Genomic DNA, 162,142 nt, shown 5'->3' on the forward strand with positions numbered 1-162,142 from the left:
GGGGAGTGAAACGCTCCGCCAGCGGAAAGGGCATGAGAATAGGTCAACACGAAGGGTGTGTATCTCGCCAAGGGGCGCTAACACCTTGACAAGAACCTGCGGCCTCCCAATGCAATTGTGGATAACGGTGCACGATCTCTTCCAGATTGCGCGGGGGAGGCTGAGGGTTTATCGGCAGCAATTACGTTCTTCCGGCTAACCACTACACGTGGGTTGCGACCACCGCCGTGTTTGACATACAGCCTGCAAACAGAAACTGACAGGCTGCGCTGTTCGAGCGCACGACACAAGAGGATATATGACCATGGCAACACCCCGACGACCGTCCAATCCGAAAGACGCAGCCGAGGCGCTGTTCAAACCGGCAAAGAAGGTCGCAGCGCCAGCCGTTGAACGGCCTGCAATTCCTAACACCAAGGAGCTTGTATCATTGAAAATCGACAGCGATGTGCTCGCGCATTTTCAAGCCGACGGTCCGGGCTGGCAAGAGCGCATCAACGATACCTTGCGAGCCGCAATGAATGGGTCCAATTAAGCTCTTGAAGGGTCCCGACCACGTACTTCGTCATTAGCTGCCGCTTCTCGGCCTCGCGGCTCGTTGGGCAAGCGTGGCGCAATCATGCGCCATTCACAGTCAGCCCGGACCTCTGTCGAAACGAGAAGGCCTTCTCCGCGTTGAAGGCGCTCGTACCAGAGGTGGCCCAGTGAACGATCCCGCGACTGTGGGATAGCATCGAAAGGCCAGTTGATCTGGTCGAGCCACAAAAGCCTGGTCATATCGCAGGGCCTTTTCGACCACTCCGCGATTGCGGAGGAGTTATTTTGGCCAGTACTTGTTCACATACATCTGTGTCTCACGAAGCATGAAACGGGCACTGTCTTCGGCTCGGTCCTCCCAAGCGAAAACGCAATTTGAAAGGACACCGTCGAATTTCATGTCGGCAAGAGTTGAGAAGAATACTTCCCAGTTGATCTCACCTTGGCCGAAGTCGGTGTGTTGATGGACGCGCACCTTCGCTCCAGGCGGATTTACAATGTAGCGCAGTTGCGAAGACTTGTTATGGTCATAGGTGTCTGCGAGGCGCACATGTGCAAGAAGCCCCTCGGTCGCTCGCAGGTTAGCAACCATGTCGGGACCGTAGAAGAAGGTATGGGGCGCGATGAACGATGCCTTTACGGCCTTTGAATTGATCGTCTTGATGATATCGATGGCAGGGGCGATTTCCTCAATCCAGTCCTCTGGATGCGCTTCGAGCGAGAGGATCAGCCCTTCGCGCTCCAGAATTGGCACGAGGATATCCATCGCACGGAAAAACTGCCCCTCACACGTCTCCGGACGATGCAACCCACTGCGGTCATTCAGGCTTCGATCCGGGGATCCCCCTCGCCCGAACTCCGAGACCAACATCGGGCATTCCATCTCTGCCGCAATTTCGATGGCACGCTTCCAGTTCTCTATCGCCGTTTCCCACTCGTCTTGGTATGGGCTGGCCCAGCGGTACATTGGCTGCAGCGTTGCCAGGCCCACCCCATGGTCCTTGAGGGCCTTCTTGAAGCTCTTTACCCTCTCGGGATAAACCTTCGGACGCGTCCACCAGGAGAGAAAGTCCGGACGGGGTGAGAGCTCAACATAGTCGTATCCCAGCTCGGCGGTCTTTCGGCAAATTTCCTCCAGAGATAAATGACGGATCATGTGCGGATCGAGTGCGTGTTTCATCAAAACCTCCTGATAATATAAATTCGCCCCTTCACGGGAGCGTCGGTGCGGACAAGCATCGCTTGCTGGACCACGTCGCGTGGGTGGCAATCATTTATGGAGCTGCGCCAATGGTGCTGCTCCCTCCATCGCGCTACAGATAATCGACCCAGACCCCGCCGAGATCGGCGGAACGAACGCAGTTCTCAACCCAGCGAACGCCCTCAACCCCTGCCGCAATCCCCGGAAACCGGAGGCTCGCAAGGCGTTCGCCATCGTTTTCGTTGCGCGCCTCCATAGCGATAGCAAAGCGGTCGTAGAGGTTAGCCCAGGCCTCGAAGAGACCCTCCGGATGGCCTGCACCGATACGATCGTCGGCAAGTGCCTTTGCGTGCAGGTAGGCCATGCCACGCTCAAGAATGCGTACCGGCTCGCCCTGAACCTCAAATCGTAGCTGGTTTGGCTGCTCGTCCCACCATTCGATCGAAGCCTTTGATCCGACGACGCGCACCTTTTGTCCGTGCATGGAACCCGCATTGATGGCGCTCGACCAGACGGTGCCAAACGCGCCATTGTCATATTCCATCAGGGTCATGGCGTTGTCTTCGAGCGGTGCACGCGTCTTGACGAAGCTCTGCCGGGTGCACAGAAGCCGTTTGATACGGAGGTCGGGCAGGATGACCTCGGAAATATAAAGCGGATGTGTACCGATATCGCCGAGCACATAACTTGGGCCTGCGAATTTCGGATCGACGCGCCAGCGGGTCGCCGGGTTTTGAAGCTCGACAGCCTCGTTGTGAAACCCGTGGGCGAATTGCAGGTTGACCAGACGAATTTCCCCGAGCTCGCCGGCAGCAACGAGCTCGCGGGCATGCTCGATGACTTGGTGGCCGCTATAGCCGTAGGTCACTCCAACAATACGGCCGCGCTCTGCGGCGATACGCTGAAGATCCTCGGCCTCGGCCACCGTGAAGCACAGCGGCTTTTCACACACAACGTGCAGCCCGCTTTCCAGTGCAGCCTTGGTGATCTCGTAGTGGGTATTGTTGGGCGTTGCGATCGATACTGCCTCGATCCCATCCGGACGCTTTGCCTCCTCTGCGAAAAGCGCACGCCAGTCGGCGTAGCATCGCGAAGGCTCGAGCCCCAGTTCAACACCGAAGGCGCGGCCGCGCTCGGCATCGAGGTCGAAGGCGCCAGCGACCAGATCGAAGTAGCGATCACGCAGGGCGGCGCTGCGGTGAATATAACCGATCTGACTGCCGCGACCACCACCCACCATAGCCCAGCGAAGAGGTCGTTTTGTCTGACGCGTTCCGTAAATCATGAGGTTTCTGTCCCGGATTGTTAGAAGCCAGCCGACTTGAGATAGTCACGGCTGAGTTTTACGTCGGCGAGGCTACCGCCCGCGTTGCGCGGATCACGCTCCTGCTCAACGGTGATAAAGCCTTCATAACCAAGCTCATCAAGAAGGGCGCGAATGGCGGGATAATCGATACAACCCTTGCCAATGGGACACATGACCCCCTGCGCGCAGGCTTCAAAGAAGCGAATGTGCTCACCCATCACGCGTCCGAAGACGGCCCTGTCGATGTCCTTGAAGTGGATGTAGTCGAGACGGTCGGCGTATTTGCGCAGGGTTTGGACAGGGTCCATGCCGGCATACAAGGTATGGCCAGTGTCGAGGCAGAAACCGGCGACCTCCTGGGGTATGTCAATGGCGAGACGGGCAATCTCGTCCTCGAATTCGATGTAACCGCCGGCATGCGGATGAATGGTGGCGCGAACGCCATATTTCTCGCGGGCAAGAGCGGATATCGCCCTGATATTATCCATCATGCCGTTCCATGCCGCGTCATCGAGCCGGGGTGCCCTGTCGGAATGACCCGCCGCATAATCGCGTTCGTCGTGTCCCCAATCCATCACCGTCAGATAAGGTGCGGGAAATCGCTGGCCCGACGCCTTCGGCGGCGTCGGCAGACGGGTGATCAGAGCGCAAATCTCGTCCGTCTGGCGCAGCAGGCTATCGCGGCTTTCCTCAGCGACAAGATCATTGAAGATCGTTCCGGCGACGATATAGAGCCCTCGACTTGTCAGAGCCTGAGAGACCATGTCGATGTTCAGCGGAACATAACCATAGGGGCCAAGCTCCACTCCCCCATATCCGGCCGCCTTGACTCCATCGAATACCATTTCCCACGGCGGTAGGTTTGGATTGCGCACGTCATCGACGCCCCAGCAGCACGGTGCTGTGGTGACTGTTATACCCATAATATTCTGGTCCTTCCCTGGTGTCGCTCACTTGGTGGGCGACCCTCCCTGACGCAGAGATTTAGCTGGAGATCTCCGATTTACAAAGTTGGAATTTGATGGGATTCAATCAGAAAACCGGGCGGAGAGGTAAATGACTGCACGCAAGATAAGTATTTCGGATGTTGCAAAGGCAGCCGGGGTCTCGACCGCGACGGTGGATCGGGTTCTCAACAACCGTGGCGGCGTGCGTACCGACAAAGAAGACCGCGTTTTGGCCACTGCACGGGCGCTCGGTATTGACCGGGCCCTAGATCGTACCCCTTCACGCGCGCTACGTGTCGCGGTCCTTATCCAACCGCCAGTCAACCCGTTTCACGCGTCTTTGCGCGAGGGTATCGATCTTGCATCGCGAATGTACGCAACACTGAACGTGCAATTCTTCGTCCATCACATCGATCCACGAAAGCCGGCGGCGATCGCCGCAGCCGTCCGCGATTGTCGCTCCTATGATGGCCTCGTCATCACCAGCCCTGACGATATCAGGGTTCGAGAAGCCGTAGCATTCCTGTCGCGCAATGTCCCGGTGGTAACTCTGGCGACCGACCTCACAGATTGCGGGCGTGCCGCCTATGTGGGGCCGAACGACAGGCAGGCCGGTCGGGTGGCTGGCGACCTGATGGGCCTTTTCCTCGGACGGCAAGGCGGCCGCGTCGTCGTGGTTGCCGGCTCACGCGATATCACTGGCCATCGCGAACGGGAAGCCGGGTTTCGCGACATCATGACCGAGCGTTATCCTGAATGCAGTCTGGCCGTGGTTCTGGAGACCGGAGAAAATCAGGAGGAAGCAGGCCGTGTCGTAGAGATTGCATTTCGGGATGACCCGGGATTACGAGGCATATATCATCTGTCCGCGGGTGCTTTGCCGATTGTCAGTGCTCTGCAACGCCTTGGCCGAATCGACAATACGGTGGTCATCACCCACGAACTCACGCCCAATCGACGGATGCTGCTAAAATCCAGAAAGATCAACGCGGTTATCGACCAGAGACCCCTTTTGGAAGCACGCCTGGCAGTTGAGACCATCGCAAAGCTCCTCGGTAGAATGCCTGGAGAAGCGGTCTCTATCTCAACGGACATCCAGATCTTTCTCGCGGAGAATGCCTAGCGAGGTGTATCAGATTTTCCTTGATAAAGCTGGGTATAAGCAGAGCCGCACCGCCTTTGCCGACGACCTCTTGATGGGATCAGAAGAGGCGATCCGTTGTTGCAATTCAGGTTTGATTGAGCTTGAGCCATCAAACCATTCGCCGTCACATGGAACGACATATTCTCGGTGGAAAGGCGTGGGCAATTTGGGCGGGCGGCCGTCGTTGAGAATTTAGGACTTATCTTCTGCCATTCACTTCAAGCATCGCGGGGAGATAGAAGAATAGGAACTTTAGCTCGATCTAACTTGACAATTGCCCTCTTGTTTTGCTGCCGCTTTGATGATTTAGACGCCAAGAAAGTGTTGGCAGCCGCAAGGCCACAAGAGGGTATAGAACATGATGAAACTTTTGATCTCCGGGACGATCGTTGGTCTGCTTGGGCTTGCGCCATTGACAGCACAAGCAGCCGCTACAAAGTACCCTCTGACCGTGGAAAATTGCGGTGTGAGCGTGACCTTTACCAAGGCACCTGAGCGTGCTGTTGCCCTTGGCCAGAATAGCGCAGAAATCTTGCTGTTGCTTGGCCTTCAAGACAAAATGGCCGGGACCGCGTTTTGGCCGAACAAGGTTCTTCCACAGGTCGCCGAGGCCAATGCCAAGGTGAAAGTTCTGACGGTCGAGTTCCCGACATTCGAGTCGATCCTCGCACAAAACCCTGATTTCGTTGCCGCCGCACTGCCAAGCCTGTTGGGGCCGTCGAGCAAGGTTGCAAAGCGAGACGATTTCGAGAAAGTGGGAGTTCCCACTTATATTTCACCGAGCACCTGCGTAGCTGATGGCACGAAGCATGACAAATTCGGTTACGGCGATCGCTCGCAACTCTGGAACATGGATACTCTGTTTAAAGAGATCGAAGATCTCTCGCAAATCTTCGACGTCGCGGATAAGGGACAGGAAGTTATTGCTGATCTGAAAAATCGCGAAGCAACGCTGCGGGCAGATGCGCCAAAAGACAGGAAGAAGCTGTCCTACGTATTCTGGTTCTCCAGCCCATCACCTTCTGCTGATGCTTATGTCGGTGGCAAGAACAGCGCTTCCGGCTTTATCGCCGACCTTCTCGGCGGAACGAACGCCGTTACAAATGAGGCTGAATCTCCCGCTATCGGCTGGGAAAGCATCATTGCCTCAAACCCGGACGTCATTGTTGTTACGCAGGTCGATCGTAATCGCTGGGAACTCGACAAAGCCCAAGAAAAGATAAAATTCCTTAATAGCGACCCCGCGACTAGCCAGATGACGGCGGTCAAGAACAAGGCTCTGGTCATCATGCCCGCCCAGGCTATGAACCCCAGCGTTCAAACCGTCTATGGTGCGGAACAAGTGGCACAGCAGTTGAAGGCACTTGGTCTCAAGTGAGCAAAGCCGTCTATTCAGGTAAAGTAAGCAATGCGGTAGTTGGGCAAGCGATTTATTTTCTTGTTTGCCTCGCCGCCATCGCTCTTGTCGTTGGTATCAGCGTTGGGGTCGGTGACATGCCGATCCCATTGGCCACGACATATTTGACAATAAGCAACAAGCTCGGCTGGACCTCAGTAGAGATCAATCGCATACATGAGGCCGTCATCTGGGAGTATCGCTTGAGCCGTTCGCTCGTTGCTGTATTCTGCGGCGCAGGCTTGGCACTTTGCGGCGCGATCATGCAATCAATGCTTCGCAATCCGTTGGCAGAGCCCTATGTTCTGGGCATTTCCGCCGGTGCCTCGACTGGCGCTGTGGCGGTTGTCATCCTGGGGATAGGAGCTGGCGCAATCTCTCTTTCCGCAGGCGCCTTCATCGGGGCCTTCGGAGCGTTCTTTCTGGTTGCGCTGCTCTCCAACGGCGCACGTGGGGGTGCTGACAGAACGATCCTTGCGGGCGTTGCAGCCTCGCAATTATTTAATGCCGCGACTTCTTATGTCGTGACCACGTCGGGCAATGCGCAACAGGCCAGAGACGTCATGTTCTGGCTACTGGGTAGCTTCGGTAGCGTGCGTTGGCCCGAATTCCAACTAGTCTCGATTGTCGTCAGTATTGGATTGGTTGTGTGCCTGTTTTATTCTCGGGTTTTGGATACTTTTGCGTTCGGCGATGAAGCGGCAGCCTCGATGGGCGTCAATGTCGGCCGTATGCGGATCATTCTTTTTGCGCTGACAGCAATCATGACGGCGACCATCGTAAGCATGGTCGGGACGATTGGATTTGTGGGACTGGTTATTCCTCATGCTGCCCGCTTCGTGGTGGGTCCTCTGCATGCTAGGTTACTGCCAGCTTGTGCAGTCTCGGGTGCTATCTTCATGGTTCTTGCTGATATTGCGTCACGCAGTCTGATCCCTCAGCAGGTGCTGCCGATTGGCGTTGTGACCGCACTCGTCGGGGTCCCGTTTTTCTCTGTCATTTTATACAGGCTTCAGCGCGCCCCATGAGTTTTATCGCCGACAATGTGGTCTGGAAGATTGGCTCCAAGACGATCCTAGATGGCATTTCCTTCGCTGCCGAACCCGGCAAGATGTTGGGTCTTCTGGGACCCAACGGCTCTGGAAAAACGTCACTTCTTCGCTTGCTGAGTGGTCTCAAGCAACCTCACTCGGGTACCATAACCCTCGACAATACCAACATCTCGAAAATCCGCCGCCGGACAATTGCCCGGAGGGTGGCATTTATCGAGCAACATGCAACGACAAATGCCAATCTGAAGGTTATTGACGTCGTCAAACTCGGCCGCTTCCCCCATCGCTCGATGTTCTCGGGCTGGACCACTGAAGACGACGCCACGGTCACGGCCGCGCTTGAACGGACGCAGATGACGGCAAAGCGCAATGATCCCTGGCAGATCCTCTCGGGCGGGGAAAAGCAGCGGGCCCAGATCGCGCGGGCGCTTGCGCAATCTCCAAGGGAACTCATTCTGGACGAACCAACAAACCATCTCGATGTGCACCATCAGATCAGCCTTCTGCGTCTTGTCTCCGAGTTGCCAGTCACAAGTATCATTGCGCTTCATGACCTCAATCATGCAGCTATGTTCTGCGACCGGTTGCTTGTACTTCAGTCCGGCAAGATCGTGGCATCCGGTACACCTGAAGACGTTCTAACGAGCGAGTTGTTGCGAGACGTATTTTCTGTTGAAGCCGTCGTCGAACCGTCACCTTATCACTTGCGACCGCATATTCACTTCGCTCGATAATTTGGTGCCGCTCCAGCAGTTCTTAGCCTGCGCAGCTTGATTTTCGCGGCTCCAACTACTCTGGAAGCAAGACCTACTATTCATCTGCTCAATAAAATGGCTCTCTTCGCCTTGAAGGGAGTTGAACCTGAGGCCCAATTTCGTAGCCGTTGAATTTTCACGGATGCTCGCGTGTCTGGAGCCAGAGCCAATGATCGAGCGCTATCGCCACAATGCCGAGATTGGTACAGCGGATAGGCGTTCTCCAAATGGAACCACCTTGTGGTGATCGTAGAGGACCATGCCTGATGCAAAGCGCTCGCCGCAAGCGTCGGCCAAAATTCGCAATCCAGAAAAATCGGAATTCGTGACGGATGCTGCCGCTTTTATCTCGATACCGACAATCTGCCCTCGTCTGTCTTCGATGACGATATCGACTCCATTCTGTTGCTTGTCACGAAAATGAGAAAACTCAAATCGGGTATGTGCCGCGCTGGCGAGTTTAAGGATCTCCCCAAAAACGAAAGTCTCTAGCAACGCCCCGAACTGCGCTCTGTCGTTCCGCATCCTCTCGAGAAAGAGGTCACGAAGAGATCCGAGAAGACCAGAATCGAGAAAATGTATTTTCGGGGTCTTCGTCAGGCGCTTCAGTTTGTTGGAAAACCAGGGTTGAACGGTTCGGGCGAGGAACAGGCTCTCGAAAATGCCGACGTATTTCTGGGTTGTGATGTGGTTCATCCCGATGGGCCGCGCCAATTCCGGAGTAGTTCACGAGCTGTCCCGAATGCTCTGCCAATATGTGCAGCGAGCGCGGCATTTTCGCAATCTGCTCGATTTGCGCTACATCGCGAACGTCGCGTTGAACGATCGCTTGGATGTAATCTGCATACCAGTCCTGTCTGCGGCTCAACGTTTTGCGGCCCAATACCTCGGGATATCCACCGGCAAGGACGGCAGCCATCAAATCGTCGCCGACGGTGGGTTCTCCATCCTTAGCTTGATTTTGAATGGCGTCGCGCAAGAAGCTGCTTCCGGCGGTTCTGATTTCGCTCTGCGCAAGCGGAAGCAGTCGAATGACCTCCATTCCGCCTGCGAGCGAGTCTGCCACCCTTGGCACGTCATGAGGTTAGCTGAACCAGGCAGAAGGAAACGGCCCGGACGCTGGTCGGTATTTACACTTTCCTTGATTGCCAACACCAGCTCGGGGGCGCGTTGAACTTCATCGATGACCGTTTGAAACTATGGTGATGACTAATTGAAAGTCAGTATGTGACCATTTGAAATCAACGTGGCTACTGATTGGAACGAGAGGTCAAAAGTAGGTGGCATGACGCAAGCAAGAGCTTCCGCAGGCGCCGCCTCTCGCTGATTGATCACCAGAACTGATTCAGCTGAAACGCGCCGGGGGACCTGATCAAGAGGGAAGCGAAAGCAAATTCGTGTATCCTCTGATCACAACACAGCATTCTACAAATGAGAGGGAATGCAAACGCGCTGATTAGGACACGAACGCGACCCTCCGCTCTTATTATACCAAATCAATGGTTTATAGGTATTCTATTACTTGTATCGCTCGTGGAGCCCGCGCCGCTTCTGTTCCGTCACTAGCTGCTGACCGAGATGGCTTAGCGCGCACATTGGAATATTTGATCTGACAATCGCTTCGACCGCGATCAACCTGTCCGGTTCGCTTCTTATCGGCGAAGGTGACGATGGGAGCGAAGGACGGCGAGCGTGGCGGCTGCGTAAGCAGGAGGCCAGAACAGCGCCAATGCTTAAGGCGCAATATCCGATTGTACGCAGAGAGTGTCCAGGACTTCTCACGCAAACTCTTTTCAGCGGCGCTTCAACGACGCCACCAGCACGTAGAAAACAGGGACGAACATCACGGCGAGGACAGTTGCCGAAATCATACCGCCGAAAAGACCAGTTCCGATGGCATTTTGTGTTTCGGAACTTGCGCCTTTCGCGATGACGAGCGGCACGATGCCGAGCGTGAACGCGAGCGAGGTCATGACGATGGGCCGGAGTCGAAGCCGGGATGCCTCGATGACGGCGTCGATCAGCGATTGTCCATCTTGCTGTCTCTTTCGCGCAAACTCCACGATTAGCACCGCATTTTTTGCAGACAGTCCGATGAGCGTGATGAGACCGACTTTGAAGAACACGTCGTTTTCCAACCCTCGCAGATGGACGGCGATGACTGCACCGAGAATGCCGAGAGGCACGACCATCATGACGGACAGCGGGACCGTCCAGCTTTCGTAAAGCGCGGCGAGGACCAGGAAAACGATGAGGAACGAAAAGGCCATCAATATCGGCGCCTGCGCGCCCGACTGACGCTCCTGCAGCGACTGACCGGTCCATTCGACGGCGAAACCCTTGGGCAGCTTTGCCGCGAGCCGTTCCATTTCCTCCATCGCCTTACCGCTGGAGACGCCCGATGCGGCGGAGCCGGAGATGCTGGTGGAAGGGTAGCCATTATAGCGGGTGAACTGCAGCGGCATTGTCGACCATTCCGGTGTGACGATTTCCGAAAGGCGGACCATTTTGCCGGCATCGTTGCGGACATGAAGATTGAGCACGTCATCCACCTGCATGCGGCTTGAAGCCTTTGCCTGGACTATCACCTGCTGAAGGCGTCCATCACGCGGAAAATCGTTCACATAGGTCGAGCCGACGGCACCACCTAGCGTATCGGCAATGGTCGAGTAGGATACGCCGAGTACGCTCGCTTTCTGCCGATCGATGTTCAACGTGACGCTCGGGCCACGCGGAAGCCCATCAACGCGAACATCGCGCACAAGCTTGCTCTCACCCGCAAGCTGGGTGAGTTGGACAGCAGCTTTGGCAAGCGCTTCTGCACCGTGGTTGGAACGGTCCTGCAACCGCAATGCAAAGCCCGATGTCGTCCCAAGTTCATCGATTGCCGGTGGCTTGAGGCTGAAAATCTGTCCCTCCTCGGCCTTGGCCATCGCGACGGTCGCGGCGTTCACTTCTTCATCCACGCTTGTCTCTCGCGCACCCCATTCCTTCAGTGTGGTGAAAGACATGGCAGTGTTCGGTCCCGAGCCAGAAAAGCCGAAACCCGTGATGGTCAAATTATTGGCGATGTCCGGCCGGGTCTTCACGTGGTCTTCGAACAGATCGACGACAGCGCGGGTCCGCTCCGCCGTGGAATCCGCCGGTAATGTGTAGGATGTCATGAACGAGCCCTGGTCTTCATCCGGTACAAAGGCCGTCGACACCTTGGCGTAACCGTAGCCGACCGCAGCGATGATCGCGAGGTAGACCACCATGGTCCGCCCCGTCTTGCGCAGGAGGATTGCAACCCAGCCGGCGTAGCGCTCGGTCAGGCGTTCAAAGGCACGGTTAAACCAGCCGAAAAAGCCCTTTTTCTGATCATGATCGTGGCTGACCGGTTTCAGAAGGGTCGCACAGAGCGCGGGCGTCAGACTGAGCGCCAGGAAGGCTGAGAATAGAATTGAAACGGCCATCGAGACGGTGAACTGCCGATAGATCGCGCCAACCGAACCGGAGGCCATGCCCATTGGCAGGAAAACTGCCGTCAGAACAAGCGTGATGCCGATGACGGCACCGGATATTTCCGTCATCGCCTTGCGGGTCGCTTCAAGAGGCGAAAGTCCTTCTGTAGCCATCAGACGCTCGACGTTTTCCACGACGACGATGGCGTCGTCGACAATGATGCCGATTGCGAGAACCATGCCGAACATCGTCAGCGCGTTGATTGAATAACCGATCGCCAGCATGACCGCGAATGTGCCGAGAAGGGCGATAGGCGCGACGATGGCCGGAATGAGCGTGTAACGCAGATTTTGCAGGAACAGCAGCATGATCAGGAACACCAGGACCATGGCTTCCGCGAGCGTCTGAACCACCTTCTGGATGGAAACCTTAACGAATGGTGCCGTATCATAGGAAATGGCGTATTCCATCCCCTGCGGCATGGTGGTGGCAAGCTCCGCCAGACGCTCGCGTACGCCATTGGACGTGCTTACCGCGTTGGCGCCCGGCGTCATCTGAATGGCTGCCGCCGTTGCAGGTTTGCCACCGTCCAGGATGGAGAAGCTTGAGCTCTGGGAGCCCACTTCGATTGTCGAGACGTCGCCCAATGTCAGCCTGGAACCATCGGGATTGGAACGCAGGATGATCTGCGCAAATTGTTCCGGGGTCTGCAACTGGCCGCTCACATTCAGCGGTACGGTGACCTTCTGGCCCGCTACAGTTGGAGATTCACCGAGACGCCCGGGGGCAACCGGGACGTTCTGCTGCTGGATCGCCTGGGTCGCCTCAGCCATGGAGATGGAATGGGCCACGAGGCGGACGGGGTCGAGCCAGATGCGCATCGCCGCTTCCGAGCCGAATGACTGCACCCTGCCGACACCGCTAACGCGCTTTAGCTCGGGCGCAATATTGCGCACGAGATAATCGTCAAGGGCGAGCGCGTCGAGCGACCCGTCTTTCGATTTCAACGAAACGATCATCAAAAAACCGGACGATGCCGATTCCACGGTCAAGCCCGCGCGGCGAACCTGTTCCGGCAGGCGCGGCTCCACGGCCTTCAGCCTGTTCTGCACATCCACCTGGGCAAGCTCGGGATTGGTGCCCGGCTTGAAGGTGACCGTGATGTTTGCGGAACCGGAAGAGTCGGCCGACGAGTCGAAATAAAGGATATTCTTGGCGCTCGAAAGTTCGCGCTCGATTAGGCTGGTAACGCTGTCATTGATCGTCTTCGGCGTCGCACCGGTATAGGTGGCGTAGATCGAGACGCTGGGCGGCGCGATGACCGGAAAGCGCGAAACGGGAAGCTGGGGAATGGAGATGACCCCTGCAATTACGATCAGGATTGCGATGACCCAGGCGAAAACCGGCCTGTTAATGAAAAACTGCGGCATGATCTGTCCGCTCCTTAGCTTTTTGTCTGTGGCGCGGCGGCGGAAAAGGGCAATGTCTCCAGCGGCTGCCCGTTTTCGACGCGATCCTGCCCCAGGACGACAACCGTCTCTCCAGCGGCAAGTCCTGATGTGACGATGTACTGACCGTCCGTTATCGGCCCCAACTCCACGGTTCGTCGGACACCGGTCTTGTCTTGTCCAATGACGATGATCTGGGGGCGACCGGCCGGATCTCGGGTAATGGCTTCCTGCGGCACGCGGATTGCCTCGCTATAGATGGCGCGTGGTACCATGGCGCGGATATACATGCCCGGAAGCAATTGCTCCTCCGGGTTGCTGACGAGGATGCGAATACCGAGGCTTCCCGTGGCGCTATCGACGGAAATATCCGAAAACAGGATCTTTCCGTCATGGGCAAAGGGTTTACCGGCAATCGTCGTGATCTTGACCGGCAGTTCGTCCGGATTCTGCGATCCTGCCTCCGCCGCCGTGTCGCGTAGCGCTTCGAGGCTCATTGCCGATTGGCGAACGTCCACATAGACCTGATCGATCTGCTGAATGACGGCGAGCGGTGTCGTCGCAGAAGCCGAGGCAAGCCCCCCTTCGCTCATGAAGGACTGGCCAATGAGGCCGCCAATGGGGCTCCGCAACGTGGCGTAGGAGAGCTCCAGCTTTCGCCGCGCCAGAATGGCCCTGGCTTCCGCCACATTTGCCTTTGCCTGCGCCAGAGCGGCCGTTGCATTGTTGAAGGACTCTGTGCTGGTGATCTCGCGTGACGACAGGGATTTCGCGCGCTCATATTTGACCTGCGCATTGAGGAGCTCTGCCTCAGTGCGAGCAAGCACGGCGGTTGCCGCGTCCACATCGGCGGCGAATGGTGCAGGGTCGATCTCGAAAAGTGGCGTGTCGGCTTTGACGAACGCCCCTTCGGTAAAGAGCTTCTTCTGGATGATGCCGCCCACCTGCGCCCGGATTTCCGCTGTTCGATAAGCTGATACCCTGCCCGGCAGCTCGTCATAAACGGTCACAGTCTCCGGCTTTACAGTCAGGACGCTGACGCGTGAAGGCGCCGCCACTTCGGGAGCGCTGCCTTCGCCCTGGCCGCTGTCGCTGCACGAACACAGAAGAATGATCGGCAGGCACAATGCGCCGAGTTTCCAGAAGCGTGATCCGCGTTGCATGTGTGTCCACCATTGAATTCTTGAAAAATCTCTTTGATGGCGGCCATGTAAGGTCTGAGCGTGGTGGCTTTGTGCAGGATTTGTTGAGGCTTCGTGGAGGCGGCGGTCTCAAACTCGACGGCGCCATCGTTCGGTGGCATGGAGGTGTCAAGGAGTGTGACGACGATGGCTGAACTAGTATTGATCGCTGAAGACGACATGGAAATTGCCGGCATACTCGAGGCCTAATTTGTCCGCGAGGGTTTCCGCACGGCGCATGCCCGCGACGGCAAGGTAGCCCTTGAACTCCACCGCTCGCTGAAACCCGATATCGTTCCTGGCTGACGTCACCATGCCGCCGCAGGATGGGTGGGTGGGAGGTTCTGGCGGAAATACAAAGACGCGGCTATACCACCGTCATCATGGTCACCGCGCTCGACGAGGATGTCGACCGCCGTCAGGGGCTGCGCATCGGCGCCGACGATCACATCGTCAAACCGTTCCACCCCATCGAGGTCGTGACACGGGCGAAGGCGGTCCTCAGAAGTGCCGGGCTCGCTCAGGCGAGAGCCGTCGTCCGCGTCGGCAATCCGACCATCGATCTCGACGGCTACCAGGCAAAGATCGACAATGACGGCGAGACTATCCGCTTGTCGCTCACCTTGACCAAGTTCCGCCTGCTGACACATCTGGCGCGAGCGCCCCCACGGCGGCAAGATGCGATATGCGCCATCCGCCAAAGGCGGCGCGATGTTCGAGATATCGCTCGGTCAGCCGGTCTCCTGACCATTCTTACGCCGCGTGACCGAAGGACGTCGTCTCCACGCTTTCTCCACAATGCCTCCATGAAACGACAAGGGGCCCCCAATACGGTCCAGGATGCGGAAGTGGCAGCGGGTCCAGCCCGTTGTCAGCCTTGCGCGATCAAGTATTCTGATGGTGAAAACAATGACGGTGTCTGTCGACCCGAATAACGTCACGCCACCCTCCCCGCTGCGCGCGCGTCGGTGGTTCACTCTCATTGCGGTCATGCTGGCATTTACGCCCGTTGTGATCGACATGACGATCCTTCATATCGCCGTGCCATCGCTGACACTGGCGCTGCGGGCCTCGACCACGCAGGTGCTCTGGATCATCGACATCTATTCGCTCCTGATGGCCGGGTTGCTCGTACCCATGGGAACCCTTGCCGACAGGATCGGCCACAGGAAAATGCTGCTGACCGGCTTGTTCGTTTTCGGCGTTGCCTCCCTCGTGGCTGCGTTTTCGGTGACGCCTTGGATGTTGATCGCCGGGCGTGTCCTACTTGCCTTCGGTGCGTCGATGATCCTGCCTTGCGTTCTCGGCATCATCAGGCGCACTTTCGAAGACCCGGGTGAGCGCGCGATGGCGCTCGGTCTCTGGGGCACGGTCGGAGCCGCCGGTGCCGCAGTCGGTCCACTGGTCGGCGGCGCGCTTCTCGAGCATTTGTGGTGGGGATCCGTCTTCCTGATCAATATTCCCGTCGTGCTCGTCATCATGCCGATCATCGCTTTCATCCTGCCTAAAAAGGAAATGGTTTCTCCTGGCAAGTGGCAGATAAGCCAGGCTCTGTTGCTGATCGTCGGTCTTATCGGACTGGTCTATGCCGTCAAAACCGGTTTCGGTGGCAAGGAGCCCTTCGTAATCGTCGTACTCGCTCTTCTCATCGGCGCGACGGCTCTGACGATTTTCGTTCGCTCCCAGCTTTCCGTCTCGCAGCCAATGCTTGACGTAACTCTCTTTTCCCGCCCTGCGATCGTGACGGGTGTGGCGATGGCGATCGTCACGTCGGGGGCGCTGGCAGGTGTCGAACTAACCATTGCCCAGGAGATGCAGTTTGTTCTCGACAAGTCCCCGCTGCAGGCGGGCCTCTTCATGCTGCCCATCATGATTGCTGCCGCCGTCGGCGGTCCTTTCGCCGGTTTCCTGTCGAACCGGCTCGGGCTTCGCACGGTCGCTAGCGCATCCCTGTTGGTTGCCTCTCTGTGCCTTCTCGGGCTGGCGCGAATGGATTTCCATGCCCCCGGCTTCATCGTGCCATCATGCCTAATGCTGCTCGGACTATCGCTCAGCATCGGCCTCACTGCTTCATCGATCGCCATCATGGGAGCAGTGGAGGCTGAGAAGGCAGGGGCTGCCGGTTCGCTCGAGGCAACCGGTTACGAGCTGGGCGCCGGCCTCGGCATCACCTTCTTCGGCGTGGCGCTGTCGGCAATCTACATGGGTGCACTGGTTCTCCCGGCAGGGGTTCCGACAGAGCTCGCAGATGCCGCACGCCATTCGATCGGAGATACCTACGTTCTGGCAGGCAAGCTGCCCGGAAGCGTCGCTGCGGCACTGGTAACCGCCGGCAAGAGTGCCTTTTCGCAAGCGCATGCGGTTCTGTTGACAGCAGCGGGCACGACGATCGGCCTGCTTTCGGCAGCCGTATTCCTTGCCCTCAAAAACGTCAAGGCGGGCCATTGAGCCCGTCTTTCTCATTCGGCAGCGCCAATCTGGCGAGATGACCATTCCCATCTAGGAGACCATTGTGATGTCAGCCATAAACACAGACAATCTCAAGGCCGTTAAATATCCCCTTCCGATCCGCTGTCTTCACTGGATAAGAGCCGCTCTTATCATCGGGCTAATTGCATCGGGCTGGTATATGACGCGTCTGCCGGAAAGCGATATGACAACCGCTTCGATCTTCTATCCCAACCACAAGCAGTTCGGCATTCTCGTCTGGCTGCTTGCGCTTGTCCACCTTGCACTTCGCTCGCGTTACGCAACGAGCCTGCCCTCAGCGCCCTCGGCGCTTGCGCGGTGGGAGAGAACCCTCTCACATGCAGTCCACAAGCTTCTCATTCTCCTCACGCTCCTCGTTCCGCTGCTCGGCTATTCGCTCTCTAGCAGTTTTTCGCAGAGTGACGGTGTGCCATTTTTCTTCATTCCGCATCTGCCGGAACTGCTTCCCAAGAACGACAATGCTTTTTCCGTCTTCCAAACGTTGCACAGGTACGGCGCCTACGCCATTCTGGTGCTGATCGGACTTCACGTGCTGGGAGCGCTGAAACACCGGCTGATGGACAAGGGCGGTCCGACCGATGTTCTTCCCCGCATGGTTTGATTCGGGTCAGGAGCCGATCACAAGACGAGACATTGGCCAAACGGCGTCGGCAATCACCGGGAAGTTGGATTATTGGCTCATCTCACCGACAAATTTGCTGATTAGGGTGAGCGTCCTGCACAGGCCATGTTTTTCTCGAATCTGAACATGCCACCGTCATTTGGATCAGTTTCGTCCGTATCGTGCGGGTCAGGATGCCGCGAATTGTAATATTCGACGATCTTGAACCCGCACTTATTGACGTAGAAGTGAATGTTGCGCTTTTCGAAATAGGGCGTGTGCGTCGTCCATATGCGTGTTTCAGGATACCGTCGCTCTATTTCTTTCCACGCTTTCTGGCCGACGCCACGACCATGCTCATCTGGTTCCACATAAAAGAAGGCGAGCTCATTTTCATGCGTCTTGTCGTCTATCGTGACGATGGCACCTCCCACCCACTTGCCGTCGGCGAGAACGCGAATAACGACAGAGCCGGGAGCCTGAAATGCGCCTTCAATGTCCTCGTCAGCCGGGATCTTCTCGCCCATCGACCCCATTTCCTCGGCGACGGAAAGCATGAAAGCGCGCTGCAAGGCCTTCTTGAAATCGGGCAAATCCGCCCCTTGCGCTATATCCAGCGTCAAATCGACCGAATTTCCATGTTTGCTCATTGAACTCTCTCTTTCACTAGGACGGCATGAGGCATGATATTGCCTCTTACTCTCTCGACAAAGCTTCGACCGGATCGAGCCGCGCCGCGTTGCGGGCGGGCAGGAAGCCGAAGGTGAGGCCAATCAGTAAAGCAACGACGCAGGATCCAAGCACCGCCTGCATGGAGATGATCATCGGCATCTCACCCTGTTTGTCGCCGATTATCGTTGCAATCGCAAACGCAAGGGCTACGCCGACGATCGAGCCGGCCAGGCAAATCAAAACCGCTTCGATCAGGAATTGCAGCAGAATGTCCAGGCGTCTTGCGCCCACGGCCATTCGGAGACCGATTTCGCGTGTCCTCTCCGTGACGGAAACGAGCATGATATTCATGACACCGATGCCGCCGACGATTAACGAAATCACTGCAACGGAAGAAATCAAAAGTGTGATCGTGCGGGAGGTTTTCTCAAGCGCCTTTCGCATCTGGTCACTGTTGAAGACATAAAAGTCCTTTGTCCCATGCCGGCGGGTAACCAGGTTTACGATCGCGCGTTCGGCGGCTGCGGTATCGATGCCATCTGCGACACGCACAGTCAGTCCGCCGAGACTGCTGGCAGTTCCAGACACCCTTCCTGCGAAGTTGAGATGGGAAACATAGATCTGCAACGTTCTATCGCCCGCAGCGCTTCTTGGCCGCTGGACAACGCCCACCACTGTCGCTGGCATGCGGTCGATCATAATGGTGCGCCCAAGCGGAACCCGGTTATTAGGGAACAGTGCCGCTGCCGTCCTGTCATCCAAAACAGCCTGCTGACCGAGCATCGACGGCCCCGCGGAGGAGAGGCCCTTGCCCGATAGCAGCTTCATGCCATTAATGGCAAAATAGTCGTGCCCGACGCCATTGATATTTGCGGTCAGGGAAGCATGGTCTGATCGCGCACGGGCCGAAGCATAGATGAGCGGCGTCACACCGCGCACATAGGATTGCGCCGAGATTGCTTCGGCATCAGCGGTAACGAGAGACGTGATACTCGCCGCACGCTCGTCACCCCAATCGCGCCCCGGATAGATTGAGAGCGTGCTGGCGCCAAGTTCGCTCATCTGAGCCAGAACTTTCTCACGCGATCCTTCCCCCAGGCCCACAACACAAACGACGGCGGCGATGCCGATGATAATACCGAGCATCGTCAAGAACGTGCGGATGCGATAGGCTGCCATGGAGCGAAGCGCCATCGGACCCGCATAGGACAGGCGCTGCCTGAAGGCAGAAAACCGGCCGACCGGCGTTTCGTCGTGGGGTGGCAGTGCGATGCTTGCTTCCGGGACATCCCGTGTTCTTTGGTCGGAAACGATCCTGCCGTCACGGATCTCGATGATACGGTCCGCGTTGGCCGCAACCTGCATATCATGCGTGACCATGATGACGGTGTGCCCTTCACCGTGCAGCTCTTTAAGGATCTCAAGTACGTTCTCGCCGCTTTTACTGTCGAGTGCCCCGGTGGGCTCGTCTGCGAGAATGATTTCGCCGCCATTCATCAAGGCGCGGGCAATGGAGACACGCTGCTGCTGGCCTCCGGAAATCTGCCCCGGGCGATGATCGAGACGCTCGCCAAGACCAAGACGATCCAGCAGTGCCCTCGCCCGACGATGGCGGGCAGCCGGGTCAAGACCCGCATAAACGGCAGGCATTGCCACGTTCTCGACGGCTTTGAGCGGTCCGAGCAAATGATAACGCTGGAAGATGAAACCGAAATGCTCCCGTCGCAACGCCGCAAGCTCATCGGCAGTCAGCCCTGAAACACTCTTGCCGCCAATCACATAGTCCCCTTCGCTCGGCCGATCGGGACATCCGAGGATATTCATAAGCGTGGATTTACCCGAACCGCTGGCACCAACGATCGCGACAAGCTCACCCGCTTCGATCGTAAGGCTGACACCGTTAAGCGCGGTGATTTTTTCGTCCCCGGCCACAAACGAGCGGTAGACATTGTCGATCTGGATAAGCGGGGTCACATCGTCACCATGTCTGCGTTGGACGATGTTTCGCCTTTCGACGGTATGATGACCTTATCGCCAACCGAAAGTCCGTCGATGATCTGGTTGTTGATCTTATCCGTCAGCCCGACCGTAACCAGCTTCTCGACTGCGACGCCGGATGCCTGACGCACACGGACATGATAGCGGCCGTCCTTATCGCGATCCGTGAGGGCCGACCAGGGCACGAGAGGGACGTTTTCTGCCTTGCCGACGATAATTCTAACAGACGCTGTCATCATGGGCCTGAGGCCGCCATCCGCATTGGGGGTGTTGAACAGGCCGTTATAATAAACCGCCTGCGCACCCTGAACCGCCGCTGACGTACCGGTGCTGGTCGCGGAATCTGCTGCGATTGTCGTGGGCGCCGGTTCGATCTGCTCAAGTTTCGCCGAGATCGGACTGTCAGGATAACCCATGATTGTGAAGCGGACGTTCTGCCCGACCCGAACCCGCCCAATATCGGTTTCCGAAACCTGAACTTTCACACGCATCGTGTCCAGTTGCGCCAGAGAAACGATTGTCGGTGCGGCCTGAACGGCGTTCAGGGTCTGCCCCGCCTTGGTGACGACGGCGACGACCGTACCGTCGATCGGAGCACGCACTTTCGTGTAGCCGAGATTGACCTCGGCATTCTCAACCTCGACCGAAGCCTGAAGGATCTGCGCGTCGAGCGCCTCGACTTCGGCCTGCAAGGCGCGAAACGCCGCTTCCGCCGTTTCCCGGTTGGCGGTCGAAACAATGTTCGCGCTATTGAGCGTTTTCTGCCTGTTGTAAGCAAGTTCAGCCTGATGCCGATGGATGTCCCGCGCGCGCCGCTGTGCTTTCAGGTTCGCAAGGGCGGCACTGGCAATCCGCAGGCCGTTTGCCTGCGGTGTCGAATCGACTTCGCCGATCAAATCGCCCTGCTTCACCTTCTGCCCGAGTTCGACATGCAGGTTTTTCAGCTGCCCCGACACCTGGGCTCCCACATTGACCAAACGGGAGGGCTCGAGGACGGCGCTAGCGACAACCGCTTCTTCGACGGTTCCCTGAACAACCGGCATGACGATTTCTTCCTGATCATCCGTCTCGGAGAAAACCGTTCGCGCCGAGGCCCCGCCTATCACCAAAACTGCGATGACGGCGCCGATGATGAGACCATTCTTTCTGGTGATTTTGCGTTTCATTGTCGTCTGACTCATGGTGTTGCGGCTTGCTGAACGCTCGTCCGCAAATGGTCGTTTATCTGCGAGCCGGTCGTATGCCAGGCAAGAACCACCTCAAGGATAGAAAAGACGATGCAGACAACGAGAAGTTTTCGTTCGGTCATGGAGCGTCTGCCCAGATCTGGCTTGGGCAGGGGTCGCACAGCAACCCATCCGCCTGAGCGCCGTCTCACCAATTGGGATCCCAACCGGGCGGCGGCACATCGTCTTCCCATGCAAAGTCATCCCAGGTGTCGATGTCGCTATAGAAATCCTGGTCGGCGTAGTGATCGGACCAATAGGTGTCAATATTGAAGGAAACCGTCGGGACGACGGGCTCATACATCACATGAGCGTAAGCCGGCACCCGGAGCCTTTGTGCTTCATAGTCGATAGTGATGTAAGCGCCCGAAACCCAGCCCCGGCGCCCCGAGGCCTCTACATCGCACCAACGGTAGCCTTTCGTGCAGCCGACGACTTTCAGGGGTAAGCCTTCCGGCAAGATACCCATGGAGGGATAATGTGTGCTCGGACCCGCCCGCATGTTGATTTCGGCAGCGGCATATGAACCAGCCAACGCGGTAGTGTTTCCAAGGATGGCTGCGCCGGCAATTGCCGCCGCGAGAATGAGCGCGTTTCGCATAGAAAACCTCGTATAGAATTCGGCCGGCACGTTCGCGCCGACAACTCAGAGCAGAGATTGCTCGTGAGTGTCACTAACCAAGTCCAAGTCCAGATTACGTGGAGGAAACGTCGATAATCGGTAGCCTTAAACGAATGACGGGGTGCCGAAGCACCCCATCATTCCATGCCCTGCGGCACCTTCTTCAGGCTTTCGCCAAAACGCCGAAATCCGCGACAGCGGGAACGCCGTTGCGAATGTCAGTCGTGTGTGACCCTCAGTCTCGGGCTTCTTCTCGACGAGGTAGCTGGAGTTCGATACTGAAACCGCGTCCCTCGGTAGGCAGAATGACTGCGTGACCTCCATGGGCTTGCATGATCGCCTTTACGATGGGAAGACCTAGGCCTGAACCGCCGGAAACACGATTACGGGAATCATCAGCTCGCCAAAAACGCTCAAAGGCGCGGTTCTGGTTGTCATCAGCGAGGCCTGGACCCGTATCGGTGCATCGGAAATACACATAATTCTTGTCCTGCCAAGTCTCGATATACACGGTGGAATTTGGGGCGTAGCGCCGGCAATTATCGAGGAGAGCAACAATCGCCTGACGTAATCTGGGCTTGTCTGCCAGGGTTACAGCGGGGTTCAGCCGCCTCACGACGAGGCTGCCTGCGATTGAAAGCTCGTCTTCCATCGAATCGGCAGCGGCAGCTACGTCGGATGCGAGATCGAGCCGTGAATATTGCAGATCGAGTTGGCCGGCATTGCTGAGTGCGAGTGTCCGCAACTCCTCTACGATGCCGCCGAGGTCATCAACATGAGCGATGAGACGAAGATAGAGCTGGGGGCTTGGCTGGAACGCGCCGTCGAGCAGACCCTGCAATCTGCCCCGCAAGATGGTCAGTGGGGTTCGCAATTCATGGGCTATTGCGGAGTTCGAATATTTGAGTTCGGTCTCTGCCCGCTCCAGCCGTTCCGCCATCAAGTTAAAATCCGCGACAAGTTCACCCGCTTCGCCAAAGCTGCGGCGGGGAAGCACGGCACGCGCCGAAAAATCACCACGGGCAATCGTCCTTGCCGCACTCGCAACAGACTTCAGCGGCTCCGTAACGTATCGCGCCAACCTCCAGCCCAGGATCGAGGCGGTCAATATACCTATCCCAAGCAGCAGCCCCAGCGTGACCGTATCTCCAATCTGCCAGGCGCTGTCATATTCCCCCTCGGGATAAAGCCAATCATAGATGAAGAAAAAATAGGCCACCAGGCCGCCATAGACAACGACGAAGGCCAATAGTGTCAGCAACACCATCGCCCGCACGAGTCCTGCGTTCAGATTAGTGCGTTTAGATGTCATCAATCCGGTACCCTACGCCACGTACACCCGTCAGAACGCCCCCGGCGCCCGCGGCAGTGAGTTTGCGCCTTAGATTGCTGACGTGGCTGTCAACTGTTCGGTCCAGCGCCTCGCCTTCTGGAAGACAGGCGTCGACGAGTTCTGATCGCTCGAACACGCGGTTGGGTGACGCCGCCATATGCGCCAGAATTCTAAACTCGGTGCGCGTCAGATCGAGGGTCACGTGATCGGATCCCGTTTCAACCACGGCACGATGGGCCTGTGGATCGACGCGGAGCGGCCCAACACGCATCACGTGGTCTGGACTGCGCCCCGCCACCCGCCGAAGCACCGCCTTGGCACGCGCAACGACCTCAAGGGGATTAAACGGTTTGACGACATAGTCGTCGGCGCCAATGCGCAAAGCCTGCAGCTTGTCCAGATCGTCTGCAAGTGCCGTCACCATGATGACAGGCGTATCGGAAACTCGCCTGATGGCGGCAAGTACCTCGTACCCGTCCTGACGCGGCAGCTTGATATCCAGCACGACCAGATCCGGCCGAAGGCGCTGATGATGGCCCAATCCAACTGCGCCGTCACCTGCGGTAACGACGCGGAAGCCTTCGCGCGCGAAATAGGTCTCAATAATGTCGGATATTTCCGGGTCGTCTTCTATGATGAGGATGAGGGCATTGTTCATAGATTGTCTTTCGATAGGCAATTTGTGCAGGCGTTGACATCAAGCATTCGGCTACATTTCTTCAACGTGCTGAGGTCGCGATCGCATTCCGGCGTCGGTATTCTGCTTGCAATTGGACCAACTTATTCAAGTGCGTCAATCGGTGATATTGCCGACGGGTGACCGCTCCACCGAACACGAAGATTTTCTCCACGATTTCTCGACAGACGAGGCGCATTTGCCTTTTCGCCAGCACGGCACCGGCAAACGGCACCGTTCCGTTTCCCGACGTGCTGGTTTTGACGGAGAGCATTTCGGAAATGAAAAAACCAACAATCGAACAATCGCCGGTGAAATCGCTATTTTATCGAGCGGATATCTCAGCAGTGTCTGGTCATTTGGCTGCTCATGGCCACACATATCGCGTTTCCAGACCTTCCGACGTCGCATGCGCAGGGATGGCGCGCTGATGCACGCCTACTGCGATTTTGATGGTACGATAGCCACGATCGACGTCACGGATGCCGTTCTCGAGCGGTTCGCCGCCCCCGAGTGGCGCGATATCGAAGCAGCCTGGGAAGCAGGGCGCATCGATGCGCGGCAATGCATGAGTGCACAAATCACGCTCATCCAAGCGGCCATCAACCAAATAGATGAATTTCTCGACACGGTCGAAATCGATCCTGAATTCCCTGAATTCGTCCGCTGGTGTTTGAGAAATTCGATCCCCGTAACCGTCGTCAGCGACGGGGTCGATCGTTTCATTCACCGCGTCCTGTCCAATCACGGTCTCGATCATCTCGACATCATCGCCAATCACCTCTGTGTCGAAAACAACGGCAACCGCTTCCACTATCGATTGGAAGCTCCGTTTACGCAGTCCGCATGCAAAGCCGGATCGGGCGTCTGCAAATGTGCCATCGTGGCATCACATACGCCCCATATCTACGTCGGCGACGGCCGCAGCGACTTTTGCGTCTCGGCAAATGCCGACCTGCTTTTTGCCAAGCACAAACTCGCCACGCATTGCGCGAGCATTTCCATTCCGTTCGTTTCCTACACGACTTTCAAGGACGTCCAGACAGAGGCCGCGACCCAGCTGCTGCACATCCGTACCGCAAACACAGCGGCCTCTCACCTCTCAAAAACTGCCTAATCAGGAACATGAAAATGCATTCTCTTATCAAGCCGATTGACGGCCAGGACGACATCATATCCGAAGACGAACTCCGTGCTCTGGAGGAGACCTATTGCTCCCACGGAGACACGGTCCACTACACGGATCGCCCCAAATTCTTCACGGGATGCGATGGATCCTTCATGTATGACGGGACAGGTACGGCCTTCCTCGATCTGCAGATGTGGTACTCTGCGGTCAATTTCGGATACCGCAACCCCCGCCTTAATGCTGCAGCCCATCGCCAGCTTGACACCCTACCCCAGGTCGCCTCGCAATATCTCCATCGTGAGAAGGTCGAACTGGCGACGATGATCGCCCAGGACGCGGAAAGAAAGTTCGGTCGGAAGGGTCGCGTGCATTTCAACGTCGGCGGTTCGCAGGCCGTCGAGGACTCGCTGAAGCTTGTCCGAAACTATTCGGGCGGAAAAAGCCTGATGTTTGCTTTCGAGGGCGGTTATCATGGTCGCACGCTGGGCGCCACGTCCATCACCTCGTCTTATCGTTACCGTCGCCGTTACGGGCATTTTGGCGAACGCGCCCAGTTTGTCGAGTTTCCCTATCACTTTCGCGGCCCGAAGGGCATGTCGAAAGAGGAGTATGGCCACTACTGCGTCCAGAAATTCGCCCGCCTGTTCGAGGAACTGAAACTTTCTGAAACACAGTGGATTTACATTTGCACACGGCGATGGTCGTCAATGGCTTCGTTAGGGACGCCGAATGAAAACACGTCACTCTCTCGACTAAGCAGTCCTTAAAAATAAAGAGGAAAACGGCCATGGCCGCTCGATAGTGCCCGAAATATTACGGCGATAAAAAAAGGCCACAGCACTAGAAATATGATTACCGCGAGCCTGACAGTGGCAGCGATATCTTTCAGCAACCTGAAATAGGGTCGCAGGATTACATCAGCTCGCTTGAAAAAACACATACTATTTCCACTCTGTCGCTACGATTTTGCTGATCCAACAGTTTCGTGGAGTTTCGGTAGAGAAAGCCTATAAGAAAGGTCGAAGAGCCAAGCCTGTTCGACAGGAGTGCGTGGCGTGCAGCGAAGTGTTTAGCTGATTACCGTATTATTTTGGAATTCAACTTCCAACGGACTGTCACTTAAGAAAATTGACGTGTCATCAAATGCATTTTTCGCGCAGAAGGCGTTATCGAACAGTAATCGTTGGTTTTCCTGGGATAACAGAGATGAGCGGGCTGATTTTGAACTCCATCAAGCTGTCGAATCCGCCTGGTCGTGCGATTTGCTGACGCTCACCGACCACCCTGTGCGCTCGCGCGATCTTAAATTCGTGTGCGGACTTCCAGAGGATCGCGATTGCCGGATGGTCTGCATATGGCCGCGCAGCCATCAGCGCTTTACCGTAAGTACAACGTTCTCAACAAAGCTCTACGTTGCGGTACTCCTCCCAGATGATCACCAAAGTGACGCCTGGCCTGTTGAGCTCGTTAGCGAGTTCGGTCTTTGCCGGCATCGAGATCTCTACGTTGTGCCGGTCCATTTCATGCCAAAGGTGACCAGGGGTTATGCTTCAGTTCCTAAAACCGGCCGATCTTCGATCGGAATAGTGGCCGGCTTCACGTCGGGATCCGCAACTATCCACGATGACACATCGGCCCCGACCCAGCTTGATCGTTCCATCGCGGAGCTTCTGGCGGGGACTAGATGTCGTGGACGGTATTAGTTGACCGGCAGAGACCGCCGAAACGATCACCCGCACCGACGTGTTTGCTATCCGGCGGCGTTCAACAGACGTGATGACTTCAATCGAATGCTTCGTCACAGGACTACTCCTGATGTTATCACCAGGACATCCGACGTTCAGGCTCGCCTCACAAGGCGGCTTCACCGTGCGCTTATCCTTGGCCTGAGCAATCACTGCGCGTGAAATCGGAACGGAGGGAACGCGCCTGATCTCCGGAATCGCCCAGAAGAATCGAGGGGGATTTTATAACGGGGCGAGCCTGGTGAATCGCTGGATAGAAGGGCACGAAGGGCAGCAGAAAGGCCGCCTAATTTGCTGCCGCCCCCCTCGTGCCGATTTCATCAGCGCGTTTGAGCAAGCGCGAGAGCGTCCGCTCCAGCAGGAAACCTAAGGCGGTTCTCGGTATCGTGAACGGCCTGCCAAATTGCTTCTGCAACATCGCTTTCCGCGGTGGTCAGGGCGGGATGCGCAAACGCCTCGAGGATCGGCTGTGCGAAGTCTGCATAGCTGCTGGGAAGGAGTTCCGAGACAGGAACGATGGCATTTGCCCCGAACCTCGTGGTCGGCGCGTAACCAGGCTCCACAAGCTTCACCCTTACGCCGAAATAGCTCAACTCATGCGCGAGCGACGCCGAGAAGCCTTCAATAGCCTGTTTGGTGGCAGTATAGGCTGCCGCCAGTGGGAATGCCCCCAAGGCGACGCTCGATGTCACATTGATGATGGTTCCGGAGCGTCGCTCGCGCAACTGCGGAATTACGGCCTGACACATCGCCATGACACCGATCGTGTTGGTCTCCAAAAGCTGTCGAATGAGGGACATTGGCATCGCCTCGAACGCACCAACGCCGCCAACGCCGGCATTGTTCACCAGCACGTCAATTGGACCGGCAGACTCGATGAGGCTGGCGATGCTGTCGGGGCTGGTGACATCGAGCGGCAGCACGCGCAGCCGGTCAGTTTTAGCAAAGAGTGACGGATCCGGACGCCGCATGGTGGCGAGAACGTCCCATCCGCGAGAAAGGAAGTGTTCGGCAGTAGCCTTGCCGTAGCCGGACGATGTGCCGGTAATGAGAATGGTCTTTGTCATATCAGTCTCCTTGGTTGCGGTCAGATAGTGATAGACGGAGTCTTTAAGACGATCTATAATTCAGAGTCCGAGTTAATTTATGAGTCGTCCAAAATGGATCCTTTAAGTGATCTCATCACGCTACTTCGGCCCAGAGCCGCGATAGCGAAGCCCATCTCCGGGCGCGGCCAATGGGGCGTTCGCTACAGATCGTATGACGCACCTGGATTTACGCTGGTCCTGACTGGTGAAGCATGGCTCACACTAGGTGATCAAGAACCCCTACCGATCAACGAAGGCGACTTTCTCCTTTTGCCGACTACGCCCGCGTTCTCCCTGTGTAGCAAACCTGGAGCTCCCTGCATTACTGCTGAACCTCTGGCTGAAGCTGTTCGCCACGGCGACCAAGAAGGAAAGCCAGATTTCGTTGCGCTGGGCGGGAGTTTCTCTATCGAGAGTGCCAACGCCCCGCTGCTGCTCGCGCTGCTGCCGAATGCAATTTATATTCCCGCTTCGGCGGGGCGCGGGACGCGATTTGGCCGCTTAATCGAATTGCTGTCTGAGGAGTGCGTTACCGAACATCCCGGCAAGGAACTTATTGTCCAACGCTTGCTGGAGACACTGCTGATAGAGACATTGAGGTGGGACATTATCGGTAACAACACTGCCTCGGCGGGTTTGCTGAACGGGCTGCGCGATCCAGCCATGGCCCGGGTCCTGCGTGCCATTCACGAAGACGTTCGGAGAAGGTGGACGGTAGCGGATATGGCAGGAATAGCTGGCAAGTCGAGATCGGGTTTCGCCGCGCGATTTAACGAGATTCTCGGGTGCGCACCAATTGAGTATCTGGCGCGATGGCGCATCGCTATCGCCAAGCAGGCCTTGCTGAGCGGTGCAAAGTCGCTCGACCGGATCGCGGATGAAATAGGCTACGAATCCGCAAGCGCCTTTAGCACAGCGTTCAGCAAAAGGCTTGGTTGCCCTCCTGGCAGGTTCGCTAGAAGGCCGGAGCTCAGTGCCAACCCCTAGTATGCCTGTAATCTTATGATGCCACCCGATACAGGTCGCCAACGGTAATAGTTCATATGACCGCTGTAGGCGCGTAGCGGAAGACCTCTTCTAGTGAATCGACGGCATGACGTGCATTGGCTCAAGGCGATCATCACACGATGGAATAAAGGGCAATACTGGCGGGTATCAGTCAGTGAGGGTTAGAACGATCTTACCGCGAGTCCGACCGGCCTCAGATAGTGCAAGCGCCTGTCTGATCTTCGCCAAGGGTAGAACGGTATCGACGTGCGCCACCACTTTCCCAGCTTCGACCAGTTCCGCGATCGAAGCCAAGTTCCGCGCGCTCGGAACTGTAAACGACCGCTTGACGCTGACACCATAGCGCGCGGCTTCGTCGTTGGGGAAGGCTACGACCGTAATCATAAAGCCGCCTCTCTTCAGCGTTTTGAAAGCACGCTCGAACGTCTCGCCGCCCATTGTGTCGAGTACGATATCGACGTCGCGTGCTGCGTCTTCAAACGGTCGGGTCGTGTAGTCAATGAACTCGTCAGCACCCAAAGCACGAACGAATTCCTCGTTGCGGCCTGAAGCTACCGCCGTAACATGCGCCCCTTTTGCTTTTGCGAATTGCACAGCTAGGGAACCCACACCGCCTGAACTGTTTGTAATGAGAAGACGTTGTCCGACCGATAATACTGCTTCATCAAAGAGCGCCTGCCAAGCCGTGGAGCCTGCCAGTGGAAGGGCTGCTGCACGGAGGACGTCAATGGTGTCAGGCACTCGCACAAGATTTGATGCTTTGGCGACCGCATATTCGGCAAAAGCGCCAGTGCGTACCATGCCGAAAATGGCCTCACCTTGTCGAAAGCTTTCGACGTCAGAACCGAGCTTCTCGATCGAGCCCACAAGTTCTTCTCCGAGGTGAATCGGCAGGGTCATCCCCATGCGCTTGCCCGCTCCCCTGCAAATTTTCCAGTCGATCGGGTTCACCCCTGCCGCGTGAACCTTCACCAAGACCTCGCCGACTCCTGGCTCTGGCCGATCAACCTCGGCGATCTCCACAACGTCGTTTGAGCCATACTCACGAATGACAGCAGCTTTCATCGTCACATCTCCAAAATATTGACCTTCTTTCTAATATACGTGTACTTTATCGATGTGATGCCATTCCGCATCGCGGACAGGCCATTCGATATGCACCATCCTTTCAATATCCATCGCATTACGAAACCGCGCGGTTCAGCACTGCCGCTGCATTCTCATGATGAAGCGCAACTTACCTACGCTGCTTCTGGAATGATCCAGCTCCATACGGATAAAGGTCTCTGGCTTGTGCCTCCTCAACTTGTTGCATGGATTCCGGCAGGTGTTCCACATCGCCTGGACATCATGACGGACGCCGAGCTTTGGATGGTAAACTGTCAACCCTCTGCGATCGCGACTTGGGCTCCGTCGAATTTTCCCGATCGGGTCTTTGCATCGATGGTAACGCCGCTGCTGCGCTCCTTGCTAGTCGCAGCGATGGAAGAAGACCACGTGACGGAAAGGGCAGAGCTGGTAGTGAGGCTGGTACTTCTCGAATTGAGTGCAGTATCAGATGCGCCGACCTACCTTCCCTTGCCCAAGAACCCTGTCGCAAAGCGTGTGGCTGAGATCGCTCTTGGTGATCGTTGCAATCGCATGGACTTAAACGAGTTGGCATCGCGCGCCGCAACCTCGGTTCGTACAGCAAGCCGTCTGTTCCCGCGTGAGACAGGAATGACCTTGAAAGCTTGGAGGCAACGAGCTCGGATAGTAAGAACCATGGAACAACTTGCTCAGGGAAAGGCGATCGCCGACGTGGCGAGCGATGCAGGCTTCTCAAGCACTGCGTCGTTTTCCTGCGCGTTCAGACAAGTCACCTCAACAACACCCGGTGCATTCGTTTGCCATCCTCAGTATTAGACGCGATGACACAAGTGAACGTGACCGCTTCTGGCGCGAAGCGTCGGCGGTCAGCAAAAGCATTCAGCGGCTGGAAAAGCAGCTCGGCGTTTCGCTTTTTGCGCGTACGACACGTTCCCTGGCCCTGACGACCGAGGGGCGCGATCGTCATGAGCGTGCGCTCACGCTCCTGCACGACGCCGAAGATATAGAGCAGGCGGCAAAAGCAGCGCGCACCGAACCCGCTGGTACTTTACGGATTGCAGCATCGTTGCCAATCGGCCTGCACGTAATAGCGCCGATGCTTCCTCAGTTTCGCAGGCTCCATTCGAGGGTCAATATAGATCTACGTTTGAGCGATCACATGGTTGATCTTATCTAAGGCGGCTACGATATAGCGGTCCGCATTGGTGATGCGCCAGATTCCCGCCTGCTTTCGCGCCGCCTTCTGCCACATCGGCTATGCTGTTATGCCTCGCCCGAATATCTGGCCGGGCGCAGCCCGCCGACCAGTCCGGACCAATTGGAAGAGCACGAGACTGTCAGCCTGCGCTACCAGAGTAGCGGCCAGCTGTTCCGCTGGCCTTTCCATGTTGGGGACAGGGAGGTGGAGATTGTGCCCACCTCCGGCATTATCGTTGACGCGAGCGAAGCCGTGCTTGCGACGATCGCAGCAGGTGCCGGAACCGGAATGGCAACCAGTTTCATGGCCAGCACTTGGGTGAGGCGTGGAGCGCTTATTCCGGTTTCTGGCCGATTATGCGGTAGAAGGGTACAACATCACGGCGCTGTGGCCCGAGAGCCGGCGGTCAAACCCGGCCGTCCGCGCTTTCCTCGAAACCTTAGTGAAGTGTCCTGACAATGGCAGCGAATGTCTGCTTCTGGGGCGACGCTGCCTAGGCAGCAGTTGCCAAAAGCGGGCGTGAGGACAGATGACAACCCGTCGACAAATTCCCCAGATTTCTACAATCGGCATTAAGCAGCCACCTTATCAAGCTCCAACAGTGCCTCCGAGGGGAGCTCTATCCTGGCAGCGGCGAGGTTTTCTTGCAGATGTCCCCGTGACGACGTGCCAGGGATCAGGAGAATGTTCGGCGATCGCTGGAGAAGCCAGGCAAGCGCAACCTGAATCGGCGTGGCGTTGAGCCGGGCGGCCACGTCAGACAGGGTAGAGGATTGCAGCGGCGAGAAGCCGCCAAGAGGAAAGAACGGCACATAGGCAACCCCTCGGGAGGCGAGTGTGTCGATTAAGGTTTCGTCCTGCCGATGCGCAAGATTGTACTGGTTCTGCACGCAAGCGATGTCGGTGATCTTTCCGGCGTCCTCGATTTGCTTCGCCGTGACGTTAGACAGTCCGATATGCCGGATCAGTCCCTGTTGCTTTAAACCCGCCAGAACTTCAAGAGGCTCGTCCAATGAGCCTTCCGCGGGGCCGTGCACGTCGAACATAGCGCGCAGGTTGACCACATCGAGCACATCGAGTCCGAGATTGCGGAGGTTGTCATGAACGGCCTGTGTCAGCTCCGCGCGCGAGAACGCCGGATACCACGAAGCGTCCGCGCCCCTGCCTGCGCCGACCTTGGTGACGATCACAAGGTCGTTGTCATAGGGATGCAAAGCTTCGCGGATTATCTCGTTTGTAACATGCGGGCCATAGAAATCGCTGGTGTCGATGTGGTTGACGCCGCTTTCCACCGCCTCGCGCAGGACAGCTATGGCCTCCGGACGATCGCTCGGAGGCCCGAAAACGCCCTTGCCTGCAAGCTGCATCGCGCCATAGCCCAGCCGGCGCACCGTATGATCGCCAAGCGTGAAGGTTCCTGAAGTTGCAATAGTGCTCATGGTCCATCTCCTTGTGTTCCTCCAAAATAGACAGGTGGCATATACGCTACAAGAAGCTATAATCCGGACAGGTTGTCCGTGAAGACGGACAATTTTTTTTATGTTTGGAGAGCAGGGTGTCGGATTTAACGGATCTGAATGCGTTTTTACTGGTGGCTAGATCGAAAGGTTTTCGGCAGGCCGCGCGCGAAAGTGGAGTAAGCTCCTCGGCGTTGAGCGATGCGGTGAAGCGTCTCGAAGAAGACCTTGGGGTACGACTATTCAATCGCACCACCCGCAGCGTGCTCCTGACGGATGCAGGACGTCTCTTGCTAGAGCGCACCGGACCCGCATTCGCAGAGGTGGCATCGGCACTCGACGAGGTGAAAAGCAGCCGCGGCCGCACCTCGGGGGACCTCAGACTCAATGTTCCGATGAGTGCGGCAAGGCTGGTCCTGCCTCCGATCGTGCCGCCGTTCCTAAAGGCCTACCCGGAAATAAGGCTGGAAATCGTGACCGATGAGAATTTCGTCGACATCATAAAGAGCGGCTGCGACGCAGGCATCCGTTATGACGAACGTCTCGAACAGGATATGGTGGCTTTGCCGATCGGACCGCGCCAGCAGCGCTACGCCCTTGCCGCGTCGCCGGGTTACCTTGCAAGAAGAGGCAAACCGCAACATCCACAAGACCTGCTTTCGCATGATTGTATTTTAGGCCGGTTTTCGGGGCGCGCGCTTCCCTCCTGGGAATTCGAACGCGATGGGGAAGAAATCGCCATAAATCCCAAAGGTAGCCTCGTTGTTCAGTTCGGCGGCGGCACCGATCTTGGCATCGACGCAGCCATTGCCGGTTCTGGCATTATTTATATTTTTGAGGACTGGCTAAGGCCACACTTCGATAGAGGAGATCTGGTACCGGTGATGGAAGAATGGTGGCTGCGGTTTTCCGGCCCGTTCCTCTATTATTCTGGACGGCGGCTTGTGCCCGCGCCTTTGCGCGCATTTATCGATTTCGTGAGACAATCGCACAAAGATGCAGCGAAATCCTTGCAGCCCGGCCCGTGAATTCAAAGTTCTTAGCTCTGTTTCTTGCCGCCGGCATTGGTCGATCCATCGTGCATATCGCGATAACACGCATCATGCATTGGACTAGAGCGACTATTCAGACATGGGCACGTCTTGCAGTAATCCAGTCCGTTAATCAGATATCGGATGCAACAGATGCGGCGGAGACGCTTTGGCTTGCCCTCGTATTGACGGTAGAGGATGGGTCTGAAAAGCGGGTTACGTGAGCCATCTGCCATGTGAGGCGATTCAAGCGGTTCCAGCGCATCGGCCACGCCATGGCCGCAAGAAATGTTTTCAGCGAAAAGATGACGTTCCCGCTGGTGACAACTGGCCGGGAACTCACACCTCATCCCCCGGCAGTGTGGCCTTGCGCTCGATGCCTTTTTCATCGGTGGTAACATTGTCTGCGAGGCCGTAGGTCGCTGGCGACACATAGAAAAAGAATGGTGCAGCGAGGCAGGCGTGCAGATAGGCTTCGACAGGGTCAGCGCGCACAACAGTCGACATGGCCGGAGGCTGGCGGGCAAGCAATGCTCGGGCTTTCGAAAAAAGAATGCCTGTAATCCTTTTCAGAACAGCGGCACGATCCGGCCTTGTCCCCATCAGGGATGGGGGCAGGATGCAGAGCCTGCGAGGTCCTTTCGAGGTCAGACGAATTTCGGTCCGGACGATATCCGACCACCAGCGGTCGTTGTGTTTTTGAAGTGTCATGATCACCCTCCAGCTTCTTGCGAGATGACCCTATCGACAAACCGATCGGACGAATTTAGATATTCCCTCTAATGATCACTAAATACCTCCAGCCACCACTATCCCTGTCCGGTGCCCTCGCCGACCATGATGTCGAAAGCTCTTCATCGCGCGTTCGCGCTGTAAGGATCGACGTGTCTCAAAATGAACGCGAGGCTCCCGAACACCAGCACCGTAAGGGCCAGCTTGTCATGCCGCTGCTGGGAGGCGTGACTTGTCGCGTCCCAAGCGGCATGTGGATGGTTCCGCCTCATTGTGGCGTCTGGGTTCCAGGGGGCATGCGTCACAGCAATGTGGCCACCGCCAACGCACGTTTGTTCTTCCTGTTCATCGAGCCGGGGGCTGCCGATCTGCCGAACCGGTGCTGCACGCTTTCCCTGTCTCCGCTCGTCAGGGAACTGATCATCGAGATGGCCGACCAATCGGCTGCCGCGACTGCTGACTTAGAGCTCATGGAAACGCTGCTTCTGTCGGCATTGTCGCGGATGCCGGTCGAGCATCTTCACCTCCCGCTGACGGACGAGCCCCGGCTTGCACGCATTGCATCCGAGCTGGCAGACGATCCATCCAATCGCAGTACGATGGCGCAATGGGCAAAACGAGTGGCGATGAGTGAGAATTCGCTCGCCCGTCTCGTTCAAAGCGAAACGGGCCTTACCTTCGGCCGCTGGCGACAACAATTGCAGGTGATTGTCGCAATCCGAAGCCTTGCAGCGGGGGCAACGGTGCAGCAGGTTTCGGGGGATCTTGGATATCAATCCGTCTCTGCATTCATAACCATGTTCAAGAAAGCGCTTGGCACATCGCCTGCCCGATATCTGGGAAACTTCGACCGCTGAACGTTAGAAGGTACAGCGACACTTGAAAGGAAATCGGCCGGCTGGCGGAGCTTCCTCCCAATGGACACTCTCCTACCGCAATGGTTTTTACGACCCGCCTCCCACGTGCCGCCATGCGCGCATTTCTCGATTACATGAGAAGCTATAACGGTCAAACGAAGGGCGCGCTAGAACGCCTCGACATTGTCGATCAGCTGATAGACCAGCGACTGGACCGCTGCGCTTCTTACCCACGCCACATGCGGCGTGAGGATGAAGTTCGGCAAATCAAGCAGACGCATGAGTGGATGATAGTATGCGGCAGTTCGGTGATGACAACGTCGAAGCCAGGCCCGCACAATCGCCACATTATCGGCGCTGGTTTTTCGAATGACGACCTCTCCAGACGATCACCGCAAAAGTTGCTGGGCCAACACCTGCGTTCGGGACATTTTGCATTTTTTCAATATCCACCCGCTCAATAACCTCCGGTGAGAAAAATCGTTTCGCCCGTCATGAAACTACATGCCTCCGACGCCAGAAAGACAGCTGCCCCCACCATCTCTTCCGGTCGCCCGGCCCGCCCCATCCAGTTCAATGCGCTTACATATTCATTCCAGCCCTCCGGGTCCTCGACGCGGCGATGAGCGTTGCGGTCCGTATCGATGAGGCCAGGAGCGAGAGTATTGAGCAACACGTTGTCGCGGGCATAATCTCTAGCCTGACTTTGAATTAAATTGTGCTGTGCGGCCTTCGTCGCCGCATAGGCGGTAACGACGCTTTTGGGCCTTAGCTGATTGACTGATCCTATGGAGACGATCCTGCCCCATTTCCGAGCCGACATTCGCGGCAGTGCCGTCTGCAGCATGTCGACCGTCGAGCCCAGATTGACCGCAAGTTGAAACGCCAGATCACCTGGCGTCAGCGCCGATAGAGGGGCATTGATCTGGGCACTGGCGTTGATAACAAGGATATCGAGTGGTGCGATCGCTTCTGCTCGCTCGATAAGATCCCGACCAGCCCCGACTTCGGAGAGATCGCCTGCCAGATAATCCGCCGCTCCCCCGTGCGTAACAATCCGCTCATGTACAGCCGCTGTGGCGCCCGGCTTGACGCCATGCAGGATGACATGGGCACCTGCCCCAGCCAGCCCTTCGGCAATCGCCGCTCCTATCCCACGGCTTGAACCGGTAACGAGCGCCACGCGGCCCTTCAGGCCAAAGATGTTTTCAAGGTTCATCCTTTATCCTTCGAACAATGAGACGTGCGCACCGGAAACTCCCGGGCGGCAGGAAAACAGTCCACCTGACAGAGGCGCGTCGGCGAGTGTCGAGGCCGGCAGGCGGGTGCGGGCGCTGGTGATGAACAGCGTCGACAAATCCGGGCCACCAAAGGCGATGCTGGTGGGACGGGGCACCGGCATCTCAATTACCTGGTCGAGCTTCCCGTTTGGAAGATAACGGCGCACGGACCAGCCATCCCAGATCGCACACCAGACCCCTCCTTCCGCGTCCACCGCAAGACCGTCCGGCCGGCCGTCGGCGACGGGAATGCGTGCGAATTCGCGGCATCCCGACAGCGTTCCGGTCGCGGGATCGCAATCATAGGCGTGGATGAGGCCAGGTACCGTGTCAACAAAGTAGAAGGTTTTCCCATCCGCGCTCCAGCCGAGGCCGTTGGAGACAATGATGCCGCCTTCCTTGCGTTCGAATGCGCCATCGGTGCTGATACGATAAAGCGCACCCGTGGGCTTGGAGGCGTCAATCCTCATCGATCCCACCCATATCGCACCGTCAGGCCCGCATTTGGCATCATTCAAGCGGTTGTCGACGATGCCTGCCTCCGGGCTGACGAAGGGTGTGAGGCGACCTGATGCAAAATCCAGCCATTCGATCCCATCCTGAGACGCCACCAGCAGACGCTCACCGCGAACCGGAATGACCGCGCTGACCAACTTCCCGGTCTCGCAGGTTTCGTTCCGGCCACTCGCTGGATCAAACCGGTGGACAGCGGGATGCAGAATATCGACCCAGTAGAGCGTATTTTCGCCATCGTGCCACACTGGACTCTCGCCAAGCTGTGCGCCCCACGGCAAGACGCAACTCAGCTCGGCACTCGGACGGCCGGTGACAGACCGGGGCCTGGGCCTGGAACTAATGGCGACAGCCCCAGCCGCACCCGTGATACGGCGCGCGGCAGCAATCAATTCGCGCCCGGCTGGATGGATATTGGAGGAACTGAGTCGCGATGATGGGCCAAGCGCAACAAGCACGCCGATCGGCGTATTGTCGCGACCCATGACAGGGGCGGCTGCCGAATTTACACCTGGCAAGTGCTCCTCATAAGAAATCGAATAACCACGTGCCCGGGTCAACGTCAGGTCGGCCTGGAGCGCATCGAGCGTGGTGATGGTTTTCGGGGTCTGCACATCCAGCGTCAGACGGTCCAAGAGGGCACGGCCGACGGCGGGGTCCTGAAAGGCGAGCAGTGCCTTGCCGGGTGCCGTGCAATGCAGGGGGACGCGGCGCCCCACCTCGACGCGCACAGAAAGTCCATTCGGCGAACGTTCGGCCAGATATTGCGTCATCGTGCCGTCAAGCCGGCACAGCGCAACCGTTTCCCCCAGTTCGGCCGCCAGCCGCTCGAGTTCCGGGGTTGCCGCCGAGACGAGATCGAAACTCTCCCAGACCCTATGGGACATTTCCAGAAAACGCTGGCCCAAAACATAAGTGCCACGGGCCGCATCCTGACGGACGAGACCATAGGCGATAAGGGTGCGCAGGATGCGTGCAAAGGTCGGCTTCGGCAGGCCGGAGGCGCGCAACAACTCGGCAAAACGTAGCGGTTCCGGCGCGTCGGCAACCATATCGAGCAGGGTCAGCCCTTTGGCCAGCGCCGCCGTGCCGCCCGGGGTATCGGGCTTCATCGCCTCTGCTCCTTCGCGAGTCGCTCCAGCCTTGCGGCCGCCGCTTCGTCCAGCATCCGGTCCATCGTCCATTCTGCTTCAAACCCCAAAGTGTTTCTGATCCGCTCGTTGGACGTATGGTAATAAACGCCGTCGCCGGGAAAATCGACTGTCACGATGGGAAGGCCGGTCAGCGCCGCAATCTTCGGCAGAAGCTCGGCGAAATCGGCCGGTTCATCGGAACCGAGATTGAAGGTGCCACCCGCCGCCTCAGGGTGATCGAGAGCGAGCAGAATTCCTGCCACCATGTCTCGCGTATCGGTTATATGCATGCGGAACGGCCGGCCGTTTTCGTTGCGCGCCAGAATGTGCGACGGCTCACCGATATCGCGGGACTGGAGCAATTCGGCGATGACGGTGTTTCCGAAATTCTGCTGCTGGCGGATGCGCGGCCGCAGGAAAAACCGGGGACCGGAAAAGAAACTCTCTTCGTCCAGCAGTTCCGCCGCATCCTGCGTATGAGAAAACCGCAGGATCACCGTTTCCATGGTGCCGCTTCGCTGGTGAAAGCGCACCAGCTCTTCGCCCAAAAGCTTGGTCAGGCCATAGGGCGAATTGGGGCAAAGCGGATGATCCTCGGTGGCCGGCAGGAATTCCGGTCGGTTTTCCGGATAGACCTCGCCTGAGGAAGCGAACACGAAACGCCGCAGGCCAGATGATGAAGCGGCATCCAGAAGCCGGCGCGTACCCTCGACATTGACAGCGAACATACGATCACGATCCGCCGGAGCCCAGGACATGAAGGCTCCCAGATGCAGGACGGCGCTCACGCCCTTCATAGCTTCGGACAGTGCCTGCGCATCCTCCAGCGACCCGACGACTTCCTCGCCGCCGGTTCCTGATGGCCTGAGATCAAAACCGCGAACGCTGCGGCCCTGTGCGCGCAAGGCGGCGACAGCGGCACGACCGACACGGCCCGCCGATCCGGTGACGAGGATCATAGCCGTTCTCCGGTCTTTGCATCGAAGAGATAAAGCTTGGCCGGATCGAAACCGAGCCGGAGTGCCTCGTTGCCAGGAAGATTGCCGGTATGCGAGACGCGCGCGATCAGACCCTTGGACTTGCCCTCCTCGCCATCGGCCACCCTTGCGCCTTCCGCGTCGAAATAGACGTATTTTTCGGATCCGAGGCTTTCCACCAGCGTCGGGTGAACATCGAAGGTGACCGGCGCATCGCCGAGAACGAGATGTTCCGGCCGCAGACCGACGATCACGCTGCCTTGGCGATCAGCCGCGCCCGGCACGGAAACATGTTGCCCAAACAGGGTAACAGTGCCGTCACGCAGTTGCGCATTGAGGAAGTTCATGCCCGGCGAGCCGATGAAACCGGCAACGAAAAGATTGGCCGGGTTGTTGAACAGTTCGTCTGGTGCGGCAATCTGCTGGATGATGCCGCCCTGCATGATCACGACCCGGTCCGCCATGGTCATGGCTTCCACCTGGTCATGCGTCACGTAAACGGTAGTGACCCCGATGCGTTTGTGCAAAGCGCCGATTTCGGCACGCATATGGACACGCAGCTTGGCATCGAGGTTGGACAGCGGCTCGTCCATGAGGAAGGCTTGCGGCTGGCGCACGATGGCGCGACCAAGCGCGACGCGCTGCCGCTGACCGCCTGACAGATCCTTGGGCTTACGATCCAGATAGGGCGTCACTTCCAGAATGCGCGCCGCATCGTCGACCCGGCGGTCAATCTCATGCCTGTCCGTGCCGCGCATCTTCAGCCCGAAGCCGATGTTCTGGCGAACCGTCAGATGCGGATAGAGCGCATAATTCTGAAACACCATGGCTATATCGCGGTCCCCGGGCGCCAGATCCGTGACTTCATTGTCGCCGATGAAGATCTGCCCTTCGCTTGCCGGTTCGAGACCCGCAAGGATTTTCAACATCGTCGACTTGCCGCAACCGGAAGGTCCAACCAGCACCACGAACTCGCCGTTCTCGATCTCAAGCGAAAAGGGCCTGAGCACGTTGAGCGCGCCATAGGACTTGCTGACGTTGCGAATGGAAATATTGGCCATGCTTATTTCTCCGCGCCAGCGGTCAAACCGCCGACCAAATAACGTTCAAGGAACAGATAGATTGCGATGATCGGCAGCGCGATGAACACCGATGCGGCGGAGATGTCGTTCCAATAGGTGACATATTCGCCCTGCATCGTGGTGATGCCGAGATTGGCGGTCCAGTTGTCCGGCGAGTTGACCAGAAAGGTACGCGCATAGGCGTAATCGGCCCAGCTGAGCACAAAGGCGTAAAGCGCGGTGGCGGCAAGCCCCGGTGTGGCGATGGGAAGCACGACACGCACCATGGCGCCGATCGGCGAGCAGCCGTCGACCATGGCAGCCTGTTCCAGTTCCTTCGGGATCGTGTCGAAATAACCCTTCAGCATCCAGGTTGCGAAGGGAATGATCATGGTCGAATGTGCAAGCACAAGCGTCCATAGGCTGCCGATCAGACCGAAGCTCGAAAAGATCGAAAACAGCGGGATAACGAGTAGCGTGGCGGGCAACATCTTGGCTGTGAGAACGAACATTCCCATGGTAGCGCCGCCCCGCATCGAATAGCGGGACAGGGCATAACCGGCGCTGACCGAAACCAGCATCGACAGCGCAACCGAGCCGACAGCGGCAAGCATCGAATTCCACAGCCACAGAAGGATCGGCTTTGCCGCCCAGACACGGGCAAAAATGTCCCATTGCGGATCGTCCGGCCAGAAAGTCGGTGGCAGGCGGTAGAGTTCGTCGGTGGTGGAAAGGGCGGTAACCAGCAGCCAGTAGACCGGGAACAGGATCATCACCAGCGTAAAGATCACCGTCGCGTAGAGGGCAAGGCTCTGTGCAAAGCTACGTTTCATCAAAGCCTCCTCAGTAGATTGATTTCGAGCGCCGGCCGAGCATCAGCAGGCTGGCAATGATGCAGATCACCAGCGTCAGCACGCCGACGGCGGCGGCGCGACCGAAGTTGTGATACTGGAAGGCCTGGTCGTAGGTCATGATCGACAGCGTCTGGGTTGAACGCAGCGGGCCGCCGCCGGTCAGAACCTTGATGATGGAAAAGTCGCGGAACACCCAAAGCAGGGTCAGCACCAGCGTGACCCCGAGAACCGGCATCAGCAACGGCATGGTTATCCAGCGGAAACGCTGCCAGACACTGGCGCCATCCACCTTGGCAGCGGCGTAATAATCGGTGGGAATGGACTGCAGACCCGCCAGACACATGATCGACACGAAAGGAAAGCCCTTCCACACCATGGTGATGGCAACGGCCCAGAAGGCGGCCGTGGAACTGCTGACCCAGGGGATCATCTGGTCGGTGAAACCAAGCTTTATCGCCAGCCAACCGAACAGGCCGAAGGAGGTGTCGAACATCCACGCAAAGATGACGACCGCGATGATTTCCGGCACCGCCCAGGGCAGCGCCATTCCCAGCCGCGCGACGGTGCGGCCCTTGAAGCGATTATTGGCCAGAAGCGCCGTGCTGAGGCCGACGGCGACGCTGCCGGCGGTTACGACGATAACCAGCTTTAGCGTCACCCAGCAGGCCAGCCAGAATTCTGGCGAGGAGAACAACCATGTGTAATTGCTTAGCGAAAACGGCCGGCTGGCACCGCCAAGCCGAGGTATTTTGACCTGCTGGAACGACAGGTCGATGGCCAAAACGAGCGGCCAGACGATGATGGCGGCAACCATCAGGACTGCGGGCGCGATCAGAATATAGCCGAGGAGATGTTGCCGGCTGGGGCGCGCAAGATCGAAGAACTTGCGACGCCCAGCCCGAACGGGTTCGGTCATGGATGGTCCTCCTGCCGGATGCGGATGATGGCCATGGCCCTTTCCGGGCCATGGCAAGACAACGGGATCAACCCTTGATGGCTTCGGCCTTTGCCTGCATGGTTTTCGCCACCGCCGCCGGATCGAGATCCTGAATGATCATCCGCTGGCTTTCTTCCATCACCATCTTGCTGAACTCGTTGTAGAAGAGCTCAAGTCCGGTCGGAATGCGGTCGATCCCCGCCTCGGACGCGGCCTTCATCGTCTCGATCAGCACCGGAAAATGCGGGATGGTCTTTTCGACACCCGAGACGTCGGCGGTCGGGCTTGGCGGGGTGTTGCCGCCAAGGGTGGCATAGCTGCGCTGGAATTCCGGTGACATCGTCAGCTTGATGAAATCCCAGACCAATGCCTTCTGGTCGTCGGGAATATCGGCCGGCATGGCGAGTACATTGGACGAACCGCCAAGCGGCGGATGAAGCGGCGGTGCGGCGTAAATGATGTCAGTCTTGGCCGAACCTTTTTCGGTGGTGCCGTAAAGCCAGGGGCCGTCCAGCCGCATCGCCATCTTGCCATCGGCAAACAGCTTGCGCACGTCGCTGGCGCTCATGTCGACCGGGCTGATCCCGCTCTTCATCACGGTTTTCCAGCGTGAAAGACCCTCCACCATCTGCGGCGTATCGATGGTGATATTGCCGTCCTTGTCGGTCCAGTAGGCGCCAGCGTCGAGGATGTAGTTCAGCATCTCCGTCAGATATTGACCCGGACCGCCTTTCGTTTCATGGCCTGTGCCGAACTGGTCGATAATGCCGTCGCCGTTCAAATCCTTGGTCGTCGCCTTCGCAGCGGCCAGAAACTCGTCATAGGTCTTCGGAACCGCGACGCCCGCTTCTTCGAGAAGCTTCTTGTTGTAGGCCATCACGAAACCGAAATAGTTGGTCATGATGCAGACGGTTTCGCCATTCCATTCGCATTTCTGCTGGCCGGCCCAGCCGGTCATGTCGATGCCGTCCTTCTTCAGCCACGGGTCGAGCGGCTCGAGCCAGCCGCTATCGGCAAACATTTGAAATTCGAAGGACGCCAGATGCACGATCTGCGGCGGCTGGTTGGCCGCAAAAAGCGTCGTCATCGTGTCGGCATACGAGCTGCGCTCGGCCTTGGTGAATTCGATTTTCACGCCCGGATGCTGTTTTTCGAAGGCGGCAATGGCCGAATGCCACCATTCGCCTGTGCCGGCATCGTCCGTCTGCCAGGAAATGAATTTCAGAACGGTATCGGCCTTGGCCGGGGCAAGGCTGCCCATTGTCATCAAAACGGCGGTCGCGGTGCCGAGCGCCAATCGGCTTATTGTCTTGTTCATGGCTTCCTCCTCCAAAAAACCAGTTCAGATACGTTCAATCAGACCGAGTGCCGCCTCCGACGGCCTTACCCCAAGTCCGGGTCCGGACGGCAGGTGATACCTGCCCTCCCGGCAATCCATGTCGCCTTCCAGCAGGTGACGGTTCGGCTCGAAGATCGAATGCTGGAATTCGTGACCTTTGAGCGTTGGCAATGTCGACGACGCCTGCAGGCTGGCGGCAAGAAATATGCCGGCGCCAACGGTGGCGTGTGGGATGACATCGATGCCATGCTCGGAAGCAAGAGCACCGATACGGATGAAATTGGTGATACCCTTATGGCCCATTTCCGGCTGGACGATCGCAATGCGGCAGCGCTCGACGCGGGCGCGCATATCCCAATGGGTGCGCCATTCCTCACCAACTGCAATCGGCACTTCGGTATTCTTCGAAACCTTCTCCAGACCGGCAATGTCCTCCGTCCAGACCGGAGCCTCTGCGAACCACGGGTCGAAGGGCTGCATTTCGGCAATCAGTTCCAGCGCCCGCTCCGGCGTCTGGTTCCAGTGCATGTCGGCGGCGATCTTTGCATCGGGTCCAAGCACCTTCCGGAGATTCGCCATTTCGGCCGCCGGGCCATCGTCTGCCACCGGCGTTGCGAACTTGAAGGCGTTGAAACCGCGGTCCTGCCAGTATTTCGCCAATTCCCCGCGGGCCTTGAGCGTCTTTTCAGGCAGGCCTGAAACATAGGCCGGAAACGTATCCACGCCGCCGCCGAGCAGGTCGCGAACGGACTTGCCGGCTTCCTGTCCGGCAATATCCCATAGCGCAATATCGAGCGCGGCGAGCGCATCCACGTAGAAGCCGCCGGTGTAACCGCGCACCCGCATCATGTCGTAAAGGTCGTCATAGATCGCCGAAGGGTTCGAAGCATCGCGGCCGATCACGAAACCGGCGAGAAGATCGTTGATGAGAGCGGCGACAGCGCCGGGGGCGACGATACCGTAGGTCTCACCCCAGCCCACGACGCCAGCCTCGGTCGTCATGCGCACCAGCACGCTGCGGTCGAAGGTCGGGTAGACCGTGCGATTTCCCTTGCGCACGATATAGCCGTTGGGATTGACCACCTCACCTTCACGCAAGGCGCCGAGATAGGGCACTTTGCGCGGCTGGGTCAGGGTGAAGACTTCGACGCTTGCGACGGGGCTGTTCATGCGGCCTCCACGGCAACGAGGCCTAGTTCGACCAGATTGGCGTCGATATCGGCAATGGCCGCCGCATCAAGCTCGGGTGTCGGCGCACGCACACCGACGCCTTCGATCACGCCGCGGCGGGCCAGCACATATTTGGTCAGCCGCATGCGATAGACCGCCTGCAGCACCAAAAGAGGCAGGGTGCGGACATAAATCCGACGAGCCTCATCCTGCCGCCCGGCAACAAGCGCCCGATCGATGGCAACATGTTCCTCGGCGATCTCCAGCGCCGGCATTGCCGCCGTAGCACCTCGGGCATATTCGTCGAGAATGTAACGCGCGCCGCCCCCGCCGATGACGCCCTTCAGTGTCGAAGGCGCATGTGCGACGATGTGGCTGATGGCTGGGCCGGCAGGAAGCGTCTCTTCCTTGACATAGGTCACCTGCGGCAACGCCCGCACGATCTCCACGATCGCCTGCGGCGAAAGGTCGGAGCCGCGCGGCGCGGGCGCGTTCTGCAGGATGATTTCAACTTCGGGCAGCGCCTCGACGATCCTGCCGAGGAATTCGATCAGCGCCGGCGCATCCGTGCCGACCGACTTGGGCACCTGCACCATCAGGTGGCGGATGCCAAGCGCCGATGCCGCCCGCCCGTGCTCAACCACATCACGCCAGTCGGCCGCACTTGCCCCGGCCACGACCGGCATCCGCCCGGCTACCACATCGACGACAATTTTCAGCAACGCCGCACGCTCGGCGGCGCTCAAAGTCTCCACCTCGCTGGCGAAACCGGGAAACACGACACCATCGACGCCCTTGTCGAGCGCAAAGACCACCAGTCGCTTCATACCCGCTTCGTCAATGCCGCCATCAGCCAGAAACGGCGTAGGCAGAACAGGCAAAATCCCCTTAAGGCCAGCCACCATCTTTCTCCTCCCGATTAAGTATCATATTTTGATACCTTGAATTCACTAATTGACACTATATAGACTTTCGACCTATGACAAGCCCCAAGATGAAATGAACGAGGAGGTTCAAGACATGGCAGCACCGGCGACATCGATCATCGTCGATTGGGGAACGACATCATTGAGGGCGGCGCTCGTTGATGAAGGCGGCGAAGAACTCGATCATCTTGAAACCGCCGACGGTATTTCGAGCCTTGGCAAGAGTGAGCACGAGGCGGCGCTGATGGATGCACTCGCACCCTGGTTCTCAAGCCATGGGGCCTTGCCCGTCGCCGCACTCGGAATGATCACCAGCCGCAACGGCTGGGTCGAGGTCGCTTATGTGCCGTGCCCGGCCGGCCCGGCGGAACTTACCGCCGGCACGGTGCGCAGGTCGCTGCCGAACGGGTCCGATCTCGTGTTCCTGCCCGGTCTGACCGATCCCGCCCGCCAGCCCTTCCCGGACGTGATGCGTGGTGAAGAAACCCAGATCGTCGGCCACGGCCTAGGCGAAGACGCCACCCTCATCATCCCTGGAACACACAGCAAATGGGCGCGGGTGACGGCGGGAAGGATCGATGGCTTCCAGACATTCGTCACCGGTGAAATCTTCAACCTGCTTATCAATCACTCCTTCATCGCGCGCGGTTCCACGCAGCCGCCGGTCGATGATCAGGAGGCCTATCGCTGGGGTCTGACAGAGGCAAAACGATCCGCCGCCATGCTGTCGCTGCTGTTTTCGGCGCGAACCGGCGGGCTTGCGGGCCGGCTTTCGCCGGATCAGTTGCGATCCTATGTGCGAGGACTGGTCATCGGGCAGGAGTTTCGGCAAGCCCGCGAGGCCGGATGGTATGCGGAAGGAGACGAGGCAGCTATCGTCGGCAATGACGGGCTGAACGATCTCTATCTGGTTGCCGCCGATGTGTTCGGGCTCAAGACATCCATGGGTGCGGATGACGCCCTCACAAAAGGCGCTCTGACTGTCCTGCGGCAAGCGCTTTTATAACCCTTGCCGATCGCCGGTTGCCGAAATGGCGGCATCCGGCTTTCAAGACAATCTTTAGGGCCAATCATGTACGACTTCCCAGCCAATATCGGCACCAGCCGCCACGAAAATGATATCATTGCCGTTCTGGCCCGCATTCAGCGCATCGGCCTTCCAGACAATCCGATCGCCTTGTATGGCTCATCCTCGTTTCGAATCTGGAGCTCCGTCACCGAGGATCTCGGCTCGCTGGATATCGTCAATCTGGGATTTGGCGGTGGCACTTACCTCTCTGCCAGCCACTACCTCGACCGGCTCCTGGTTCCCTTGAAGCCAGGTAGAGTGGCGCTTTATTTCGGCGAAAACGATATTGCCAGCGACGGCCTCAAGGCGCAGACGACGCTTGCACACCTGCAGGATTTGCGCGATCGCATCTCTCGAGCGCTACCGCAGGCGCACGTGTTTGTTCTGGCGATCAAGCCCAGTCCGGCGCGCTGGATATACCGCCATGAATTCGATCTCTTCAACCAGACGGCGCGCGACTGGTGCAACGGCCGCGAACACACGACGTGGCTTGATCCGAACGCCGGCCTCATTGGCGAAAATGGCCTGCCGATGTTCCGTTATTATTTACCCGATCTGGTTCACCTGAATGCAGCAGGCTACGCGGTTTGGTCGGAAGCGCTTAGAAAAAAGTTGGGTCTGTTGAACTGAGACAAGAGGTATCTTTATCGTTAGCTCTTGAAAGGAGCCGAACTGTCCCCAGCAGTGTTCACAGGCTGATTTCCATTGGATTTATAGATCACTTCCGTTGAACGCGGAATCGCGTTTAGGCCCCCCTTACTGGCGGAATTCTTATTCCATCGCTCCGACTGGTGATTTGGTCGCGGGCAACATGGCCCGAGATTTCAACGACGGTCTGCGTAGCCGCGTTCTAGCTGCGTCACGGGATGGCATATCGACGCGCTCAGCAGCGTCCAGATTTGGGATTGGTGTTTTGACGGCCATCGCGTGGATTGCGAGCGCGCAGGAAAGCCGGCTGACCCCGGCGAAACAGGGACGACTCCGTCCGCCAGGGCGGCCTCTATCCGGCGCTGAAGGATCTTAGTTGAGCCTACCCGCCCTAAGGCGACAGCCAACAATGTGAACAGGCTGAAGGACGCAGTCTCGACCACCGATGAGGAAACGGTACACCTCGACTGCGATTCCAGAACCGCCGCCAGGATTTTTCGGGCCATCGTCGAGGCTTATTTGCGCTTCCGCCGCAACTCGTCGCCATGGATGCCAAAGTGCTGGATGATCATATCGACATTACGGCGGTGCGATTTGAAATAAATATCGAACAGATCACCGAAGACAGGAACACTGCCCACAAGAGCATCCATGGCGATGTTGCCAACCATTCGCGCAAGCTTTTCCTGCGGCACACCAAGGCGGCGCGCTTCATTGACGATATAGAGGCCGACAATAGCGCCCGCACCATCACCAATCAGTGGCAGCAAACCCATGATGGAATCTGCACCAAAACGGATTCCCGTGCCAGGAATGCGGATCGCAGTGTCCATCATACGAGCGATGCCCGACAGCCGCCGCAGACGGCGGAGCCGCTCAGCACCATCCACGAAGTCGTCCGATGTGCCGTGGGCGTTCCACGTTCTCGCTGTCATACAATCGTGCTCCATAAAAGAGATATGCCTCAGCCTAATATGAATGGGGATGTGGAGAGTTGCGTTCAAGAGCGTTGCGCAAGCTATCTGCATCCATTGAAACCGAACCAGTTACGCTCAATCGCCTCGATCCTGCCTATGTGACAGCACCAATCGCCCTTCATCGCTCAGGCCCTACACCCCTTTTTCGATTCCGATAGGCCACAGTAATTTTTAAGCAATATTCTCCCTTACATTGGCGCTACTACAGGACTGCTAGGTCGAGAGAGAGATGTGAGGCACGCCCTTGCATCTTTAACGTCTTTCGCGAGTTAAAGATGATCTTCATAAAGCAGATGCGGACATGGCACATTTTTTTTGAGTACATCGGTGCATCTAAAGGCGGACTGCTGATGGACACTGGCGCTTTAACAACAAACGACATCGGAAAACTTATGGCCGTTTCTCATCAAGGTCCGCTGGCTAACACCAGGCTTTCTGGACGAACGATTCTCATTCTGATTGGCGTCGCGGTCATCCTGCACGTGGGTCAGGAAATCTTCGTGCCATTAGCCTTGGCTCTCCTCCTGACATTCACTCTGGCACCTATTGTCTCTTTTCTCCGAAAACACTCTGTGCCCAAGATTGCCGCCGTTATTTTGGCGGTCGCCTCAGCCTTCATGGCAATTGCGCTGTTCAGTTTCGTCGTCGCCACGCAGGTGACAAATCTTGCCGAAAACATCCCGACATATCAGCGCAATATCGTCACCAAGGTTCAGGCGCTCAGCCAAGCCGGATCAGGCAATGGTGTGCTCGAACATCTGAGCAAGGTTGTCGAGCGTGTCGGCGCCGAGTTGCAGACACGCGCCGTCGAAAGTCAGGACGAGCAGGCGACCGCACCAACCATGCGAGAGCCGATGCCCGTTGAAATCGTCACGCGATCCCATCCGGTCGAGACACTTGGCAATTTCATTCTTCCGCTTATCAGCCCGTTTGCAACGGCAGGTTTGGTCATCGTTCTTGTGATTTTCATGTTGATCGAGCGCGAGGACCTTCGCGACAGGTTTATCAGGCTGGTTGGACTTGGTGACCTGCATCGCACGACGGCAGCGCTGCAGGACGCTGGAAAACGGGTTGGGAAATACCTTCTGATGCAATTGGTGGTAAATGCCCTTTACGCCTTTCCCATCACCATTGGGCTTTGGGTGCTTGGCATTCCGAACGCGATTCTATGGGGTCTGCTGACGCTGGTTCTGCGTTTCGTGCCCTATATTGGTCCCGTTATCGGAATGGTGTTGCCGCTGTTCCTCGCCCTTGCAATCTCTCCCAGCTGGTCGTTGGTCGCGTGGGTCGCGGCACTTTTCATCATCACCGAACTGATCAGCAATAACGTCGTTGAACCTTGGCTTTATGGTAGCCACACCGGCTTGTCTCCAATGGCGATCATCATCTCAGCAATCTTCTGGTCCTGGCTTTGGGGACCGCTGGGATTAATGCTGTCGACACCTCTCACGGTGTGTCTGGTCGTTCTTGGCAGATATGTCCCCGAGTTCAGTTTTCTGGACGTTCTGCTCGGAAATGAACCAGTCCTCCAACCGCAGGAAAAGCTTTACCAGCGGCTGCTCTCCGGCGACCCCAACGAAGCCACTGACAACGCCGAAGAGTTTCTCGAAGAGGAATATCTCATCGACTACTACGAAAAAGTTGGTCTTCCTGCCTTGATTCTGGGCGAAGCGGACCGCCAGCGCGGCGTGATGACAGAGGCTCAGATCGCGCTTCTTGCCTCCAGCGCCCATGCCCTCATTGAAAATCTTGCAGAGATTGCGAGCGAAGAGGAAAACGAGGGACTGTCGGAAGACGAACTGACTTCAGCGCCAGAGACCAAAGAGACAATCGCGCTACCGGACGGTAACGGCAGATCCATTCTATCCCTGGGAGGCAGAGGGGCCATGGACGATGCAGCGTCTGCGATGTTATCGCAAGTTCTCTTGGTTCAGGGTGCGCAGATCAGACAAGCAGACTATACGGTGATTGAAGGACGAGATCTAAAGGCTCTGGTGGCTGACGATATCGACACCGTTGTCGTTACGTTTCTCAATGAGAACTCGAAATCGCACGCACGACAGATCGTGCGTCGTTTGAAGCGTGTAAGACCTTCTCTTCGTGTCGGCATATTGTTGCCGATGGGAGAAAGCGGGCGCGAAGCGCCAATCGACCCAGAAGACATAAGCGCCGACTTCGTTGCCGCTTCGCTGACGCAGGCAGTCGTGTCGGCCCTGAGAGACACAGGCCCTGTGGCCTTGAAAAGCCCCGTGAGAAAAGTGGCGCGACAGCGCCGGGTGCCGCCGGTGGCTGCCTGAACGCAGCCACGAGAAGTCTGTCGATGTTACCAAGGTGCACGCATCTCGTCTGATAACGCATAGGACCACCCGAAAGCTTCAGCCCCTAGACTTGCGCACGCTCATCACCGCACAAACCTGCATTCTGGAAAAAGCACGATGCATCGATACAAAGATTGAAAAGGTTCTGGACGCGTCTCTAGGTATCTACCGCGAACTAAGAGCAGTCGCGTCTGAAACTTGACAGTTGCGACATCAAAAGCGGCCTGCGGTTGTGAGACCTTTCAGCTTGGAGTGTCCCCTTGCTGAAACTTGGATTTGAGCCACTGATGTATCGGTGACGTTCCCGCCAACAGTGAACCGCCGTCCTTTACAACACCGCCGCTAAGCGAGGTAACAAGCGCTCCGGCTTCCTGGGCAATGATCTTTCCAGCCGCGTAGTCGTAATGGCTGAGGCCGTCTTCGAAATAGCCATTTAGCCTGCCCGCGCCAACATATGCCAGATCAAGTGCGGCCGAGCCGAGTCTGCGGATGCCTGCTGTCTCGTTGGTGATGGTATCCAGGGCCCGGAAGAAAGTACTGCGGTCCATCGACTTCAACTGTCCGTGGATCGGCATAGATAGAGATATGATGGATTCTTCCGGCTTTTTCTCTTCCAACCGTGTCAGTTCCTTACCGTTCATCCGGGCACCCTGTCCTCGAACTGCCGTGAACATCTCGTCCCGCAATGGGTCAAGGACGACGCCCAGTATTTCGCCATCGTCGTCGCAAAGAGCGATGCTGACAGCAAAATAGGGAATGCCCCAGATGAAGTTGCTGGTTCCGTCGAGCGGGTCTACCACCCAGCGGCGGCGTGCGTCTGGCTTGCGCGTACCGGTTTCTTCACCCACGAAACCGTAGCGATCGCCTGCCCTTGCCAGAACTGCGGCAATAGCCTCCTCGGCAGCAAGATCGGCCTTGGACGCATAATCACCCAAAGCTTTTCGTTGAACACTATCGCGGGACATGGCGCCGAAATGCGTCCTCAGTTCAGCGCCTCCGGCAAGTGCGGCGGACAATGCAAGCTGCATCAGTTCGTCAAGCGACAGGTCCGCCATCTCATACTCCCGATGGTAGAAAAGTTATCGTCTCGAAATCCACACCGACGCGCGAGTCGAGATCGAGTGCGTGTCGTGTTTCCACCGAGATGGTCGCACCGTTCTCAAGTCGAAGGCTCTGCGTCCAGGCCTTGCCCATGAAGCGGCGATCTTTCACCGTTGCATTGACGAGAGCGCTGCCTTTTTCGCGGGTCATTACCTGTTCGGGACGCACGACAAGTGTGCCCTTACCGCGGTGGCCGCTTCCTGTGATAGGAAGTCTCGATCCGTCAGCCATCTGGAAGCCGGCCTCATCAAATTCGCCCTCCAGAAAGTTTGCGCTGCCGACGAACTCGGCAACGAAGCGGTTCGCCGGTCGCGAATAAATTGTTTCGGGATCTGCAAGCTGCTGCACGATTCCATTCTGCATCACGGCGATCCGGTCCGACATTTCGAGGGCTTCTTCCTGATCATGCGTCACATAGATTGCTGTCAGACCGAGTCTCTTCTGCAGACTGCGCAGTTCATGGCGAAGAGCCACGCGAAGACGCGCATCAAGGTTGGACATGGGCTCGTCCATGAGAAGCAGCGGCGGGTTGATGACGAGTGCACGCGCCAGCGCGATGCGCTGCTGCATACCCCCACTCATTTCTGCGGGATAACGCTTCTCGACGCCGTGAAGCTCGACCTGGGCCAGTGCGGCCCGAACCCTTTCAGCAACTTCGCTCTTCGGAACCTTACGCAGTTTGAGCCCGTAAGCGACATTGTCGAACACGGTCTGGTTTGGCCACAGCGCATAGTTCTGGAAGACGAAGCCGATATTTCTGTCCCAGGCGGCGAGCGAGGTCACGTTCTGCCCGTTGAACAGGATTTTTCCGCCATCGATTGGGTGGAATCCTGCAATGGCGCGCAAAAGTGTCGTCTTGCCGCAACCGGACTGCCCTAGTAGCGTGAAGAATTCGCCGGGCCTGATCGTGAGGCTGATGTCTTTCAGAACTGCATGATTGCCAAAGGTCTTGGAGACGGCGTCGATGACGACCTCGCAGCCTTGGGTTGGAGTTTTGGAAGATGAGGTTTCAACCACCGGAATTTCCTCGAATTTGGCCGTAGCGGACAATGAAATAGAGAGGGATGTAAATGATCAGCATCAGCAGGATGGTCTGTGCTGCAGAGACACCGAAATCGGCATCGACCAGCGTGTTTTCGAAGATCACGGCTGTCATCGGCTTCCACGGCGGACGATAGAGAACGATGGTAGACGACAGCTCCGTGACGATGTGAAGGAAGGTGAGCGTTGCACCGGTTACCGCACCCGCCAGGACCAGAGGTGCCGTTATGGTGAAGAAGACCCTGAATGGGCGCGCTCCAAGACTGATTGCGGCCTCTTCGAGAGCCGGGTGAACGCGCCTCAGGGCCGCCTCTGACGCCTTCACCGTAAAAGGCAGGTTACGAATGAGATAGGCAAGGAGAAGGATGAACCAGGTGCCGGTCAGTTGCAGCGGCGCCTTGTTGAACATCATGATGAGACCGATACCAAGCACCGTGCCGGGAATGACGTAGGGCATCATGACGGTGAGGCTGAGAACGGGGGCGATGATCCGGTAGCGCTTGCGTATAATAACATATGCAATCCCCAACCCGATCGCTGTTGCCGCCAGCGTTCCGGCAATACCAAGCGACAAGGTCACCCAAGCCGGCCCCATGCCGGTGCGCCACATAGTGGCGTAGTTTTCCAGCGTAAAGTTCGCCCTGGGTAGACCGACCCGCCATTCCATGAAGCTGGAAACCAGCACCGTCAGGTGGGGCGTGAATGCCATGAGAAGGGCAATGATGACCGCGCCAAGCACTGTGACATGAGCAAGAGGCGATAGCGGCTTGCGTTCCAGCGCCCGCGACGACACCACGGCAAAACCGCGTCGCGCCAAATAGATTTGCTGCGCCATGAGGAAGAGGCTCGAGATGGTGATGAGCACAATCGATCCTGTGGCCGCAAGCGCCGGATTGCGTCCTGCCTCACTCAGGAAGGACGTATAGATCAGAACCGGCAGTGCGTTGACATCGAGGCCAATGATGCGCGGCGTTCCGAAGTCAGACAGGGCTGCCATCGTTGCCAGATAGAGACCGGTGATGATGCCGGGAAGTGCCAGCGGAATTTCGACCGTCATGCGCACACGAGGCGGCTTGGCACCAAGGCTTTCCGCTGCCTCGATATGGCCAGCGTCCAAACTCTGAAACGAGCTGTGACTGAGCAAAAAGATGATTGGAAAGACCAGCCAGGTGATGACCCAAATGACGCCATGCAAGCCGACAATCGAGACATCGAGGCCGAGATAGTTGGTCAGAACGCCGTTTCGTCCCAGAAGCAAGCGCCAGGCGTATGCCCCCAGAAATGGTGGAGATACGGACGCCATAGTGACAAGAAAGACGATAGCAGTGCTGCCCGCGACCCGGTAACGTGCGATAAGATAAGCCAGCGATACGCCGATCAAAGCGGCAAGTCCGGTGGACGTCAACGCGATCAGCAGGCTGTTTACCGTGGCGGAAAGGGTTTCCGAGCGTGTAAAGAAGTCGGTATAGTGGACAGTAGAGAGCGACAGCGATTTGTTTTCGAAGGTGATGTAGGCGTTCGCGGCATGTGAGAGCAGGACGGCGTTGAGCGACTGCGCGTTGATATCTAGAGGCGCTGGTGCAGTTGTCGCGAATAGCCCCCGGGGCGCCTGCTGCGAAAGCGTGAACCGAGCCGAGCCCAGATCGAGTTCAAGTAAACCTGCCTCGTCCTTACCAACCGAAATCGGCTCTTGCGAAGAGAGGCGCAGCGTTCGGTCATCCTGGACGTCTACAGTCAGACTGTCAGTCGAACTCAGCGTTATCGCAACGCCGTCAGAAAGTTTAGCAACGCTGTATCGGGCGGTCATTTCCGGGACGAATTGCAAGCCGTCTTTATTATGCAGAAGAGTAAAACGGCCGCCCTCCTCCAGGAGGGAGGCGGCCATGAGGCGAACCTGCGGGACAACAATCGTCAGGCCGCAGAGCACGAGCGCGACGATTGAAAATATCAGCCAATTGTCGCGCAGTACCTTCATTTTCCGCGAAGCTCCTGAAAGCGAGCCACGACCACAGGGCGCGGATCGACAGCGGATACGATCGTGAGCGTAGCCATGTCAGGCAGAGCGGCGGGAGGCGTTACATCCTTGCGTGCCGAGCGTCGAACGGTGGCGTCGCGAACGATTTCATGCGCCGTCTTGCTGCCGAGGAAATCGATGAAGCTCTTGGCGTCTTCGATGTGCTGTGCGCCCTTGACGATGGCTTGCGCATCGATCTGGCCGGTAACCGCATCGGTCGGATAGACGATTTCGATCGGCAGACCTTGAGCCTTCCACTTGGCACCCAGATCCTCGTTAATCCAGCCAACTGCTGCTTCACCGTCGCGTACGGCGTTGAAGGCGTCATCGGAACCGGGAGCAATGCGCGCACCCTTGGCCATTTGACCGACGAAATCCCAACCGAAATTGCCAGCAAGAGCGGAAAGAATGACATATCCGGTGCCGGATTTTGCAGGGTCTGGAATAATCAGGCCACCGTTCTTTGCGAAGTCCTGTGAGACGAGATCTTTCTGCGTCCTTGGTATGGAGCCGGCCTCGACGCGTTTGGTGCTGACGACCAGCGGCTGCAGCAGCACCGTGAACGGATGCCAGATGTGATTGGGATCGTTAGTCACCATGTCGGCGTCGGACTTGCTTTCGAACGATTGGAAGAGCGCTGCATTTTCTTCGAAGGTCTGCGTCGGTCCGCCCCACATGACGTCTGCCGAGGAATTGCCACCTTCTGCACGCAGACGCTCGATCAGCTCGCCAGTACCGCCGCGCACGACGGTCACCTTCACATCCGGATTTTCCTTGGCAAAAGCGTCGAGGATGGGAGCAGATGTCGCCTCCCCATGAGCGGTGTAGACCACCAGTTCTCCGGCATTCGCAACACTGATGATCGACGCCGACGCCAACGCGCCCGCTATGATACGCCGCAAGGTCCATTTCAGCATGACTATGTTCCCTTTTTAAAGTCACTGAGAAGAAGGCGACCCTATTAATCCATTTACCAGATTAAAAATCAAGCCGCCTTTTCTTCGGAATTACGGTCCTTGCGTTACAGTATTATGACTGAAGGCTAAGATCGTCTGCATTGCGAACTGCTTGACGCCCATAGGTTGGGCTGATAAATTCCATTTAATTTATTAAATAGGAATTGGCCCCGATGAGCTTGATGGGCAGCAATCACACATATTCCGGCCGCTACAACCGTCGCCTCGTTTTCGATCTGATCCGATCCGGCAATGGCATAAGCCGGCGTGACCTTGTTGATGTGACAGGTTTGAAGCCGCAGACCATGTCCAATATCTGCAAGGACCTGATAGACCGTTCAGTGGTTGTGGAAACCATCCAACAAGAGGGCGCGCGCGGTGCGCCGCAAAAGAAGATGTGGGTCAGGGCCGAGGCCGGTTGCTGCCTGGGTATTCACGTGGATCGCGACGGGCTTCTGGGCATCGTCTGCGATCTGGCGGGGCGGGAGTTGGGTCGCGAAACCGCATCCGCATCGCTCGAAGATCCATCCGACACCATCCGTGCCATCGCCGATATGACACAGCGTCTGCGGTCGGTTACCGTGGATCGTCCCGCCTGGGGCATCGGCATCGCGATGCCCACATTGCAGGAGGCGGAATTCGAACATCCCGTCGGCCCGCCGGGTTGGGATGCGTGGAGCCGTATGCCGGTGGCGGAAGCCATCGAAGATGCATGTGGCCTCCCCACCATCATCGAGAATGACGCCACAGCCGCAGCAGTTGCCGAACTGAGGGTGGGAAGTGCGGGAGGACTGAGCCACTACGTCCATATTTTCGTCGGGCACGGACTTGGGGCAGGCATTATCAATGACAGCATGCCGCTTCAGGGATTTTGGAACAATGCCGGAGAAATCGGTCTCCTGACATGGCCGGCGGAACTTGCCAATCCAGATGCGGGAAAACAGACACCGTTTTCGATCGACGAACTTGCAGCGATGCTGTCGTGCGAAAGCAAGGAGATTGCGCGGCCTGGGGCATTGGAGAAACTTTACGCTCAACGCGACAGTGTTCTGATGCGATGGCTCGACCTCAATTCAAAGCGCCTGCGGTTGCTGGTGTCGCTGCTTGAAAACATCATGGACCCGCAGACCATCGTGGTTGGAGGGCACTTTCCACCAGCGCTCATCAATTCCCTGATCGACCGGGCCTATCCCCTTTTGCCGTCAGTCAGCGCCCGAAGCCACCGCGAAATTCCCCGGCTGTGTGCTGGCGCTCTAGGGCCGGAGGCCGCCGCGATCGGCGCTGCCATGCTACCTGTGATTGCCCATGGCAGCCCAGACTTCAGGCGCCTCTCATCCATGCGCGGACGCAGCCAGACGATCGATTTCGAAAGACGCTTCGATCGGGTCGCAGGCGCGCCAACGGATGACGACACGTCATCCTGATTTACATGACTCTTGCCGACAGGACTAAAACATGAAAATCGCAATTGCCGGGCTCGGCTTTCGGCTTGCCAATGTCATTGCCTCCTTCCGCAAGGCCTGCCCTGAACTGGAAATTGTCGGCTTGATGGACCCGCAGCCTGCTGGGCTGCCAGCCATTCAGTCCGCAGGCATGGCGGCGCCGCGACGTTTCGATACCATCGAGGCTATGCTGACGCAGACGAAGCCGGATCTTCTTATGGTCGGCTCGCCCAATCTTTTCCATCTGGAACATATCACCGCGGGATTGCGCGCAGGCGTGCGGGTTTTCACGGAGAAGCCGGTGGTGATCGACGAAAACCAGACGATGACGATGGCGCGTTTGCTTGCCGAATATGGCGATGAAAGCGTTATCGTGGGGCTCGTTCTGCGGTACTCTGACCTTTATCGGGATCTGCGCGCAGCGCAGACGCAAGGTCAAATCGGCGCCATCACGTCGATTGAGGCATCCGAGCATATCGCACCCTACCACGGAGCATTCTTCATGCGGGACTGGCGACGGCATACGCGCTATGCCGGGCCGTTTATCTTGGAGAAATGCTGCCACGATCTCGACCTCTATGGCAGCGTTGTTGGGCAGCGGGCGATGGCCGTTGCCAGCTTCGGCGGCCGAAAGTCGTTTATCGCGGAAAACAAGCCGGATCAGTTCTCCGCGTTTCAACAGCGGGAATTCTATAAAAAGCCGAGCGGCTGGCTAGAGGGTGGCGCAGTGTTTGAGAGTGACGGCGATATTATCGACTATCAGACCGCGATTATCGAATATAATGGCGGGGCGACGATGACGTTTCATACCAATCTCAACGTTCCAGATCAGTTTCGCCGCTTCTGCGTGATCGGTAGCAAGGGAATGGCCGAAGGCGATTTCATCCGCAATCGCTTCGAGGTGCACTCTGCAATAACAGGCGAAAAGCTAGTCGAGCGGCGTTACGAGGGGCACGAAAGCGATCACTATGGCGCAGATGATCAGATGGCCTCGGATATCTACAGGCATCTGACCGAGGCCTCTCCGCTGCCCGTCAATATCGTCTCAGCCTTGGAAGCGGGGCTCGTCGCGATCAAGATCGATGAGGCACGCCGTGTCCGGCGCACCATCGAGCTTGCTGAAACCTGGCAGCGCTTCGATGACGCGCTTCGCACCCCTCATGTGGCTGCCTGAGGCCGCGATTATGACCATGCCAGCGTCTTTATCATCCGTTACCATCCGCAACGCCCGACCGTCCGATGAGACGGCGATCCTCGACATATGTGTGCGCACTTCGGATCGAGGCAAAGACGGATCACAATACTACTCTGACCCGAGACTTCCCGGACTTTTATGGGCGCTGCCCTATGTCCGCTTCTGCACAGAAACTGCATTCGTGCTGACGAAGGATGACGTCGTCATGGGCTACTGTGTCGCCGCACCCGATACGATTGCCTATGAAAATTGGCTCGAGGCCGCATGGTGGCCGTCCTTGCTGGAAGAGCTCCGCGATTTCGAAACACGGACAGTAGAGGATGACAACGTTCTTTCCTATATTCGAAGCGCAAGAAAGACCCCGGCTGAGGTCACGCGGCCCTACCCCGCCCATCTGCATATCAATCTTCTGCCTGAGATCCAAAATGGCGGCCATGGGTCGTCGCTACTGCGACATCAACTGGATTCTTTAACGAGGTCTGACGTAAGAGGCGTCCATCTAGGCGTTAATCAGTATAACGAAAAGGTCGTAGCATTTTACGCCAAATTCGGCTTTGTGGAAATTGACCGGACACCATCGATCGTGATGGCGAAGCGGCTGATTGAATAAAATACTTAAAGCGCGTCGCGATTTCTAACGTCGCTCTTCAAGCTGTAGCGCCTTTTGTTTTCTTTTGTCGAAGATCGAGGATAACCAAAACTTTTCCAGAAATGATTTTCATGGCGAGCTGGACTTTAAAGTCCACTCCGTTTTGGGACAAAGTGTCTTTTCGCCCTGAAGGGGTACGACCCCACAGCACGTCATTTGTTGTCAGACTTTTTCGAGCAGTTCCATTGGCTTAGAAACACAGTGGAATGGACTCAAACGAAAATTATTGATGAATTTCGTTTAGGTGTTCAGCGCATTGTTGAGGTCATGCAATCCGACCATCAGCATCATGGGAGTGAGGCACCTACGCCCCTGTCAACTTTCAATAGAAAGCCTGATACACCCAGACAGTCGTTGACCGGGCGAGATCGTTTCGACGCCGCGGCCATTTCGCTCTGGTTCCGGTAAGCCAAGCGCTCCGGCGACCATGGAAACGGGCTCAAGACAAAGATAGCGGTCCATACGGTGGGCAGCGAGATTGCTAAAAACGGGATCCGCCTCGAGCAACAGTGAAAAACTGTCAAAACCGATGCGCGCATATGACCAGTCGATGAAGTGCAAGGTGTATCCCGTCGTAGCAGGAATGGGAGGTTTCGAGCGGGGCACCGCTTGCTGGCCGGTTGGCACGTTCTGCACATCGAGGGGATATTGCAGTTTGGCATCGGTGCTGGCGTCGGAGGCCAATTCTGCCGCAAAATAGGGATGCCAGCCAAGCGAAACCGGCACAGGCCGGTTTTCCAGATTGGTTATCGACAATTCCACCGTCAAACGGTTGCTTTCAAGCAAAAAAGATTGTTCAGCGCGGAAGGAGAATGGCCACTCAGCATCCGCCTTATAGTCAAGCACCAGCGTGCACTGATCGGCCGCCAGGCTGGAAATATCCCACGATCGTCGGTGAGCAGGTCCGTGCATGGCATCAGGCGAAAGGGCGGGATGTGGAAGAAGGTCGTGGCGGATATCCGCGTGAACGAATGAGCTGCCATATAACCTGTTGTGGTAAGGAATGAGCGGATAGGCACCTGCCCTCGGCCAGTTGAACGGGTCAAAAGACTCCTCCGCTGTCGGCACCAGAATATCGCCGTGATCCTCGTGGTGCAGATGCGTCATCCTTCCACCCCAGGAAGGGCGGAGGCGGGCCGAAAGCTGCCTGAAGGCAATCGTAACCGTTTCAGGCAAAAGCATATGAGCCATCAGGCCGTTTCGGCACGCGTCGCTGCCAGTGAACATAGCCATCTTCCTGCATGGCCTTTTCATCCATCTCGACTCCCCAACCCGGTCGGTCCGGCCTCAGTTCCAGGTATCCATCCTTTGGCAGATAAGGGTCGACAACATAGCGCGTTTCATCCTCGCGTTTTTCGAGGTCAGTGCCACCATAAACATAGCACTGCCCCTTCGGCAGCCTGTATTCAAGAATACGGAAATTCTGCTGGGCGGCGGAGAAATGCACGTTGACGGCGGTGGCGAGCGGCCCCATCGGGTTGTGCGGCGCGATGCTGACGAAATGCGCCTCTGCCAGCGTGGCGATGCGGCGCATTTCGGAAATACCACCGACAACGCAGATGTCGGGTTGAATGATATCGGCGCCCCGGACTTGCAGAAGACGCAGGAAGTCATTGCGATTGTAAAGACTTTCACCCGTTGCCAGCGTGCAGTTCAGCCCCTGCTTCAGGTCTCCCCACATCTCGATATTTTCCGGACGCAACGGCTCTTCGAAAAATAGCGGATCATAAGGGGCAAGCGCATTGCCCAGTTGACGAGCGGCGGCAGGCTCGAAAATCTTGGCATGCGCGTCGAAGGCAATATCGTAGTCGGGCCGCACCGTTTCGCGAAGCGAGCGGAAATATTCGGCCGAACTGCGCACCACCTCACCCCAGCGATGGGCGTGAATATCGACGCGCCATGGGCTTAGCTTGAAGGCTGTGAACCCCCAGTCTTCGTTGAGACGATCGAATTCCTCCCTTGCCGCCGGTGCATCCGGTGCCGTGTAGACGCCGGCGTAAACCTTGATACGGTCACGCACTTCGCCGCCCAGAAGCTTGTACACAGGCACGCCTGCCGCCTTGGCGGCAAGGTCCCAGAGGCAATGGTCAAGCGCTGAGATTGCCGAAAGACCAAGTGCTCCGGGCGGAAAGCGGTTTTGTTGGAGGAGGAGATTGTAGAGATACTCGACCCGAGTCGGATCCTGCCCGGCAAGGAAGCCGTAGAGGTAATCCAGAACCGGGGGCAATGCGAGATCGGGGCCGTGATTGTAGCATTCGCCCCAGCCGGTCAAACCGTCATCGGTATCGAGAGCGACGATAACGCGGGGGCGGTCCTTGTCGCGGGTAACGAATACCCGCATGCGATCGATTTTCATGCTTTGGTCTTCCTCTTGAATTGCGAGAAGCAACAGCCGCGCTGTTATCTGGCAGCAGCTCCGTTCTTGATCTCGGGCGGCTCGACGTAGCGGAACCTTCTCGTGCGGTCGCGGTCGCGCGGATCCGGGCGCGGAATGGCCGACAGAAGTGCCTGCGTATAAGGGTGATCCGGCGCGTTGCAGACTTTTTCGGCGTCTCCCACCTCAACAAGCTTGCCGCGATACATCACTCCGACGCGGTCGCACATGTATCTGATGACGCCGATGTCATGGCTGATGAAGATGTAAGCCAGGCCAAGTTCGTCCTGCAGCCGCATGAGCAGGTCCAGCACCTGGAAACGCACCGAAACATCGAGCGCCGATGTCGCCTCATCCGCAACGATGATGCGCGGCCGGAGCGTGATGGCGCGGGCGATACCGATGCGTTGGCGCTGGCCGCCGGAAAAGGCGTGTGGGTAACGCTCACGTCCGGCCGGGTCCAGACCCACCTGCTCCATCAGGGCGCAGACGCGCTCATCCAGTTCCTTGCCTTTCGCAATGCCGTTGACCAGCAGCGGCTCGCCGATGACCTGTGCCACCGTCATGCGCGGATTGAGCGAACCGAACGGATCCTGAAAAACCATGCGCAACTCACGCCGCGCCGCTTTCAGCTCCGCACCTTCGATTTTGGCAAGATCGACCACCGTGCCATCTGCCCGGCGATAGCGCATCTCGCCCCCGGTCGGATCGTAGAGGCGCATGATCGAGCGGCCCATGGTGGTCTTGCCGGAGCCGCTTTCGCCGACGATGCCGAGCGTTTCGCCCGGAAGCAGCTTGATCGACACGCCATCCAGCGCCTTCATCTCACCGAAGTGCATCGAGAGGTCGTTCACTTCTAGGATAGGCGCCGCGGCAAGATCGAGCGGCGGGCGGGCCAGCCGGATTTCCGCCTTCTGCTCCAGCTTCAGAACCGAGCCGATCAGCATGCGCGTATAGGGGTCTTGTGGATTGTGGAATATCTCATCAACAGTGCCATATTCCTTGGCGACGCCGTGATGCATGACCAGCACGTCATCGGCAATCTGCGCCACCACGCCCATGTCGTGGGTGATGAACAGCACCGCCATGCCATGCGCCTTTTGCAGCCGCGATATCAGGTCGAGGATTTCGGCCTGCGTCGTGACGTCCAGCGCGGTTGTCGGTTCGTCGGCGATCAACAGTTGCGGTTTGCAGGCCAGCGCCATGGCGATCATGGCGCGCTGGCGCATGCCGCCGGAATATTGGAAGGCGTAACGATCCAGCGCCTTTTCGGGGTTGGGAATTTCCACCTGGCGCAGCAGCTCGATGGCTTCCGCCCGTGCCTGCGCCTTGCTCATCTTCAAGTGCAGCCGCAGAACTTCGGTGATCTGATCACCGACGGTATGCACCGGCGACAGCGACGACATCGGCTCTTGAAAAATCATCGCGATATCTGCGCCGCGCACCGAGCGGATGGCCCGGCTGCGCGGATCGAGCTTTGCGAGATCCAGCGACGTGCCGTCGGCACGGTTGAGGATGATCGACCCGGAAGCGATGTAACCGGGGCTGTCGATGATCTGCAGGATCGAGCGGGCGGTGACGGATTTGCCGGAACCGCTTTCGCCCACAACGCAGAGCGTCTTGCCGGGATCGATGGAAAAAGACAGATCGTTTACCGCGCGGAAAATGCCGTTTCGCACCGGAAATTCGGTGACCAGATTCCGGACGTCAAGCAGCGGTCGGTCTGGCTTCATGGAGAGAATATCGCTCATCCGGGGTCTCACTTGTTATAGGGGTCGGCTGCGTCACGCAGACCGTCACCGAGCAGATTGAGCGCCATGACGGCAACGACGACAGCCACGCCGGGCAGGAACAGCCACGGCGCGGTTGCGATCGAGCGTATATTCTGCGCCTCGCGAAGCAGCACACCCCAGGAAATGGTCGGCGGCTGGAGGCCAAGACCGAGGAAGGACAGCGAGGTTTCCGCAAGGATCATGGCCGGAACGGCAAGCGTGACCGAGGCGATGATGTGGCTCGAAAAACTCGGCAGCATATGGCGGAAAATGATGCGCCCTTCCGGCACGCCATCCAGCCGGGCCGCCGCCACGAACTCTTCCGTCCTCAATGACAGGAACCTGCCGCGCACGACGCGGGCAAGCTGCGCCCAGCCGGTCAAGGACAGGATGATGGTGATCATCATATATTGCAGCGTTGCCGGCCAACCCTGCGGCAGGGCAGCGGCAAGCGCCAGCCAGATGGGAATGGTCGGCAGCGACAAAACGAAGTCGATGACGCGCTGCATGACAAAATCGATGCGGCCGCCGTAATAACCGGAGATACCGCCCAGAACGACACCGAGAAGCAGCGAGAAAAACACGCCGACGAGACCGATGGACAGCGAAATTTGCGAGCCCTGTATTACCCGGCTGAAAACATCACGGCCAAGGCGATCCGCGCCGAAAAGGAAGAGCGGTCGGGTCTTGTCGGTCGAGGCCAGCAGATGGATATCCGTGGTGAACAGGCCGAGCACCGAATATTCGTAGCCGCGACCGAATAGCTGGATCGGGATTTTCTTGGCCGTATCTTCGACGAACACCGCCGCCAGCGTTTCAGGATCACGCGTCAGCTTCAGCGGATAATAGTGCAGACCAAGCGAGAGGCCGTCCGTCGTATCGATGAAATGCACACGTTGCGGCGGATGGAAGGTGGCGCGCGCATTCTGCAGAACCGGATCGTTGATGGCGAAGAAACCTGGCAAAAGCGCGACGATATACATTGCGATGGTGACGAACAGGGCGGCCATGGCCAGCCTGTGGCGCTTGAACGCCCACCAGATCAGTTGCCATTGCGAGGCGACGGCAGCGCGGTCCGGCCGGGTATTGGTGGTGATGGCGATATCGCTCATGGCGCCCTCCTATTCGAGACGGATGCGCGGATCGACCAGCGCAAGAAGGATGTCGCTGATGAGTGATCCGATCAACGTCAATCCGCAGATCAAAAGCACAAAGGCGCCGGCTAGATACATGTCCTGCGCCATCAGCGACTGCAAAAGCAGCGGCGCGGCCGTCGGCAGATTGAGCACGATAGCAACCACAACCGAGCCTGAAATGAGATTGGGCAACAGCCATGCAATCGTGGAAATGAATGGGTTGAGCGCAATTCTCAAAGGATATTTCGTCAGCAGCCGGAACTCGGACAATCCCTTTGCGCGCGCGGTGGTCACGTAGGGTTTGGGTAATTCGTCCAGCATGTTTGCGCGCATGACGCGGATGAGGCTTGCCGTGGAGGACACCGCGAGGATCGCAACTGGTAGCCAGATGTGGGCCATCAGATCCATCATCTTGGCGATGCTCCACGAGGCAGTCTCGTACTCCGCCGAAAACAGCCCTCCGACATCGGCCCCAAATTCCACCGCCGCGACATACATCAGCACCAGCGCCAGGAGGAATGACGGTATGGACAGGCCGAAAAAGGAGAAGGCGGTAAAAAGATAATCGCCGATCGAGTATTTGCGCACGGCGGAGAAGACGCCGATCGGAAGTGCTATGGCCCAGGTTGCGAGAAGGCTTGCTATGGCCAGAACCAGCGTCAGCGCCATGCGCTCCCAGATGAGGCCGGAAACGGGCTGCTGCCATTCGAACGAGATGCCAAAATCGCCGCGACTGATGATGCCCCATATCCATTTGAGATATTGCACGATCATCGGGTCATCGAGACCGAAGCGCTCTCGCAGTTGCGCCGCCGTATTGTGGTCTATGACTTCGTTGGACGCAGCAAGCGTGGCGATGTAAGTCGTCACGTAGTCACCGGGTGGCAGCTGGATCAGTACAAAGGCAAGAAAACTGACGGCGAACAGGGATGGTATCATCCACAGCAGGCGTTTTACGATAAATAGCAGCATGACGTTCTCGCAATCACGTTTTACCACACGCGCCGCCTTCCACTACGAGACGGCTTGCGGGTGGTCGAAGCAACCTGAGAGGCGCCGCCGCATTGATGAAGCGACGCCCATGTGGCGGTGTCAGCTTGTGAAGGTGAACTGTTGCGGCAACGCCGGGCCGGGGTTGGGCCATGACCAGCTGTCGGGTTCTTTCTCCGGCACGTTGCGAAGGTTGTTGCGGATGATACCGAAACCACCAACGGCAAGGCAAAGACCGATCGTCTCGAACTCGTCCGCCGCAATATCGAAGATTTCCTTCATCTTCTCGCCGCGCTTGACAAGGTCGGCCGTCGAACGCGCTTCATCGAACAGTTTGAAGCGCTTCTTCTGGCTTTCCGGCGGCTCTTCCCCCTTCTGCCCGTTGGATGTGTACCAAAGCGCCCACGGAATGGCGTAGCGCGACCCCTGCGGGTGGAACGCGAAGAAGTCACGCGGGTCGAGCATCGGATCGAGACCGCCCGGACCCGGCCAGACCGCCGCATCATGGGCGTTATCATCGCCGCGTGTGTAGTACAGCGCGCGTTCGATGGTGTTGACCTTGATATCGACGCCGATTTGCGCCCACTGCGCCTTTACCAGTTCCAGCGCATCGACCAGATCGGGATAGAGTGTCGGGATCACATCGATCGAGAAGAAAATCGGCTGGCCGTCAGGCCGGAGCCGCATGCCGTTGCCGTTCTTCTTGTCGTAACCCGCCTTGTCGAGAAGATCGTTCGCCTTGGCGACATCGTATTCGGTGTTCTGACGCGCCAGCTTTTCGTGATACCAGGGATGCGTCGGGCGCGGCCCGGCCTGATAGCCCTCGCTCTGGCCGAAATAGACGATGTCGATGATTTCCTGACGGTTGAGCGCGATGGACAGCGCCTGACGGAACGACTTGTCGCCGAACATCTTGCGCATCTCAGGGTCTTTGTGGGTGATGTTGAGGTAGATCTGGCACTGCTGCGCAGCCGATGGGACCAGCGTCAACAGACGATAATCGCCCTTTTTCATGTTCTGCGACAACGTCGGCTTGTTGGCGAGAACGCTGATATGGCGTTCCTGAATGTCGATCTTGCCGGAGATGACGTTCAGCATCAGCGATTCGACATCCTGCGAAATGCCGAAATTGACTTCGTTGATATAGGGAAGCTGGTTGCCTTCCGTATCGACCTGCCAGAAGTAAGGATTGCGTGTCATGACCACACGGGTCGCGCCGCCGGAATAGGGTTCCTTGACCACCCACGGGTCGAGCGTCGGCTTGTCGACATTCGACCAGCGCGACGGAATTTCGATGTCGCCGCACTTGGCGCGGAACAGTTCCGTCCAGCTGGACACGCCAGCCGCCTTGACGTCGGCATCGAGCGCCGTGTTGTATTTCGGCAGGAACTTGCTGCAATAATGCTTGGCAAACAGCGTCGGATGCTGGCCGAGCGGCGTGGCGAGGTTTTCCAGATAAAGCGCGTTTGGCGCTGCGAATTTGAACCTGACCGTGAAATCATCGACTTTCTCGACATCGACCGCCTTACCGGCGACGGAGAGCTGCGCCGGGGTAGCGCTGTAAAGCTCCTTGTTCTTGATGCAGTCCTCGATGGCGAACACCACGTCATCTGCGGTAAAGGGATGTCCATCAGACCATTTCGCGCCCTGCAACAGATGGAAGGTGAACTGCGAGGCGTCGTCATTGACCTCCCATTTCTCGGCAAGGTTGGGCAGAACTTCGGTGAAATCCATGTTCCAGCGCACCAGCCCCTGGTTGCCGACCATGCGCAGGATGCCGTTATGGTCCGACGAACCGCGCAGGCCGCGGCGCAATGTGCCGCCATAGGTGCCGATCTTTTCATGCGGCGTCACTACCATCGGATTTTTTGGCAGACGTTCCGCCAACGGCGGCAGTTTGCCGTCTTTTACCAGGGCTGCCAGTTCCGGCGCTTCCTTGCCGGCAGCAGCCAGGGCCGACCTCCCGATGACGGACACGGCGGCGACGCCGCCAAGCCCAGCCATAAAGGTTCGGCGCGTCACGCCCAGTGAAAATTTATCGCCATCGCGCATCGACTATCCTCCCAAAAAATTACCGGCAGCGAGACAGCTTTCACCGAACCGCAACAGCCTCCCGGCCAGCCAGCACACCGATCCTCCACCGGCAGGGCAGACCATATGGGCGTTTTCAGATGATTACAAGTATTGACAGATTTTTACATATTTTTTATTCGTAGACCTGTCTTCACGATCAGGTTTGAGGAAAGAACCGGCACGACAGTAACCACGTTCATGAAAACCCCGGTATTTCTGTTGCGATTGAAATGCAGGAAACCCATTAACTTCAGCGATTTGCAACGGAAGGGCTGCTGATGGACAATCAAACCGCATCCGCCGCCGCTCGAGGCGAGACTCGCTTGAGCGACATCATCTACGAAAAGATCATCGGAATGATTTCTGATGGTCGGTTTCCCGTGAACGAGCGGTTGCCGTCGGAGCAAAATCTGGCTTCCCTGTTCGGGGCTTCCCGGCCTGTGGTGCGCGAAGCGCTGGAGCGGCTGCGCAACGACGGGCTTATCGTTTCGCAGAAAGGTTCCGGCTCCTATGTGCGCCAGCAGCCGGATTCATCTGTGTTGCAGCAGGTTCCTGTCGGCTCGCTTGCCGATGTGCAGCGTTTCTTCGAGTTCCGGTCCGGCCTTGAGTCTGCAGCCGCCGAACTTGCAGCACGCAGTTGGCAGGCTGCCGACAAAGCCCGCATCGAACAAGCCATTACCGCGCTGGAACAGTGTCTTGCGCGCAACGATCTTGGTGCGGAGGAGGACTTTGCCCTGCACGAAGCCATTGCGAAAGCGAGCCATAACCAGTTCCACATCACCGTGCGGATATGGTTCAAGCCGCATTTCGCGATCGGCCAGTCGGTGACACGCAGCCTCAGCCTGAAGCGTACGCCGCAACATGTGCGCGAGGTACAGAACGAACATACGGCAATCGTGGAAGCGATTTTTGCCCGCCAGGAACAGGCCGCGCATGACGCAATGAAAGATCACATTCTAAAGGCCCGTGCCCGCATGTTTCAGGGCGTCGGCAGCTAGAACCGTTTTTCCACATTTCAAAAGGCGAGCCATACAGGGCAAGGGAAAATAATCAGTGATCCAGCCACGCATCATAGAGCCGAAACTCCGCTCTCTCATCGACACGCCGTTGAAGGTCGGCGAATCACCGGCATGGGATGAGCGTACCGGGAAGCTGTGGTTCGTCGACATTCTCGCCCCCGCCATTTTCTGCCTGCATCCGGGCGGCAAACTCGACAGATACGAAATGCCCGCCCAGGTGGGATGCCTCGGTCTTTGCGACAATGGCCTTGTTGTGGCGGGCCTCAAGACGGGCGTGCACCTTCTAGACCCCGCAAACGGCGCGCTCGAACTGCTGTGCGATCCGGACGAAGGACGAGCAGACAGCCGTCTCAACGACGGCAAGGTTGGCCCCGATGGCCATTTCTGGGTGGGAACCCGCGACGAGGCTGCCGTGCAGACAGGAAATGCCCGCCTCTATCGTATCGCGCCGGATGGCGGCGTAGAGCTTGTCATCAATGGCGATATGTTCACATCGAACGGGCTTGCCTGGAGTCTGGACGGAACGCGCATGTATCATTCCGATAGCAGCGGTCTGATGTATCAGGCGTTCGATTTCGATGTCGCGACGGGCAGGCTCGGTCCAGCCGAACGCCTGCACGATTTCGCACCCGACGAAGGCAGGCCTGATGGCGCGGCGACCGATTGCGAAGGCTGTTACTGGAGCGCCGGCGTTCAGTCCGGGCGTCTCAACCGCTTTTCGCCGGAGGGCGAACTGTTTGAGATATACAGGTTGCCGTTCAAAGGGCCGACCATGCCATGTTTCGGCGGCCCGGACCTCAAAACGATCTATCTCACGAGTCTTCTGACCGAAACGAACGGAACAACCACCCCAGGCACGCTGGTTGCGTTTGATGTGCCTGTCGCGGGCGTAGCCGTTCACAAATTTTCTATCTGAAGATGCCCTTCGATTTTTAAGGAAACCAGTTGATGACGACATTCGATTTCCGCCAGGCTCTGCACGGTATTTCCGGCGTCCCCGTAACGGCTTACGAGACAGACGGGGAAGTCGATATAGCTGTCACCATCGAAGCCTATGCCCGTGTAGCAAAGGCGGGCATCCACAATATCGTTGCTGCGGGCAATACCGGCGAGTTTTACGCGTTGACGCCCGCTGAAATTTTCAAGGTCTACGAAGCCGCGATTGAAGGGGTGAACGGGCAAGCCCCCGTTACTGCAGCGATTGGACGCTCGCAGCGGGAGGCCCTGTCCATGGCGCGTCGGGCCAGGGAGATGGGCGCGTCTGCGGTCATGTCCCACCAGCCGGTTGACCCGTTCGCAGCGCCGCAATCACAGATCGACTATTTTATCGGTCTGGCTGAAGGTAGCGAATTGCCTCTCGTAGCCTATGTCCGCGCCGACGGGTTCTCGGTCAACGACATGGTCAGACTATCGAGCCATCCGAATGTCGCAGGCATAAAGTTCGCGACGACCGATATTATGCTTCTGTCGCGCGCGATCGCCGCTTCCGATCCTGACGGCTCACTTTACGTGTGTGGACTGGCAGAAAGCTGGGCTCCCGCCTTCTGCGCCGTCGGAGCCCGCGGTTTCACATCCGGTCTCGTCAATGTCGCACCGCAATTTTCCCTACAAGTTCATGATGCACTGACGGCCGGCAATTTCTCGGCCGCACGTAAGATCGTTGAAAAGATCGAGTTGTTCGAACGGCTGCGGACACGATACCGGAACGGCGCCAATGTGACTGTGGTGAAGGAAGCGATGCAGATACAGGGGCTTGCGGTTGGCCCAGTTCGAGCACCAGGACTCGCCCGTCTGGACGACGAGGATCGTGCAACACTTGAAGTCCTGCTTGCCAGCTGGCAATGACAGAAGCCTCATTCCCAACTGTGGAGACACACTACGATGCCGATGATGGCACCCAACCCATCTGCGGAATTATGCGCCTAACCGGCTCGGTTGCGTTGAACAAACAATGCCTTGCGTCACGCCCAGACGACCATTGTGGTTATCTGGACCAGGGGTTGATCACTTTCACCCCGGCAGCCTCGAAAGGGCTTGTATCGCGAGTTGAGATCGTGAGGCCATTTGCTGCCGCTGTGGCTGCAATGTAGCCATCGGCCGTGCCGATCGCTTTCCCAGACGCTCGAGCGCGTGCCACCAGTTCAGAGTAGAACTGAGAAGTAGTCAGATCGAAGGACAGGATGCGACCGGAAAAGTGTGGCAGCACCTCGCCCTCGAGACGGTCGCGGAGGATTGTTTGCCGTCTACCTGAAGCCATAGCAGCAATTCCGAAGCGAAGTTGCGCAATCGTTATTGCGGAGATGAACAGCGTTTCGACAGCTTGGGCGTCCAACCAGGCAATCACCGCCTCGTCCGGAACCGGTTTCCAAGGTTCGGATATGACGTTGGTGTCAAGCAAGATCATTCGAAGGTCATAGGCTTAGCATGTGTCTTGTCGCGACTTTTCTGAAGAGCTTCAACGTCGCTGTTGGAAAGCTCTGCGTCGCGACCAATGGCCGCTAGCAAGGACCCTAGCTGAATACGTTCCGGAGGACGAACAGCCGCTTCAATAATGTCACGAATCTCGGCCTCCGTGCTCCGGCCATGATGGGCCGCTCGCACCCTCAGAGCGCGATGTGTTTCTTCAGAAAGATTACGAATGGTGACTGCCGGCATTGATATCATCCTTGGAAAAATGATCTCTTTGATATCAAAGTACCAAGAATGATGCTAAAATTCAAGAGTACTGAGTTTCAGCAGGATTTGACCCGTTGGGGGTGCGGACGAAAACTTGGACCACCAAGGAGGTAGTTCATGTATTCCTACGCAGACAGACTTCGAGCCGTTGAGCTTTACATCAGGCTTTCGAGACCATTCGCAAGTTGGGTATCCCACAAAGAATGCGCTCAGGGGCTGGTACCGCGAGTACTTGCAGCATCGCCACCGGCGTATTCAGCCGGTAGCTCGAGCGCCGAAGTATTCCGAGAGTCAGAAGCAGGCGGCACTTGAGCATTACATCACCCATGATCGTTGCATCTCTGTGACGATGAGGGCACTCGACTACCCTGGTCGATGAAGTCTCACCGCATGGGTCCGTGAAGCCTTTCCGGATACGCGAGCATCAATGGTCGGGCGATCGTGGCATCTTGGATATTCCGAGAAGGTGCGGCAAGCGGGGGTCATCGGACTATGCAGTGGAGATGAAAGCGCTCAACAGGTCGCTGACCGGTTGGGCGTCTCAAGGCCGACATTATAAAGCTGGAAGGATCAGCTTCTCTGTCATGAGGCCCCATCATTGATGAAACGCCGCAAAGCCAACTCCAAAGTGCCTGAACGTGAAGAACTCGAGCGAAGGCTCGAAGCCCTCCAGCGTGATGTCCGCCGGTTACAACTCGTGCACGACCTTCTGAAGAAGGCCAACGAACTCCTAAAAAAGACCTGGGCGTCGATCTGCAGATCCTGAGTAATCGGGAGAACACAGCTGGTTGATGCCCTTAAGGAAGTTTATCGCTTGCCAGAATTGCTCTCCCAGCTTCGAATTGCCCGAAGCTCCTACTTCTACCATCGCGCCCGCATATATCCGGTAGACAAGTATACCGCTGTCCACCTCAGCTTGGCGGAAAACTTTGAAGCGAACCGTCGTTGCTACGGTTATCGACGGCTGCAGGCGTCGCTGGTCAGACAAAGCGTGATAATCTCGGAAAAGGTCGTCCAGCGATTAATGAAGCAGGAGGAGTTGGTCGTTGCCAGGCCGCGTCGTCGGCGGTTTGGATCCTATCTGGGAGAGATCAGTCCAGCGCCGGAGAACCTGTTCAATCGCGACTTCCACGCAGACGCGCCGAACGTGAGATGGCTGACAAACATCACCGAGTTCCAGACACCTGCGGGCAAGGTGTACCTTTCGCCCATCATCGACTGCGTTGACGGCATGGTCATTAGTTGGTCCATCGGAACCTAACCAGATACGGGCCTCGTCAACACCATGCTGGATGCAGCCATTGGGGCCGTGACCGACGGCGAGGAGCAGCCAATCATTCATTCTGATCGGGGAGCGCATTACCGATGGCCGGGCTGGTAAACCCGTATCAGCGAAGCAAGACTGGTTCGCTCGATGTCCCGAAAGGGTTGCTCGCAAGACAACGCCGCGTGCGAGTTGTTCTTTGGTCGGTTCAAGACCGAGCCTTTCTATCCACGAGACTGGGAGGTCATCACGATAGAGCAGTTCGTGGCAGAGGTGGACGCCTACATCCGATGGTACAATGAAAAGCGCACTAAAATATCACTGGGATCACTCAGCCCGGCCGAATATCATATGAGCCTCGGCCTGAGCATTTAAAACAGTCCAGGTTTTTATCCGCACCCCCCCGGCCAGAACTTCCATCTTTGGATTGTGACTAGTCATAATGTGCACATCTCCTCAAACACTTATTGAGTGGGAGACCGTGTCTAGATACCTATTGGGAGGTCATTAGGGTCCTAACAATCGTCTTCACTATACAATTTCATCGATGTTGCCGAATGATCACGCATTCCGTTCCAAACCGTTCGTAATCGTAGCATATCCGCCCTTCTCCCGAACATGAGCGGCAGTTATATTTCGTTTGTTGCAAGCCAGTCACCCTCGATATTGGTTGATGCTACTATTAAAGATGGCGAAGCAATAATACTATCTAATTAACTGAGTTTTTACTCAAGTTTTCAGGTTGGCAAGTATTGTATCAGTAGGGTTGAAATGAAAATAGGTTACGCACGAGTTTCCACGGAGGACCAGAACCTCGATCTTCAACTAATAGCACTGAAGTCAGCAGGCTGCGATCATGTGTTTGCTGACTATGGAGTGTCTGGAAAAGGTTTTGACAGGCCTGGATTGCAGAATGCAATCGATGCACTAAACTCGGGAGACGTGCTCATTGTATGGCGCTTGGACAGACTTGGCAGGTCATTGCCGAAGTTGATCCAGTTTGTCGAAGATGTTGGCCTACGTGGTGCACAATTTCAGTCCCTGAATGAAAACATAGATACTTCTTCATCGGGCGGCCGACTTATTTTTCACATAATGGGTGCGCTCGCTGAGTTCGAACGAACTCTTATAAGTGAAAGAACCCGTGCTGGTATGGATGCAGCTCGTCTTCGGGGAATTCATGTCGGACGCCGGTCTTCGTTGGATCCGGACACGGTGGTAGAAGCTCAGATCGCAATCGAACGCGGTGAAGACGCTGCCGAAGTAGCCCGACGCTATCGTGTAACATCACGAACGCTTAAACGTCACCTAAAAGCTGTTTCTAAATAATGGAGTTGCGAAAAGTAAGATTGTGCAAGCGGACTCGATTGTATATTTCAAGGATGCTTCCCACAAAGAGGATATGCAATGGGAAAACACCGGGAAGTTTATTTGCTCGATCCGTATCTGGAGTGCTTGTTCGTACTAGACGTCGAAGACCTGATTACGGCTGCAGAAATAAAGAACCTAATCGGTAGCGATAGCGTTGATGTAATTGGTTTTGACAACGATCATCTCATCTATTTCGACGATGAAGGTCTAAGGAGTGGTATAAACCATTATACGATGCTCCAAGGTCACCCTGACCCCCTAGTAGGGAAGCTACTCATTTCCCATAGAGATTTGACCCGGTCGGTTGTGTTTATTTCGCCACTCGAATTTCTTGATCAATTGAAATGCTACAAGCCAGTGATCGATCCGGTTATCGAAAGCATAGAAACCAAAGACGGCCGATTGACGACCTATATCTCTGCCGTAACCGGATTTCAGACCAGAATTCAGGCGACCGCTTTTGTTATTCGTCATTTGGACAGAACGACATGAGCCGTATCCCTCATAAGCAATGGTCAAGGAGGGGCCACTACGGCGGCCTCTGCCCCATCGAAATGTCCGGTACTTTCCGAGTGTACAGCCAGTTCCGGTGTCCACAAAGCTGCCAGAAAATGGCCGTTAGACGTTCTCAATTTTCTATTCCATTCCATTCAATTCGTTACTAGGCCGAAAGCACAATAGCCGCGTAGAACATAGCATTCGGAGATAATTGTCGCGATAAACGCCGACGCCCGCGATGGCAGGCGGAGTTCCGTTAAAAATCGAACTCCCGAGTGACATTTGCAGATCCCCGTATAGACGAGGGAGCGCCGAGTCTGTGGGCTTCACCTATTACAGCGGATGCTTGATCGCGAACCTTAGCAAGCTTATTATTCCGACTTAACACGGTTCTGGATCATTCGTTTCAATGCGCGTGGCTTCAAACCATAGCTAGATGCCACATCTAACGGCAATGCCGACCCCGAAAGAATCGCTTCATTCGCCGCTTTCAGCTCATCGGTCGACAATTTCGGACGCCTGCCAATCCTTTGCCCTCCCTCTTTCGCGGCCTGCATACCTGCTCTCGTTCGTTCGCTGATAAGACCTCGCTCAAATTCCGCGAGCGCAGCCATCATATGAAAAAGTAACCGGCCTGCTGGAGAACCGGAATCGATATTTTCGGATAATGATTGGAAATCAATTCCCTTTTTTCCCAACTCATCCACCAGCTGAACAAGATGGATCAGCGAGCGCCCCAAGCGGTCTAGGCGCCACACTATCAAGGTATCGCCTTTCTTCAGCTCCGCCAGTGCGAGATCTAAACCGGGGCGTTCGGCTGTCCGGCCGGAGACTCCATGATCAGAAAATACTTTCGCACAACCAGCCTTCTTCAGCGCTTTTAGTTGGAGATCAAGTTTTTGATCACAGGTCGAGACGCGCGCATATCCTACAAACATTTTTATTCTTCCAGCATTCAAGTCCGACGTTGACAATAAAGGGTCCCTTTCGTCCCGCGCCGGATTCTCGAAATTTGGTTTTGAAAACATGAACAAATCCAATGTATGAAAGCTTGGCAACCGCCCTTAACCACCTGTTTACCTAAGGGACCCCTTTTTTCACGCGGAAGATATGGGGCTGGGTCCTGATCATCCCTTCATCATAGAAGACCTTTCGTCTGAACCCGCCCCTGCCCCACTGTTGGGTTTCGTGCTTGTTGGCGTGTCTGGCGCTCTTGTTGGTTTTCTAGCCGCGGGCCATTTCGCGACGGCAGGTGCGCTGTTCTTTGGTGTAATTGCCGGGCTTGGCTGTGGATATCTTGCGCGGGAGGCTTTGCTATGAAGCAAGATGCCGCGGTCTCCATTTTTATAGATAATCTGCCAAGTATTGCCGTTGCCTACTCAGGTGCAGTTGTCAGTCATGTCCTATTCGAGGTGTGGAAGCGCCTCAGTTTTGCTTTGACCCCAAAAGGCATCGCATGCTCAATTGAAGCGTGGGGCGTATCGTTGCACTCCGCTCGGAAATCCGGACACGGAATTCAGCTCGAAATTGAAGATTTACTGAACGAGATTTCTGCCACGCCGATTTTTGCCGGCTGCGAGGCGGTTGTGGTTGCGCTTTCGGTTCAATCTTCCTCCCATTCCCACGATATCGTCGTCAGTGCCGCGGTAAATGCTGATCAATACAAAAAAGATATGGCTGAAATCGTCGCCATTTTTTCGTTACTGATGAATGGGCGCATGCGATTTGCTGCGGAAGTTGTCGCGAACTCCAGCGGAGCCGGGCAAAGTCTATACTATGAGTGTTTGCTGCGGCTGGAAGATGCAAACGGCAGGCCTGTCTTTCCCGGATCATTCTTGCCTTTGATCGAGCGACTGGGGTTGACCCGTCCCGTTGATCGCAAAGTTGTGCGGAGCGTGATTGCTGAATTACGCAAGCGCTCCTTCATCAGTCTGGGTTGTAACATCTCGGGCTTGTCGGCGTGCAATGATGTCTGGTGGAACTCGATAATAAACGAGCTGAGGCGCGAACCGGACGTTGCGCGGCGACTTGTCATAGAGATTACTGAAACCGCTGCGCCACCAAGTTCAAGAGGCGCACTGGAATTGATTGCCGCGCTGAGACGCACCGGCTGCAAAATTGCTCTCGATGATTTTGGCGCTGGTTACAGTTCAATCGCTTTCGCCCGGGCGGCATCTCCCGATATCGTTAAAGTGGATAGCTCGTTTCTCAGAGTGCGCAAAAGAACGCCTCGCGAACCGGACCTTCTGCGCAACCTCGTTGCTCTCGCTGGGAATCTCGCACCCCACGTCGTGGTTGAAGGCGTTGAAACATATGACGATCTGCGACTTGTTGCTCAGTCGGGAGCCAACTGGTGCCAAGGGTATCTCTTCAAGCGCCCTTTATACACGCCGCCTGCGGCACAGCAGGGCAATGCCGGCGGGTTGAGGATTGGAGCCTCGACATGAAATGCCCCGCCATTTTGCTCCTCCTCGCAGCAAGCGCCTGGTTTTTGTCTACGATCACGCACCTGGCGCAGGGCAATACCGAACTCGCAAATGACCTGTTCACGATGGGCGGTAGCACGCTCGTTCTACTGGCTGTGATAGTCCTTTTGCGCAATAGCGAGTTTTGTCTTGTGTCTTTCCGGGAGAAGCAGGAGCAAGACCCGTCCTCTCATTCCAGCATCTCTCCGGCGCGTGGCGAGCCGTTAGGCAGGCCCGATTTCGAGCAACCTCGCGCTGAAGTCAATGAAGATTGCACTCAGGAGACCGATGTCACGGGATACTGGGCGGGCGGAATAATTTGCCTTGCACTTGTGTTGGGCAGTGTCCTGGGCCTGCTGGCTTCCTCCCAAAATCTCGCGGCGATTTTTACTGCTCTTGCTGGCATAGCAGGCGTAACCGCCGGCGTCTGGTTTAAGACATGACGATCGCACGTCGCTTTTCTGACTGGTGGAGCATGTTTAGAGCTCCTGGCATTGAAGTTCGGGAATCCAACCCACTCCAGCCTGTTCCTGATTTCGCATCGGCTGTGGCCCGCCTCTATAAACAGAATGGAGAGGGTGCAGGAGAAGATGCCGCCTCTCTGCTCACCCACTCACGGCGAGAAGTTACGGCGATTGTACATGCTCAATACAGTTTCTGCCATCCAAGAGCCGTACAGATACGTCGCTACTATAATCAAGGTGTCATTGGCGGCCTTTTCGCTTATCGGCAAATGGAGCCAACAGAGCGGTTCGTTGATAAGGAACACCAAATGTTCTTTGAGCTTGGTCGGCATCACGGCGAGTTAGTGCGAACTATAATCAGTACAAAATCGCGGCAAGCTGCGGATATCTAAAACCCCTTGCCTTTAACTCATATCAGCTTCGTTAAAAAACGGTTATAAAAGGAGAAACCATGTATTTGTCGAAATTGAAGATATCAACTATCGCTGCTTTTTCCGCTTGTTTCGTTGTTTCAGCAGGTGCAGCAACGACACCATCGGTCGCACAGGTTAAAAAAGAGGAACGCGTTCCTGTCAGCAACGAGCCGGGGGCAACAACGGCGACTTATGGCAACTGGGTCCTCCAATGTGTCCGTCTCACCAATCCAGCAGGGACAAACGACACGGCAGAGGGAAAAAGCTGCGAGGTCGTGCAATCCATCCAGGTACAAGGTCAAGCACAACCGATCGCGCAGATCGCGCTCGGCCGCTTGCCGAAGGAAACCAAAATGCAGATGACAGTTGTTCTTCCAGTCAATATTTCGCCGTCAAAGAGCGTACATATGTCTGGAAATGGCAAAACAGGCGCAGACGAAAAGGCCGCCGTCGACCTTCCGTGGGTCCGCTGCATTCAGAGCGCTTGCCTCGCATCCACTGAGCCGTCGGCAGAGTTTTTGGCAACGATCCGTGGTGTACCAGAGGGTAAAATCCGGTTCGTGGACGCCGGCGGTCAAAGTGTCGAATTGCCAATATCTTGGAACGGTATCAATCAGGCCCTGAATGCTCTTGATAAGGCCTCGTGAATATAGGGAGGGATGGGAACGGCGCTCGAAAACAGCGTCGTTCCATACTGGCAAGCCTGTCGAGATCAACGCTGGTCTGAATTCTGCTTTGCCCTGGCTAAAGCTCCGTCCAACGATCGCAGGCGTTATCCAAGGTGTGCTTTCATTGCGATCCCAGGTTTCGTTACGAGATTTTACGCAACCGTTTTTCATTTCGAGAGTGAAATTTTATGAAGACCAGTGTTGACCCTGAAATCAGCAAGATATTGGAGCTTACTACCAATCTTGTCAGTGCATATGCGAGCAATAACAAAGTGCAGTCACAGGAGCTTGTCGTCTTGTGCAATCGTATTTTTGTCGAGCTCACGACACTTTCGGGCGCGGCTGTCGTTGGTGACGAATCTCGTCTCGTTCCCGCAGTTGCAGTGGAGGATTCTGTCACTCCGGACTACATCTATTGCCTGGAAGATGGGAAACCTTTCCAGTCATTGAAGCGTCACATTGGGTCGAAATATGGAATGACGCCTGAGCAGTATCGAGACAAATGGGGTCTCCCGGAGGACTACCCCATGGTTGCACCCAATTATTCTAGGAAAAGGTCGGAGCTGGCGCGCGATATGCGGTTTGGGCATATGCGTAAAGATAGAAATTCAAGCCGGTAGAAGTTTGGACAGACAGGTTATGGCGGTAGTAGTCCGTGATCGATCTCGACTTGGGAGGAAAATCGGAAGCCGACTGCGTGAACCACATGTATTGGAAGATCGATATTGACCTCCCGAGCCTTTTTCCGCATCCTTCGTAAAACTGCGTCAAGCGCGCGCGTGTCTTCCTCCCCATCTTTGTAACCTACAGCCTCAGATAACTCGCGCCGAGATACAACCTGACCGTTCGCATTGGCTAAAGACACTACTAAATTCATTTCCCTGCCGGACAATCTTATTGCCTCACCTTCGGGGGAAGCCAGCCTTTGGCTTGGAACGTGCAGTTGCCAGGGCCCGCAAACCGGTGATCTGGCTATCGCAGGCGCCAAAGCTGGTGCCATCATCCTCGTTCTTTCTGCAAGATTGAAGATCGCGAGCACGAGCTCGGCTTCGTCAACGGGTTTGGTAAAAAAGAGATCAGCTCCCTTTTCATAACCATGCAGTCGATCGGCACGTTGGGAAAGGGCAGTCAGAATGATGATTCCGATATTGCTTGTTTTGCGCAAACTCTCTGCTACGTCCAAACCACTCCCATCCGTCAAATTAGCATCCAACAAAGCGACTTGAAAAGGCTTGCTCTGGAAAGCCCGTTTGAATTCGAAGACTGATGGAACGCATGTTACATTCAAAAGGTGCAGAGACAGGAATTCGACAAGGCTTTCGCGAAAAAGCGTATCATCTTCCAGGAAAATCACGTCAATGGAATGAGCTGACGCCAAGCCAGAGATGTGCCGCAACGATATTTTCCTTCTGAAATGAGAAAAACAGGAAACTGACATCCCCGCTATACAGTGAGTGTACTCTGACGTGATGAGGTTTAATGAAGAGTGAAGTGCAATTCACTACTTTAATAACCCAACGAACGTAGTGCCAGGGCGTATCCCAGCCCTGGCTCACTAAATGAACGGCGCTCCCATGTCTGTATCGACATGTTGGCTGACCCGGTGCAGCTCCTGAATGCCCTCGAGGTCGTCGTAGCTGAAGTGTTCGTCTGCGTGCAGGCGCGATCCCGTGCGCACGTGCTTCTTGACCATCTCCCAGCCTTCGTTGGAACCCTCGCTTCGGATGACGCGCGTCAGCGTCTGCTCGCGCCGTCGGACGAACGGATTCTATTCCCTGAGCGTCAGGATCGTCAGGCGTTTGAAGTTCTGGTCTTGGGTCGCCGTCGATCAACACGATCTTCCTTGCGGTTCTCCGGCTGCCAACGGTATTAAATTTCGCAGGTCTTCGAGCGGTCATTTATCCCAACGATCATCGGCCTACTAATGTACACGTCATTGGCAACGGCAACTCTGCGGTTTTCACTATGAACTGCCCTGATGGGCCGCCAGAACTGAGAGAGAACAGAGGGCTAGGAAAGCCCGACCTCGGTGGGATCGCAATGAGTTTCAACGATGCGCGAAAAGGCATTTGCGAAGCGTGGAGCCGCATCCACGGAGATTTCTGATCTTGACTTAGACATGGCCAACATGAGCGGGATGAAGTCGCAGTTGGGGCCATACGCCACCTCGGCTCGCTACGACAATGAGTACGACGCCATCGTTGCGGTCCTTAACACTGGCTCGTTCGTGGGCTATCCCGTCGAGAACCTGCAAGGACTTCAAGGTGCTACCGCTTCGCAATTGAACAACGTTGTTGTCGAGGCCAAGGGTCTTGGCCGTCACTGGCCGGATATCGATGCCGATCTCTATGTTCCAACTCTGATGGACGGAATTTTAAGGTCCAAAAAGTGGATGCAGCGCAGTTGGGAGCCACTGGTGGAAAAGTAAAATCCAGCGCGAAAGCTGCGTTATCTAGACCCAATGGCTCAAAGGGCGGTCGCCCCAAGAAGAATGTCGCGGCGTAGTCGACCTGGGCCCATCCGAAAAAGGCAGCGCACAGGTATGTAGTTCCGCTGGTGGCAGTTGCTACCTAATTCCGAATATTTGCTGATCACACCTCAAATGACCGGGAAGACTATCTGCACGACTCTGCGGAGCCAACGACATGTGTTGCATAGGCGTTTATCGAGTTACAAGCACACTGGTAGAATGATGAGAGCTTCTGCACCGCCCTTCTCCCATCCCTTGAGCAGGAAACGTCCGCCATGTACATCGGTCGTGCGTTTAACCAGCGACAATCCAACTCCCGTACCTTCTATGTGTGCGACGTTCATCCCTCTTCTTTTGTTCGAAATGAGATCTTCTGCCGCTTCTCCCTCTATCCCGATACCTTGATCCCTGACACGTATATGTACATCGTCCGTGTCTAAAAAGACATCAAGCCAGACATTCGTTGATCCAAGGGGGCCAGAAAACTTGAACGCGTTCTCCAGGAGATTGATGATTGCAAGTTGCAGCATTTCGCGGTCAGCTTGAATGGTTACCTGGTCTAAGCCGGCGGAAAGCGTAACATGTAACGTTATTCCATGCAAAAGATCACCGGCGCTCGAAACCGCGCTGTCAAGTATATCCGGCACCGGGACATTTTCGAATTTCGGGCGATACGAAGGGCCTTGAAGCCTGCTCCGTGTCAGGTTTACCTCCAGCACCTCGACCAGACGTGCAATACCGGCACGCGCTCGGCTCAATCTCAGCCGATTTGGTTCGTCGGCGGACGGCAAAGTGAGCCTGACGCTCTCCAGATTTGTTCTTATCACTCCAAGAGGTGTCCTGTACTGATGTGAGATCACCTCCATGAACCGGACCTGCTGCTGCTGAGCCTGCAACTCCGCGCGCAGAGCATTTTCTGCAACGGTTTTTGCATGTCGCAGTTCGTGCGTTTTCTCTATCACGAGTTCATTTGCATGCTGCTCCGCGGCATGTGCTGCCATGAGCGCTAGATGGTGGGCATTTCTTGCTGTCGTTTCCGCATTCCGCAACCTTACTGCGAGGGATCCGGTAAGGAGCGTGAAATGCGCGATGCTGGTTGAGGCGTAAGACCCCGCGACCCAGGATGGAAGCGGCAAGATCCCATAACGCTGCAGGTTCGTTGCGATCAAACCAGCCCAGAGCAAAGCAAACGCTGCAAAAGTCAGCCCATATTGAGCATCCGGCGTTCGTTTGAAATCCGTAAACGCAATTATCACGGCAAATGTTGTTAGCAGCAATATGACTGGTCCGGCCAGCAACACGAAATAGCGGTTAATTCCGATAAATACGCAGATGACGCCCATGAACCCAATGATAGCGGCAACGTGGAAAAACACGTTTATTAGTGGGTAGCGATGACGAAGCTCAAGGATCGCGGCGATCGACATTGCCCCTGCGGTCAAGCCGAACCAGGACGACATGCTTGTGAGATAATCGTTGCCGAGCCCACCTTCATTGAAAAAGAGAAGCCTCGCCAATCCCAGACTGCCAAAGTAGGTTGAACTGACAGCTAGTATGTCGAAAATCAGATAAGCGTAAAAGCGTTTACGGTCAAAATAAAGAAAGAGTAACTGGATGATGGCCAGTATGGCCATTCCACCAAACCACATGCCTCGAAGGATGTTCAGGATAATTGATCTGTATTCGTAATACTCCGGTGACAGAAGTTCCGCGGATACGTTGAGGCTGGCATCAGCATTGCGGGCGCGGATGTAGACGGTTGTGGTTTTCCCCGGGAGAAGGTGTAGCGGGAGGATATTTGCAGACGTGCTCAGATTTACACTTGATCTGGGTGAATGATCGCCCATCTCAAAGCGATTGAAGGCGGCCGCGCTCAAAGCGTCCCCTTCAGCACTAACGAACACCTCAAGTTCGTCCGTGAAGTTCGGCATAATCGACAAGAGCAGCCGTTGCGGTTGTGTTTCACGCGGAGAAAGGCCTATGGCAAACCTCATCCACGCGGCAGTTCGAACGAAGCCCCTGTTGATGTTATGTCCAGGAAGTGGTGCAAACAGCTGCTGGTTTTTCAGCATGTCGTCAAGCGTGATTGCCTCATCGTTTACCAGCGCCAGCTCGATGAAGCCGTCCAGCGAGGCCACATCATATCTGCCTTCGGGAATCTGCAATACAAGCGGATCGAGGTGCTCCTCACTGGCATGAAGTGACATGACACTGAAGATCATTAGTATCCACAATGCCCCCAAGAGCCTCATTACTGACATGAGTGAGAGTGCCTTTTCACCGTCATATGAATTTCTGTCTTCTCAAAGCGTTGTCTGGGTGTGGTGGAATAACTTGTCAACAGGGTTACGATGCCGGTGCTGGGCTTTGGGCATTGAAACGGTAGCCTGAAGACCTGACACTGTCTGCAATCTTGAAAGTTACGCAAAGCTTTGCACTCGCTCCATCTTCATAGGAATTCGAGCCGATTTGGCCACTGTGGGTTAAGTCCCGATGTGGCGAGACCCAGAAGTCTGGCGCTGCCTCCAAAAGGTCCGCGTTTCAATGAATAGGTCTGCTGGAAAGCGCAGAGCTGCCTTGAAGTGCGCCATTTGAAGAGGATTTGCATCACCGAATAAGTGGAGCCGCCCCACTGTCCCACGCGCCATGAAGGCAATACCTTCTGTCGAACTCAGAGGAAGTTCACAGGCCAACGATGGTGAATGTCGTATTCATTGTTGATGAAGCGACAGTGACACTGTGCCACCAGATTCACTGAAACCGTCGTGTCGGCCGGGCTTCGAAATGGCGCCCGTTGAAGCCGTCCTTCGAATGCGGTTTAACTTTTCGGCAATGGGATCCGTAATCATGGCTATGCTTCGCTACATGGCGCGCAAAATTTCTCCGGTGCTGGTCAACAACGCGGGTAAATAGGAACTACAGCGAGACTGCCTGGGTGACCAGACGGCAAAAAATTGGCGTTTGTAGTTGTCCGGGCTCAGGCTCATCTCGTTGGAGATAGCAGCAAAACCTTCAGCGGCCGTAAGCTTGATATGGACTTCCCGGGCGGCGGACAACGGATTTCACCGCAAGCTTGCAGGAAACCTCAATTAACAGTCGACCGGCCGGAACAAACGGGAATTTGCTTCGACCAGCCAAGCTGCCCGAAGAATCGGGCGGCTTGGCTGCAACTGCGCTTAGCCTGTGGCTTTCGCAGTGCTCGACACCTGGAGTTCCATCAGTTCTTGCCAGTTGTTCTGCGATGCGATGTGCAGCACAAGCAGTTCGAGCCAGCCATTGCGGTTCAATGCGTGAAGAGTTTCGGCCGGAAGCGCGCGAAAAGCGTCCGGATCGACGACGTAGAAGCCATCGAGAGTGAAACGGCGCTTGTCGTTGAGTGTCACATCCGCATGTTTCTGAACAAGCAGCCCTGCTTCCTTGATTGTGCGCGCGAATTCCAGCGTCTGGACGTAATCGTCGTTCATAGCCTGGCAAAGCGCCATGATGGACTCGGTCGAAGGGGTCGCACCGCCATTGTCGTTGAAAAGAGGCTCGGCGCCGTGCCGCCCGGCCTTCACGATTCGGTCGCTGGAAAGGTCGGCACAGAGAAGCTGTTGCCCCTCTTCGATCTTGAGCGAAATGAACGGATAACGACGCACATAGGCGGGCACGTAGGCCCCCTTCCGCCATGAACCAAAGCCGTCGATAAAGAGGTTCTTCTCGTTCTCAAGACCAAGAACGACGACTGGAACGGGGACCTCGTCTCCGGTAAAGACGATCGGGAACGAGCGCAGCGCGGCGACGAATTCACCTGTAACGATTGGAATAGCGTTCGATTTCGCCGCAAAACGGAGGTTGTCGCTTCGCTTCAGGGCAAGATCCTTATGCTCTTCGAAGCGCAGCAGCGTGGGCTTCTTATAGAACAGTGGCAAACCCGGCTGTTCGACGGGGGACTCGGGTGTTTGGGTTGTGTCGGACATGGATCATCCTTTTTCTTGCGTGTTTGGTTTTACCGTGGGGACGGCTCATCTCCGCCCCCGTCATGCGCCCGGCGATGCCGGGCGGTCCGCTCTTCGGGAAAAGCCTCCCGAAGAGCCAAGCCTTGCCAGACGGCTGCAGCCATCGATCCGATCGTCAGAACTTCCAATCCAGCGTAAGCTTTCCGGTGTTTTGCGACGAACCGGATGAGAACTGTCCCGAATAGTTGACGCCAAGATTGATGTTCTCGCTGAGCCTGGTTTCGACGCCGATTTCAACGAGCAGCTCGTCACTGCCAATCGGCAGCCCCTGTACGTCGAACGCAGACTGACCGGCGAACGAAAGAGCGCCTTTCGGCACGTCGTTGAACGCGTGGCGCCACCCGACGGTCCCTTTGGCGGTGATGTCGATCCCACCGTCGATCGCGAAAGTCTTCTGTGTCCGGATACCGAGCGTGGCAAAAGGCACCGAGAAGCCGTCACCCGTCGACGTCAAGGCCGCAGCGCCTCCGTTCTCGCTGAACGACCGGTTCTGCGCATGGACGTAGGCCAGGCCCGCGAACGGTTCGATCGCCACGTCATCGAGCATCATCTGATAGGCGACTTCGCCGAAGATGTGCGCGACGCCGAGCGTGTAATCGCTCTCCAGCCTGTTGGACAGAGCGCCAATGTTGACGTCACGCGTCGTATCGACATCCATCAGAGTATAGAGGGCACCCAGATTGATATCGACCGCACCAGCGTTCCCACCACCGTAGACGCCGAGCGAGTAGATATCGGCTTCGGCCGAGGATGAGCGGTCGGGCACACTCAGGCTCCCCATTTCATAACGCGCCACACCACCGAAGCGCCATCCATCAAACATGCCGCCGTCGATCTGCGTATCGAAGCCGTTGATGATACCCCCGCTCTTCCAGTCTGCACCGCCGGCGTTGCCGTCCGAACGGGTAGAGTCGAAAGTCCCATGGATGCTGCCCCATATGACAGCGCCCTGATCTTTCGGATCGGTAGCCGGCACAAACCCGGCGGCAAGCGTCGGGGTTGCTTGCGCGCCCGCCCGTCCGGCCGCAGCTCGAAGACGGTTTGACACCGCATCCTGAAGAACAAGACTGACCTCAACGCCACGTCCAAGGAGGGTCGGATGGATTTCACCGGAAAGATCGTTGAAAGCCTTGCGGGCACTGTCCTCATCCAGACCCACGACTGCATCGTAAACCGGGTTGCCTGGCTGGAGGTATTCCACCGCCCGACCAACTTCACTCTGGTTTGGCGTCTGCGAAACCGTATCGAAGCTGACATTGTTACGCGTCATCGTCAGGTAGACGTGGTTTGGATCGTAGTCGAGCGCCGGGGTGAGAAACGCCAGGTTGCTCGTCACCGTATCGAAGCCAAGATTGGGGCCACCACGCTCGACACCTCCATCGGCAGTGATGATCGTATAGCGGGTGATGGGCTGGTAGTCGCCATTGGCAGCACGCACCTGAACCGAGCCGCCCGTGATCGTCGCGACGCCTTTGACATGTGTGTGGTCGCTTTGGCCGGCCGCATTGACGTTCACCACGTAGATCGAGCCGGACTTGATCGTCAAATTCGATGCCACGGTGGTATTGCCGACAGTGTCGTCGCCACCTGGCGAGAACGTACCGCCATTGCCGATCGTAACCGTCCCGCCCGAGCCCGGGTTGTCCGTCCCGGAACCACCACTGCCGCCACCAACAGTGCCGTCGCCTCCGAAGCTTCCGCCATTCTCAACGATAACCGTCCCGCCCAAGCAGCCGTTGACCAGAAGCTTGCCGTTGGTGACTGTCGTCGTACCGGTAAAGGCACAGCTGTTTCCCTGAAGCGTAGTGACGTTCGGACCAATCTGCCGCAGGTTGCCGTTGCCGCTGAGATCGGCGACCAGAGTGAAGTCGTTCGACCGGTCGATTACGAGCGACCCCGCGTTACCGATAGCAACAGCCCCGGTGAGCGAGCCGCTGGTCCCGCCTGCACCCAGTTGTACGGCACCGTTGTTGATGGTGGTGCCGCCTGTATATGTGTTGTCGGCTGTCAGCAAAGTCGTGCCGCCACCATTGTTGGTGAAACTACCGTTGCCGGTAATGCTGCCATCCAGCCTCAACATGTCGCTTCGATCGGCGACCAACGACGCGTTGTTGACAATATTGCCTATTATCGAGCCCGTTGTTCCGCCGGCTCCTACCTGCAGCGTCCCGGCATCGATCGTTGTCCCCCCCGCATAGGTGCTGTCGCCCGTCAGGATCAGGGCTCCCGCCCCGGTCTTCACGAAACCGTGCGAGGAACTACCGGTAATCGGCGTGGCGATCGAAGTCGTGATCCCGGAGGCGACATTGATCGTACCACCGGTGGCGTCATTGAAGGTCAACGAGCCATCCGTGCCCGGCTGCAGATTGTAACCATCAGCCGTAAACTGCAGCGTGTCGAAGGTCTGCTGACCCACCACAGTGATGGTGCCTCCGGTGCCGGAGAAGACCCCGACAGAACTTCCCCACGGACCATTCACCTCAGCCTCTCCAGGCCCTGAGGTCCAGTTGGTGTGCTCCGCCGACCAAGTTCCCGCGCCGCCGTCTACCGAACCGTCGCCCAACGTATCAGAACCGTCCCAGAACAGCATGTTCTGGCCCGCCTTGAGGACGGCGAGATTGACTGTGGCGGCAGCACCCGGCGCATTGACGTACACCTGTCCGCTGGCGGTCGTGCCGCCAATCGTGACGTTGACCGCATCGAAACCGCCGCTAACGCTCTGGGCTTCGAACAACCGATAGAACCCGGCGGAAGCAGCAGTGATATCGAGGGTGCCGCCGTAGATCAGGGCACCGTTGACGATCACAAGATCGTTCGACTGACCGCCGACAATACCCCGTTGGCCAAGCTCGAATTGTGAGGTCGACCCGGCTGCAAGTGTCAGGCCGCCGTTAATCGTCAGTGTTCCGGGGCTGTTGCCCGCCGACAGGGTTCCGCCTGAGAGCACGGTTGTAGCACCATTGATTGTCCCGCTTCCGCCCAGTATGCCGGAATTTTGTACAGCAACGGTCCCGCCCAGTGTGCCGTTGACCGCCAGTTTGCCGCCTGCGACATCGACGCTACCGGAGAACGCAGCACTGTTGCCGGTCAAGTTGAGAATCCCCTCGCCTGCCTTGACCAAGACGCCGCTGCCCGAGATGGCGCCAGCAAAGGACTGAAGACCCGAAACCGTGTTGAAGGTGGTCGTTCCATCCGTGACAAGATCGCCGGAGATCATACCGGCAAGGTTGCCGCTACCGATCTGCAGGCTGGCGCCTGAGGCGACTGCTGTCGTGCCTGTGAAAGAATTCACGCCGGTTAAAGTCAGATTTCCTGACGAGAGCACGAGACCACCAGTGCCGGACATGACACCACCGAACACGCCGTCGAAACCTTCGGCGTTAGTATCCTGGCCGGCGATCACGAGCGTATGATTGCCGAGCACGACAGAGCCCTGACCGCCGAGCCGTTTGATCTGAACGGCTGGCGCTTGGGTAGCGCTGATGTCGAACACGCTATTTTCGCCAACAATGACGCCATTTGAGCTGGAGATCGACCCTATTCCCGCCAGCGCGAGCGTGCCGCCGGCGATGGTGGTGTTGCCGCTGTAGGTGTTGACGGCCGAGAGAACCAGCGTTCCGCCAAAACCCTTTACAAGCGAACCCGTGGTGCCGTCGGCTAGTGTTGCGGCAATAGTGGCACTGCTTCCGGCCGCTACGTTTATGTGGGCCTGCGCACTCGCCGAACTTGCGGCGAGCAGAAGGCGGCCGCCGGATGACGCTTCATCCAGCGTATAGCCATCGACGTCGAATTGGAGGGCGCTGACGCTCTGGTCGCCATCAATCTCAACCCGGCCGGCATTGCCGCCGAAGACGGCAAGCGAGGACAACCAACTGCCCTGGATGTTGCCAAAGGCATCAGTCCAGTTGGTGCCGCCCGTGCTCCAGATGCCGTTACCACCGACAACCTGATTGTCGCCGACCGTGTCTGCACCATCCCAGAACTGGAGATGGTCGCCCTGTCCAAGGACGGACAGGTTCATGACCGTCGCCGGACCCGGATTGTTGACGTATACGGCAGTGTCGATCGCTCCGGACAGGCCACTGACATTGACGGTGTTGAAAGTCCCGTTGATCGAAGCGGCGTCGAAGAGCCTGTAATAGCCAATTGATCTCACTGCTGCATTGAGCGTTCCATTGACGGAAAGCGCACCATTGACGATGACATGATCATTCGCTGGCCCACCCACGATACTTGCCTGCCCCAGTTCGAAGGCAGATGTGGAACCGCTTGCCAGAGAGAGATTACCATTGATCGTCAAGGTCCCCGGGCTGTTTCCAGCTGAGAGCGTGCCGCCTGAGCCGATGATCACATCGCCAGCGATGAAGCCGCTTCCCGACAGAGTGCCGGCCGTCACGGCCGTGACGTTTCCACCAATGCGACCGTTGACGGTGAACGTGCCCTCGCTGACCAGGGCGTCGCCCGTGAAGTCGATGGAATCACTGGCTTGGCTGATGATCAGCTGTCCGGCACCAGTTTTGGTGATGGCTCCCGTCCCGGACAGCGTGCTGTCATATGCAAAGACCAGGCCAGAGCCGATACCAAGCTTCAGGTCTCCATCGACCCTGAAATCGCCTGCCTGACCCGAAGCGGGATTAGCGCGCAGATCAAGGGTTGCACCCGAGGCGATCGTCGTTGTGCCGCGGTAGCGGTTCGCTCCTGTCAGCACCAGTGTCCCACCGGAGACGGTCAGGCCGCCATCACCCGAGATCATACCGGCATAGGTGTCGGCCGCGGCATTAATGGTCAGCGTCCGATCACCAAGCGTGATGAGGCCCGACTGACCGCCAGAAATACTCTTGACGACAGCCCCGGCCGATGTGCCGGCGATGGACAATCCGCCATCAACGACAATCCGCGATGATTCGGAAAGCGAGCCATCCCCACCAAGTGCTAGCCCAGCGCCTGAGGCGATCGTCGTCTGACCTGTGAAGGTCTGAGAGGCAAGCAGATTCATCGCGCCAGCGGCGATCTCGATGCCCCCGCTTCCTTCGATGACGCCTTCAAACACGCTTCCAGCATCCGACAGGACGAGCGTCTTAGTGCCGAGCCTGACAGAGCCGGTTCCCGAGAGGTCGCCGATACGTGAGACGTCGGCGGAGATACCGCCGATATCGAACGAACCGCGCAAAGCAAGTTTGGAGGTGCCGGCAATTGAGCCGTCGCCTGTGAGCTTAAGCGTTGCACCGGCGTCGACATCGGTAGTACCCGTATACTCTTGCGCGGCTGTCAGGTTCAGCGTTGCGGTGCCTGCCTGGCGCAGACTTCCGGATCCGGCAATGACGCCGTCATAGGTGACGTCGCTTCCGTAAGCGAAGGAAAGCGCGCCATTGTTTAAAACAGTGTTGCTAATACGTCCGGTTGAGCCGCCGTTGCCGACTTGAAGAGCGCTGCCTTCGGCGATGACGGTCGCTCCTGTATACGTGTTGTCTGCCGTCAGAGTGACACTTCCAGGCCCTTGCTGGACAAGGTTGCCGGACCCGGAGATCAGGCCAGAGAATACGCTCGCCGCGCCTTGTTTGAAGACCAGCGTGCCATCGTTTAACACGTCGCCCTGGATCGCCGCGCTTAGCGTTCCATCGCCAAGTTGCAGGCTACCGGCGACAATGGTGGTGCCGCCGCTGTAGGTCTGGGTCCCGGTCAGGATCGTTGTGCCCGTGCCAAGCTGGGTCACGGATCCCACGCCGGAAATCGAACCGTTATACACAAGGGTGTCGCCGCGGTTGAAGAGCAGCTCGGCATTGTTGACGATGGGCCCTGAAATCGAACCGTTCGATCCACCAGTGCCTATCTGCAAAGCGCCGCTCTCGATCATCGTGCCGCCGGTATGAGCAAGATTGCCCGTGACACTCGTCGGAGCACTGCTGATCGTCAGGATGCCGAAGCCAGACATATCGCCGCCGTAAGTCCATGCATCTGCACGGGCGAACTGAACCGCAGCATTGTTGATGATGTCGCCATCGAGGGTTCCCTGCGATGCAAGCCGTAGCGTTCCTCCCACGACTGTTGTCGTCCCGGAAAAATCGTTCTGGACATTGAGGGACAACACTCCCGCGCCGCGTTTCACCAGCGAGCCCGAACCGGAAATCGCATGATCAAAACTGACCGCGTCAGACCGATCGAAGAGCAATTCGCCCTGGTTGACGACATTGCTGTTGAGCGATCCGAAATTCTGCCCGTTGCCGACCTGCAGGCTGGCGCCATTTTCGATCAGAACCAAGGTATCATTGATCGAACCCAAGGCCTGCAATTTGCTGTCGACGAGGGCGAGAACGCTCTGGTTCGTGCCGTTGATCGAGCCGTAATAGGTCGAATCGCCGCCGACCAGTCCAAGCGAGCGGGATCCGAGTGTAACCGTGCCGGCCCCTGCAAGACCCTTGATTGTCGTCGAGTCGGAACCGATGCCGGAAATGTCAAAGCCCGCGGTACTGCCGATCCTGACCAGGCTTGACGACGAGACCGAACCGTCGCCGACCAGCCGCAGGGTGCCATTGTGGACGATCGTCTCTCCGCTGAAACTATTGGCGCCTGCCAGGTTCACAGTGGCCGCAGCGGCGCCACGGATATTCACAGTGCCGTTGCCGGAAATCACCCCTGCGAACGCATGCTCGCCGCTTGCGTAATTAAAGTCGAGGGTTCCGTCATTGACGATGTTGCCCGCAAGGCTTCCCTGTGTCGTTCCGCCGCCGATGTCGAGCGTCCCGTTCGCCGTCACGGTGGTCGTGCCGGTATAGGTATTGTTGCCAGACAAAACCAGGGTTCCGCCGAGCAGATTCACACTTCCGCTGCCGGAAATGGAACCGCCGAATATGCCGGAGGACATTCCTGCCCAAGATCCGTTCACCACCGTCAGGTTACCCGCGCCGAGCCGGACCTGCCCGCTGCCGGCAAGTGAGTTGATAGCAACGCCGTTTGCGGCACCGGAAATGTCGAGCACCGAATCCGCGTTATCGAGCGCGACATAACTGGCGCGCGACAGGGAGTTGATGTTGGTTACCGCCAGAGTGCCGTGGGTGACGCGAGCGATTCCGTTAAACGTGTTGTCGCCGGTCAGGGTATGGCTGCCCCCGAGGACATCGATACCGCCACCGCCGGAGATGGTGCCGCCGAAGACATGCGTACCCTCCGTCAGTTGCAGCGTTCTCGTCCCAAGTGTAACCGTACCGGCGCCGCTGAGGCCCTTGATCGCAGCCGTAGCCTGGTCAATACCGCCGATGTTGAACGTACCATCGACGCCGACCTGAACCTCACTGGAGGTTGCAATAGAGCCTGCCCCAGTCAGCGACAGCGAGCCGGCCTCGACAACCGTGGTGCCGGTGTAAGAATTGTTGGCAGACAGGTTGAGGATGCCGCTTCCGGTCTTTGTCAGACCTTCACTCGTGCCATCGACCAGTGAAACTGCGACCGTAGCCGTCCTCTGTCCATCGACAATGATCATGCCGAGATTGTTCAGTTGCAACTGTGCGTCCGGGCCGGCAACCAGCGCGTAGCCATCTGTCTTGAACTGCATGCGGTCAAATTGCTGGGTACCTTCGACGGTTACGGTGCCTGCTGTACCATCGAAGATGGCGAAGGATCCGACCCAGGGTGCGACCGAGGCGAAATCGGGGCTCAACCAGTTCGTGTTCTCGCTGTTCCAGGTCCCGGTGCCACCCACCAGCGCACCGGCCGTCATGCGCGGTCCATTCCAGTATTGCCGTACCTCATCATCGCCAAGCACGATAATGTTAAGTTCGGTGACCGGGTTGTCGCCTTCCTTGTAGACATTGTAGTCGCGGATGATCTGATCGGGCGAGGAAGAGCCGACATTGATTTCGGCAAAATCGCCCAGGATGCTTCCGGCCGAGAACAGCCGGTAATATCCGGACCTTGCGACGGATACGTTCAACGTGCCGCCGAGGAGCAGGTCGTTGGCAACGATGACGCGGCTGTTCAAAGCGCTTGATGCCACATCAGGTGTTGCGACGGCGAAGTTGGTGGTCGAGCCGGCCTGTAATGTCAGGGATGACATGCGCAGATCCGAGCCTGCGTTGAGTACACCGCCATTCTGAATGGTCACGGGGCCGTCGATGATGCCCGTCCCGCTAATGGCAAGACCGTCGCCGTCATATTGAGCGCCACCGGCCAGGGTCGCGCCTGCGCCGACCGCAACCGTCGTTCCCGACAGGGAGCCGGTGACTTGTAGTGTCCCGCCGAGGACGTTCGTTTGTCCCGAATAGTTGCTGTTGCCCGACAGCACGAGTGTGCCGTCGTTAAGCTTCCATAGATTGCCGGCACCTGAAACGGAGCCGGTATAGTTATGGATGCCGCCCTCGTGGTCGAAGGTGAGGTTCCCGTTATTCGCTATGTCGCCGGCGACCGCACCCTCTGCGCCGCCGATGGCAAGCATGGCACCCGAGGCGATGGATGTAAGACCCGTATAGGTGTTGGCACCCGTCAGGCTCTGGATGCCTCCGGTCAGCGACACCGCGCCGCTGCCGCTGATCACACCGCTGAAGATGTCTGCGGCAGCCTGGGCAATGGTGAGGTTCCGGTCGCCCAGAACGACGCTGCCAGCGCCGCTCAACCGTCGAACCGACGCGCCGTTGTCTGCCGACGAGATGTCGAAGGTGGCTGCGTCACCGACCGTCAATATCGACGACTGCGCAATCGATCCGCTACCGGACAGGGCCAGAGTGCCGGCCGCAACTTCGGTCGTTCCGGTATAGGTACTGGAGGCACCGAGAAGTGTCCGACCGCTGCCCTCCTGGCGGAGGTTGCCTGCACCGCTCACCACGCCCGCAAATGCGAGTGTGGCCGTATTATCGCGATTGAAGACCAGTGTGGTGCTGTTGCTCGTCGATACGTTTCCGGCGAGGCTACCGGTCGCACCGCCATTTCCGACCGCCAGAGTGCCGTTGAGGATCTGGGTACCGCCGGAATGGACCGCATTGCCCGTCAGTACCGTGCGGCCGCCACCGTTTTGGCTGAGAATGCCGGTTCCCGAGACATCGCCGCTGAAGACGTAGTCGTTGGAACGCCAGAACTCCAGACGACCGGCGCCTGACCCGTCGCCTGTATCGACATTGCCTGCCAGCGAGCCGCTCGTTCCGGAGGCGCCGATTCTTAGCGCACCGCCGCGTATCAGTGTGCCTCCGGTGTGGGTGGCATCACCTGTGAGCGAGACGATACCCGCACCCTGCTTTTCAAGAGTGCCGGTTCCGGCAATCGCATTGCCAAGCACTGGCTCAACCGCGCTGCTGTAGTCGAGCACCAGACGTCCGGCATCGACACCGACGCCGGTGATTATACGCCCTGCCAACGTTCCCACTCGCGTGGGGTCTCCCGCCGGCGTAAAGTCGGTCAGTCGCAAGACGCCCCCGGTCAGCAGGGTGTCGCCGGTAAAGGTATTGGCATTATTGAGGACGAGCGTGCCTGCCTGCAACGTCAGACCGCCGGTTCCCGAGAGAACACCACCATAGGTGTCTGCTGCCGAAGTAACCGCAAGTGTCTTGTCGCCGAGAAGCACTGTGCCCGCGCCGGCCAGTGAGCGAATGCTTGTTCCCCAGTCATCTCGCTGAGAGATATCGAAGGTGCCCGTACCGACATCGACCTTTGAAGAGCCAGAGATCGAACCAAGGCCGGCCAGGTGCAGACTGCCGGCATTGATGTTCGTGACACCCGTATAGGTGTTGACGCCTGTCAGAGTAACGTCGCTGGTGCCGGCAAGCGTGACGATACCGCCTTCATCCGGCTCGATCCCGCCTGAGATCACGCCGCCATAGCTCATCGGCCCGCTACGATAGAAAATCACCTCGCCGCTGTTGGCGATATTGCCGGCCACCGAACCGGTGTTGGCCGCTCCATTGTCGCCAAGCTGCAGGCTGCCACCGGTGACATAGGTATCACCGGTAAAGCTGTTGTCGGCCGTGAGGATCATACGTCCGGAGCCAACCTTGGTGAGGCTTGTGAGGTCGCCGTTGACCATCTCGGCAGCGATCGTGACGCTCGCTCCGCCAACCACGTTAACGATGGATGAAGTCTGCGTCGAACCACTGCTCGACAGCTGCAGCGCACTTCCGGCACTGGCCTGGAGCACGTAGCCGCCGACATCGAAGCTGAGCTCGGAGAAGCCGATTGTGCCGCTGATGGTAACCGTTCCGGCGCTTCCGCCGAAATGACCGATCGATCCACCCCAGGCGCCGGAGATTGCTGAACCGGGCGCCAGCCAATTGGTGTTTGTTGCGTTCCAGATGCCGCTACCGCCCTGTGCCTGCGCGCCGCCGGTGTAGCGGTTTCCGTCCCAATCCTGGACGCGCTGGTTGGCATCGAGCAACCGGATGTTGACTTGCGTGGCAAGCCCATTGCTTCCGGGTGTGTCGGTGTAGACGGTTGCCGACGCACCGGCGACGCCACCCAGTAGGTTGACGGTCTCAAACGAACCGGTAATGCCGTTACCCGCGTTGAAAAGCCGGTAGTAGCCGGCATTGCTGGCGGTGACGTTCAGCGTACCGTTAAGCGCAAGCGCGCCGTTGACGATCACCAGGTCGTTGTTGGCACCGCCCACGACGCCGGCTTCACCGAGCTCGAAATTGGAAACGGAAGAAGCCTGGAGCGTCAGGTTGCCCTGCACCGTCATCGTTCCCGGGCTCTGGCCCGGGTTGAGGGCGCCAGAGACGTCGACATTGCCGCCGATCGTGCCGGTGCCCGACAGGATCGCGCCATTGGCAACGACAACGTTCGTCGCCCCGAGGCTGCCATTCACCGCCAGTTCGCCGGCATTGACCTGGGTCGCTCCGGTGTAGGTGCTCGCCCCCGACAGCGTCGTCTTGCCGCTGCCGTTCTGCACAAAACCACCGGCGCCCGAAATCGAGCCTGCCAGCGCCACCGAATTGGAGCGGTTGACAATCAGCGTCCCGGCATTGGCTATATTGCCGGTCAGCGATCCCGTTGTTCCGCCGCCAGCCACATTGGAGCCTATCTGAAGAATCGCGCCGTTGCCGATCGTCGTGCCGCCGGTAAATGCGTTCGCGCCGGTGAGGATCAGCTTGCCGCTCGCGCCGGAGCCGACTTGGCTTAGTTGGCCGCTGCCGCTGATCTGACCGCCGTATACGAATTCCTGGGATTTGGCGAATTGCATCGTTGCGCCAGCTGCAACGCTCACGTTGCCGCTGAACGCGTTACCTCCCTCGATGCTCAGCGTACCGGCATTGACCTGTATGCCGCCGCCGGCCGCGACCGCGCCGGTCAGGACCGTCGTGCCCGCACCAGTCTGGCGCAATACGCCGGTGCCAGAGATGGAGCCAGTGTAGGACAGTGTGTTGCTGCGTGCAAATATCAGCGTACCGTCATTCAAGACAGACGTGCTGGCGATGGCACCGGTCGTGCCGCCGGCGCCGATCTGAAGGCTGGCGCCAGACTGAACGGCGGTTTGCCCGCTGTAGGTATTGGCGCCCGAAAGCGTAAGGGTGCCGGATGCGATCGTGAGCTGCCCGCCAGCGCCGCCGATGACACCAGCAAACACGCCGCTGCTGCTGGACAGGACAAGGTTGCGGTCTCCAAGCGTTACCGTACCGGATGCGCCGCCGCTGAGGCTGCGGATCGAGACGGTCGGGCTCGTCACTTGTGACACGTTGAAGTTCGCATCGGCCACCACGTCGCTGGAACTAGCGATGCTGCCACCGCCTTCGAGACGCAGACTGCCGGAAGAAATGCGTGTTGTGCCCGTATAGCCTTGTGCGGTCGTGAAGGTGGTGCTGCCGGCACCCTGCTGGACGACCGATCCCGCACCGGAAATCGCATTGGTAAATGTAACCGCGTTGCTGCGGTTGATGCGAAGTTCTCCCGCGCCCGAGAAAGCGATATTGCCCTGCACCTCGCCGCTGATGCCGCCATTTCCAAGCACCAGATAGCCGCCGGATGCGATCGTCGTGAGGCCGGTATAGGTGTTGGCATTGGTAAGGGTGAGATTGCCGCCACGCAGCAACAAGCCGCCGCTGCCGGAGATGACACCGGAGAAGGTGCCGGCCGAATTAGCAACTTCAAGGGTATTGCTGCCAAGGATAACCCGGCCCGCTGTGTTGCTCCCCGCAAGGCTTGCGATGACCGCATTGCCTGTATGACCGGAGATGTCGAGTGTCGCGTCCACCGTTACGCCGCTGGAGGCGGCGATGCTGCCTGCGCCGGTCAAAGAAAGGGTGCCGGACGAAACCGTCGTGGCGCCGGTGTAGGTGTTGGCGCCCGTCAGCGCCAGCAGCTGGCTGAAGCTGCCGAGCGTCAGTCCGCCAGAGCCGCTGATGGTGCCGCCAAAGGTGGCGTTCTGCTGGGTCAGCGAAAGTGTCTTGCTGCCAAGGAGGATCGATGCCGTTCCGGCGCCGGTGCTGGTAATCTGCTTGATAGCGCTGCCAGCGGAGGTGGCGGAGATGTCGAAGGTCGCGCCACCGGTTATAATGACGTTGCTCGACCCGGAGATGTCACCGGTCGTACCCAGCGCCAGGCGCCCGGCCTGCACGCGCGTCGCCCCCGTATAGGTGCTTGCATTGCCGAGTGTCGTTGTGCCGGTTCCGAGCTGAACCAATTCGCCTGCACCGGTCACCTGACCGCCGAACGTGCCAAGGGCGTCCGAGCGCTGGAAAATGACCTGCTGGCCGCTCTGCACCTCGACGTTGGCGTTGAGCAAGGCGCCTGTCGTGCCGCCATCTCCGATACGGATCGAGCCTGACGCAACACGAACAGTGCCGATGAATGTGCTGTCGCCGGTCAGCGTCTGTACGCCGGAGCCAGACACCCGCAGATCGCCATAACCGGCGATGACGCCGCCGTAGGTTCCCGAGGACGTGATCGACAAGGTCCGGGCCGTCCCGGCCGTCAGACCTAGCTGGACAGTGCCGGAGCCGGCAATGGCCTGCACAGCCGTGCCCGGCAAGGCCCCGCCCGCGGTGCCGGAAATGTCGAAAGTGCCGGTCTGGCCAATTGTCACGCCGCTCGAGTTTCCGATGGAGCCGCCGCCGGCGATGCTCAGGACTGCGCCGTTACCGATCGAGGTTGCTCCACTATAGGTGTTGCTGCCGCTCAGTATTTGCGTTCCGCCCAGAATATTGACGGCTCCGGAGCCCTGGATCACGCCGCCAAAATCGTCCACCGGGCGGCCCGCGGTGATGTTTAACCCCTTCGTGCCAAGAATGATTCTGCCACCGCTGCCGGAGACGGAGGTTGCGACGAAGGTCGGAGTTGCAGCGTTGAGGCCGCTCACGTCGAGCGTACCGCTGATCACGAGATTGCTGGCACCGCTCAGGCTTGCCGCACCCGTGGCCACCAGGCTGCTGCCGCTATTGATCGTCAGGCTGCCGGTGAAATCGCTGTTCTGCGAAATCGCCAACTGCGGACCGGCCAGCACCAGATTACCGCCAACGCCGGTAAACCTTCCGCCGAAGGCACCATTCTGTTCGGAGAGCGTCAGCGTCTTGCCGGCAAGATTGACGACACCACTACCGGACACTTTTTTGACCGTAGTTGCGCCATTGATGGCCGAAATGTCGAACGTTCCGGCCGCGGCGATTGACACGCCGCTCGAACGGTCAAGACTGCTTGCACCGGATAGGCGAAGTGTGCCGGCCGAAATCACGGTGTCGCCGGTGTAGGTGTTTGCGTCGCCGGTAAGCGTCGTGGTGCCAGTTCCGGCCTGCGTAATGCCACCGCTGCCCTGCACGCGGCCACCAAAAATGCCGTTGGCATCGGGCCGCATGAAGATGAGGCGCCCGCTGGTGCCCGTTTCGACGTTGGCGTTCGCCAGCGAACCCTGGTTTGCGACGCTTGCCGACCCGATGGTCAGGTTACCGTTGCCGGCACCTCCGAGATAGACCGTCCCGACAAAGGTGTTGTCGCCGGTCAGCGTCTGATTGCCTCCGGTAATGCGCAGGTCACCATAGCCAATGATGGATCCGCCGAAAACACCACCGGCAGTGATCGTCATGCCTCGCTGACCGTTTTGCGAGCCGAATATCACGGTACCGGCGCCGCTCAGAGCCTGGATTGTCGCACCATTGCTCGATCTGGAAAGATCAAAGGTGCCGCTCGCCTCGATATTGATCGTACTAGACTGGGCAAGCGACCCGTCGTCGAGAATGACGATACTGCCATTGCGGATATTGGTCGCACCCGTGTAGCCTTGGGCGGCTCGGACAAGCAATTCGCCGGTGCCAAGCTTCGACAATATGCCGGTTCCCGAAATGGTGCGCGCAGCAGTAAGGTCGTAGGAATTTCCGCGATCGATGACGAGCTCGCCGTTGACAGTTGCACCATTGACGATGCTGCCGGTCGTTCCACCATTGCCGAGCCAGAGCACAGCGCCGGCATCGACGGTTGTTGCGCCGGTATAGGCGAGATCAGCGCCGAACTTCTGGGTGCCGCCCGAGATCCGCAGACCTCCCGTACCGCTGAGCGTGCCGTTATAATAGTCGGTATCGGTTGCATTGGTAATACGAAGCGTCTTGGAGCCAAGAATTATATTACCGTTTACGGTGCCACGCAGATCGCGGATCGACGACGTTGCAGCCGAGACGCCGGAGATATCCAGAGTGCCGCTGCTGTAAATATAGACCTGGCTGCTGGCAGCGATCGAGCCGGAGGTGACCAGCTTGAGTGTCGCGCCGTTGTGAACCGTCGTGCCGCCGGAGTAGGTGTTGACGCCGCCGAGCTCCAGGGCTTTGTCCGAACCGCCATTCACCGTCAGCCCGGCGGCGCCGGAAATGACGCCGGAGAACCGATCGCCCGACTGAGCATTATTGACGACCAGTCCGCCGGCACCGAGCCTGACGGCTCCGGTGGCCGAACTGCCGATCAGGCGCTTCAGCGAGACGGTGCCAGTGAGTTCGCTCACGTCGAGTGCGCTTGCACCGACAAGCGTAACCGACGACAGGGAACTGAGATCGATATTTCCAGCTGCGGCAAGCGTACCGCCATTGGTAACACTCACATCCGACGTTGCGGCGGCAGCAAGCGTTCCGGAAAATCGATGCGTTCCTGTGGAGAACGTCGCCGAACCGCTAATGTATAATGTACCACTATGGTTGCTCTGCGTGGTTAGAGTTCCACCATTCAGAAAGGAGAGCTGGGCTTGACCGTACACGCCCTTAAGGCTGGAGCCCGTACTCATTTGGATCGCGCTACCAGAACTGCTTTGCGTTACTGTCGATGATAAGCTGCTCTGCGGACGCAGGTATAAACGTGCTGTATCGAAGAGCCTAGTGTCGCCCGTGTAGGTTGCTGCTCGCAGGCTACTGTCATTAGCCGGGTTATTTGCATAGCCTGCTCTGCTTCCCCGTAGGTCCACGCCACCCGCGCCGGTCACTCCATCCAGATAGAGGCTGTTGCCGCTACCGCTGCCGATCAGCCGGGTCCCTGCGGACAGCGTAATGCTACCCGTCGCTACGATCGTGACGGGATCTACCAATTCCAGAGAGCCGCCCAAGACGGTGACGCTACGCAGCGTACCCGCCCAATCATCTGGCTGGTCAAGAATGACATCGCCTGCTTGCACGGTAAGCGCAACAACGTCCATATGACCACCAGCATCGCCGTATGGACGTATGTTCGGGATAGAATAACTACCACTCATGTTCACGACAATGTTGGAATTCCAACCGTCGGAGACGATCCATCCACCTGCAGAGTAAAATGTATTTCCATCGGAATACTGCAGCATAGGCGCAGTACTTGTCCCGTTCCCCAGTACCAGCGTGCCGCCGTTGCCGAGTTCCACGACATGACGTGAACTGCCATCATTACGGCGAATGGCGCCTCCACCATTGACGATCAGCGTTCCGCCCAAAGCGTAGCTGTCACCGGTGACTTTGACGTACTCCCTTGATCTGAACGACGCACCATCTGCAACTGTAACAACCGCATTGTTCCGGATCAGCGACCAACTGTTGTAGTTCGTCATGAAACTGCCGGAGTTGATATTGACCCTCGAACCGCCTTGTATCGAAAGGTCGTAGGCTCGGACTACCGCGTTGTTGGTAATATTGATGGTGGCGCCGTTATTGATGATCAGTCCGTCGCCTGGATAATCAACATCGGAGGTCACAGTGCGATTGCTGCTCCATTCGATCGCCCAAGATGCCTGCGGAGGGCTGACAGCCGCTAAGGCTAGAGCTGATACGCCAAGCTTTGCTGCTGATGAGATACTCTTCAAAATGCGCGACACCGCACTACCAGCCGATTCTGCATGATGCATCCGATGCGCTGCGAACTGCTCACGACTGTCGCGCCGTACAACTGGGACTTTGCGTGCAGTATCGGAGGACGAGGACTTATTCTTCGAAACAGAGGCATTCATCAGCAGACAACTCTTCCAGTTTGATACATTCTCGAGTGAAAATCGAATATATCCCTTGGAAAGAACCGTCAAACTCCGCATTTACATCAATAAAATACCTAATAAATCAGACTATACGGCGATATCTACTATAACTTGATCGTTTTACGACCAGATCAATCTCCCTATTCATCACGAAGTCGGTAGAAAAAAATTTGTGCGTGTAAAAGAGGTATATCGACCAGCCACCTTGTTTTGTTCGGGCCGCGATACATATCTTTGGGCAACTATTGGATCTGGCCGGGAATAAAAACGCTTGAGGGGGGCGTTGCGCTATCGCAACAGTGACACAAATAGGCCGATTTTTCGTACCAGGCGGCATATCGCGCTTCTGCGACAGAGGAGATATGCCGCTTGCGTAGCCCTCAGAGCCGTGCTGCGAGGCACGGGCTTGGCGAATCGCCTGCACCGCATACTTATTGATGACGAAGCCGCAGTTATTGATCGAAGCAATCGACATGGCGCAGGCAAAACGTCAAAACGCGTCGGCACGGCCAGAAATCCGGGCCAACGAGCCAAATTCGCCGGAATGAGCCTCCGCAACGTCGTTGACCAGCGAAAGGTCGATGCCGATATCGTCGATATGGCATAGACTGGAGCTACGGAAGGATTGAACAATAAGGCCGTCGACACCAGGTAGTCATCAAGGAGATACGCAGCATGAGCCCTTAATGTGGACGACGCATTCAACTGAGACAGCGATGCGACGCCATCAACGGAATGGCGCGGCTACCTTCCGGCAGGGACGCTTCAAGCGCTCAGCTGTTGAGCGCTATAAGATACTATGCCGCCATGCTCGCAGTCAGATGGGCCAACTCGCCGGTTTCAGCATGGTATGCATCATGACAGCCCGCTTTCGCGCGACTGCTACAGCAGTTCTTTGAATCCGAACCACCGTCGCAGCTGAAGCCCCCTTGTTCGCAAGGAACTCTGTATGGAGCTGCGCCTGCGAATGACGAGGCCGCTTCGCATTGGTGCCCGCGTAAATGGCGCTCGCCGCGTCGGGACATATGTCCGTTTTAATCGACTTCTGTCACTCGCAGTGGCGTATATTTGGATTACCGCTCATAGTTAAAGCGCTATTATGTTTACCGAAAGTTGAAAGCCAGAACCGTGGATGACCTGTATTGGTAGCTCCGTACCTGCATCCCGTGCCTTCACACGTAATCTTTGTAAAACCGCATCGATGCTTCGCGTGTTGGAAATAGTAGCATACCCCATCGCGACGGCAAGATGAGCACGTGGGACGATAAGTCCCCTTTGTTCCGTCAGCTTCAATATCAGCGCCGCTTCGCGTGTCGATAATCTGATTGCGGTTCCTTGCGGAGAGATCAACCTTTTGCCGATGCGGTCAATTGACCAGTTTGGAAAAGATCGGGCAACCTTCAGCGGAGCACTCGCAATTGATCTCAGGCTGCCAGCAAGATTTTTTATCGCAAAAACCATTTCATCGCCATCGACGGGCTTAGTCAGATACAGGTTTGCACCTTCGGCATAACCACGAAGTTTGTCGTCGCGCGGTGTACGGGCTGTCAGCATCACAATCCCGACATTGCTGGACGTTTTTGTACGTCTTGCGATGTCAAACCCGCTAGTATCCGGAAGGTTAACATCGATTATCGCAACATCGAACGCCTCGGTCCCAAACGCCAGATCGAACTCCTTGCCGGTTCCAACCGCCGTCACCGCAAAAGAATTGAGACGTAAGAAGTCAGTCAATCCCACCCTCAGATCAATATCGTCTTCCACAAGAATCACGCGGATGGGGTCTTTGTCATATGGTCGCGCGGCAGGGTGTTTGGTGGAAAGTGATCTGGGCATAGGTGACTATTAATGGTGGAAACAAAAAGGCGCAACTGATACGACCGGAGAAGAGGAGACTGGTCGATGCCTGTGTGTGTGTGACTAAAACAGGCAAAATAATCGTTGCCTCTACGCAGCCATCCTCACCGTTCCTCAGTAAAAATCAGCCTGCACGAGCATCGGCGGCGCGCTTTGCGGATAACCCTGGCGAAATTCAGAGATCGCGAAAATAAAAGAAGCCCGGCCAGTCGGACCGAACCAAAACGACATGCTGGTGAAATAATCGTCACCAACGCCGCCGCTGTTTACGCACGACAGTCTCGCTAGACCGAGGACACCAAAAGTCGAACTGATTGCCAAAATATCGAGTATCGCAAATATAGAACTTCCTTCTTTCTAAAAAGAAAGAAAACTGGATTAAAAACAAGGACGTCCATTTTTTCGAACCACATTCATCTGTCGAGCGCAGGATGCGCTTTGATGCAAATACAGGTCTTGAATGACATGCAGGAGCGGCGGTGACTTCCGCTCCTGCATCTACGGCTGTCAGAACTTCACGCGAAGTTTGGCATTCGCACCGTGATCGTAAGCGTTCGAGCCGATCTGGCCGTTATAAGTAAAGCTCAGTGTCGATGCAGGCGTGATAGTGAAGTCGACGCCGGCTTCCAGCAGGACCGCATTACGGTCGACAGGCGTACTCGATACTGCAAAACTATCGCCGGTCAGGAAACGCGCTGATGAAACGGGATCGACATCGCCGAAGGCATGCAGCCATCCAATCGTGCCACGGGCCACAGAGGCAACGCCGGCAAGATCGAAATCCGTCGACGTTCGCAATCCGAGCGTGGAAAAAGTGGTGTTCATTGATGAGGAGTCAACTGTTAGCGCAGCACTGCCACCCGTTTCGCTAAACCCATCCGTCTTGGTGCGAGAATGAGCAAGAGCAGCGAACGGCTCAAGTGCAGATGTGCCGACATCGAGACGATAGGCAAGTTCACCATAGACATTGAAGCTGGATGCGTCGTAGTTGCCATAGAGCGTCTGGCCAAGAGCACTGACGTTACGCCTAGTGTCGATATTGTGCCAAGTGTAGTTCACGCCGGAGCGAAATGCGACTGGGCCCCATTTCGTGCCTGAATAGGCGCCCAAATGGTAGTTTGTGCTGTCTCCTTTGCTGCTGTCAGTGTCAAAAAACGTCCGGCTGTAGCCACCCAGGACGCCCACGCGCCAGTCATTGCTGATCACAACATCGCCACCGACTAGAGCGCCGCCATTCGATATATCGGTATCGGATTCGCCGTTGACGCCGCTCACCTTACCCCATGACCCGAAGCCATTGATCCAGGTAGCGAAGCGATCGGAATCGAACGGCTTCCTGGTCTCGTAGGCGGCAAACCGGTCGTCCTTGGGTGCGCCTTCTTTTTCGTCGGAATAGCCAAGTGCCATGGAGGATGGTGCGGCGACACCGTCAGTGACAGCACGGACACGGCTGTTAAGCGCCGTGCTGACGGCCCTATTCGTCTGCACGAAGGTACCCCGCGCCGTCGCGTAAATATCTCCTGAAAGCTGCTGGAAGGTTTTTCTCGCCTGTTCGGCATCAAGCATCAACAGGCTGTTGTAGAGTCCGAGCGACACACTGCCCGATGTCTGATCGAGAGTGTCGAGTGCAGATGCAACAGAGCGTTGATTGCTCGAGTTCGCTACCGGTACAAATACACCAGAGTTGCCGTTGCCCGAGGATTTTAGAGAAACATTCAAATAGGCATTATTGGCATCGTAGGAGTTTGTGATGTCGAGGAACGCGGAGGCTGTATTGACCAGACCGCTGAACTTGCCCGTCAAGCCAGTTCCGGTGGAGATGATTTTATAAGTCTGGGTCTTCTGGTAGCTCGTTTCGCTGTCTAGCACCGTTACGTTAACGCCTGCGCCGTCTTCGATAAAAGCCTTTCCCAAAACCTGCGTCAGGTCGGCATCCGTGCCATTAAAATCAACCGCGTAGGTGGATCCTTCCTTCAAGACGAGGTCACCATCAATGGTCAGCGTGCCAATTACACCAGAAGTGGGAGAGACGGATCTACTGTAGATGATCCTCTGCAATCCTCCTGGCGACAATATACCGCCATCTTCAATGGTCGAGGTCCCAATCGTTCCAACACCACCAATGGTGCCGCCGCTGGAGACGTTAATGGTGCCACCCAGAGCGCCGGAGACGTACAAATTGCCACCATCTACATTCGTCAGGCCGGAAAAGTCGGCGCTGTCACCCGATAGCGTCGTAACCCCGGAAAGATGACGAATTTCTCCATATCCCTTCATATTGGCAGAGAACAAATAGTCGCTCTCGGTGTGATTGAATACAATCGTTCCATTGCTAAGACCGGCGCTTTGGTTGAACTTGATTGTATCCGTTTTCAGGGTGCCAGCCCCTGTGGCATCGCTGCCTTCGGCCGCTCCAATGACCAGCGTTCCCTTCGAGCCGTCCTCCTTGGCAATATACGTTGTGCCATCAAAGGTGCCATCCTGCTGCTGCGTGCCAACGGATACGACACCGTCATTGGCGATAATCAGCGTGCCAGTTCCGCTGTCGCCCACCGAAAGGCTGCTCGAGTTCTTCCACACAGATTCCGAGCCGGAGACAGTCGCCACGCCCGTGCTACCTTCGTAATAGCCGATGAAGCCCTTCTTGTCCTCGACCACACCTCCACCGATAACATCCAACGTGCCGTTTCCTGCATAACCGACAAAAATATTGCCGCCATCACTCCACTTTGAGCCGTTGTCAGCCACAGTCACTTTTCCTGTGGCAGCGTTCTCCTTCCCTATGATGGTGGTGTTGCTCTCCACAAGGCCGCCATTCTTGATATCAAGTGTGCCGCTACCCTGTTCACCGACAAAGATGTTACTGACGTTTTGCCACGTTGAGCCCACGCCGCTAACAGTGACGAAACCATTGCTGCCTGAAACCGCCCCGACATGGCCGTAAGTGCTTTTAACAAGACCACCATCTTCAACGGTGAGCGTTCCGTTGCCCCAATTCCCGACATAGAGGTTGTTGCTATTCAATTCAGAGCCAGCGCCGGTCACTGTCGCGGAGCCGTTGCTCCCCGCAAAGAGTCCAAGGGTGACCTCATTACTCTCCACGAAGCCAGAATTTTCAATATTCAGGCTACCTTGACCTTCGAAACCTACGTAGAGGCCCTCGCTGCTGCGCCATTCAGAGCCGTCACCGGTGACCGTCGTAGTCCCCCTCTGATCGGAATTCATTCCGATATAGCCCCACTTACTCTTTGCAACGCCCCCATCCGCAATGACAAGTGCGGCATCCCCGGTAACACCACCGATGTTCAGAACGTTGCTGTTGGTCCAGGTTGATCCAGCACCAGTTACGAGCGCGGTGCCTGAACCGGCATAGCCGCTGCCTACATAGGCGTTCTGTCCAATGACCGTGCCACCATCTTCGATAATAAGTTGACCAGCTCCGCGGTAGCCCACTTGCAGGCCTTCGGTGATTTCCAATATCGAGCCCTGACCTGACACGGTTACTGTGCCAGTGCTGCCGTCGGCAGAGCCAAGCTCGCCAGACCGGCTTTTCAATATTGCACCGCTTTCGACGGTCAGCGTACCTTCGCCAAGATTGCCGACGTAAAGTCCTCCACTGGTTTCCCAGGTGGTTTGGGAGCCTGTTACCGTCACTTCCCCAGTGACGCCGCTCGATTGACCAACATATCCAGCGACGCCACTCAGCACGGCACCGTTCGAAATCGTTAGCCAGCCGTTTTCCTCGTAGCCAACATAAACGGTGCCGTTGCCCACCGCATTGGTGTCGGTCGTGACCTGATTGTTCGCACCATCATAGACGGAAGCTATGGGCTCCGCCCACCCGAATCCAGGCACTGTCAAAAGCATAGTTGAGGCGAGAACAGCGTTTCTGGTTAATACGGCTGCATGTATTGCGGGCCGTGACATTCTGGTCGGAATCATCGGGCTTTGAAGCATAAAATATCCCCTGGTAAAAGCTCGCGACAGCATCGTGTCGCCATGCGTGAACCCCTTCACGCGATGGGATAATTTTTACTCAACTCGTTGAAAAACGATAATTTTTAATCCGAAGCAAACGCTACGGAATGTAACGCTTTGCTACAGAAACTGTAGCCTGAACATCACAATGCGTGGGAAAGTCGCGCTCTTGAGCCTTGCTCGTCCAGCCCACGTTCCGGAGCTCCAAATTCAGTTCTGCAGTATTGAAATTCAACATCGATGCTTTTTATCAGCGGGACCTTGTCCTGCTGGGTGCCCGGCGCAGCTTGGTACGGTCATCTCCTGATGACGAAGGTCTTGAACTTTATATGAATGGGAGCCCTTGATCACAATGGAACCTTCGGCCCGTCCTTTTTTTGGAATTGAGAGGCACGGGGGGCTCCTCAATGGCCAAAGTTCAAATGGAAACTGGAACATAATGAGGGGCGTCTCGTCACTCTGCAAATCAACAGACGACATCAAGTGGACTAAGCAGTCGGTAGCCTGCATTGCGAACAGCTTGCAGTGGAAGCTCCATGCCAGCTTTACGCAAGCGTCCGCGCAGGCGCGCGAGCGCCACGTCCGCCAGGCGGCTTGTAGGAGATGATTTGTCTTCTCCAAAAATCTCAGCAATTTCAGCTCGGGAAACAACCGTATTCGGTCGGGCGGCAACATACTCGAGAAAAGCCGTTTCTCTGGCTGAGAGCTTCAGACGTACACCATCCGGTGTTCTCAGAGTTTGGCGCTGCCTCTCAAGTGTTAAGGTCGAAGATCCCTTCTGCCCCATACTCGGCGTACTTGAAAGGGTTGAGACACGACGCCTTTTGGCTAGGTTTGCAATGGCCAACGTCAACTCTTCACAGTCCACCGGCTTGGTAAGATAAATATCCGCACCGTTCCCATAACCGGACACCCTATCGTCTCTTCCACTTCGGGCGGAGAGAATTATGATACCAGCGTCACTTTCTTGTCGCGCGCGCGCGGCCAAATCGAAACCCGATATATCGGGTAAATTCACATCGACGACCAGAACGTCATGAAATCGATGGTTGAACAACGATCGAAACGATGCACCGGACTCTGCTTCCGACACATAGATGCCGCGCTGACGCAAGTAGTCTGCAACGCTCTGCCTTAGAAGCCGGTCATCCTCTACAATAAGAACACCGATCTTATCCGGACGAAAACTCATCATTTGAATGGTTTTACTTTCACCATAAGTCATCAATCGCAAAATTGATTCGTACTTTCGAGGACCTGAAAGCCTCCCAGGACCGCATGTCCATTCGACTGCTACAAGTAGCGAATTTGCCCCTCGTTCACACATTCAGAACAGCAGGCGAGCTGTGTTTTCAAAGGGACGTTGCGCGAATGTCACGCTTTTTCGCAACACTCGTTACAAGTGAAACATTCGTTACATTTCAAAGCTACCGCCTCCCGTAACGTCGACTTTATTGTCGTTGTTGGCGCACAGATCCAGCGCCCTGGCGGATGGCGGTTCATCAGCTTGCTAAACAGGGACGGCAATGTTTGAGACTTTGCAGCAAATCTGGACGGTGGGCGCTGGATACATGCGATGCGCAATACCCGCCATTACAGGATGCCTGTGCAATCCACATCTATGGGCTCCACGATTGTCCCGTTCTCCTCCCTTTTTTAAGAGCATGAAGACCTGAAACAAGTCAGTGAATGCCTCCCCTAATTGTCTGCGGCCAAGACCTCCTTCCAAGTTCTGAGGAAGAGTGAGCGCCTGAATTTTTAACAAGGAATCTTCATGCCATCGGCTGTCTCCAATCAACTTCCGTTGCCGGTCTCCAACAGGCGTAGATCCACGCGGTGCGGTCGTCTTGCCATAGCACTACTGACATCTACGGCTTTGATGGTGTCGCCGCTGATGGCGGCGGAAAATCTGCCGACTGGCGCGCAGGTCGCATCAGGTTCCGTTTCGATTGGAACGTCGGGCACTGGCGTGACGATTACGCAGGGGTCCGACAAGGCCATTGTCAATTGGAACAGTTTCTCAGTGGGCGCTGGTAACACGGTCAACTTCTTGCAGCCGGACACCTCCTCTGCGATTCTCAATCGCGTCACAGGCAGCACCTCATCCACAATTGCAGGCTCGATCACAGCGAACGGTCAGGTTTATCTGATCAATCCTAACGGCATCGCCATAACATCGACGGGGACAATCGATGTGGGAGGCGGCTTCGTTGCATCCACTCTCGATATTTCCAATGACGACTTTCTGAACGGCAACTACAACTTCACCGGCAACGGCGCATCTGGCCAGGTCAGGAACGAAGGCATCATCACCATCGGCCGCGGCGGCTATGCCGCCTTGATCGGCGGCACAGTCAGGAATGACGGTTTGATTGCGGTTCCTGTCGGCAAGGTGGGCCTCGGCTCCGGCGAACAGGCGACGCTCGATCTTTCCGGCGACGGCTTCCTGCAGGTCGCCATTCCGACCAAGGAAGGCGCGGAAGGTTCAGGTGCGCTGATCGAAAACAACGGCACGATAAAAGCAGATGGCGGCACCATCGTGATGACAGCCGCAACTGTCCGCAATGCAGCGCGCCACGCCGTCAATCTCACGGGCGTTGTTGAAGCAAACAGTATCTCTGGCCGCGATGGCGAAATCGTCATAGGCGGCGGAGAAGGTGGAGGTATCTCCCTCTCCGGCAAGGTCAAGGCCACATCGCCAACCGGCAAGGGTGGCAAGGTCACGGTCACCGGCAAATCCGTCTCGATGAAGGGCGCAACAGTGGATGCCTCCGGCAAGAGGGGCGGCGGCACCGTGAAGATTGGCGGGGACTATCAGGGCAAGGGCGATACGCAGCGCGCCGAAACCGTCAGCATCGACGCCGCCAGTTCCATTAGTGCGGATGCGACCAATGCAGGCAATGGCGGCACTGTCATCGTCTGGTCGGATGAATTGACCACATTTGCGGGCAGGATCACCGCGCGCGGTGCAGGTCCTTCGGGCATCGGCGGAGATGTGGAAGTATCGGGTAAGGCTGTGCTTGCATATACGGGCTTTACCGATCTGAAAGGCCCCGGCGCCTTCGGCACATTGCTGCTCGATCCCCACGATATTACGATCTCGGACGGAGAAGCTTCAAATTCTTCCGGCACTACGGCCACTGGCGAGAAAAGTGTGATCAGCATTTCGACGCTGGAAGCCGCGCTAACCAATGCGAATGTCGAGATCAGCACCGGCGGCTCCGGATCTTCCGGCGGTCAGACGGGGAACATCACTCTTGCTTCCAATATCGCCTGGTCAGCAGATACGGTATTGACCCTGTCCGCTTACAACAACATCTACATAAATGCCGAAGTTAAAGCCACGGGAGCGACAGCGGGTCTTTTTCTGAACTATGGCGGCTACGCAACCGAGAGTTCAGTAGTTTCAGGGACAAATTACTCTTTCGGCCACGGCGCTTCGGTGACCCTTTCTGGGGTTGGGGCCAGCTTTGCAGTTAATGGCGATGCCTACACCCTTATTCATTCGATGAGCGAACTTGTCGCTATCAATTCCACTGGTTTGAACAAAAATTATGCCTTGGGTGGCAGCATTGATGCCTCAGGCACAACTTATAATTCAGCGCTGGTGGGGAGAGGAAGTTCCGACCTGGCGTTCAAGGGAACCTTTGCCGGCCTTGGTAATACCGTCTCAAATCTGACAATCAGCAACAATGCCGCGAGTGGAAGTTACTACGGTATGTTCGGCTATGTGTCTGGAGCCAAGATCCGTGATTTAGGCCTCGTGAATAACAGCCTCGAAATTTCAGGTACGTCTACAGCCTATGCTGGTGGCCTTGTCGGGTACGCTACATCTTCGACCCTCATTACCAATGCATACGCCACAGGTGATGTCACGATCAGTTCGGGCGTCACGAACGCCTATAGCTATGCGGGCGGTCTGGCTGGTGGGGCGTCTGGTTCGGTGACTATCAGCAATGCATATGCCACTGGCAATATTACGACAATCTCCACGAGGCGCGACAGTAAAGGTTTCGCCGGCGGATTGGTAGGCGATGTGTCGTACGCCACTGTTAGCAACGCATATGCAACTGGTGCGGTGAAAGTCTCGTCAGGAGATGCCAACGGTTACGGCTATGCGGGCGGACTTGCCGGCAATATTTCCAACACCATGGTGAGCAATGTCTATGCGACTGGCAGCGCGCGTGCTTCGTCGTCCTCGATTTACAGCTATAGCTATGCGGGCGGCTTGATCGGCTATGCAAATTCTTCGACGATAAGCAATGCGTTCGCAACCGGAAACCTGACCACGAGTGCGGGCTATAATGGAAGCATGTCCATCATGGGTGGTCTGGTAGGACAGTCTTACGATTCAACTATTACCAATACATACGCGACAGGCGCTGGGACATACACTTCCAACTACACCGTCATAAATGGCGGCTTAATCGGTGTGGGTATGTCAACAACAATTGAAGCATCCTATTTCAACACTGATACCAGCGGGAGAACCAACGGCGTCGGCAATGATACAACATTAACGGGTGCCACGGGACTAACGACGGCAGAATTGCAAAACACTGAGTATTTTATGCAACTGGCGTCCTCCTGGGATTTTGAGAACACATGGGCACCATCCTCAATAGGCTATAATCCTGAACTGTACGCACTTTCCGCAGTGGTTTGGATTAATGGCACCACAACCTCCTCCACCTACGGCGACAGCACCGCCACGGTGACAACCTCCGCAAGGGGAGGCCCATCCGCCAATGTTTTCGCCTCCGCCGGAGATAGCCTCGGGTTTTCGAGTGTAACGATTAATGTCGATCCGATGGCCGCCGCCGGAAGTTCAACAAAAAAGCTCACTACAGAGACAACTACCAAGGTCAGCGCCGATGGAACTGTCTACCGCATATTCTATTACGGCTCCGATACGACTACTGTTAATAAAGCGAAGCTTATCGCTACAGCGGGGAATGATACGAAAACCTATGACGGGCTGGCGTATTCCGGCAACAATGGCGTTACATATAACGGCTTCGTCAACGATGAGAATGCCACGGTTCTCGGCGGTGTGGTTTCTTATGATGGAACCGCTCAGGGTGCCGTCAAATCGGGAACATATTCTATTGCCGTGTCAGGCCTCACTGCCAACAATTACGACATCACCTACGTCGATGGTGAACTGACTGTTAATAAGAAAGCTCTCACGGTCACGGCCAATAGCGACACCAAGACATATGACGGCGCTTCTTATTCGGGCGGCAATGACGTAATTTATGGCGGGTTCGTCGAAGGTGAAGGCAAGGTTGTCCTCGACGGAACGCTGTCCTATTCTGGAACCTCTCAAGGTGCCACTGATGCGGGCACCTATGCGCTAAGCGCTTCCGGGCTGACGTCAAAGAATTACGAAATCACGTATATCGACGGCACGCTCACGATCAATCCCAAGGCAATCACGGTCACCGCGAACAGCACGAGCAAGACTTACGGAGACAGCGTTTTACTAAGCTACACAGCGGATGGCCTGATTGGCGATGACGCGCTTTCCGGTTCGCTTGCCAGCGGTGGCGAAGGCAAAAGTGCCGGTGCTGGCTCCTACACCATCACCCAGGGAACGCTTGCTAACAGCAATTACGACATTTCCTTCACCGACGGCACTTTGACGGTTGGAAAGAAGGTCCTGACAGTCACGGCCAACGATGACAGTAAAACCTATGACGGCAATAGCTATGTGGGCGGCAATGGCGTCACCTATGCGGGCTTCGTCAACGACGAAGATGAGGATAGGCTGGGTGGAACGCTCTCCTATCTCGGCACCTCGCAAGATGTGGTCGATGCCGGAACCTATGTCATTCTTGCCAGAGGTCTTACATCCGGCAACTACGCGATCGAATACTTGGGTGGCACGCTTGCGGTGAATAAAAAGGCCATAACGGTGACGGCTGACTCCATATCCAAGAACTATGGCGCCGTTGCCGATTTGACTTACACTGTCGACGGTCTCATTGATCGCGACGTACTTTCCGGCTCGCTTGCCAGCGATGGTAGCGTTGCCTCGGCGAATGTCGGCAACTACGCCATCAGACAGGCTACACTTGCCAACAGCAATTACGACATAAGCTATAAAAGCGCCGAACTGACCGTCACTCCCGCCATCCTGACGATCACTGCGAATGACGCCCGCAAAACCTATGACGGCAAGGCGTATAGTGGCGGCAACGGCGTTACTTATAGCGGCTTCGTCAATGGTGACGACGTATTGGTGCTTTCTGGCGCCCTTCATTACGGCGGTACTGCACAGAGTGCCGTGGAGGCCGGTCTGTACACGATCACCGTCGACGGGTATGGCGCCGAGAACTACCTCATCAACTACCGTGCGGGAACATTAACTGTCGGTTACACGCCTGTTGCAACATACGTGCCTCGGCCAGCCACGACCTTCCAGGCAATCACGCAGCAGACACTCGTACCGGTGTCGTTCGCCCAGCTGGTGCAGTACTCCGCCAATTCCGCAGCAGGCGATGATAGAGCCATGACCACCGAAAACCTGCAATTCTCAAATGCGGTCTGCTTCCTCGCCCCGAACTTCGCCACTTCCTGCTCCAGCAATTGATATTTGAGTAAGATCATGAATATTTTGAAGAAACGATTTTTCTTGGCAGGCGCAGTTCCAACGTTCGGTCTCGCTCTTGCAACGCCTATATCAGTGCTTGCGCAGACTGCCGGGCAGTTGACGCAGGAAAGCTATGCTCCGCCCGTCGTTCGCGCAGCGGAGCGAGGCCTTTCTCTGCCTGCATCGACCGGCGTCGATGCCCCGCAAGGGGCTGAGAAACTGAGCGTAACACCCTCGGGTCTCCTCGTGGAAGGCGGCTTGCCCGCACTCTCCAGGGAAACTTCCTCCATAGAGGCAACCTTGAAAAACAAACGCGTTACCGGTGCCGATCTTTTCGCCGCCGCTCGCGCGCTTGAGGAGGCCTACGCTCGTGCTGGTTACATTCTCGTGCGCGTCTTACTCCCGGCGCAGACGATCAAGAATGGTAAGCCTTTGCGTCTGGTCGTTACCCAAGGCACGGTGGAAGCAGTGGATACTTCCGCGCTACCGCCCGCACTCAGAGCGCGCATTGACAGCGTTCTAGCGCCGCTGGTCGGGCAGCCCAACCCCACCAAGGCCGACCTGGAGCGACGTATGCTTCTGGCGGGTGACACACCGGGCGTGGTCGTGAGATCCACTCTCAAAGCTGGCACGAAACCCGGCGCGACCATTGTGGTGGTGGACGGAAAATACGACGCGGTGACCACGACCGTGACGCTCGACAATGGCCTAGATGCAAATCTCGGCACCTATATGCTTGGCCTTGGCGCAGACTTCAACAGCGTTCTGGGTTTTGGCGAGGTCGGGTATCTGCGTCTCTCCGGCTATCCCGGCTTCAACGACTCGATCTTCGACAGCGACCCGCGTAATCGCCAGATCGTCGCCGGTGTGACGGTGCCGCTGGGTACGGACGGCGCTTGGCTCAACCTGGAAGGGGTCGACAGCCATACGCACCCGACCTCTGACCTTTCTTTCACGATGGTCGATCACTACCAGCGCTTCTCCACGAAGCTTGGCTATAACTGGGTGCGGTCCCGTGATTTCAATACCAGTTCAGTGGTCGCATTAGACGTGATGGAGGAAAAGCAGGACCTCGATCTTGGCGGCTCTCGCACTGCCTTTACCGAGGACAGACTGCGTGTTCTCCGCTTTACGCAAACGGGCGACGCTTTTTTGCCGTGGGGCGGTCAGCTAAACGCCAGCGTAACGGCTTCCTTTGGTCTCGATACGCTGGGTGCACGTAGCGCAACCAATGACCTACCACTGTCTCGTGATGGCGCTGATCCAGACTTTCGCAAACTGGAGGTATCCTTTGGCTATAGCAAGTCCATGATCAATGACCGGTTGAGAATGTCGCTAGCGGGCAAAGCGCAAACATCCTTTGGCGATGCGCTTGCTTCATCTGAACAATTCGGCCTCGGCGGCTTTGACTGGCTGTCCGGCTTTGATAGCGGCAAAATACAGGGGGACGCTGGAGGGGCGCTGCGCGGGGAACTGGCTTTCCCGCTCACCTTCAACCTGTCCAATAGTTGGGGCAGCGCGGCTGCTCCCTACGTTTTCGCCGCTGCTGGCTTAGTGCGGCTTGAAGTGCCCACTGCGCTAGAAGCGGACGTAATACGCGCAAGCTCTTTCGGCGCGGGTGTCCGCTTCGGTCTGTCCGAAAAGGCGACGCCGCATTCCGGCACTCTTTCTCTTGAATACGCTCATGGTGAAGCTTCAGATATTGACGATGACAATCGCTTCAATCTGAGATTCATCGCGCGCTTCTGATAACTGCTCCACAGGCTCTTTATTCATGACGATCATGCATTCCATATCCCGTTCCATTTTTATCCTTCTTATCTCCATCCTCTCTACCCTGCCCGCTTTCTCTCAGACGAATACAGCTCTCGGTGGAGGGCCAATGACAGCCGAACCTGCCAGCACGACCGCAAGCTATGGAAGCTGGGTGCTGCGTTGCGTTCAATCGCAGTCTCAGGATGGCGCGGCTTCCGATATCGCCAAAGCTGGAAGATCAGGCGCGCGGAGCTGCGAAGTTGTACAGACAGTGCAGATTCAGGGCCAACAGCAACCCATCGCGCAAATAGCCATCGGAAGATTGCCGGATCAGGAAGACTTGATCCTAACAGCGCTTCTGCCCGTCAACGTTTCCCTGCCCGGAAACGTGCATGTTTCTGGCAACGGAAAGATCGGCGTAGAGGAAAAAGGACGACTGGAACTTTCGTGGACCCGCTGCCTGGCGGGTAGTTGCGCTGCGCATGGAAAGCCTGATGCAGCGGTGCTCGCCTTATTCCGCGCGGGCACCGAAGGCCAGTTGCGCTTCGTCGATGGCGGCAGACAAACCGTAGCAATTCCGCTCTCCTGGCGCGGGCTAGATCAGGCCATGACCGCGCTGGAAAAAACCAAATAGGCGTTCTCGCGGGCTCAGTGGTCTCAGGGTGCTGGGCGCCGTCTTGTTGTCCGTGGCTGGTCGGTCGCGCGCTACCATGACATCCCAAAAAAGCTGATCGTCCTCCGCGATTCCGGCCAGGAAGGTCAGATTGCTGCGCCAGAAACAGCCTGTGCGGCAACGCTCACGCGGTGTTTGTCACTTTCGAGGCTCAAGGCGAGCTCAGCCCGGGATAGTGCCTCTGTCGAACGTCGGATAGCGTTGTCTCGAAAGCGGGGCGCGTTGAACTGCGCCAATATGCCGAAAACTTTCTGGAGACGAAGACCGACTTCGACAATGGCTGCGCCATAGCGAGCCATCGGTGTAAAAATATCATTGAGTCGTATGGCCGGGAGACAGACATTTGCACATGGGACGGCATCTTGGTGCGAGGTCTCGACGGGTTCGTCCCAGACTGCCAGTACGCGGAGCGTACGGCCAATGACATCGACCGCAGTATCGGGATCATTGGTCGCAGGGGACAGGGCACAGAACGCGATTTCAGCAAGGACCGAAGCGTCAAATCTCGGATCCTGGTCGACCGACCGCATATCTTCAACGGAAAAACATGTTCTGACCAAGGTCAGAACGTCTCGGATATTGCTCTCTCCGGCACAATCGATGGAACCCACGGGGGGCTTACGATCGATTAATTGCCCGGGATTTTTCTGAACAAAAATCTGAGCCTTCGCTGCCGGGTTTCACCCAGATTTAACCCGTATTTCCATTCCGCATTAGCCCAGCCACATTCGGGATAGTGAATTGTTTTTAGAACAATTTTATCCGGCGTAAGTGGATCACGGCGAAACGGGAAAATGGATCAGACTAACACGAACGCTAACAATTTGCTTTTCATGAGTTATAGCCACCTTCTATATAGCTCATGATTGTTGCCATAACTGAGTTATTGCAAGCCTGTTTATCACGCAGCACCACAATCGGCAGCGCTCCATTCAACAGGCAGCGATCGACAGGCAACCACTTGCCCTAAAAATATTTCGTGAACGCCAACACCTTATTTCCGCTCGCCCTCGGCCTTGGTTTCGACAGAAACGGAATGAGCATGACCAAACACGAACTTTCATCACGTCATTTTCAATGAAAGATCACCGAATTCTGCGAACTGCGTATCGCGCCGATTGCCCCCAAGCGGGTGCTGGGGAATATTCAGCCTTATCTGAACAACAGTCAGATCTGAAAAGCTCTGACAACAAAATTGGATAGGAATAGATGAGGAAACAGAATTTCTAAAAACGGCGACCGTCCGCATCACGCCCGAAATCCTGTCGCTGGTCGCCGAAATTGACGAATTCCTAGGTTCTCGGCCTGCGATCGGCCGGGTCGACGCTTTTATCTTGCTGCAGGCAGGAACTGCTCCTTTCCGGCTTGCGGATATCGGCCTTACGCTGCCTAATACGCGAAAATAATCTGTGCTTCAGACGCATTGTCCTACTCTAGCTAAGAAACACACCTTTTTGTCATGAACAGAAAGGTACCTTGATATGATCGCTCTTCACGCTGCTGAGCGGCGGGACCTGCGCTAAAGCCGCCTCGGTATAAATCACTTAGAATCGTCGGACGAAGAATAAAAAAATGGGCCTGCGGAAACCGCGGCCCATGAAGTGTGGAGATCTAAAACCTCCAGAGGGGAACAGCTGCTGCGACGGAACTGGGAGGTGACCGTCATCTGCATCAGCTGAAGGCGTTATGCCTGATTTTTGACCATCGGGAAAACATTTATTGTGCAACGCAGCTATGCAGCCGCCGCGAGGGTCTCGTCGTCCAGATCTGCCACCAGTCGAGCTTTGATTGCCCGCGGCTTCGGCATCGTGCATCTGGCGACGGAACCGTATATTGGTCGTCCTCGTAGGCGGCTCGGAGCCGTTTGAGCCGGGCAGTATTGGCCGCCAGCTTGGCCTCGCGCATGAGGCGCCCATTGCCGGAGGCGATGGCCTTCTCCATTGCGAACTGGTTGGCGGTGCCTTCCGATATCCATATCGCCGGTGGTTCGAGCAGATCCCCCAACGTCATGCCGACTCATATGACCGTCTCCGGCACCGCGCGCTATTTCGAGACCGAGGTTGCCGATATCATCAGCGAGCGGATACGAGAACACGCTATAGCCGCAGCGCAGACTGCACGTTGCACCGTCGATATAAACATCAGCCGCAATACGCCCCCCCCTCGTCAACGAACCGTCTGCCGTCGATGCCGCGCTGAGCGCTGCCAGGACAACGCTGGGTGATGGGAAGATATCTGACCAAAGAGCACAGTCTACGGGAGGCTAGGACTTCGCCTTCTTCAGCACCGACCGACCCGGAGCTTATTGCTGGCTGGGTGCAGGTGCCGGACCAGACGGTAAAATCCATGATGTCCATACCGATCGATTCGACTTCAACGATGAGACCCTGGGTTACGGTATGTCCTACTGGATCAATCTTGCACTTCAGGAACTGACAACCGCATAAACACCTTAAAGACCAGAGTCATATTTGAAGCGGCAGCTGATAGTAGTCTACCGCTTTGATATTGCTGACGCGGAGAGATCACTATCTCATACCTGTGTTGATCCATGAGCGGTTATTTTCCACTGACCATGACATCAGAGCCAGCCCTTCTGTACTGCAGTTCCAGCTCTTGAAAGGCATCGAACCCTCGACTTGGCAATTCCCATGCAGGGCGGCCGGCAATCCCTCGACGGTACCGCGACCACGATCTCGCGAATATCTTTGCACACACTGCGAGAATGATTGTCGAGCGGGCAAGGTTTTCAGCGAGACATGAGCATGACTAGAAATTGCCCATGTTGGCCATTTCCAAACGACCAATTTGCCAAGAAAACAGCGCTTCCCCCAGTGAGGTTGGCTGTCGCGCCCTGTATATATTGATCGAGATTGGAGATGTCTGATGTTGCCCTAGGGGTCCTCCGCGTCCATATAGTTCCAATGACGCATGATTCGAAAATATTCGTAGGTCTTCGATCCGCTCGCAAACGCTCGCCATCGGCCAGCCAAGCCACAGGCCCAAAATGCCAATGGGACGGGTGTGAAAAGAGCGGTACTCACCGCGCGCCGGTGGGATCGGGTGCAGAAGGTCTTTACCTCTTATTCTGCCTTGAGCATGTGACTGACTACAACAAGGGTTATAGTTTTACGACGCCACCCTCCAATGCCGACGTCGCCCGTTACCAGAAGGAAGCGACGACGGGTGCGCGCCCGACCTGGGGAACGAGGGTGAGCACGGCAACTGAAACTCCGCTGCCGTCTTCAGTTCGTTCAGGCTCGGCAAAAACGCTAAACGCTCGCAAAGCCGATCGGCAGGGGCAATCGCGGATCGGCGCCCAACAGAGAAAGCTCAAGGTACTGGAAGCCAAAGCTTTCGAAACACTCGGCCTTTCGTCCCAGTCGACATCCCAAGAAATCAAGAGCCGCTATAAGGAGAGGCTCAAAATGCACCATCCCGACGCCAATGACGGAGACCGCAATTCTGAGGATGCACTTCGAACATCGATCGAAGCGTATCGAATCCTTAAATTGAACGGTTTTTGCTAAAGCCTGTTTGAAAGGGGCTTAAGATCCCTGCCTTCAAGGGACCCGAGCCGCTGACCCGCTCCAACGCATAGATGAGATGATCCCTCGGGCCTCAATCCAAGCCACCATTTCTCAAATGCATTCAAGGAGCATCTCCTTCATTTGCCCAGCAGCTATGAGAAGCCACGTGCGTCGTTGCGCGACATCGCGCTTGGCAATGGGCTTCGGCACGGTTTGTATTTTTTGCTGTTCGACCGCAAAAGCGAAGACACCGAGATGGCCTGTTGGACAAACTTTGCCGTGAGGAGAATGGCCGTCATCGCCACTTAAACGGCCGAAAGGCACTGGGTTAGCAATCTATATCTTGCCACCATTCAACCGTGCGGCGCTTCTCTAATCGGCGGGGTGAGGTCAAGCGTCTTTCGTGTTTTTTCCTGGACGGGATGATGCATGATCATCGTCCGCAGTCTGCCCGGACCTGCCATTGATGGGGGTAGTGGACGGGCAGCTTATGGCTGCTGCAGATGATCGAGCAGCCAACTATTCATCGTCATCGGAATGTAATAGGGCTTTTATATAAGCGCTATTATGAAGCAAGAACCTGTTCTTCCCCGTAGCATCTTCTCCCCAGTCTCTGCTCTTTTGAGGGAGATAGACGATACCATCGCCGACCTATATCGGTCCCACGATGTCGCCGGTGTTCGACCGCGCTTTAGCATGGCCTTGATTGCCCTGGCCGACCATGGGCCAATGACAATCAAGGTCCTCGCGCAGGCTTGTAGGGTCACTCATGCAGCCATGAGCCAATCGGTAAAAGCGATGAACGAGGCGGCTCTCGTTGAGACTAATCCCGGTCAGGATGCCCGTAGCGTCCTCGTTGGGCTGACCAAAAAGGGGCACTCGGTGATTCCGTTCCTAATAGCGGAATGGAACGCAACGGAGGCCATGATCGCGGAACTGGAGGCCGAGCTACCTTATCCCTTGACCAAGGTCATCGAAGACATCCGCGTCAAGCTCGCAACCAGGTCTCTGCAAGAGCGGCTCGCTGGCCACATGGTGGAGCTACAGGGCAAATGATACGCGTCATCGATCTTAGTCCGTTGACCGGGAACCGGGCCTTTCGCCACCTATGGATGGGCACATCATTCCAAACGTTTGGCAATCAATTCACCGCCTTCGCCGTCCTTTATCAGATGTGGGAGCTGACTCGATCGCCGTTGATGACCGGAGCCGTAGGGCTGACGCTTGCCGTTCCTATGGTCATCTTCGGGCTTTGGGGCGGTGTGCTGGCCGACACTCGGGAACGACGCGCACTGATCCTGCTGTCGAACTTTGGTTCGGTCATCTTCGCGTTGGCACTGCTGGGCCAGGCCGCTGCCAACTGGGCCTCCCCTCAACTCCTTCTTGCCCTTGCTGCAGGCCAAGCGGCGTGTACCGCCATTGGGCAGCCTGCTCGGAAGGCGTTGATCCCCTTTATTCTGCCAGCGGAAAAGGTTGCGGCTGGTATCGCTGTTTCCCAGGGCAGTTTCCAATTTGCGATGCTCGGCGGCCCGGCCCTTGCCGGCCTGATTGCCGGTACTTTGGGAATAGCCGGGTGCTACGCCGCACAAGCCATCGCATTCGGACTTGCATTTCTTGGTCTTTGGAGGCTGCCCGCGATACCGCCGCTGCAAACTAAGGAAGGTATGGGAAAGCGCCTTGCGGCGGGTTTCCTCGCTATCAGCGAGAACTCGGCGCTGCGGGGCACGTTGTTAGCCGATTTGGCGGCGACCGCGCTGGCAATGCCGATCGCTCTCTTTCCGGCTCTGAACCAGGATCGCTTTGGTGGCACGCCTGAAACGCTTGGCCTGTTTCTGTCCGCCATTGCGGTAGGCGGCATAGTGGCCACAGCTTTCTCTGGTGGTATTACACGCTATGACCGGCAAGGCACGGTTCAGCTCTATGCCATTGCCCTGTGGGGGATGGCACTAATCGTGGCTGGCCTCGCTAGCTCGGGTTGGGTGACCCTTGCTTGCCTTACCGTTGCCGGGGCCGCCGATACGGTCGCAGTTGTGGCACGGGCGGCGATCGTTCAGCTTTCATGTTCGCCAGATGTTCGAGGGCGGGTATTGGCAGCAGAGCAGATCGCTGGCACCGCCGCGCCGCAGGTCGGAAACTTCCGATCGGGTTCTATGGCCGCGATCATGCCGCCGGGCCTATCTCTTGCGCTTGGTGGACTGCTTTGCGTTGTGTCGGTGGTTGCGATAGCAAAATCTCACCCAAAGCTGATGAGCTTTCGCTCAGATGATTCAGCCTGACCCACTGCCTATGGCCGGTTTCGGGAGTTAAAATCAACTGAGCGAATGGCGGGAATGGGGGTCGAAACACGTCTTGCATCAAAGCACGGCCTACATTCGTTTTAGCGCTTGTCAGCCGAAAGCTGTCCGTCGCAAAGACGCAGTTCTGAGCCCTGCTTGTCTAGCGTCATCGTCTATTCGCGGCCCGCGCTTCTCTCCGGGATCGGCACTCGGCCCTCCCATGATGGGGTCCAGTAGATGATGTGGCCCAATCTATGCTGCATCCTGATGACGGATCATCGGTATAAGCGACGCCGCGAACTCACATCACCATCGTCCGCGAAGGACGTCTTCCGCTGCTATGCGGAACCTTGAATTCGAACCTTTCGATTGCCTCTGTGGCTGACTGTCATGCCGCTACGGTTGAAACAGTGTCCTCCCTCGTCCAGCGAAACTCTGTGCCATCCACCCACATGCGATGCATGACGACAGCGAGACGGCGGGCCAGTGCCACTTTGGCCTTCTTGCTGCCATGCCGCTTGGCAATGTTCATGGCCCATGCCTTCAGCCAGCACCATTTTACCACTCGCGTCATCATCGACTGGGCGGCCTCATACAGCAGTCGCCGCATCATGGCGTCCCCGCGTAGAGAGACGTGGCCGACCCTGCTCATTTCGCCGGACTGTTTCAGCACGGGCGTAAGACCCAATATCGCTCCGACTGATCGGGAATGACGAAACCTGCTGGGAATATCGATCGTCGAGACATAGGCGAGCGAGACAATCGGTCCAACGCCAGGCACCGTCATCAATCGTCTGCAAACCTCATCCTGCCTCGCTTCGGCCAGAACCCGCTTCTCTAGCTTGGCAAGCCCTTCTCGCAACTTGCGTCGTCCGGCTAGCAGTGGCTCCATGATTTCCGCTAGGTCAGCGTCGTGTTCGACGAGTTCAAGTATCCTTCTCTCAAACGTGCCGCCCGAGGCTTGACCGACCTTCAGTCCGAAGTTGCGCAAGAGCCCGCGCATCTCGTTTTCCAAATCGATCGCCTTTTCCTGCAGCAACGATCGGGCGGTTAGCAAGGCGCGGCGCTTCTGGCTGGTGAGCGTCTTCACATGCACATCCTTGAACAGGCCGACCCGCATCATCTGGGCAATACCGCGCGCGTCGTTCCTGTCGCTTTTGTTCTGCTGAAGGGCGTCAAGGAAAGCTTTGGTGTGCCGCGTCTCAATGCAGAGCACCGGGAGGCCGGCTTTTGCCAGCCCTTCAAACAGCCACTGCGATAACGGTCCTGCCTCAACGCCCACCCTCTCCAAGCTGAGTGCAGGATCGGTCAAGATGGCAACGAGGTCATCAGGGTGGGAGACCACCTTGCGTTCCCGGCATAGCTTTCCGTTTTCATCGACGATACAGACGCTCGTCTCTTTGATCGAGACATCGAGGCCGGCATAGTGTTTCATGGCTGCGCTCCTCTGCATGATGGTTGTGCCTGGTTTCCGACAGGCCACTTGTATCATCGGCAGTGCGGTGCGGCTCCTTCTTCCGGGCGGATTGGATGGGGCACGTAGCCGATTAGCCCATCTATGTTATCCGCAACACTGTTGCTCGACATGTCGGACATGCCCCCGCCCTTGGATTGCAGGGGCATGCCGTCGGGTTCATCAGTCTGTCAGGTGTGCGTAATTTTGGTACCGAGTACTTTCAGGCACTCGCGCATGAAAGCGGCCAATCCCGTCCAGCCTTTCGCAGAAACCATATTGCCGTCGACATAGGCCTCCGTGGGCTTCACGTCGATATAGATGCCGCCGACAGCGGTAACTTCGGGCTCGCAGGCGCCCAGCCCGGCGACCTTCCTGCCCTTCAGCACGCCGGGCACGGCCATCAGTATCTGTACGCCGTGGCAGATCGTGAAGATCGGCTTTCCGGTTTCGTGGAAATGGCGCACCATGTCCTGCACGCGCTTGTCGGTGCGGATGTATTCCGGGCCACGGCCGCCCGCAGCGTACACGGCGTCATATTCCTCTACCTGCACCTCTGAGAAGGTCTTGTTGATATCGGCATAGTGGCCGAGCTTTTCGGTATAGGTCTGGTCGCCTTCGAAATCGTGCAGCGAGGTCTTGATACGATCGCCGGCCTTCTTGTCCGGGCACACGACGTGCACCGTATGGCCGACAGCCTCCATCCCCTGCTGGTAGACGTAGATTTCATATTCCTCGGTGAATTCACCGGTCAGCATGAGGATTTTCTTGCCGCTCATGTCGTGTCTCCTTTTATCATGGGTGTTGTGGTGTGCCCGGCTGGAGCCGGGCCCGGTGTGCGATCAGAATGGCGATGCGGGGAAATAGAACTGGTCCGCATTCTCCGGCGTGATGAGCGGCGCGCCGAGCAGGAAGGAGCCGCGTACCGGCGCCTGCCCCGCGAACTGGGCAGCCGTCATGTAGATGGCCGACTTGATCATCGACGGCGGATAGGGTGTGGAGATCGGCGTGCGCGCGTTTTTCTCCTTCACCATCTCGATAACCTGTTTCATTCCGTTGCCGCCCAGCGCATACTTGATGTCCTTGCGGCCGGCATTGTCGACAGCCTCAAGCACGCCGAGAAGCATGTCGTCGTCATTAGCCCAGACCGCATCAATCTTTGGATGTTTTGCCAAATAATCCTGCATCAGCTTGAAGGCTTCATCCTGGTTCCAGTTGGCGTACTGGATGTCGAGTATCTTGATGTTTGACTTGGCGATGACATCCGAGAAGCCTTTAATTCGCTCGTCGTCGATAACCGTCGGGATGCCCCGCAGCACAACGATCTGTCCTTCGCCGCCCAGCTTGTCGACGAGCCAGTGCGCGGTGTTGGCGCCAACGGCGACATTGTCGCCCGCGACATAGAGATCCTGCACGCTTGGATCGGTAAGGCCACGGTCAACCACGGAAATGAAGGTGCCTTTCTGTTTGATCTGCTCGACCGGGCCGGTCAGCTCCTCAGAGGTGAAGGGCAGGATTACGAGCGCATCGAGCTTGCGGCTGGCCGAGAGATCCTCAAGCGCCGAGACTTGGGCGGTTGCCGAGGCCGCCGTCGACAGCACCACGTCGATATTTGGGAACGCGGCTTCGATTTCCTTTTCGGCCTGCTCTGCATGGTAGACGACTCCCCCCGTCCACCCATGCGTCGCGGCAGGGATCGACACGGCGATCGTCACCTTCTTGTCTTCGGCCTGAACGCTGCCGAGCGGCAGGACAAGGGCCAATGCGGCTGTCGATAACAACAGTCCGGCTTTCTGGATAATAGACTTCATTTTCTCCTCCTTTTGAAGTCAGTGCTGTTTTCAGCGGTTGGCAGTAAAGCGGTGCGCCAGCATGGCGATGATGATGATCGCACCCTGTACGGCGGCGACGAGGTATTCCGAGACCATGTCCGAGAGGACCATGACGTTGGCGATGACCTCAAGAATGAGTGCGCCGGCCACCGTACCGCCGATGCGCCCGCGTCCGCCGCGAAGAAGGGTGCCACCGATCACGACAGCGGTGATGACCTGCAGTTCCCACAGCTGTCCGGTCGTCGGCGTTGCCGCGCCGAGACGCGGCACGTAACAGATGGCCGCAATGGCCACGCAGATGCCTTGAATGACATAGGCGCCGGTGCGAACGGCCGCGACATTGACCCCGGAAAAGCGGGCGACTTCGACATTGGACCCGGCCGATGTCAGGCGGCGGCCATACTTGGTTTTATAAAGCAGGAACGCGCCGATCATCACGACGACGAAGGTAATGAGCACCGGATAGGGAATGCCGAAAATGCTGCCGAAATAGACAGGTCGGTAGGCATCGCGCAGGCTTCGGTCGATGGGCAGCGAACCGCCATTCGTCATGAAGGTGATGAACGCCCGGAAAATCCCCATCGTGCCAAGCGTCACGATGAAGGGCTCGATGCGCCCCACCGTCACGATCAGGCCGTTAAACAGCCCGCAGAAAGCGCCGACCACCAGCGCCACGCCAGCTCCCATCGGGATGGCCCAGCCGCCGAAAGATGGGGCAAGATGGTTCATCACCATGATCATGATGCCGGTAACGAACGCCATCATCGAGCCGACCGACAGGTCGAGCCCACCCGACGAGATCACGAAGGTCGCTCCCACGGCAATGATGGCGACGAAGGCGCTGCGTGTGACCACGTTGATCAGGTTGGCCGACGCCACGAAATTGGAATTGACCAGGGCGCCGATGAGGACGATGACGGCAAGTGCAATGAAGGGTGCGAGATCCGCCCAGCGGATGCGGCTACCCTCGTCAACGGGTATGATTGTTGTTGTTGCTGTCGCTGCGGTCATGTTCGTCCTCCCCGACGACGTCGCGTCCACCGACAGTTGCGGCGTAGACGACATTTTCCTCATTGATTTCATCGCCGAAAAGTTCGGCGACGATCCTCCCTGCCCGCATCACGAGAACACGGTCGGCAAGCCCCACCAGCTCCGACATTTCCGACGAGATGACGATGCAGGCCTTGCCCGCCCGCACCATGGCGTCGATGAATTCGTAGATCTGGCTCTTGTTGCCAATGTCGATGCCACGCGTCGGTTCATCGATGATCACCACCGAAGGATCGGTGAGCATGACCTTGGCAAGCAGCAGCTTCTGCTGGTTGCCTCCTGAAAGTTTTCCCGCCTCCAGCCGTAGCGAACGGACGCGGATATCGTAATCCGTCACGGCCTCCTCAAGCCGTGAGCGCTCGCCCCGTCTGTCGAGAACCGCGCGCGGATTGACCGTGTCCAGCGCCTGAAGCGTCAGGTTGGGACCAAGCTTCTCCTCCAGAAGCAGGCCCTTTCCCTTTCGATCCTCGGTCAGATAGACAAGGCCGGCCTCCATCATCGTGCGGACCGACCGGTGTTTGATCTCCTGGCCGTTGAGAGTGACGCTGCCCGTCCGTGACGGGCGAAGACCCATCAGCCCCTCGATCAGTTCGGTGCGTCCAGCACCGATCATGCCGCCGATGCCGAGCACCTCCCCCGGCCGGACGCTGAAGCTCGCATTTTCTGCGCGATGGTCGACCGTCAGATCGGTGACCGAGAGAATGGGCGCGCCTTCGGCAGGCGGGCGTTTGTGGGGATAAAGCATCTCCAGTTCCCGCCCGACCATAAGTTCGGCCATTTCACGCTGGCTGAGACCGGCGGCCGGCCAGGTGCCTATCATGCAGCCATCACGCAGCACGGTGATGCGGTCGGCAAGCGCCTGCACCTCGTCGAGGCGATGGGATATATAGAGAACCGCCACACCGTGATCACGCAGCCGCCTGACGATGTCGAGCAGGGCCGCCACCTCGTCATTGGCCAGAACCGCTGTCGGCTCGTCCAGAATGACGACCTTGCGGTCGTCAAGAAGCGCGCGTGCAATCTGCACAAGCTGGCGCTGGGCAAGCGGCAATTCACTGACACGGTCACGCGGGCGCGCCGTCGAACCGACCCTTTCCAGCAACTGGGCGGTGCGGCGGTTCATCGCCTGGTCGTCAACCATCGGGCCACGGCCGACTTCACGCCCCAGAAACAGGTTTTCTGCAACCGTAAGGTCCGCGGCGAGCAGAATTTCCTGATGCACCAGCACGATACCGGCATTTTCCGCCTCCACCGCGTTTCGAAATTCGACCGGTTGGCCGTCCATGAACAGCCGACCTTGCGTCGGCGCGACATGACCAGACAGAAGCTTCATCAGCGTCGACTTGCCGGCGCCGTTTTCACCGATGATGGCGTGAACCTCTCCAGCGCGGACATCGAGCGTCAGGTCCGACAGGACGGTGATTGGACCATAAGCTTTACAAAGCCCATCGGCCCGAAGGGTTGCGACCGCCGAACTTTCCGGCGATGCCAAGGGTTGGGGTGACAGGACCGCGTTCATTCGAAAGCCGAAAGCAACCGGTCGCGTGAACGTTCGATATGGATGCGCATGGCGTCGACCGCCGCCTGCGGATCACCCGACCGAAAGGCCGCAAGCAAATTCTCGTGCTCCTCGAGTGCCTCCTGCGTCACCCGTGTGTGAAACATCAGCCGGAAAATATGCAGATGGACATGCTGGTTCGACAGCGTGCTGCGGATAACGTCATTTCCGGCAATCTTGAGAATCGCGTCGTGGAAATGTGCATCCGCGCGGGCAAACCGCGAGTATCGCGTGTTGCGATCGACGGGCGTCTCGCCATTACCCATATCCGCAGCCGAGTTTTCAAGCTGACGCAGTGCCTCGGGGGTCATGTTGAGCGTTGCGAGCCTTGCGGCTTCCGGCTCGACCAGCAGACGGAAGGCATAGAGATCTACGAACTGCTTTTTCGTCCATTGCGGAGCTGCGCTGTAGCCGACCAGATGCTCCTTACGCACAAGCCCCTCGCGCTCGAGACGGCTCAGGGCCTCGCGGATCGGTGTTTGGGAGACGCCGATTTCGCGTGCCAGGACATCAATCGGAATACGCGCGCCGGGCGCTATCTCAAGGGACATCAGCCGATGGTAGATATTGTCGTAAACGCCATCGACCACGCTGCTCGGGCGAATGCTCGCTCTCGCTTCCCGTTCCGCCGTAAAAGCCACTTTCACTCTCCAATTGCTTCTTGACACGTCGGCATTTGTTACAAATAAGATATCGTATGTCAAATACAATATCGTATATGATCTGATATAGGATTTCGAAATGAAGCAGCAACCGGAACGACTCCGGCATCTGGCGACGGCCCTGCTCGAAGGTCGGGGCGTCCCGTCCGACAATGCCCGCCTCCAGGCCGACGTGCTTCTGGAGGCCGAACTGCGCGGGCTACCTTCGCATGGCCTGCAGCGGCTGCCGCTCATCCTTTCCCGGCTGGACAAGGGAATTTCCGACGCCAGAGCATGCGGAACCGGAACATGGAGCCGGAGATCATTTCTCAGCGTCGACGGCGAATGTGGTCTCGGACCTGTGGTGGTCATGCATGCGATGCAGACCATGCGAAGTGTACTGAGCAAGACAGGGATCGCTGTCGCTGCGATCCATAACGCCAACCATATCGGCATGCTCGCCTATTATGCGGAGGCCGTCGCAAGGGAAGGCCTGATCGGCATCGTCATGTCGACCAGCGAGGCGCTCGTGCATCCGTTCGGCGGAACACAAGCGATGCTCGGCACCAACCCCATCGCCATCGGCATTCCCTGCGGTGAGCGACCTTTCGTGCTCGATCTTGCAACCAGCGTCGTTTCCATGGGCAAGATCCACAATCACACAATGCGCGGAATGCCTATCCCGTCTGGCTGGGCCGTGGATGCGGAAGGCCGCCCAACGACCGACCCACAGGCGGCAAAGGCCGGGGCGATTGCGCCCTTCGGCGGCGCGAAAGGATACGGGCTGGGTCTTGCTATTGAACTTCTCGTCGCAGCGCTTGCCGGTTCGGATCTCGCGCCCGATGTACATGGCACGCTCGACGATACCCATCTGGCCACCAAGGGCGACCTTCTCATTCTCATCGACGCGGCAGCGGGAAATGGCAGTGTCCAGTCGCTTGCGACCTATTTGGATCGTCTGCGCCTGTCCCGCCCGACCAACCCTGCAAACCCGGTCGCAATTCCGGGTGATGGCGCGCGTCAGCGCCGCGCCGAGACTGAAAACACGGGAATAGAGCTGCCGCAGCCGCTTTTAGATCAGCTTATGGCGCTTAAGGCCGCCTGAATTATCGGAGGAGACACGGAATGAACCTTTTCGGCACATTGAGAGCGCCGCGCGAACTGCTTTTCGGCGCCGGGCAGCGACATGCACTCGGCAGCATCGCCGCCAGGTTCGGCAAGCGCGCGCTGATCGTCACGGATATACGACTTGCGGAAGATGCCGACTTTCTCACACTCGTCCGTCAACTTGACGACGTCGGCCTCGCCGTCATGGTCGATAGCTCCACCCTTCCCGACGTTCCCGTCGATTCCGCTGCAAACAGCGCCGAGCGCGCTCGCATTTTTTCGCCGGACCTGGTCATAGGTATAGGCGGCGGTTCGTGTCTGGACATGGCCAAATGCCTGGCTCTGCTTCTCAGCCACGGTGGCAGGCCGCAGGACTATTACGGCGAGCATAGAGTGCCGGGGGCCGTAATGCCGTTGATCACCATTCCAACCACCGCCGGTACCGGATCGGAGGTAACGCCCGTCGCCGTGCTTTCCGATGTCGAGCGCAGCCTGAAGGTCGGCATCTCCAGCCCCTATCTGATCCCGACTGTCTCGATCTGCGATCCGGAACTCACCCTCTCCTGCCCGCCCGGCCTGACGGCAATTGCCGGGGCCGATGCGCTGACCCATGCGATCGAGGCCTTCACAGCGATCCGGCGCGACCCCGTTCCGGGTATTGCCCAGCAGCGCGTCTTCGTCGGCAAGAATGAGATATCCGATCATTTCGCACTCAGCGCCATCACCCTGCTGTGGCAGGGGCTGGAAGCGGCCTGCAAAAACGGCGCGGACCGCGTCGCGCGTGAAAAGGTGATGCTGGGCGCAACGCTTGCGGGGCTTGCCTTCGGGGTAGCGGGAACCGCCGCCGCCCATGCCATCCAGTATCCGGTCGGCGCCCTCACCCACACAGCCCATGGTCTCGGCGTTGCCTGCCTTATGCCCTATGTGATGACCTGGAACGAGCCGGTCATCGGGCGCGAACTCGCGCAGATTGCCGACGCGGCCGGGCTGGCCTGCCCCGAGGACGTTATTCCCGCCGTCGTTACGCTTTTCGAGCGGATCGGCATTCCCGCGACTTTGCGCGATCTCGGCCTTGCTGAAGACAGGATCGACTGGGTAGCCGAGCAAAGTTGCGGCATAACGCGCCTCATTCAAAACAATCCCCGCCCTTTGAACCCGCAAGAAATGCGCACCCTCGTTGCCGCCGCCTATCATGGTGACCGGTCACGCCTGAACTGAGTTGAAAAGGATTTCCCGCCATGACGTTCCACAACAAAATCACCGGTTATGCCGATCCTGCCCTCCACGCCGAGGGCCTTTATATCGGTGGCAAATGGCACAAGGGCGACGGCATTGCCGTGATGGATCCCTCGACGGGGAGCAAGCTTGCAGAGGTTGCTGACGCCTCTGTCGAAGACGCGATGCGCGCCGTCGATGCCGCGCAGGCAGCCTCCGCCGGATGGCGTGCCACCTCTGCCCGGCAACGCGCCGAAATCCTGCGTCGCTGGTTCCAATTGATGACCCAGCACGAGGAAGAGCTCGCCACGCTTATCGCGCTGGAAAATGGCAAGGCGCTGCCCGATGCACGCGGCGAAGTGGCCTATGCCGCCGAATTTTTCCGCTGGTATGCGGAAGAGGCAACGCGCATCCCCGGCGAATTCCGCCACACCCCTTCCGGTTCGCATCGCATCCTCGTCGACCACGAGCCGATTGGCATCGCGGTGCTGATCACGCCGTGGAATTTCCCGGCGGCGATGGCGGCCCGCAAGATCGGTCCGGCCCTTGCCGCCGGCTGCACGGTGATCCTGAAGCCCGCCTCCGAAACACCGCTGACGGCCTATGCCATGGCGCGGCTTGGCGAGGAGGCAGGCGTGCCGGCGGGCGTCGTCAACGTACTGACTACGAGCAATCCAAGCGGGGTGACGAATGCCATGCTCGCCGATCCGCGCGTTCGCAAACTATCCTTCACGGGCTCTACCGGTGTCGGCCGAATACTTCTTGCACAGGCCGCAAATTCGGTCGTCAGCTGCTCGATGGAACTCGGTGGAAACGCGCCCTTCATCGTCTTCGATGACGCTGATCTGGAGGCTGCACTCGATGGCGCGATGATAGCCAAGATGCGCAATGCCGGGGAAGCCTGCACCGCCGCCAACCGTTTCTATGTCCAGTCCGGCATTCACGACGCTTTCGTCGCCGGGTTGACGGCCCGCATGGCTGCGCTCAGGATCGGCCCCGGCTACGATCCAGAAACGCAATGCGGTCCGATGATCACGACGAATGCCGTTCGCAAGATTGATCGCCTCGTCTCCGAAGCGGTGGCTGCGGGCGCTCGCCTGACAACGGGTGGTAAGCCGCTTATGGAAAACGGCTATTTCTATCCGCCAACGGTGCTCGAAAACGTGCCGGTGGATGCGTCCATCGCCCGCGAAGAGATCTTCGGCCCGGTCGCGCCCGTCTACAGGTTCGAAACCGACGACGAGGCGGTTCACCTTGCCAACGACACGGAGTACGGTCTGGCTGCCTATATCTATTCCGGCGACCTGAAGCGTGCGCTCAAGGTCGGCAAGCGCCTCGAAACCGGCATGCTCGGTATCAACAGGGGTCTGATGTCGGACCCGGCAGCACCCTTCGGTGGCGTCAAGCAGAGCGGCCTCGGCCGCGAAGGCGGCGTCACCGGTATCCTGGAATTCATGGAGGCGAAATATTACGCTGTTGAGTACTGACGGGGGAACAGGATGACGTCACAGGACCTATACAGGATTCGGGATTTCGTGCAGGATTTCGACGCGATCGCCGCCGAATTCGCCACTCGTAGCCGTGCAGTTTCGGCGCGCGCGAATGTGTTGGCCGATCTGCGCTACGGCGCGCGGCCGCGGGAGGTTTTGGACGTCATCCTGCCGAAACGCCCGAAGACCGGTGCGCCGCTACATGTCTTTGTCCATGGCGGATACTGGCGCTCCGGCGAGAAGGAGAACTACCGCTTCGTCGCTGCTCCAGTTCTGGCCGCTGGCGGCGTCGCGGCACTCGTTGAATACGACCTCATGCCCGGCGAGCGGCTTGATGTGCTGGTTGGCCAGGTGCGAAGGTCCGTGCTCTGGCTCCAGGAGCATGCCTTGGACTTCGGTGCGAAGCCCGATCGAATGACCGTAAGCGGCCATTCGGCTGGCGCTCATCTTGCCTCCTTCCTGGCCTCCATCGGCCCGGCGGAAACAAATGTTCCATTATTGCCCGAGTTGAAGGGACTTCTGCTTCTCAGCGGCATTTACGACCTCTCAGGGATACCCGACAGCTTCCTTCGAGATGAGGCCGAGATGACTGAGGGAGAGGCCGAGGCCTGGTCGCCGCTCGGAGCGACCCAGCTCGATTGTCCCATGCGGATCATTGCGGTCGGATCTGATGAAACGGCGCCTTTCCACGCTCAGGCCACGGACATGCAGGCGATGCTGGAGAGAATGGGACAGGCCGCGGGCATACTGAATGTTCCAGATCGCAACCATATGAGCGTCGTACTTGACCTCGGCAATCCGGATTCGGCGCTCGGCGGTCGTCTCGCCCGGATGGTGTCGGAGTCATAGACTGATGGGATCCGCTGCAGGGGCCGCACCCTGTGACGGCGTCCTTGACGGCATTACCCTTTGCGAGAATGTGGACAAGACGCAGTTCTGACCGCAGAACAACGATCGATACTGCATCTCATTATGTCATGGGACGGACAGGACAGCTTGCCTCCGCATTGGTGAGAGCAGGGATGAGTTCCTGTCTTGCAATTACGAGATTTGCGTTTTCCTGAGGGCATGGATACTGGCGCCAATATCGAAACTGGCCACGTTCCAGGCACCATGCCCTGGCTGATCGGCGAGCGGTTACCCCTATTCTGTCCCTCAGGACGGGTAGGCTCCATTAGTTTTGGTGGAGCGCGCGTTGATGCTTCCCCGCAAGGGCGCCCAGCCTGTCGGTGGTTGGGACTTCGGCTTTTGTCTCGGCACGCCGGGTGCTTGAGGGCCAACTCTCGGTTCCCGATCACGAGCATTAAACCAAACCATCACGTCACGGTATCAGCTAAGTCTATTATAGCTCCTTAGGAGACTCAGATCCTCAACACCTTAGCTCTAACTGCTGCTCGACCTCATCCGCTGGCGCGCGCACCTAGGCTGCAGCGCGCGGGCTGGTGGCGGCAGCGAGCAAGGTCGCTGATCATTTATCCAGAAAGATGGCTTTCTTTCATCCTTAGCGTTACAACGACGCCGCCCTCTACCCAGTTATAGTCGATTGATCCACCGAGTTGTCCAGAGACTGTCCTGTGCAACATCTTACTGCCGTAACCGTCTGACGATCTGGGCGACTGGGCAGGGTCGCCTCCGTGTTCGCTCCAGACGATCTCGACCTCGTCTTCGATTATAGAACCGGATATGTCGAGCAATCCCGCCTTATTCGACAAGGCACCATATTTGAGCGAATTCGTTGCCAACTCGTGTATCACGAGTGCCAGGCTGGTTGCGGCCTTTTCTCCTAATCCCATGCGCGGCACAGCAACGCGGATGCGACCTGCAAAAGCTCCGACGTCGTCGTAAGGGGCAAGCAGCACAGCAAAGAGGTCACCGAGCAATGCAGATCTCCCCTGGCCATCGGGGAGCGGGCGCACCAGTTCGTGGGCCCTGCCAAGGGCCGTCAGTCGCTCGGTCAACTGCTTTGCCATTTCCTCTTTTGTCTCGGTCGTCCGCGAGGTGATATTTGTTAATCCAGAAGCCAGAGCCAGAATATTCTTGACGCGATGGCTCATCTCGCCGGCAAGGAGTTCATGCCCTTCCTCCGCCTGCTTGCGGCCCGTGACGTCAAGAAAGATGCCTGTCATTTTTTCGGTTGCAGCGTCTCCCTCGTTGCCCTGGCCTCGAGCGGAAATCCAACGAACGTCGGAGGCGTTCGTGAGAATGCGGAAATCAATTTCAAACGGGCCGTCGATGGCGCGGGCTGCGACGAACGCCGCCCTGACGCGGTCTCGGTCAGCGGGATGCACCTTGGCGGAAAGATGCTCGAAAGTGAGGTCTACCTCGCCGCAAATGTCCCAGAGTTCGTAAGCCTTGGCATCCATCACAAACGTGTCGTCATCGACGATCCAGGCCCAGAGCGCGACCCCGGCCGACTGGATAGCACGCCTGAGCTCCGCTGTACTCCATTCAGGTTGTGATGTGCCGTTGATCAATTTCAAATGTCTCCCACCCCATACAAAAGCTGGCGTCGATCTAGAACTAGCTGGCCAGCGAAGCGTTATTAATGTTCTACGTAGGATGTGCTTTATTGGGATGGAAGTGGAATGGCATTAATTTCGGACCGGTATCGGGACATATTTGTTGGCGATGGAGAGATGGCGCAGATGATGCGGCGCCATGATTGGGGGGATAGTACACTTGGTTGTCCGGACGAGTGGCCCGAAGCGCTGAAGGTCGCAATTCGGCTGTTGCTCACCTCAAAATTTGAAATGTGGCTCGGCTGGGGTCCAGACATCGCCTTTTTCTATAACGACGCCTATAGGCCGACCTTGGGAAATAAGCACCCCAACGCGCTTGCTGTGCCGACAAAGATTTTATGGTCTGAAATCTGGAATGATATCAAAGGGCGCTTGGAAACCGTTTATTCAAGCGGAGAGGCAACCTGGGACCGCGCGCTGCTCTTGCTTCTCGAACGCGACGGGTATCCGGAAGAAACGTATCATACCTTCTCTTACAGTCCGCTGATCGGAGACAGTGGCAAGGTCGAAGGCGTCTTCTGCGCGGTCACGGAAGAAACCGAGCGGGTCATCAGTGAACGCCGCCTGGCAACCATGCGCACCCTGGCGTCTGGCCTTGCCGTGGCCGACACCGAGGTCGAAGTCTTCAACGCTTCACGCAAAGCGCTTAACGACAACCCTCAGGATCTTCCCTTCTGCGCACTTTACGTTTTTGACGAGAACGGCAATGCGATGCGCCGGTGGGTTTGCGGCACAGCTGAAGACGACACTTTATTGCCGGTAACAATAAACCGTGGTGTGGGTATCTGGAACCTTGAACGCGCCTGGCAAGAACAGGCCATGGATCTGATAAAGTTGTCGGCCACAGACGTCATCCCGTCGGGGCCCTGGCAAAGAGCGCCATCTCAGGCTGCGGTCATTCCTTTGGTCGGACAAGCCAGCGACCAACCCAAGGGGGTAATGATCACCGGGCTCAATCCGCATCGGGCGGTCAGCGACGATTACCTGGATTTCCTTAAATTGATTGCCGGCCAGATCACCTCGCGCTTGGCGAGCGCCGAAGCGTTCGAAACAGAACGTCGACGGGCAGCGGCGCTTGCAGAGGCTGCTGAGATCCGGGAAAAAGCAGCGTTGGCACTCGAGCAGCTCAATCGTCAACTCTCCTCAGAAGTGGAACTTCGGACCGCGGAGCGGGATCGGATGCGCGCCCTGTTCCAGCAAGCCCCAAGTTTCATGTGCATCCTCAGCGGGCCTGAACACACGTTCGAGCTGGTCAACGATGCCTATAATCAACTTGTCGGGCATCGCGAGCTCCTTGGCCTCAGTGTCAGAGAGGCGCTGCCTGAGATTGCCGGGCAAGGTTTCTTCGAATTGCTCGACGGTGTTTTTCGATCGGGCACGCCGTATATAGGTCGTTATGTGCCTGTTTTCCTTGAACGGGATGGCAAGGAGCAGCCGGATCAGCGCTTCGCACATCTGATCTACCAGCCAATTTTTGATCTTAACGGATCAGTGACGGGGATCTTCGTTGACGGCTTCGATGTTACGGACCAAAAGCGTGCTGAGGATCAGCTTCAGAGCCTTAACCACACCCTTGAGGAAAAAGTCGAGCAGCGCACTCTTGAACTGAGAACTGCGCTTCTGAAGCTTGAGAAAGAAACTGTCGAGCGCGAAACCGCACAGATCGCGTTGAGGCAGGCGCAAAAGATGGAAGCGCTGGGTAACCTCACAGGCGGCGTGGCGCATGACTTCAACAATCTTCTCCAGGTCGTGAGCGGCAACCTGCAGCTTCTCTCCAACGATATCGACGGCAACAGGCGGGCAGAACAACGCCTGAATAATGCCCTGGCCGGCGTTGCCCGCGGCGCAAAGCTTGCATCGCAGCTTTTGGCCTTCGGTCGCCGTCAGCCGCTCGAGCCCAAAGTCGTCAATGTTCGAAAACTCATCCAGAATATGGACGATATGCTGCGCCGGGCACTGGGCGAAGAGATAGAACTCGAAACCGTTGTCTCCGGCGGGTTATGGAATACGCTGATCGATCCGAGTCAGCTGGAGAACGCCATCCTTAACCTGGCAATCAATTCGAGGGACGCGATGGAAGGCCGCGGACGATTGACAATCGAGACCGGAAATGCGGTTCTCGACGACAATTACGCCCGTTCGCACGACGATGTCCGTCCCGGGCAATATGTACTCGTTGCAGTGACCGATACGGGGTCAGGAATATCGCCGGATATCATCGAACATGTCCTGGAACCGTTCTTCAGCACGAAAACGGACGGGAAGGGAAGCGGCCTCGGTTTGTCGATGGTTTACGGCTTTCTTAAGCAGTCCGGAGGCCACCTCAAAATCTACAGCGAGGTCGGGCATGGGACGACCATGAAACTCTATATGCCGCGCACGGTGCAGGTCGAAGACAGCCTGAGTGATACAGAGACCATTGCGGTGACGGGTGGCACGGAAACTGTTCTCGTGGTGGAAGACGATGACGGCGTTAGGGAAACATCGGTGGCGCTGCTGACGGACCTTGGTTACCGCGTCCTCCAAGCAAGAGACGCACAGTCCGCATTCGCGGTCGTCAGCAGTGGCGTTCAGATCGACCTGCTGTTCACGGACGTCGTGATGCCGGGCCCGATGCGCAGCACAGATCTTGCGAGGAAGGCCAAGGCTCAGTTCCCTGGCATGGCCGTGTTATTTACCTCAGGCTACACCGAAAATTCGATCGTCCACGGCGGCCGGTTGGACGCTGGTGTCGATTTGCTATCCAAACCCTACACGCGCGAGGCACTGGCCCGCAAAGTCCGCCACGTCCTGAACAACGCGCAGCAACACAGGATTGCCTTGCAACGGATGGAGCGCCAGGAGCCCGCGCCTGCACCCGAGCAGGAGCCGCTTGATAGCCGCCCAACGGTGTCTGCAAAACCGCATGTCCTTATCGTTGAGGATGAGCCGCTTATCCTGATGTCGACGGTCGACATGGTAGAGGAGCTTGGTCACACGGTGCATGAGGCTAACTCAGCGGAAGATGCCCTCAGCGTCCTTGAAACCAACAGGATCGACATGTTGCTGACAGATGTCGGGCTGCCCGGCATGTCCGGGATCGAACTTGCAAGACATGTAAGGGAACGCTGGCCAAACGTGCGGATCGTTTTCGCAAGCGGTGACGACAACGCCAAGGCAGCCTCGGGTATTTCCGATGCGCAGCAATTATCCAAGCCTTTCAGTATCGATGGGCTGCGACAGGTGTTGGGTAAGGCCGATCGGACCTTGTGACCGCAATCTGGCTGGCATGGCTCGCGGATGGTTATAACGACGTTTGCCATCGCGCTGTTTGGCGATGGCAGCCTGCCACTTGCGCAAGTTTGAGTATCCAGTCCCACCTGCGCTGTTGATCGCCGGGTCATCACGATTGTGGGACTGGATCTGTGGAGATACCTTGATGCCCCTGGGCGAGCGAGGCCACGGCACTCTTCGCCGGTTAATGCGCCGCTCGGTTTCTATCCAAAGTCGACGCCCCCGCGGCGTAAGGCATAGCTCGACCGACAAGAACCGCGCGGCATAGAACACCACCAGCTCGATCCGGATCAGCCGTACGCCGCGGGGCACGAGATCGCTAGAGGCTGACGCCCTCCAGTTTCGCGATCAGCGTGTTGCGATCCTCAACCGATTTCAATCGCACCGTTAGAGCTTCGCTCTTAACCGGCACCTGGGGCGGCAGAGAGACGGCAATGCCGGGAATATTTTCGGCAGCCCACCGCCTGAAACGAGGCAACTTGTTGGGGCCGCTGATAGGAAGGGTGTGGATATATCTGAAAGTCATGACTGCTTCTTTCCGAATGCGGGCAATGCCATGGCACAGGTGGCCAGATTTGCTCCGCAGTTTTCGTGTCGGGTTGCGAGAAACCTGACGCCAATGTCGCGGTCGCAACTATTGGCGCCAGGCAATCAGCGTCCGGCACTAACCCTTCGGATAGGAAAGACGTAACGCATCGTGAGCGCGAAACCGGTAAGGTCCATCGTCGGCATCTCAGACACCAGAACTTTGCCGCTCGCTGAACCCCAGGATCAGGCGGCCAGAGTGACGGCGGGCATGCAAACACCCCGGCTCGGCATCGAGCTTCCGTACAAAATCGGCAAGCGCGATATCACCCAGCCCGTCCGCCGCCGCTTGTGGAGAAAACCATCGTCTTTTTCGGTGCGCTTTTTCGCGCCAGTGGGTCAAAGTGCCACGCACGTTCATACCGAATATCGTGACACAGCAGACAAGCTGAGGCCCATCGTTGAGGGTCTTGATATATCTGTATGTCAATACCGGAGCCGGGGACATGTCGCCAATAATTCCTGCCACCTTGAACGCATGTTGCGAGGCCATGACGAGGGGCGGACATGCTTTCACGAGCGGGCCACTGGGCACGATCCAGCGCTCGCGCTCACGGTCCGTGACAAGCAGCACCTTGCGCTCGCCGTCGCGCCCGATCCGCCAGGGAAGTACTCCGACCTGCTGCAACTGACCTCTGTCATCAGGTGACGAGACGATCCGGCTTGCTGTCGTAGCGCGTGTCATTGTCCTGCGGTCTCCGCAAGCCAGCGAAAGGGCAGCCGGAACTCGTTGCGCTTGCAACTATGAGGCTTGCATGCGGCTCTCAGTGGAACAGAGGTTTCACACCAAGGGCACCGGGCCGCGGCACCCGGCAGTTGACGGTTGCAGGCAGGGCAGACTGGAAGGGGGCGAGGGTGGGACATTAAAACGCTCCATGGCTACGTCGCGCGAGCGACGCATTACGAACCGCACTTTCAATTGCGTGGTTCCCGGAGCGGCTGGGTCTATGGCGGCGTTAAAGGTTCAGTGCTGCCAGCTCCGGGTTAGGGAACGTGCCTGATCAATAAGCCTGAAAAATAGGGATTTCATGGTCGTTTTCATGATGCTTATCTGGGCAAGGATCGCGTTGACTGCAAGGTGACCTTTTGCCGCACGATAGGAATGATGTCGGACCATTCGCGCCAAATCGTACGTGAACGAACCTCGTGACAACCACTCAGCGGCAACAAGCTCTGCGTCACTTTATGGCCTTACTGTCAGACCCAGAGCTTTTCGCTTGAACGCGCGGACGACGATCGAGACATTGATGGAGGTTTTGCAGACGTAGCTGTTCTCGAACAACAGACCTGACCGGTCGTTGCACCGCACTGACGATTCGAGCGCCTGCTCAGCTAGGTTGCGCCCCCACTCGTTGTGGAAGAACGTGCTTCCATCGGTAAAGCCAAGCCCGGTGCTCTGGTATGTCGGTCGAGCTTGTAGCGATCTTAAGGCGGCAAGATAAGCGGCATCATTGTCCGACCTGCGTCCAGCGATCAATGCTTTTCCCAGAGATTTCCGATCGATGCTGGGACGCCTCCAAATAATGAAGCGGTTCTCAACCAGATCAATGTACTCATCGAGACCAGCAACGGGGATCGAGTGGACGGCGACAGGTTGATAGAACATGAATGGATCGCTCTCTTCGGCGGCCGCATTCGCCCGGAAACACATAACCGCTTCGAGCGATGCCACTATCTCCGGCCAGGCTTTAAGGACGGAGGACATCACCTGAGGGGCGACTCCAGCCTTCCGCCAGAGTGCATGTATTAAAGCCAGAGCAATCCACCGTGGCTCGCCTGTCGTCTCGTTAGCCGCGTTAGCAATCGGTGCAAGGCAGGCCTCGTCCTCACATAGGATAGCGGCTACGTCAGCCAGAGTAGCACGATCAAGTCCAAAATTGGGCTTGGCAAGCAGGGCAGGAACCAAGGTGGTAACCTCTGAAAAACGCCTTGTTCTCAACAAAGAGAACAAAGACCAGTGGAGCGACTGAATTGGCGAACGACCCGATCGCACGCGTGCGATCGGGTGACGCTCCTGCTTTGAGGCGCAGCGGCTCCGGTCTGGCTTGAAGTCCAATAATCATCACCGATGCGTTTCTCCCGGACAGCATGAGTCGAGCTGGGCCGCCGCTCGTGATCGCCTAGATGACCCCTAACGCGTCCATAGCTTCCGCGACCCGAACAAATCCGGCGATGTTTGCACCAAGGACGTAATCGCCCGGCGCGCCATATTCCTCGGCTGTTTCCGCGCAGACATCATGGATCGCACTCATGATGTCTGCGAGGCGCGCCTCCGTTTGCTCAAACGTCCAGCTGTCACGGGAAGCGTTCTGTTGCATTTCCAAAGCAGACGTGGCGACCCCTCCTGCATTAGCGGCCTTGCCAGGCGCGAACATGACGCCTGCCGCCTGAAACAACCTTACAGCCTCGGGAGTCGACGGCATATTTGCACCTTCTCCCACCGCGATGACGTTGTTTCTGACGAGCGTCTTTGCGTCTTTACCAGTCAGTTCGTTCTGCGTTGCACAGGGCATAGCCACGTCACAGGGGACATCCCAGATTGATCCTCCCTCGACAAAGCAAGCATCCGACCCCTTGAGCTTCACGTATTCCGAAATGCGTCCTCGGCGGACCTCCTTGATCTCCTTGACCAGGGCGAAATCAATCCCGCTTTCATCAACGACATAACCGTTTGAATCGGAGCAAGCGACAATCTTCCCGCCGAACTCGCTTACTTTTTCCATTGTATAGATTGCAACGTTGCCCGAACCAGAAACCGATACACGCTTTTCTGAAAAGTCCATTCCTTTGGAGGCCAGCATCCTGCGCACAAAGTAGCTCGCCCCATAACCTGTCGCTTCTTTGCGAGCGCGCGAACCGCCATAGAACAGGGCTTTCCCGGTCAGGACACCCGCCTCAAATCGATTGGTGAGCCTCTTGTACTGGCCAAACATATAGCCAATCTCACGACCGCCGACACCGATGTCGCCAGCGGGAACATCGGTATATTCGCCAATATGTCTATGAAGCTCAGTCATGAACGACTGACAAAAGCGCATAATTTCGCCATCAGATCGTCCGCGCGGATTGAAGTCGGATCCGCCCTTCCCTCCACCGATGGGCATACCGGTCAAGGCGTTCTTGAACGTCTGTTCGAATCCGAGGAACTTGATGATACCGACGTTGACCGAGGGATGAAACCGAATGCCGCCCTTATAGGGACCCAAAGCAGAGTTGAACTGCACGCGGAATCCGCGATTGATTTGGACCTGACCGTTGTCATCCACCCAAGGCACACGAAAGATGATCTGCCTCTCCGGTTCACAAATCCGCTCGATAAGGGCGTTTTCCGCATAACGCGGATGTTTAGCAATGACTCTTCCAAGGCTCTCCAGGACTTCGCGCACGGCCTGGTGGAACTCGAACTCTCCTGCGTTTCGGCGCAAGACTTCGTTGAGAATGGGTTCGAGTTTTTCGTCGACGTGAACCATCAAATACTCCGTTTTTTTAATAGCTTAAGGAAGATCGGCATGGGCAAGGCAGCCTGATCACTGCCGGCGAGGGTGACTGCCTTGGCTCGTCAGACATCGGGGTTCTTTGACCTCACTCGCTCGGACATCATCGCCTGGAAGTTCGACAGCAGGATTATGCATCCGCCGATGACGACCCAGGCGTCTACGCCTTCTCCGTAAGCGTAGAACCCGACGACCGCAGCCATGGGTACACGCAAAAAGTCGATAGGCATGATGACAGATGCATCGAGGCGCTTAAGCGCCTGTGCCTGGCAGTAATGCGCACTCAAGGCACCAACGCCGGCAACCATCATCCACGGAATATCGGACAGGCTAACGTCCCTCCAGTCCGTCAACGCGGCCAGCAGTCCCAGCGGCAGTTGAATGAGGATCATCCAGACCACGATGATTGCTGGTGAGCATTCTTTCGTGAGCTGCTTGACGAGAATTAAGGAAAGCCCATAGCCGGCGGCCGCCAGCAGCACTAAACCAGCAGCCGGATCAATGACGCCGAATCCTGGACGCACTATCACCAGAACACCGATGAAACCGCCAAGGGTTGCGAGAAGCCGAGGCCCGGTTAGCTGCTCCTTGAGAAAAAGCCAGGCGAAAAATGCGACCCAGATCGGCATCGTAAATTCGAGTGCAAAGACCGAGGCCAGTGGGAGAGAGACCACGCCAATGGTCCAGAAATACTGGGCGGTGAAGTGAACGACGTTTCGGGCGAGATGCCTTGGAAACAGTTTCTTCTGAAGGATCTGCGGCAGGAGTGACCGTCCCACCAGCAAAATTACGCCGAGACCGACGAGAGCCCGGAAAAACAGCACCTGTCTGATCGACAAGGTCGATGCGAGCTCGCGAGACCCGACAGCCATGCTTATGAAGGACGCCATGCTCAGCGCCATCCAGCCAAGTCCCTGCGCAAAACCTGCCCGCCCCCGCATTCCAGTAAAATGTGTGTCTTTTTCCATGATTGCTCCGGACAGCTTGTGCTGCCGCGATAAGGGAAGCCTTGGTCCACTTTTGTTGGCCAAACATCTGAAGCACCATACGAAACAGATGTTGTTGGTGCGTTCAAAGGGCGGAGGAACGTGCGCAAGCAAGCGCAGACATCCGGTCCTGCAGACCTTTCTTGCGTCGATATCATCGCGTTCAGAGGTGGCTGAAGGCTTCCGCGGCTGCTCGTCGTAAACCGGCACGGCCGACCCGGACGACAGTCAATTGATTTCTGTGTCCATCGCGAGAATTCCACTCCCCGCGCTGCCCGGGCTTAAGGCCCAAGAGCGCCACGCCAACAGGCGTCAATACAGACAAGCGGCCCGCGTCTGCCAGCACTTCATTCGGGAGAACAAGGGTAACCTGGCGTTGCTGCCCCTCTACATCATACGAGACAGTTGATCCTAGGCAGACCGTGTCGAGCGAGACCTGTTCGTCTGCCAAGACCCAGGAGTTTTCCAGCTTCTCACTCAAGTCGGGGCCGACGTCGAAATCATTGGTCAGGGCCACGAGCGTCAGGCGGCTAAGTGTGTGAAAGTCTGTTGCCCCGATTATGGGCATGGTTTGGCTGAGTGAAGACATGTTTATTGTGACCTGCGCAACAACCCCATCGCTAGAGGAAGGGCGTTGACTTGTTTGAAGAGAGACTTGCCGCAGATGGTAAGGCGAACGTGTTGACGTAGCCACTCTGGATCCGGCAGGCGACAGTGGCCGGACCCGGTTACGATCCTGCGATGGGGCAGACCCTGAAAGCGCTCACTGCGCGTCTTTTGCTCTCGTTCAACATCAACCTAGCATTTATGGAAGGTGCCATGAAGTCAAGGGCACTTGCCGAGATCAAAAGCGCCGGGCAGCGTCTCACGGAGCGCTTCTTGACTTCCCCCTCAGGCATGCCATGACTAGGGCACCATGTTGAAAATTGGCAATTCACATAAATTTCGCCTCTGCCGAGAGTATCCCGTCGAAGGATACTAGCCCGGGACGTAGACTGCTGTCGCGCGTCTGAACCCGGGCTTTGATCCTGCGGGATTGCGCGACCTCACCCTCCACAAGCAGTCTTTTTAAAACGCAGCTATTCGGCCGCGGTACGAGGCATATGAAATGAACACCACTGATTACACAAAGCCGTCCATCATCGTCCGGCAGACTGACCACGCTCGTCTGACCGCTCTTGCACTGGCGGCACCGGGGCGCGACCTCGACGATGCCGAGAAGTTGCTTATCGAACTTGAGCGTGCTGATGTCGTAGAGGATGACCAGTTCCCCGCAGACGCAGTGGCGGTCGGATCGACGGTATCCTACCTGACGGAAGGCGGAGCCAGAAGGACGGTAACTCTTTGTTACCCCGGCCTCGCCGACATCGAACGCTCAATGGTCAGCGTGCTGACCCCGATTGGAGCTGCTCTTCTTGGTCTTTCTCCCGGACAGCAGATCGAGTGGAAGGGCCGTGACGGGCATTCACACAAGTTGACCGTCCTTGAGGTGATGGCCGACTTAACGGTCAACGCCTCTTAAGACCCTCATTCCGGATGATACGAGAACCCGTTTACAAATTGACGGCGACCGTCCGCATCCACCGATTGACGAGGTCACAATTCAAACGTCGCGAGTAATCGCGACTATTGCGATCCCAATCGATGCCAGAGAGCTTCATCTTCCACTCCCTTGGTTGGCCATCTGTCCCTGGATGACCCGGCAAGCTTCGATCCATGCATACCGCCTTGCGTTTCAACGTGAATGAACATCACCTGAATATCTGAATGAGCTACTAGAAGCGCAATCGTTTCGGCACCCATCACCTCTTTCTCGAAGTTGTTCGAGGAGCAGGTGGCGGCTCAGATGGTTATGCTTGACTGATGTCACACATCCTGCAACGCCATTGCCACGCCGAAAAACGAGGCGGATAAATGCCATGGACGATCCAGCGCCTAAAGTTCGCCCTTCCGGTGTTGAGATGGGCTGACCCCAAATGCTTTTTTGAAGCTCTGGGTGAAGGCACTTTGGGTTGCAAATCCCCACGCCTGAGAAATCTCCTTTACGGACCGATCCTTATTCCGATCGATCTCGTCGCGAGCTTTTTGAAGGCGCAGAGCAAGCTGATACTCACTTATTGTTTGTCCCACGCAGTTCAAAAAGGAATATTGCAAAGAACGAACACTGACCCCGCTCAGGCCCGCCAAGAGTTCAGGAGAGCTTCTAGCCGCTGGGTGCGCATGGATATAATCAATCGCTCGACGGACTTGTCGTGGAGCAATGACGGGCACAGGCGCCTCAAGTTTTTGCGTGTAGTTGTTCGGATAGTTTAGAAGAAAACTGTCAACGATCAGATTACCCATACTCGGAGACTGCTTATTCAATGACCTGGCAATTCCTTGTAACGGTGAACCGTTCAGCATTTGAACAAGAGCCGGAAGCCCTTCGAGTTTGCCATGATCCAGAGCGCGTTTGCTAAATTCGATCGGCTGAACCACAGGCCGATCGAGCAATATCGACATGCGTCTTGATAATAGAGCGTCTGAGATAACGACTGTTGAATGTTCGCTACCATCAAGGACATCCACGCTATCGGCGTGCCGGTAGCCAATGACCTGATTAGCCGCAATCGATAGCCTTTCACCCCGGAAGTCATATTCGGTCGCTCCCTTGCTCGCGAAATTAAACAGAACAGCGTCGAACATCGCAATGGGAGTAACGCGATACGAGCCTATGGTCGCCGACCATTCGAAGAATACTTCATCGATTACGGCCAGTTGACCGGTGACCCCGTAGTTGTCGTGTGAGCCCAGTGGCATGACAGCGACGGGAGCATACGCCTCACTCAGATACTCTTCGACTTCCCCAATATCTCTCGACGAGATCTTGAGCTTTTTGTACAGCCCGTCCGACATTTCCCGCACATCCCAACACAGGTTGACGTGATAAAAAGCGCATTAGGTACCAACTCAAATCACCTGAAATGGCATCATATGTCCCTATAATAACCAACGGTGCGGCATCATTTAGATCTGGGAATCAACCGAGGGTATTGCTCCATTTCGGTCGTAATCAGTCATGCTTGCAATCAGCCTCTGCGTTGCCGAAGACGTTCTCAATGTCTAGTGAACGGTTCAGAGGACATTTGTCCGGCACGCTGGCAATAGTCGCAAAAAAATTGCACCTCAGAAACACACCTGCACTTTACAGGTGGCTCATCGGCTTCACGCGCCTTTTGAGAGTGAGAGTTTTCGACTATTCTTAATTATAAACATTGGCGCCTTACCGGTCGCGGCTCTAAACCTCTAAAAAGGTTCACGTCGAATGGCTTAGCCAAGGATTATGGCCTAAACGTCCGCGACATAAAGTGGTTTGGATACGGATTTGATACAGAGATGTCTGGATGAGCAATCAATTATTTCGGCCTCCAAGCTTTTGGCGGCGATGGAAAACCCGAAAAGGCTCGCAATACTGCGGATTCTCGTTGACGCCGAAATGCCGGTTGGCGAGCTGGCATACCGGGTTGGCCTCAGCCAATCAGCCTTGTCGCAACACCTCGCCAAGCTGCGCAATGCAAACGTCGTACAAACCCGCCGTGAAGCGCAGGTGATCTACTATTTCAGCCATTCCGATGCCGTGCGGCGTATTTTAGCTACTTTGGAAGCGATTTTCCGCGAGCAGCCGCCTGTGTCTCCGGCTGCTGCGCCAAGCGGGCGATAAATTCGCCCCGGCGCATGAAGCTGGTAACGTTATGGATGGCTTCACTGGATTGGACTGGCTGGCCAGTCAAGATTCCTCGCCGCTTTAGACTGTTTTCTTGATGTATTGTAAGCGGTTGTCCGACCGCATATTGTCCGCTGTCGCCTGATCTGTGATCGACACTCCATGGATGAGTGACAACGAGGATCTTGCAGGCATACGTCAGAGTTGTCTTAAGGTGTACTACGCTTATCGACTTACACGGTTACCGTGCTGCTTTCGGCGCTCTTTACGGAGACACACCCAACAAGAAACATCAGGACCACAATCCGCACCTCGGAACTCCGTGAGTCGCTCAGTTTGCTATTCCGTGGCTCTACACTCACTCCTGAAATACACCTCAGACAGTCGAAAGTTTCCTTTGTGTCGCCTGCACTGAGCAACGATATCGATACTCGCCTTCAAAAAAGCCACGATGTCGGCCCGGTCCAGGCCTGCGCCGCCCTCCGACTCCGAGCAAGACCATCTGCTCAAAAGCCAATTCGGCCGAGTTTGCATGGACCGTGGTTATCGAGCCAGGATGGCCCGAATTCACGTTCCGGAGGTAATAAAAGGCCGTCCCATCGCGAAGCTCCTGAAGCAGAATCCTATCTGGCCGCATACGAAGACAGGATTCGAGAAGCTCTTTCGGTCCGGCACGCGAAAGCCCCTGCCCTCCTTTCGAGTAGAACAAGCGCACGTGGTTCGGTTGTGAGATGACGAGCTCGGGAGTGTCCTCTATTGAAATGACCCTCTCGTTTTCGGGAATATGCTTGATCAATGCTTTGGAAAGTGTCGTTTTCGCCGAACCTGTGGCGCCAGAAATGATGATGTTTTTTCGAGCGATGACGGCCTGCCGAAGGAAATCCTTAAAACGGCCGGCACGATATGTTTCGCACAGTTCCTCATCCTGCGCGGAGGAGGAGGTAATGGTCGCTGCGCACGCTGTCTGGAAAAATCCCTTTTCCTCCAGATCATCAAGACTGAAGTCGACCGAGGAAGGCTTGCGGATTGTCATGCTGACAGTGTCATTGATGGTCGCCGGGGGGATGACGATCTGAATTCGTTCGTTCCCGGGTAGCGTCGCCGACAATATTGGACGCGTCTCATCAATCGACTGGTGGGAAAAACTTGCGACTGCCCGGGCAAGACGCATGAGCTTTTCGAAGGTCAGTTCCGGCATTTCATAGGTCCGCCACCCACCGGAACCTTCCGTCAACACCTGCCCGGGCCGATTGACAATCACCTCTAGGAGAGACTTGTCCTGAAGGAATGTCGAAAACGGCTTCAACAGCTCGCTGACGACAGCCGATTCCTGCCTCTCTGACATTTCGCGCCCTATTTCGTTAGGAGCGTCGATCGTGGCGCGAAATCCCCCAGGACTGCACGATCGAAAACGCGGTTTCTGGGTTCGGTCACCCTAAGACCGTAGATGCCGGAAAAGTCGAGATCGCGAGCGACAAAGATCGAAACCGGTTCACCTTGGTGCTTATTGAGTGTCGGCGGGATATTGATGGACTGCTCGACCGCGATGGCGGCCGCCTGTTGACTGGCACTCATTGTTTTTTGCGCGTCGACATCGCTGTCCTGCAGCCGACTGCTTGCATAGTTCGTCGCGTCCCCGACAATGGAAAGCAGAAGAGCGCTGCCGAACCGCTCCCACCAATGGGTGTCGACATGCCCGTCGACACCGGCACGACCAAGTGCGTCGGTTGCTGGTGATGCGAGAGTGACGATAACGCCCTTCGGCGTTTTCGCGCGATTCCAGAGAATGAACAGGCGCTTTTGCCCGCGTTGAAGCCCTCCACGATATTCGCCGACAACCTGCGTGCCCTTTTCCATCAAGACCACCCTGCCATTGTCAGAGAGAACATCGCGGTTGATCACACAAGTGGTAAATCCCGGCTGGTCGGATGCTAACGCGGTTTCAAGAACGCAGGGAATGGTCGTTCCCATCGCGACGATGAAATTGCGGTTTCCGAGTGTACCGGCCCTTGAGCCTTCAAGCCGCGTTGGCCGCAGCAGGCCACCGAAACGATGCTGCTCATTGTTTTGCTGGTTCTGAACAGACATATTGTTGTCGAGCGGCACGAAATTGCTGTTGTCGGAAGGATAAGAGCTGTCGCTTTCCCTCAACTCTTTCCGATTCCTCTGCCCTCCACTGAAGGCCATCACGGGCGCGCGGCGGGCGGAATCGAGCAGCTTATCCTGCTCTTCAATGACCGGTTCGACGACAGGCGTTGGCAATTTTACTTCAGGGAGCGCCTGGTCCGGTTCAACTTTCTCTTTTGCGGCCTCGAAGGGGGTCGTCTGGCGAATAATGATCCGTTCGGGCTGAAGATTTTCATCCCTTCCCTTCTTTCCCGTCGTCGACCAAAGCGCGAAGCTGACAAACGCGATGATCGCAATGGCAACAGCGCCGCGTTTCAAGAGAGGGCTGTTGTCGATCTGACGACTGGTGACGGTTTCGGCACGCTCTCCGGGGATGCGATCCTCGTCTTCCTGAGCCATGACTGTTCCCTTCCCTATTGCCCGGTAACGTCGCGCTTCACGACGCGCTCCACCGAAGGAGACGTTGTGTTGGTGTCAGGATTGATACCGACGCGGTCGTAGGCTTCGTTGAAGACGCAGAGCACATCCTTGCCCCGACGCAGGATGAACTTGCGGCTGATCGCGTGCACCATCACCAGATCTCCATCGACCGACTTCGGAACAAGGCTTTCGGAGCCATCGGAGTTCTCCATATAGATCGCGGGCATTTCCTGGTTACCCACAAAGGCGAACGTTGTAATCTTGCCGTTGTCGTAGACGCTTTGCGGCTCCAGTGCCTGCGATCCCTGAGAAGAATAGCGCCAGTTTCGAGGGCCATAGGCTTCGTGAAGCGCCAGCACATTGTCGGCGTCCTTCGCCTGGGCCGCGAGAGCCCTCGACGCTGCCTGCTGGCGGCGAAGCTCGGCGTCATCGCCTGGATACCTGTACTTCACGTAGAAGTAGGTGTTTTGACCAGCCTCCACGGAGCCATCGCGCGCCGTCAGTTCCATCTGGTAGCTGCGGGTCGAGCCATCCCTGCGCGTCGTAACCACGGAAATATTCGTCACCGGCTGGCTCTCGCGTGGCTTCAGGAACAGGATGTTGCCGGCCGGCGCAACTTCCCAGGCGACGCTATTGCCGAGCGCGACATGGGCGATTTCCTCGTCCGCCGCGAACTCGACCTGTACGGATGACCGCAGAGTGCCGACCACCCGCGTGATGTTGTAGGGTTGGTAGTTCACGAACCGGATACGACTGTCTTGCGGGGCACCTCGGGGTATTTCAAGCGCAAACGCCGGCGACATCGAAAGGGTCACGATGAGTGCAGGAATTCGAGGGATGCGCATCATCTCACCTCCTCCGGATCAGCGCGATACTCGCTGACGACGAAACCGAGCGGGTTTACGAGCCGGTCCGTCGAGGACATCGGAGCGTTCGCGTAGGAATAGGTGATCGACGCAACCCAATGGGTCGTTCGTACTTCCTCGCCACGCGTGATGGTTCGCATGTAGCGTACGGAAACGACATTCTGATTGATGAGGGAGATTGAAGCGATATCGATCCTTGCTGTAGCCCCGCGACCATAAGTATTCTGGGGCGATTGCGGGTTGCTGCCACGGTAGAGGGCCGCGAAACGCGTTTGCTCCGCTTGCGTCGACAAGAGGGCGATGGTGCGGAAATTTTCCTGTGCTTCACTCCAGACGTAACCCTCGCGGGCCCGGACATATTTTGCAGCGAAATATTTCGTCACCGCCTCATCGTAGGTGCCAGCCGTCGATGTCAGCGCTGACACGACGTCGACAATGCCGGTCGAATTGTCGACGCGCACCACAAAGGGTTCAACCGTCTTGAGGGGTGTGAGACACGCGACCGCGAAGACGGCTACAGCGGCGACAATGCCTGAAACTATGGCGATCGACCAGGCAATCCTGTTCGATCGCTCGACCTGGATCATCCGGTCCTGGTCGAAACGACGTGCTTTGTCGAAGTAGCTCTTGAGATTATCTGTCGTCACCATGTTTCATCCCTCACAGCGGCGATAGGAACCGTCGATGTCCAGATGCGCAAAAGCGGAAGTCTCGCTGGCCTCTTCTACGAAAGGTGTGAGGGACGTGGACGAACTCGTGTTGGATTGCTGCTGTTTCAGCTTGCTGCCGCCCTCCCAGTCCCACATCGAGCGGTTCAATGGGCGGCGCGAATAGCCGTCGCAGTTCGGCAATGGGTAGGTCATCGAAGCGCAGCCGACAAGCGTGGCTGAGAAGGCGAGAAACAGGGCAGGCTTAATCATTCAGCAGGCCTTTATCTAATGTTCTGGAATGGGTGTCATACGCCGGCATTTCTTGATCCGAAGGCGCGGCGGGCAAACCGAGCACCGCGACCGATCATCCGGCCGGTGTGGGAGGCTGCTCTGGCCAGCATGCCTTCATGCGCATCGCGTGCGGTCGTGTAACCATAGACCAGCGAGGCGCCGCCAGACGCCAGCGCCGATGCAATGCCAGGTAGCTGGTAGAATATGTACAGGGCAGCTATCCCGATGGCACAAAAAGCAATAGGGCGCATAAGGACGTCGCTGTAGCTGTCGATTGCGGTGAAGGTCGAGTCGAGGCAGGAGATCAAAAGCGAACCGACGGCAACGACAAGGACCTGAAGGATCACGAAGTTTGCGAGCTGCCCGATCCAGGACTCGGTAAAACGGCGCGTCGATTGAAACATGGCAAGCGCAATGAAAATCGGCCCGATCGCCAGGACGATCGCCAGCGCCAACCGTGCATAAAGGGAAACAACATAACCGATCCCCGCCACCAGAAAGCTGACGCCGATCACCATGATGCCGCCCACACCTGTGACGATGTCAATCGGCCAGGAAGCCCTGGTCCAGATATCGGTCGCAGAGGCCTGGCCCTTGTCGAGCAGACTGTCAAAGGTGCTGGCACTCGGCGCCGTACCTGCATTCAGCGCCTGAGCGATCTCGCGCGGCAAAACATCGAAAAAGATGTTTGTGACATAGGTCTGGTATTCGCCCGCGTTCTTCACCAGCATCACTATGATCGCGAGCTTCATCACGCGGAAGGCGAAGTCAAGGATAGGTTCCTGGACCGAGCCCCGAAGGATGAGATAGCCGTAGAGGACGACGTAAAGGGTCACTGCCACCGTCAACGGACCAGCGACCCATTCTGCTATGTTCGACGTCCCATCCGAGACGAAAGTCTCCAACGGCCGCTTGAACTGACCGTCGATAAACTCAAACACCTGGTACATTTGGTCAGCCTCCCAATGCCTTGCGCATGTTCTGGAGCCGGAGCTTAACCTCGGCCGCTTCCGCGTTCTGGCAATTGGGCGTCTGGCGCAATGCACCCGGGTTGTTGCGGCACTCGGTAATCGTACGGGACAGCAATTCGGTGTCGGCGACGAACTCGTCCACCGTATGAGTTCGCTCCGCCTCTTGCGAACAAGCCGACAAGAGCACCAGGGAAAGGACGATGAGGGTGCACTTCACTGCAGCGCCGCCTTCATATTGTCCATCCGTTGGCGCCAGTCCTCCGCCTTGCGCTGTTCGTCGACCTGGTTCTGCGCCTGCTGCACCATCCTCAGCCCCTCCATCCGCAGGACGTCGGTCTGAAGAAATGCCTGTTCGGCCTGCAGCCGAGCCTGCAGGTCGGCAATCTCTTTGGCGTCGCCAGCTGTGGAAATCTTTCCCCGCAGCTGATCAATCCCGTCGATGCGCTTGGTCGCGGCATCGTAGATTTGCTCACCAAGGCTCATTTGCCCGGCATTCTTGTTCTGAAGCCGGGACAATTCCTGAGCGTAGAAATCATCGGCGTCAGTGCGGTAGGTCGAGTTACCTTCCAGAAACCTTGAGGCGGAATCACCGAACACGCCGGTGCCGTTGCCTTTGAGCAATCCCTCGATGGCAGCGAAGTCGGAGGGAAGCGCCTTGCGGATCGCCGGATCGTTGAGAACCTCGGCGACATCCGCCATATCGGTCAGCTTGTTGAGCGAGCCATAAAGCTGCCGAGCCTGGCCGATCTGCTCATTGAGCGCGTCGAGTTGCGACTTGAGCTGCGCGATGCTCTCGATCTGCTTGGCAATCGCAGCCTGATCGTTGACAGGAATCCCCTGCCCTGACGCGCCTTCAGCAGCAAGCATGAGCACCGCGCTGAGCAGTACGCCATGAAGTCGATAGGAAGTCATCAGCTAGCACTCCTTCGCTGTTGGAAAATGGGAAGCCAGTTCTCGACGTCGTCTCCAACCTCCGCGCGGATCGCGTCGAGAAGTTCGACATTGGCGGTCCGGCCGGAGAGGATGGCGAGCTCGTCATCGAAGCCGTTGAGATCGAGCTCGGCAACGACGCTGTTGTGTCCTTGCTTCAACACGAACCTCCGGCTTTCAACGGAAAGCTCGCGCGCTATCAATTCGTATTCGCGCTCGGTGAGCTTGAATCCATCGACATAGTCGGCATGGCTGCCGCGCGAGTTGGGCAGGAAGATCTGTGTCGGGCATTGCTCGATGATCGTGTGCGCGATTGGCGAGTTCAGCGCGTCGCGTGGGCTTTGCGTGGCAAACAGCATCAACCCATTTTGTTTGCGGATGGTCTTCAGCTTGTTTTGCGCAAGATCGCGGAACCCCTCGTCCTGTAGCGCCTTCCAGAATTCGTCGATGACGATGATGATCCGGCGGCCATCGATCATCTGCTCGACGCGATGGAAGAGATAGGCCATCAGCGGTGTGCGAATTTCCTCGTTGTCGAGGAAGTCGGTCATGTCGTAGCCGATGAACTTCCCTGATCCGCCGAAATCCCCAAATCCGATATCTTCGATGACATTGTCGAAGACCCAGCCGAGCGGCCCTCCCTCCTCCCACCGGCGGAGCCTCGCCGCGATACCTTCTGGATCCGTATTGTTGAGGAAAGCCCGCAGCGCCCCTATTGTCCGTCGCTCAGCGGGCAGGTCGGCAAGGCCGTCGATCGCGCCGGAGATGTCGCGAAGTTCTCTGACAGTCAGTTCCCGCGCCCCTGAACCCACAAGCTTGCCGATCCAGCGCGCCAGGAACACCTTGTTCTCCGGCGTCAGGTTGAGGGCCTTTAAGGGAGCGCAGCCGGTGGGGACCCCGTTCTTCAGCGGCAGGTAGGTGCCTCCGGCGGCGCGAACATAAAGGTCCGCGCCGCGATCCTTGTCGAAGAACACCACGTGCGGGTCGTGTTTCTCGAGCTGTGACAGCATGAAATTGACAATCACGGTTTTGCCCGCTCCCGACGGACCGCACATGAAGGTGTTGCCCAGATCGCCATAATGGAGATTGAAGTAGTAGGGCGAGCCTGAAGCGGTCTTGAGCAGGGCGACGGCGGGTCCCCACTCATTGCCGTCCTTCTGTCCGATCGGATAGGAATGGAACGGTGACAATGCTGCGAAATTCTTCGAGCTGATCGCGCCTGAGCGCGCGCGGTAACGAAAATTGCCCGGAAGTTGCGCCCACCATGCCGCTTCGAGACCAAGATCCTCGCGCGCAACGACAGCCCCGCCATTGGTCAGGCTGGCGCGAACCTTTGCCAGATTGTCGGTTAATTCCTTTAACGTGGTCGCAAAGACGGAGAGTGTCAGGTGATGCTCGCCGATCACGAAGCGGTTGGACTCCAGGTCGTCCATCGCATCGTCAAGTTCATCGATTTGCGAAGCCGCCTTGTCGCCGCTGCTCACCAACTGGTTTTGCTTACGCCCCATGATGACGCGAGCGTCCGCTTTCGACACAAAGCAGAACGACTGTGAGAGAATGAGCTCAAACGGACTGTTTAGAACCCCGTCCAGCATGCCTGTCCTGGTGCGGGCTGGATATTCCTTGAAGCTCAGCATGCCGGCAAAGCGGCTTTCTGCCTCATGCCGGATCTCGATCGTTTCCCGACCTATGATTACGCGATCAGAGTAAATTGCCGAGGCGACGCGACCTTCGGTAAGCGGCACACGCTCACGCCTCCCGCCGACGAGCTGGTGCAGCACCTCGCTCGGTTCAGAGAAGAGCATGCCTTCCTGTTCGTAAAGAGAAAGGACCCGTGGCTCAAAGCGCCTCAAGCCCGCCACTACGTTGACGACTTTGTCCTTAAGCTGTTTCAGAGCCTCTTCATCCAGCTCCATATCGAGTCGTTTTGACCGTCGAAGGTACGACAGCAGCTTCCCCGCCTTGTCTGCAGGGCCACGCGCTGGCGACCAAAGGACGGTCAGATAGAGATCGTTGCGGAAAAGGTGCTCGCGCGCCATGCGTTCCCGGTATTTCTCGTTGAGCGAGGCGGAGAATGGCGTTGCGAACGTTCCGCCCGGATAGTCGTTGTCCCTGCGCCGAATGAGATGGGTCCAGATCGCGAGCCGCTCATCGGCAATATTTCGATAGAGCGTGTTGAGGTCGCGATGGAGCGCGTTGATGTCGAGCAGATCAGCAGTTTCGAACGATACGCCTGCGAGCGCGACCATGACCATGAGTGTCCGGGACTCGAGCGCGATTGTCGTCTCGTCGATGTGCCGCACGTAGGGGATAAAAGCCTCTGGCGTGAGTTCGCGTGATCTAAGGGTGGCGATGTCAGGCAATTCCAATATCCCTTTCGTCGAAGCGGCGTGTCAGTCTCAGAGGGGAAAGTGTTGCCCCGCCCCAATAGGCACCGTTGCGTGAACGGCCGCGTGTCTCGACCCAGGCGAGCAGGATGCGGAACATGTTGTGATCGTGCTTGACGAGCGCTTTGAAGATGAGATGGAAAACGATGCCGACGAACGCGTAGGCGATAGATCCGGCGACGATGTAGAGGATCGTCGTGACCATGATGTTGAAGCCCATCGCCTCCATCGTGACACCGGCAATCATCGCGGGACGCGTACACGCGATGAAGAGTGTGTCTTCTTCGAGAACCGTTTGTCCGCCCACCATCTTCAGGCTCCGACGATGGTGTTGACGAGTTCGGTGGCGCCAAAGATGCCGCCAATTCCGATGATCCAGAAGCCCGCTCGCCTCAGGTCCATATAACCAAACATCCAGGCGATGCAGATGACGATGACGGCAATCACAGCGAGAAGCTTGGCAATGTTTCCCGTCAACATGTCGACGATGTTCTGCAGGACGGTTTCGATGCCGGCGGCTTGCGCGAAGGCGGGCTCAACCATCGTCACTACAATGGCGGCAGCCATGAGGGACGAAGCGACGACGGGTCTGATCCGGGAACTAATTATCATTCACTCTGCTCCAATTCCAATTGATTGTCTTGAAACACCAGGACGGATGAACGGCTTCGGGTCTTGAAGACGTCCCACGCGGACGCCGCCGAGATCGCGTGTGCTTCCCCCGGAGTGTTTTCCGCCACCACTTCGGCAACGACGTCTGCTTGGGAAGAATTCGCCGACACGTTTGTCTGCAACCCTTTTCCCGTGTCGCCCATTGTAAATCGAGCCACTGTCGGTCCGAGCCGTTCGATTTCGCGGCGAACCTGATCGCCATAGTTGACCACGCCCCCGACCGACGGATCGTCACGTCCATAGCAGGATTGCAGCACCTGCTCGGCCCTGGGACTGTCAGCACCCACCTTCACCGAGAGGCAGCAATAGCCGTCGGATGGCGTCGCTGGAGCTTTCAGGTTAAGGCAACGAGCGAAAGCGGCTGGTATCGAGAGGTTCAATCTGCGCAGTTCTTCCGGCCCGACCCCGTCGGGACCAATGTGTATGTCATGGCATGTTGCCTCCGAGGATGCGGCGACTTCGATTACATCGGCCTTGGTCGCAGGTTGCCGCCCGAGCGGTGCACGACTGTTGATCCTGATGGTGAACGGAGCGAACCGGCTTTCGGGGCTGACCACACCCGCAAGTGCCTCCGATGCAACGAAGGGTGCGCAGGTCTGCGCAAGATCTGAGAAGACAACGGGCATGTCAGAACCACACCCTCTGCGTGCCGACGCCCTCAATCGTCACATCGACGTATCGAGGTTTCTCGCGGACCAGGGGTCGCGCCACGGTATTGGCCAGGCATTGGTATCGCCCGTCTACCCTTTGCCACCTCGGTGACGTGACAGAGCCTTTGTTCGGATCGCCACCGTCTCGATCTCGCCGGCAAAAGCTGTCGCTCACGGCTTGCAGTGACGTGGAAATGCACGTCGCGTCACGTCCCCTGGGACCGTAGCCAGCAGATAAGCGGTAGCCGGCGTTGCAGTAATATGGTTCGTAAAAAGGGCGAGAGGTCTGAAAACCCACGCCCGCGCAAGTTGGAAACGAACGCCCTTTTGCCAACCACCTCCAAAGCTTCTCGACGGGCGGCCTGCATTCCCCATACTGGGTCGGACCGCCGGGATTGGATAAGCACAGGATAACCTGGCACCCCCATTCGTCGGCACGAGCGCTTCGCTCCGAAATGGTATAGAGTGAAACGAACCCTGACGCTGCTATGATCATTCGAAAGAAAAGGCCGTTCATGCCCTCTACCCTCCGTCTTCCTAAATGTCCGCCTCAACTGAACGGCGACTCGTCTCAACTATTTGACTATGCAGATAATAGATAGTTAAAACGATGGCAAGCAATTTAAGTGAAAGATGGCAGAGTCAGGCCTTGTCCGTATTTGCGGTGCGTGAAATCCTAGAGAAGCCGATCGATGGTGAATCGGCGCAGTCGCGCATCAAACAGATCGGCATGATGAATATTCTCTATCTGATGCACCAGGCGCATCAGAAGTTAACACTCTCAAATATAATTGATATTACCGGTATGACGCGTGGTGGGGTGATCGAAACCATTGAACTCTTGGTCCGACGGGGCATCCTTACGGAAACGCTGGGAAGAAACTCAATGGGACGAGGAACGGCTCGACAGTTTGAGTTTTCCCCGCAGGTTTTTGCCGCGCTTGGTGGTGCCGCGGCGGCCGGAAATGCCTGATTTTACCAAGTATGTTTTATACGGTATTAATGTGGACGCCGCTTTAGATTAAAGGGTCGGCATGTCCATGCCGTACCGCTCACCAGCATTATCGCGAAGATTTTCGCTGCAGATGCATACTGCCAAGTTCGTTCCAGGGGTCTGCGTTTCGTACAGCAGCCTCGACTGACCCTCTGCCACAGCGATGGCGCGAGGCCGGCATCAAGCATTTGCTGGGGTGACTGATCACGGCGATACGCCAATCCTGTAGTTTTGTCGGGCCGACTGCGGAACGGATAGTCTGTAGCGGGGTTATTTTCTGACAGAAACAAGCAGGGTCGGTCATCTGGGCTCGAGCTGCTCACCAAGGAGATCAACATGAACCTTCCGCAGAACACGGTCGTTGCCGTTGCCGATGGCGAAAAGCTTAGCCTTTTTCGGAACGACGGAGATGCGGCGACTGTCAATCTGACTGCGTTGCCAGATCCGGCGATCGACAGCTCGAAGATCTCTTCCGGCGCCCGACATTCCAGTAGCTCGGCTAATCCTGACGATAGTCAGCAAGACGAAGACGGGTTTGGTGCGGGTGTTACGGATATGCTGAACAAGCAGGTGCTTGAGGGCAAGATCAAAAGTCTGGTGATTATCGCGGCACCGCGCACACTGGGCGAGATGCGCAAGGGCTACCATAAGTCGTTGTCGGACGTTCTTATTGGAGAACTGGATAAAGATCTGACTGGCCATTCTGTGCAGGATATCGAGAAAGCACTCACTATCGCTTAAATCCTGCATAAACGGCGTGATCGGCCCCGCCATCCCCGGCGGGGTTTTTGCTTAGCGGTCGTTGGGAATGTAGCGAATCGGCAACAATGTAGTGTTTCCAAATTTCGCTAGTTTGTTCCTGACAGGAACGACGCCGCGACTTTTTGCTTACGTCTTATTTTAGGAGATGGCGGGACTGATCTGAATAGCCGGTACGGAGGCGCAAAGCTGACGTCACTCCCGAATTGGCCCAAAGGGGAAAAGAAAGTGGCATGCACTCCGACCGTGAGGGCGACGAGACCACAATTGCCCAGCTGCGTCTGAGCGAGGGAACAAACCGGACGAAATCTCCGTTGCTCGTCATAATTGTTTATTTGGAGGCGTGTCATGAAACTCAAGCTGGCTCTGAGCGTGATCCTGGGCGTTACCTTCACGGCAGCAGTCGCGGAAGCGCGGACTCAATGGCATCTTTACGGTACGGTTCCGGTGACGGGTGACTACGTACGTGAGATCGCCTATCGGTCAGCATTCGACAGATGCAGTTTTGAATCTTACCCATCATACCACCCCGTCGGTATTTATGCAGGTGCGTATGGCTCTCCCGAAATGCGCAGATGCATGTACCGTATGGGTTTCATCTTGGAAAATGGTGAGCCTCTCGCATACCCCGTGAGGAAGGCGACCTCCCTGTTAAGGTAATAAGACGCCAAAATATGTAAGATCGAAGCGTCTGACAGCCACCGTTTCAATTACGATTAACTTGATACGTTTACGGCCCCGGTTCCTCATCAAAGAGGAGCCATTTTGGTTTTCTGAGTGACTCGCGTATTGAAATCCGGCTTCCGAATATCGACTTTCAGGATAACCTGGAGGTCGAAATGATCTACATTGTCATCGCGTTATGCGCGCTCGTCACAGCATTCTTTGCTTGCCGGTATTATGCCGCCAAGATTCTGCTTGTCGAACACGATATTGACAAAGCTATCGCACGGAAATTTGAGTCGAGTGGGAAGGCTATTGAGCTCGCGAAACTTCGAGAAGAAAACGCAGTGATGCGAAACCTTTTGCTCGACCTTCTGGAAAACGAAGTGGCTTTTCCGGTGCAGCAGGCAACGGTATCAGTCGACGACTTATTCAGGATGAAAGCAACCAAGATCCAAAGGTATCGCGAGATACTGGCCGAATCCCGGCACGTCTTGCAGCAGCGTGAGGCCAGTCGCGTTTCCGGGCTCTCCAGCTCACTTAAGAGTACCGAGCGCAGGATGTAAGGTTCAACACACACTCAGCGAAAAATAGCAAGAAACCGAGCAACGGGGATGACGGAAAAGCCGACGGCAATTCTTCTTGCGGCAGAGCGTCTCCTGTCGGCCCGAAGGAGACATTGAGATGCGGAACCGGTCGGCCCGCATCCCATAATCGCTGAATGCGTCTCACCAACTCTTTTGCACAAGTTCGCCTGATGGAGCGCAAGCGTAGAACCCTGCTGTCGGTCCATATGCGTGCGTCGTTGCTAGAGCGAATGCGGGGCGTGCGCCATCTTCAGGTGAGTGCCCCGGTCCGTTGCCTGTCATATCAGTCGATGTCAGGCCGGGGTCTACCGCATTCACTTTGATCCCTTCCCGATCAAGCTCCTTCGCAAGCTTGACGGTCAACATGTTCAGTGCAGTCTTTGAGGCGCAGTATCCGCCAAAACCGACCGTCCATGTTTCGCTCCGCATGTCCAAGGCATCCGTCAACGAACTGAGGCCGCTGCTCATCATTACGATCCGGGCCGCCTTCGATTTGCGCAACAACGGCAAAAAGGCTTGAGTGACGCGCATCACCCCGAAAACGTTGGTGTTGAACATTTGCTGAATCTCGTCAATTGACTCCTCGGCAAGAGAGGGAGGCGAACCAAACATGAGCCCGGCGTTGTTGACCAAAACGTCGAGATGCCCGACTTCACTCTCGATAGTTTTGGCGGCACTGGACGCGCTCGCATCGTCCGTAACATCGAGTTGCACTGCACGGGCGTCAACCCCGTTTTCTCTCAGTTCGAAAGCTGCCATCTCACCCCGTGACATATCTCGGCACCCCAGCCAGACCGTGTGTCCGGCTGCGCCAAGCTGCCGTGCGATGGCGAGGCCAATACCCTTGTTTGCTCCTGTGACGAGTGCAGTGGGCGGTGTGTGGGTCATGATGACGTCCCTGATCATTTCGATGTCAGAGACATACTACGATATTCGTAATATTCAACCTTCGTATTTTGTGATCTGTTGGGTAATCCTCAGAAATTCGGTTTGGTCAACGGTATCAAGCGCCCGCAGCATCGCTTTGCAGGAGGCTCGATATCCATCGATATAGCCTGCGACCACTTGCTGCCCCTTGTCCGTGATTGTCAGAGCCACCGACCTGCGGTTTGCCTCTGGCCGCTGCCGTTCAATCATCTCCCGACGGACCAGCCGGTCGGCCGAAGACGACATTGTCGTCAGCGCGACCTGAAGATGCCGGGCTACATCCCCCAGATTACACTCGGGATGCTCATCAATGAAAAGAAGCGCCTGAATGTCGAGGGGGTTGAGCGAGTTTTGCATGACTGCCGCTGCCTCCGCGACCTTGAAACGACGGGTAAAGCGCTCAAAGGCGGTAGCGAGTTTTTCGATTTGTTCGGGCGTAGGTTCTGTCATTCCTGGAATTAAGCATTTCTGCTCGGAGGACGTAAGCCATATACCTTAGAACAGGCATTCCTTGAATTTATGCGATGACCGCTTTTGGCGCTTCCGCGCCAAGTCGGCCGTTGGCCCATAGCAGATGTTGACAGAGGTGTTTCGCCACACTGTACTGGCTGCCATCGCAGATGAATGCAGCCACAAGGTTAGCCAGATGCAAATTAGGAATGCCTCGAAAGAGGATGCGCTCCGGTGCGTGGAGCTTGTCGAAGCAAGACGCAAAGAATACGAGAACTACGAGCCGCGCTTTTGGAAGAAAGCCGCTAACTCAGCTGCTTCGACTCTTTCATGGTTTGAAAAACTGTTCTCTGATGAGCACAACGTGTCTCTTGTCGCCGTTGAGAACACACTGATCGTCGGTTTTCTTATCGCGCGAGAGTTTCCAACTCCGCAAGTATACGATCCGGGTGGGGCGACCGCTTTGATCGATGACTTCTGCGTTGCTGCTAAAGATCGTTGGCACGATGCGGGTGCAGCATTGTTACAGCGCGCAAAATCGGAGCTAAATCGGCGGGGGTTCGCACAATTTGTGGTAGTTGGCGCTCAACGGGATGCCGCCAAAACTGCGTTATTGAGCCAAGCCAACCTTTCATTAGCTTCGACATGGTGGACATCAGAAGTGTAGCATTTCCCGAAATTGCGGGCATTCCTTAACTCCAACGGCACCCAGCCACAAGTTGGACTCTCCGTTGCCGGAACGGCCGCTTCTGGTGCACTCTCGCCAAATTGGCCGCCGCCCCGAGCGGCCTCAAACCTCATCGTTTAAAGAACAGGTCCGAAAACACAGTTGACCACGCCAACGTTTGCCACGAACTTGCAAAGCTCAGACATGGACGGAGTTATGTGATGGTGCGGTCGGTCATCGAGTTGCGGAACGTCGCCGGCACTGAGGCAGCGATGGGTTGGGCTGGCGGCCATACGGTGGTCATCGATCGGCCGGAAGGCAAGGCCGGGGGATTGGGTCTCGGTTTCAATGGCGGCCAAATGCTCGCTCTAGCAATAGGAGGCTGCTACTGTAATGACCTACGCTATGTCGCCCATGAACGTGGCGTGAAAATCGAACAAATTGCCGTAACAGTGACACTTGACCTAGAGGGTGTACCGCTGGTCGCCACCAAAGCCGTGCTATCTGTAAAGTGTCAATCGGCGTCGTAACGGGACCCCTTATCGGCTCCCAAAAGGGACCCCTGC

The 162,142-nt window shown here is 56.9% G+C and carries 130 protein-coding genes and 5 pseudogenes (1 of these 135 only partly in view); 55 read left to right on the forward strand and 80 right to left on the reverse strand.

What is annotated here, in order from left to right; genetic code table 11:
• Positions 1–9: the end of a gamma-glutamyltransferase gene (gene ggt / locus AC5SEO_RS19140; RefSeq protein WP_112401536.1), read on the forward strand. Its footprint begins 1,749 nt before the window's first position; the window shows 9 of its 1,758 coding nt (coding positions 1,750–1,758); its start codon lies beyond the left edge, outside the window; it ends in the stop codon at positions 7–9.
• A gap of 295 nt (positions 10–304) precedes the next feature.
• On the forward strand, positions 305–535 hold the full coding sequence (locus tag AC5SEO_RS19145) for a BrnA antitoxin family protein (protein ID WP_003517125.1): 231 nt from the start codon (positions 305–307) through the stop codon (positions 533–535).
• A gap of 282 nt (positions 536–817) precedes the next feature.
• On the opposite strand, the gene AC5SEO_RS19150 is transcribed toward AC5SEO_RS19145, so the two are convergent.
• The 3 genes from AC5SEO_RS19150 to AC5SEO_RS19160 form a co-directional block, all read right to left on the reverse strand.
• The gene (locus tag AC5SEO_RS19150; protein WP_019565834.1) at positions 818–1,717 is read right to left on the reverse strand and encodes a sugar phosphate isomerase/epimerase family protein; all 900 of its coding nucleotides are present in this window, start codon (positions 1,715–1,717) and stop codon (positions 818–820) included.
• A gap of 133 nt (positions 1,718–1,850) precedes the next feature.
• Positions 1,851–3,023, reverse strand: coding sequence for a Gfo/Idh/MocA family protein (locus tag AC5SEO_RS19155; protein ID WP_495363935.1), 1,173 nt, complete (start codon positions 3,021–3,023; stop codon positions 1,851–1,853).
• Positions 3,024–3,043: 20 nt separating this feature from the next.
• Complete coding sequence (locus AC5SEO_RS19160; RefSeq protein WP_495363936.1) at positions 3,044–3,967, reverse strand: sugar phosphate isomerase/epimerase family protein; 924 nt, start codon at positions 3,965–3,967, stop codon at positions 3,044–3,046.
• Positions 3,968–4,100: 133 nt separating this feature from the next.
• Between AC5SEO_RS19160 and AC5SEO_RS19165 the strand changes: the two genes are divergently transcribed.
• From AC5SEO_RS19165 to AC5SEO_RS19180, 4 genes are all read left to right on the forward strand, one after another.
• Entirely contained in the window at positions 4,101–5,114 is a 1,014-nt protein-coding gene (locus tag AC5SEO_RS19165; protein WP_111790768.1) for a LacI family DNA-binding transcriptional regulator, read from the forward strand.
• 379 nt (positions 5,115–5,493) lie between these two features.
• On the forward strand, positions 5,494–6,513 hold the full coding sequence (locus AC5SEO_RS19170; protein WP_013637503.1) for an ABC transporter substrate-binding protein: 1,020 nt from the start codon (positions 5,494–5,496) through the stop codon (positions 6,511–6,513).
• A 50-nt stretch (positions 6,514–6,563) separates the two neighbouring features.
• Positions 6,564–7,559, forward strand: a complete 996-nt coding sequence (locus AC5SEO_RS19175; protein ID WP_049790413.1) for a FecCD family ABC transporter permease — start codon at positions 6,564–6,566, stop codon at positions 7,557–7,559.
• Complete coding sequence (locus AC5SEO_RS19180) at positions 7,556–8,317, forward strand: ABC transporter ATP-binding protein (RefSeq protein WP_013637501.1); 762 nt, start codon at positions 7,556–7,558, stop codon at positions 8,315–8,317. The genes AC5SEO_RS19175 and AC5SEO_RS19180 overlap by 4 nt, the downstream gene beginning before the upstream one ends.
• A 201-nt stretch (positions 8,318–8,518) precedes the next feature.
• Here AC5SEO_RS19180 and AC5SEO_RS19185 read toward each other — a convergent pair whose 3' ends face one another.
• Both AC5SEO_RS19185 and AC5SEO_RS19190 read right to left on the reverse strand, forming a co-directional pair.
• Positions 8,519–8,989 (reverse strand): DUF4143 domain-containing protein, encoded by a 471-nt coding sequence (locus AC5SEO_RS19185; RefSeq protein WP_495363992.1) that lies wholly within the window; start codon positions 8,987–8,989, stop codon positions 8,519–8,521.
• Entirely contained in the window at positions 8,880–9,206 is a 327-nt protein-coding gene (locus AC5SEO_RS19190; RefSeq protein ID WP_495363937.1) for a DUF8612 domain-containing protein, read from the reverse strand. Before AC5SEO_RS19190 ends, AC5SEO_RS19185 begins: the two co-directional genes overlap by 110 nt.
• On the opposite strand from AC5SEO_RS19190, the gene AC5SEO_RS19195 reads away from it, so the two are divergent.
• A complete protein-coding gene (locus tag AC5SEO_RS19195) occupies positions 9,096–9,512 on the forward strand; it encodes a hypothetical protein (protein WP_495363938.1) in 417 nt (138 codons plus the stop codon). The two genes, AC5SEO_RS19190 and AC5SEO_RS19195, sit on opposite strands and share 111 nt — an antisense overlap.
• A 619-nt stretch (positions 9,513–10,131) precedes the next feature.
• Here AC5SEO_RS19195 and AC5SEO_RS19200 read toward each other — a convergent pair.
• Together AC5SEO_RS19200 and AC5SEO_RS19205 are read right to left on the reverse strand one after the other, a co-directional pair.
• The gene (locus tag AC5SEO_RS19200; RefSeq protein WP_495363939.1) at positions 10,132–13,212 is read right to left on the reverse strand and encodes a multidrug efflux RND transporter permease subunit; all 3,081 of its coding nucleotides are present in this window, start codon (positions 13,210–13,212) and stop codon (positions 10,132–10,134) included.
• Positions 13,213–13,226: 14 nt separating this feature from the next.
• On the reverse strand, positions 13,227–14,393 hold the full coding sequence (locus AC5SEO_RS19205; RefSeq protein WP_013637497.1) for an efflux RND transporter periplasmic adaptor subunit: 1,167 nt from the start codon (positions 14,391–14,393) through the stop codon (positions 13,227–13,229).
• A 344-nt stretch (positions 14,394–14,737) separates the two neighbouring features.
• On the opposite strand from AC5SEO_RS19205, the gene AC5SEO_RS19210 reads away from it, so the two are divergent.
• The 3 genes from AC5SEO_RS19210 (at position 14,738) to AC5SEO_RS19220 (ending at position 17,502) form a co-directional block, all read left to right on the forward strand.
• Positions 14,738–15,346, forward strand: a complete 609-nt coding sequence (locus AC5SEO_RS19210; protein ID WP_013637495.1) for a response regulator transcription factor — start codon at positions 14,738–14,740, stop codon at positions 15,344–15,346.
• Entirely contained in the window at positions 15,321–16,859 is a 1,539-nt protein-coding gene (locus tag AC5SEO_RS19215; protein ID WP_495363940.1) for an MFS transporter, read from the forward strand. Before AC5SEO_RS19210 ends, AC5SEO_RS19215 begins: the two co-directional genes overlap by 26 nt.
• A gap of 67 nt (positions 16,860–16,926) precedes the next feature.
• On the forward strand, positions 16,927–17,502 hold the full coding sequence (locus tag AC5SEO_RS19220; protein WP_019565820.1) for a cytochrome b: 576 nt from the start codon (positions 16,927–16,929) through the stop codon (positions 17,500–17,502).
• A gap of 101 nt (positions 17,503–17,603) precedes the next feature.
• On the opposite strand, the gene AC5SEO_RS19225 is transcribed toward AC5SEO_RS19220, so the two are convergent.
• From AC5SEO_RS19225 to AC5SEO_RS19255, 7 genes are all read right to left on the reverse strand, one after another.
• Complete coding sequence (locus tag AC5SEO_RS19225) at positions 17,604–18,152, reverse strand: GNAT family N-acetyltransferase (RefSeq protein WP_495363941.1); 549 nt, start codon at positions 18,150–18,152, stop codon at positions 17,604–17,606.
• A 46-nt stretch (positions 18,153–18,198) separates the two neighbouring features.
• The gene (locus AC5SEO_RS19230) at positions 18,199–20,148 is read right to left on the reverse strand and encodes a MacB family efflux pump subunit (RefSeq protein ID WP_495363942.1); all 1,950 of its coding nucleotides are present in this window, start codon (positions 20,146–20,148) and stop codon (positions 18,199–18,201) included.
• Positions 20,145–21,338, reverse strand: a complete 1,194-nt coding sequence (locus AC5SEO_RS19235) for an efflux RND transporter periplasmic adaptor subunit (RefSeq protein WP_495363943.1) — start codon at positions 21,336–21,338, stop codon at positions 20,145–20,147. Before AC5SEO_RS19235 ends, AC5SEO_RS19230 begins: the two co-directional genes overlap by 4 nt.
• An 11-nt stretch (positions 21,339–21,349) precedes the next feature.
• Positions 21,350–21,481 carry a hypothetical protein gene (locus tag AC5SEO_RS19240; RefSeq protein WP_019565817.1) on the reverse strand — a complete coding sequence of 44 codons (132 nt, stop codon included), beginning with the start codon at positions 21,479–21,481 and terminating at the stop codon, positions 21,350–21,352.
• Between the two features lie 65 nt (positions 21,482–21,546).
• Complete coding sequence (locus AC5SEO_RS19245) at positions 21,547–21,999, reverse strand: SH3 domain-containing protein (RefSeq protein ID WP_111783789.1); 453 nt, start codon at positions 21,997–21,999, stop codon at positions 21,547–21,549.
• A 256-nt stretch (positions 22,000–22,255) separates the two neighbouring features.
• Positions 22,256–23,332, reverse strand: coding sequence for an ATP-binding protein (locus tag AC5SEO_RS19250; protein WP_495363944.1), 1,077 nt, complete (start codon positions 23,330–23,332; stop codon positions 22,256–22,258).
• The gene (locus AC5SEO_RS19255) at positions 23,322–24,011 is read right to left on the reverse strand and encodes a response regulator (protein ID WP_013637487.1); all 690 of its coding nucleotides are present in this window, start codon (positions 24,009–24,011) and stop codon (positions 23,322–23,324) included. Before AC5SEO_RS19255 ends, AC5SEO_RS19250 begins: the two co-directional genes overlap by 11 nt.
• A gap of 427 nt (positions 24,012–24,438) precedes the next feature.
• On the opposite strand from AC5SEO_RS19255, the gene AC5SEO_RS19260 reads away from it, so the two are divergent.
• Together AC5SEO_RS19260 and AC5SEO_RS19265 are read left to right on the forward strand one after the other, a co-directional pair.
• A complete protein-coding gene (locus AC5SEO_RS19260; protein WP_495363945.1) occupies positions 24,439–25,146 on the forward strand; it encodes an MtnX-like HAD-IB family phosphatase in 708 nt (235 codons plus the stop codon).
• 14 nt (positions 25,147–25,160) lie between these two features.
• Positions 25,161–25,808 (forward strand): annotated as a pseudogene (locus AC5SEO_RS19265) (aminotransferase class III-fold pyridoxal phosphate-dependent enzyme); the annotation flags it as partial.
• 1,415 nt (positions 25,809–27,223) lie between these two features.
• Here AC5SEO_RS19265 and AC5SEO_RS19270 read toward each other — a convergent pair.
• The gene (locus AC5SEO_RS19270; protein ID WP_013637469.1) at positions 27,224–27,970 is read right to left on the reverse strand and encodes an SDR family oxidoreductase; all 747 of its coding nucleotides are present in this window, start codon (positions 27,968–27,970) and stop codon (positions 27,224–27,226) included.
• 93 nt (positions 27,971–28,063) lie between these two features.
• Here AC5SEO_RS19270 and AC5SEO_RS19275 point away from each other — a divergent pair, with 93 nt between their 5' ends.
• Entirely contained in the window at positions 28,064–28,978 is a 915-nt protein-coding gene (locus AC5SEO_RS19275) for a cupin domain-containing protein (RefSeq protein WP_495363993.1), read from the forward strand.
• 168 nt (positions 28,979–29,146) lie between these two features.
• Here the strand turns inward: AC5SEO_RS19275 and AC5SEO_RS19280 are convergent, their stop codons facing one another.
• The gene (locus AC5SEO_RS19280) at positions 29,147–30,064 is read right to left on the reverse strand and encodes an NADP-dependent oxidoreductase (RefSeq protein WP_013637467.1); all 918 of its coding nucleotides are present in this window, start codon (positions 30,062–30,064) and stop codon (positions 29,147–29,149) included.
• Positions 30,065–30,103: 39 nt separating this feature from the next.
• Between AC5SEO_RS19280 and AC5SEO_RS19285 the strand changes: the two genes are divergently transcribed.
• Both AC5SEO_RS19285 and AC5SEO_RS19290 read left to right on the forward strand, forming a co-directional pair.
• Entirely contained in the window at positions 30,104–30,904 is an 801-nt protein-coding gene (locus AC5SEO_RS19285; RefSeq protein WP_495363946.1) for an AraC family transcriptional regulator, read from the forward strand.
• A 43-nt stretch (positions 30,905–30,947) separates the two neighbouring features.
• Positions 30,948–31,809, forward strand: a pseudogene (locus AC5SEO_RS19290) (LysR substrate-binding domain-containing protein); the annotation flags it as partial.
• A gap of 49 nt (positions 31,810–31,858) precedes the next feature.
• On the opposite strand, the gene AC5SEO_RS19295 reads toward AC5SEO_RS19290, so the two are convergent.
• Positions 31,859–32,725: an aldo/keto reductase family oxidoreductase gene (locus AC5SEO_RS19295; protein WP_111783785.1), complete on the reverse strand. Its 867-nt coding sequence runs from the start codon at positions 32,723–32,725 to the stop codon at positions 31,859–31,861.
• A 116-nt stretch (positions 32,726–32,841) separates the two neighbouring features.
• Between AC5SEO_RS19295 and AC5SEO_RS19300 the strand changes: the two genes are divergently transcribed.
• Complete coding sequence (locus tag AC5SEO_RS19300; RefSeq protein WP_013637462.1) at positions 32,842–33,771, forward strand: LysR family transcriptional regulator; 930 nt, start codon at positions 32,842–32,844, stop codon at positions 33,769–33,771.
• 342 nt (positions 33,772–34,113) lie between these two features.
• Here AC5SEO_RS19300 and AC5SEO_RS19305 read toward each other — a convergent pair whose 3' ends face one another.
• Positions 34,114–34,485, reverse strand: coding sequence for a hypothetical protein (locus AC5SEO_RS19305; RefSeq protein ID WP_013637460.1), 372 nt, complete (start codon positions 34,483–34,485; stop codon positions 34,114–34,116).
• A 71-nt stretch (positions 34,486–34,556) separates the two neighbouring features.
• On the opposite strand from AC5SEO_RS19305, the gene AC5SEO_RS19310 reads away from it, so the two are divergent.
• Positions 34,557–35,363, forward strand: coding sequence for an AraC family transcriptional regulator (locus AC5SEO_RS19310; RefSeq protein WP_065703212.1), 807 nt, complete (start codon positions 34,557–34,559; stop codon positions 35,361–35,363).
• A 457-nt stretch (positions 35,364–35,820) separates the two neighbouring features.
• Here the strand turns inward: AC5SEO_RS19310 and AC5SEO_RS19315 are convergent, their stop codons facing one another.
• From AC5SEO_RS19315 to AC5SEO_RS19355, 9 genes are all read right to left on the reverse strand, one after another.
• The gene (locus tag AC5SEO_RS19315; protein WP_495363947.1) at positions 35,821–36,582 is read right to left on the reverse strand and encodes an SDR family NAD(P)-dependent oxidoreductase; all 762 of its coding nucleotides are present in this window, start codon (positions 36,580–36,582) and stop codon (positions 35,821–35,823) included.
• Positions 36,583–36,585: 3 nt separating this feature from the next.
• Positions 36,586–38,268, reverse strand: coding sequence for an SMP-30/gluconolactonase/LRE family protein (locus tag AC5SEO_RS19320; RefSeq protein ID WP_025591564.1), 1,683 nt, complete (start codon positions 38,266–38,268; stop codon positions 36,586–36,588).
• Positions 38,265–39,248 (reverse strand): NAD-dependent epimerase/dehydratase family protein, encoded by a 984-nt coding sequence (locus tag AC5SEO_RS19325; RefSeq protein WP_495363948.1) that lies wholly within the window; start codon positions 39,246–39,248, stop codon positions 38,265–38,267. The genes AC5SEO_RS19320 and AC5SEO_RS19325 overlap by 4 nt, the downstream gene beginning before the upstream one ends.
• Entirely contained in the window at positions 39,245–40,327 is a 1,083-nt protein-coding gene (locus tag AC5SEO_RS19330; RefSeq protein WP_013637454.1) for an ABC transporter ATP-binding protein, read from the reverse strand. Before AC5SEO_RS19330 ends, AC5SEO_RS19325 begins: the two co-directional genes overlap by 4 nt.
• Before the next feature lie 2 nt (positions 40,328–40,329).
• Positions 40,330–41,160, reverse strand: a complete 831-nt coding sequence (locus AC5SEO_RS19335; RefSeq protein WP_003492168.1) for a carbohydrate ABC transporter permease — start codon at positions 41,158–41,160, stop codon at positions 40,330–40,332.
• 10 nt (positions 41,161–41,170) lie between these two features.
• Positions 41,171–42,097 carry a carbohydrate ABC transporter permease gene (locus AC5SEO_RS19340; RefSeq protein WP_013637453.1) on the reverse strand — a complete coding sequence of 309 codons (927 nt, stop codon included), beginning with the start codon at positions 42,095–42,097 and terminating at the stop codon, positions 41,171–41,173.
• 67 nt (positions 42,098–42,164) lie between these two features.
• Positions 42,165–43,436 (reverse strand): ABC transporter substrate-binding protein, encoded by a 1,272-nt coding sequence (locus AC5SEO_RS19345; protein WP_309510159.1) that lies wholly within the window; start codon positions 43,434–43,436, stop codon positions 42,165–42,167.
• A 24-nt stretch (positions 43,437–43,460) separates the two neighbouring features.
• On the reverse strand, positions 43,461–44,627 hold the full coding sequence (locus AC5SEO_RS19350) for a mandelate racemase/muconate lactonizing enzyme family protein (protein WP_174004101.1): 1,167 nt from the start codon (positions 44,625–44,627) through the stop codon (positions 43,461–43,463).
• Positions 44,624–45,532: a dihydrodipicolinate synthase family protein gene (locus AC5SEO_RS19355; RefSeq protein ID WP_495363949.1), complete on the reverse strand. Its 909-nt coding sequence runs from the start codon at positions 45,530–45,532 to the stop codon at positions 44,624–44,626. Before AC5SEO_RS19355 ends, AC5SEO_RS19350 begins: the two co-directional genes overlap by 4 nt.
• A gap of 115 nt (positions 45,533–45,647) precedes the next feature.
• Between AC5SEO_RS19355 and AC5SEO_RS19360 the strand changes: the two genes are divergently transcribed.
• Together AC5SEO_RS19360 and AC5SEO_RS19365 are read left to right on the forward strand one after the other, a co-directional pair.
• On the forward strand, positions 45,648–46,559 hold the full coding sequence (locus tag AC5SEO_RS19360) for a 2-dehydro-3-deoxygalactonokinase (protein ID WP_495363950.1): 912 nt from the start codon (positions 45,648–45,650) through the stop codon (positions 46,557–46,559).
• A 66-nt stretch (positions 46,560–46,625) separates the two neighbouring features.
• Positions 46,626–47,252, forward strand: coding sequence for a GDSL-type esterase/lipase family protein (locus tag AC5SEO_RS19365; protein WP_495363951.1), 627 nt, complete (start codon positions 46,626–46,628; stop codon positions 47,250–47,252).
• A gap of 533 nt (positions 47,253–47,785) precedes the next feature.
• On the opposite strand, the gene AC5SEO_RS19370 is transcribed toward AC5SEO_RS19365, so the two are convergent.
• Positions 47,786–48,205 (reverse strand): DUF4112 domain-containing protein, encoded by a 420-nt coding sequence (locus AC5SEO_RS19370; RefSeq protein WP_076844305.1) that lies wholly within the window; start codon positions 48,203–48,205, stop codon positions 47,786–47,788.
• Positions 48,206–48,639: 434 nt separating this feature from the next.
• On the opposite strand from AC5SEO_RS19370, the gene AC5SEO_RS19375 reads away from it, so the two are divergent.
• Entirely contained in the window at positions 48,640–50,544 is a 1,905-nt protein-coding gene (locus AC5SEO_RS19375; protein ID WP_495363994.1) for an AI-2E family transporter, read from the forward strand.
• 263 nt (positions 50,545–50,807) lie between these two features.
• Here AC5SEO_RS19375 and AC5SEO_RS19380 read toward each other — a convergent pair whose 3' ends face one another.
• Genes AC5SEO_RS19380 through AC5SEO_RS19395 form a run of 4 tightly spaced genes read right to left on the reverse strand, consistent with a single transcriptional unit; the run spans position 50,808 to position 55,638 of the window.
• On the reverse strand, positions 50,808–51,620 hold the full coding sequence (locus tag AC5SEO_RS19380; RefSeq protein WP_495363952.1) for an inositol monophosphatase family protein: 813 nt from the start codon (positions 51,618–51,620) through the stop codon (positions 50,808–50,810).
• A 1-nt stretch (position 51,621) separates the two neighbouring features.
• Positions 51,622–52,683, reverse strand: coding sequence for an ABC transporter ATP-binding protein (locus tag AC5SEO_RS19385; protein ID WP_495363953.1), 1,062 nt, complete (start codon positions 52,681–52,683; stop codon positions 51,622–51,624).
• Positions 52,676–54,682, reverse strand: coding sequence for an ABC transporter permease (locus AC5SEO_RS19390; RefSeq protein ID WP_495363954.1), 2,007 nt, complete (start codon positions 54,680–54,682; stop codon positions 52,676–52,678). The genes AC5SEO_RS19385 and AC5SEO_RS19390 overlap by 8 nt, the downstream gene beginning before the upstream one ends.
• Positions 54,679–55,638 carry an extracellular solute-binding protein gene (locus tag AC5SEO_RS19395; RefSeq protein WP_065662744.1) on the reverse strand — a complete coding sequence of 320 codons (960 nt, stop codon included), beginning with the start codon at positions 55,636–55,638 and terminating at the stop codon, positions 54,679–54,681. The genes AC5SEO_RS19390 and AC5SEO_RS19395 overlap by 4 nt, the downstream gene beginning before the upstream one ends.
• Positions 55,639–55,850: 212 nt before the next feature.
• On the opposite strand from AC5SEO_RS19395, the gene AC5SEO_RS19400 reads away from it, so the two are divergent.
• Genes AC5SEO_RS19400 through AC5SEO_RS19410 form a run of 3 tightly spaced genes read left to right on the forward strand, consistent with a single transcriptional unit; the run spans position 55,851 to position 58,924 of the window.
• A complete protein-coding gene (locus tag AC5SEO_RS19400; RefSeq protein ID WP_113556329.1) occupies positions 55,851–57,101 on the forward strand; it encodes an ROK family protein in 1,251 nt (416 codons plus the stop codon).
• 31 nt (positions 57,102–57,132) lie between these two features.
• Positions 57,133–58,293 carry a Gfo/Idh/MocA family protein gene (locus AC5SEO_RS19405; RefSeq protein ID WP_495363955.1) on the forward strand — a complete coding sequence of 387 codons (1,161 nt, stop codon included), beginning with the start codon at positions 57,133–57,135 and terminating at the stop codon, positions 58,291–58,293.
• Positions 58,259–58,924 (forward strand): GNAT family N-acetyltransferase, encoded by a 666-nt coding sequence (locus AC5SEO_RS19410; protein ID WP_083807412.1) that lies wholly within the window; start codon positions 58,259–58,261, stop codon positions 58,922–58,924. The genes AC5SEO_RS19405 and AC5SEO_RS19410 overlap by 35 nt, the downstream gene beginning before the upstream one ends.
• A 354-nt stretch (positions 58,925–59,278) precedes the next feature.
• Here the strand turns inward: AC5SEO_RS19410 and AC5SEO_RS19415 are convergent, their stop codons facing one another.
• From AC5SEO_RS19415 to AC5SEO_RS19440, 6 genes are all read right to left on the reverse strand, one after another.
• The gene (locus tag AC5SEO_RS19415; RefSeq protein WP_495363956.1) at positions 59,279–60,145 is read right to left on the reverse strand and encodes an aldose 1-epimerase; all 867 of its coding nucleotides are present in this window, start codon (positions 60,143–60,145) and stop codon (positions 59,279–59,281) included.
• Complete coding sequence (locus AC5SEO_RS19420; RefSeq protein WP_013637437.1) at positions 60,132–61,319, reverse strand: galactarate dehydratase; 1,188 nt, start codon at positions 61,317–61,319, stop codon at positions 60,132–60,134. The genes AC5SEO_RS19415 and AC5SEO_RS19420 overlap by 14 nt, the downstream gene beginning before the upstream one ends.
• A 44-nt stretch (positions 61,320–61,363) precedes the next feature.
• Complete coding sequence (locus AC5SEO_RS19425; RefSeq protein ID WP_019565751.1) at positions 61,364–63,088, reverse strand: ABC transporter ATP-binding protein; 1,725 nt, start codon at positions 63,086–63,088, stop codon at positions 61,364–61,366.
• An 8-nt stretch (positions 63,089–63,096) separates the two neighbouring features.
• Positions 63,097–64,221, reverse strand: coding sequence for an ABC transporter permease (locus tag AC5SEO_RS19430; RefSeq protein ID WP_025591532.1), 1,125 nt, complete (start codon positions 64,219–64,221; stop codon positions 63,097–63,099).
• A 9-nt stretch (positions 64,222–64,230) separates the two neighbouring features.
• The gene (locus AC5SEO_RS19435) at positions 64,231–65,217 is read right to left on the reverse strand and encodes an ABC transporter permease (RefSeq protein WP_003517191.1); all 987 of its coding nucleotides are present in this window, start codon (positions 65,215–65,217) and stop codon (positions 64,231–64,233) included.
• A gap of 120 nt (positions 65,218–65,337) precedes the next feature.
• The gene (locus AC5SEO_RS19440; protein WP_495363957.1) at positions 65,338–67,287 is read right to left on the reverse strand and encodes an ABC transporter substrate-binding protein; all 1,950 of its coding nucleotides are present in this window, start codon (positions 67,285–67,287) and stop codon (positions 65,338–65,340) included.
• Positions 67,288–67,586: 299 nt separating this feature from the next.
• Here AC5SEO_RS19440 and AC5SEO_RS19445 point away from each other — a divergent pair, with 299 nt between their 5' ends.
• From AC5SEO_RS19445 to AC5SEO_RS19455, 3 genes are read left to right on the forward strand one after another with little or no spacing between them, the layout of a single operon-like run.
• The gene (locus AC5SEO_RS19445; protein ID WP_003517195.1) at positions 67,587–68,306 is read left to right on the forward strand and encodes a FadR/GntR family transcriptional regulator; all 720 of its coding nucleotides are present in this window, start codon (positions 67,587–67,589) and stop codon (positions 68,304–68,306) included.
• A 55-nt stretch (positions 68,307–68,361) separates the two neighbouring features.
• A complete protein-coding gene (locus tag AC5SEO_RS19450) occupies positions 68,362–69,243 on the forward strand; it encodes an SMP-30/gluconolactonase/LRE family protein (RefSeq protein ID WP_495363958.1) in 882 nt (293 codons plus the stop codon).
• A 32-nt stretch (positions 69,244–69,275) separates the two neighbouring features.
• Positions 69,276–70,172, forward strand: coding sequence for a dihydrodipicolinate synthase family protein (locus tag AC5SEO_RS19455; RefSeq protein WP_112391828.1), 897 nt, complete (start codon positions 69,276–69,278; stop codon positions 70,170–70,172).
• Between the two features lie 139 nt (positions 70,173–70,311).
• Here the strand turns inward: AC5SEO_RS19455 and AC5SEO_RS19460 are convergent, their stop codons facing one another.
• Entirely contained in the window at positions 70,312–70,731 is a 420-nt protein-coding gene (locus AC5SEO_RS19460; protein ID WP_495363959.1) for a type II toxin-antitoxin system VapC family toxin, read from the reverse strand.
• Positions 70,728–70,982 carry a FitA-like ribbon-helix-helix domain-containing protein gene (locus tag AC5SEO_RS19465; RefSeq protein WP_495363960.1) on the reverse strand — a complete coding sequence of 85 codons (255 nt, stop codon included), beginning with the start codon at positions 70,980–70,982 and terminating at the stop codon, positions 70,728–70,730. Before AC5SEO_RS19465 ends, AC5SEO_RS19460 begins: the two co-directional genes overlap by 4 nt.
• Positions 70,983–71,120: 138 nt before the next feature.
• Here AC5SEO_RS19465 and AC5SEO_RS19470 point away from each other — a divergent pair.
• The 3 genes and pseudogenes from AC5SEO_RS19470 (at position 71,121) to AC5SEO_RS19480 (ending at position 74,130) form a co-directional block, all read left to right on the forward strand.
• Positions 71,121–72,642 (forward strand): annotated as a pseudogene (locus tag AC5SEO_RS19470) (IS3 family transposase).
• Between the two features lie 396 nt (positions 72,643–73,038).
• A complete protein-coding gene (locus tag AC5SEO_RS19475) occupies positions 73,039–73,596 on the forward strand; it encodes a recombinase family protein (protein ID WP_111783759.1) in 558 nt (185 codons plus the stop codon).
• A 78-nt stretch (positions 73,597–73,674) separates the two neighbouring features.
• Entirely contained in the window at positions 73,675–74,130 is a 456-nt protein-coding gene (locus AC5SEO_RS19480) for a hypothetical protein (protein ID WP_162701187.1), read from the forward strand.
• 377 nt (positions 74,131–74,507) lie between these two features.
• Here the strand turns inward: AC5SEO_RS19480 and AC5SEO_RS19485 are convergent, their stop codons facing one another.
• Positions 74,508–75,074 carry a recombinase family protein gene (locus tag AC5SEO_RS19485; RefSeq protein WP_112752619.1) on the reverse strand — a complete coding sequence of 189 codons (567 nt, stop codon included), beginning with the start codon at positions 75,072–75,074 and terminating at the stop codon, positions 74,508–74,510.
• 378 nt (positions 75,075–75,452) lie between these two features.
• On the opposite strand from AC5SEO_RS19485, the gene AC5SEO_RS19490 reads away from it, so the two are divergent.
• From AC5SEO_RS19490 to AC5SEO_RS19510, 5 genes are all read left to right on the forward strand, one after another.
• Positions 75,453–76,583 (forward strand): EAL domain-containing protein, encoded by a 1,131-nt coding sequence (locus AC5SEO_RS19490; RefSeq protein ID WP_495363961.1) that lies wholly within the window; start codon positions 75,453–75,455, stop codon positions 76,581–76,583.
• Complete coding sequence (locus AC5SEO_RS19495) at positions 76,580–77,044, forward strand: hypothetical protein (protein WP_495363962.1); 465 nt, start codon at positions 76,580–76,582, stop codon at positions 77,042–77,044. The genes AC5SEO_RS19490 and AC5SEO_RS19495 overlap by 4 nt, the downstream gene beginning before the upstream one ends.
• On the forward strand, positions 77,041–77,457 hold the full coding sequence (locus tag AC5SEO_RS19500) for a hypothetical protein (protein WP_313595496.1): 417 nt from the start codon (positions 77,041–77,043) through the stop codon (positions 77,455–77,457). The genes AC5SEO_RS19495 and AC5SEO_RS19500 overlap by 4 nt, the downstream gene beginning before the upstream one ends.
• A 59-nt stretch (positions 77,458–77,516) precedes the next feature.
• Positions 77,517–78,125 (forward strand): invasion associated locus B family protein, encoded by a 609-nt coding sequence (locus AC5SEO_RS19505; RefSeq protein ID WP_495363963.1) that lies wholly within the window; start codon positions 77,517–77,519, stop codon positions 78,123–78,125.
• Positions 78,126–78,334: 209 nt separating this feature from the next.
• A complete protein-coding gene (locus AC5SEO_RS19510) occupies positions 78,335–78,766 on the forward strand; it encodes a Ros/MucR family transcriptional regulator (RefSeq protein ID WP_313595498.1) in 432 nt (143 codons plus the stop codon).
• A 17-nt stretch (positions 78,767–78,783) separates the two neighbouring features.
• Here AC5SEO_RS19510 and AC5SEO_RS19515 read toward each other — a convergent pair whose 3' ends face one another.
• Positions 78,784–79,542: a response regulator transcription factor gene (locus tag AC5SEO_RS19515; RefSeq protein ID WP_495363964.1), complete on the reverse strand. Its 759-nt coding sequence runs from the start codon at positions 79,540–79,542 to the stop codon at positions 78,784–78,786.
• A 159-nt stretch (positions 79,543–79,701) separates the two neighbouring features.
• On the reverse strand, positions 79,702–79,884 hold the full coding sequence (locus AC5SEO_RS19520) for a transposase (protein WP_495363995.1): 183 nt from the start codon (positions 79,882–79,884) through the stop codon (positions 79,702–79,704).
• Positions 79,885–80,199: 315 nt separating this feature from the next.
• On the opposite strand from AC5SEO_RS19520, the gene AC5SEO_RS19525 reads away from it, so the two are divergent.
• On the forward strand, positions 80,200–80,574 hold the full coding sequence (locus AC5SEO_RS19525) for a DUF2442 domain-containing protein (protein WP_495363965.1): 375 nt from the start codon (positions 80,200–80,202) through the stop codon (positions 80,572–80,574).
• A 242-nt stretch (positions 80,575–80,816) separates the two neighbouring features.
• Here the strand turns inward: AC5SEO_RS19525 and AC5SEO_RS19530 are convergent, their stop codons facing one another.
• From AC5SEO_RS19530 to AC5SEO_RS19540, 3 genes are all read right to left on the reverse strand, one after another.
• On the reverse strand, positions 80,817–82,838 hold the full coding sequence (locus tag AC5SEO_RS19530) for a sensor histidine kinase (protein ID WP_495363966.1): 2,022 nt from the start codon (positions 82,836–82,838) through the stop codon (positions 80,817–80,819).
• A gap of 954 nt (positions 82,839–83,792) precedes the next feature.
• Positions 83,793–84,575 (reverse strand): SapC family protein, encoded by a 783-nt coding sequence (locus AC5SEO_RS19535; protein WP_495363967.1) that lies wholly within the window; start codon positions 84,573–84,575, stop codon positions 83,793–83,795.
• A 154-nt stretch (positions 84,576–84,729) separates the two neighbouring features.
• Complete coding sequence (locus AC5SEO_RS19540) at positions 84,730–100,719, reverse strand: autotransporter-associated beta strand repeat-containing protein (RefSeq protein ID WP_495363968.1); 15,990 nt, start codon at positions 100,717–100,719, stop codon at positions 84,730–84,732.
• Between the two features lie 682 nt (positions 100,720–101,401).
• Here AC5SEO_RS19540 and AC5SEO_RS19545 point away from each other — a divergent pair.
• On the forward strand, positions 101,402–101,602 hold the full coding sequence (locus AC5SEO_RS19545; RefSeq protein ID WP_495363969.1) for a hypothetical protein: 201 nt from the start codon (positions 101,402–101,404) through the stop codon (positions 101,600–101,602).
• Between the two features lie 479 nt (positions 101,603–102,081).
• On the opposite strand, the gene AC5SEO_RS19550 is transcribed toward AC5SEO_RS19545, so the two are convergent.
• The 3 genes from AC5SEO_RS19550 to AC5SEO_RS19560 form a co-directional block, all read right to left on the reverse strand.
• Positions 102,082–102,759, reverse strand: coding sequence for a response regulator transcription factor (locus AC5SEO_RS19550; protein ID WP_495363970.1), 678 nt, complete (start codon positions 102,757–102,759; stop codon positions 102,082–102,084).
• A 600-nt stretch (positions 102,760–103,359) separates the two neighbouring features.
• Entirely contained in the window at positions 103,360–106,809 is a 3,450-nt protein-coding gene (locus AC5SEO_RS19555) for an autotransporter outer membrane beta-barrel domain-containing protein (RefSeq protein ID WP_495363971.1), read from the reverse strand.
• Positions 106,810–107,296: 487 nt separating this feature from the next.
• The gene (locus tag AC5SEO_RS19560; RefSeq protein WP_495363972.1) at positions 107,297–108,055 is read right to left on the reverse strand and encodes a response regulator transcription factor; all 759 of its coding nucleotides are present in this window, start codon (positions 108,053–108,055) and stop codon (positions 107,297–107,299) included.
• Positions 108,056–108,724: 669 nt separating this feature from the next.
• Between AC5SEO_RS19560 and AC5SEO_RS19565 the strand changes: the two genes are divergently transcribed.
• The 3 genes from AC5SEO_RS19565 (at position 108,725) to AC5SEO_RS19575 (ending at position 115,814) form a co-directional block, all read left to right on the forward strand.
• Positions 108,725–113,425 (forward strand): beta strand repeat-containing protein, encoded by a 4,701-nt coding sequence (locus AC5SEO_RS19565; protein WP_495363973.1) that lies wholly within the window; start codon positions 108,725–108,727, stop codon positions 113,423–113,425.
• A 15-nt stretch (positions 113,426–113,440) separates the two neighbouring features.
• Positions 113,441–115,174 (forward strand): ShlB/FhaC/HecB family hemolysin secretion/activation protein, encoded by a 1,734-nt coding sequence (locus AC5SEO_RS19570; RefSeq protein WP_495363974.1) that lies wholly within the window; start codon positions 113,441–113,443, stop codon positions 115,172–115,174.
• 133 nt (positions 115,175–115,307) lie between these two features.
• A complete protein-coding gene (locus AC5SEO_RS19575; protein ID WP_495363975.1) occupies positions 115,308–115,814 on the forward strand; it encodes an invasion associated locus B family protein in 507 nt (168 codons plus the stop codon).
• A 125-nt stretch (positions 115,815–115,939) separates the two neighbouring features.
• Here the strand turns inward: AC5SEO_RS19575 and AC5SEO_RS19580 are convergent, their stop codons facing one another.
• Both AC5SEO_RS19580 and AC5SEO_RS19585 read right to left on the reverse strand, forming a co-directional pair.
• Positions 115,940–116,512 carry a DUF2254 family protein gene (locus AC5SEO_RS19580; RefSeq protein WP_495363996.1) on the reverse strand — a complete coding sequence of 191 codons (573 nt, stop codon included), beginning with the start codon at positions 116,510–116,512 and terminating at the stop codon, positions 115,940–115,942.
• Between the two features lie 1,057 nt (positions 116,513–117,569).
• Entirely contained in the window at positions 117,570–117,863 is a 294-nt protein-coding gene (locus AC5SEO_RS19585; RefSeq protein WP_495363976.1) for a hypothetical protein, read from the reverse strand.
• A 914-nt stretch (positions 117,864–118,777) separates the two neighbouring features.
• Between AC5SEO_RS19585 and AC5SEO_RS19590 the strand changes: the two genes are divergently transcribed.
• The 3 genes from AC5SEO_RS19590 (at position 118,778) to AC5SEO_RS19600 (ending at position 121,659) form a co-directional block, all read left to right on the forward strand.
• Positions 118,778–119,383, forward strand: coding sequence for a J domain-containing protein (locus AC5SEO_RS19590; RefSeq protein WP_495363997.1), 606 nt, complete (start codon positions 118,778–118,780; stop codon positions 119,381–119,383).
• A gap of 696 nt (positions 119,384–120,079) precedes the next feature.
• The gene (locus AC5SEO_RS19595; protein ID WP_202961873.1) at positions 120,080–120,439 is read left to right on the forward strand and encodes a MarR family winged helix-turn-helix transcriptional regulator; all 360 of its coding nucleotides are present in this window, start codon (positions 120,080–120,082) and stop codon (positions 120,437–120,439) included.
• The gene (locus AC5SEO_RS19600; protein WP_025591839.1) at positions 120,436–121,659 is read left to right on the forward strand and encodes an MFS transporter; all 1,224 of its coding nucleotides are present in this window, start codon (positions 120,436–120,438) and stop codon (positions 121,657–121,659) included. Before AC5SEO_RS19595 ends, AC5SEO_RS19600 begins: the two co-directional genes overlap by 4 nt.
• A gap of 388 nt (positions 121,660–122,047) precedes the next feature.
• Here the strand turns inward: AC5SEO_RS19600 and AC5SEO_RS19605 are convergent, their stop codons facing one another.
• The 6 genes from AC5SEO_RS19605 to AC5SEO_RS19630 form a co-directional block, all read right to left on the reverse strand.
• Entirely contained in the window at positions 122,048–123,094 is a 1,047-nt protein-coding gene (locus AC5SEO_RS19605; RefSeq protein ID WP_025591837.1) for an IS110 family RNA-guided transposase, read from the reverse strand.
• Between the two features lie 209 nt (positions 123,095–123,303).
• Positions 123,304–123,891 carry a DJ-1/PfpI family protein gene (locus AC5SEO_RS19610; protein ID WP_495363977.1) on the reverse strand — a complete coding sequence of 196 codons (588 nt, stop codon included), beginning with the start codon at positions 123,889–123,891 and terminating at the stop codon, positions 123,304–123,306.
• Between the two features lie 63 nt (positions 123,892–123,954).
• Complete coding sequence (locus AC5SEO_RS19615; RefSeq protein WP_495363978.1) at positions 123,955–124,923, reverse strand: substrate-binding domain-containing protein; 969 nt, start codon at positions 124,921–124,923, stop codon at positions 123,955–123,957.
• Between the two features lie 30 nt (positions 124,924–124,953).
• Positions 124,954–125,955: an ABC transporter permease gene (locus AC5SEO_RS19620; RefSeq protein WP_495363979.1), complete on the reverse strand. Its 1,002-nt coding sequence runs from the start codon at positions 125,953–125,955 to the stop codon at positions 124,954–124,956.
• Positions 125,915–127,513, reverse strand: coding sequence for a sugar ABC transporter ATP-binding protein (locus AC5SEO_RS19625; RefSeq protein WP_495363980.1), 1,599 nt, complete (start codon positions 127,511–127,513; stop codon positions 125,915–125,917). Before AC5SEO_RS19625 ends, AC5SEO_RS19620 begins: the two co-directional genes overlap by 41 nt.
• Positions 127,510–128,199: a GntR family transcriptional regulator gene (locus tag AC5SEO_RS19630; protein ID WP_306627261.1), complete on the reverse strand. Its 690-nt coding sequence runs from the start codon at positions 128,197–128,199 to the stop codon at positions 127,510–127,512. Before AC5SEO_RS19630 ends, AC5SEO_RS19625 begins: the two co-directional genes overlap by 4 nt.
• Before the next feature lie 94 nt (positions 128,200–128,293).
• On the opposite strand from AC5SEO_RS19630, the gene AC5SEO_RS19635 reads away from it, so the two are divergent.
• The 4 genes from AC5SEO_RS19635 to AC5SEO_RS19650 are packed head-to-tail and all read left to right on the forward strand — an operon-like array spanning position 128,294 to position 132,854.
• On the forward strand, positions 128,294–129,298 hold the full coding sequence (locus AC5SEO_RS19635; RefSeq protein WP_495363981.1) for an Ldh family oxidoreductase: 1,005 nt from the start codon (positions 128,294–128,296) through the stop codon (positions 129,296–129,298).
• A gap of 20 nt (positions 129,299–129,318) precedes the next feature.
• Positions 129,319–130,518 carry an iron-containing alcohol dehydrogenase gene (locus AC5SEO_RS19640; protein ID WP_495363982.1) on the forward strand — a complete coding sequence of 400 codons (1,200 nt, stop codon included), beginning with the start codon at positions 129,319–129,321 and terminating at the stop codon, positions 130,516–130,518.
• Positions 130,519–130,538: 20 nt separating this feature from the next.
• The gene (locus AC5SEO_RS19645) at positions 130,539–132,002 is read left to right on the forward strand and encodes an NAD-dependent succinate-semialdehyde dehydrogenase (RefSeq protein WP_495363983.1); all 1,464 of its coding nucleotides are present in this window, start codon (positions 130,539–130,541) and stop codon (positions 132,000–132,002) included.
• Positions 132,003–132,014: 12 nt separating this feature from the next.
• Complete coding sequence (locus AC5SEO_RS19650; protein ID WP_495363984.1) at positions 132,015–132,854, forward strand: alpha/beta hydrolase; 840 nt, start codon at positions 132,015–132,017, stop codon at positions 132,852–132,854.
• 623 nt (positions 132,855–133,477) lie between these two features.
• On the opposite strand, the gene AC5SEO_RS19655 is transcribed toward AC5SEO_RS19650, so the two are convergent.
• On the reverse strand, positions 133,478–134,485 hold the full coding sequence (locus AC5SEO_RS19655; RefSeq protein WP_495363985.1) for a sensor histidine kinase: 1,008 nt from the start codon (positions 134,483–134,485) through the stop codon (positions 133,478–133,480).
• A gap of 156 nt (positions 134,486–134,641) precedes the next feature.
• On the opposite strand from AC5SEO_RS19655, the gene AC5SEO_RS19660 reads away from it, so the two are divergent.
• A complete protein-coding gene (locus tag AC5SEO_RS19660; RefSeq protein ID WP_495363998.1) occupies positions 134,642–137,776 on the forward strand; it encodes a hybrid sensor histidine kinase/response regulator in 3,135 nt (1,044 codons plus the stop codon).
• A 340-nt stretch (positions 137,777–138,116) separates the two neighbouring features.
• Here AC5SEO_RS19660 and AC5SEO_RS19665 read toward each other — a convergent pair whose 3' ends face one another.
• From AC5SEO_RS19665 to AC5SEO_RS19690, 6 genes are all read right to left on the reverse strand, one after another.
• Positions 138,117–138,323 (reverse strand): hypothetical protein, encoded by a 207-nt coding sequence (locus AC5SEO_RS19665; RefSeq protein ID WP_019565739.1) that lies wholly within the window; start codon positions 138,321–138,323, stop codon positions 138,117–138,119.
• 207 nt (positions 138,324–138,530) lie between these two features.
• Positions 138,531–139,067: an NUDIX hydrolase gene (locus tag AC5SEO_RS19670; protein WP_495363986.1), complete on the reverse strand. Its 537-nt coding sequence runs from the start codon at positions 139,065–139,067 to the stop codon at positions 138,531–138,533.
• A gap of 498 nt (positions 139,068–139,565) precedes the next feature.
• Positions 139,566–140,090 (reverse strand): hypothetical protein, encoded by a 525-nt coding sequence (locus AC5SEO_RS19675; protein WP_495363987.1) that lies wholly within the window; start codon positions 140,088–140,090, stop codon positions 139,566–139,568.
• Between the two features lie 412 nt (positions 140,091–140,502).
• Positions 140,503–141,852: an NADP-specific glutamate dehydrogenase gene (gdhA, locus tag AC5SEO_RS19680; RefSeq protein ID WP_060643039.1), complete on the reverse strand. Its 1,350-nt coding sequence runs from the start codon at positions 141,850–141,852 to the stop codon at positions 140,503–140,505.
• Positions 141,853–141,941: 89 nt separating this feature from the next.
• Positions 141,942–142,844: a DMT family transporter gene (locus tag AC5SEO_RS19685; protein WP_236735657.1), complete on the reverse strand. Its 903-nt coding sequence runs from the start codon at positions 142,842–142,844 to the stop codon at positions 141,942–141,944.
• A gap of 181 nt (positions 142,845–143,025) precedes the next feature.
• A complete protein-coding gene (locus AC5SEO_RS19690) occupies positions 143,026–143,451 on the reverse strand; it encodes a GreA/GreB family elongation factor (RefSeq protein WP_026330856.1) in 426 nt (141 codons plus the stop codon).
• Between the two features lie 519 nt (positions 143,452–143,970).
• On the opposite strand from AC5SEO_RS19690, the gene rnk reads away from it, so the two are divergent.
• Positions 143,971–144,384 carry a nucleoside diphosphate kinase regulator gene (gene rnk, locus AC5SEO_RS19695; protein WP_003517236.1) on the forward strand — a complete coding sequence of 138 codons (414 nt, stop codon included), beginning with the start codon at positions 143,971–143,973 and terminating at the stop codon, positions 144,382–144,384.
• A 413-nt stretch (positions 144,385–144,797) separates the two neighbouring features.
• Here rnk and AC5SEO_RS19700 read toward each other — a convergent pair whose 3' ends face one another.
• Positions 144,798–145,757, reverse strand: coding sequence for an AraC family transcriptional regulator (locus AC5SEO_RS19700; RefSeq protein ID WP_013637417.1), 960 nt, complete (start codon positions 145,755–145,757; stop codon positions 144,798–144,800).
• A gap of 484 nt (positions 145,758–146,241) precedes the next feature.
• On the opposite strand from AC5SEO_RS19700, the gene AC5SEO_RS19705 reads away from it, so the two are divergent.
• Positions 146,242–146,562, forward strand: coding sequence for a metalloregulator ArsR/SmtB family transcription factor (locus AC5SEO_RS19705; RefSeq protein WP_162705498.1), 321 nt, complete (start codon positions 146,242–146,244; stop codon positions 146,560–146,562).
• Positions 146,563–146,904: 342 nt separating this feature from the next.
• Here AC5SEO_RS19705 and virB11 read toward each other — a convergent pair.
• The 13 genes and pseudogenes from virB11 to AC5SEO_RS19770 form a co-directional block, all read right to left on the reverse strand.
• A pseudogene (virB11, locus tag AC5SEO_RS19710) lies at positions 146,905–147,910 on the reverse strand (P-type DNA transfer ATPase VirB11).
• Between the two features lie 8 nt (positions 147,911–147,918).
• Positions 147,919–149,091, reverse strand: a complete 1,173-nt coding sequence (gene virB10, locus AC5SEO_RS19715; RefSeq protein WP_112401581.1) for a type IV secretion system protein VirB10 — start codon at positions 149,089–149,091, stop codon at positions 147,919–147,921.
• A gap of 14 nt (positions 149,092–149,105) precedes the next feature.
• Positions 149,106–149,960 (reverse strand): P-type conjugative transfer protein VirB9, encoded by an 855-nt coding sequence (virB9, locus tag AC5SEO_RS19720; RefSeq protein WP_162705490.1) that lies wholly within the window; start codon positions 149,958–149,960, stop codon positions 149,106–149,108.
• Positions 149,957–150,628, reverse strand: a complete 672-nt coding sequence (locus AC5SEO_RS19725) for a VirB8 family type IV secretion system protein (protein WP_003517248.1) — start codon at positions 150,626–150,628, stop codon at positions 149,957–149,959. Before AC5SEO_RS19725 ends, virB9 begins: the two co-directional genes overlap by 4 nt.
• A 3-nt stretch (positions 150,629–150,631) precedes the next feature.
• Complete coding sequence (locus AC5SEO_RS19730) at positions 150,632–150,898, reverse strand: hypothetical protein (protein WP_112401582.1); 267 nt, start codon at positions 150,896–150,898, stop codon at positions 150,632–150,634.
• 35 nt (positions 150,899–150,933) lie between these two features.
• Entirely contained in the window at positions 150,934–151,869 is a 936-nt protein-coding gene (locus tag AC5SEO_RS19735; protein WP_112401583.1) for a TrbL/VirB6 family protein, read from the reverse strand.
• Positions 151,870–151,873: 4 nt separating this feature from the next.
• Complete coding sequence (locus tag AC5SEO_RS19740) at positions 151,874–152,107, reverse strand: EexN family lipoprotein (RefSeq protein WP_003517253.1); 234 nt, start codon at positions 152,105–152,107, stop codon at positions 151,874–151,876.
• Positions 152,104–152,802 carry a P-type DNA transfer protein VirB5 gene (gene virB5 / locus AC5SEO_RS19745; protein ID WP_025591466.1) on the reverse strand — a complete coding sequence of 233 codons (699 nt, stop codon included), beginning with the start codon at positions 152,800–152,802 and terminating at the stop codon, positions 152,104–152,106. Before virB5 ends, AC5SEO_RS19740 begins: the two co-directional genes overlap by 4 nt.
• Entirely contained in the window at positions 152,802–155,183 is a 2,382-nt protein-coding gene (locus AC5SEO_RS19750; protein ID WP_495363988.1) for a VirB4 family type IV secretion/conjugal transfer ATPase, read from the reverse strand. The genes virB5 and AC5SEO_RS19750 overlap by 1 nt, the downstream gene beginning before the upstream one ends.
• A complete protein-coding gene (locus AC5SEO_RS19755) occupies positions 155,176–155,517 on the reverse strand; it encodes a VirB3 family type IV secretion system protein (RefSeq protein WP_013637408.1) in 342 nt (113 codons plus the stop codon). Before AC5SEO_RS19755 ends, AC5SEO_RS19750 begins: the two co-directional genes overlap by 8 nt.
• A gap of 2 nt (positions 155,518–155,519) precedes the next feature.
• A complete protein-coding gene (locus AC5SEO_RS19760; protein WP_112157736.1) occupies positions 155,520–155,819 on the reverse strand; it encodes a TrbC/VirB2 family protein in 300 nt (99 codons plus the stop codon).
• Positions 155,816–156,505: a lysozyme family protein gene (locus AC5SEO_RS19765; protein WP_097169950.1), complete on the reverse strand. Its 690-nt coding sequence runs from the start codon at positions 156,503–156,505 to the stop codon at positions 155,816–155,818. The genes AC5SEO_RS19760 and AC5SEO_RS19765 overlap by 4 nt, the downstream gene beginning before the upstream one ends.
• Before the next feature lies 1 nt (position 156,506).
• Complete coding sequence (locus AC5SEO_RS19770; protein WP_097169951.1) at positions 156,507–157,046, reverse strand: hypothetical protein; 540 nt, start codon at positions 157,044–157,046, stop codon at positions 156,507–156,509.
• 93 nt (positions 157,047–157,139) lie between these two features.
• Between AC5SEO_RS19770 and AC5SEO_RS19775 the strand changes: the two genes are divergently transcribed.
• The 4 genes from AC5SEO_RS19775 to AC5SEO_RS19790 all read left to right on the forward strand — a co-directional run bounded on the left by AC5SEO_RS19775 (position 157,140) and on the right by AC5SEO_RS19790 (position 159,511).
• A complete protein-coding gene (locus AC5SEO_RS19775; protein WP_113556324.1) occupies positions 157,140–157,502 on the forward strand; it encodes a transcriptional regulator in 363 nt (120 codons plus the stop codon).
• A 357-nt stretch (positions 157,503–157,859) separates the two neighbouring features.
• Entirely contained in the window at positions 157,860–158,264 is a 405-nt protein-coding gene (locus AC5SEO_RS19780; RefSeq protein WP_025591460.1) for a host attachment family protein, read from the forward strand.
• A gap of 366 nt (positions 158,265–158,630) precedes the next feature.
• Positions 158,631–158,942 (forward strand): hypothetical protein, encoded by a 312-nt coding sequence (locus AC5SEO_RS19785; RefSeq protein ID WP_162694119.1) that lies wholly within the window; start codon positions 158,631–158,633, stop codon positions 158,940–158,942.
• 179 nt (positions 158,943–159,121) lie between these two features.
• Positions 159,122–159,511, forward strand: coding sequence for a hypothetical protein (locus AC5SEO_RS19790; protein WP_025591457.1), 390 nt, complete (start codon positions 159,122–159,124; stop codon positions 159,509–159,511).
• Positions 159,512–159,673: 162 nt separating this feature from the next.
• On the opposite strand, the gene AC5SEO_RS19795 is transcribed toward AC5SEO_RS19790, so the two are convergent.
• Positions 159,674–160,420: an SDR family oxidoreductase gene (locus AC5SEO_RS19795; RefSeq protein ID WP_010974415.1), complete on the reverse strand. Its 747-nt coding sequence runs from the start codon at positions 160,418–160,420 to the stop codon at positions 159,674–159,676.
• 54 nt (positions 160,421–160,474) lie between these two features.
• Complete coding sequence (locus AC5SEO_RS19800; RefSeq protein WP_112401586.1) at positions 160,475–160,909, reverse strand: MarR family winged helix-turn-helix transcriptional regulator; 435 nt, start codon at positions 160,907–160,909, stop codon at positions 160,475–160,477.
• A gap of 238 nt (positions 160,910–161,147) precedes the next feature.
• Here AC5SEO_RS19800 and AC5SEO_RS19805 point away from each other — a divergent pair, with 238 nt between their 5' ends.
• Both AC5SEO_RS19805 and AC5SEO_RS19810 read left to right on the forward strand, forming a co-directional pair.
• The gene (locus AC5SEO_RS19805) at positions 161,148–161,576 is read left to right on the forward strand and encodes a GNAT family N-acetyltransferase (RefSeq protein ID WP_323455295.1); all 429 of its coding nucleotides are present in this window, start codon (positions 161,148–161,150) and stop codon (positions 161,574–161,576) included.
• A 221-nt stretch (positions 161,577–161,797) separates the two neighbouring features.
• Positions 161,798–162,100: pseudogene (locus AC5SEO_RS19810) on the forward strand (OsmC family protein); the annotation flags it as partial.
• Positions 162,101–162,142 lie beyond the last annotated feature (42 nt).

It is taken from the genome of Agrobacterium sp. K11 (assembly GCF_059429395.1).

Coding starts and splice junctions, on each gene's coding strand:
- AC5SEO_RS19670 (WP_495363986.1), bottom strand. CDS start 139,067: ATGACACGCGCTACGACAGCAAGCCGGATCGTCTCGTCACCTGATGAC.
- AC5SEO_RS19685 (WP_236735657.1), bottom strand. CDS start 142,844: ATGGAAAAAGACACACATTTTACTGGAATGCGGGGGCGGGCAGGTTTT.
- AC5SEO_RS19640 (WP_495363982.1), top strand. CDS start 129,319: ATGAACCTTTTCGGCACATTGAGAGCGCCGCGCGAACTGCTTTTCGGC.
- AC5SEO_RS19340 (WP_013637453.1), bottom strand. CDS start 42,097: ATGACCGAACCCGTTCGGGCTGGGCGTCGCAAGTTCTTCGATCTTGCG.
- AC5SEO_RS19440 (WP_495363957.1), bottom strand. CDS start 67,287: ATGCGCGATGGCGATAAATTTTCACTGGGCGTGACGCGCCGAACCTTT.
- AC5SEO_RS19275 (WP_495363993.1), top strand. CDS start 28,064: ATGGATCCTTTAAGTGATCTCATCACGCTACTTCGGCCCAGAGCCGCG.
- AC5SEO_RS19530 (WP_495363966.1), bottom strand. CDS start 82,838: ATGATCTTCAGTGTCATGTCACTTCATGCCAGTGAGGAGCACCTCGAT.
- AC5SEO_RS19665 (WP_019565739.1), bottom strand. CDS start 138,323: ATGACTTTCAGATATATCCACACCCTTCCTATCAGCGGCCCCAACAAG.
- AC5SEO_RS19755 (WP_013637408.1), bottom strand. CDS start 155,517: ATGGTGGGCGGACAAACGGTTCTCGAAGAAGACACACTCTTCATCGCG.
- AC5SEO_RS19260 (WP_495363945.1), top strand. CDS start 24,439: ATGCGCAGGGATGGCGCGCTGATGCACGCCTACTGCGATTTTGATGGT.
- rnk (WP_003517236.1), top strand. CDS start 143,971: ATGAACACCACTGATTACACAAAGCCGTCCATCATCGTCCGGCAGACT.
- AC5SEO_RS19570 (WP_495363974.1), top strand. CDS start 113,441: ATGAATATTTTGAAGAAACGATTTTTCTTGGCAGGCGCAGTTCCAACG.
- AC5SEO_RS19785 (WP_162694119.1), top strand. CDS start 158,631: ATGAAACTCAAGCTGGCTCTGAGCGTGATCCTGGGCGTTACCTTCACG.
- AC5SEO_RS19445 (WP_003517195.1), top strand. CDS start 67,587: ATGGACAATCAAACCGCATCCGCCGCCGCTCGAGGCGAGACTCGCTTG.
- AC5SEO_RS19600 (WP_025591839.1), top strand. CDS start 120,436: ATGATACGCGTCATCGATCTTAGTCCGTTGACCGGGAACCGGGCCTTT.
- AC5SEO_RS19315 (WP_495363947.1), bottom strand. CDS start 36,582: ATGAACCTTGAAAACATCTTTGGCCTGAAGGGCCGCGTGGCGCTCGTT.
- AC5SEO_RS19555 (WP_495363971.1), bottom strand. CDS start 106,809: ATGCTTCAAAGCCCGATGATTCCGACCAGAATGTCACGGCCCGCAATA.
- AC5SEO_RS19490 (WP_495363961.1), top strand. CDS start 75,453: ATGAAGCAAGATGCCGCGGTCTCCATTTTTATAGATAATCTGCCAAGT.
- AC5SEO_RS19245 (WP_111783789.1), bottom strand. CDS start 21,999: ATGCGAAACGCGCTCATTCTCGCGGCGGCAATTGCCGGCGCAGCCATC.
- AC5SEO_RS19180 (WP_013637501.1), top strand. CDS start 7,556: ATGAGTTTTATCGCCGACAATGTGGTCTGGAAGATTGGCTCCAAGACG.
- AC5SEO_RS19575 (WP_495363975.1), top strand. CDS start 115,308: ATGACAGCCGAACCTGCCAGCACGACCGCAAGCTATGGAAGCTGGGTG.
- AC5SEO_RS19525 (WP_495363965.1), top strand. CDS start 80,200: ATGCGCGAAAAGGCATTTGCGAAGCGTGGAGCCGCATCCACGGAGATT.
- virB5 (WP_025591466.1), bottom strand. CDS start 152,802: ATGACTTCCTATCGACTTCATGGCGTACTGCTCAGCGCGGTGCTCATG.
- AC5SEO_RS19500 (WP_313595496.1), top strand. CDS start 77,041: ATGACGATCGCACGTCGCTTTTCTGACTGGTGGAGCATGTTTAGAGCT.
- AC5SEO_RS19620 (WP_495363979.1), bottom strand. CDS start 125,955: ATGACCGCAGCGACAGCAACAACAACAATCATACCCGTTGACGAGGGT.
- AC5SEO_RS19280 (WP_013637467.1), bottom strand. CDS start 30,064: ATGAAAGCTGCTGTCATTCGTGAGTATGGCTCAAACGACGTTGTGGAG.
- AC5SEO_RS19775 (WP_113556324.1), top strand. CDS start 157,140: ATGGCAAGCAATTTAAGTGAAAGATGGCAGAGTCAGGCCTTGTCCGTA.
- AC5SEO_RS19590 (WP_495363997.1), top strand. CDS start 118,778: ATGACGCATGATTCGAAAATATTCGTAGGTCTTCGATCCGCTCGCAAA.
- AC5SEO_RS19155 (WP_495363935.1), bottom strand. CDS start 3,023: ATGATTTACGGAACGCGTCAGACAAAACGACCTCTTCGCTGGGCTATG.
- AC5SEO_RS19430 (WP_025591532.1), bottom strand. CDS start 64,221: ATGAGCGATATCGCCATCACCACCAATACCCGGCCGGACCGCGCTGCC.
- AC5SEO_RS19255 (WP_013637487.1), bottom strand. CDS start 24,011: ATGAACAATGCCCTCATCCTCATCATAGAAGACGACCCGGAAATATCC.
- AC5SEO_RS19170 (WP_013637503.1), top strand. CDS start 5,494: ATGATGAAACTTTTGATCTCCGGGACGATCGTTGGTCTGCTTGGGCTT.
- AC5SEO_RS19485 (WP_112752619.1), bottom strand. CDS start 75,074: ATGTTTGTAGGATATGCGCGCGTCTCGACCTGTGATCAAAAACTTGAT.
- AC5SEO_RS19560 (WP_495363972.1), bottom strand. CDS start 108,055: ATGACTTATGGTGAAAGTAAAACCATTCAAATGATGAGTTTTCGTCCG.
- AC5SEO_RS19690 (WP_026330856.1), bottom strand. CDS start 143,451: ATGTCTTCACTCAGCCAAACCATGCCCATAATCGGGGCAACAGACTTT.
- AC5SEO_RS19160 (WP_495363936.1), bottom strand. CDS start 3,967: ATGGGTATAACAGTCACCACAGCACCGTGCTGCTGGGGCGTCGATGAC.
- AC5SEO_RS19475 (WP_111783759.1), top strand. CDS start 73,039: ATGAAAATAGGTTACGCACGAGTTTCCACGGAGGACCAGAACCTCGAT.
- AC5SEO_RS19800 (WP_112401586.1), bottom strand. CDS start 160,909: ATGACAGAACCTACGCCCGAACAAATCGAAAAACTCGCTACCGCCTTT.
- AC5SEO_RS19700 (WP_013637417.1), bottom strand. CDS start 145,757: ATGTCGGACGGGCTGTACAAAAAGCTCAAGATCTCGTCGAGAGATATT.
- AC5SEO_RS19200 (WP_495363939.1), bottom strand. CDS start 13,212: ATGCCGCAGTTTTTCATTAACAGGCCGGTTTTCGCCTGGGTCATCGCA.
- AC5SEO_RS19330 (WP_013637454.1), bottom strand. CDS start 40,327: ATGGCCAATATTTCCATTCGCAACGTCAGCAAGTCCTATGGCGCGCTC.
- AC5SEO_RS19405 (WP_495363955.1), top strand. CDS start 57,133: ATGAAAATCGCAATTGCCGGGCTCGGCTTTCGGCTTGCCAATGTCATT.
- AC5SEO_RS19480 (WP_162701187.1), top strand. CDS start 73,675: ATGGGAAAACACCGGGAAGTTTATTTGCTCGATCCGTATCTGGAGTGC.
- AC5SEO_RS19605 (WP_025591837.1), bottom strand. CDS start 123,094: ATGAAACACTATGCCGGCCTCGATGTCTCGATCAAAGAGACGAGCGTC.
- AC5SEO_RS19465 (WP_495363960.1), bottom strand. CDS start 70,982: ATGCCGGCAGTCACCATTCGTAATCTTTCTGAAGAAACACATCGCGCT.
- AC5SEO_RS19510 (WP_313595498.1), top strand. CDS start 78,335: ATGAAGACCAGTGTTGACCCTGAAATCAGCAAGATATTGGAGCTTACT.
- AC5SEO_RS19635 (WP_495363981.1), top strand. CDS start 128,294: ATGAAGCAGCAACCGGAACGACTCCGGCATCTGGCGACGGCCCTGCTC.
- AC5SEO_RS19615 (WP_495363978.1), bottom strand. CDS start 124,923: ATGAAGTCTATTATCCAGAAAGCCGGACTGTTGTTATCGACAGCCGCA.
- AC5SEO_RS19460 (WP_495363959.1), bottom strand. CDS start 70,731: ATGATCTTGCTTGACACCAACGTCATATCCGAACCTTGGAAACCGGTT.
- AC5SEO_RS19360 (WP_495363950.1), top strand. CDS start 45,648: ATGGCAGCACCGGCGACATCGATCATCGTCGATTGGGGAACGACATCA.
- AC5SEO_RS19415 (WP_495363956.1), bottom strand. CDS start 60,145: ATGCTTTTGCCTGAAACGGTTACGATTGCCTTCAGGCAGCTTTCGGCC.
- AC5SEO_RS19725 (WP_003517248.1), bottom strand. CDS start 150,628: ATGGTGACGACAGATAATCTCAAGAGCTACTTCGACAAAGCACGTCGT.
- AC5SEO_RS19780 (WP_025591460.1), top strand. CDS start 157,860: ATGAACCTTCCGCAGAACACGGTCGTTGCCGTTGCCGATGGCGAAAAG.
- AC5SEO_RS19205 (WP_013637497.1), bottom strand. CDS start 14,393: ATGCAACGCGGATCACGCTTCTGGAAACTCGGCGCATTGTGCCTGCCG.
- AC5SEO_RS19145 (WP_003517125.1), top strand. CDS start 305: ATGGCAACACCCCGACGACCGTCCAATCCGAAAGACGCAGCCGAGGCG.
- AC5SEO_RS19310 (WP_065703212.1), top strand. CDS start 34,557: ATGATCACTAAATACCTCCAGCCACCACTATCCCTGTCCGGTGCCCTC.
- AC5SEO_RS19435 (WP_003517191.1), bottom strand. CDS start 65,217: ATGCTGCTATTTATCGTAAAACGCCTGCTGTGGATGATACCATCCCTG.
- AC5SEO_RS19215 (WP_495363940.1), top strand. CDS start 15,321: ATGACGGTGTCTGTCGACCCGAATAACGTCACGCCACCCTCCCCGCTG.
- AC5SEO_RS19305 (WP_013637460.1), bottom strand. CDS start 34,485: ATGACACTTCAAAAACACAACGACCGCTGGTGGTCGGATATCGTCCGG.
- AC5SEO_RS19220 (WP_019565820.1), top strand. CDS start 16,927: ATGTCAGCCATAAACACAGACAATCTCAAGGCCGTTAAATATCCCCTT.
- AC5SEO_RS19325 (WP_495363948.1), bottom strand. CDS start 39,248: ATGATCCTCGTCACCGGATCGGCGGGCCGTGTCGGTCGTGCCGCTGTC.
- AC5SEO_RS19790 (WP_025591457.1), top strand. CDS start 159,122: ATGATCTACATTGTCATCGCGTTATGCGCGCTCGTCACAGCATTCTTT.
- AC5SEO_RS19735 (WP_112401583.1), bottom strand. CDS start 151,869: ATGTACCAGGTGTTTGAGTTTATCGACGGTCAGTTCAAGCGGCCGTTG.
- AC5SEO_RS19595 (WP_202961873.1), top strand. CDS start 120,080: ATGGCCTTGATTGCCCTGGCCGACCATGGGCCAATGACAATCAAGGTC.
- AC5SEO_RS19225 (WP_495363941.1), bottom strand. CDS start 18,152: ATGAGCAAACATGGAAATTCGGTCGATTTGACGCTGGATATAGCGCAA.
- AC5SEO_RS19210 (WP_013637495.1), top strand. CDS start 14,738: ATGGGTGGGTGGGAGGTTCTGGCGGAAATACAAAGACGCGGCTATACC.
- AC5SEO_RS19455 (WP_112391828.1), top strand. CDS start 69,276: ATGACGACATTCGATTTCCGCCAGGCTCTGCACGGTATTTCCGGCGTC.
- AC5SEO_RS19650 (WP_495363984.1), top strand. CDS start 132,015: ATGACGTCACAGGACCTATACAGGATTCGGGATTTCGTGCAGGATTTC.
- AC5SEO_RS19795 (WP_010974415.1), bottom strand. CDS start 160,420: ATGACCCACACACCGCCCACTGCACTCGTCACAGGAGCAAACAAGGGT.
- AC5SEO_RS19295 (WP_111783785.1), bottom strand. CDS start 32,725: ATGAGCACTATTGCAACTTCAGGAACCTTCACGCTTGGCGATCATACG.
- AC5SEO_RS19410 (WP_083807412.1), top strand. CDS start 58,259: ATGACGCGCTTCGCACCCCTCATGTGGCTGCCTGAGGCCGCGATTATG.
- AC5SEO_RS19565 (WP_495363973.1), top strand. CDS start 108,725: ATGGCGGCGGAAAATCTGCCGACTGGCGCGCAGGTCGCATCAGGTTCC.
- AC5SEO_RS19250 (WP_495363944.1), bottom strand. CDS start 23,332: ATGACATCTAAACGCACTAATCTGAACGCAGGACTCGTGCGGGCGATG.
- virB9 (WP_162705490.1), bottom strand. CDS start 149,960: ATGATGCGCATCCCTCGAATTCCTGCACTCATCGTGACCCTTTCGATG.
- AC5SEO_RS19370 (WP_076844305.1), bottom strand. CDS start 48,205: ATGACAGCGAGAACGTGGAACGCCCACGGCACATCGGACGACTTCGTG.
- AC5SEO_RS19365 (WP_495363951.1), top strand. CDS start 46,626: ATGTACGACTTCCCAGCCAATATCGGCACCAGCCGCCACGAAAATGAT.
- AC5SEO_RS19660 (WP_495363998.1), top strand. CDS start 134,642: ATGGCGCAGATGATGCGGCGCCATGATTGGGGGGATAGTACACTTGGT.
- AC5SEO_RS19765 (WP_097169950.1), bottom strand. CDS start 156,505: ATGCCCGTTGTCTTCTCAGATCTTGCGCAGACCTGCGCACCCTTCGTT.
- AC5SEO_RS19380 (WP_495363952.1), bottom strand. CDS start 51,620: ATGGCGGACCTGTCGCTTGACGAACTGATGCAGCTTGCATTGTCCGCC.
- AC5SEO_RS19150 (WP_019565834.1), bottom strand. CDS start 1,717: ATGAAACACGCACTCGATCCGCACATGATCCGTCATTTATCTCTGGAG.
- AC5SEO_RS19270 (WP_013637469.1), bottom strand. CDS start 27,970: ATGACAAAGACCATTCTCATTACCGGCACATCGTCCGGCTACGGCAAG.
- AC5SEO_RS19495 (WP_495363962.1), top strand. CDS start 76,580: ATGAAATGCCCCGCCATTTTGCTCCTCCTCGCAGCAAGCGCCTGGTTT.
- AC5SEO_RS19395 (WP_065662744.1), bottom strand. CDS start 55,638: ATGCTGAAATGGACCTTGCGGCGTATCATAGCGGGCGCGTTGGCGTCG.
- AC5SEO_RS19320 (WP_025591564.1), bottom strand. CDS start 38,268: ATGAAGCCCGATACCCCGGGCGGCACGGCGGCGCTGGCCAAAGGGCTG.
- AC5SEO_RS19425 (WP_019565751.1), bottom strand. CDS start 63,088: ATGAGCGATATTCTCTCCATGAAGCCAGACCGACCGCTGCTTGACGTC.
- AC5SEO_RS19355 (WP_495363949.1), bottom strand. CDS start 45,532: ATGGTGGCTGGCCTTAAGGGGATTTTGCCTGTTCTGCCTACGCCGTTT.
- AC5SEO_RS19390 (WP_495363954.1), bottom strand. CDS start 54,682: ATGAAGGTACTGCGCGACAATTGGCTGATATTTTCAATCGTCGCGCTC.
- AC5SEO_RS19505 (WP_495363963.1), top strand. CDS start 77,517: ATGTATTTGTCGAAATTGAAGATATCAACTATCGCTGCTTTTTCCGCT.
- AC5SEO_RS19585 (WP_495363976.1), bottom strand. CDS start 117,863: ATGACGTTGGGGGATCTGCTCGAACCACCGGCGATATGGATATCGGAA.
- AC5SEO_RS19345 (WP_309510159.1), bottom strand. CDS start 43,436: ATGAACAAGACAATAAGCCGATTGGCGCTCGGCACCGCGACCGCCGTT.
- AC5SEO_RS19350 (WP_174004101.1), bottom strand. CDS start 44,627: ATGAACAGCCCCGTCGCAAGCGTCGAAGTCTTCACCCTGACCCAGCCG.
- AC5SEO_RS19420 (WP_013637437.1), bottom strand. CDS start 61,319: ATGAAAATCGATCGCATGCGGGTATTCGTTACCCGCGACAAGGACCGC.
- AC5SEO_RS19730 (WP_112401582.1), bottom strand. CDS start 150,898: ATGATTAAGCCTGCCCTGTTTCTCGCCTTCTCAGCCACGCTTGTCGGC.
- AC5SEO_RS19235 (WP_495363943.1), bottom strand. CDS start 21,338: ATGAAACGCAAAATCACCAGAAAGAATGGTCTCATCATCGGCGCCGTC.
- AC5SEO_RS19610 (WP_495363977.1), bottom strand. CDS start 123,891: ATGAGCGGCAAGAAAATCCTCATGCTGACCGGTGAATTCACCGAGGAA.
- AC5SEO_RS19165 (WP_111790768.1), top strand. CDS start 4,101: ATGACTGCACGCAAGATAAGTATTTCGGATGTTGCAAAGGCAGCCGGG.
- AC5SEO_RS19335 (WP_003492168.1), bottom strand. CDS start 41,160: ATGAAACGTAGCTTTGCACAGAGCCTTGCCCTCTACGCGACGGTGATC.
- gdhA (WP_060643039.1), bottom strand. CDS start 141,852: ATGGTTCACGTCGACGAAAAACTCGAACCCATTCTCAACGAAGTCTTG.
- AC5SEO_RS19240 (WP_019565817.1), bottom strand. CDS start 21,481: ATGACCGAACGAAAACTTCTCGTTGTCTGCATCGTCTTTTCTATCCTT.
- virB10 (WP_112401581.1), bottom strand. CDS start 149,091: ATGGCTCAGGAAGACGAGGATCGCATCCCCGGAGAGCGTGCCGAAACC.
- AC5SEO_RS19625 (WP_495363980.1), bottom strand. CDS start 127,513: ATGAACGCGGTCCTGTCACCCCAACCCTTGGCATCGCCGGAAAGTTCG.
- AC5SEO_RS19375 (WP_495363994.1), top strand. CDS start 48,640: ATGGCCGTTTCTCATCAAGGTCCGCTGGCTAACACCAGGCTTTCTGGA.
- AC5SEO_RS19770 (WP_097169951.1), bottom strand. CDS start 157,046: ATGAACGGCCTTTTCTTTCGAATGATCATAGCAGCGTCAGGGTTCGTT.
- AC5SEO_RS19535 (WP_495363967.1), bottom strand. CDS start 84,575: ATGTCCGACACAACCCAAACACCCGAGTCCCCCGTCGAACAGCCGGGT.
- AC5SEO_RS19760 (WP_112157736.1), bottom strand. CDS start 155,819: ATGATAATTAGTTCCCGGATCAGACCCGTCGTCGCTTCGTCCCTCATG.
- AC5SEO_RS19645 (WP_495363983.1), top strand. CDS start 130,539: ATGACGTTCCACAACAAAATCACCGGTTATGCCGATCCTGCCCTCCAC.
- AC5SEO_RS19400 (WP_113556329.1), top strand. CDS start 55,851: ATGAGCTTGATGGGCAGCAATCACACATATTCCGGCCGCTACAACCGT.